A 230,686-nucleotide genomic window follows, 5' to 3' on the forward strand; every position below is an offset into this window, starting at 1 on the left:
TTACACCTTGCGTGAAAACCCGGTCCCAGCGGTTCTTCGGCGGGGTAAGGCTGCGCTCGTAGACGGAGATCAGCGCGGCGATATCGTCCAGCCGGATACGGCGCGGTCCGTTCAAGGCGGCAAAGGCCTCACGGTAGCTTTCCTCGCGATTGATCCAGCGCTCGATGCGGCGGCGGTTACCCGCCATTTCGAGAGGGTCGGAAAGCGGCCCGAGTACCTGTGCTTCCAGTGTCGTCTCGCGCCCGTCCCAGAACAGGTCGTGGGTCCAGCCCGCCGTGAAGAGGGCGGGTGCATTGCGGCGCCCGCGCTTGCGATCATGGCCGAAGGACGTGCGCAGTCCATCGGTGAAGCCCAGTTCGATGTTGTGACAGGATGCACAGGCGATCTGTCCCGACCCCGAAAGGCGAGGCTCCTCGAACAGGCGCTTACCCAGAGAGACCGCCTGCGCATCGGGTGCGGGAGAAACGGCGGGGACCGGACCGAACTCCGCGAACCGCGCTCCCGGCTCCAGCCATGGACGGGGCCAGGTTTCCGGCGGTCCTGCATAGAGCGCTCGCAGGCCGGAAGGATCGTCGTCGGTCCGGGCGGGCGCACTGGCGGCCTGAAGAGAGAACAGCAACACCGCTGTCGACAGGGCGAGCGCGATGCGGGCGGTAGGAAAAAGGCTCAAGGCTTGCTCGCACGAAAGATGGGACCTTTCGACGAACGAACGCCGGTTATTTTTCAGGATTTCTTTCGCAGGCTGTGCGGCGCTTCAGAGTTCGATCATTCCCCGGCGCAAAGCGATCGTCACGGCATGAGTGCGATCTACCGCCTCCAGCTTGCCGAGAATGATCTTCATGTAGCCCTTCACGGTCTCTTCGGAGATTTCGAGGCTGGCGGCGATGCGCTTGTTGGAATTTCCGGCAGCGGCCAGTGTCAGGACGCTTCGTTCCCGGTCGGTCAATTGCTGGTTGCCCTGGTGCTGGGCGATCTGGGAAACGACTTCCGCGCTGAGATATTCTCGGCCCTCGTGGACCGTGCGAATGGCCTCGATCAGTTCGTTATGCAGATTGCTCTTGAGGATGTAGCCCAGGGCCCCTGCCCGCAGGGCGCGCAAGGCCTGGGCGTCGCCCGAATAGGTCGTGAGCACCAGGATTTTCGCCTCCGGGAATTCCCGCCTGATCTGTTCGATCGCCGCAATCCCGTCGAGGATGGGCATCTGCAGGTCGAGCAGGATCAGGTCCGGCAGCAGCGCGCGGTAGAGATCGACGGCCTGACGGCCATCCTCGGCTTCTCCGATGACATGGACTTCGTCGGTCATGGACAGCACCGCACGTACGCCGCGCCGGATGAGGGGATGATCGTCCGCAACGACAATGCGGATCTTGTCCTCTCGCATTCGAGCTCTCGCCTCCTTGATCAGGTCTTCGGATAACGCCGTGCCTGCCGTGAGACAATCCGCATGCAGCCCCCCATTTCGAGGGGGCAACCCCTCGAAATGGGGGGGGGACGCAGAGCCTCTCGACGCGGATACTGCGCTCACATTCACTCAGTCTCGTCGCAACGCCAAGGACCCCCGGATCGGCTATGGACAGACACATCAACTCCGACACCAATCGTTTGCAGTCGTTTCTGCGCGTGAAAGACGCCTCGACTGTCAGTTTCGCAGGGCCAGGAGGTTTTCCGATCGGTATCGCCCGGCTGCGTTCGGAAACCGGCGGTGTGGGCATGACCGACGCTCATGTCACCGAGGACGCCTTCATGATCAACGTCCAGATGATCGATTATGAAGGCGACATTTTCCTGGATGGTCGGAAACTTGGGTTCCGGCGGCAGGCCTCCGGACATACGGCGTTCTTCGATTATCGCAGGTCCTGGCGCGCAAATTTGCGTTCGCCATTCGCCTGCCTGAATTTTCACCTGGACCGCCGTGCATTGGGCATCGCTGCGATGAAGGGTACCCACGGCGAGATCGACGGTCTCGATGTCGCTCCGGGCGAGCCGGTCGAGGACCTGCAGATCTATCGATTGGCCAAGGCCTTGTGGCCGATTTTCGACAAACCCATCGAACCCGGTCGCCTGTTCATGGAGCAGGTAGGCTGGGCTCTCTGCGCCCACATCGCGCAGCATTACGGAATAAAGGAAAGAACTTCGCCGCAATCACGAAGCGGCCTTGCCGCCTGGCAGGAACGCAGGGCCAAGGAACTCATCGAAGCGTCGATAGACGGAGACGTTTCCGTCGAGCTTCTGGCCGAGGAATGCGGCCTGTCCGTCGCCCATTTCGCGCGCTCCTTCAAGCAGTCCGTCGGCATGCCGCCCCATCGGTGGCTGCTCAGCCGCAGGGTCGAAAAGGCCAAGGAGATGCTTCGGGATGAGGCTCTGTCCGTCTCGCACATTGCGGTGGGGTGCGGATTTGCCGACCAAAGCCACATGAGCAGGGTGTTCCGGAAATTCACCGGAATGCCGCCCAGGGCCTGGCGCAAGCTGCACACCGATTTCGCCTGCGACGAAGACATTCCGGAGATCCACGCCTTGCTGCCCCAGGAGCTTTGACGAGGCGGCGACGAACGGGCATGTAGCGGTGAAGAGGGCCTGATAATCGGGATCAGGCTCCAGTCGCGGGCAAGGACTGGCCGCACGGTCTATTGGGATTTATCGTGTGAACCTTGCGGCAGGCTCCCGCTTGCAGGCTGTCATCGCCTGTCTTGCACTGAGCGTTCTTATCGGGGGGCCTGCTGCCGCCCCTGCCCTTGCCGAACATCAGGCGCGGTCTTCCATGGCCGATCCCGAGTCTCACGGCGATATGAGCCTCGGGCGCTTTCATCACGATTTCTGGAATGCCGAAGAAGGCGCGCCCTCGCTCATCAACACGATAACGCAGACACCTGACGGTTTCCTGTGGCTGGGTGCCGACGACGGCCTCTGGCGCTTCGACGGTATTTCCTTCGAGCACCTGACCGGCCCGGACATCAAGGGGACCAGTCCGTTTTCAGTCTCTTCGCTCTTCGTCAGCCGCAAGGGTGAATTGTGGATCGGGTTTGCCCAGAGCGCGGGCGTTTCCCGTTACCAGCACGGGCGTCTCGAAGACATGAAGCTGCCCCGCCCGCCGCTCATGGTGACCAACCTCCTGGAAGGCCCTGACGGTGCTATCTATGCGGAATGGGGCGGAATATCGGGACGTCTCTGGCGGTGGAAGGACCGCAAGTGGCAACAGGTCGAGGATGAACTGGGCCTTCCTCCCGGCTTCACGATCGGTATAATTGCCACTCGCGACGGATCGATCCTGGCCCCGGTGCTCGACACCGACCAGCGTAAAACCCGGATCGCAAGGCTGGCGCCTGGAGAGAGCCGGTTCAAGGTTTTGCCCGGCACCTACGAATTCGCGCGGCTTACCGTTGATCGAGGGGGGAATATCTGGATTTCGGACCGGGACTGGCTGCGGCGCTACGCCCTGTCCGGCTCCGGCCTCAAGCCGGTTGGCGCCACGTACCCGATTCCGCGCAGCAACGGCATGCGCTTTGTCTCGTTCGACGATCACGGCGGCGTATGGAGCGGCTCGTGGGGTTCCCCGGTCACCAGCCGGCTCAATCTGAAGCCCGGAAAGACCGACAAGGCGATCGAGACCTACCGCTGGCCGGATACCGCTGACACCGATGGCGTGAGAGCGAACTTCAGCGATACACAGGGCGCCATATGGATAGCGGACAGCCGCGGCCTGCTCCGGTTTCGATCCGCCGACGTCGTCATGGATCCAGCAGTGGCTGGCGACAATGTCGACGGTATCCAGCTCGTCAGCGCAAGGGACGGCACCGTCTATGCGGCATCGCACAGCAAGCTCTATCGATTGCAACCGGGATCTGCCGCCAGACACGTTCTGGACCTGAAGGACGATCCGATCTTCTGCGCAGGCAAGGCAGGAGAGATCATCTTGGCCCAGGCCCACAAGATATACGCCCTGTCGGCGCAAGGCCGGCTTAGATATCTCATGTCGATATCCGTGGCTCCCAGTGCGTGCGGGCTCGATTCCGCCGGCAGGATATGGCTGAGAGGCTATGACGGCAGCACCTGGCGATACGATGAGGGGAAGATGCGCGAACGCCCCGACCTTAGGGCGAAAGCCAGAGGCGGTGTCCTCGGTCTTTCTGCCAATGCCAAGGGTGAGATCGCCGTCCCGCTCGACAATGAGACGATCGCGGTCTTTTCCGGCAACCGCAAGCTGATCTATCGTCTTCCCGGCACTGAACCGACACAGATAAACAGCATTTCTCCCGGCCTCGGCGGTTTCGTCGCGTTTGCCGGCAACGGTGTTGTTCGCTTCGCCGGCGGCTATGCCACACGGCTTGATCCCTTGTCCGCGCCCTGGACACGCCGCGTGAACACCATGGTGGAGACGCCGGGCGGAGACGTCTGGTTCAGCAGTCTGGAGGGCCTGTCCAAAGTGCGGACCGCCGACCTGCAGGCAGCGTTCGATCACCCCGGCGCACCGTTGCGGCGGCGCCTTTTCGACGGGCGTGACGGCCTGGCCGGAAGCGCGCAGCGTTTCGGGCCGGTCGGGCAGAAGATCGCCCGCGACGGCGAAGGACGGATATGGGCCGTCCGAACCGCCGGACTGGCGCGCATCGACCCACGCTCGGCGAGTATCGACAACACGCCGCCGCACATCGCCTTCCGCCTCCTGACGACCAATCGGGCGAACTTCCGGGACCCGCAGCCGGTCACGCTTGAAGCCGGCACCCGTTCGGTGCGCATTGCCTTTTCCGCGACGGGCATCCTGCGCCCCGACCTCGTGCGCATCCGCTATCGCCTCGAAGATGTGGATGCGGACTGGATCGACGCCGGCCCGCGCAGAGGAGCGGGATACTCGAACCTCGGCCCCGGCAAATACAGGTTCGTCGTCATGGCATCCGCAGACGGCGGCAGGACGACGACACGCTGGCTCTCGTTCGAGATCCTCCCCACTTTCCTCGAAAGCTGGTATTTCAAGGTTTTATGCGGCGCGGCCTTCTTCGCGCTGCTGTGGCTGGGCATCCGCCTGCGCGTCGCTGCCGTCGGCCGGAGTATCGGCGCCCGCCTGGCCGAGCGCCATGACGAGCGCGAACGTATCGCCCGCGAACTTCATGACACGCTTCTCCAGTCGGTTCAGGCCCTGCTGCTCGACTTCCGTCTTGTGGCGACCTCGCTTCGGTCCAGCCATGCCGGTTCCGAGCGTCTGGAGGGCGTGATCGAACATGCCGAAGCGGTCATCGCCGAAGGACGCGACCGCGTATACAACTTGCGTGCGCACCGCGAGGTCGATTCGCTCGAAGTGCGGCTGCGCGCGATCGCCGCGCAAAGCGGACTTGCCGATAAGGCCGAATTGAACATCGTCAGCTACGGTGAAATCCAACCCCTCACGCCCTCTGTCGCCGAGGAAGTTGCGCGGATCGCCACCGAGGCCCTGTTCAATATTTCCCGGCATGCCGGGGCCAGCCGGGTCGATATCCTCATCAACTATCTTGCCACCACACTGACGATCTCGTTCATCGACAACGGCGTGGGGATCGATCACGAGGTGGTCCAGGCCGGGCGCCGCGCCGGTCATTTCGGGCTGGTCGGCATGCAGGAGCGCGCAAGGAAGCTGCAAGGCCGGATGCTGCTCGATCGCGGTCCGGAGGGCGGCGCGGAAGTCACGCTCGTCATTCCCGCCGCCGTCGCGTTCAAGGGGGCGATCGGGCCGCTGCGGGGCCTTTGGCAATCGGTCAGGGATGCACTCTCCTTTCGGGAGCGTCCCTGACGCGAATTGTGTCAATTCCTCGTCAGAACAGTTGCGCAAAGACCATGTAGAGCGCGCCCGCCATCACGATCGAGACCGGCAGGGTCAGCACCCAAGCCATCAGCAGGTTGCGGATCGTGCTCATTTGCAGGCCCGACCTGTTCGCCGCCATCGTCCCGGCGACACCGGACGAAAGGACATGGGTGGTCGAGACCGGCAAACCGAGGTGATCGGCGCCGAGGATCGTCCCCATCGCCACGAGTTCGGCCGCGGCGCCCTGCGCATAGGTGAGGTGCGTCTTGCCGATCTTCTCGCCCACGGTCACGACGATGCGGCGCCATCCAACCATGGTGCCGAGGCCGAGTGCAAAGGCCACGGCGATCTTGACCCAGGTCGGAATGAAGCGGGTGCCCGCATCGAGTGAGGTCTTGTAAGTGGCCAGGCTGTCCTGCGCAGATTGCGAGAGCACCGGCGGTTTCTGCTTGCCCAGCCCCTTGATCGCCTCCGAGGCGAGGTACATGTCGTTGCGGATGTTGCTGACCGCCGCCGCGGGGACTTTCGCAAGCGAGCCGTAACCCATCACCTGCCGATCTACATCATGGACGAGGCGGGCGAGGGCTGGAAGCGTTTCCGGGGTGAAGCTCTTGTCGGCGATATAGGCCGTCACCCTGCGGCGCGCCTCTTCCGGGGCCATGTCGATCCGCTGCGCACTGCTGTCCAGCGCGGCTTCCGCTGCGATGGAGCGGCTGTGGAACTCGGCCATGTAGCGCTCCGGAACCGCGCGGTTCAGCGCATAGGCGGTAGGAACCGTGCCGATCAGGATCAGCATGATCAGGCCCATGCCCTTCTGGCCGTCGTTCGAGCCATGGGCGAAGCTGACGCCGGTGCAGGTGAAGATCAGCAGCGCGCGAATCCACAATGGCGGCGGCGCGCCGTCCTTGGGTTCTTCGTAAAGCGCCTTCTTTCGCACGAGCACCCGCATGGCCAGGAACAGCAGTGCGGCGATGCCGAAACCGATCAGCGGCGAGAACAGCAGGGCCTGTCCGATCTCTGCGGCCTTGCCCCAGTCCACACCTGCCGTACCGCCCTTGCCGTGCATCAGCGCGTTGGCCACGCCGACGCCGATGATCGAGCCGATCAGCGTGTGCGAACTGGACGAGGGAATGCCCAGCCACCAGGTCGCGAGGTTCCAGAGGATCGCCGCCAGCAACAGCGCGAAGACCATCGCAAAGCCGGAATTCGATCCCACCTGCAGGATCAGTTCGACCGGCAGCAGCGAGACGATGCCGAAGGCGACCGCCCCGGTCGAGACGAGCACGCCCAGGAAGTTGAAGAACCCGGACCAGACCACTGCCACGTTGGCGGGCATGGCATTGGTATAGATCACCGTGGCCACGGCATTGGCGGTATCGTGGAAGCCGTTCACGAACTCGAAGCCGAGCGCGATCAGCAGGGCGACGAACAGCAGCAGGAACGGCAGGTAGGTCGTCGGTTCCACCCCGACTGCCGCGGCGTCCGAATAGACGCTGTAACCGACATAGAACAGCGCGGCGGCGATCGCCGCACCGAAGCCGATCCGGCCCGCGGCGCCCAGCCCCTTGTCGAGTTCCGGTCGGGTACTGGTCCCGGCCCCAGAATTGCCATCGAAGGCCGTTAGCGTCGCATTCATGGTTTCGCCTCAGTTTACGAGACGGAAACCCTACGGTCGTTCGATGACACAATTGCTGCGGCGGCATGCGCGAACACGCACCGCCTCAGCGGGATGGGCTTCAGGCGGTAGCAGGTTGCTGACGGCCTGCGATCAGGTTGTCGACCACCGAGGGATCGGCGAGCGTCGAGGTGTCGCCGAGGTTCGAGAAGTCATTCTCGCCGATCTTGCGCAGGATGCGGCGCATGATCTTGCCCGATCGGGTCTTGGGCAGACCGGGCGCGAACTGGATCACGTCGGGCGTGGCGATCGGGCCGATCTCGTGGCGGACCCACTTGATCAGTTCGCGGCGCAGCTCCTCGTCGGGCACCACTTCGGCATTGCAGGTGACGAAGGCATAGATGCCCTGCCCCTTGATCTCATGCGGCATGCCCACGACCGCCGCCTCGGCGACGGCGGGATGCGCCACGAGCGCGGATTCGACTTCCGCCGTGCCCATGCGGTGGCCCGAGACGTTGATGACGTCGTCGATGCGGCCGGTGATCCAGAAATAACCGTCCTCGTCGCGGCGGCAGCCATCGCCGGTGAAGTAGTGACCGGGGAAGGTCGTGAAATAGGTCTGGAAAAAGCGCTCGTGATCGCCCCAGACGGTGCGCATCTGGCCCGGCCAGCTGTCGGCGATGACGAGGCAGCCATCGGTGGCCCCCTCCAGCACGGTGCCGTCGTTGTCGAGCAGCATCGGCTTCACCCCGAACAGCGGCTTGCTGGCCGAACCCGGCTTGAGCGCGGTGGCGCCGGGCAGCGGGGTTATCATCGCGCCTCCGGTTTCGGTCTGCCACCAGGTATCGACGATCGGGCAGCGCCCCTCCCCCACGACTTCGTGATACCATGACCAGGCTTCGGGATTGATCGGCTCACCCACCGAGCCGAGCAGGCGCAGGCTCTGGCGCGAGGTCTTTTTCACCCAGTCGTCGCCCTCGCGCATCAGCGCACGCAGCGCGGTCGGCGCACCGTAGAAGATCTCGACCTCGAACTTGTCGACGACCTGCCAGAAGCGGCTCGGATCGGGGAAATTGGGAACGCCCTCGAACATCACCGTGGTCGCGCCGTTCATCAGCGGGCCGTAGACGACATAGGAATGGCCGGTGACCCAGCCGATATCCGCCGCGCACCAGTAGATCTGGCCGGGGCGATAGTCGAAGACGTATTCGTGCGTCATCGAGGCCCAGACCGAATAGCCGCCGGTAGTGTGCAGCACGCCCTTGGGCTTGCCGGTCGAGCCGGAAGTATAGAGGATGAACAGCGGGTCCTCGGCGTTCATTTCCTCGGGCGGGCAGTCGGCGGACTGCTCCGCGACGGCCGAGGCCCAGTCGATGTCGCGGCCCTCGACCATCGGCACCTTGGCGCCGGTATGGCTGAGCACGATGACGGTATCGACTCCGGGGCAGGCCTTCAGCGCCTCATCGACATTGGCCTTGAGCGCGATCTTCTTGCCGCCGCGCAGGCCCTCGTCCGAGGTAAGGACGATGCGGCTGTCGCAGTCCTGGATGCGGCCGCCGAGCGCGTCGGGCGAGAAGCCGGCGAAGACGATCGAGTGGATCGCGCCGATCCGGGCGCAGGCGAGCATGGCGACGGCCGCTTCGGGCACCATCGGCAGGTAGATCGTCACCCGCTCGCCGCGCTTCACGCCCCTGGCCTTGAGCAGATTGGCGAAGCGGCAGACCGATGCGTGGAGCTCGCGGTAGGTGATGCGGCGTTCCAGGTTCTTCGGATCGTCCGGTTCCCAGAGGATGGCTACGGCATCGCCGCGCTCGGCAAGGTGGCGATCGAGGCAATTGGCCGAGAGATTGAGCGTGCCGTCGGTGAACCAGGAAATGCCGAAGTCGGCCTCGTGGAAGCTGGTCTGCTTGACGACGCTGAACGGCTTGATCCAGTCGATCCGCTGCGCTTCCTCGCGCCAGAACCCGTCCGGGTCCTCGACCGAGCGCGCGTACATCTGCTGGTAACGCGCCTCGTCGATCAGGGCGTTCTTGGCCCACTCGGTGGGCACGGGATAGATGGCCTCGGCCATGATGTCCTTCTCCTCTCGCCGGTATCCTCTCCGGCAGATTTCGTTTCCGGCGGAATTGGGAGCCGCCGTTTCCCCGATACCTTAACCGATGAATCGGCGAGCGCCACCGTCTTCCGGCGGCTTGTCTCGGCAGCGGGACATAAACGCCCGCCTGTGTTAGCCTTCGCGCCTCCGGCGGGCGGCGGCGATGATCTCGATCAAGGCGCGGCGTGCTGGAAAGGCTTATGAATCCGACACCTGGAATAAGTGGAGTCTCAATCCATGTCCCTGAATGACGCCATCACGCTGCCCACCCGCTCGGGCATCGCGCTCGACGTTCGCCCGGCCCGGGAAAGCGACGCCGAGGCTCTCACGCAGTTCTTCGGGCAGGTGACCGACGACGACCGCCGCTTCCGCTTCTTCGCGGCGGCAAACCGCGTGAGTCCGCAGCAGATCGCGCCGATCGTCAAGGCGGATCATTACCAGACCGAATCGTGGCTGGGCTTTTCGGACCGCGGAGAGATCATCGCCTCCGGTGTGCTCGCCTTCGACGATGAGGGCGATACCGCCGAAGTGGCGATTTCCGTCCGTGCCGATCACAAGGGCAAGGGCGTGGGCTGGGCCATGCTCGATTTTCTCGGTAAGCAGGCCGAGACGCGCGGCTGCAAGCGCGTGATCGCGATCGAGAGCCGCGAGAACAGCGCCGCTATCGAAGTGGAGCGGGACAAGGGCTTCGAGCCGGAGCCTTTCGACGGCGATCCGACGCTGGTGCTGCTGTCGAAGTCCTACGACTAGGAAAGCCCGGCGAGCCGCAAGGATTTACCCCGTTCGCAGCGGACACAGCAAAAAGGGCGGGTCCGCAAGGACCCGCCCTTCTCGTTTCGCGTCTGATCGCGGCTCAGATGTGGAGCGCGCGTCCGTAAGCGGCGAGAACCGATTCGTGCATCGCTTCCGAGATCGTCGGGTGCGGGAACACGGTCTGCATCAGCTCCGCCTCGGTGGTCTCCAGCGTCTTGCCGACGACATAGCCCTGGATCATCTCGGTCACTTCCGCGCCGATCATGTGGGCACCCAGCAGTTCGCCGGTCTTGGCGTCGAACACCGTCTTCACGAAGCCTTCCGGCTCGCCCAGAGCGATTGCCTTGCCGTTGCCGATGAACGGGAAAGTACCGGCCTTGACGGTGTAGCCCGCTTCCTTGGCCTTCTCCTCGGTCATGCCGACCGATGCGATCTGCGGGTGGCAGTAAGTGCAGCCCGGAATGTTGTTCCGGTCGAGGCCGTGCGGGTGCACGTCCTTGTTGCCGAGTTCCTTGGCGATCGATTCGGCGGCGGTAACGCCTTCATGGCTGGCCTTGTGGGCGAGCCACGGGCCGGGCGTGCAGTCGCCGATGGCCCAGATGCCGGCGGCATTGGTGCGGCCATAGTCGTCGATCTGGATGAAGCCGCGGTCGGCCTTGATGCCGAGCGTTTCGAGGCCGATCTCCTCGGTGTTGGGCACGATGCCCACGGCCGAGATGACATGGCTGAAATCGTGCTCGACGACCTTGCCGTCCTTGCCCTTGATCTTGGCCTTCACGCCCTTGTCGGTGGCGGTGATCGCCTCGACCCCGGCGCCGGTCATGATCTTCATGCCCTGCTTGGTGAGCGCCTTTTCAAGGAACGCCGAGACGTCCTTGTCCTCGACCGGCACGATCCGGTCGAGCATCTCGACGACCGTGACGTCCACGCCCATGTCGTTATAGAAGCTGGCGAACTCGATGCCGATCGCGCCCGAGCCCATGACCAGCAGCTTGCTGGGCATCTCGGACGGGGTCATCGCGTGGCGATAGGTCCAGATGCGCTTGCCGTCGGCCTTGGCGAAAGGCAGTTCGCGGGCACGCGCGCCGGTGGCGACGATGATGTGCTTCGCGGAGAGTTCGCTGGTCTTGCCGTCCTTGTCGGTCAGCGCCAGCTTGCCTTTGGCCACCAGCTTGCCGGTGCCCATGTGGACGGTGATCTTGTTCTTCTTCATCAGGTGCGTGACACCTGCGTTGAGCTGGGCTGCAACGCCGCGCGAACGCTTGACGATGGCGGCGAGGTCGGCGGTGATGTTGTCCGCGGCCAGGCCGTAGTTCTTGGCATGCTGCATCTGGTGGAACACCTCGGCCGAGCGCAGCAGCGCCTTGGTCGGGATGCAGCCCCAGTTGAGGCAGATGCCGCCGAGCAGCTCGCGCTCGACGATGGCGGTCTTCAGGCCCAGCTGGGCGGCGCGGATGGCCGCGACATAGCCGCCGGGGCCCGAACCGAGGACGATGACGTCGTAGGTATCAGCCACTGTCTTACTTCTCCTGATCGATGACGCGCGATTTACCGAATTCGTTCACCGCGACGAAGGTGAACACGGCCTGCGTCACCTTCACTTCTTCCTCTTCGTGCCGATGCCGGCGCCAGGCCTCGATGGCGATGGTCAGCGAAGTGCGGCCCACGCGCTGGATCTCGCCGTAGACCGAGACTTCGTCACCTACCTTTACGGGCAGGTGGAACTGCATGCCGTCCATCGCCACCGTCACCGCGCGGCCGCGCGAGCGACGGGCGGCGATCAGGCCGGCACCCATGTCCATCTGGCTCATCAGCCAGCCGCCGAAGATGTCTCCGTAGGCATTGGCGTCGGCCGGCATGGCCGTGACCCGGATCACCGGGTCACGTCGTGCTTCGGCCATTTCAGGCGACCATGCTGAGCGGCGTTTCCACGTATTCGCGGAAAGCGGCCATCAGGCGCGCACCGTCTGCACCGTCCACCGCGCGGTGGTCGAAGCTGCCGGTCGCGGTCATGACGGTAGCCACGCCGAGCGTGCCGTCGGGCAGGACCCAGGGACGCTTGTCGCCCGCGCCGATCGCCATGATGGTCGACTGCGGCGGGTTGATGACAGCCGAGAACTGCTTGATGCCCATCATGCCCATGTTCGAGATCGAGGCGGTGCCGCCCTGATACTCGCCGGGAGCGAGCTTGCCTTCACGCGCACGCTTTCCGAGGTCTTTCATGTCCTTGGCGATCTGCGAGAACGACTTTCCACTGGCGTCGGTCACGATCGGGGTGATGAGGCCGCCCGGGATCGAGACGGCGACCGAAACGTCGGCGCGCGCGTACTTGATCAGCTCGTTGCCGGCGAAAGTCACGTTGCACTCCGGCACGTCCACCAGGGCGCGGCCGAGGGCCTTCACGAGCATGTCGTTGACCGAGACCTTGACGCCCTGCTTTTCGAGCATGGAGTTGATCTCGCCGCGCAGGGCCAGCAGCTTGTCGAGGTTGACATCGACCGAGAGGTAGATGTGCGGCGCTTCCTGCTTGGACTGGGTGAGGCGCTTGGCGATCGTCTTGCGCATGCCCGAGAGCTTCTCGACCGAATGAGGAACGCGGTCGTCGAGCAAGGCGCGGGTTTCGGGCGCCATTTCGACGGCCGGAGCCTTGGCTTCGGTCGCGACGGGGGCAGATGCAGCCGGAGCGGCGGCGGGCTTGGCGGCACCGGCTTGCGCGCCTTCGACGTCGGACTTGACGATGCGGCCGTTGGGGCCGGAACCCTTCACGGTGGCAAGGTCGACGCCCTTGGCGGCGGCGATGCGCTTGGCGAGCGGCGAGGCAGCGACGCGGCCTTCCTTCGAAGCGATGGCGGCAGGCGCAGGCGTAGCGGCGGCGGGAGCCGGAGCGGCTTCGGCAGCATCGGGGGCAGCCTTGGGCGCCTCGGTCTTGGCGGGAGCGGCGGCAGGCGCGGCGGAAACGGCGCTGGCATCTTCGCCTTCACCGACGAGGACGGCGATCACGGTGCCGACCTTCACGCCTTCGGTACCCTCGGCCACGAGGATCTTGCCGATGACGCCTTCGTCGACGGCTTCGAACTCCATGGTGGCCTTGTCGGTCTCGATCTCGGCCATGATGTCGCCGGAGCTGACGGTGTCGCCTTCCTTAACCAGCCATTTTGCCAGTTTTCCCTCTTCCATAGTGGGGGACAGGGCGGGCATCTTGATGTCGATTGGCATGGAAGCTTGTGTGTCCCTTGTTTTCCTTGGGGAGGTATGCGGGGTCCGCCTTTCCTTGGACAAGTTGTCGCACACACACAAGCGCCTTCGCGATCCTTTTTTCGCATTCGTGATGGCTTGCACCCCGTCCTGAATAGCCCGATAAGCCGGATCGAGAGGAAACCCATGCGCATCTACCTGGTCATCGTCGACGAAACGGAAGAAGCGCTGGTCGCGCTGCAGTTCGCCGCGCGCCGCGCCGCAAAGACCGACGGTGCGCTCCATCTGCTCGCGGTGGTGCCGCCCCAGCCCTTCAACGCTTTCGGAGGGGTTCAGGCGACCATCGAGGAAGAAGCCCGCGCCCGCGCCGAGACCCTGGTGACGGCGGCGGCCGGAAACCTTTTATCACAAGGCGCTAAGATGCCGGCCATCTCCGTCCGCATGGGAGAGGACATCAAGATCGTGCGCGAGTATCTGAAGGAGCACGGCGAGGTTTCCGCACTCGTGCTCGGCGCGGCGAAGGAAGGTGGACCTGGGCCGCTGGTCACGCACTTTACGGGTGCGGGGCTTGGCCAGATGCCCTGCCCGGTCTTCGTGATTCCGGGGACGCTCGATGCCGATGCGATCGAGCGGCTGAGCTGAATGCGGCATCTGCACTAACGCCGACAAACCTCGATTAAATTTCTGTCGTCCCAACAAAGGCCCCCCGCTGTCTTGGCAACTTCTCTGCTGGTGCAAGAGAAGCGGGGTCCCCGCCTTCGCGGGGACGACGGGGTGTAATGGGTCAGTTCGGGTCTAAGCCTAGGCCCAAGTTCAGGCTCGACCTCGGCCTAAGGCTCTGACCCTAAGGTCAATCGCCGCTGCCCTGTTTCGCGCTTACTTCTTCTTGCGCCCCTGATGCCTGATATTCCCCGGACGTCCGCGCGGTGAAACGAAGTGCTTGCCCTTCTTCTTGAGGGGAACGGGCTTGCCGCGCTGCTCGATGCGACCGCCGCCCTCTTCCAGCTCGAACTTCAGCGCGCCGGTCAGCGGATTGGCCTCGGCCAGGCGCAGGCGCAGGATCTGGCCCATCGCGAAAGTAGTGCCGGTCTGCTCGCCTTCGAGGACCTGCGCCTTCTCGTCATAGGCAAAGCGCTCGTCGCCCAGCGTCGAGACCGGCACGAGGCCGTCGCCGCCAAGGCCGATGATCGTGGCGAAGAAGCCGAACTTCTGCACGCCGGTGATGCGGGTGTCGAAGACTTGCCCGACGCGTCCCGAGAGCCAGGCGGCGACATAGCGGTCGATGGTCTCGCGCTCGGCCTCCATGGCGCGGCGCTCGGCATTACTGATCGCTTCGCTGACGCGGCCGAGATCGTCGCGGTCGCGATCGGAGAGGCCCGACAGCGCGGGGATATCCCCCTCCGGCTTCGGCTGCTCCAGCCCATAGGCATCGACGAGCGCGCGGTGGACGAGAAGGTCGGCGTAGCGCCGGATCGGCGAGGTGAAGTGGGCATAGGAACCCAGCGCGAGGCCGAAGTGGCCCTCGTTGCGCGGGCCGTAATAGGCCTGGGTCTGGCTGCGCAGCACCGCTTCCATGATGAGCGCCTTCTCGCTCTCGTCGGCGATGTCCTTGAGCATGCGGTTGAACAGGCCCGGGGTGATGACCTGCCCCAGCGCCAGCTTGCGACCGAAGGTAGCGAGATAGTCCTTGAGCGCGGTCAGCTTCTCCCGGCTCGGGGTCTCGTGGACGCGGTAGACGACCGGCGCGACTTTGGCTTCGAGGGCCTTGGCGGCGGCGACATTGGCGGCGATCATGAAGTCCTCGACCACGCGGTGCGCGTCGAGCCGCTCGCGGATGGCGATCTCGGTGATGCGGCCCTGCTCGTCGAGCTTCACCCGGCGTTCGGGCAGTTCGAGTTCGAGCGGATCGCGCGCGGCGCGGGCAGCCGCCAGCAGCTTCCAGCAGGCCCAAAGGTCCTGGAGATGCTGCGGCGCGCGGCCCTCGTCGATGCGGGCCTGCGCTTCTTCATAGGCGACCACTTCGTCGATTCGAACGAGCGCGCGGGTGAAGCGCCATTCGGTGACTTTGCCCTGCCCGTCGATCTTCATGTGGCAGGCCATCGCCGCGCGATCTTCGCCCGAGCGCAGCGAGCATACGTCGGCGCTCAGCACTTCCGGCAGCATCGGCACGACGCGGTCCGGGAAATAGACGGAGTTTCCGCGCTTGCGGGCCTCGCGGTCGATATGGCCGCCGGGGCGGACGTAGAACGAGACGTCGGCAATCGCGACGAGCGCGTCGAAACCGCCCTCCTCGTTCGGCTTGGCCCAGATGGCATCGTCATGGTCGCGCGCGTCCGAAGGGTCGATCGCGACGATGGGAAGATGGCGCAGGTCCTCGCGCTTCTCGTGACTGAGCGGCATCTTCGCCGAAGCCTCGGCCTCGGCGATGGTCTCGCCGTCGAAGTGGTTGGGAATGCCGTGCTTGTGGATCGCGATCAGACTGAAGGCCTTGGGCGCCAGCGGCTCGCCGAGCACTTCGGTGACCTTGACCGAAGGGCGCGCGGAGCGGCCGATCGGTTCGGCCAGCACCAGTTCGCCCTTCTCGGCGCCGCCGAGGTCGGAAATCGGCGAGGAATTGCGGATGCGCTTGTCCACCGGCGCCAGCCAGGGCTTGCCGGCACCGTCTATCTCGACGACGCCGAGCATTTGTTCCGACCGCAGCATCAGCTTTTTCATCGGATAGGCGCGCCATCCGGTCTGCGTCTCTTCAGTGCGCGCCAGCACGCGGTCGCCCTTGCGCAGCGCCGAGCGGCCTTTCTCGATCAGGCGGATGCGCGGCGGCGGAGTGGCGTCGTCCGGCGTCCAGGTGTCGGGAATGGCGACCGGCTCGCCTTCGCTCACGTCGATCACGCGCAGCACCGTGACCTTGGGCAGGCCGCCCATGCGGTGGAAGGCGGTGCGCTTGCCGTCGATCAGGCCTTCCTCGGCCATGTCCTTGAGCAGCGCTTTCAGCTGGATCTTCTCATGCCCCTTCAGGGCGAATTCGCGCGCGATCTCGCGCTTGCCGATGGGGTCGGCCGAGTTCTGGATGAGGTCGAGGATCTGCTTGCGCGACGGCAGGCCAGGTGCGGGCCGGTTCTTGGGAGGCATGGTTCCCGCCATGCGCCGGAATGGCCGTCATTGCAATGGTGCCGCAATGCGCGGCGCCATTCCGGGGCAAAGTCAGGGCTGCTTTGCCACCGCTTCACCGGTAATCGATACGGACTGCGCGGTAGTCGGCGCCGGGGCATGCTTCTCCCCGGCGTTTGCCTTGAGGAAAAGCTGCCATGACGACACTGCCAGCACGCAGGCCAGCAAGGGCTGGAGAATGCGGTCGGAAGCGTGCGACGACAAATAGCTGCCGATCACCACGCCCGGTATCGAGCCGACCAGCAGCACGGCCAGAAGCGCGAAGTCCACATCGCCGATGATCCAGTGGCCGAACCCGGCGATCAGCGCCAGCGGCACGGCATGGGCGATGTCGGACCCGACGACACGGGCGACCGGCAGCTTGGGGTAGAGCACCAGCAGCACGGTCATGCCGATGGCCCCTGCCCCCACCGAGGAAATGGAGACCGCGACGCCGATCGCCGCGCCCAGCAGCACGGTTCCGGCCAGCACCCGCGAACGGGGCCGGGCCGGGTCGATGTCGTTAGCCAGCTTGAGCAGTGCCTTGCGGCAGATCACCGCGACGGCAGTGACGCCCAGCAGCACGGCAAGCGAAGTCATGATGAGATGCTCGGTGGAATTGCCGATCTTGCCGAACCACGACAGGAACCCCAGTGTCAGGATCGCCGCCGGAACGCTGCCGCAGGCCATCCGGCGCACGATCCGCCAGTCCACCGTCTCGCGCTTGCCGTGAACCGCCGAACCGGCGATCTTGGTCATCGCGGCGAACAGCAGGTCGGTGCCGACCGCCGTCTGCGGACTGACGCCGAAAAGCAGCACCAGCAGCGGCGTCATCAGCGAACCGCCGCCAACGCCGGTCAGCCCCACGAGCACGCCGACGAGCATGCCCGCAATGACGTGCAGGTAATCGAAATGCTGCGTCAGTGCCATGATTGCCCACCGTTACTCGAAATCGCGCTTAGCCTGTCGTGCCGGGGCCTTTCATGACGGGCGCCGGTCCGACAACAAACATTTACTTGCCCCCGTGCCAGCAAGTCTCGCGCGGGGCTGGCTCCAGCCCGGTAGAATTCAACCATCGGCAGGATCAGGGCAACTGGGCAAGCGGAGTAAACCCACCGCCCGGAAGGGCAGCGGCGATCGGAGAGACGCTGCCGTCCGCCGAGATCGAGCGGACGCCGAGAATCCAGTCGTCTCCGCGGAAACCGTCGAGCTTGACGCGGGTCTCGGTGGTGCGCGCAACCATCGGCTGCGCTTCCCATTCGGGGGCATCGGTGCGGCGGCGCCAGACCGAATAGGCAGCGGCCCCGGCGATGGGCTTCCAGGTCACGTCGGTCCAGGTCTTCACCGCCGCATCGGCGGTGGCGGTGGGCGGCATCGGTGCAGCGGCGAGTGCGGCCAGCGCAGCGATGTTGAGGCGCGTCACCTTGGCGAGATAGGGGAAGTCCATCTCGTCGATGGTGTCGCCGTACCTGATGCCGTTTTCTACGCGCAAGTCCTGATGCTGGTGCTCGTAGTCCTCGATCGCGACCGAGAAGCGTACCGCAGGATTGCCCTGTTCGAGGAACGGCAACTGGTCGCCGCCCCGTCCCATGCGGTCGGCGCGCCAGACCTGCCTCACGGCCAGATCGCCCTGCACGCCGCCTGCCAGTTCGGCGATGAAGCGCGAGATGTTGCGGCCCGGACTGTCGTTCTCGCCGCCGAAGCGGCGGGCGTCGGCGCGGGTCTTGTCGGTGGCGTCGGCGCGCGGGCCTTCCGAGAAGAGGCGCACGCTCTTGTCATCGACGAGGCCGTCGGAACCGTGGGTGCCGCCGACGATGTCGTTGTTGAGCACGGCCTTCACCGTCCAGCCCTGCTGCTTCGCGTAATCGGCCAGGAGTTTTCCGCCGTAGAGGCCCTGCTCCTCGCCGGAAAGCGCGGCATAGACGATGGTCGAGGCGAATTTGCGCTTCGAAAGCACGCGGGCCGCTTCGAGGACGAGCGCAGTGCCCGAACCGTCGTCGTTGGCGCCGGGAGCGTCGCTCTTCACGTCCATCACGTCAGTGACGCGGCTGTCGATATGGGCTTCCACGATCACGACCTCATTCGGTCGCTCGGTGCCGCGCTGGATTGCAACGACGTCGACCATCTTCACCGGGACCGGGATGCGGGTACCGCTGACCATCGCCTCGGGCATGACCACTTCCAGGCAATTGCCGCAGGCCTTCGAGGTCTTGGCGAACTCGGCGGCGGCCCAACGGCGGGCGGCACCGATGCCGCGCTTGGGGTCGGTGTCGGAAGAAAGCGTGTGACGGGTACCGAAGGAGACCAGCTTGGCGACGTCCGCGCGCATGCGGGCTTCGGAGACTTCGCCGGAAGTGGATTTCTGAGGCGAATCAGCCGCATCGGCCGGAAGACTGGAAAGGATCGTGGCGGAAAGCGCGGTCGCGACCAGAATCTTGTTCATGAAGGCGCTTGTCACGCCGGAGTGCCCGCTTGGCAAGATCAGAAACGCAAGACCTCAGAAGCGGACGGGCGCTTCTCCATAGCGGTTCGGCCCCGGATTGGATGGCCAGACCCCGAAGATTATGACGATCAGGATCGCCGCGTAACCGAGCAGACTGGCGGCCACCATCTTGGATTGCATGGCGAATGCGGTCTCCAAATTATCCGCCGAGACACGCTGCATGGTCGAGACGATTTCATCCATCCTGGACCAGACGATCGCCTTGGAGGTCAGTGACAACAGGAAAGTCAGCAGCGAAATCCAGCCCGGCTTGCCGGAATCATGCAGCCGCCGCGCAAAGGAGGCCAATAGAAGCAGCCCCGCCGTGAGCGACACGATGGTCGAAAGCGTCATCGAAGTGCGCATGTACCCGGCCATCTGGGCCATGATGCGGGCATTCATGTCATCGCCCGAGACGCCCTGCTGTGCAGCAACGAAGGCGCCCTTCATGATCCCGCCCATCATCGGCATGGCGATCGCCATGCCCACGGCGTACTGGATCACGACGAGGAAGAGGACGTAGAACCAGAAGGTCTGCCGCGCATCGCGGCCCCCGAAGTTCAGCAGGTTCGTCAGATTGTACTTGATCGATCCCAGCACGCCCTCTTCCTCCTTTCAGATCAGTAGGATCTCGCGACGTAGATACGCTCTACTGCCGGATCGCCGGTGAACACACAGTTACCGGAGACGGGAGCTGCATCGAGCGGCGTGTTGCGGATGGTCAGCTTGAGTGCCTTCAGCTTCTGGACGACGGCTTCGAGTGCCGCTCCGGTCGGGCGCGACCATTCGACTTCGACCCAGCCCGGATAGCGCTTGTCTTCCGAGAAGAAGGCGGCCAGCTCGTCGAAGCTGGCGGCGCGGGAGATATTCGCTTCCAGCTTACCCTTGGCTTCGGCGAAGAGCGCGGTCTGGATATCCTCGATCTCGGTCACGGCGCGCGCAACGAAGTCTTCCTTGGCCATGCCCACGAAGTTGGCCTTGGCTGCCTCGTTCCAGAGCTTGTCGCGGCGCAGCATCGAAACCTGACCGCCCGCAGCATCGCGGCCGCCGATTTCGAGGATCAGCGGCACGCCCTTCTTGACCCAGGCCCAGCGCTTCTGCGTGGCCTTGCCCGGACGCTTGTCGAGCAGAACGCGCAGCGGCTCATTCAGCGTGAACTGCGTGACGAGCGCCTTGCGCAGTTCCTCGCAATAGGCGAGCAGCGCTTCGTCCTCGTCGTTGTCGCGCAGCATCGGCAGGATCACGATCTGGTGCGGCGCGATCATCGGCGGCACGCGCAGACCATCGTCGTCGCCATGGGTCATGATGACGCCGCCGACCATGCGGGTCGAAGTGCCCCAGCTGGTCGTATGCGCGTACTGCTGGGTACCTTCCTTGTCCTGGTACTGGATGCCCGCCGCTTCGGCGAAGCCGGTGCCGAGGTAGTGCGAGGTGCCCGCCTGGAGCGCCTTGCCGTCCTGCATCATGGCTTCGATCGAATAAGTCGCGACGGCGCCGGGGAAGCGTTCGTTCTCGGGCTTTTCACCGGCGATCACCGGCATGGCCAGCTCGGTCTCGGCAAAGTCGCGGTACATTTCGAGCGCGCGCAGCGTCTCGGTCATGGCATCGTCGCGGTTCGCGTGGGCGGTGTGCCCCTCCTGCCAGAGGAACTCGCTGGTGCGCAGGAACATACGGGTGCGCATTTCCCAGCGCACGACATTCGCCCACTGGTTGACCATGAGCGGCAGGTCGCGCCACGACTGCACCCAGCGCGCCATGGCCGCGCCGATCACCGTTTCCGAAGTCGGACGGACGATCAGCGGCTCTTCCAGCTTCGCTTCGGGATCGGGAACGAGACCGCCCTTGCCGTCGCCGACGAGACGATGGTGGGTGACGACCGCCATTTCCTTCGCGAAGCCTTCGACGTGCTCGGCTTCCTTGGCGAAGTAGGAGAGCGGAATGAACAGCGGGAAGTAGCAGTTGGTGACGCCGGCAGCCTTTATGCGGTCATCCATCAGGCGCTGGATGCGCTCCCAGATGCCGTAGCCCCATGGCTTGATGACCATGCATCCGCGAACACCCGATTCCTCGGCCATTTCGGCTTCGGAAATGACTTCCTGGTACCACTGGGCGAAGTCGTCCTCGCGCTTGGTGGAGAGGGCGTGGCGAATGGCGGACACGGGTGCTTCTTCCTGAACTGAGCGATGCAACGGACCATCCGTTGCATTACGGGCAAGTCGCGGCGGGTTTTACGCGCCGCGAAAGCACCTCGCGCAGACCCTTATTTACCCAGCGCGTCAAGCCTCTTCTGGATTTCTGCCATCTGATCGCGCAGCGCGGCGAGGTCTCCGGCGTTCTCTGCAGCAGGAGGTGCCTTAGGTTCGGGCTTCTCGGCACCGGGCATGAAGGCGGAGGCGGCGGCCTTGAACATGGCCATGTTCTGTTCGGCCAGCTTCGCCAGCGGATTGTTGCCCAGGCTGTCCTCGAACGCCTTGTGCAGCTTGGTCTGGTTGGCCCGGAAGTTGTCCATCGAGGCCTCCAGGTAGTGTGGCACCAGCGACTGCATCGAATTGCCGTACATGCTGATGAGTTCTCGCAGGAAGTTGACCGGGAGCATCTGCTCTCCGTTCGATTCTTCCTCCATGATGATCTGCGTGAGGATCGTGTGGGTGATATCGGTGCCGGTCTTGGCATCGAGCACTTTGTAATCGACCCCTTCGCGGGTCATCTTCGCGAGATGGTCGAGCGTGATGTAACTCGACGAACGCGTATTGTAGAGGCGACGGTTCGCGTATTTTTTTATGATTACCGTGTTGTCGTCATGCGACGCCGTTTCAGCCATTGCCAATCCCCAATCTGCCTAATTTCCGGCCTGTACCGCACAAGTTACCACCCCGGGTTGTCGCAACGCAACACAAATTGCTGCGCAGCAAAACTCTGGAGGATTACCCCTCGCGGCCGAACCGACGTCCCAGCAGGGTAAGCAGTTCGTATTGGGAAAGCCCGGAGGTGGCAGCGGCCTCGGGAAGAGCATAGTCCGCCGCGATCCAGTCGCCCTCGCCCACGTCCGGCGCATGGGTCAGGTCGACGACCGTGAGGTCCATGCTGACCCGGCCGAGCACCGGCAGCTCGTGCCCCTTGGCGTGGAACAGGCCCTTGCCCGACCAGCAGCGCAGATAGCCGTCCGCATAGCCCAGCGCGATGGCGCCGACCCGCATCGGCGCGGGCGCGGTGAAGGTGGCATTGTAGCCGATCGTCTCGCCTGCGGGCACCTCGCGGACCTGGAGGATCGCCGCTTCGGGACGGACCACCTGCCGCAAGTGCTTCTCCATGTCCGCGCGCGGAATGCCGCCGTATAGAGCGATGCCGGGGCGGGTCAGGTCGCCGTGATAGTCGCTTCCGAGCGCGATCCCGGCGCTATTGGCAAGGCTGGCGCGGGCATGGCGCACTTGCCTGCGCGCTTCCTGCCAGCGCGCGCATTGCGCGGCATTGAGGTCGGTCTCTTCCTCGGCCGAGGCGAGATGCGAGAGCAGCACGTCGATATCGAGCGCGGCGACCGCCTCGTCGCCCAGCTCCTCCAGGCGGATGCCGAGCCGGTTCATGCCGGTATCGACCATCAGGTGGCAGCGCCCACCCCCCGCTTCGGTCCAGCGCCGGGCCTGCGCGAGCGAGTTGATCACCGGCGTCACGCCGGTCGCGCGCGCGAAGGCGGCATCCTGTGCGGTCAGCGGGCCGTGCAGGACCGACAGTGCGGCGGGGCTGACGCAATCGAGCAGGTCTTGGGCCTCGCCCCAGTGGGCGACGAAGAACTCGTGGCATCCGGCGGCATGGAGTACCGGAACCACCTGCCGCGCGCCCAGACCATAGCCGTTGGCCTTTACCGCCGCCCCGGCGCGGGCGGTTCCCGACAGGCGATCGAGCGCCAGCCAGTTGGAGCGCAGCGCGTCGCGGTCGAAAGCGAGACGGAGGGCGGAAGCAGGAAATTCAGGAGACATCTTCACCATAATCGCGCGGAGGGCCGCCCCGCAGCCCCCAGAGCGAGACGGCAAGGGCAACCGCGACAACGCCCCAGGTGTACCAAAGACCCTGATAGGGATTGCCGCTGTTTGCGATCATGTAGCTGGAAATCAGCGGAAGGAAACCGCCAAAGTACCCGGTGCCGAGATGATATGGGATCGACATCGAACTGTAGCGGATGCGCGGCGGGAACATCTCCGAGAGCAGCGCGGCCACCGGACCGTAAGTCGCGCCGGACAGTGCCATCATCAGCAGCAGCGTCGCGCCGATCGTCAGGGCGTCGCCGATGGCGGGGCGTACTTTGGCGAAATCGTAGCCGGCATCGCCAAGCCATTGCTGCAACTGCGCGGAGCGCGCCTTGCGGTCGTTCCACGGGTAGTTTTCGAGTGGCAGAGCGCGTCCGCCCACTTGAAGCACGAGTTCGGGGGCCTGGGAAAGCCGATAGGAAACTCCGGCTCCGGCAAGGTCGCCCAGAAGCCTGCCGCAGCGGCTCGCCTGCTCGGCGCGGAACGGGTTGTAGTCGCAGTCCGGTCCGACGACGAAGATTGGTGCGCGTTCGGCAGCGCGGGACAAGGCCGGATTGGCGTGGTTTCCAATCGTCCAGAAGGCCGGGAACAGCAGCACAAGTGTCAGCGCATAGCCCCAGACGATCGGCTTCTTGCGCCCGATCCGGTCGGAGAGGCTGCCGAAGATCACGAAGAACACCATGCCGAGCGCCGCCGCGCCGCCGACGATGAGTTCGGCCGCCGTATCCTCCATGCGCATCGCCCCTTTGAGGAAGCTCAGGGCCGAGAACATCGCGGTGTACCAGATCACCGTTAGCCCCGCCGCGATGCCGAAAAGCGCGATGAAAATCCGCCTAAGATTGCCCGGATAAGTGAAACTCTCGATGAAGGGATTTCCGGAGACCTCCCCCTCATCCCGCATGGCTCTGAACACCGGGCTTTCCGAGAGCTTGAGGCGCATCCACAGCGATATGGCGAGCAGCGCGATACTTAGCAGAAAGGGAATGCGCCAGCCCCAGGCCTGCCACAGGGCGTCGCTCATCGCCGCCTTGCAGCCGAGCACGACGATCAGGCTGAGAACGAAACCGCCGACGACGCTCGCCTGGATGAAGCCGGTGTGGAAGCCGCGACGTCCGGGCGGCGAATGTTCCGAGACATAGATTGCCGCGCCGCCGTATTCCCCGCCGAGCGCCAGTCCCTGAAGCACCCGCAGGAGCAGGATCACCGCCGGAGCGGCAAGGCCGATAGTGGCCGCCGAAGGGATAAGGCCGACGCCGGCCGTCGCCACGCCCATCAGGGTTACGGTCACGAGGAAAGTGTACTTGCGCCCGAGCCGATCCCCCAGATAGCCGAACAGCACGGCGCCGAGCGGGCGGAAACCGAAGCCCACCGCGAAGCCAGCCCAGACCAGCAGCGTCTCCAGCGTGGCATTGCCGGAGGGGAAGAAGGTCTTGCCGATGATCCCGGCCAGCGTTCCGTAGATGAAGAAATCGTACCACTCGAACACCGTGCCCATCGAGGACGCGGCGATCACCAGTCTGATGTCGGACACGCTCGGCCCTGCCGGATGCTCCGGAGTTTCCCCTGCCATTCCCAGTTCCCCCTCCGGCCCCGGTTTCGAGGTCCGTCAGCGGGAAATCTAGCTTCGGTCTCAGCCGCTGGAAAGCGCGCGTTTGGCGGCATGCCAAGGGAGTAGGACCGCGCCGTGCCGCGCGGGATAGTCGCGTGCTTTGGCAATCGTTTCGAGACCGGGCCAATCGGGCAGCGCCCCCTCGCCCGAGAGCCAGAGCGCGATCGCCTCACCCGCCTCCTGCAAGGCTTGCGAACTGCGTCCTGCCGCAGCATCGGCGAAAATCGCAGCGGCGGCCTGGCCGATGGCGCAGGCCTGGCTGCAGATGCCGATGCGCTCCACGGTGCCTTCCTCGGCCAGAGACAGTCCCAGAGCGATCGTCGAGCCGCAACTCTGCGAGCGTGCCTCACCCTTGAGGGGCAGCGTCTCGTCCCAGGGATAGGCGGCAAGCCGGATCGTCAGGCCAAGCACATCGGGGGTATAGAGCACGGTGGCGGACATCAGCCCGCTTCCGCCGCTTCGGCTTCGCGCGCTTCGCGGCGGCGCTCGGAAATCATCTTCACCAGCGCCTCGCTGCTGGCGTTGACGAAGGGATAAGTCCGCGCCTCCTTCATCCATTCGGGGCGCCCTCCCGGTCCCCATACGGTGTCGTAACCGAGCACTAGGACCGAGAAGCCGAGGATCACGATGATGACGCCCTTCACCGCGCCGAAGCCGAAGCCCAGAACGCGATCGATCGGCCCGAGCACCGAGGCGCGGCTCTGCTTTCCGGCCCACCTGGCGACCAGCTTCACGACGATGAAGGGGACCAGCAGCAGGAGCGCGAAGGCGAGCACCGGCGTTGCCGTGCCGGAGCCGCTGTAAGGCTCAAGCCAGGCGGACAGCGGAGTATGCAGCGTCCGGATCGCAAACACCGCAAAGATCCACGCGCCCAGCGCCAGGATCTCCTGCACGAAACCTCTCAGAAATCCGGTGGCGGCACCCACGCCGACGAACACCAGAACAGCAATATCGAAACCGGTCATAGGGCCTCGAACTAGGCATCCGTCAGGATACGGTCAACGAGATTGGGCAGCATCGTCAAACCCGTGAACTGGATGCCCTTTGCCGTCTGTTCGGCATTGGCCCCGCCCGCGGGTCCGATCGCGCGCCCGAAACCGAGCTTGGCCGATTCGCGCTGACGGATCGATGAATGCGAAACCGGGCGGATTTCGCCCGCCAGCGAGACTTCGCCGAACCACACCGCGTTCTTGGGCAGCGGCTTGTCGCCGAGCGCCGAGATCAGCGCCGCCGCCACTGCAAGATCGGCGGCAGGGTCGGCGAGGCGATAGCCACCGGCCACATTCAGATAGACTTCGGCGCTGGAGAAATTGAGCCCGCAGCGCGCCTCCAGCACGGCCAGCAGCATGGCCATGCGGCCCGAATCCCAACCGACCACGGCGCGGCGCGGCGTCGCCCCGCTCTGGAGCCGAACGATCAGCGCCTGGATTTCCACGAGCACCGGGCGCGTGCCTTCCATGGCGGCGAAGACCGCGCTGCCCGCCATTTCCTCGTCGCGGCCCGAGAGGAACAGCATGGAAGGATTGCCGACTTCCGCCAGTCCCGCGCCTTCCATCGCGAAAACGCCGATCTCGTCTACCGGACCGAAGCGGTTCTTCAGGCTGCGCAGGATGCGGTACTGGTGGCTGCGCTCGCCCTCGAAGGCCATGACCACGTCCACCATGTGCTCCAGCACGCGCGGCCCGGCGATCGTGCCGTCCTTGGTGACATGGCCGACCAGCACCAGGGTGACGTCGTTCTCCTTGGCATAGCGGATCAGTTCGAAGGCGCAGCCGCGCACCTGGCTGACGGTGCCGGGGGCGCCCTCGATGGTGTCCGAATGCATGGTCTGGATCGAATCGATCACCAGCAGGGTCGGCGCTTCCATCATGCCGAGCGTGGTCAGGATATCACGCACGGACGTTGCCGAGGCGAGCTGGATCGGCGCTTTCGACAGCCCGAGCCGCTCCGCGCGCAGACGCACCTGCCCCGCCGCTTCTTCGCCGCTGACATAGACGACGCTGCCCCCCGCCATGGCGATATGGGCGGAGGCCTGAAGCAGCAGGGTCGACTTGCCGATGCCGGGGTCGCCGCCCATCAGGATCGCCGAACCGGGCACGAGGCCGCCGCCGAGCGCCCGGTCGAACTCCGCAAAACCGCTGGCGCGGCGCTTGGGCAATTCGCCCGGCGCGTCGAGCGGCGTGAACAGGATCGGCCGGCCGCCCGAGGACAGATCGTGCTTGGAGGAGAACACCGTCTGGGGCGTATCTTCCGCCAGCGTGTTCCACTCCCCGCAATCGGGGCATTGACCTTGCCAGCGGGAGGAAACGCCCCCGCAGGACTGGCAGACATATCGACGCTTGGGCTTTGCCATGCCGCTTCGATTATCCGGAACGGAATGAGAACGCAATTGCCTTTCCCAAGCAATCGCGGCAACATGGCGGAATGCGGCAAAAGGAACTGCGGATCGCGCTGGTCTGCTATGGCGGCATCAGTCTTGCCGTCTACATGCACGGGGTCACCAAGGAACTCTGGAAGGCGCTTCAGGCCAGCCAGTCGTTCTGGAGCGGAGGGGAAGCACCAAAGGGCACGGCAGCGGTCTACCGCAAGCTGCTGCAAAGGCTCGAATCGGGTAGCAACCTGCGGCTGCGCATCCTGACCGACATCGTCGCGGGTGCCAGCGCGGGCGGGATCAACAGCGTGTTCCTGTCTCAGGCGATCCACTCCGGCCATTCGCTGGAGCCGCTGACCGAACTCTGGCTGGAAAATGCCGATGTCGACGTGCTGCTCGCCCCCGAGGCACGGGCGCGCAGCCAGGTCACGAAATTCTGGGCGCGGCCGCTGGTTTCCTATCTGCTCCACCGGCCCGGCAATGCCGTCAGCAGCAGCGTCGCACCGGAAACGCGCGAGGAAGTACGCGAGAAACTGTCCCGCCTGATCCGCTCGCGCTGGTTCGAGCCGCCGTTCAGCGGCATCGGCCTCTCGCGCCTGCTCGCCGGGGCCTTTACCGCCATGGCCGAGAGCGAGGCCGGTCCGTCGCTGCTGCCGCACGGCCATCCGATCAACCTTTTTGTCACCGCGACCGACTTCAAGGGGCACCTCGAAACCCTGCGGCTGCATTCGCCGGAACTGGTGCTGGAAAGCGAGCATCGCCTCAGCATCGGCTTCGAAGCGCGTGCAGGCTCCCCTGCCCTTGCGGCGATGCCGGAACTGCTGCTCGCCGCCCGCTCGACGGCGAGCTTCCCGGGCGCCTTTCCGCCGCTCCAGATCGCGGAAATCGACGGATTGATCGCCGAACTCGGTATCGCCTGGCCGGGACGTGAAGCGTTCTTCCGCCGCGTGATGCCCGAGCACAGCCAGCGCGGCGATCTGGAGAACGTGGCGCTCATCGACGGATCGGTGCTCAACAACGCGCCTTTCGCGGATGCCATGGGCGTGCTGCGCGACCGTCCGGCGACCCGCGAAGTGGACCGCCGCTTCGTCTATATCGACCCCACGCCCGACCGGATCGGCGCATCGCTGCGGCAGGAGCGCAAGGCGCCGGGGTTCTTTTCGACGATCTTCGGCTCGCTGTCCTCGATCCCGCGCGAGCAGCCGATCCGCGACAATCTGGAAGCGCTCGAACGCGATTCGCAGGAGATGGCGACCTTGCGCGCCATCGTCCTCGCCATGCGGCCCGAGATCGAGGAGACCGTGGACCGCCTGTTCGGCAATACCTTCTTCCTCGATCGGCCGACGCCCAAGCGCCTCGCCGCGTGGCGCAACAAGGCGCAGCGGGCCGCGCTGGAACAGGCCGGGTTCGCCTATCACGGCTATGTGCAGGTGAAGTTCTCTGGCATCGTCGGCAAGCTGGCGCGGCTGATCCAGGAGGCGGCGCCGGAACTGGGCCTTTCCTCCAGCGAGCCGATCGCGCGGCGGCTGCACGATCACTTCGCCAGCATGGGGCTGGACCGCATTCAGGGCCTGAAGGCCGACGGTTCGCCCGGCATGATCCAGTTTTTCCGCCGTCACGACCTCGCCTTCCGCATCCGCCGCCTGCGGCTGCTGGCCCGGCGCGTCACCCAGGAGTGGCAGCAGGAAGCGGATGTCAGCGAAGCCGAGCGGGACAAGGCGCGCGAGGCGATCTACGCGGCGCTGGCGCTCTATCTCGACCGCGAGCCGGTCGCGGCCATGGGCGAGGATTTCCCGGCTCTGGCGGCTTGCGTGTTCACCGATCCCGGTGCGGCGGTGGATCACGTCGCGGCGGTCCGCAGCCTTTCCGAAATCGACGGGCAAGTGGACGTACTTCTGACCGAGGCGCTCTCGGAAATGCCGCAGGTGCTGCGGCGGCGGGTGCTACTCGCCTATCTCGGGTTCCCGTTCTACGACACCGTCACCCTGCCCCTGCTGCGCGGCGAAGGCCTGACCGAATTCGACCCGATCCGCGTCGACCGCATCTCGCCGGAAGACTGCCACATGATCCGCAAGGGCCCGGCGCTGCGCGGCACCGAGTTCTTCAACTTCGGCGCCTTCTTCAGCCGCGCCTATCGCGAGAACGACTATCTCTGGGGCCGCCTCCACGGCGCCGAGCGGATGATCGACCTGATTTCCTCCACGGCGGAAGGCGAGCACGCCCTGCTCGAAGGCGAACTCTGGGCCTTCAAGCGCGAGGCCTTCCTGGCGGTGCTGGAGGAGGAACAGGAACGCCTGACCGCCGATCCCGCGCTGGTGCAAAGCGTGCGAAACGAAGTGCTGCGCGGCGGCTGATCGAGAATAGAAAAACGCCGCCCCGGATACTCCGGGACGGCGTTTTTCGTTCATATCGAAAGATCCGACGGAGTTATTCCGTCAGATCGCTCCAGGCTTCCTTGATCCGGTCGAAGAAGCCCTTCGACTGCGGACATTCGTCCCCGGTCTCGGTGGCCTGAAGCTCGCGGATCAGTTCCTTCTGGCGCGCGGACAGCTTGGTCGGCGTTTCCACGCTGATCTCGATGACGAGATCGCCGCGGCCCCGGCCCTGAAGCACCGGCATGCCCGCGCCGCGCTTGCGGAGCTGCTTGCCGGACTGGATGCCCGCCGGAATGTCGATCGAGAGGTTCTCGCCGTCCATGCCGGGAATTTCGATCGAGCCGCCCAGCGCCGCCGTGGTGAAGGTGATCGGAACGCGCGTGATCAGCGTCGTGCCGTCCCGTTCGAACACCTTGTGGCGCTTGACGTGCAGGAAGATATAGAGGTCGCCCGGAGGCGCGCCGAACGGTCCGGCCTCGCCCTTGCCGGAAAGGCGGATACGGGTGCCCGAATCCACGCCTGGCGGGATTTCCACCTGCAGGGCCTGGGGCTTGTCGACCCGGCCCTCGCCGCCGCAGGAGCGGCACGGCTTCTCGATCACTTCGCCCCGGCCGTGGCAGGTCGGGCACGTGCGTTCCACCACGAAGAAGCCCTGCTGCGCGCGGACCTTGCCGTGGCCGCCGCACATGTTGCAGCCGCGCTTGCCGGTGCCCGGCTCGGCGCCGGAACCGCTGCAAGGTTCGCAGCTCTGCGAGACCTCGATGGTGATTTCGGTCTGCTTGCCGTGGAAGGCCTCGTCGAGGCTGACTTCCATGTCGTAGCGCAAATCGGCACCGCGACGGGCCTGCTGGCGGCCACCGCCACCGAAGGCGCTGCCGAAGATGGATTCGAAGATATCGCCGATATCGCCGAACTCGGCCCCGCCCGGATGACCGCCGCCACCGCCCCCAAAGCCACCTGCGCCCTGCTGGAAGGCAGCATGGCCGAAGCGATCGTAGGCAGCCCGCTTCTGCGGGTCCTTGAGGCAGTCATAGGCCTCGTTGATCTGCTTGAAGCGCGCCTCCGCTTCGTGATCGCCCGGATTCTTGTCCGGATGATACCGCATCGCGAGGCGGCGATAGGACGACTTCAGTACCTTGTCGTCGGCGGTGCGCTCGCACTCAAGCAGTTCGTAATAGTCGATTTCGGTAGCTGACACGTCTCGTTATTCCCCGCGTGCGACCTGGCCGCCACCGTTACGCATGGTAACGATGGCGGCCACGCTTGTCATGAGGACCGATCAGCCCTTGTTTTCGTCGACTTCCGAGAACTCGGCATCGACGACATCGTCGTCACCGCCGGCCGGAGCGGCTTCCGGCGAAACGCCCGCAGCCTGTTCCTTCTCGTAGATGGCCTGACCCATCTTCATCGCGACTTCGGTCAGCGCCTGCGACTTGGCGGTGATGTCGGCGGGGTCGCCGCCTTCGATCGCCGTCTTGGTCGCGGCGATGGCCGCTTCGACTTCCGCCTTCAGACCGGCATCGATCTTGTCGCCATGCTCGGCGATCTGCTGCTCGGTCGCGTGGACGAGGCTGTCGGCGTTGTTCTTGGCCTCGGCGGCCTCACGACGCTTCTTGTCCTCTTCGGCGAACTTCTCTGCATCCTTGACCATCTGGTCGATGTCGGTGTCGGACAGACCGCCCGAAGCCTGGATGCGGATCTGCTGTTCCTTGCCGGTGCCCTTGTCCTTGGCGGACACGTTGACGAGGCCGTTGGCGTCGATGTCGAACGTGACTTCGATCTGCGGCACGCCGCGGCGCGCGGCCGGGATGCCGACGAGGTCGAACTGGCCGAGCAGCTTGTTGTCCTGCGCCATCTCGCGCTCGCCCTGGAACACGCGGATCGTCACCGCCTGCTGGTTGTCCTCGGCGGTCGAGTAGACCTGGCTCTTCTTGGTCGGGATCGTCGTGTTGCGGTCGATCATCTTGGTCATGATGCCGCCCAGCGTCTCGATGCCCAGCGACAGCGGGGTCACGTCGAGCAGCAGCACGTCCTTGACGTCGCCCTGAAGCACGCCTGCCTGGATCGCCGCGCCCATGGCCACGACTTCGTCCGGGTTCACGCCGGTGTGCGGTTCCTTGCCGAAGAAGTCCTTCACGACTTCACGCACCTTGGGCATGCGGGTCATGCCGCCGACCAGAACCACGTCGTCGATGTCCTTGGCCGAAAGACCGGCATCGGCGATCGCCTTGCGGCAGGGTTCCAGCGTGCGCTGGATCAGGTCCGCAACCATCTTTTCAAGGTCGGCGCGGGTGACGGTCTCGACGAGGTGCAGCGGGGTGGTGGCGCCGCCTTCCATGCGTGCGGTGATGAAGGGCAGGTTGACCTCGGTCGTCGCGGTCGACGACAGCTCGATCTTCGCCTTTTCAGCCGCTTCCTTCAGACGCTGCAGGGCGAGCTTGTCGCTGCGCAGGTCCAGGCCTTCCTTGGCCTTGAACTTGTCGGCCAGCCACTCGACCAGCTTGGTGTCGAAGTCTTCACCGCCGAGGAAGGTGTCGCCGTTGGTCGACTTCACTTCGAACACGCCGTCGCCGATTTCGAGGATCGAAACGTCGAAGGTGCCGCCGCCAAGGTCGTAGACGGCGATGGTCTTGCCGTCCTGCTTGTCGAGGCCATAGGCCAGCGCCGCGGCAGTCGGCTCGTTGATGATGCGCAGCACTTCAAGACCGGCGATCTGGCCTGCGTCCTTGGTCGCCTGGCGCTGTGCGTCGTTGAAGTAGGCGGGCACGGTGATGACGGCCTGCGTCACGGTCTCGCCGAGGTACGATTCGGCGGTTTCCTTCATCTTCTGCAGAGTGAAGGCCGAGATCTGCGACGGGCTGTAGTCTTCGCCGCCAGCCTGCACCCAGGCGTCGCCGTTCTTGCCCTTGACGATGTGGTACGGAACCAGCTCGGTGTCCTTCTTGGTCACCGGGTCGTCGAAGCGGCGGCCGATCAGGCGCTTCACCGCGAAAATCGTGTTGTCGCCGTTGGTCACGGCCTGGCGCTTCGCGGGCTGCCCGATCAGGCGCTCACCATCCTTGGTGAAAGCGACGATCGAGGGCGTCGTGCGGGCGCCTTCGGAATTTTCAATAACCTTGGGCTTGCCGCCGTCCATTACGGCGACGCAGCTGTTGGTGGTGCCAAGGTCGATACCAATTACTTTTGCCATTATCCCCATTCCTCACGTCAGTGGATGACACCATGCGGATCGCCTCCCTCCACAAGGCAAGGCGGCTTGCACAGCTCGATGACGTTCAAAGTCGTCGGAGCGGCATATAGGTGCGGTTTCGCTTGGAACAAGTCTGTCGCAATGGCATTACGCCGTGGAAATTTTCAGCGCCGCGAACTCTTTGGTATCGCCCGCCCCTCCCGAGAGGATCGACCTGCCGTGAAGCCTGCCCGTTTTCCCGCCTCCCTGCGCATGCTCGCCGCAACCGGCGCCGCCGCCCTGCTCGTCTCGCTGAGCGGCTGCAAGCAGGCGGAAAGCCCGGCGCCGCAGGAAAGCGCGGCGGCCGATGCCGGGCCGACCGCGAAGCCGGGCATCAGCGCGAGCGACGGCCATCTGTTCCTGCCGATCGTGGCCGGCCGCCCCGGCGCAGTCTACTTCACGGTCCGCAACGACGGCGCCGCGCCGGTCAAGCTGGTGGGCGTCCACGTCAGCGGCGCGGACAATGCGATGATGCACAAGACCGATGGCGGCAGCATGGCCGCCGTCGATTCGCTGGAGATCGCGCCGGGCGCCGAAGTCGAATTCAAGCAGGGCGGCATGCATGTCATGGTCTTCGATATCGACGATACGGTGAAAGCCAGCGGCACGGCGGAACTGACCCTGACCTTCTCCGACGGCGACAAGCTCTCGATGCCGCTGCGCGTGGAAAGCATGGGCGGCAACGGCATGGGCGACATGCCGGGGATGGATCACTGACGGCCACCTGCCCTCCCGGCGCGGAAAGGCCGCTGACATCGGGGGAAATCGCGCTGGTTCGGGCGGTTTTCGGCAATGCCGTCGATCCGGGTCCGGTTCGTATCCGGCGGCGAAAGTGGTTTCCGTTCCAGCCTGCCCATGTCGTGATGGCGCCTTGCGGGCACCTGCACTTCCACAAGGCCTCCGAACTCTACTGCGACGACTTTTCTTCGGCGCAGATCGGTTTGCAAGGCTTGTTCGTGCACGAAATGACGCATGTCTGGCAGAGCCAGCGCAAGGGGCGCTGGTATCTGCCGCTTATGCGTCATCCGTTCTGTCGCTATGATTACACGATGAGGCCGGGCTGGACGCTCGGTCGCTACGGCATCGAGCAGCAGGCGGAAATCGTCCGCCATGCCTTCCTGCTCGACCGGGGCTGGCAAGTACCCGGCGCGCCGCCGCTCACCAGTTATCGCGGCGTGCTGCCTTTCGGGCCATTATCGTTCGTCTGAGACGGGATCAGCAGTCGCGGTCCCAATAGCGATCGCCGCGACGGTCGTAGCGATAGCAGCCCTTGTGCTTTTCCTTGGTCGATCCGGCCACGGCACCCGCCGCAGCACCGACCGCAGCACCGGCACCGACATCGCCTGCAAGCGCGCCGACGCCCGCGCCGAGTGCGCCACCGGCAAGAGCGCCCTCACCGGCATAGTTGCTCGCGCAGCCGGCCACACCAAGGGCTCCGGCGGCGAGGATGGGAAGAATGAGCATTCGCATGGGTTCTCTCCGCTGAATTATCAGGTTTCTACCTGATCAACGGCCCCAATGCAGGCGGGTTCCAGAAGGAACCGCAGACTATCGCCGCCGCGCGCCCGCTCGTCCCGCAAGGCCTTGACGGGCCTTGAAGTTCGCAGCGTGCGCGCGGCGAGCAGGCAGGATCAGTCCGGCTTCTTGGCCACGGCCACCATGGCCGGACGCAGCAGGCGGTCCTTGATCATGTAACCGGCCTGAAGCTCCTGCACGACCGTACCGGCTTCGGCATCGGCCGAGGGAACCTCGATCATCGCCTGGTGCTGGTTGGGATCGAGCGGCAGGCCCATGGCGGCGATGCGGGTGATACCGTGGTTGGTGAAGACCTTGTCGATCTCGCGGCCGGTGGCCTCGATGCCCGCGACGATGCCCTTGAGCTTCTCGTCCTCGCGCAGGTCCGCCGGGATCGCCGAAAGCGCGCGGGTCAGGTTGTCGGCCACGGAAAGAATGTCGCGGGCGAAACCGGTCGCGGCATAGGCGCGGGTGTCGGCAACGTCCTTTTCGAGGCGGCGGCGCACGTTCTGCGTCTCGGCGCGGGCGTAGAGCACGTCCTGCTTCGCCGTTTCGAGTTCTTCGCGCAGCTTGGCGAGTTCAGGATTGTCGATCATATCCTCGGGCACGCCCTTCAGTTCTTCGGCAATGGCCGCGTCTTCTGTCGACTGCGTTTTCTGTTCGGTCATTATTGTAGGCTTCCAGCTATCCGATGAGCTTGCCCAGGCTCTGGGCAGTGAAGTCCACCATGGGGACGACGCGCGCATAATTCAACCGGGTCGGCCCGATTACCCCCACTACGCCGACCACTCTGCCGTCGCGATCGCGATAGGGCGAGGCGATCACCGAGGAGCCGGAAAGCGCGAAAAGCCGGTTCTCCGAGCCGATGAAGATGCGCGTCGACTGCGCCTCGCGCGCAAGGTCGAGCAGTTCGGCGACCGACTGCTTGTTCTCCAAATCGTCCAGCAGCGAGCGCACCCGTTCGAGGTCCGAAAGCGCGGTTTCGTCGAGGAGGTTGGCCTGACCCCGCACGATCAGCACCGGGCGGGCCATCGCATCCTCGCTCCAGACCGCCAGTCCGCGCTCGACCAGATCGCGGCTTGCGGTGTCGAGGGCCGATTTGCCGGTGGCGATATCCGCGCGCATCGCGCGCGCCGCTTCGCCGAGCGTGCGGCCCGCGAGGTGGGCAGTAATGTAGTTGGAGGCCTCCTCCAGCGCGCCCGGCGGCAGGGAGGCGGGAAATTCGACGATGCGGTTCTCCACCGCGCCGTCCTCGCCCACCAGAACTGCGAGCGCCCGGCCCGGCCCCAGCGGCACGAGTTGGAGATGCATCAGGCGCGGCTCACGGCGCGGCACCATGACGACACCCGCTCCGGAGGTGAGATTGGAGAGCAGCGCGCTGGTCGCCTCCAGCGCTGCCTCGATCGGGCCGGGCGAGGAAATCCGGCTCTCGATCGCGAGGCGCTCCTCCACGGTCGGTTCGGCCACCTGCATGATGCCGTCGACGAAGAGGCGCAGGCCCGCCTCGGTCGGCAGCCTCCCGGCGCTGGTATGCGGCGCGGCCAGCAGGCCGAACGATTCGAGGTCCGCCAGCACCGACCGGATCGAGGCAGAGGACAGCCTGACGCCGCCCGGCCCGGCCAGCGCCTTGGAGCCTATGGGGGTGCCGGTCGCCAGATAGCCTTCCACCACGAGGCGGAATATCTCGCGGGCGCGGTCGGAAAGTTCGTTGATCGGTGGTGTCGGCATTTGCTCTCAATCTAGGGGCTGGCGCGAGCGTCTCAAGCCAAATGCGCGGGCACCATTCGATTGCGCGCATTTTCCGTCCCCGAGGTGTTTCCACTCGCGATGAAAATGCTCTAGGGGCGCGCGGGTAATCGACGATCAGAACTTGAGCAAAGGACATCCCATGCGACCTTCAGGCCGTACCCCCGACGAGATGCGCGCTATCGACATCCAGACCGGCTTCACCAAGCACGCCGAAGGTTCGGTGCTGATTTCTTTCGGTGATACCCGCGTGCTCGTCACCGCCTCGGTCGAGGAAAAAGTTCCGCCGTTCCTGCGCGGCAAGGGCGAAGGCTGGGTCACCGCTGAATATTCGATGCTTCCCCGCGCCACCCACACGCGCGGCAGCCGTGAAGCCGCCAAGGGCAAGCAGTCCGGCCGCACGCAGGAAATCCAGCGCCTGATCGGCCGCTCGCTTCGCGCCGTGGTCGACATGAAGAAGCTTGGCGAGCGCCAGATCGTGCTCGACTGCGACGTGCTCCAGGCCGACGGCGGCACCCGCACCGCCTCGATCTCGGGCGCCTGGGTCGCTCTGCGCCTCGCCGTCGACAAGCTGATGGCCGACGGCAAGATCAAGGAAGACCCGATCACCGGCCGCGTCGCCGCGATCTCCTGCGGCATCTGCGACGGCACCCCGGTGCTCGACCTCGACTATATCGAAGACAGCTCGGCCGACGCCGACGCCAACTTCGTGCTGATCGAAGGTGGCAAGATCGCCGAAGCCCAAGCCACCGCCGAAGGCGCGACCTACGACGAGGAAGGCCTGCTGCGCCTCCTGCGTCTCGCCCGCATCGGCTGCGACCGCATCTTCGCCGAGCAGGCCAAGGCTGTCGGCCGCTAAGCCAAGTCCTACCCCTTATCGTCGCCCCCGCGCAGTTGGGGGCGACGAAAATGGAACCACGAGAATGACCCGCAAGCTTGGAAACACCCGCCTCGTCATCGCCACGCACAATGCGGGCAAGCTGCGGGAAATCGACGCCCTGCTCGCACCGTTCGGCATCGACTGCGTCTCCGCAGGCGACCTCGGCCTGCCCGAACCGGAAGAGACCGGCACGACTTTCGTGGAGAACGCGCTCCTCAAGGCCCATGCCGCCGCCAAGGCCGCGCAGCTTCCCGCGCTCGCCGACGACAGCGGAATGTCGGTGACAGCGCTCGGTGGAAAGCCCGGCGTCTACACCGCCGACTGGGCCGAGCGGCAGTGGTTCGAGGGCGAACCCGGCCGCGACTGGTTCATGGCCATGGGCAAAGTCGAAGGCCTGCTCTGCGAACAGGGTACTGACGTGGATCGCTCATGCTGGTTCTCCTGCGTCCTGGCAATCGCTTGGCCCGACGGCGAGGAAGCGGTCTACGAAGGCCGCTCGAACGGCAGCTTCACCTGGCCCCCGCGCGGCAAGCTGGGCTTCGGCTACGACCCCTGCTTCGTGCCCGACGGTCTCGACCAGACTTTTGCCGAGATCGCGCCCGAGAAGAAGCACGAGATCAGCCACCGCGCCGATGCTTTCGCCAAGCTGGTCGCGGAGCAGTTCGCGGGTTAATCTGTCACGATGGCGCGCGCGCTCTATATCCACTGGCCGTTCTGCCTCGCAAAGTGCCCCTATTGCGACTTCAACAGCCATGTCCGCGAACGGGTCGAAGTGGAGCGCTGGCAGGCGGGCCTGCTCGCCGACATGCGCCACGAGCACGAAGTCGCGGGCGGGGAGAAGCTCGATTCGATCTTCTTCGGCGGCGGCACCCCTTCGCTGATGCCCCCTGCCCTCGTCGCGCGGCTGCTCGACGAAGCGGAGAAGCTCTGGGGCTTTTCGGAGGGGATCGAGATCACGCTGGAGGGCAATCCCTCCTCCGTCGAAGCGGGCAATTACGAGGCGCTGGCCGCCGCGGGCGTCAACCGCGTCTCCCTCGGGCTACAAGCGCTCGATAACGAGACCTTGCGGTTCCTTGGCCGCTTGCACGACGCGCAAGAGGGGCTGAAAGCGCTGGAAGTGGCGCAGAAGCGCTTCTCCCGCGTCAGTTTCGACCTGATCTATGCGCGCCCCGGCCAGACCCTAGACCAGTGGCAAGCGGAACTCGCGCAGGCGCTGTCCTATGGCACCGGGCACCTCTCGCTTTACCAACTGACCATCGAGCCGGGCACCAAGTTCGCGACGATGGTGCGCCAGAACCAGTTCGAGCCGCTGGACGAGGATGCCTGCGCCGACATGTTCGCGCTCACCCGCGAAATGACTGCGACGGCAGGCCTGCCCGCCTACGAGATCAGCAATCACGCCCGCCCCGGCGAGGAAAGCCGCCACAACCTCACGTACTGGCGATATCAGGACTATTGCGGCATCGGCCCCGGCGCCCACGGGCGGCGCGGCGGTGTGGCCACCACGCGCCACCGCAAGCCGGAGAACTGGCTCGAAGCCATCGATCTCCACGCGCAGGGCATCAACGAGCACCGCGATCTCGGCCGCCGCGAGCAGGCCAGCGAGGCGATGCTCATGGGCCTGCGCCTGCGCGAAGGCGTTGATCTCGATGCAATGGCGGCGCGCTTCGGCCTCGACGGCGCGGAACTCTGCGATCCCGCCAAGGCCGCCTTCTACGAGAAGCAGGGCCTCGTCCGGCGCGAGGGCGCGCGATTGCATGTGACCGAACAGGGCATGCCGCTGCTCGACGGGCTGCTCGGCGAAATCGTGCCGGTCGATCTGGTCGAGCCTTGAGCGGCATGACGAAAGCCGACCTGCTCGAAGCCTGGGGCAATCATCTCAGGAACGGGCGGCGGCGCAGTCCCCATACCGTGCGCGCCTATATCGCCACCGCCGCGCGCCTGATCGACGCCGCGCAGCCTGCCGACTGGCCGGCGCTCGCCCGGCTCGAAGCCGCCGACTTGCGGCTGCACCTTGCCGGGCGGCGCGAGGACGGCATCGGCAATACTTCCGCCGCGCGCGAGCTTTCGGCGCTCAAGAGCTTCCTTGCCTTCGCGCGCGAACAGGCGGGCGTGGCCCATGCCAATGCCCCGCGCCTGCGCGGGCCACGCGTGAAGAAGGGCCTTCCCCGCCCGGTGACGCCGGACGAAGCGGTCAATCTCGCCGCGACGGTGGAGGAAGATGCGCGCGAGCCGTGGATCGGCGCGCGCGACCGAGCCGTGCTGCTGTTGCTCTACGGCGCAGGCCTGCGCATTGCGGAGGCGCTGTCGATCACCGGCACGGCACTCCCGCTGGGCGAGACGCTGCTCGTCACCGGCAAGGGCGGCAAGCAGCGCATGGCGCCGCTATTACCGATCGTGCGCGAAGGCGTGACCGACTATCTGGACAAATGCCCTTGGCCGATGGCGGCGGATGCGCCGATCTTCCGGGGCGCCAAGGGCGGTCCGCTGTCGCAGGGCATGGTGCAGAAAGCCGTCGCCCGCGCCCGCATCGTGCTGGGCCTGCCCGCAAGCGCGACGCCCCATGCCTTGCGCCACAGCTTCGCCACCCACTTGCTCGGCGCTGGGGCGGACCTACGCAGTCTTCAGGAACTGCTCGGCCACGCCAGCCTCGGCTCGACACAGATATACACCAAGGTCGATGCGGCGACCCTGCTCGACGTCTATCGCAGCGCCCATCCGCGCGAGCAGGGCTGATAGTTCAGAGCGCGCCTTCGTGGGGTGCCAGGAACCCCCGCCAGATCAATGCGCCGATCGCGGCACCGACTAGCGGCGCCAGCCAGAACGCCCAGAGTTGCCCCAGCGCCGCCGTCTCCGCGAAAAGCGCCACGCCGGTCGAGCGCGCGGGATTGACCGAAGTATTCGTCACCGGGATCGCCACGAGGTGGATCAGCGTCAGGCACAGCCCGATCGCCAGCGGCCCGAACCCGGACGGAGCGACCTTCGAGGTGGAACCAAGGATGACGACGATGAAGCCCGCCGTCAGGATCGTCTCGATCAACAGCGCCGAAGACAGGGCATAGCCGCCGGGCGAGAGTTCGCCGTAGCCGTTGGTCGCGAAACCGCCCGGCGTCCAGCCCGCCTTGCCCGAGGCGATGGCGTAAAGCGCCGCAGCCGCCACGATGGCGCCGAGCACTTGCGCGACCCAGTAGGGAACGAGGTCCTTCCAGTCGAGCCGTCCGCCGACCGCCATGCCGAGCGAAACCGCCGGATTGAAGTGTCCGCCGGAAATGCTGCCCACCGCATAGGCCATGGTCACGACCGTCAGGCCGAAGGCCAGCGCAACGCCCGCAAAGCCGATACCGAGGTCGGGAAAAGCCGCCGCAAGGACCGCCGCACCGCAGCCCCCTAAGACGAGCCAGAATGTACCGAAGAATTCCGCTGCCAATCGCTTGGACATAACCCCTGCTCCAAAATGGTTGCGAGCAAAGAATACGGCATTGCAACTAGGTGTGATACTGTATGAATTGTAAAAAACTGACAAATATTACATGCATGCATTTTCTGCCTTACCCTTCGGAGGACTTCCAGAAAATCACGCGCCAAAGATACCAGACGGCCGTTCCCGCCGCGAGGATGATCGTGGCCCAGCCGACCCAGATCTCGGCTTCGGCAAAGCGACGGCCCATCCAGCTTCCGGCCAGAATGAGCAGCGTGTTCCAAATCGCCGCCCCCGCCGCAGTGTAGATCAGGAACGGCCAGTGCTTCATATGCGCAAGGCCAGCCGGGACCGACACCAGTGTCCGGAACATCGGCATGAAGCGCATGACGAAGACCACCCAGCGGCCATGCCGGCGAAAGAACTTGCCCGCCTGTTCCACCTGCCGCCATTCCAGGGTCAACCAGCGGCCCCAGCGATCGATGAACGGCCGAAGTCGTTCATAACCGAGGCGATCCGCTACCAGGAACAGCACATAGTTCCCAAGCGTCGATCCCACCGTCCCGGCAATCAGCACCGGCGCGAAATCCATGCGTCCATGCGCCATGGCGATCCCGGCCACGCCCATGATGAGTTCGGAGGGGATCGGCGGCACGATGTTCTCGAGCACCATCAGCAAGAGGATACCCCAGTATCCTCCTCCCTCGATCAGCCAGATGACCCACTCGTTCATGGACCTCGTTCCCTCGGGCAGCGTTACATCGCCGCGTGGCGGGCCTCAATCGCGTCCCAGATCTTCGCGCCGGTATCGGTGCCGTTGAAGCGGTCGATGGCGACGATGCCGGTCGGCGAAGTCACGTTGATCTCGGTCAGCCATTTGCCGCCGATCACGTCGATGCCCACGAAAACAAGCCCGCGCGCCTTGAGCTGCGGCGCCAGCGCCGCGCAGATTTCCTCTTCCGCCGAAGTGAGACCGGTCGCCTCGGCCGAGCCGCCGACTGCGAGGTTGGAGCGGAATTCGCCCGCGCCCGGCTTGCGGTTGATGGCGCCCGCGAACTCGCCGTCGACGAGGACGATGCGCTTGTCTCCCTCGGCCACGTCGGGAAGGAAGGGCTGGACCATGAACGGCTCGACCCAGGCGTTCTCGAACATCTCGATGAGGGCGCCGAGGTTGCTGCCGTCGGCAGGCACGCGGAACACCGCCTTGCCGCCATTGCCGTGGAGCGGCTTGATGACGAGATCGCCGCCGAAACCGGCTGCGACATTGCGCTGCTGGAACAGGCGCACGTCCTCGATGCGGCGAGCGATGAAGGTCGGCGGCATGAAGCGCGCATAGTCGAGCACGAAGACCTTCTCGGGCGCGTTGCGGACCGAGACCGGATCGTTGACCACCAGCGTCTGCCCGGCGAGCCGCTCCAGTAGGTGGGTCGCGGTGATGTAGCCGAGGTCGAAGGGCGGGTCCTGCCGCATCAGCACCACGTCGATATCGGCCACGAGGTCGATCAGGCGGTACTCGCCGCGCGTGAAGTGCGCGCCTTCGACGCGCTGTACCGTCACCGGCGCGCCCCAGCAGGTCAGCCGTCCGGCTGCGCCCGAGGAAGCGTCATAGGCGAGCGTACGCACGTCATAGTGGAACAGCTCATGTCCGCGTGCCTGCGCCGAGAGCATGAGCGCGAACGAGGAATCGCCTGCGATCTTGATCGATTCCAGCGGGTCCATCTGAACGGCGATGCGTAAGGTCATGAAAAGTCTGGTCCTCGCGGGATATGTACCGAGCGGTATCTTTCGGAAAGGCGGCTTAATCAAATTCGGCGGCGGGCGCGAATGGTTTTGGGTCAGTCCTGAAACTTTGCGCGCCGGATCGAGCTTCAGGCTCCCGAACTTCAGGCGCCCGGTTGCCAAGCATTGACGATGCGGCGAGGCCAGCAACCCGGTGCCAGCAGGAGCACGTCGATCCTCAAACTGTCACCGGGCTTCTGATAGCGGTGCGCGACGGCCTCGGCAGCAGCGGCCACGCGGCGCAGGCGATAATGGTCGATCGCATGGTCGAGATCGGCGCGGCGAGCCCGCCACTTCACTTCGACGAAGCACAAGGTCCGCCCGCGCCGGGCGACGATATCGACTTCTCCGCGCGCGGTCTTCACCCGCGTGGCACGGATGCTCCAGCCGGTCAGCCGCAAGTACCATGCGGCGAGCACCTCCCCTCGCCGCCCCTTGCGCTCCGCTTCGGCGCGCCGCCTGTTCACTTCAACTCCATCGCCCGGGCATAGAGCATCTTGCGGTCGAGACCGGTCGCCCTGGCGACGCTCGCCGCCGCTTGCGAGGGCTTGGCCAGCGCGAGTTCGGCGCGCAGCAGCGCATCCACATCGACTTCCCCGATCGGCTCCTCACCCGGCGGGGCGATGAGCAGGACGATCTCGCCCTTGGGCGGATGGGCCGCATAATGGGCGATGAGGTCCTCCGGGGTGCCGCTGCGGCATTCCTCGAACTTCTTGGTGAGTTCGCGCGCCACGGCCACTTCGCGGCCCGGCAGGACCGCCGCGATCGCTTCGAGCGAATCCTCCAGACGCGGCGCGGTATCGTAGAAGATCAGCGTCGCGGGCACTTTGGCGAGATCGCCGAGCACCGTCTCGCGCGCCTTGGCCTTGTTCGGCAGGAACCCGGCGAACAGGAAACGGTCGTTGGGCAGGCCCGAAAGCGTCATCGCCATCACCGCCGCATTGGCGCCGGGCAGGCTGGTCACGGGAATGCCCCGCTCCCGCGCGATCTTCACGAGACGATAGCCCGGATCGGAGATCAGCGGCGTCCCCGCATCGCTGACAAGCGCCACCGGCTCGCTTTCCATGAGCGCCAGCAGACGCTCGCGGTCGCCTTCTCCCGCATGGTCGTCATAGCGGATCATCTTCTGCTTAATACCGAGGTGATGCAGCAGTTTTCCGGTAACGCGGGTATCCTCGCAGGCGACCGCACTGACCCCCTTGAGGATCTCCACGGCGCGAAAGGTAATGTCCCCGAGGTTGCCAATCGGGGTTGCCACTATGTAGAGGCCTGAGGTGAGAGTGTGTTCCATCGCGGGAACTCATGGCCCAAGCACTATGGGAGCGGCAAGCAATGTTCTATGATCGCCTGAACCGGCGCAACCTTTTCGCGGCGGCAGCGATGGCGGCCCTGGCGGGCTGCGCCGTGGTTCCCAAGGCCCCTGCCCCGGCTCCCGCCCCGGCTCCGACCCCTTCGGAAAGCGAGATTCCCACCGATACCGAGCGTCACCGCGTCGCGCTGCTGGTGCCGACCACCGGCCCCAATGCGGGCGTCGGCCAGTCGCTGGCCAATGCCGCGAACATGGCGCTGCTCGATACCGGCGCGAAGAACCTGCGCATCACCACTTACGACACCGGCACCAATCCCGGCGAGGCCGCGCGCCGCGCCGTGGCGGACGGTAACAAGCTGATTCTCGGCCCTCTTCTCTCCGACGACATCGCCTCGGTGGCGGCCGTCGCCAAGCCCGCGCATGTACCGCTGATCTCGTTCTCCAACGACGAGAAGGCTGCGGGCAAGGACGTCTTCATCATCGGCAACCTGCCCGGCCAGTCGATTGCCCGCACCGTGGGCTATGCGCGCGGCAAGGGCGTGACCACTTTTGCCGCGCTCGTGCCCAAGGGCGACTACGGCGAGCGCGTGAGCAGTTCGCTGCTCGCCTCGGTGCGCGATGCCGGCGGCTCGGTGGTGGCGATGGAAACGTACGACCGTTCCGCCGCCTCGATTGCCTCTGCCGCAAGCCGGATCAAGGCCAAGAGCGGCTACGGCGCCCTGCTGATTGCCGACAGCGGCAGCCTCTCGGCCAAGGCCGCGGTGTCGTACCGCGCGGCGGGCGGCGGCGCGGGCGTGCGCCTGCTCGGCACCGAACTCTGGGGCGGCGAGCGCGAACTGGCGACCAGCCCGGCTCTCAATGGTGCGTGGTTCTCCACCGTTTCCGACGTGCGCTTCGCCCAGTTCGCCAAGAGCTACCGCACCCGCTTCGGCGCCGCGCCTTTCCGCATTGCCACGCTCGGCTACGATTCGGTGCTGCTGACCCTGCGCGTCGCGCGCGACTGGGCGCCCGGCAAGGCCTTCCCGGCCACGGCCATGCTCGATCCCGGCGGCTTCCTGGGCGTGGACGGCCCGTTCCGTTTTGGCCGCAACGGATTGATCGAGCGCGCGCTCGAAGTCCGCAGCGTGGAAGGCGGTACGGTGAAGGTCGTCAGCGCGGCACCGAGCGGCTTCCCCAAGTAATTTCTTCCTCCCTGCCTCTGGGAGGAAGAAAAAGTGAACATGTCTTTGCGGATAAGCCCAAACCCGTGCTTGATCGCGGGTCTGGGCGCCTTATAGTCCCGCCCATGTCCGATGACCTGTTCGACAAGCTCCCGTCCTCGGGCGGGGAATCCTACGATGGTTCCGCGATCGAAGTGCTGGAGGGGCTGGAGCCTGTCCGGCGCCGCCCCGGCATGTACATCGGCGGCACCGACGAGCGCGCGCTCCATCACCTCGCCGCCGAAGTGCTCGACAACGCGATGGACGAGGCCGTCGCCGGCCATGCCAACCGCATCGAGGTCACGCTTGACGAAGGGAATCGGCTGACCATCACCGATAACGGACGCGGCATCCCGGTCGACGAACATCCCAAGTTCCCCGGCAAGTCGGCGCTCGAAGTCATCCTTTCGACGCTCCACTCGGGCGGCAAGTTCTCGGGCAAGGCCTATGCCACCTCGGGCGGCCTGCACGGCGTCGGCATTTCCGTGGTCAATGCGCTGTCCAGCCTCACGCGGGTCGAAGTGGCCCGTAACAAGGAACTGTTCGCGCAGGAATTTTCGCGTGGGCAAACGCTCGGCCCGCTCCAGAAGGTCGGCGCGGCACCGAACCGGCGCGGTACGGCGGTCAGCTTCACTCCCGACACCGAGATATTCGGCGACCAGCAGTTCAAGCCCGCGCGCCTGTTCAAGCTGGTACGCTCGAAGGCCTATCTCTTCGCGGGCGTCGAAATCCGCTGGAAATGCGCGCCCTCGCTGGCGGACGACAATGTCCCGGCCGAAGCGACTTTCCAGTTCCCCGGCGGCCTTGCCGACCATCTCGCCGAACAGATCGGCAGCCGCGAATGCGTGACCACGCAGTTCTTCTCCGGCACGCAGGACTTCCCGCGCGGCGAAGACGGCTCCGAACAGGGCCGCGTGGAATGGGCGATCGCCTGGCCGCTCTATTCGGACGGTTCGTTTTCCTGGTACTGCAACACCATCCCGACGCCGGACGGCGGCACCCATGAACAGGGCCTGCGCGCGGCGCTGACCAAGGGCATCCGCGCTTTCGCCGATCTCGTGGGCCAGGCCAAGAAGGCCAAGGACATCACCCCGGACGACATGATCACCGGCAGCGAAGTGATGCTCTCGGTCTTCATCCGCGATCCCCAGTTCCAGAGCCAGACCAAGGACCGCCTGACCAGCCCCGAGGCAGCACGCCTCGTGGAAGCGGCGGTGCGCGACCACTTCGACCACTTCCTCACCGACAACCTCGAACGCGGCAAGGCCCTGCTCGGCGCGGTGATGGAGCGCATGGACGAACGCCTGCGCCGCAAGGCGGAACGCGAGGTCAAGCGCAAGACCGCCACCAATGCCCGCAAGCTGCGCCTCCCCGGCAAGCTGACCGACTGCTCGGGCGAAGGCGATGGCGAAACCGAACTCTTCATTGTCGAGGGCGACTCGGCAGGCGGCTCGGCCAAACAGGCCCGCAACCGCAAGACCCAAGCGATCCTGCCGATCCGCGGCAAGATCCTCAACGTCGCCTCGGCCACGGCGGACAAGATTCGCGCGAACCAGGAAATCGCCGACCTCGGCCTCGCGCTCGGTTGCGGCACCCGCAAGGACTGCAACCCGGACAACTTGCGCTACGACCGCGTGGTCATCATGACCGACGCCGATGTCGACGGCGCGCATATCGCTACCTTGCTGATGACCTTCTTCTTCCAGGAGATGCCGGACATCGTACGGCGCGGGCACCTCTACCTCGCCCAGCCGCCGCTCTACCGTCTGACTGCAGGCTCCACGTCGGCCTATGCGCGCGACGATGCCCACCGCGCGGAACTGGAAGCGACGGTGTTCAAGAACAAGAAAGTCGAAGTGGGCCGGTTCAAGGGTCTCGGCGAGATGAACCCGCAGCAGCTTCGCGAAACGACGATGGCCCCGGAAAGCCGCTCGCTGATCCGCATCACCCTGCCGCCGGAATACGAAGGCCGCGCGGCGGTAAAGGACCTCGTCGACCGCCTGATGGGCCGCAACCCGGAACACCGTTTCCAGTTCATCCAGAACCGCGCGGGCGAAATCGATCCGGAACTGATCGACGCCTGATTACAGGTTAGTCCGGTGCCGCGACCGCGCGGCGCCGGACGATCTCGAAGAGCAGCAGCATCGCCAGCGGCATGATCGGCATGTAAAGATAGAGCGCCAGAGGCCGAGCCAGTGCCGGTGCCGCAAAAGCCACGAACAGCGCAGCCCGCTCACCATCACGAAATCCGCCTGCCAGCCCCTGCCCAACCAACCAGAGCATCGGGAAGGCCAGGATCACCATGTCGTAATCGAGCACATAGGGCGTCGCCAGTGGCGCGCCCGCCAGCATCAGCGCCGCCAGTCCCGGTGTCCAAGTCTTCCGCCATGAGGCTTTCAGGACCAGCCCGACCACGGCCAGCGTCACCGCACCCTGCACGGCATAGCTCACCGCCATCGATCCTCCGAGCAGACGCAGCGCCGCAAACGGGCTCATCATCTTGCCGTAGCCGATCTGGCCATAAGCCATGGCCGTCTGCGCCCGTGCACTCGCGCCGAGCCAGCCCATCCAGGAATCCAGGCCGAACGCCCCGGCGGACAGTGCCGCCAGAGCCAGAGCCGTAAAGGCAGCCGAGGCGATCACCCGCCACTCGCCGGTCGCCAGCAGGACCAGCGGCAGCAGCAGCCCGAACTGCGGCTTGATAGTCGCCAGTCCGAAGAGCACGCCTGCCAATACAGGCCGCGTCGGCACCAGCCAGGCGCCAAGACCGAGCAATCCGGCGACGAGGAAAGCCGTCTGCCCATGAGTGACGACGATCGGCACCGCGGGAAAAGCGGCGAACAACAGCCAAAGCGGCTTGCCCAGCCCCGCATCCGCCCACCAGCGACGCACTGCCGTAAAATAGAACGCCCCCGTCGTCGCCACCCATAACCCGAGCGCCGGGAAATAGGCCAACCAGCCGAGCGGCCAGCAAAACAGCAGGAACGAAGGCGGATAATAGAAGGCGGTATAGGCGCCCTCGGTCGAATAATATGTGCGCTGGGCCAGGATATGCGCGGCGCCGTCATAAGGATTGGCGTGGTCGAGCAGCATATGGCCAGTGGTCCAGAAGCTGATGAAGTCGCTGCCCAGCAGATAGCCGTTGATATCGATGCCGCCATGCGACGTTGCCACCAGCCACACGATCATCGCGACGTTGAGCGCGGCGAATATCCTCAGATACCCGCCCACGCGCCGCGCGTTCAACCAGTCCATGCGTTTCAAGAAATCGGCCCCATCGGCCCTGTCTGCAACGGCCCGGCGGCGAAGTCTATCGTTCGGTAGAGGTAGCGGTTTGCGGACGTGCCTTGCGCTGCAAAACATAGAGGCAGATCATGCCATGGTGCACGCTCAACCGGCTCTGGCAGGAGGTGGCGATGAGAACGGTGATACGCCCTTTGGCGCAACTAATCGTCGTCGGAATGCTGATGGGCGTAGGCCCTGCTTCTTCGGCAAGCTATCCGTCAGGGCTTCTGACCCTTCTCGACCCAACACTACGGCTTGCAAGCATTTGCGGCGGGAATAGTGAACGCGGCGTGATGCGCACCAGGCTGATGACTGCTGCGGTTGTCGTGCAGGCGGGGACTATGGCGGCTCCCCCGCTATATGAGCACTTGGGCCAGGTCCATTTTAGCATAACGACCAGGAGTCCTCAGGCGCAGCGCTATTTCGATCAGGGCCTTTCGTTCGCCTATGGCTTCAACCACGCGGCAGCTAGCGCGTCGTTTCGAGAGGCGCAGCGGCTTGATCCGGCCTGTGCCCTTTGTTTTTGGGGCGAAGCGCTGGTGTACGGTCCCAATATCAACGCGCCGATGGATGAAGGCGTGAACTCACGTGCAGTCGAACTGGCACGCCGTGCCGACAGTCTGGCCTTTGACGCCACTGGCCTCGAACAGGCACTGACAGCGGCGATGCTCCAGCGCTACTCTGGGGATTCCAAGGTAGAGCGCGCGGCACTCGACGCTTCGTACGCCGATGCCATGCTCGCCGTGGCAAGAGCGTTTCCCGCCCATGACGATATCGCGTTGCTGGCCGCAGAAGCCGTGATGGATACCCGCCCCTGGGATTACTGGCAGACCGATCGGCGAACTCCGCACCCCCGGATCGGCGAGGCCGTGAGGCTTGTGGAAACCGTCCTCGCGCGCAGCCCGCACCACCCGCAAGCGTCCCATCTCTATATTCACCTGATGGAGAATGGACCCGATCCGAAACGCGCGGAAGCCGCCGCCGACAGGCTTGCCTCGCCGCTCGCACCAAAATCCGGTCATCTCGTCCACATGCCATCGCACATCTATTATCGGATCGGACGGTGGAAGGATTCCATACGGGTCAATGTCGCTGCCGCGCGCGCCGACGAGGAGTGGATCAGGATCAGCGGCGACAAAGGCTTGGTTCGCTACGGATATTATCCGCACAACGTTCACTTCATCGTCACTTCCGCACAAATGGCGGGCGACTTGCAGACGGCAACTCGTGAGTCGAAGCGACTTGAGCTGCTATTGGATCCAGAGATCAGCGCAAAAATTGCCTGGATTCAAGCGATCAGCGCCGCTCCCTACTTCGCCGCCGCGCAGTTCGCGCGGCCGGAGCAAATACTGGCTATGCGGGAACCGGATGCCCGGCTCCCCTATGCAACTGCCATGCGTCACTATGCAAGAGCGATCGCCTATGCTCGGCACCGTGACCGGAACGGCTTCGATGGTGAACTCGCAGCCTTGCGCGCACTCGACGAAAGCGGCGCGATGAAAACCATGGTTGACCAGGGCGTGCCGGCGCCTGACCTGCTGCGGATCGCGGAAAGGGTTGCTCGGGCGCGCTGGGCACAAGCGATCGGACAGTCTGACGAAACCGTTGCACATTACCGGGAGGCAATCGCGATAGAAGAAGGCATCCCGTACATGGAACCACCCTTCTGGTATTATCCCCTCCACCAATCATTGGGGGCTGCGCTCTATCAGATGGGGCGTTTCGAGGAAGCCCGCGCCGCGTTCAATGCCGCTCTTGTACAGTCGCCGGGAAATGGCTGGGCGCTATACGGCCTTGCGGCTTCCGAACGCGCGCTCGGCCGCAAGGCGGAGGCTGCTGCCGCCGATGCGGCTCTCCAGCGTGCTTGGTCGGGCGACCGCAGGTGGTTGAAGATGGATCGGCTATAATCCAGGAAAGCGTTCGGAGGTTCGGCTCCGAGAATGCTATGCTGCACGCTTCAGCAGCCCGTCGCATGCCGTTGAGGCAATTCCAGTCGAGCTGGATGGTCATGAAAGACATCGGCAGCAATCCGGTGAGTGGGCGAATAAACCTCCGCGAGGACGGCGAAGAGCATCGGGTCGTGGGCAAGCAGATCTTCGTCCGAGACAACCACGCCGCCATCGCGCCGGAAGGCCTTGTTGGAATTGAACCAGAACTGTGTCCCTTCGGCCCAATACTCCTGCACGGTCACCGAGGCGTAATCGCCTTTCCACAAGCCCTGCTCCAGAGCATGGCGATAGGCCGCTTCGACGCGCCCGTAGAGGGCGGGATCGACTCTTTCGATCGCGGAAAGGATATTGTGCGAGAACTCGTGAACGAGAATGTTCTCGCCGAAATAGCGCGTGCCGGGCACGCCCAGCAGGTTCTCGGCAGCGCCGGTCGTATAGAGACCGCCCATGCCTCGTGCCCGGCTGTTCCAGTACTCGGCATCGGTCATGGCGGCGATCTTGGCATAGTTCGCGCGTTCGCAAGGCGTCAGGCGCGGATCGTCCGCGGCCGGTTTCTTCCAGTCCCGCTGTTCGGGAAGGTCCATAGTCCCTTCGTCGATAGCCATGACACCGACCCGCGCACCGCTGCGGACGAGTTCGCGGCGAATGTCGGGACGCTCGGCCGTCTCGGCGAGCACGATATCGCGGGCGATCAGCAAGGCGCTGTCCGGGACTTTCGCGGACGAGACCACCGGAATGCCGCCCGCATCGGCATACTTTGCGTAGAAAGGATCGAGACCGAGCGCGGCGGGCGGTGCGCCTATCGTCCAGCTATCGTAACTTCCGATCACGGCATTTGCCATGCGCGCCCCCTCCCCTTGCGTATGCGTGCAGGCGGCGATGAGGAGCGGCAGCGCGAGGGCCAGGCGGGACGGTATCATCGATATGTTCCGGTTTTTTTGGGATCGGCCCGGATCCGGCGAAGCGGAACCGGGCCGACCATTATCAGCGGTGGAAACGCAGGCTCAGGAAGAGCGTGCGACCGATCACGTCGTAGACGCCCGACTGGTAGCTCAGCTCGAAGTTGGCCCCTCCCGCCTCGGCACCCGGTATGCGCGGGGGCTTGCGGTCGAAAGCGTTGTTGAGGCCGCCCGACAGCTCGATATTGTCGGTCAGCGCCACGAAGGCCGAGAAGTCGTTGTAGAACACGTTGGGGGTCCAGACCTTGCTGTACTTGTCCGGCGTGATCGTGGTGGCGGCCTTCATCGGCGAGAAGTGACGCAGGCTCCAGGTCACGCCCATGCCTTCGCGCGAATAGCTGGTGCGCACCACGCCCTTCCACTTGGGCGACCCGAAGATACCGGCATATTCGGTGATCGAATTCGGGTCGGTGGGATCGAGCGTATAACGACGCTTGAGCAGGCGCGTGTAGTTGGCGTCGATCGAGAGCTTGCCCGTATCGTCGGAAAGCCCCAGCCGGGACAGCGGCAGGCTATAGCCCAGCCCGAAGTCGATCCCTCGCGTCAGATACTGCGACAGGTTCAGCTTCTGCGTCATCACGGATTCGAGATTGCCGTTGGCATCGCGCTGGATGAGCGGGCAGAAGATATTGTCGAGACTGGACTGGTCGACGCACTTGTCGATCAGCATCTGGGCACCGAAGGCGTCGATCGCATTGCGCAAGTCGATGTTGTAGTAGTCGACCGTCAACGACAGGCCGGGCACGAAGCGCGGCTGGAGCACGGCGCCGAGCGTCAGGGTCTTGGCGGTCTCCGGTTTCAGGTCGAGATTGCCGCTCGAAATGATGTCGCGGTAGAGCCAGTAGCTGACGGTATCGGCCGGGTTGATCGCCGCGCAGTTGGCCGCCGTGTACTGGGTGCGGGTCGCGCGGTTGGCCAAGTTGTAGGTATTGCAGGGATCGGTGATCCAGAGACCCGAAATGCTGTCTGCCGTATAGAGTTCGCCGATGTTCGGGGCGCGGACGGCCTGGCCGTAAGTGGCGCGGAAGCGGATGTCGGGGATCGGTGCCCATTCGCCGCCCAGCTTCCAGGTCGTGGTCGATCCGGCGGTGCTGTAATCCGACAGGCGCAGGGCGCCATCGACCGAGAGCGTATCGAAGAATGGCGTATTCTTCAGGATCGGCACATGGATTTCGCCGTAGACTTCCTTGACCGAATACTTGCCTACCAGAGTGCCCTGCATGGTGCCGATCGTCGGATCGTAGAGCGGGCTGTCCGGGTTGTACTCAGGGATCGCGCCGATATCGTTGCGCTCCTTGCGGTATTCACCGCCGAGCACGACCTGCACCGCGCCACCCGGCAGGTCGAACAGGCCGCCGGAGACGTAGCCCGAAAGCACCTGCTGGGTCAGCGTCGATTTCGACCAGTGCGAGGTATAAGTGATGTAGTCGATCATCTCCGGGGTCAGCGTGACCAGCGGGTTGATCGCCACGCAGCCGTTGCCGGGATCGTCGAGCGTGCTGCGGCACACAGCCTCGCCATTGGCGCCTGTCGTGCTGTCTAGCCCCATGTACCAGCGGTCGTAGGCGGTCGCATTCACGTCGCGCACGCGCTGGGTGGTCTTGCCGTAGGAATAGTAGGCCGAATAGTTCCAGGGCTGGGCAAACAGCGTGAAATCGCCTTCCGCCCCGGTCACGGCCTGGAACAGCTTGCGGTCGTATTCGGTGCGTGGGGCAGGCAATTCCATGAAGCGCCGTGCGAACTGAACCCCGCCCGCGGGAACCGCGCCGCCGTTGGCCGCGCGCATCTCGTCGGTGATGAAGGGACTGTCGGCAGGCACGACGTCGGTGCCGAAGGCGGTCATCTGGAGAGAACCCGAAGTCGAGGTATTGTGCGCGAATGTGGCATTGGCGAAGAGTTTCAGCGCGTCGCTGACCTCGAAGCTGGCCGCGGCGCGGGTATTGAAGCGTTCGGAGGGGACCGAAAGAAACCAGCCGTCATAACGGCCGTTGTATTCGCCCCCATCGGTCAGCAGCGTGCCGAGCGGATCGGTGGACGTGCCAAGATTGACCGGAACGACATTGACGAGACCGCCGGGACCCAGGATCGGATCGCGCAAGGTTCCGCTGTCGCGGTTGACCGAATAGAGCCTGCCGCCCAGCACCACTTGCGCGGCATCGGCGGTGTTGATGTTGCGGACGTGATCCTGGATGAAATAGGGACTGGAACTGCTGGTGCGAGCGTAGATCGGATAGCCGTCCGCGGTCCAGGGCCGATCCGAACCGCTCACTGTCCCGGGCGTGTTCTCGTAGAAGCCGTAGACCGTTACGTTGCCGCGTCCCTCGGAGAAGTTCGTGCCTGCAAGAAGGTCGAACCCGTAAGTGTCCATGTCGCCGCGGGTCGAGGCGTTATAGCGGGTGTTCGCCTCGATACCCTGGAAGTCCTTCTTGAGGATGAAATTGGCAACGCCCGCGACCGCGTCCGCGCCGTAGAGCGCCGAGGCGCCGCCGGTGATCACTTCCACGCGCTGAACGAGGCTGGAGGGAATATTGCTGAGGTCGACCGCCGAAGTGCCGGGGATAGCCGCGACCTGGCGGCGTCCGTCGACCAGTACCAGCGTGCGCTGCGTGCCCATGCCGCGCAAGTCGAGCGCATTGACGCCGGCATTCCCCGCAAGGTTGCTGGTCTGGTTCGTCTGGGTGACCGCCAGCGCAGGGAGCTGGTTGACGACATCTGCGATGTTCTGCGTGCCGGTCGCCTTTATCTGGTCGGCCTCGACCACGGCAATCGGCGAAGGGCTGTCTGCAGCGGCGCGGCGAATGCGCGATCCCGTGACGACGATGTCGTTGGCAGGTCTTTCGGCTGCGGCATCGCCCTCGGCGGTCTGGACCGTCTGCGCATAGACCCCTGTCGAAAGGCCAAGACAACTTAGCATGAGTAACGTTCGCAGCCCTGCTGCGGCGGTTCTATGTTTGTTCATGTGATTTATCGCTCCCTGACCCGCAACAATTTGCTACGGACAGACGGTATACGATATTTTTAATACAAATTTGTCAAGACACCTCGATCACGGCTGATGTGCGCGCTGCGCTTCGTCCTGACGGTAAGGGAGACCTGTGTTGGTTCGAAATGAATACCCAACATCGTGATTGTCCCCCGTCGGCTATCTTTGCCGAAGGCGATCCATTGAATTACGTCGACTCTGGCGACTGCATCCCATCGGTTGCTTATTCGGCTGCCACGATCGAATATCAAAGAGCACTTTGTCGTGCTTTCGCGCGATCGCAGTGCGACTGGGGTCCAGCCCAGAAGATCAATGAAGAAGATGCAAGGCGGGACCAGAAACAAGGGACACTCCTCCCTGATCCCGCCTCGCGCTCCCGCCCGCTCTCCAAGTTGAAGGCGGACGGAAGCGGTCACCTCTTAAACGGCCTTAGAAGTCCACCTTCGCGCCGACGCGGAAGTAACGGCCCATGAACAGGCGGTCCTGCCACGCGGCGTTGAACTGGTAGACACCGTAGGCGGCATTGGGATCGTAGTTCGGCTTGCCGTCGAGGATGTTGAGGACATCGGCGTAAAGCGTGAACTTGCCATCGGCGATCTTCGTTTCGACGTGACCGTCGAGATCGAAGGTGCTGTGGCCATGGCACTGCACGGGGTTGCCGCTGTCCGGGTAGGTCACGAGCTGACCGGCCTCGGCGCTCGCAGCGCAATCCTTGTAGGTGCCACCGGCATCCGACGAAGTGCTCGAGTAGCCGCTGGTGTAGTAAGCGGTGAGCGTCAGGCTGGTCTTGTCATTGACGGACAGTGTGTTCTGCCACGAAGCACGGAAGCGCGGAGCGCCCGAGCACGAAGTCCAGTTACAACCACCCAGCGAACCGTCGAAGCGGTTGATCTGACCGTCGATGTCCTGCTCCAGACGGATCAGGTACGAAGCCGTGGCGCTGGTGCTGAACGACAGCGCATTGGTCAGCTGGAAGTTGCCCGAAGCCGAGACGTCGATGCCCTTGCCCATCATCGAGTTCGCGTTCTGGAACGGAGCGACGACTTCGCCCAGCAGCGGCAGTGCCGAGAGGTTTTCCGGATCAGGCGCACCCTGGGTGACCGTGAAGCCGGGAATATTCACGACGCCGTTGTTGCTGTAGTACTGCTCGTAGACTTCTGCCGTCGGGTTCACCGAGGTGATCAGGTTCTTGATCTTGGTGCGCCAGTAATCGACCGTCAGCGTGATGTTGTGGGTCGGCTGGATCACCGTTCCGAAGGTGTAGGAGGTCGACTTTTCCGCCTTCAGCTTCGGGTTGCCCGAAGAGGTGATGCCGAGGCTGTAACCGCCTTCATAGTATGCCGGGTTGCTGGCATGCGCGGCGCAGAAGGCGGCGTAAGCTGCGTTCGAGCAGTTGATGGTCGAGGTGATGTAGCCCGTCGAGGGGTCCTGGAACGATTCGTTCAGGTTCGGGGCACGGAAGCCCTTCGAGAACGTACCGCGCAGCTTGACCTGCCTCACCGGCTGGAACTCGGCTTCGAACTTCGGAGAGAAGTTCTTCTGGCCGGTCGAGTAGTGGTCGTAGGAACCATCTGCCTTCACGCGGAACATGTCCACGATCGGAACCGAGATTTCATACGAGGCTGACCACACGTTGCGGTGACCCTTCACGCCGATCCCGTTGATGCTGTAGTAGCGATCCGCGGGGTTGACGTCGTTGGCCGGGTTCGAGCTGGGGTTGTTGATCGATTCGTAGCGATACTGACCCGCAACCGCGATGTTCAGCATGCCGCCCGGAAGCTCGACGACATCCTTGCTGAGCGTGCCGATGATCTGCGCCAGCTTCGACGTCGCACGCTTGTGCTGGTCGGGGAAGACGCCCTGGGTCGCTTCCAGCGAGTTCTGCGAAGGATCGACGAAGTTGTAGGTGCCCTGCGCCACGGCGTCCATCAGGCCCTGGGCGTTGATGTAGCCGGTGTTGGTCACGTCCAGCGTGACTTCCGAAGCGGTTGCACCGACGGTGTAATCCCAGCCGTCGCCGAACGAACCGTTGACACCGCCCGAGACGCGGTAGGTCTTGGCATTGGTGTAGGTGTAGGTCGGCGTGTCCGGCATGCCCAGCAGACGGGCCGACTGGCCCTGCGCGGCAAACGGATTGTTCGGGTTGAGAACGCCGTTCGAGGCATCGCAGCCCGTGCCGGTCAGGATGCCGCCGGAAAGCGAGCCCGTACCGCTCGCGCACACGTATGCCGGCAGGAGGACCTGGCTCACCGTCACGCGCTCGCCGCCGGCGGCCGTGCGACCGATCCAGCCGATCGGTGCGGCGCGGTTTGCCGTCGTCACGTTATAGTAGTTGAACATCAGGTACGCATCGGTCCGGTCGTTCAGACGAACGGTGCCGCGCAGCGTGCCACCGATGCGCTTGGTGCGCGCGGTATAGGCCTGATAGTCGTTGACGAGATCCTGCTGGCACACCACCGACGGCGTGCCGGCGATGCCGCCAGCCTGCTGTTCGGGGGTCAGGGTCACCGCGGTCAGATTGCCGCAACCCGCGCCGGGGTTGAGCATCTGGTAGTTGCCCTGCGAAACCCAGTTGCCCTCGGCGTCCTGCGAGTAGGGCTGCACGAAGGGAACGATGGTCGACTGGATGCCGTTGAAGCTGCCGTCGGCCTGGATGCCGTTGCGCACATTGTTGGTCAGGCAGCCATCGGTGGCGCTGCCGCAGATCGAGGACTGGTCGGCGGTGCTCCACGGTCCCTTGCGAGCCGAGAGGTCCATCGCGGCGTTCTTCTGGTATTCGAAGTTCGCGTAGACGTTGAAGCCCTGGTCGTCGAGGTCGCCATAGCCGTAGGTGCCGTTGATGCGCTGTTCACGGCCATCGCCGCGCTGCGAGATACCCATGGAGGCGTCAAGGTGGAGGCCCTGGATTTCGCGCTTGGTGATCACGTTGACCACGCCGGCGATGGCGTCCGAACCATAAGTTGCCGAAGCGCCGTCGAGCAGGGTGTCGACGCGCGACACGATCGAGCCCGGCATCGAGTTGATGTCGACGATGTTGCGCTGACCGTCATCGGCGAGCGGATAGTACGCCGTGCGCATGCCGTCGAACAGCGTGAGCGTGTAGGCATTGTTGAAGCCGCGCAGCGAGGGCGCAGTCGCACCGGTGGTGAAGCCGTTGCCCGACCAGCTGGCCGGAATGGTGCCGGCATTGTTCGCCGTCAGGGTCTGCAGCGTATCGGCAATGGTCTTGATGCCGCGCTTCTCGAGGTCGTCGGAAGTAATGGAAACCACAGGCGAAGCCGTCGCAGCCGCCGGATTGCGGGTGATCGAACCTGTAACGATGATGGCACCGTCGTCACCGTTGTCCGCAGCAGCCGGCGTGTCGGCTTCCTGAGCGTTGGCGGTGCTGCACAGCAGTGCGAAGGCTGTGAGGCTTGTTGCAACGCACAATGCAGCCTTCATGGGAAGTGCTTTCAAGATGTGTTTCCTTGTCCTTTAGGTGCAGCCGGTATCAGGACCCGGCCGGGCAGAGCCGCGATCGATGTCACGCTCGTCGGCGCTTGGGGGAAGCGCCAAGGCGGGCTCTTGCGGCGATTCCGCGAGAGATTCAAAAATTATTTCAATTGAATTCCAATTAAGCCCGATAAATGTTGCAGAACTGCAACATTTTATGCAAAAATCAGTAATGATTCCATTCACATGGTTTTATCTGGACTTTTTCAGACCTCATTCAGCGGGTCTAAATTATATTTTTCCAAGAAAATGCTCAAATCTATTTAATGTAAACAAATTTACGTATGGTTTTAAGAATTTCGTACATTTAAATTATAACTTTATATTATATTGTTTAATTTTTTTAAGACAAATCAGTTGATTTCATCGATCTGATGGAGCGCAAATAATGCAGTACACTTCTTTTATGCGAAGTACACGACGTTTCATTTCGTTCAGCCTTTAATCTCTGGCGGATTTGATTCCGCTCTCGATATGGCGAGCCTATGCTCGGCACCCATGGCCGATGAGTGATCGGGAGGGTTCACTCCTAAGCCGCTCCGCTTTTCTGATGGGATCGAATGCAAACTCTTACGCGCGGCGGCTCAGGCCTAATCCTTGGCGGATGAGGCCTGAGGGGCTTGCAAGACCTGAATTGGAACGGCGAATAGGGGGCGGAAAACTGCAGCCTCGCAGGTTCTGGATTACATCTTTGAAAGGCAGAGGGTCCGCCAGTTCGACCTTGCCAACCACCATTGCAGTCGTTCAGCGTACAAGGTGCCGCCCCTTAAAGCAGATAGTTTGGACTACAATGCTCTCGTTGATTTCGCCTGATCGGGCCTGAAATCGGTCATTGGCGTATAAAGGCTTCGATCCTTTCAACCAGCGTTTCAGGAATTTCGTCGGGAATGAAATGCCCGCTGTCCACCCTGACCACTTCGGCACCGGGAGCCTTGGTTGCCAAGACGCCTTTCAGCCACGCATAACCCGGACCACCAAGTGCCAGCACCGGCATCCTGAGCGGCGCATAGTCATCGTTGTCCACGATGTCCTGAGGAAAGGCCTGATACCAACCGTCGCCAGCCCGGATGGCATCTCGTGACCCGTAGGCCGCAGCATAAACGTCCCGGTCGAGCGCATCGATCGAATGTTCGTCCTTGGTGAGGTAGTGGAAGAACCAGTCCTGCTCCATCCGGATGCGCCCATCGCCCGCCATCTTTTCATGCAGTTCGGGCACCTGGTGATAAGCGAACCACCAGACATAGGCGTGTGAACCATCTCCGACTTTGTCGCCAAACGTACCTAGCGCCGGCAGCATCGGCCAAGTGGCAAGTCCGGCATCCGGCGGAGCGACGTCGAGAAGCACCAGCTTGCTGGTCAGGTCAGGATGATTGGCTGCAAAGCTGTAGGCTACCATCGAGCCGATGTCGTGACCGACTATGTCGACTTTGCCGAGGTGAAGTTCACGTACCAGCGCTGCAATATCGGCAGCCATGGTTTTCTTGTCGTAGCCACCGGCAGGCTTGTCAGAAGAACCCATACCCCGCAGGTCGACCGCGATCACCCGACGATCTCGCGCAAGCGCCGGCATGACCTTGTGATATGACCACCACGTCTGGGGCCACCCCGGAAGCAATATCAACGGAGGGTTTGCGCTGTCTGCCGCGCCCCCTTCTACATAATGAAGACGCACTCCGCCGGCCTCCACGAAACCCTGACGAAATCCCGGCAAATGCGTGAGCAGTGCTTCATCGGAAGTCGCGGGCATCGCGATAACACTGGGCGAAGCTGCGAGGGCCGGGCCAGTTCCCATTACAGAGCTGGCCGAGAGCACCGTGAGTGCAATTCGCAAAGTGAAATTCCGGATCATGTTGAGCTGCTCCCTGAGACTGAATGGCCGCGGCATCGGTCGGTTTCGAATAGCAAAGCGCACGATGCGGGCGCTGCCAGACGCGCGGGTGCCAACCTCGTCCATGGGGTTGCTTCACTCATTCCTGAGTATGATTGCCTGTGGCTAGCCCCCGCCGCCAAACGACGGAGGGCGGGCGCTCTTGGCCACGAAGCGTCCGGTCAAATCTGAACCTGATCGCCATCGACGAAGAGTTCCACGCCGTTGAAGAAGCATGGCGGTTTTGCGCCTGCAGGCCGGGCCTTGCGCACGCCGAAATCGAAACTCAGCCGCCGCATCATGCAGGAAGCTGAAGGGCGTCGCGTCCTTCCCGAACAAACCGCGCAACATAACCGGGATACTCTCGTCGGCGTCGTCGCTGACCGCTACAGTCTCCGTATGAACGATACGATGCCTACGCTGACGACGCTGGAACATCTGCGTATTTTCGTTGCTGTCGCCGAGCGTGAGCATGTGACCAGGGCTGCAGAAGCTCTTCACGTCACGCAATCGGCCGCCAGCGGCGCCATCGCCATGATCGAGGCACGCCATGACATCAAGCTGTTCAACCGCGTCGGACGCCGGATCGAATTGACCGAAGCCGGCCGCGCGTTTCTGACGGAAGCGCGCGCCGTATTGGCAAGGGCAGCCGATGCCGAACGAACCCTGGCGGAATTTCAGGGCCTCAAACGCGGTTCGCTGCGCCTCGTCGCCAGCCAGACGATTGCCAGCTATTGGCTCCCGCCCATCCTGGCGCGCTTCCACACCAGATACCCGAGGGTCGAGGTATCCATTGCGCTTGCCAATACCGAAAGCGCTGCCGACACGGTTCTTTCAGGAGCGGCCGAGCTGGGCTTCATCGAAGGGGAAGTCGATGATCCCGCACTCGCGCACTGGCAGATCGCTAAGGACGCAATGGTACTGGTCAGCCGGGATAACGAAGCTCACCCGGTGACGCAGGCAACTCTGCGAGAGGCACGCTGGATCATGCGCGAAAGAGGGTCGGGTACGCGGTCCACTTTCGAGCAGGCGATGCGCAGGATGGGGATCGATCCCGACCTGCTCGACATCGCTCTTACCTTACCCTCCAACGAAGCCGTTCTGGCCGCAGTCCGCGAAGGCGTGGGCTGCGCTGCATTATCCAGGCGCGTCGTCGAAGCCGCAGTGGCAGCCGGGATGGTGAAAGTTCTGCCGTTTTCACTACCGGAACGTCCGTTCTACGCCATTCGGCAAATCGAGCGTTACCAAAGCCGGGCCGCAGATGCGTTTCTGGAAACGATCAAGCTGGCCGCCGAACCGGGCGCCTGAGGATCAATCTCTCACCGAGATTGGAACCATACGAATTCACCGTTAGAACCAAATGCGCCGAGGGCTCATCTGCCTCCCCATAAAGGAGACGCGCGATGTTGCCCCTGACACTTCCCCTGCCTCAGCTCTCTATTTCTGCCGCGTTGGCACGCGTAGCGCCGGGACTGGGCCTGTGTTTCACGGTGACTGCGGCTGCTTACGCGCTGCAAGCCATCGAACTGCACTTTTTCGGCCGCGCATGGCTCGAAGCGCTGGTACTGGCAATTCTGACGGGCACCCTGGTGCGATCGGTCTGGACACCCTCCCACCGCTGGCATCCGGGTATCAACTTCAGCGCCAAATTCCTGCTTGAGGTGGCCGTCGTCCTGCTCGGCGCTTCGGTCAGCGCAGCGGCTATTCTGGCGGCGGGGCCATGGATGCTTCTCGGTATTGCCTGCGCCGTGATCCTGGCCATCGCAATCAGCTACGGCATCGGTCGTAGTTTACGGCTCCCCCAGCGGATGGCGCTGCTGATCGCCTGCGGCAACTCCATTTGCGGCAACTCCGCAATCGCTGCCGTAGCACCCGTGATCGGCGCAGACGGAGACGATGTCGCGGCCTCGATCGGATTTACCGCAGTGCTGGGCGTTGCTGTCGTACTCGGCCTGCCGCTGCTAGCCGCGGTGCTCCAACTCACGCCGCTCCAATCGGGTGCCCTCGCCGGTCTCACGGTCTACGCCGTGCCGCAAGTCCTGGCCGCCGCGGCGCCGATGGGACATGTCGCAGTACAAGTCGGTACGCTGGTCAAGCTGGTGCGCGTGCTGATGCTCGGGCCGGTCTGCCTGCTGCTCTCGCTGTTGGCGCCGCGCCTGCGAGAAGAAGCGAACGAGGCCGAACCGGGCGTCACCGCCGGCGACCGCCCTGCCCTCGGCCATCTGCCTGTCCATCACCTCGTGCCGTGGTTCATTCTCGGTTTCCTTGCGCTGACCACGTTGCGCTCGCTGGACCTGGTGCCGCAGGGACTGTTGGCTCCGGCCGGAACTCTTGCGAGCACGCTGACGGTCGTTTCCATGGCGGCGCTCGGCCTTGGTGTCGATGTTCGCTCGGTCGCCGGGGCCGGTATCCGGGCCACCAGCGCGGTTGTCCTGTCTCTCGCCGGGTTGACCTGCATCAGTCTTGCACTGATCCATTTTCTCCATCTCGCCTGAAGGAAGCTTGCGGGCGTGACGAAATCCGGTTGTTCCCTGATGCCGCGCACGTCTAGGAGAATGCAATCAGTCATCCTTGAAGCCGGAAAGATGCAGCGATGATCCGTGTACTGGTGGTCGACGATCACCCCGTCGTGTGCGAGGGTCTGAGCGCCATCATCGAAAGCGAAGAGGATCTGACGATCGTCGGTACAGCCGGTGACGGAATCGAAGCGGTGCAGCAGTTCTCCGCGCTTCGGCCGGACGTCACCCTGATGGACATGCAAATGCCCAAGGCAAGCGGCGCCGAAGCTATCGCGACCATTCTGGCAAACGCTCCTGCGGCAAGGATCATCGTCCTGTCGACATATGCCGGAGATGCCTCGGCGGTGCGCGCGCTCAAGATCGGCGCGGCCGGTTACATGCTCAAGAGCAATGCCCGCAAGGTCATAGCGCAGGCGATCCGCGATGTGCACGCGGGCAAGCGCTACATCGATGCCGAAGTCGCCTCGCAAATAGCCATGCATGTCGGCGAACGGCCTTTGACGGCGCGTGAAACACAGGTGCTGGCACAAGCCGCAAGAGGCAACGGCAACCGCGAGATTGCGCTAATTCTGGGCATTTCCGAGGAAACCGTGAAGGACTACTTCAGGAGCGCCTTCACTAAACTGAACGTCTCCGACCGCACCCACGCAGTCACCGAGGCGCTAAGGCGCGGCATGCTCACGATCTGATCGGCCCGACAACCATCTCGTCAGCCAAGTAACGCGGACCGGATAGGCTTTGCGCGCCGGAACTCGCATCCGGATCGAAGTGCCCGCTCCCGGCTGGGATTCGACCGTCAGACTGGCCCCGATGCTTTCCGCACGCTTCTGCATCCCAACGAGGCCATAGCCGGATGCCGCATCCCTGCGGTTTTCAAAACCCGAACCATTGTCCGCCACCACAACCTCCAGAGCGCGCGTACCGAACGTTACCTCGACCGTGACGGATTGCGCCCGCGCATGGCGCGCCGCATTGAACAGCGCCTCCGCCGCGATCTCGCGAACTTCGCGAGTAACCACGACATCGACCGGGCGAGCCTGCCCGTTCACCGAGACGGACCGCTCGACATCGGCCGCAAACGGCATCTTCATCATCACCTGCTGCAACATGGCATGGAGGTCGGCGGGGCTGTCCTCCAGATGCAGGTTGTGAACCCGCAGTTTGCCCTCGGCAATGAGGGCATCGGCACGGTCGAGACTTTGCTCCAGTTCCTGCCGATTGGGATCGGGAGCCTGCATCCTGGAGGTGATCGCCTGAATGCGCATGACCAGCCCCTGCATGCCTTGCAGCAGGGTATCGTGAATATCGCGGGCAATACGCTCACGCTCGTTCGCGCGTTCGGCGGCCTGGCTGCGCAACCGTCTCGAGACCTGTGCGACGCGCCAGCGCATGCCCAGCCAGAGGCCGAGCAACAGAATGAGCGCCGCGGACACAGCAAACCACCACGTCTGCCAGAAATGCGGCGCAACAGCGATCTCGATGCTCTGCCCCCGATGGTTCCAGACGCCGTGAGAATTGGCCCCCATGACTTCGAGCCGATAATGTCCGGGGGGCAACTGGGTGAACATGGCCGCACGCTGCTCGCTGGCGTCGACCCATTCGGAATCCACGCCCTTCAACCGGTAGCGCAGGCGCGTCGCCATGGGATTGTCGAAATCGACGACGGCAAGCTGTATCCGCAGCCGGCCAGTGCCGGGCCGCAGTTCCACTCTGGATGCTACCGGCATGACCCGATCATCGGCCTCGATGGCCGTGATGAGCACCGGCGGTGGCGGCCCGTCTGCAGGCGCGGCAGTCGGATCGAATACGGCGATCCCATTGCTCGTCGAAACCCAGATGCGCCCGCTGCCGTCGGCGGCCAGACCGGACATGTTCGCATAAGTCGGCGGACCGGGCACGCCGTCTGCCGCCCGGAAAATACGCAGATCGGGCTGGAAATGCGGATCGACGAAGATGCGGTCGAAATCGGCCGTCCGCAGTCGCACGATCCCGCTGCTGGTCTGCAGCCACGTCTCGCCGCGCGGCGTCTGGACGATCCCGGCGACGAAATTGAGCCAGGGGAAGCGAGCGCTCGAAACCACTTTGACCGACCGGCCGTCGAACCGGCCAAGGCCGCGATCGCCGCCCAGCAGTATCGCATTTCCGCTGCGATACTGCGCTTCGATGAAGCCCAGCGTATTGTCGGCCTGGCGCCATACGATCCGGGAATGCTCGCCATCGGTCAGCCACAGATTGCCGTTGCCGATATAGGCAAGCACCCACCCGTCGCGCCAGGCGGAATAGGTGCCGATCGAATAGCCCGTATCCTCACCGAGAGCGGCGGCGACGGAGCGGTCCGATCCCAGGAGAGCAAGGCCGTGGTCGGCAGCGCCCCACAGACGGCCCCGATCGTCTTCAAGGCATCCGTTGAGGCTCAGCTCTTTCGCAAGCCTTGCACCATCCCGGCCGAGCAGGAGCGATGCCGGCGAAGGTCCGCCGATGCGCGTAAAGCGGTCCGTCCCATTGAACACCCAAACACCTCCGGATCGAGCAGCGCAGGGCGCAACCCCGCTTGGGCGCGCTCCCGGCAAGGAGGTAAGGCCTTCTCCCCGACTAGACCGAAAAAGGCGGTCGTGCCTCCAGGCCCAGACCGTGCCGCGCCCGTCGGCGGCGGCATAGGCGGGAGAACGATTTTCGACTGTGTTGTTGGCGCCCGCCAGAACCGAGACGAAGGAACCGCGATTGAAGCGTTCCAAGCCTTGGCTCGTCCCTATCCAGAGCGCCTGCTCGCGATCGATCATCGACGGCAGTGCGCTCAGCGGCAGTACGGATGCGGTCAATGCATAGCCGCTGGGCCACTCCGCAATGCGCTCCGCACGACCGGATGCTCCGATGGCGTAACGCTCCAGCACATTGTCGCCCTGAACGATCCAGAAGTGGCGGGCATCCTCGAACCGGACGGGTGCATCGCCTTTGCGGGTAAAGCCTGTGATCGCAAAGGCCTTGCCGCCAATGCCTCTGGTGGACCCCAGCTCGGTGAGGCGACTTTTTCCGACCAGCCAGACGCGGCCATCGGGACTATCCGCAAGGCTGGATGAATGGACCCCGCTCGCCACAACGCGCAACCCGTGATCCCTTGGCGAGATGGCAAGGAGCCGATCTCCCACCAACAGCCACAGCGTTCCATCGCCGCCGACGGCGCTGCCATAGAACAGGTCGGCCTTGAACTCGGTCCACGACACCCATTTGCGGTCGACCAAGCGGGCAACATAGACCCGCTTGCTATCGCTGCCCACGGCCCAGGTCATTCCGGCGCGGTTGCTCGTCAAGGCGAAGACAGTACCCATGCGCAGGCTGGTCAGAGCCATATGCCGCCCCCCGCGCACGAGCGAGAGTCCCCCGTAGTCGTGCCCCACCCACAGATCGCCATCGGCAGTCGCCAAGAGCGGCCCGATCGTATCGGCCTGGATCGGTTTCGCGCTGGAAGGTGGTAGCCGCGTGAAATTCCGGCCATCGTACTTGTAGAGGCCGTCACTGGCGCCGATCCACAGGATCCCGTCGGGCGTCTGCGCCAGTGACCGAACCCCGGCCGGAGCGCCTTCCCGCGGTCCGGTGAAACCGTGCTGCCACCCCTGCATTTCGAGAGAGGATAGAGGCTGAACGCCCGCCCCCGCCGTGCCGCTTGCCAGGCAGAGCAAGCCGGGCGTAATCAGCAGGGCAGTTCGGGACAACCACCTCCACTGCCGCAACAATCCTGCTCGGCTCGGCCCCGTCACTGCGTTCAACACCCCCCGTTTCTCCTTACCCCAAAGCGGCGACGCAGCATGGCATATTCGCCCTAGCACCGAGCAGGCGGTGATGCACTCATGCCCCAGTATGAGCTGAGCGGAATGGAGACCGGGTCTCCGGGCTAGCCTATTCACCCCCGCGTATAATTGTTCGGGACCAGCCAGCCGGCTTAGAAAAGACGAGATCGGAAGGCTTTTCAATGAACCGCACATCACCCTCACCCCCATGCGTGGCGATCGTCGACGACGAGGAATGCGTCCGCACGGCCCTAGCCGGACTGTTGCGATCGATAGACGTGCCTTCGGCCCTGTTCGAAAGCGGGATCGGCCTGCTCCAACAGGACCTTAGCCACTTCATCCTTGTCCTGAGCGATATTCAGATGCCGGAGCTTTCGGGAATCGATCTGCTGGACCGCATCCATGCTCTGGCGCCCGATCTCCCGGTCGCCTTGATGACTGCCTATCCTGACGCCGAATGGCGCCAGCGCGCCGAGGAAAAGGGCGCGCACCGTTTCCTGGCGAAACCCCTCGATGCCGATGCCGTCATCGCCATGATCGAAGGTCTGCTGGGCTCAGCCGGGCAAGCCTGACCATGGTCACGCCCTTAATGGACAGGACGCGAGTGTCTCTCGCCGCGCTGACAGCGGCAGCCGTCTTCGTCATCGATACCTTCACCCGCCTGCAGAGCGCCGTCGCCGTGCTCTATGCACTGGTGCTGCTGATAGCCGACGACGGAACATCACGATCTCGTCCTTCGCACTGGGCCTGTCCCTGTGCCCTCCTTGCCGTGATCAGCTTTCTCATCAACCATGGTGGCAGGGCCGATACTGACGAAATGCTGCGCCTCGTGGCCAGCCTTGCCGCCATCACCATCGCCGCCCTGCTGCTTGCCCGGAACCGGCGGCTGCGCGAACAGGTGCGTGCCAGCGACGTCCGTTACGAGACGATCTTCAACTCGATCGCCCTTGCCATCTGGGAGCATGATTTCACCGAGGTCATGGCCGAACTGGATGCGCTCAACGCAAGCGGCGTCGACGATCTGGAAGCCTATCTGCGAGCCGATCCCGACCAAGTCGCGCGCTTGCGCAGTCTGGTGAGAATTACCCATGCCAATGACGCGGCGAGGCGACTGTTGGGTATGTCGGGAAAGGCGAGATTCTTCGAGCGCCTTTCCGACTTTCTGCCCGAAGAAGATCAGAGTTTCGTGGAAGGCCTGCTCGCTCTCGACCGGCGCAGCGCGAGTTTCGAGACCGAATGCCGGGTCCGCACCGCCCAGGGCGATCTCATACCCATCTTCATCGCCATGCGCCTGCCGGCCGACGGCCGCGGCTACGATCGCATCTGTGGCAGCGCGCTCGACCTCACCGAGCGCAAACGCATGGAAAAAAGCCTTGAATCGGCACGTCAGGAGCGTGACGAAGCCCTGCACAGAGCGATCATCGGCGGCCTCTCCACCTCGATATCGCACGAAGTCAGCCAGCCACTGTCTTCGATCAATGCCTATCTCGCCGCCGCGCGCCGCTGGCTGGACAGGCACCCCCCCGATTTCGCCGAAGCGCGCCGGGTCATCGCGCAGGCGGAGCACGCGGGCGAGGATGCCGCCCAGGTGATCGCACAAGTCCATGATGTCGTGGAACAGGGGCGCCTCGAACGGTCGCTGGTCCTTTTCGATCCTCTCGTCCGGCGCGCGGTCGAGGCGATCCAGTCGCGGCACCCAGCAGCCTCGCTCACCGTAACGGCCGAGGCTGGAAGCGGGCGTATCCTGGGCGAGGTCCATTTGCTGGAGCGCCTGGTCTCCAACCTGATCTGCAACGTGTCGAACGCCTCGCCCCCCCCTGACGAAGAAACCGCCATCGGCATCGCGACATCCCTTGATGGTTCCTATGTACGGCTGAAGATCGCCTGCAATTCAGCCGCCAGGCCGGCGAAGACAACGGCGACGGATCGGCGCCCTGCCCACCTCTCGGCAGGCGGTCTGGCGCTCTGCCGCGCCATCGCTCAGTTCCACGGCGGTTCCATCCGGGTCACAGGCGGCTGTGCCGGAACGGGTATCGACATCGAACTCGAACTCCCCCGCGCCTGATGCGCCGATGATCCCGATCATCCCTGCGTATAAAAGCTTTCCCCGAAGCCATGGCATAAACTCGTCCGATCCCAAGCCCAATGCCCACGCCCAATGCCACGGCGGCACGGAGATTTCATGTCCACCAGAAAACCGGTCCCTCCCGCCCCCCTCCTTGCCATCGGCGGGATCGCCGCCCTCCTCGTGCTTGCCTTCCTGTGGGCGGCCGGATGGATCGGTCCCCGACGCATCAACGGCGGCGATGTCACCCGCGCGCTGGAGTACAACACCGGGAAGCCGCAGCCGGGCTTCCGCCGCGCCCATGCCAAGGGCCTCTGCCTGTCGGGCAGTTTCACCGCCAACGGCGCCGGCAGCGAAGTCTCGACGGCCCAGACGTTCGAGCCCGGGACGTATCCCGTGATCGGGCGCTTCTCGGTCGCAGGCGGCAATCCGCTGGCCACCGACGGACGCAATGTGTTCCATTCGATGGCCTTGCTCCTGAAGACCCCCGACGGGCAGGAGTGGCGAATGGCGATGGATCACACGCCCATCTTCCCGGTATCGAACGCAGCAGGCTTCATTGCCCTGCAACGCGCCTCGCGCCCCGATCCGGCGACGGGCAAACCCGATCCGGCAAAAATGAAGGCCCTGATCGCGGAGTATCCCTCGGTAAAGGCGTTCCAAGACTATCTCGCCAAGGCCGTGCTGCCGAGCAGCTTCGCCAATGCGACCTATTACGCGATCAATGCCTTCACCATGACCGACGACACGGGCCAGACCCGCTTCGTGCGCTGGCAGTTTACCCCGGAGGCTCCGCTCAGCGGGCTGGACAAGGCCCATCTGGACACCCTCCCCCGCGATGCCCTGTTCCGCGAGATGATCGAGAGAACGGCCAAGGGGCCGTCGCGCTGGCACCTGATCCTGACGATCGCCAACCCCGGCGACCAGACCGACAGCGCCACCGTGGCCTGGTCCGGCCCGCACCGGACCATCGACGCCGGTGTCCTCACCGTGGACAAGGTCATGCCCGAGGAGGTCGGCGCCTGCCGCGATCTCAACTTCGATCCCACGATCCTGCCCACCGGCATCGGCCTGTCCGACGACCCGCTGCTGGCGGCACGGTCGAAGGTCTACTCCTCCTCGTTCCAGCGCCGCGCCGGGGAAGGTCCGCATCCGAGCGCTGTCGGGGGCGATCTTGCCAAAAACCCTGCCTCCAGGGAGTCTGCACGATGAACCGCCCGCCCCACGATTTCCATCCGCTGCTGCGGGTGGTTCACTGGCTGATGGCGGCCATGGTCCTCGCCATGCTGTTCATCGGTGTCGGCATGGTCTCCACCACTGGCCCCGCCTATACGAAGCTGCTGGAACTGCATCGCCCAGTCGGCATCGCGACCCTGATTCTGGTGGTGCTCCGCCTTCCCTTGCGCCTCGTCACCGGATCGCCGCCCCTCCCCGGAGACCTACCGCCGATGCAGGCACTGGCGGCCAAGGGTTCGCATGTGCTGCTCTATGCCAGCATGGCGGCCATGCCATTGATCGGATGGGCCATGCTCGCCGCAGGGGGCTATCCGGTGGAGCTGTTCTCCGGCCTGATCCTTCCGCCCATCGCGCCCCACGACTTGTGGCTCTACGCGGTGCTGCGGCAGGCGCATACGGTGATCGCGGTGCTGTTCTTCGCCCTGATCCTCGCCCACCTCTGCGCCGCCTTGTTCCACGGTCTGGTCCGCAGGGACGGCGTGCTGCGCAGCATGACGGTGGGAACGCCGCCAAGCCCCGTGGAACCGGCGCCCGAACTGCCACGGGGCGATGGCGAAGTCCCGCACTTCGACCTATACCCACACGCCGACGATCCCGAAGTTCCGGCAACGCAGCCCAAGGCGAACGAATGAATTCGGCACCCGATTTCCCAGAATCCGACCCCGGCACCCAGGCTCACCGCTATCACCGCATCTTCGAAGCCACGGTCGTCGCGTTCTGGGAAATCGATCTGGCCGACATGCAGGCGATGCTGGCCGAAAGGTGCCGGGAGACCGGACTGGAACCGGCCGACTACGTTCGGGCCAATCCCGGCTTCATCCGCGAGTCGATCGACACCTGCCGCGTGCTCGACCTCAATACGCGCGCGCAAGTGCTGTTCGGGGTCGACCGCGAAACCGCGCTGGCAACGCCTTTCGGGCACTGGTGTCCGCCCCAGGCGGAAACGATGCTGCTCGACAATCTCGTGGCCTATCTCAGCGGCGAAGCAGGGTATGAGGGCGAGGCGGTGATGATGCGGGCGGACGGCTCGCTGTTCCCCGTCCATGTCAGCACCGCGTTTCCGCAGGAGCCGGTATCACCACCGGCAGGCACCTTCGCCATCATGGACATCAGCGACCGCATCGAGCGCGAGGAAGCGCTGGCAAGGCTCAATACCGAGCTTGTCCGGGCAGCCCGCGTCGCCACTCTGGGCGAACTGGCCGCGTCCATCGCCCATGAAGTCAACCAGCCCCTGACCGCGCTGGTCGCGAACGGGAATGCAGCGCTGCGCTGGCTCAGGCGGCCGGTGCCCGACATCGAGGAAGCGATCGATGCCATTTCGCGCATCGTCGAGGACGGGACCCGCGCCAGCGAAGTGCTCGCCCGCACCCGCCGCATGGCGACCAAGGGCGACGGAGAGCGCGCGTCGCACGACTTCGCGACAATCGTCGAGGAAGCGCTGGCGATAGTGCGCTGGCAACTGGCCAGCCTCGGCGCGGACGTCGACGTGGCCATCGCCGCCGATGTCGGCAAAGTGCAGGTCGACAGAGTGCAGATCCAGCAGGTGCTCATCAACCTGCTCGCCAATGCGGCGCAGGCCATGGCCTCCATCCCCATACCGCGCCGGATTGCGCTCTCCGCGCGCCCGGACGGCCCGTTCGTAACGGTTCACGTCGATGACCACGGCCCCGGAATTCCCGAGGCCGTGGGCGATCAGATCTTCAACGCCTTCTACACGACCCGGCCCGACGGCATGGGAATGGGCCTCTCGATAACCCGCACGATCGTCGAGGCGCATGGCGGCACGATCCGGGTCGACACCTCGGCACAAGGCGGCGCCAGCTTCCGGTTCACGCTGCCCCGCGCGGACTGAATCCGGTTCCGGCGGTTATACGCGGGCATGATCGACAGGTCGCCGCGCATTCGCTCTTAGGGTTTCATCCGCGCCGACCATCCGGCGCGCTCCGAAACTCCGGGACACGGAAACGCCATGCCCAATTTCACTGCCATCCCGGCAGAATCCTCCCGTCGCTGGACCGCCGTTTGCGCCATCGCCCTTGGCACTTTCGTCATGGTGACGAGCGAGTTCCTGCCGGTCGGCCTGCTCGGATCGATCGCGCGAGATCTTGGCGCTTCTGAGGGCCGGACCGGGCTTCTGCTATCCGTACCCGGCCTCGTCGCCGCCATCAGCGCGCCTGCTTTCGCCATCTTTGCGGGCCGCCTCGACAGGCGAATGGTACTGTCGGGCCTGACGCTCAGCATTGCGCTCTCGGATCTGGTCGTGGCCAATGCGGTTCACTTGTGGATGGCTCTCACCGGACGCGTGCTGCTGGGTCTGGCCCTCGGCGCCGTATGGACTTTCGCCGCCGCCATCGGTCGCAGGCTGGTGGCTGAGGACGATGGCAACCGCGCGGCCGCCATCATCATGGGCGGGATATCCATCGGCACCGTACTCGGCGTACCGCTCGGCACTCTGGCGGGCGGGCTCGCGGGCTGGCGTGCCGCCTTCGACTGCGTGGCTTTTCTTGCCCTGATCGCATTTGCGGTGCAGGCGACAATCATCCCGCCGCTCGAAGCCAGCGAGCGCCTGAATGTGAAGGCCATGACGGCGGTGCTGCAAGTCCCGGCTATCCGTATTGGCTTTGTTGCAACGGCACTTGTCGTTGCCGGACACTTCAGTGCCTATGCCTATCTGGAACCGTTTCTGGCAGCGCGAGGGGTCTCCGGCGCCGTCATGGCGTGGCTATTGGCTGGCTATGGTCTGGCCGGATTGATCGGCGTCTGGCTGGGATCATGGGCGAGCAGCCTCAGCCCGCGCTGGGCGCTTGCAGGCGCCATGCTGGTCATCGGCTTGGCGATCGGCACCACGCTTTTGGCGGGATCACGACCTGCCATGGCGGCGACCACCATTCTTGCCTGGGGAGCGGCCTTCGGCGCGCTGCCGCTCTGCCTGCAAGTCTGGACGCTTCGCGCGGCACCGCAGAATTTCGAGGCAAGCTCCGCGCTTACCAATACGGTTTTCCAGTCTTCCGTAGCGATCGGCGCTCTTGTCGGAGGGGTGATCGTCGATCATGGCGGGGTCGGGAAAGCCTGGATGATCGGCAGTGCGCTCGCCCTCACCGGTGCCCTTGTGGCATCACGCAAACCGTAGCGTCGCCGATCCTTCGTCGAGGTTTTGCTTATCCGCCGCCACGATCGGGATATCGATCGTGAACGTGCATCCGGGTCCTGCGTTGTTGCAAGCGACGATCGTGCCGCCATGGGCCTCGACGATCCCTTTGGAAACGGACAGACCCATCCCCATGCCATCGGCCTTGGTGGTGAAGAACGCCTCGAACAGCCGGGCTGCACCCACGGCATCCAGACCCGGCCCGGTATCGGCCACGCGAACTTTGGCGCGCGGGCCATCCAGCTGGAATCCGACTTCGACCGCCCTTCCCGGACTGCCGCCCTCGGACATGGCCTGCGCCGCATTGACGATGAGGTTAATGATAACCTGCTGCAACTGCACCCGGTCGCCCAGAATCCGGATCGGGGCATCGCAGCCGGCCAGCGTGCAGGATGCGCCCAGGATAGCGATCTGACGCCGCGTGATCTCGATCGCTTCCGCCAGCGTCGGCTTCAGCTCGAAGACGGTGCGCTCGCCGCTGCCTTTCATCGCCATGGCACGGGTGCGCGCGATGATCCGGGATGCGCGCTCCGCTTCGAAGACCATGTGCCCGATGGCCGCGCGTGCCTCGTCGAGATCGGCTACCGGCCTGTTCAGCCAACGCAGCGCGGCATTGCCGTTCGCCATGATCGCGCTCAGCGGCTGGTTGATCTCGTGGGTGATGGAGGCGGCCAGTTCCCCCAGGATCGAGACGCGCCCCGCATGGGCAAGGTCCAGCTGCGCGCGGGCAAGCGCCTTTTCGCGGGCGATCCGCTCGCTGATGTCGACGAGGCCCACGACGACGAAGACCTGCTCCTCCGGACGCTTGGGATAGGCGGCACTCAGGATAACATCGAGGTTGGCGCCGTCCTTGCGGCGGATCACCGTTTCCGCCTCGTGGCTGACCTTGCGGGCGATGTAATCGAGGAAGACACGGTTCCACACCGCCATCGTCTCGTCCGGACACCAGAGGCCCAGCGGCTTGCCCACCGCCTCGCCCGGAGCCACGCCGAGCATCTGGCAGGCCTTTTCATTGAGGCCGACGATCGGCGTGCAATCGAGCACACGCCTGACAACGGTGATGTCGGACGCGATGTAGGCGGCAATATCCCCCACCTCGCTCTCCAGTTCCGCCATGACCCGGCGAACGCCGCGAAGATCGATCTCCACGAAGCCGACGATCGTGCCGTCGAACACGCTGTGAAACCGGTTCTGCTCGCGCGAGAGATCGAAGACGAGGGTATGGAAGCCTTTGAAGCGCCCATCGGCAATTTTGGGGACGTAGCGGATCGCCGCCTCGCGCGAACCGCCGCTACAATGTGGAACCTCGGCCTCGAACGAAACCGTCTCGCCTGCGGCCACGCGCTCCAGCCAGGGCCGCCGCTCGGCATAGAGAGCGTCACCGAGAAAGTCCCGCATATGGCTGCCGACAAGCTGCCCCGGCGTTCGTCCGTACCAATGGATATGGTGATCGTTGGCGAAACGGCACACATGCCCGGCATCGAAGAACGAGATCAGTGCAGGAACCGCGTCGGCCGTCGAGACACCGTAGTCGCCGCTCTCGGACTCTGATCCTGTGTCCAACATTCCGGTGGGCCTCGCATCGCTACTTTGAAGCCGCGCCGACCGGCTCCTCTCGGCCCGGCACCGGATAGCGGCAGGCGGCGCGATGATATTGCCGGGCTGCGAGAGCAACAATCGCACGCCCGTGGGGGAGGATCGCCCCCCCGAACGGGGGGATGCGGACACGAAAGCCGTCGCCTATCACGGCGCTCATACCCGTGTATGAGGTTCGCAAAGCCCCTGGATAGGCCACATTGCCCCGCATCATGCGGCAAGCCGCACAGAAGGGGATTGAATTCGTGGAACAGCCTGCCGACGGCCATGCCGAACCGCCGACATCTTCGGCGCGCATGAAGGAATTGCTGAAGCGCAACCTCCGCGAGGTCTTCGGCGAGAACGATCCCGGCCGCAGGCGAGCGGCCCTGAACGAACTCTGGGCCGAAGACGGTGCGCTCCACGTTCCCCCCGGCATCATCCGGGGCCGCGAGGCGATCGACACTTTCGCCGGCCAGCTTCGCGCCACGCATCCCGATTTCGTCTATAAGCCGATCGGCGAGCCGCAGACCCTGCACGATGCAGGCCGACTTGCCTGGGGCTCGGGTCCCGCAGGCGAGCCTCCCCACTACACCGGGTGCGACGTCGCGATCGTCGAAAACAATCGTATCTCCACCTTGATCGTCTTCCTCGACGATAGCGGCGAATGACGATGCAAACTCCGAAATCGCACGCAGGCTGGACGCCGAAGGCCCAAGGGTGACATGACCCCATCATGACCGATACCGAAGAAGCCCAGATGATCCACGTCGTTGACGACGATCCTTCGATCCGCATCGCGCTCGACGGCCTGTTCCGCTCGGTCGGCTACACGGTTCGCACCTTTGCCAGCGCTGCGGATTTCATGGCCTCCGGATGCGCGCAGGCAGCCGGATGCGTGATCCTCGACGTGCGGCTGCCCGGCGTCAGCGGGCTGGATTTCCAGGTCCAGCTTGCGGATGCGGGCGTGCAGATGCCGGTCATCCTCATGACGGGCCACGGCGACATCCCGATGAGCGTGCGCGGTATGAAGGCAGGCGCGGTGGACTTCCTGCCCAAGCCATTTCGCGAACAGGACATGCTGGACGCCGTCACCACGGCACTGGCCCGCGATGCCCGGCAGCGCGCCGAGCGGCAGGGATCTCAGGAACTGAGGGAACGCTATGCCCAGCTATCGCCGCGCGAGCGCGAGGTCATGGGCTTCGTCGCCCAGGGCCGGATGAACAAGCAGATCGCCTGGGACCTCGAACTCAGCGAAATCACCGTCAAGATCCATCGCGGAAATGCCATGCGCAAGATGGGTGCCAGGAATCTGGCGGACTTCGTGAAGATAGCGGAAGCCGTTAAGGATATTGTCTAACGAAGGTGCTCGCCCGTTTCGCGGCCATGCATGCGGTCGGTCATACCCGCGTATGATCTCCTAGCCCGCTTGTATCAGGCACCGATACGCGCGCCTGAACGCACTCCCGATCTTCCTTTCCTATCATTGTCTTGCCCCCAGGAAAGGACCATCGAAATGCAGACCAACGAAGACGTAATCCGCTCGCTCTACGCCAGCGCAGAAGGCAGCGGCAAGGATACCGCACTGTTCGTTTCCCTGTTTACCGAGGACGGTTACTTTTGGGATGTCGCCGCCGGGCAGAAATACTACGGCAAGGAGATCGGCGACACCGTGGACATCTATGCCGAGGCCTTCCCGGACATGCACCGCAAGCTGGAGAAGTTCGTCGTGCACGGTGATATCGTCGTCGTCGAACTCAGCCTGAACGGCACGCACCGCGGCGATCTGCGTCTTCCGGCCGGAACGATTAAGGCCACCGGCAACGAAATCCACGCCCCCTGCTGCGACGTGTTCCACTTGCGAGATAGCAAGGTCGCCTCGTTCCACTGCTACACGGCAGCCACGATCCTCCTGGCTCAGCTCGGGGTCTTCGGAAACCTCGAAGCGGCGCTGGAACATTGAACCGCCGCCTCGCGGCCCCGAGGCTGTGGTGAAACGCGGCCTTTCGCTCGCGATCCTGCTTCCGGCGGCAGCTTCGGCCGCCGCCGCTTTCGCGCAAGGGCAAGGCCCCGTCCGTCGCGCGTCGCAACCGGCTCTCGATGCGGGCGGCATCGATCATGTCGGCATTAACGTGCCGGATGCGGGAAAGGCCGCCGCGTTCTTCCATGACCTGATCGGCACACGAGTGGTGTCCGACCGGCGCCCTGCCCCGGTCGACCGAGAGTGGAAGCGCCGCTTTCGCTGGCACGCAAGCGCCCGGCTCCGCCGCCTCATGATGATCGAGGCCGCGGACGGCTCCAGGATCGAGCTGTTCGAATATGCCTCGCCCCACTCCTCACACCGGCAACCGCACGAGGACGATGCGAGCGCAACCCATATCGCGCTCAAGGCCCACGATCCTGCCCGCGCGCTGGCGACGGTCAGGGCCATGGGCCTGCCGGTCCTGAACGAACCCGTGACACTGCCGGACGGGACGCGCTGGTTCTATTTCCTCAGTCCCTGGGGTTCGCAGATCGAACTCGTCTTTCCCGCAAGTCAGTGAGGAGCGCCCGAGGGCGCTCCTCGCCCCGTCACGAGACTTTGCCGCGCGGATCGTCGATGTGCATCCGCGCGATGTCGTAGCGCACGCCCTCGCGGTGGAGGATGCGCACGGTCTTCACCACCGTCGACAGGGCCGAAAGGAAGCTCTCGGCTTCTTCGTGGTGCTCATAGGCCGCTTGATCGGCCCAGCCTTCGAGCAGGTGAAAGGTGTTCGGATCGGTCAGGTCCTGCGCGAAAGCATAGTAGATGCAGCCCGGCATCTTCTGCGCCGCCGTCATTTCAGGAATGACCGCGTCGATGAAGGCCTGCCTATCCTCCGGATGAACCCGGTAATAGGCGCTGACAGTGACTTCGGTTGAAAGCGTCTTGTCGTGGTCGGCCATGGCGGCCTCCTCTTGAGCTGTTGCAGTATCGAGCCGCCGCCGCCCGGGCAGAGCGTGAACGGCCAGCGATCCCAACTAGGTATCCGCTTCGCCAGTCCCAATCATGCCCGCAAGCGTCCCGATCATACCTGCGTATGAGTTCATGACACCTGGAGTTCGACCGACGACCTGCGCGTCTGATCGTCGCAGTCATGGCGATGTCCTAGCTGGAGGAACGATCACTTCCGCCGAAAAGGACGAACTGCATGACATCCGGTCACTCCCGCCGCCAGGCCTTTGCCGAACTGGGCAAAGGCGCAGCACTCGCTGCCGTCGCGGCGACGGCAGCCCCGGCCATTGCCGAAGCGCAAGGACTGCATCTCGCTCCAGCCTCACCCGCGATCACGCCCTTCCGTGTGGAAGTCCCGCAAGTGGCGATCGACGACCTCAAGCTGCGTCTGCGCCTGACCCGCCTACCCGAACGCGAGACTGTCAGCGACTGGTCGCAGGGCGTACCACTTGCCAAGGCCCAGGCGCTGGTCGCCTATTGGCGTGACCATTACGATTGGCGCCGGTTCGAACGCCGGATCAATTCCTACCCCCAGTTCCGCACCGAAATCGACGGACTGGGCATCCACTTCATCCACGTCCGCTCGCGCCATCCCGGCGCGCTGCCGATCATCCTTACGCATGGTTGGCCGGGTTCCATCGTGGAATTCCTTGATGTCATCGGCCCGCTGACCGATCCCACCGCGCATGGCGGCAAGGCAGAGGATGCCTTCGACGTCGTGATCCCCTCGCAGCCCGGTTTCGGGTTCTCGGACAAGCCGTCGGCGACGGGCTGGGACGTTGTTCGCACGGCCAAGGCCTGGGGCACGCTGATGCAGAGGCTTGGCTACGACCGCTGGGTCGCACAGGGCGGGGATTGGGGCGCAGGCGTTACTCACGCGCTCGGCCATGTCCGGCCTGCCGGTCTGATCGCTGCACATGTGAACTGGCCGCTGGTCATCCCGGCCCAGCCTCCCGCCCCGCTCACGCCCGACGAACAGGCTTGCATGACGGCCATCGCCGCGTTCCTGAACGATCAGTTCGGCTACTTCAAGGAACAGGGCACGCGGCCCCAGACCGTTGGCTATGCGCTTGCGGATTCGCCCATCGGTCAGGCCAGCTGGATCTACGAGAAGTTCCAGGCCTGGACGGACAATCGCGGCAATCCCGAGGATGCCCTGAGCCTCGACCAGATGCTCGACGACATATCGCTCTACTGGTTCACGAACAGCGCCGCATCCTCGGCCCGGATCTACTGGGAGAACACCAGGAACGGCGGCGGCTTCGATGCGGGCACGATCGAACTGCCGATGGCCGCCACGATCTTCCCACGGGAGATCTACCGCGCGCCCAAGGCCTGGGCCGAGGCCCGCTGGCCGAACATGTTCTATTGGAACGAGGTCGATCGCGGCGGACACTTTGCCGCCTTCGAACAGCCCCAGCTTTTCTCCGAAGAGATGCGCCGCGCCTTCCGCACGATGCGCCAAGCCTGACGCCTTAACACTCCCCATCAATAGACAGGAAACCTGAGCATGTCCCAACGTCTCGGCGGCAAGATCGCCCTCATCACCGGTGCGACCAGCGGCATCGGCCTTGCCACGGCCAAGGTCTTCGCGGCCGAAGGCGCGAAAGTCTTCATCACCGGGCGCCGACAGGATGTCCTCGACAAGGCAGTCGCGGAGATTGGCGGCGATGTCACCGGCATCCGCGCCGATTCCGCCAGCCTGGCCGATCTCGATGCCCTCTTCGCGCAAATAAAGACCGAAGCCGGGCGGATCGATGTCCTCTACACCGCCGCGGGCGGCGGCAGCATGCTCCCGCTCGGTCAGATCACCGAGGAGCAGGTCGACGACACATTCGACCGCAACGTCAAAGGCGTGATTTTTACCGTGCAGAAGGCCCTGCCGCTGATGGGCCAGGGCGGATCGATCATCCTTACCGGCTCGACGGCCGGAACAGAAGGCACCGCCGCCTTCAGCGTCTACTCCGCCTCGAAAGCCGCCGTGCGCAACCTTGCGCGCAGCTGGGCACTCGATCTCAAGGACAGCGGCATCCGGGTGAACGTGGTCAGCCCCGGCGCCACCCGCACGCCCGGACTTGTCGAACTGGCAGGCGAGGATGAAGCAGCGCAGCAGGGCCTGCTCGATTACCTCGCCTCGCGCATTCCGCTGGGCCGCGTCGGCGAGGCGGAAGAGATCGGCAAGGCCGTGCTGTTCCTCGCCAGCGACGATGCCAGCTTCGTAAACGGCGCAGAGCTGTTTGCTGACGGCGGACAGGCGCAGGTCTGATCCTGAACCAAACCGCCAGACGCCCGGTCGCTTCCCCCCTCCGCACGGCGACCGGGCGTCAAACCCTTTTCAGGAAATAAGCTTCATGCGTTCCGTCCTCTATCATCGACATGGCGTCCCCTCTGAAGTGTTGGAAACCGAAGAGGTGCCTGCCCCACCCCCTCCGCCGCCAGGCCACGTTGTCGTACGTGTTCGCATGCGCCCGGTTCACTACGGCGACCTGCTCGGCATAGCAGGCCGCTATCGCAGCGCTGGCGACATGTCCGTACCGCCTGAGGGCAATCGCGTCGGCTTCGAAGGTCTGGGCGAGATCGCATTCGTTGGCGAAGGTGTCGATCTACAGCCCGGAACCCGTGTCGCGTTCTTCCCGGGCCGCGGCGCCTGGAGCGAATACGCCACAGTGGCAGCCGAATTCGTTACACCGCTTCCTGACGACCTTCCCGATGAAATCGGCGCCCAATTGCATGTTAATCCTCTCACCGCCGCTCTACTGCGACGCGCCGTCGATAGAGCCGGATTAGTTCCCGGCCGGGACGTCGTTGTTCTCACCGCTGCCGGTTCGGCCGTCGCAAAATTGGCAATCACGGCTCTCGCCGCGGCCAAAGTTGCGGTCATCGGGCTTGTCCGCAGCGACGATGGCGCAAAACAACTTCATGGTCAGATGCCTTGCCTGCCCGTGCTTTCTGCGGCCAATCCGCATTGGAAAGAAAAGCTTGCGGACACCGTCGGCTCCAACCCGATCAAAGTGGTGCTCGATCCCGTGGGCGGCGCGTTAGCCAGTGAGCTGGCTGGCGTTCTGACCAATGGCGGATCGCTGATTTCCTACGGCGATCTTTCAGGTGAGCCGATCTCGGTTCCGGCTCTGGCATTCTCAACGCGTGACATCCGCATCTTCGGTGTGACAGTCGGCACATGGGCACAGTTGCCCGCTGTGCAGCGAGCGGAAGATGTGAAGTTCGCGATCGACCTTGCCCGGCACCATCCGGAGTTGTTCCCTGTGTCTGCCCGCTACGATCTCGCTCATGCTCGCAAGGCAGCCTCGCACGTCGAAAGGCCTGCCAAAACCGGCGTCGTGCTGATGACTTCATGAAGCCTGGAAATGACCTAGCGCCGCATGGGGCGGATAGGGCACCAAGTCTGGGCTGGATAACGGCAATGCTGGTCGTCGTGGGAGCCATCCTGCCGCTTCAATCAATCGTGGAATCGCCGGCAAGCGCAGCACGATCCTCCCGCCGAGCCGCCTCTTACTTACTCGCGGGCCTCCTGGAGCGCAGCGGCAACCGACAATGTCCCTTCCGAGATTTCGTCATCGGCAGGCCCTGACGGCGCTTGCTTATAACCCACGCCGACGCGCTTCCCACGCCGATATCCTAAATGCACTTGCGCATCTACGCCCCGCCAGTGCACACCCTCAGACAGTTTCGGCCGCGCAGCGCGGGTCGTAAGCGGGGTCTCTTTGAGCGTTTTTGCGGATCAGGGTCGATATACATGGACGATAAAACCCCCAACCCACAGCGTTTCGAAGGCACAAGCAGCTATGTCGCAACCGATGACCTGAAAGTCGCCGTCAATGCCGCCGTCCTGCTGCGCCGTCCGCTGCTGGTCAAGGGCGAACCCGGTACCGGCAAGACCGTGCTGGCCGAACAGATCGCCGCTTCGCTGGATGCTCCGCTCATTACGTGGAACGTCAAGTCCACCACCAAGGCGCATCAGGGCCTCTACGAGTACGACGCTGTCGGCCGCTTACGCGACGGCCAGCTCGGCGATGCCCGCGTTCATGACATCAACAACTACATCCGCAAGGGCAAGCTCTGGGAGGCCTTCACCTCTCCCCGCCTGCCGGTGCTGCTGATCGACGAGATCGACAAGGCCGACATCGAATTCCCCAACGACCTTCTGGCCGAACTCGACCGCATGGCCTTCGACGTCTACGAAACCGGCGAGCATGTCGCCGCTGCGGAACGCCCGATCGTCGTCATCACCTCGAACAACGAGAAGGACCTGCCCGACGCCTTCCTGCGCCGCTGCTTCTTCCATTACATCAAGTTCCCCGACCGCGAGACGATGCAGGCCATCGTCGATGTCCACTTCCCCGGCATCCAGAAGACCCTCGTCACCAGGGCGATGGAGATCTTCTATGAGCTGCGCGAAGTGCCCGGCCTCAAGAAAAAGCCATCCACCAGCGAACTGCTCGACTGGCTCAAGCTGCTGCTGAGCGAGGACACGCCGCTCGACGTGCTCCAGAACCAGGACCCGACCAAGGCGGTTCCTCCGCTCCACGGCGCCTTGCTCAAGAACGAGCAGGACGTCATGCTGTTCGAAAGGCTGGCCTTCATGGCGCGGCGCCAAAGTTGAATTCCGGGGACCTGACGACCATGACCGCACCTTATCCCGGCGGCTGCACCTGCGGCGCCGTTTCGCTGACCATATCCGGCGAGCCGATTGCCACGCGCCAGTGCTGGTGTCGCCAGTGCCAGCAACTCGCGGCGGGCGGACCAACCAACAATGCGATCTTCAAGGCCGAGGACGTGTCGATTGAAGGCACGCTCGGCGCCTCCACCTGGACGGCAGCGAGCGGCAACACGCTCACCTTCCATTTCTGTCCGCAGTGCGGCACCCAGATCTATGCACAAAGCTCGGCGCGGCCGCATTTGATGACCGTGCGCCTCGGCGCCCTCGATAGCGAGCATGGGCTGAAGCCCGAAGCCGTGATCTGGACCGAAGACGCGCCGAAATGGGCGATTTTCGATGCCGGCCTCGAAAGCTGGCCGCGTCAGCCCCCGCCCCCGCCATCGCCCGCATAGCCCCGTCTCATAAGGCCGGATCATTTCGATCGGGAAGCCCTCATGCTGCTGAACTTCGTCGAGGAACTGCGCGCCGCCGGGATTCCGGCCTCGCTGAAGGAGCATCTGGTGCTGTTGGAGGCGCTGGAACGCGATGTGATCGAGCGGACGCCGGAGGCCTTCTACTACCTCAGCCGCGCGACTTTCGTGAAGGACGAAGGCCTGCTCGACCGTTTCGACCAGGTGTTCCAGAAAGTCTTTAAGGGCGTGCTGAGCGACTATGGGCAGCAGCCAGTCGACATTCCCGAGGACTGGCTCCGCAAGGTCGCCGAGCGCTACTTCACTGCGGAGGAGATGGAGCAGGTCAAGGCGCTCGGTTCCTGGGACGAGATCATGGAGACGCTGAAGAATCGTCTGGAAGAGCAGGAAAAACGCCACTCGGGCGGCAACAAGTGGATCGGCACCGGCGGCACTTCTCCGTTCGGCCATTCGGGCTACAATCCCGAAGGCATCCGCATTGGCGGTGAAGGCCGACACGGGCGCGCAATCAAGGTCTGGGAAAAGCGCGAGTTCGCCAATCTCGACAACACCCGCGAACTCGGCACCCGCAACATCAAGGTCGCGCTGCGCCGCTTGCGCCGTTTCGCCCGCGAAGGCGCGGCGGAAGAACTCGACCTCGACGAGACGATCCGCGGCACCGCGAAACAGGGCTGGCTGGACATCCGCATGCGGCCGGAGCGGCGCAATGCCGTGAAGGTCCTGCTCTTCCTCGATGTCGGCGGCTCGATGGACCCGTATATCGAGCTGATGGAAGAGCTGTTCAGCGCCGCCAGTTCCGAGTTCAAGAACATGGAGTTCTTTTACTTCCACAACTGCCTCTACGAAGGCGTGTGGAAGGACAACCGCCGCCGCTGGTCGCAGCGCACGCCGACCTGGGACCTGCTCCACAAGTTCGGGCACGACTACAAGGTGATCTTCGTCGGCGACGCGGCGATGAGCCCTTACGAGATCAGCCACCCCGGCGGCTCGGTAGAGCACATGAACGACGAGGCAGGCGCGGTCTGGCTCTCCCGCGTGACGCAGACCTACCCGGCCACGGTCTGGCTCAACCCCACGCCGGAACGGCAATGGGGCTATTCCTCCTCGACCCGCATGATCCGCGACCTGATGGGCGGCGCGATGTTCCCGCTGACGCTCGACGGTCTCGATGCCGCGATGCGCCAGCTCAGCCGCAAGAAGAGCTGACGGCTTGCCTCAGCGTCCGACTTGCGGGACTATGCCTTTGTAAAAATGAGGAGTGCGACAATGAAAAAGGTTGTGCTGATCGCGGCGTTGGGCGCGCTGACCACGGCTGCGGCCCCTGCTCAAGACGCTGGAAAGGCTCCATCCCAGGCGCAGTGTGGCCACACGATCCAGCGGGCCAACGTCGCCGCGGGTCACGCCGCGCCGCATTCCGAAAAGGCGGAAAAGCCGGAGATCATCCGGGCGGTCGACAAATCGGTCGCCGGTTGCCCGGTGCTGGTGAGCACCAGCGGCCGAATGATGGCTCCGCCCGCTTATGCCGATGGACCGGCGACAGTCTCGCCGGCCCGTTGATCCCGCTCAGCGGTAGAGCAGCAGGTCCGCGACTTCGGCCTGCCACGCGGCTTCGTCACGCCCGGCAATCAGATCGAGATCACCGGGAAGAGCCGCCGGATCGTCTACCCATTCGCGCAAGGCCGGGCCGCCGTTGATGACATCGATGGCGAGGCGCTCGAACTCGTACTCGTAGGGGAAGTCGCGCCAGATCGGATAGTCCGGATAGAGCTGGCGGATCGCCTTGAACGCCAGCGCCTGAAGACGCCACGGGCGGAAGGCGTGGTGATCGTAGAACCTGCCCTCGGCATGGATCATCAGCCCGCTGCACAGCGTAGCGGCATGCTTGTGGAAGGTCGGCTCGAACCAGCATTCGCGCACGGCGCAGCCCGCCAGCCATTCCGGCGCGATCCGTTCCATCGCCGCGAGCACCGCCTTGGCATCGATATCGGGGGCGCCGAACAGCACTTCCAGCGGACGCGTGGTGCCGCGCCCTTCCGAAAGCGTCGCGCCCTCGATCATCACCGTCCCGGCATAGGCGCGGGCCATGTTGAGATTGGCGGCATTGGGGCTGGGGTTGATCCAGATGCGGTCCTGCGGCCAACCGAAACCGGGGCCTTCCGGCTCCCAGCCTTCCATCTCGACCACGCGGTAATCGACGTCGAGTTCGAACCGGCGCACGAACCAGTGGCCCATCTCGCCCAAGGTCAGGCCATGGCGCATCGGCATCGGCCCTGCCCCGACGAAGCTCTCCTGTCCGGGCAGCAGGATCGTGCCCTCGACCGGGCGGCCCGCCGGGTTCGGGCGATCGAGCACCCAGACCGACTTGCCCTGCTCCGCCGCCGCTTCGAGCAGATAGAGCAGCGTCGTCACGAAAGTATAGATGCGGCAGCCGAGGTCCTGGAGGTCGAACAGGAACACGTCCGCGCTCGCCATCATCTCCGTGCTCGGGCGGCGCACTTCGCCGTAGAGGCTGTAGACCGGGATGCCGTAAGTCGGATCGAGTTCGTTCTCGGTCTCGACCATGTTGTCCTGCTTGTCGCCCTTCAGTCCGTGCTGCGGGCCGAAGGCGCTCGTCACATTGACGCCCGCCGCGATCAGTGCGTCGAGCGAATGGACGAGGTCCTCGGTGACCGAGGCAGGGTGAGCGACGAGGGCGACGCGCTTGCCTTCCAGCGGCGCGCGCAGTTCAGGGTCCGCCAGCAGGCGATCGATGCCGAATTTCATGCGCCGGTGGGTGCCGCAAGCGGGAGCGCGAAGCAAGCCGGATCGTGGAAGTCCGGCGCATCGCCGTTGTGCGCAAGCGACCAGTAGCTCTTCACCCCGCCCTCTTCCTCGATCACGGCGGTGAAGCCGTAGTGCAGTTCCGCTTTCGGAAGCCCTGCCGCCGGGATCGCGGCATCGAACACGGCGATATCCGAACCCTTGCGCAAGCCGCATTCCGGCTCGCGCGGCATCGGCCGTTCGGTCATGCCTTCACGGCGGCCGGTGAAGTCGTAGACGTTCCAGCGCTCGGAGGGCGAGAGGTTGAATTCGATATAGCCCGCGCCGTCCGGCTCCTTCAGGAACAGTTCGAAGCAGGTGGTCTGCCACAGGTCGTTCGCGCGGCCCTTGCCCGCGAAAGCCGGGACCACGAGCTTGCCCGCGCCAAGAATGCGCCAGCGCACGCGCAGCCAGTCGCGGTCGTGCCCGATCACGCGGGTCTCGATGGAACGGACGAGGACGGGAGGATGTGCCGGGTGGCAGGTCAGGTCGGCCATGGCGCCTGCCTAGAGCGCGGAAGCCGCCTATGGCAATCCGGTTTCGCCTCCGGATACGACCGGAGTGCCCGGCACGGCGACCAACCGCTTCATCTTGCGCGCCTTGCGTGCTAGGCGCGCGGCTTCCGATCCATCATAGCCAAAAGCACTGGGCCATCATGACCTACAATTCCTCCCTGCTCCGCCTGCTCGAAGAGCGCGGCTACATCCACCAGATGACGGACGCCGAGGGCCTCGACGCTCTCGCCGCCAAGCAGGTCGTGCCCGGCTATATCGGCTTCGATGCGACGGCCCCGTCGCTCCACATCGGCAGCCTCGTGCAGATCATGATGCTGCGCCGTCTCCAGCAGACCGGCCACAAGCCGATCGTGCTGATGGGCGGCGGCACCACCCGGATCGGCGATCCGACCGGCCGCGACGAGAGCCGCAAGATGCTCACGGACGAGACGATCGAGACCAATATCAAAGGCATCTTCTCGATCTTCTCGCGCCTGCTGAAGTTCGGCGATGGCCCGACCGACGCGGTCATGGTCAACAACCAGGACTGGCTGGGCCAGCTCGGCTACATCCAGCTGCTGCAGGAAGTCGGCACCCACTTCACGGTGAACCGCATGATGTCGTTCGATTCGGTGCGCCTGCGCCTCGAACGCGAGCAGCCGATGACCTTCCTCGAATTCAACTACATGATCCTTCAGGGCTACGACTTCCGCCACCTCAACAAGGATCGGGAAGTCCGGCTCCAGATGGGCGGCTCCGACCAGTGGGGCAATATCGTCAATGGCATCGAACTGACCCGCCGCATGGACGGCAAGGAAGTCTTCGGCCTGACGACGCCGCTGCTCACCACCGCGGACGGCGCCAAGATGGGCAAGTCGGCCGCGGGCGCGGTCTGGCTCAACGAGGACATGCTGCCCTCCTACGACTTCTGGCAATACTGGCGTAACTGCGACGACCGCGACGTCGGCAAGTTCCTGCGCCTGTTCACCGATCTGCCGCTGGACGAGATCGCCCGCCTCGAAGCACTGGAAGGCGCCGCGATCAACGACGCCAAGGTCGTGCTCGCCAACGAAGTGACGAAGCTCTGCCGCGGCGAGGATGCCGCCGTCGCCGCCGAAGCGACCGCCAAGGCGACGTTTGCGGGCGGCGGTCTCGGCGAGGACCTGCCGACACTCGAAGTCTCCGGCGAAGGCGTGCGCCTCGGCGCGGCACTGACCGAACTCGGCTTCACCGCCTCCAACGGCGAGGCCAAGCGCAAGATCGGCGAAGGCGCGGTCAAACTGGACGATGCAGCAATGAACGACCCGGCCTTCCTGATCGAAGTCGCCTCCGGTGAAACCCGCAAGCTCAGCCTCGGCAAGAAGAAGCACGCGATCCTCAAGGGTCTTTGACACCTTCCCACAAGTGCGATGCAATAAACGCCCCGGTTCCCGAAACCGGGGCGTTTCAACGCAAGATAGGCACATTTTGCCGCCCGCTTATGCTCAATAGTGCACGGGTTTACCGTTTCTTTGCCATTTCAGTGCACCGTCCCCGCTCACGGTCACAACAGAGGCAATTGAGATGACTGCAGGAGCGCAGCTCACTGTAACCGACAAGCGTCGTGCGACGCGCCATCCCGTCGATTACCCGGTGATTGCGGAACACCGTCAGCTCGGCGACCTGCATCTGCACATCGTCAACCTCTCGGCCCAGGGCTTCATGTCGCAGGGCGAACTGCCGCTGGAGCGCGGCGAGCGCCTCGTCATGCGCCTGCCGGTGATCGGCCGGATCGAAGCCCACATGATCTGGGCACACGAAGGCCGCGCGGGTTTCCAGTTCGAGCGGATCATCCGCGTCGACGATTTCCTCAAGCTGGTCGATACCGTTCAGCCCAACCCGCGCCTGCGCCCCCGTCGCTGAGAAGGCCGCTGAGGGGGCCCGCGGGAAACGCCGGGCCGATTTTCCGCAAAATCAACGACAAACTCCATTTGTCGCACATATGCCTCGCTTCAGCGAACTGAAACACTTCAGCATTGATATGTTATATCCTCGCAATTAGCCGTTTAGGCATGACGCTCCCAACCGCCCGAATCGCCCTGCTGGTCACTGCCAGCGCCTTCTCCACGACGCTCGCGCTGCTGCCGGCCATGGCCAGTGCCCAGACTACGACTGCGTCAGCGACTGCAACCGCGCCTGCGGATACGGACGGGCACCCGCAGGAAAGCGGCGCCGACATCATCGTCACCGGCCGCCTCATTTCCGGCAATGCCGATCCGATTTCGGCCCCCGTCGTGCTTTCGGGCGAGGCGCTGACCCGCGATCTCAAGCCGCAGATCGGCGAGATGCTGGCGAGCCTGCCCGGCGTTTCCAGCACCGGCTTCGCCCCCGGCGTCTCGCGCCCGGTCTTGCGCGGCTTCGACGGCCCGCGCGTCCAGGTCCTGCTTGACGGCATCGGCTCGCTCGACGCCTCCTCGGTCTCGGCCGACCACGCAGTCTCGCTCGATACGCTCAATGTCGAGCGCGTCGAAGTGCTCCACGGCCCGCGCGTCCTGCTCTATGCCAGCGATCCGGCAGGCGGTGCGGTCAACGCCGTCGACAAGCGCATTCCCCGCAAGGTTCCCGACAAGGCCTTCACTGTCGACGCACTCGGCTCGTTCGGAACGGCAGCCAACATGGTCAACGGCGGCGTCGCCACCGACGTGCGCCTCGCCAGCCGCCTCGTCGCCCATTTCGATGCTTCCTACTATCACAGCGACGACCTCCATGTCGGCGGCTACGTCCTCTCGCCAGAGCTGCGCGCGCAGACTCTGACGCAGGCCAGCGCTCTGGCCGATGCGGGCGACCTCACCGGCGCAGCCACGCTGACCCAGCAGGCGAACAGGCGCGGCAAAATCGCCAACAGCGGCACCGAAGGCTGGACTTACGGCGGCGGCCTGGCCTTCATCGACCAGGGCGGCGACATCGGCGTCTCGGTCCAGCGCCTCGCCACCGACTACGGCATTCCGCCGCGCCCCTCCGCCGATCCGGACTCGACCAGCATCTCGCTGCGCCAGACCCGCGTGGACTTGCGCGCCGGTCTCAACCTCGATGGCTTCCTCAAGCGCGTCGAAGTGCGCGGTGCCTATGGCGACTACGAGCATGCCGAGATCGAGGACGGCGATATCGGCACCCAGTTCCACAACCAGGCGCTCGAAGTCCGCCTCCAGGCCGACCAGGCCCGGCGCGGCATCTGGAGCGGCTCCAGCGGCGTCCAGTACTCCTCCTCGCAGCTTCGCATCACCGGCGACGAAAAGCTGCTGCCGAACAACAACACCGATCGTTTCGCGGTCTTCACGCTCCAGCATCTCGAACTGGGCCAGTTCGACCTCGAAGGTGCGCTGCGTTATGAGAACACGCAGATCCGCACGATCCCGGCCGATGAATATCGCAACTTCAACCAGTATGCCGCCGTCGCGGGCGCGGCCTGGCATCCGATCGATACCGTCACCCTCTCGGTGAACTACTCGCACGGCGAGCGCGCGCCCTCGGCGGAAGAGCTCTTCGTGGACGGCATGCACGATGCCACCCAGTCCTACGAACGCGGCAATCCGAACTTCAAGGTCGAGCGCAGCGACAGCATCGAAGCCGGGGCACGCTATAACGGCGGCGACGTGGTCGGCTCGGTGACGGTGTTCGGCACGAACTTCGCGAACTTCATCACCGCCGTCCCCACCGGCGAAGTTATCGAGGACTTCCCGGTTTACCAGTACCTCCAGGCCCCTGCCCGCTTCCGCGGCATCGAGGCCGAAGGCGGCGTCACTTTTGCGCATTGGGGCGACAAGTCGCTGAAAGCCGACGGCGGCGTCGACTATACCCACGCCAGGCTGGTGAACATGGGGCCGGTCCCCCGCATCCCGCCGCTGCGCGCGCGCGGCGGGCTGGAGTTCGATGCCTCCTCCTTCACCCTGCGCGGCGAAGTCGAGTGGAATGCCAAGCAGACCCGCGTGACCGAGAACGAAAACCCGACCGATGCCTTCACCCTCGTAAACGCCAGCGCCACCTGGCGCCCGTTCGGCGCGGAGGGGCCGCTCTCGCTGATCCTGGCGGCGGACAACCTGCTCGACGTGACGGGAAGGCTTGCCGCTTCGGAAACACGCGACTTCGTGCCGATCGCCGGACGCGACGTGCGCCTGACCGCGCGCTTCACCTACTGACGAAAAAAATAAGCTGCGAAAAAATCTCATAAGCAGCATGTCTTGGCAATGCTTTGACATGCTGCCATGCAGCCACCCGTGAGTACGATAGAGACACCAAGCCCTTCCGCAGCGGCAGAGCCAAGCTCGCCGCTGCGCATTGCCGATTACCGCAAGTTCTGGCTCGCCCGTTTCGCGGTGGTCTTCGCGTCGACCGGCATGGTCGTCATCATCGGCTACCAGCTCTACGACGTCGCCCGCAGCGTCTACGGCATGTCGATCACCCAGGCCTCGTTCCAGCTCGGTCTGCTGGGTCTTGCCCAGTTCCTGCCTATCTTCCTGCTGACCCCGGTAGCGGGCGTCATCGCCGACCGCTTCGACCGGCGCAAGGTGGCGGGCCTCGCCATGGCCGCCGACGTGCTGGTCGCGGCCGGACTGGCCCTCGTGACCGAACTCGACTTGCGCAGCCTGCCGGTGCTCTACGTCTTCGCGGCACTCCACGGGATCGCCCGCGTTTTCGTCAGCCCGTCGATGACCGCGATTGCCCCCAACATCGTGCCGGTCTCGCTGATCCCGCGCGCCATCGCCTTCAACTCGATCGCGATCGAGGCCGGGACGATCATCGGCCCGGCGGCCTTCGGCTTCCTCTTCGCCCGGCACCACGCGACGCCTTACTGGGTCGCCGCCGTGCTCATGGCCATCGCCGCGCTCAGCATCACCAGCATCCGCAACCTGCCGCCGGTGCCCAAGGACGCGCGCCGCGACCACCCGGTCCGCCAGATCGTCGACGGATTCCACTTCATCTGGCGCGAGCGATTCCTGCTCGGCTGCATCACGCTCGACCTCTTCGCCGTGCTGCTGGGCGGCGCCACCGCGCTGATGCCGGTCTTCGCGCGCGACATTCTCCATGTCGGCCCCGAGGGCCTCGGACAGATGCGCGCCGCCACCGCCTGCGGTGCCGCCACCGTCGCGGTCTGGCTCTCGTTCAAGCCGCTGGCGAAGAACGTCGGCGTGAAGATGCTGCTTTCCGTCGCCGCCTATGGTGCGATGACGGTCGGCTTCGGCCTGTCGCGCAGCTTCGTGATTTCGCTCGGCTTCCTCGCCCTGCTCGGCGCGGCGGACATGATTTCGGTGTTCATCCGCAGCTCGCTGGTCCAGCTGCGCACGCCCGATGACAAGCGCGGGCGCGTTTCCGCCATTTCCGGCCTCGCCATTTCGGCGTCAAACGAGCTTGGCGAGATGCAGTCGGGCGTGGCAGCAGCCCTGCTCGGCGCGACCGGTGCAGTTGTTTTCGGCGGCAGCGCTGCCATAGTCATTACCGCAATCTGGGCCTGGAGCTTTCCCGAGATCCGCCGCGCCCGTACCTTCGCACCACGATGGGAGCATGAGACATGAAGGCCGACAGCATCCTCGCCACGATCGGCAATACCCCGCATATCCGCCTCTCGCGCCTGTTCCCGGACCATGAGGTATGGGTCAAGGCAGAGCGGACCAATCCCGGCGGCTCGATCAAGGACCGCATCGCGCTCGCGATGATCGAGGCAGCCGAAGCGGACGGCACGCTCAAGCCCGGCGGCACGATCATCGAGCCGACCTCGGGCAATACCGGCATCGGCCTTGCCATGGTTGCGGCGGTGAAGGGTTACAAACTGGTTCTCGTCATGCCCGAATCGATGTCGATCGAGCGTCGCCGCCTGATGCTGGCCTATGGCGCCACTTTTGACCTCACTCCGCGCGAAAAGGGCATGAAGGGCTCGATCGAGCGCGCCAAGGAATTGCTGGAAACCATTCCCGGCTCGTGGATGCCGCAGCAGTTCGAAAACCCGGCCAATGTCGCCGTCCACGTGAAGACCACGGCGCAGGAAATCCTCGCCGACTTCGCCGATACCCCGATCGACGTGCTCATCACCGGCGTCGGCACCGGCGGCCACCTCACCGGCTGCGCCGAGACGCTCAAGCAGTCTTGGCCCGCACTCAAGGCCTATGCGGTGGAGCCGACGCTTTCGCCGGTGATCTCGGGCGGCCAGCCCGGCCCGCACCCGATCCAGGGCATCGGCGCCGGCTTCGTTCCCGCCAATCTCCACACCCAGTCGATCGACGGCGCGCTTCAGGTCGATCCGGCCGATGCCAAGGAATGGGCGCGCCGCTGCGCGACCGAAGAAGGCATGCTCGTGGGCATCAGCTCGGGCGCGACGCTTGCCGCCATCGCCCAGAAGCTCAAGGAACTGCCCGCAGGCAGCCGCGTGCTCGGCTTCAACTACGACACCGGCGAGCGCTATCTCTCGGTGCCGGACTTCCTGCCGGAATGACCATGCTGGAAACGATTGCCTATAGCCACGCCGGTCAGGATCTGACCGGCCACCTCGCCCGTACCGAAGGATCGCCGCGCGCTGCGGTGATCCTGTTCCCGACGATCGCCAACTTCAACGCGGCGATTGAGCGCCGCGCGAAGATGCTGGCCGATCTCGGCTATCTGGTCCTGGTCGCGGATTTCTATGGCGAGCCGGTCGCCAGCTTCGAAGCCTCGTTCCCGATGGCCGAAAAGCTGCGGGCCGACAACGGTCACTACCGCGCCCGCATCGCTGCCGCCATTGCCGCGCTGAAGGCGATTCCCGAAGCAACCGGTTTACCGGTGCTCGGGATTGGCTATTGCATGGGCGGTCAGGCCGTTCTGGAAGCGGCGCGTGACGGTCAAGACCTTGCCGCCGCCGTCAGCTTCCACGGCACGCTGTCGACCGTCGCTCCGGCCGAGCCAGGCGCGATCAAGCCGCGCATCCTCATCTGCCACGGCGATGCCGATCCGCTGGTCCCGCGCGAGCAAGTGATCGGTTTCTGGGAGGAAATGGACCGGGCCGGCGCGAACTGGCATTTCCATGCCTATTCGGGGGTGCGCCATGGCTTCACCGATCCGGGCAGCGATGAGCGCGGCATGGCCGCAATCGGCTACGACGCCAGCGCCGATCGCCAGAGCTGGGCCGCCCTGCTCGCGTTTTTTGATGAAATCCTGAACTGAGACTTCCAAGCCGTGGCCGTCCGCAAGGGACGGCCACGGTGGTCAAGCGGTCGGCTCAGCAGCCGTCCGACTTGCCATCGTCTGGGTTCCAGTTGCCCCAGCTGATGCTACCCCAGCTGATGGTTCCCCAGCTGGCGCCACCCGGTCCGGTGTTGCCCCAGCTAATGGTCCCCCAGCTCGCGTTGCCCCAGCTGACGTTCCCCAGACCCGAAATCGCCGAAAGAATCGACGACGGGATCCCGCTGGGGAAATTGCTGGCGGACGGAGTCGTTGCCATGGCCGCCGTCGGAGCTGCAACGAGCCCCAACGCCATGGCAGCTATCAACGCTTTGTGCTTCATTGATGCTTCCCTTCCATTCATGCGCCCCAGGCACCCTACAGAGCACCCATCTCCTCACCCCGGCCTGCCTCGAAATCTCGGCAACCCGAAGGCAGACAGAGCCGCCAATCGGTACATGGGGCACGAAGCACCGACCAAAGCCTCTGCCGTTCAACGATTTTCTCGTAGGACGGGCACGGCCAAGGAAGGCCCTTGCACCCTGTCGAGCCGGATAGTTCCTTCGTCGAACAACTCTTGCGAGCCGATTGCGACGATCCGTCCGCTCCATCCGCTCAATGGTGCTCTGAGGAAGATGCTGATTCCTTGGTTAATTTTGAATCAGCACAATAAGTCCATGTTCTGCGGGCAAACAACCGGGTTCCGTTACTTCGGTTATTCGACTGCCTGCTAACGCTTAGTCCAAGGTGCGAATCAGGGAATCGCCGGATAACTTCCTGTAAAAACAGCTTCTCGCGCCGGTATGACAGGCAGGACCTTCCGGACGCACGCGCAGTTCGATCGCGTCCTGATCGCAGTCGACGAGCACTTCCTCGACCCGCAGGAAATGCCCCGAAGTCTCACCCTTCAGCCAGAGCTTGCCGCGCGAGCGTGAGTGGAAATGGGCAAGCCCCGTCTCGCGCGTCTTTTCGAGCGCCTCAGCGTTCATGTAGGCCACCATCAGGATGTCCCGCGTCTGCGAATCGACGGCGATCGCGATCAGAAGACCCTGGGCGTCGAATCGCGGAAGGAAGGACGTTCCCAGTTCGCGTTCAGCTTTGCTTACTTCGGACATGCCGGAAATTTCTCCGAATTGAATTCATTGGACGCCGTTGTTGCACGATAACCACAGCCGTTGACCAAAATCCTCGTAGCCGCGCAGTCCCTCTTTTCAACCCCGCGGTTTCGTAGGAATGTCGCCTTGCAGCTGGGGGTTGCTGCTGATCCATAGGTAGCTGATACAAGCGCCACGGTTCAGGGAACAAGGCCGGAATACTTTCGGGTGGTCTGGTTTCAGGTAATGAGGGATCGGGCCAGGCGGCCGACAGGGGACCGCCGAACTGCTATGCAGGGCTCAACAGTTTCGTCACGAGGACGCCCGGAACCCCAGGTTCCGGGCGTTTTTGTATACGCCTTCAAGCACTGGACACATCGCCAAGCGCTTCATCCAGCACGCGCGCAAAACACGCGATGACGACCTTTCGCGCGCCGGCCCGCTTGAGGCGGGAAACGCAGGCATCGCTGGTCGCTCCGCTTGTCAGTACGTCGTCCACCAGTAGGACCTGCGCCGCTTTCAGTGTGCGCCTTCGCGAGGCACGGACGGCGATCGCCCCGGAAAGCTCGCGCTTGCGCGCTGCCTTGCCCAATCCGCCCAGCGATGGCGTAGCCTTGCGACGCTCCAGCACATCGACTGCCAGGACTGCACCTGTGGAGCGTGCGATTTCCCGCGCCAGTTCCGCCGCCTGGTTGTAGCCGCGCCGCCAGATTCGCCAGCGATGCAGCGGAACGGGAACGATCAGCCATGTCTCGTCCACGAAGGACAGCTTGGCGACGATCAGCCTGGCCATGAACCGCGCATGCGAAATGCGATTGCCGTGCTTCAGCGCCAGGACCAGCTTGCGCGAGGCCGGATTGTAGAGCGTGGCGGCGGCAATGCCGTCATGACGCGGCGGATCGCCCAGACAAGGTGCACAGAGCGCCCCCTCCGGCACGCCCTCGCTAAACGGGCGCGAGCAGGTCGCGCAGCAGGGGTCGCCGGGGATCGCCAGTTCGACCCAGCAGGTCGCGCAAAGGCCGCCATGGCTGCTCAGCCCTGCCCCGCACAGCGGACAGCGCGGCGGAAAGATCAGGTCGACAAGCGGATCGAGAGCACGCGCTAGAGACATCGCCGCCAAAGCTAACCGGCAATCCGCCACCGGCAAGCTACAAGACGTTAACCCGCTTGCAGGAAGAGCGATTGCGCGAGGGCGCGCAAAGCGGCAGGGGGCAGTCATGGCCAGCAAAGCTCCTCCCCGCATCTTCTCGCCCGCCCGCCGCCTCGCCGCCCGCCGCCGCGCCCTCGCCTCCCAGCGGCTTGCCGATGCGCCGCACTATCTGCACGACGACATGGTCGAGGACGTGCTCGACCGTCTCGCCTTCCTGCGCTTCGAGCCGAAACGCGCGCTGGTCGTGGGCGACTGGACCGGCGCCCTTGCAGGCGCGCTCGCCGCTCAGGGCGTAGAGGTCACGCAAGTGGAACCGGCCGAAGGTTTCGACGAGGAAGCCCCCTACCCCTTCGAGGGCTTCGACCTCATCGCCAGCCTCGGCACCCTCGACACCGTCAATGACCTGCCGGGGGCGCTCGTCCATATCCGCAAGGCTCTGGCGCCGGGCGGGATGATGATCGCCAGCTTCCTTTCCGCCGGAAGCCTGCCGGTCCTGCGCGATGTCATGCTCGCCGCAGACGGAGATCGCCCGGCGGCGCGGGTCCATCCGATGGTCGACGTGCGCGCGGGCGGACAACTGCTCCAGCGCACGCTCTTCGCCGATCCGGTGATCGACCAGCGCGCCCTGCAAGTCGGCTTCCGCAGTCTCGAACGACTGGTCGGCGACATTCGCGCCCAGGCCATCGGCGGCGTACTGGCCGATGCCCCGCCGGTGCTGGGCAAGGCCGCCCTGTCGCGGGCGCGAGAGGCCTTCGCCGCCGCTGGGGATAATGGGCGAACCGTCGAAAAATTCGAAATCCTGACCCTATCCGGTTGGAAGAAATAAGAAAAAGGCCGGAAACGATCTTCCGGCCTTTTTGCTTTCATCCCAAAGCGGCCTGCGCCGCCGCCAGCCTCGCTATCGGCACGCGGAAAGGCGATGCCGAGACGTAGTCCAGCCCTACTTTCTCGCAGAACGCGATGGAAGCCGGGTCCCCACCATGCTCGCCGCAGATGCCGAGCTTGAGCGCAGGATCGGTCGCCCGCCCGCGCTCCGCCCCCATCTCCACGAGCTGGCCGACCCCCTCGACATCGAGACTGACGAAGGGATCGCGCGGATAGATTCCCTTCTCCACATAAGGGCTGAGGAACCGCGCGGCATCGTCGCGGGAAACGCCGAGCGTGGTCTGCGTCAGGTCGTTGGTGCCGAACGAGAAGAACCGGGCCTCCTCGGCGATCTCTCCCGCCATCAGCGCGGCGCGCGGCAGTTCGATCATCGTGCCGACCATGTAATCCAACGTCCGGCCCTTCTCGGCAAAGACCTTGGCGGCGGTTTCGTCCACCACTTTCCTGAGGATCTGTAACTCGCGCCGGGTGGCGACGAGTGGGATCATCACTTCCGGCACGATGGCCTCGCCCGAAGCCGCCGCGACCTCGCAGGCCGCCTCGAAGATCGCGCGGGCCTGCATCTCGTATATCTCGGGGAAAGTGATGCCGAGCCGACACCCGCGATGGCCGAGCATCGGGTTGAACTCGTGAAGTTCCTCCGCCCGGCGCCGCAGCGTATCGACACCGATGCCGATGCTCTCCGAAAGCTCCGCGAACTCGGCGTCGCCGTGCGGCAGGAATTCGTGCAGCGGCGGATCGAGCAGGCGGATCGTGACCGGCAGCCCCGCCATGACCTCGAAAATCGCGATGAAGTCGGCCCGCTGCTCGGGCAGCAGCTTGTCCAGCGCCGCGCGGCGAGCAATCTCATCTTCGGCCAGGATCATCTGCCTGACTGCCGAGATGCGGCCCGCATCGAAGAACATGTGCTCGGTGCGGCACAGGCCGATACCCTCGGCGCCGAACTGGCGGGCCATGCGGCAATCCGCCGGGGTCTCGGCATTGGTGCGCACTTTCATGCGGCGGTGCCGGTCCGCCCAGACCATGAGCGTGCCGAAGTCGCCCGCCAGTTCCGGTTCGATGGTCGGCACTTCACCAGCCATGATCTCGCCGGTCGAGCCGTCGAGCGTGATCACGTCGCCTTCGCGAAACTCGCGGCGGCCCATGCGCAAGCTGCGGGTCTTCATGTCGATGGACAGCCCAGAGGCACCCGATACGCAAGGCCGTCCCATGCCGCGCGCCACGACTGCCGCATGGCTGGTCATGCCGCCCCGCGCAGTAAGGATACCGCGCGCCGCATGCATACCGTGAATGTCCTCGGGACTGGTCTCGACCCGCACGAGGATCACCGCATCGCCGCGCTCCGCCCGCTTCTCCGCCGTATCGGCGTCGAGCACGATCGCCCCCGATGCCGCCCCCGGCGAGGCGGGCAACCCCTTGCCGAGAATGTCGCGCGGCGCCTTGGGGTCGAGCGTCGGATGCAGCAACTGGTCGAGCGCCATCGGATCGACGCGGCGGATCGCGGTAGCCTCGTCGATCAGACCTTCCTCGACCATGTCCACCGCCATCTTCAGCGCGGCCTTGGCTGTACGCTTGCCCGAGCGGGTCTGGAGCATCCAGAGCTTGCCGCGCTCGACGGTGAACTCGATGTCCTGCATGTCGCGGTAGTGCTTTTCGAGCAGTTCGAACACTTCGGCGAGTTCGCCGTAAGCCTCGGGCATCGCCTCTTCCATCGACAGCGGCTTCGCTCCCGCGCGTTCGCGGGCGGCTCTGGTCAGGTACTGCGGGGTGCGGATACCGGCGACGACATCCTCGCCCTGGGCATTGACCAGCCACTCGCCGAAATAGGCCTTCTCACCCGTCGCCGGATCACGGGTGAAGGCCACCCCGGTGGCCGAAGTGTCACCCATATTGCCGAAGACCATGGCCTGGACATTGACCGCCGTGCCCCAGTCACCGGGAATGTCGTTCAACCGGCGATAGACCTTGGCGCGGTCGGAATCCCAGGAATCGAATACCGCGCGGATCGCGCCCCAGAGCTGTTCCTGCACGTCCTGCGGGAACGGACGGCAGAGTTCCTGCTCGACGATGCCCTTGTACTCGCGGACGATGGCCTGCCAGTCGGACGCCGCGAGTTCGACGTCGTTCATGTAGCCGTTGTCTTCCTTGACGATTTCGAGCGCCTCCTCGAAGCGCCCGTGATCGAGGCCGAGGACGACGTCGGAATACATCTGGATGAAGCGGCGATAGCTGTCCCAGGCGAAACGCGCGTCGCCCGACACCGTGCTCAGCCCCTCGACGGTCGCGTCGTTGAGGCCGAGATTGAGCACGGTGTCCATCATGCCCGGCATCGAGACCCGCGCGCCGGAACGCACCGAGACCAGCAGTGGATCGGCCGGATCGCCGAAGCGCTTGCCGACGGTCTGCTCGATATGGGTCAGCGCCTGCGCCACGTCGGATCGCAGGTCTTCAGAAAAGTCCCCGCCCTCGGCGAGGTACTTCACGCATTCCTCGGTGGTGATCGTGAAGCCCGGTGGCACCGGCAGGCCGATGCCCGCCATTTCCGCTAGGTTGGCGCCCTTGCCGCCGACGACGACTTTATCGCGGGCGCGCGCATCCTCATCGTGCCCGGCATTGCCGCCGAACGTGTAGACCTGCCTGTTCATCGATCCCCGGCTTCCCTTCCTGTCTTTTCGACATTCCGCGAAGCCGGGGTCAGATAACTAGCCCTCGATCCGCGAGAAGTCCGCGACCTTGTGGACTGCCGCGCGGAAGCGATCAAGCAGGGCCAGGCGGGCCTGACGCTTGAGCGGGTCGGCATCGTTGACGGTGACATGCTCGAAGAACGCATCGATCGGCGCGCGGAGCGAGGCCAGCGCGGTCATCGCGGCGGCGAAGTCCTCCACCGATACGGCGCGCGCCACTTCGGTTTCTGCCGAGGTGACCGCCTCGATCAGCGCCAGTTCGGCTGGCTCGGCCTGATAGGCGGGCGCCTGCTCGCTGGCGTGACGGTGCGCCATCTTGGCAGCGATCACTTCGGCGAGGTCGGGGTCCTCGACACCCGCCAGCGGATCTTCCTCGCCGGTGCGCGAAATCTCGCCCTCGACGCCGTGCCAGTCTTCCTTCTTGAGGATATTGGCCGCGCGCTTGTAGCCCGCCAGCAGGTTCACGCCGTCGTCGGTCGCGACGAACGCCTGAAGCGCATGGACGCGCGCGAGCAGGCGAACGAGATCGTCCTCGCCGCCGAGCGCGAAGACCGCATCGATCAGGTCGTGACGGACACCGGCTTCCTTCTGCTGGACCTTGAGACGGTCTGCGAAGAAGTCGAGGAGGCCTGAGAAACAACCGTCGATTTTCGTTGCGACACTACAAGACGCGTAGCGAACCCGTTGCTCCAGCTCCGAAAACCCGTCTGTTTGAATAATATGGTTTTCATCTAAGACATTGAGCGGAGATGGAGAATGCAACAACTCCTCAAGCCAAGTTGGCCAACCAACTACAGGCTTGCCTGTTTTCGCACGAGTGATTGCAAAGCAAAGCCACGCCCACATCGTCGAGACTAACTCGATGCGTAGTTGATTGGCCGATATCAAGTTGAACACAGACAATGCGGCGCGTCGCAAAGCAAATGGGTCTTTTGATCCCGTGGGACGTTCATCGACCAAGAAGAACCCAATCAACGTATCCAATTTGTCCGCCAACGCCACTGCCACCGTAACCGGCGCGCTCGGTACTTCGTCGCCCTGCCCGACCGGCTTGTAGTGATCGCGGATCGCATCCGCTACGGCATCCGGAAGACCTTCAGCGCGAGCGTAATAACCGCCCATAAGTCCCTGAAGTTCAGGGAACTCTCCAACCATCTCGGTGACGAGATCGGCCTTGCACAAGCGTGCTGCCAGTTCCGCCTGATCCGCAAGCGCCTTCGTCGCCCCCGCGGAGGCGGGGGCCCCGCTTGTGGCGTCATGCGCAAGGGAAGCGGGATCCCCGCCTTCGCGGGGATGACGAGGATTGGCAGCAGAAGTGCCCGAACCCACGATCCCTTCTTCCACCAGCCAGCGCGCCAGCTTCGCCACGCGCTCGACCTTGTCGGCGACCGTCCCCAGCTTCTCGTGGAACGTGATGCGCGCGAGCTTTTCGGCGTGGGCCGAGAGCGGCGTCTTGCGGTCCTGCTGCCAGAAGAAGCGGGCGTCCGACAGACGCGCGGCCAGCACCTTGCGGTTGCCGTCCACGATCGCCGCCCCGCCATCGGTCGCAACGATATTTGCCGTACAAATGAAGGCGTTGGCAAGCGAACCTGCGACGTCTTCACAGACGAAATACTTCTGGTTCACGCGCGCGGTAAGCTGGATCGTCTCGGGCGGAACTTCCAGGAAGTCCTCCTCGAAGCGGCCGAGCAGCGGCACCGGCCATTCGGTGAGGCCCGCATTCTCGATCACGAGGCCTTCGTCCTCGACCAGCACGAGACCGGCGGCGGCCGCCGCTTCACGCGCCTTGCTGCGCACGATGTCCTGGCGTTCCTCGTGGTTCACGAGGACGTGGGCCAGGTGCAGCTTGTCGGCATAGTCATGCGCGCCGCCGATGGTGATCTCGCCGGGTGCGTGGAAGCGGTGACCGAGCGTCACATAGGACGAGCGGATGCCGCCCACTTCGCATTCGACCAGATCCTCGCCGAGGATCGCGACGATGCCGGAGAGCGGGCGCACCCAGCGCAGCGACTCGGTCGAGATCGAGGCTGCGCCCCAGCGCTGCGACTTGGGCCAGGGGAAGTTGCGGATGATCGCGGGGATCACTTCGGCGAGCACTTCGGCCACGGCGCGGCCGGGCTTTTCGACGACGGCAAAGTAGGTGTCCTTGCCCTTGAGGTCGCGGACTTCGAGCTGGTCCTTGGTCAGGCCCGTCTTGCGCAGGAAGCCTTCCAGCGCCTGCTCCGGCGCGCTGGTGGCAGGCCCCTTGGTTTCCTCATGCACCGCCTCGGTGGCGAGCGGCAACCCGCGCGCGATCAGCGCCAGACGGCGCGGGGTCGACCACACGGTGACTTCGCCCACGGCGACACCGGCAGCGGCCATGTCCTTGCGGAACAGCTTTTCAAGGTCGGCACGGGCACCGGCCTGCATGCGGGCCGGAATTTCCTGCGAGCGCAGTTCGAGAAGGAAGTCGGTCATGTCAGAGCGCCGTTCGACGAATGGTGGAGGGCGAGCCAGTAGGCAGGCTCAGGACGAGCGGAAGTTGAGCGGCGATCCGCTCAGGCTGAGCTTGTCGAAGCCTCATACGGTCCACCCTGGGAACTTGGCTTCCCATTCGGCCTTGTTCTTCTCGATCCAAGCCTCGCACGATCCCTTGGCGAGATCGCGGACGCGGCCGATGTAGCTGGCGCGCTCCTGCACGGAGATCACGCCGCGTGCCTGAAGCAGGTTGAAGAGATGGCTGGCCTCGATCGCCTGGTCATAGGCGGCGAGCGGAATTTCCGCCTCGATGCAGCGCATGCATTCGGCCTCGGCAGCCTTGAAACCGGCGAAGAGCGCCTCGGTATCGGCGATCTCGAAGTTGTACTTCGACATCTGCTGCTCGTTGGCGAGGAACACGTCGCCGTAGCTCACGCCTTCGTTGTTGAAGCGCAAGTCGTAGACCCGGTCGACGCCCTGGATATACATCGCAAGGCGTTCGAGACCGTAAGTCAGTTCCCCGGCAACCGGCTTGCAGTCGAACCCGCCGACCTGCTGGAAGTACGTGAACTGCGTCACTTCCATGCCGTCGCACCAGACTTCCCAGCCCAGGCCCCAGGCGCCGAGCGTCGGGCTTTCCCAGTCGTCCTCCACGAAACGGATATCGTGCGCCAGCGGGTCCACGCCGATCGCGGCGAGGCTGGCGAGGTAGAGTTCCTGAAGGTTGTCCGGGTTCGGCTTCAGGATCACCTGATACTGGTAATAGTGCTGAAGGCGGTTCGGGTTCTCGCCATAGCGGCCGTCGGTGGGGCGGCGCGAAGGCTGAACATAGGCGGCCTTCCACGGCTCCGGGCCGAGCGCGCGCAGCGTCGTGGCCGGATGGAAGGTCCCTGCCCCCATGCGCATGTCATAGGGCTGAAGAATGAGGCAGCCCTGCGCGCTCCAGAAATTGTGGAGCGTCAGGATCATGTCCTGGAAACTGAGCGGCTGCTGCGCTGCGGTCGACATCGAAATCCCGTCAAAACTCTTGGCTTCGCGGCCTTTGGCGGATCGAACCCGGCAAATCAACCGCGCAGGCACCTGTTAAATCCGAGGCGACGCTACCGCAAACCCGCGCCTGCGGCTATCTCCGGCCGGAATGCCGCTGTTAAGGCTGCGTTTGTCTCTTTCCTTCCAAGGAAACCCGATGATCTTTTCCAGTAAGCGGCTGCGTCTCGCCGCCCTCGCCCCGCTGTTCCTGTTCGCACCGCCGGTACTGGCACAAGATGCGCAGACCGCAGTGGCCGAACCACGCGCCGAGGCCGTGGCTCCAGCCCGCCCCGCGCTCTGGAAGATCGCCGACAAGGATACAACGATCTACCTCTTCGGCACGGTCCACATCCTGCCGGAAAATGCCGACTGGTTCCACGGGCCGGTGCAGCAGGCTTTCAACTCCGCAAACCTGCTGGTGACGGAAACCATGCTCGATTCGCCGGAAGCGCTTCAGAAAGTGTTCCTGGACAAGGGCATGCGCCATGGCGGCAAGACCTTGCGCGAGAGCCTGAGCGCATCGGAACGCGAAAATCTCGAAAAAGCGCTTTCAAATCTGCATATTCCGGCAGAAACCTTCGATCAATTCCAACCCTGGTACGCCGGTCTGGTGCTGTCGCTGATACCGCTCAAGGCCGCCGGATACGAGCAGGCCAACGGGATCGAAACCCAGATCGAGACCAAGGCCGCCGCCAGCAGGATCGCGCGCCATCCGCTCGAAACGGCGGACTACCAGATCGGCCTCTTCGCAGACCTGCCCGAGAAGAGCCAGCGCAGCTATCTCAACGAGGTAGTCGAACAACTTCCGACATTACGTGAGGATATTGCCAAGCTGGTGGCCGCCTGGAAGGCGGGGCAAGCCGAGGAACTGGCCAAGCTGCTCAACGAGGACGAATCGGACGAAGTGATGCGCAAGGTGCTCATCACCGATCGCAACAAGGCCTGGGCCAAGTGGCTCAAGGCGCGGCTCGCCGAACCAGGCGTCGTTTTCGTGGCCGTGGGCGCGGGCCATCTCGCCGGGCGCGGCAGCGTGCAGGACGAACTGGCCAAGGCCGGGGTCCGCTCCGTCCGGGTGCAATAGGTCGATGCCCAAGCTGTTCCCGCAACTGGCGCTGCTGGGCGCTGCACTCGCGCTCTTCGCCTGTAGCCCCAGCCCGGAAGCCGCGAGACCCGCACTCTGGCATGTCGAGAGCCCGGACGGCGAAACGGCATGGCTATTCGGCACGATCCACAGCGCCAAGGCGCCGCTGCTCTGGCAGACCGGAAAGGTCCGGCAGGCCCTAGATGATTCCCATGAAATCATGGTCGAAGTCGGTAATCTTGCCAATGAAAGTGAAGTTTCCGCCACTTTCGCCTGCCTCGCCCGCAATGAGGGACAGCCGCCGCTCTCGCAGCGGATCGCCGCGAAGGAGCGCCCTGCACTTGAAGCCTTGCTCAAGAAAGGCGGCTACGGCGATGGCGATTTTGCGGGGATGGACACTTGGGCCGCCGCGCTCACCGTCGCGCAGGCCGGAGCCAACAAGGACGAGGCCCGCAACGGCGTGGACCGGGGGGTGATCGCCGCTGCCGGAAAGCGCCCCGTCATCGAACTGGAAGGCGCCGCGAAGCAGCTTGGTCTGTTCGACAGCCTGCCCGAACGCGAGCAGCGCGACCTGCTCTCGGCGGTCGTGGCGGAGGCGGATCGTTCCGATACCGACCTCGCTGCCAGCTGGCGCAAGGGCGACATGACGACGATCGAGCAGGAAACCCGCAAGGGCCTGCTGGCTGATCCGGAGCTGCGCGCAGTGCTGTTCGTGGGCCGCAACCGCGACTGGACGGCGCAGATCGCCCAGGCCATCGACGGCGGCAAGCGACCTTTCGTCGCGGTCGGTGCCGCACATATGGCGGGACCGGAGGGCATTCCGGCGATGCTCGCGCAAAAGGGCTATACGGTCACGCGGATACAGTAGCCGCCGGATGCTTGCCTTTTCGCCCATTTCGCATTAAGGGCGCGCGCTTACCGTCATGGTCATCCCTGGAGGCGTGACGGGACGGTGCGGATCGATACGCGGTCCGTATCCGACATCTATCCAGATTTCGAAAGGCAAGTCCACATGAGCGATACGCTTAACCTGCCGGCCGAGACGCGTGATCGGGCTGGCAAGGGAGCCTCCCGTGCTCTGCGTCGCGATGGCCGCGTCCCCGCCGTTGTCTATGGTGGCAACGAAGAACCCCTCGCGATCCACGTCGAGGAAAAGGAGCTGGCTCGCCAGCTTGGAACCGGTCACTTCTTCAACTCGATCATCGAAGTCGAAGTCGGCGGCAAGAAGTTCCGGACGCAGCCGAAGGACGTTGCCTTCCACCCCGTCACCGATCGTCCGCTCCACGCTGACTTCCTGCGCATCGTCAAGGGCGCGACCGTGCACGTCAACGTGCCGGTGGTCTTCGCCAACGAAGACGCCTCGCCGGGCCTGAAGCGCGGCGGCGTGCTGAACGTCGTCCGTCACGAGCTGGAACTCGTCTGCGACGCCGAGAAGATCCCGCACGAAATCGTCATCGACGTGACCGGCTTCGACGTGGGCGAATCGATCCACATCCACCACGTGAAGCTCCCGGCCGGTGTCGAGAGCGCGATCAGCGACCGTGACTTCACGATCGCCACGATCGCCGCCCCCTCGGCTCTGAAGAGCTCGGAAGGCGACACCGCGAAGGAAGGCGAAGGCGAGTAATTTCGCCCGAAACCATCTTCGGATAAACGAACGGCCCTTCCCGCCCCGGCCAGACCGGCGAGCAGGAAGGGCCGTTTCGCGTTCAAGTTACAGGATCTATCGACATGCAACTGTGGGTCGGCCTCGGCAATCCCGGTACTCAATATGCGCTGAACCGCCACAATGTCGGCTTCATGGCGATCGATGCGATCGCGGAAGTCCATGGCTTCGGCCCCACGCAGAAGAAGTTCCAGGGCTGGCTTCAGGAAGGCCGCATCGGCACGCAGAAGATCCTCCTACTCAAGCCCGCGACGTTCATGAACGAGAGCGGCCGCGCCGTCGGCGAAGCGATGCGCTTCTACAAGCTGGCGCTCTCCGACCTCACGGTCTTCCACGATGAACTCGATCTCGCGCCGTTCAAGGTCAAAGTGAAGCAGGGCGGCGGTCACGCCGGTCACAACGGCCTGCGTTCGATCGACCAGCACCTCGGCGCCGAGTTCCGCCGCATAAGGCTCGGCATCGGCCATCCCGGCCACAAGGACCGCGTCCACGGCTATGTACTCGGCAACTATGCCAAGGCCGACATGGACCCGCTGGCCGACATGCTGGGCGCCGTCGCCGGAGAAGCCGACCGACTCGCAGCCGGAGACGACGTGCGCTTCATGAACGACGTGGCGCTTCGCCAGCAGGATTGACGGCGCAAGTTAGTTATCTTTTGCGCATAATTAGCGTCGGGTTAGCTTACACATTGCACCGTCCGGCACGGGCGTTAACCAGTCCAATCCGCAGAAAACCGTATTTGGCACGGCATTTGCTTTTCTTGTTGGGAAACCTATTCGGGCAACAAGGGGAATACGAATGATCCGCAGCACCATGCTCGCCCTGGCGCTTACTGCCGGCAGCACAATCGCCTTCGTCTCGCCGGCCGAGGCCACTTACGGCTACGACCACAAGCACTCCTGCGGCTGCGGCCACTCGCAGGGCAAGAAGCTCTGCGGCTCCAGCAGCTCGTCGAGCAGCAGCAGCTCTTCTTCGTCGTCTTCGTCTTCCTCCGGCGGCTCCACGACGACTTCGGGCGGCACCACCTCCACCTCGGGCGGTACGACTTCGACCTCCGGCGGCACGACGACCTCGGGTGGTACTTCGGGGGGCGGCTCTTCGGGCGGTTCCAGCTCGGGTGGCACCGCCGTTCCCGAACCCGGCATGCTCGGCATGATGGGCATCGGCCTCCTCGGCCTCGCCTATGCCCGTCGCCGCAAGCGCCGCGACTGATCCGACAGCTCGAAACAGTCTCAAGTCGTCGCCGGTCTCAAACGGCGGCGGCTTTGGCTTTTGCAAGGTCGCGGGCGATTTCCGCATTACCCGGATCGGCGCTCGCAGCCGCTTCGAGCAATCTGCGGGCGCCCGTCAGATCGCTTCGCAGTTCCAGGCGCACGCGGGCGGCGGCATGGAGATAGTCCGGATCGTCCGGCTTCAGCGCCAGCGCGCGATCGGCATAGGCAAGCGCCGCCTTCGCCTGCCCCGATCGCGCCGAGGCCCAGGCGAGGTTCCCGAGCACTTCCCCATCCTCCCCGCGCCGAAGCAGTTCGCGATAGGCGGCAAGCGCTCCCACCCAATCCTGCCGCGCGAGCGCTGACTGCCCTTTGTCGACCAAAGCCATCGTCGCTTTCAGACGTGCAGGGTCGAGGCGGGCCTTGAGGACATCCGCCTGCGGATCGCCCGAGGCTCGCGCCGCCCGCTCTGCCAGCGAGAGAAGCTCGGGCCGCGCCAGAGTACTTGCAGCAAGCGGCTTCAGCGTAGCCCAGGCGCCGCGCGGATCGTGCGTCGCAAGCTGGGATTCCCCCAGCATCGTGCGCGCATAGGCATTCCCCGGATCGAGCAGGACCGCGCGGCTGAACAGGACCCGCGCCTGCTCGGCATAGCCGAGACGCAGGAGCGCCTCCGCATAAGTCAGGCCCACTCCGGAGGCGGGATCGAGATCACCGTCGCGTCCCTGCAGGCCTAGCCGGATCGTCTCCCATTCGCCTTTCTCGGCCAGCAACTGGATGCGCAGGTCTTCCAGCGCCGGATCGCCGGGGGACACCTTCCGCGCCTTCTCCAGCACCGCCATGGCTTCATCGACCTTGCCCTGCTCATCATAGGCATTGGCCAGCGCGAGCATCGGCGGAACCTTGTCCGGATAGGCCGCGATCGTCCGGCGATAGGCAGCAATCGCCCGATCGGTCTGGCCGCGCGCGCTTGCGAGGTCTCCTGAAAGTGCGAGCGTGTTGTAAGAGTTTACAGCAAACTGCTGCATTTTCGACAAAATATGATCGACGCGGGACAGGTCTCCCCCTGTGAGCGCGAACCGCGCATAGGCCACGGCCAGCGGCAGATCGTCCCCGGCCTTCATCCCCTGCTCGAAGGCCTCCGTCGCTGCCTTGTCATCGCCGAGAGCGAGATAGGCCTCCGCCCGAAGGCGCCAGGCTTCGGTGTCGAAATCGTTTACAATGAGCGCGATCGCGTCGGATGCCCGCCCTCGCAGCAGGGCCAGCCCCGCTTTCAGGCGCTTCAATCGCGCGCCCTTCTCTCCCGCCGTTTCGAGACGCGCGATCGCGCGATCGGCAGCATCGGCATCGCCCAGCGCGATCTGCGTGCGCGCCAGCAGTGCCAGAGCCTCGGGATTACCCGGTTCCTGCTCCAAGGCCGCAAACAGGCTCGTCCGCGCCGCCTGATAGTCCTGCGCGGCGAAATCGGCGCGCGCCTTGTCGAACGGAGCCGGTCCACCATCGCCGCATCCGCCCAGTAAAGCGAAGGCAAGAGCGGCAAGCGACAGGCAAACGGCGGCTTTCATGACGCGGGTCTAAGGCCAAGCCCTGAAATTTCCGTGAAGCCCCGCTCAACAAAGACTCGCCGTGCAACTGGTAATACGGGCGGAGTGACGCTAAGGCGCGGCCAAACATTTCTTCCGGAGTTACACATGGGTTTCCGTTGCGGAATCGTGGGCCTGCCCAATGTCGGCAAGTCGACCTTGTTCAATGCGCTCACCGAAACGCAGGCAGCGCAGGCGGCCAACTATCCTTTCTGCACGATCGAGCCCAACGTCGGCCAGGTCGGCGTGCCCGATCCGCGCCTCGACAAGCTGGCCGAGATCGCCGGTTCGGCCAAGATCATCCCGACGCAGCTCTCCTTCGTCGACATCGCCGGTCTCGTGCGCGGCGCCTCGAAGGGTGAAGGCCTGGGCAACCAGTTCCTCGGCAACATCCGCGAGGTGGACGCTATCGTCCACGTCCTGCGCTGCTTCGAGAACGACGATATCCAGCACGTCGACGAGCGCGTCGATCCCATCGCCGATGCCGAGACGGTCGAGACAGAACTGCTGCTTTCCGACCTCGAAAGCCTGGAAAAGCGCGTTCCCGCCGCCCAGAAGAAGGCCGCGCAGGGCGACAAGGAATCGAAGATCATCGCCTCGGTCCTCGGCCAGACGCTGGAACTGCTGCGCGACGGCAAGCCCGCCCGCCTGACCCAGCCCAAGGACGACGACGAAGCCCGCGTCTTCGCGCAGGCCCAGCTGCTCACCGCCAAGCCGGTGCTCTACGTCTGCAACGTCGAGGAAGAATCCGCCGCCGAAGGCAATGATTTCTCGGCCCGCGTGTTTGAGAAGGCCAAGGCCGAAGGCGCCACCGCCGTCATCGTCTCCGCCGCGATCGAGGCCGATCTGGTCGGCATGGACAACGAGGAACGCATGGTCTTCCTCGAAGAGATGGGCCTCCACGAAACCGGCCTAGCCCGCATCATCCGCGCCGGTTACGACCTGCTCGGCCTGCTGACCTTCTTCACCGTCGGCCCGAAGGAAGCCCGCGCCTGGACCGTGCACAAGGGCGCCAAGGCCCCCGACGCGGCAGGCGAAATCCACTCGGACATGCAGCGCGGCTTCATCCGCGCCGAGACCATCGCCTATGACGACTATGTCGCGCTGAACGGCGAATCCGGCGCCAAGGAAGCCGGCAAGCTGCGTCAGGAAGGCAAGGAATACGTGGTGCACGACGGCGACGTCATGCACTTCAAGTTCAACGTCTGATCTTGCTCAGGCGGCGTAGGTTTTCGAGCTTGCGCCGCCATATAAAGCCGTTTCCTCGAAAGATTCGAGGATCGGGCAAGGCCCCTCGTCCGACCCCGCGCATTCCTGCGCAAGCCGCCGGAGCGACTGCCGCGCCGCTTCCAGTCCGGCGATTTCGAGGTCCAGCGCCGCGAGGCGCACTTGCGCCATTTCCCGCGCCCTCGGCCGGTCTCCGGTGTGATCGAGGCTGATGAGTTCGGCGATCTCGTCGAGAATGAAGCCCGCCGCCTTGGCCGAACGGATGAAGCGCAACCGCCGCACGTCCTCCTCGCCGTAATGCCGCTGGCCTTTGGCGCCGCCGGTCGCCGCCGGGCGCGGATCGAACAGCAATCCCTTGCGCTGGTAGAACCGCACCGTCTCCACGCCGACGCCACTCGAACGCGCCAGCTCCGAAATCGTCAGGGCCATGCTTGACTCCGTACCATGGTACGGAAGCTATAAGCCGAGTCATGACACAGACGCCAGCCCGTACCGCCGTTCTCCATCGCATGGTCATGGAGAAGCATTCGTGCCCCTGGGGAATCAAGTCCAAGTACCTTCTGGAAAAGCTGGGATACGAGGTCGAGGATCACTGGCTGACCACACGCGATCAGGTCGATGCCTTCAAGGCCGAACAGGGCGTGGCGACGACGCCCCAGACCTTCATCGACGGCAAGCGGATCGGCGGCTACACGGACTTGAGGACGCATTTCGGCCTCAAGGTTCATGATCCGAAGGCGAAGACCTATCGCCCGGTTCTCGCCGTCTTCGCGACCGGGCTTGGCCTTGCGCTCGCGGCCAGCTGGGCGGCGTTCGGCACGCCATTCACCTTGCGCAGCGCCGAGTGGTTCGTCTCGATGACGATGATGCTGCTGGCGATGCTCAAGCTCCAGGATGTCGAGCAGTTCTCGACGATGTTCCTCGGCTACGACCTGCTCGCCAAGCGCTTCGTGCCTTATGCCTATGCCTATCCGGTGCTGGAATGGACGGCGGGCGCGCTGATGACCGCCCATGCCCTGCCCTGGCTCTCGATCCCCATCGGTCTCGCGATCGGCGGCATCGGCGGGGTCTCGGTGTTCTACGCGGTCTATATCCAGAAGCGCGAACTCAAGTGCGCCTGCGTCGGCGGTTCCGGCGCGGTGCCGCTGGGCTTCGTCTCGCTCACCGAGAACCTGTTCATGGTCGCCATGGCGCTGTGGATGCTGGCAAGGATGATATAACAAGACATCGACCTGTCGCGATCGCAGGTCTATGGGGGCGACGACATGAAGAGACTCGCCCACCTGGCAGGCGCGCTGGCCCTGCTCGCCTCTCCCGCACTCGCCAAATCCGCTTCGAAGCCTTCTGACGATCGCCGCGATCCGGTGGTGATCCTCGTCTCGATCGATGCCTTCCGCGCCGACTATCTCGATCGCGGGATCACGCCCAACCTTTCCGCCATCGCGGCCAGCGGGATCAGCGCGGCGATGCGCCCCTCGTTCCCCAGCAAGACCTTCCCAAACCATTGGGCGCTCGCCACCGGAAAAGTGCCTGACCGCAACGGCATCGTCGCCAACAGCTTCGAGGACCCCGCCCATCCCGGCGAGAAGTTCACGATGGCAAGCGACGAGCCTTACTGGTGGGACGAAGCCGAACCGATCTGGGTCACGGCGGAAAAGGCGGGAATCCACACGGCGACGATGTTCTGGCCCGGCTCCAACGTCGCCTGGGGCGGGACGCTGGTGAAGGAGCCGTGGAAGACCATCGACGGCGGAATCCGCCCCCGCGACTGGCAGCAGTACAACGGCGCGGTATCGCCGATGCAGCGGGTGGAGGCTGTGCTGGACTGGCTGCGCCGTCCCGCCGCCAACCGCCCGAAGCTAGTCACGCTCTACTTCGATCAGGTGGACACCGCCGGTCATCACTACGGCCCGGACGATGCCCACACCGATGCCGCGATCGCCGATGTTGACGGCGACATCGGCAAGCTCGTCGCAGGCCTACACGAACTCGGGCAGCCCGCCGATCTCATCGTCGTGGCCGATCACGGCATGGCGGCGATTTCCAGCGAGCGGGTCATCGCGCTCGACAAGATCGCCGATCCTTCGCTCTATACGCTGGGCGACACCGGCCCCTTCGCCGGACTAACGCCAACTGCGGGCAATGACGGGGCACTCGCCGCCAAGCTGCTCAAACCGCAGAACCACATGCAGTGCTGGCGCAAGCAGGACATTCCCGCCCGTTTCCACTACGGCAGTAATCCGCGCATCGCCCCGTTCTTCTGCTTAGCCGAGACTGGCTGGCAGATCGCCGCAACCAAGCCTGAGAAAGCCTCGACCGGCGGCACTCATGGCTATGACAATGCGGTTCCGGAAATGGCGGCGCTCTTCGTGGCGAGCGGCCCGGACCTCGCGCCGCGGGGCAGGCTCGCGTCGTTCGACAACGTCGATGTCGCCCCGCTACTGCGCGATCTCCTGCACCTCCCGCAGGTGGTCGATGGCGACGGCAACGATGCGCCGTTCCGCGATGCATTGAAACAGCCCGGCCACTGAAACAGTCCGACCGACAAACAGCGCCCGAAGAGAGCGCCCGACCAAAACCAACCCCGTCATCCCCGCGAAGGCGGGGATCCCGCTGCCTTCTGCGACCTATCGTATCTCCGCAAGAAAAGCGGGGGCCCCGCCTTCGCGGGGGCGACGAGTTGGTTTGCGTTTTCCTAATTTGGCTCTTCAGGTCAGGCTCAGGACCGGCAGCTAACCTCCCCCTCCGACATGAAAGCCACCCGCTCCTGCGCATCGTGGAGCACGAGTTTCGCAGGCCAGTGCGTCGTGTCCGAGCCGCCCGCCTTGTCCGGCAGGCTCACCATGTCGACCCAGCTCGCCAGACCGACATATGTGCCGCGCGCATTGCCCGGCAGCTGCGCGCTTTCCTTCTTGGCGGCATAGCGCTTGAGATCGCCGCCGATGCGCATGAAGCCCTCATCCGCATTGGCGATGAAGATCGGGTCCTTCTCGCCCGGCTTGCGGAATGCGCAACCCGGCTTGTCCAGGCCGTAGCGGGCCACATCGATCTCGGTGATGGCGCGGGGAATGATCGGCTTGAACGGCTCCCGACTCATCCGCTCGACCATGGCGACGTCCTGCGCGTCCTCCGCCGCCTCCTTGCCTGAATCCTCCCGGCCGCAAGCTGACAGCAGGACCAAAGGAGCCAGAGCAAGGATTGGTTTTCGCATCATTTTCGCCCGAACAGTTTCTCGATATCGTGGTGTGCGAGTTTAACCCACGTCGGGCGCCCATGGTTGCATTGGCCGGAACGCGGAGTGCGCTCCATTTCGCGCAGCAGCGCATTCATCTCCGCCACCGAAAGCGAGCGCCCTGCCCGGACCGAGCCGTGGCAGGCCATCGTCGCCAGCACGAGTTCCAGCTTCTCGCCCAGCAGCAGAGCATCGCCGTTACGTGCCAGGTCGTCGGCAATATCGCGAACAAGGGCATGGACGTCCGACTTGCCGAGCACCGAAGGCACCGCACGAACCAGCATGGCCCCCGGCCCGAAACGCTCCAGCACCAGCCCGAATTGCGCGAGATCGGCGGTCTTGTCCTCCAGCGCGTCGCAGGCGGCTTCCTCCAGTTCGACGACTTCGGGCAGCAGCAGCGCCTGCGAGCGAGCCATGGCGTCTTCCGCCCCGGCGGCTTTAAGACGCTCCAGCACGAGCCGCTCGTGCGCCGCGTGCTGGTCGACGATCACCAGACCGTCCTCGGCCTCGGCGACGATATAGGTCCCCGCGACCTGCCCACGCGCGACGCCGAGCGGATATTGCAGCGCTTCCTCCGGCTCGTCGGGCACCGCCTCGGCCCGGCCCGAAGGCTGGGCCATGACTTCTTCCTCATAGGAGCGCCAGGCGGCCCCCGCTTCGGAGACCCGGCTCGGCGCAGGCCGATAATCGCTGCGCGAAGGCTGCGCGGAATATTCACGCGCGAACAGCGAGCCGAGCGCGGGCGCCGGGGCAGGCGCGACCGGCTCGACCTGCCACATGTTCATCGCGGCGGCGGCGGCAGGCTGCGCGCTCCTCTGCCCCGAGGATTCGAGTGCATGGCGCAAGGCCCCGACCAGAAAGCCTCGAATGAAAGTGGGATCGCGGAAGCGCACTTCGGTCTTGGCGGGATGAACGTTGACGTCCACTTCCTCCGGCGGAATTTCAAGGAACAGCGCCAGCACCGCATGGCGATCGCGCGCAAGCATGTCCGAATAGGCGCCGCGCACCGCACCGACGAGCAGCCGGTCCTTCACCGGACGCCCGTTGACGAAGAGATACTGGTGATCGGCGACGCCGCGATTGTAGGTCGGCAGTCCGGCCACGCCGGTGAGGCGCGCGGTTCCCCGCTCCGCATCGATCAGCACGCCGTCTTCCGCCAGTTCGCGCGCCACGAGTCGCGCCACCCGCGATGCCAGCTCCTCGCGCGGCTGCACGGCGATGACCCGGCGCCCGTCGTGCTCCATCGTGAAGCCGATATCGGGCCGCGCCATCGCGAGACGGCGCACGACATCCTGACAGGCCGCATATTCCGAACGCGCCAAGCGCAGGAACTTGCGCCGCGCGGGCACTTTGGCGAACAAGTCCTCAACCCGGATGCGCGTGCCCGGCGGCAGCGCAGCCGGACTGTCCACCGCAACCACGCCGTGATCGACGACGCGTTTCCAGCCCTCTTCCGAATCGTGGGGACGGCTCTCGATGGTCAACCGCGCGACCGACCCGATCGACGGCAGCGCCTCGCCGCGAAAGCCGAGCGTCGCCACCAGTTCGATATGTTCGTCCGGCAGCTTGGATGTCGCGTGACGCTCCAGCGCCAGGGCGATCTGGTCGGGCACCATGCCGCAGCCGTCGTCGGTCACTTCGATCAGGTCGAGACCACCTGAGGCGAGGCGAACGGTGATCTGGGTCGATCCGGCATCGATCGCGTTTTCCACCAGTTCCTTCAGCGCGGAGGCGGGGCGCTCCACCACTTCGCCCGCCGCGATGCGGTTGACGAGATGTTCGGGAAGACGGCGGATAATCGGCATTACGAGTCTTTCGCTAGTCGCGGTAAGGGGCGTCCATGGCACCACGATCTCGAAGTGTTCCAAACACTAGCGGTGAACCGCATGGAATTCGAGACGGGCGTCCAACGATTCCCCCATGAAAAAGACACAAATTTTTGGCGTTTCGCGAATCGATGGGCTAAGGGGTCCCCTTCCATGCCAACCTGCCCGTCGCTCCATGGGGATTCCCTTTGGCAAGCGCTGGGAAAGACAACGGATTACTGATGGCCTCGCTCGTCTCGCGATTCTTCAAACTCGGCTCACAGAACATGGCGATCGACCTTGGGACCGCCAATACGCTCGTCTACGTTCAGGACCGCGGAATCGTGCTGAACGAGCCGTCGGTCGTGGCGATCGAGACGCTGAACGGCGTCAAGAAGGTCAAGGCCGTGGGCGACGACGCCAAGATGATGATGGGCAAGACGCCCGACAACATCGAAGCCATCCGCCCGCTGCGTGACGGCGTGATCGCCGACATCGAGATCGCGGAAGAGATGATCAAGCACTTCATCCGCAAGGTGCACGGCAAGAAGAACCTGTTCCGCTATCCGGAAATCGTGATCTGCGTGCCCTCGGGCTCGACTTCGGTCGAACGCCGCGCGATCCGTGACGCCGCTTCGAACGCGGGTGCCAGCCAGGTCTACCTGATCCTCGAACCGATGGCCGCGGCGATCGGCGCCGACATGCCCGTCACCGAGCCGGTCGGCTCGATGGTGGTCGACATAGGCGGCGGCACCACCGAAGTCGCAGTGCTGTCGCTGCGCGGCCTCGCCTACACCACCTCGGTCCGCGTCGGCGGTGACAAGATGGACGAATCGATCGTCTCCTATGTCCGCCGTCACCACAACCTGCTGATCGGGGATGCCACCGCCGAGCGCATCAAGAAGGACTACGGCATCGCCGTCATGCCGGCCGACGGCATTGGTGAGACCATCCACATCAAGGGCCGCGACCTCGTCAACGGCGTGCCGAAGGAGATCACGATCTCGCAGGCCAACGTCGCCGAAGCACTGGCCGAGCCGATCGGCGCCATCGTCGAAGGCGTGCGCATCGCGCTTGAGAACACCGCACCGGAACTCGCCGCCGACATCGTCGACCAGGGCATCGTGCTCACCGGCGGCGGCGCGCTGATTCAGGGCCTCGACGACTATCTGCGCGAGGAAACCGGCCTCCCGGTCAGCGTCGCCGAAGACCCGCTGTCCTGCGTCGCGCTCGGCACCGGCCGCGCGATGGAAGATCCGGTCTATCGCGGCGTGCTGATGTCCGCCTGATTTCGCGCGGAGTGGCCGGTGCTCTGGAAGCCCGGCCGCTCCCCCTTCCCGGCACCCTTGTTGCCGGTCGTTTGACGTTAGAGCGGCAGTCCGACCGGAAGGCCGCCACTACGAAGGAGTGCATGGCGCATGGCACCGCCAGCAAACAGGCGCTCCAGCTATTCGCGCCGGGCGCAGTACACCACGTTCCTCAGTTATGCCGCAGGCGTGCTTGGCGCCGCGGTCGGACTGGCGCTCGTGGTGATCTCGCTTGTAAATCCCGGATTCTTCTCCGCCCTTCGCGGACTGGCCGACGATGCGAGCGAACCGGCTGCGCAGATGTCTGCCAGCGGCCGCGATCTCGGACGCGATACCTGGGCCGAACTCACCGGATTCTTCCATTCGGGAGCAGAACACGCGCGGCTCAAGCGTGAGCTTGCCGAGGCGAAAGTGCGTCTTGCCGAAGCAAAAGCGACTTCGGCGGAAAACAAGCGCCTCAAGGACCTGATGGCGCTGTCGGAGCCGAACGGCGGCGCGGTCGCCTATGCCCGGCTGACCTCCTCGACCAGCGCCAGCACCCGCCGCTATGCGACCTTGGGCGCCGGGACCGACCGCAATGTCACCCCCGGTATGCCGGTCCGTTCGCAGATGGGCCTCGTCGGGCGCGTGCTCGAAGTCGGCTCGTCCAGCGCGCGGGTCCTGTTGGTTACCGACAGCGAAAGCGTCGTGCCGGTCCGCCGCGCGACCGACGGCGTTCCCGCCTTCGCGCAGGGCAACGGCGACGGCACCTTGCGCATCCGCCTGATCAACCTCGGCATCAATCCGCTGCGCAAGGGCGACGTGCTGGTGACTTCGGGGTCCGGCGGCCTCTACCGCCCCGGCACGCCGATGGCCGTCGTGACCGACCTCATCCGCGACGGCGCCATTGCCCGCGTGCTCAGCAACCCTTCCGATACCGACTATGTGATGGTCGAAAAGAGCTGGGCGCCGCCACCGCCGCCGCCGCCTGTGAACGACGGCACGGTCAAGAAACGCTGATGTTCCAGCGCAGCGCCTCCCGCTCCACCACCCGGCAGCGCATCAACCACGCGCCCTCGCGGTTCCTCGCCATCGGCTTTCCCTGGCTGACGATCATGCTGGGCTCGCTGGTGCCGGGTTGGTTCATGATCGCCTCGGCGCCAGTCATGCCGCCGCTGGGCTTCCTGATCTATCTCGGCTGGCGGCAATTGCGCCCCGGCCTCCTGCCGATCTGGGCGGGTCTGCCGCTTGGCCTGTTCGACGATCTGTTCTCCGGCCAGCCCTTCGGCTGCGCGGTCCTGCTCTGGTCGCTCACCGCGATCGCGCTGGAAATCGTCGAAGTTCGCCTGCCCTGGCGCAACTTCGTGACGGAATGGCTCATGGCAATGGGCCTGATCGTCGCCTATATTGTTCTCTGCCTCGCTCTTGCGAACCTCGCAGGCGCGGCATCCCCGTTCCGTGTCATCGTGCCGCAGGTCGTTATCTCCGTGCTTTCCTACCCGCTCGTCGGTCGAGTCGTTGCCATGTTCGATCGGATTCGCCTCGCGCCGATCGTGCTGCTGCGATGAAGATCAATTTCAAGCGGTTCTTTCCGCAGCGCCACGTCAGCGCGGGCACCCTTCGCAACAGTTTCGACCGGCGCAGCCTCGTCGTCGGCTCGATCCAGGGCGGCATCGGCGTCCTGCTCGCCGCGCGGCTCGGCTATCTCTCGATCGCCCAGAACGCGAAGTACGAGCTTCAGGCCGAGAGCAACCGCGTCAACCTCTCGCTGATCCCGCCGCGCCGCGGCTGGATCATGGACCGCAACGGCACCCCGCTCGCCTCGAATCGCGCGGACTTCCGCGTCGATCTCATTCCCGAGCGCGTTCAGGACATTCCCCATACGATCCAGACGCTGGGCAAGCTGCTCAGCCTCTCGCCGATCGCGATGCAGGACCTGGAAGACAAGCTGGAGCGCGCCCGCCGCTTCGCACCGGTGGAAGTCGCCAGCGGTCTCGACTGGGACACGTTCGCCGCCGTCAGCGTGCGCCTGCCCGACCTGCCCGGCGTCGTCACCCAGCGCGGTTTCTCGCGGTTCTATCCGCTCGGGCCTTCGGTCGGGCACCTGATCGGCTATGTCGGCCCGGCCTCGGCGGAAGAGTACGAGAAGGACCGCGATCCGGTGCTCATCACGCCGGGCTACAAGGTCGGCAAGGACGCGCTCGAAAAGTTCTACGAGAAGGACCTGCGCGGCAAGCCCGGCGCCCGGCGCGTCGAAGTGACCGCCTCGGGCCGGATCGTCCGCGATCTCGACACGCGCGAGGACGTGCCCGGCAAGACCCTGAAACTGACCATCGACGCCGGCATCCAGGAATATGCCGCGCGCCGCATCGGCCCCGAATCGGCGGCGGTCGTGGTGATGGACTGCCAGACCGGCGACATCCTCGCGATGTGCTCGATGCCCAGTTTCGACCCCAACAGCTTTTCCGACGGCATTGGCCGTCTCGAATGGAAGATGCTTTCGGACGACGACCATGTGCCGCTGCGCAACAAGGTCCTGCGCGGGCTTTACCCGCCGGGATCGACAGTCAAGCCGATGGTGGCGCTGTCCTTCATGGAAGCCGGGCTGGACCCGAACGAATCGGTGTTCTGCGGCGGCGGGTTGCGCGTCGGCAACCGCGTGTTTCACTGCTGGAACCGGCGCGGCCACGGCTCGGTCAACATGGCCAAGGGCATCTACCAGAGCTGCGACGTCTACTTCTACCACTTCGCCCAGCGCATCGGCATGGACCCGATCGCGGCGATGGCGAGTCGCCTCGGCCTCGGCCACGACTTCCCGCTGCCGGTTTCCGGCCAGTCCTATGGCACCGTGCCCAATCCGGCCTGGAAGCTGAAGAAGTACGGCAAGGAATGGCAGACCTTCGACACCGTCAACGCGACGATCGGCCAAGGCTATTTCCTGGTGAACCCGTTGCAGCAGGCGGTTCAGGCCTCGCGCATCGCCAGCGGCCGCGTGATCATGCCGCGCCTCGTTCATGGCCATGAGCACGAAGTCGCGCCCTCGCTGGGCATTCCCGCCGAGCATCTTGCCTATGTTCGCCAAGCCATGTCGGATGTCGCCAACGGTCCCGGTTCCGCACGGCACGCCGCCTTGCCGTTCCCGGACATCAAGCTCGCAGGCAAGACCGGTACCGCGCAAGTCGTTGGCCTCAATGTCGGCAGCGGCAAGGGCGGCCTCTGGAAGCATCGCGACCACGGCCACTTCATCTGCTTCGCCCCCTTCGACAATCCGCGCTATGCCTGCTCGGTCGTGGTCGAGCACGGTGGCGGTTCGGGGGCGGCCTATCCGATCGCCCGCGATGTGCTGACTTACGTCTTCGACAAGCAGAAGGGCATGGATATCCTGGCCGAGCTTGAACAGAAGTGGGGCGGCACGCCCAAGGAACGGCTCGACGCCCGCTATCGCACCTATTCGGCGCAGTACGGCGTCGGTGCCCCGGCGGTTTCCGCGGAAGAGGAAAACCGCAAGATTCAGGGCGCGGAAGCCGCTCCGGACCCGGCGCAGCCTATCGTCCGCGAGGCGGCATCGCCCGCCCCCGAACCCGATGCCGCCGAGCGCCAGCCCTCGGCATCGCAAGTGCCAAGCCCCACGCCGACACCAACCGCGACAGCTCCCAATACCGGAGGCAATCCGCAATGATGGGCCGTTCGATCGTTCCCGAGGCCATCGCTCGCCAGCCCTGGCACATGCTGATCCCGCTGACCGGTCTCGTCTCGCTCGGTGCTGCGGTGCTCTATTCGGCGGCGGGCGGCAGCCTCCAGCCTTACGCGCTCAGCCATGTCATGCGCTTCTTCATCTTCCTGGTTATGGCAATCGTCATTTCCCGGATCAGCCGCGACTTCTTCCGCATGGCCGCTTATCCGGTCTACGGCGCGATCGTCGTGCTGCTGGTGCTGGTGGAAGCGATCGGCGCGGTCGGCGGCGGCAGCCAGCGCTGGCTCAACCTCGGCTTCATGACGCTTCAGCCGTCGGAACTGATGAAACCGGCGATTGTGCTGGTGCTCGCACGGTTCTACGAAACCCTGCCCCATGCCATGACCGCCAGTTGGCGCGGACTTGTGCCTGCGGGCGTGCTGATCGGCATTCCCGCGCTCTTCGTCATGATCCAGCCCGACCTCGGTACCGCCTTGGCGATCTGCTTCGGCGGGGTGGTGACGATGTTCCTGGCGGGCCTGCCGCTGTCCTGGTTCATCGGCGCGGGCCTGACCGCCGCGATCGCCGCGCCGATCGCCTTCTTCACCCTGCTCCACGACTATCAGCGCAACCGCGTGCTGGTGTTCCTCGACCCTGAAAGCGATCCGCTCGGCACCGGCTATCACATCACCCAATCCAAGATCGCGATCGGCTCGGGCGGTTTCCTCGGCAAGGGCTTCGGCAACGGGTCACAGAGCCATCTGCAATATCTGCCCGAATCGCATACCGACTTCGTCTTCGCGACCATGGCGGAGGAATGGGGCATGCTCGGCGGCCTCTTCGTGCTTTGCGTCTTCGCCATCGTGCTGTCCTGGGGCCTCAGGGTCGCCCGCAAGGCCCCGGACCGCTTCTCCAGCCTGCTGGCCATGGGCATGGCGGCAACGATCTTCTTCTACGTCGCGATCAACCTGATGATGGTCATGGGCCTGGCGCCGGTCGTCGGCATCCCCCTGCCCTTCATGAGCCACGGCGGCACCTCGATGCTGACGAACATGATCTGCCTGGGCACGCTCATGGCCGTAAACCGTTGGAATCGCCGCCCCGGATCGCTCGCGTAAAATTTTTGAATTTTTCTCTTCCCATCCTGAAATCAGCCGTTATAGGGACCACTCCGCCGCCGGGGAGGTCCACCAAGACTTTCACAAAACGGCAGCCCAGGTCAGGGCAGTGTGGACGCATAGCTCAGTTGGTAGAGCAGCTGACTCTTAATCAGCGGGTCCTTGGTTCGAGCCCAAGTGCGTCCACCATTCCTGTCCTTACGCGGAAACGCGTGGACGCATAGCTCAGTTGGTAGAGCAGCTGACTCTTAATCAGCGGGTCCTTGGTTCGAGCCCAAGTGCGTCCACCATTTCCGTACCTTACGCGGCCCGTATCTTATGCGGCAGGGCGTGTGGACGCATAGCTCAGTTGGTAGAGCAGCTGACTCTTAATCAGCGGGTCCTTGGTTCGAGCCCAAGTGCGTCCACCACCGCCTCCCCTCACATTCCATCGCTGACGACATCGAGCATCCCGTTGCTCTGTCCTTCGTGCCTGATCAGCTCTCGGCTGCCGAGAGGTTCCGCCGCATGACGGGAATGCCGTAGCGCTCGGCCAGATCCTCGATCACCGCTTTCGGCAGGGCTTTGAGAAAGGCCATGCCGACCCGGCCGTCGCGTATCCAGCGCACTTCCGCTTCCACCGCCTTGAGGTTCGCCATACGCAGCGCGACACGCTGGCCGGAGGCGAAATCCTCGCCGCTGCCGACCACGCAGCATCCGCCTTCCGAAATGTCCGCAAGTTCGACGCCGAAAACGTGCCAGCTCGACTTGCGACAGCGCGCTTCCAGCAGGACGGCATGGCGCGATGTAAGCCTGCCGCAATCGTCCCGTACCTGCATTCCAGCCCCTAAATCGTTATTGCCGTTCACCAGCGAGACGCGATCCCTAGCAGCGATAGGTAAACTGCAGGTTGCGGCTAGTCCTTCGCGGCGTCTTCGCCGGGCGGCGTACTTGTGCCCGCGATCTGGGCGTCGATATCGCGTGCACGCTTGCTGATCTTCTCGTTCGCCGCCTCGTAGCGCTCCTCGAAACTCGGCTCCTTGTGGCACCCGGAGAGCGCCACAAGGCCCGCGAGCAGGATGAGGACCCTGCTCATCAGTAGTCCTTCTTGATGCGGATATTGAGGCTGTTGACGCCCGAACCGCCTGCCTGGCTCAGCACCGAGAGCCACTTGGTCACGCTCACTTCGAGCTGCGTGGCGGTGAAGCCGCGCGCGTCGGTGATCAGTTCCACGTAGATATCGTCGGTCAGGTACTGGCCTGCCGCTAGCGCCGTACCGCGGCCGCTCGCCTCGTCGGGGCTGAGGATGCGCAGACGATCGATCCCCGCTGCCGAACGCAGCTTGCCCAGCGGATTGACGCCGCCGCCCGTGGCCCTCAGCGAATTGAGCGAAGTGGCCAATTGCACCGCCTGGATCGCCGAGAGGTTCTCGATCGAACTGCCAAACAGGATGCGCGACAGCACTTCGTCCTGTGGCAGGCTGGGATCGGAGCTGAACTCGATCTGCGGATTGTAGGCGCGTCCGCTGACGGTCACCGTAACGTCGACATCATCGATCGTCTCGGTCGCGGTGATAGCCACGGTCGGGTCGATGGTCTGGCCACCGTTGAACGAAATGAGGCCATCGGTCAGTTCGAACTGCTTGCCCGCGAACCCGAGCGTGCCGCGCACCAGCTTCACTTCGCCGGCCATGCTCGGCGCCGAACTGGTGCCGCTCAGGCGGAAATCGGCGCTCCATTCGGATTCAAGGCCCATGCCCGAAACATAGAGCTTTTCCGGAGCCTTGAGATGGAGATCGAGCCGGACCGAAGAGAAGGCGCTGGTGATCTGCGGTGCCGGTTCGTCACCCGTCACGCGGACCGGCCCGGAGCGCGGCTTGAAGCGCACCCCTGTCAGATGCGGCACGTCCACGGCGCCCTGGCGGACGATCTCGTAGCGGGTTTCCGGCAGGCGCAAGTCGCCCGAGAGCAGCGGGGTTTCGCCCGCGCGCTTGGTCAGGTTGAGCGTGCCGGTGGCACTGGCCGAAAGCGAATCGCTGCGCGCCAGCCGCGCCCGGTCGAGCTTGACGTTGAGGTCCATCGGATAGCCCGCGTCCGCTGCAAGGCTGAGCCGTCCGTTCGCGCTGACCGTGCCGCTGCCCGCATTGGCATTGAGCGAGGTCAGTTCGAAGGAGTTGCCGCTGAACTTGCCCTCCAGCGTCAAGTTGGTCAGCCGCGTGCCGTAAGCCTGGTACTCGTAAGTCAGGTCCTTGCCCTTCACGAGGCCGGTGATGCACGGGTCGGAAACGCGGCAGGAGAAGTCCGCCGCCAGACCGACCGATCCGGTCAGCGTCTGGCCGGGCTGGCCCGCGAAGGAGAACAGCGTATCGGCGGGGCCGTTGTAGCGGATGCCGCCGCCGAGCGGCGCCTGAAGCAGGCGCGTAGTCCACGCGCCCTCGCCCGGAGGCAGCGGGCTGAGCGTGGCGGCCAGACGGCCGATCACGCTGCCCTGCTTGCGGAACACCGCATGGGCCTCGCCGCCGTCGGGATGGAGCTTGCCGACGAAGTTGATGTCGACCGGCTGGCTCACCGTGCTGGAACTGGTGCGGGTGAAGTTGACCAGGCTCATGCGGGCATCGGCGCGCGGGAAGGCGGTGGCGCTTTCCTGCTCGAAGTCGAGGCTGCCGCTGGCCTTGCCGCCAAGGCCGTAGCCGGGCACGAAGGCATTCACGAGCGCGACGTCGATGTTCTCCAGTCGGCTCTGGAACTTCATGCCGGTGCCATACTGGCCGGAGACTTTCGCCGTGCCCGAGCCGAAGGAGATGGTGGTCGGAAGCAGTTCGTAGCCGCCGTCCTTGGGCACGATCCGCGCCGGAGACTCGGTCTTGAGACCGAGACCACGTACACGTCCTTGCAAGGCGACGCGCCAGAGTTCGGGGGTGAGATCGGCATTGAGACCCACGCGGAACGGCACGCCGCTCACGCCTTCGATCAGGCCCTTGGCCTTGCCGCGTCCGTCACGGTAGTCGACGATCACGCGCGCGGCGGCGAGGTCGAGGGCACCGAACGAAGTTCCGGCCAGCTGGGCATCGGCGACGACGCTGGGCTTGTCATAGAGCACCGCCCGCCCGTCGATGATGGCCGAGCCGATCGTCAGCTTTGCGGCACCAGGGAAGACTGCATCCTTGGCGCGCAAGTTGAAGTCGACGGCCTGATACTTGCCCTCGGCATCGAGCTTCAAGGCGCCGCCGATGCCGTTGCCCTTGGCGGTGAGCTCACCGGCGAAAGGCCCGGCCTTGGTCTGGACCATGCGGCCCGCGAAATCGACGCCGGAGAGGTTCGCGCTATTGATGTCCACCGACATCTGCTGGCCCAGCCCCAGCGACACGTCGGCCTTGAGCGGGCCGTAGTCGGTGTCGCCGGTCATGTCGAAGCGATAGCCGCCGCGAACGCCGGTGATCCGCGCGTCGAGATTGGCAAGGCCGATGCCGAGGCCCGGCCGCTCGGCGGTGACATGGGCATCGGGATTGGCGATCGTGCCGTTCACCCGCACCCCGATCGCGCCATAACGGTTCGAACTGCCGCGCGCGGCAAGGGAAATCCGGCCGTTCGGAGACCAACTCCCCTGCCCGCCCGTCACCTTGAGGTCCGGGGCGTTCAGTTGCAGCGAAGAGAAGCGCACGACACCGTCCGGTCCGTAATGAACGCGCGAGGATGCCGCGAAATTGCCGCCGAGGTAAGTCTGCAGGCTCTCGTTCAGCAGCTTCGTCGAACGCGCGCGCACGGTGCCGTCGAGCGCGAATCCACTGCCCTCGCTCTTGAGGTCCATGTTCGTGCGGATGCTGAAGATGCCGACGCTGTCGAGCCGGTAGTTGTCGATCTTGCCGTCGATCGCGCCGGTGTAGAAGCCCTTGGCCAGATCGGCGACGAGGATCAGTCCGGCTTCGATGCGGTCGGAGCGCAGGCGCATATTGTCGGAAAGGACGCGGGTGCCGTCGATGGCGAGATCGCCGTCGAGGCGGACATTGGCCAGCGAACCGCCCGCCACGGTATCAAGCCCGGTGATGCGCTGCACGCGCGCGGAAACGGGGATCAGGATCTTGTCCGCATCGACCCGCGCGGCACCGCTGGCGGTCAGGCGTTCCAGCCCCATGTCGTTCATCACCACGCGCGCGGCATTGATGCGATAGGCAACCTTGGGCGTGGTGAAGGCGCCGTCCAGCGCGAGCGAGGCAGTCAGCCCGGCGCCGCTGAGCTTGGGCGCGATGGCGGCGGGCTTGAGCAGGGCAAAATCGAGCTTGAGATCGTCGAAACTGTTGTTCGACAGGTCGACCATGCCGTTCGGCGTCAGGGTGAAGGCATCGCTCCAGACCCGGCCCGTTACTTTGGCGCGGCGCTGATCGAGCGCGGCGGTCACGTCGAGGTTGGTGATCGGCCCCAGCAGGTTCGCTGTCGGTCCGGCAAAGAGGCGCGCCACTTGCGTCGGCCCCTTGATCGTGAAAGTGCCGTCACGCGCAGTAAGGTCCAGCTTGGCGAGATCGCCACCGCCAAGACCGGCATCGAGCTTGCCGTTCCAGACCTTCCAGTCGCCCTTGCCGCCGAGCTTGACCGTCAGCGGCTGCTTGAGACCGCCCAGTGCGGCGATCACGCCGCCGGTCGGGGCATTGAGATCGAGGTCGATGGCGAGCCGGTTCTTCGCGGGCACCGCGTCGAGCAGCAGGTTGAAGCGGTCTCCGCCTTCCTTGCCTTCGATGGCGATCGTGCCGCCCTTGGCAGAAACCAGCGCGCGGCCATCGGAGATATGCGCCTTGCCGTCGATCGTGACGATGCGGCGATTGCCGGAAACCGGCGGCTCGGAGATGAAGCGGTCGATCCGCAACTCGCCGACGTCGACATCGATATCGGGCAGCAGCGGCGCATCGCTGGGCGGGGTCGGCTTGAACTTGGGCACCCGGCGCAGGATCATCCGCTGCGCCGTGGCGCTGCGCACATCGACATGGTTGCTGAGGTAGGCGAAGGGCCGCCAATCGACATGGATTTCCGGCGAGAACAGGAATTCGCCCTTGGGATCGCTGACCGAGAGATTGCGCAAGGTCATGCGCCGGTAGAGCGATCCCTCGATGCGCCCGACCTTGATCCTCATGCCGTTCTCGAAGCGCAGGCCCGCGATCTGCTCGGCCACGAAGCGATGCCCCGGTCCGGTGTCGATGCCGAAGATGACGGCGGCAGCCAGCACGACGACGCCCAGCACCAGGCCGACGACCGTCTTGAGAATACGGATCTGCACGCGGCGCCAGACCGTGGGCTTCGGCTTTTCGCTGTCGCCGGAGGTTCCGGCGGAAGTTTCAGGCTCGTCGGCCGGGATCATGGTGTCATCGTCCGACATCAGAAGGCCTGTCCGATCGAAACGTAGAGATTGAAGCGGGATTCACCCGGCTGGCGATCGACCGGGGTCGCGATGTCGAGGCGGACCGGGCCGAAATTGGTGTAGAAGCGGCCACCGATACCCACGCCGTACCGCAAGTTGTTGAATTGCGGCATCGTCTCGCGATAGGCCTGCCCGGCATCGACGAAAGCGACGACGCCGTAGTTGCCGAAGCGATAGCGCGCCTCGACCGAGCCTTCGTTGAGGCTGCGCCCGCCCACGGCTGTGCCGTCCGCCGCCTGCTCGCCCAGCGCCTGATAGGCATAGCCGCGCACCGAGCCACCGCCGCCCGCATAGAGCCGCCGCGAGGGTGCGATGTCGAACAGACCCGCGCCCTGGATCGTCCCGAGCCGCACGCGCCCGGCCAGCACGAGGCTGTCGGTTACGGGGTAATAGGCCGAAGCATCGACGCGCGCACGCACGTAAGGATCGAAGCCGGTGCGGACCGTCGCTTCCGGCTGGATCAGCGTCGTCAGGCGGTAGCCCTTGGTGGGATCGAGCAGGCTGTCGGTCTGGTCGAAGCCGACCTGGCCATTCACGCCCACCACGTAATAGAGCTTGCGGTCGCGATTGCCGGTATTGCGGTTGTAGTCGGTTTCCGCCGTACCCAGCATCTCGACGCCGAAGGCATAAGTATACTTCTTTTGCCAGATCGGCGTGGAATCGCGGGCGATACGCGCGGCAATGCGGCCGGTATAGGCGCTGTAGGCGTCGTAATCGTTGTGGAACGCCTCGGCCACGAGTTCGAAAGTGCGGTCGCGCTTGCCCGCGTTGGAGCGCCGGAAGGTCACGCCTGCGCCCTGCTGGCGCGTACCGGCGATGGCCTTTGCGATCAGCGCACCTTCCGGCGGGAACATGTTGCGATTGGTCCATGTCGCAGCCGCGGTAATGCCTTCGCCTGCGGCAAAGCCCAGCGATCCGGCGATCGTGCGTGGCGGGCCGGCGTCCTGCTGGACGTGAAGCTCGACATATTCGGTGTCGTCCGGGGCCGCCTCGCCGGTCTTGCGCGGCTCGACGGAGACAGTGGAAAACAGGCTCGTGGCGACCAGCGCCTTGCGCAGGTCGTCCACCTTGCGACTGTCGTAAAGCTCACCGCGCTTGAAGCGGGCCAGAACGCCGACATGCTCGGCATCGAAAGCGAGGTCGCCGGACGTCGTAAAACCGCCGAAGCGGCCTCTCGGCCCCACGTCGATCGGTAGCGTATAGACGCCTTCGCCGCTATCCTGATCGAGCAGGATGTCGCGGTCGCCCACTTTGGCGAAAGCATAGCCGTTCTCCGGCAGCGCCACCGCCACTTGCGCCTCGGCGCCCTGCACCCGCTCGGCAACGATCGGTTCGCCGACCTTGAGCGCCAGGTTCTTCGCGATCAGGTCGGAAGGAACGGTGGGATCGGCCTTCACCACGATTTCCGAGAACTTGTAACGCTGACCAGGGCTCACCCGGATGACGGCAACCAGCGGTGCGCCCGATGCGCCGCGCTCGACGCGGGTGGTCACGACCGGCGAATACCAACCCTCAGAAGACAGCACCGTCTGCATCAACGTGGCGTCTTCGTTCAGGCGGGCATTGACCATCGCCAGGTTCGCCGCCTTGCCGTCACCCTTCTTCAGCGCCGAATGGGTGCGGAACTCGCTGCGCAAATCGGTGCCGGTCTCGTCGTCGGCGGATTCCAGCCCGTCGATGCGGGTCTCGTAGGCGACCTCTACGTCCTTGTTCTCTTCCTTCTTCTCGGCGAACTGGACCGGGGTCACTTCGAACTGATCGATCGGTGGCAGCGGCGCGGTCAGTTCGGCGTCGCGCACCGGGGCATCGCCGATCGGGATAGCGGCTGCGACATTGGAAACATCACCCGCCGGCACGGGCACAGCGACAGCCCCCGCCTTCGCATCCTTGGTTTTCTCAGCGCCGGCCTGCTTGGCCGCTTCCTGCTCGCTCGCCATGCGGCGTTCGAATTCGTCGATCGATTCGAGCGGCTTGTCGAGTTCGGGATCGTCCTGCGGGTCAAGCCGGGGAATGGACCTGTTGAACTCGTCATCCGGGATGATCGGCTTCACTTCAGGCAGCACGACATCCGGCGGCGGAGGGGGCACGACAAGCTTGCCCGCCTGAACCTGATCGTCCTGTACCGCATCGCTCCCGTCAGAGGTTTTCGGCGAACTCTGGACAGCCTCTGAACTCGGGACAGGGACCTGGGTGCTCGTCCCTTGCGCGCAGGCAGGGCTCGCCGACAGGGCAAGGAGCAGGGAAATCGTGGCCAGTCCCGCACCGTCGCGCAGCGAGAGGGAACAAGCCGGCTTCTGATTGATTAGCCAAGGCATGAGCAGCGCGATGTAACACCCCCTGTCGAGAATGGGCAACAGGCCCCCTCGTGGAATACCCTATCGCATTGCAACAGCGAAAGTTCCCTGCCGCAAGTGGGTAAGCGATGAAATCCGACGAAGCCTCCCCGGCGTCAACAGCCAAGGAAAAGATGTCTACACCGTCTATGCCAAATCAGCCCGGAACCGACGCGAATGCGCCCTGGCAAATTCCGGGCAAGGCCTGGTGGAAGATCCTCAAGCGCGTCTACGTGATGAGCGGATTCCACGAACTCGGCCTGCTGGCAGGCGGTCTGGCGTTCTATTGCTTCCTCGCCCTCACCCCGCTGATCGGCGCGACGGTGATGATCTACGGACTGTTCGGCAATGTGGAGAGCGTCCATTCGCAGATGCAGAGCATCGTCGAAGTGGTCCCCCCGGAAGTCGCCAAGATGCTGGAGCAGCAGCTCGTGCAGATCGTCACGACCAGTCGCGGCGTCACCGGATTCGCCCTGTTGATAGCCCTTTTCTTTGCGATATTCGGCGGCATGCGCGCGGCGAACGGCATGATGAGCGCGCTCAACATCATCAACGAGGAGCGCGAGACGCGCGGCACCATCGCGCTCACCTTCCGTGCGGTGGGGCTGACGGTCTCCGCCGTATGCATCGCCCTGACCGGCGTGCTTTCCGGCGGCGTCTTCGCCTGGCTCCAGACCCAGACCAGCGTGTTCCTCGGCGATTCCACCGAGGTCCTGTTCAAGTGGCTGACCTGGCTCGCCGCCGTCGCCCTCGGCAGCGCCGGTTTTGCGCTCATCATGCGCTACGGCCCCGACCGGCGCCCGGCGAAATGGCGCTGGCTGGCCCCCGGCTCGCTGCTGGCGACGCTGCTGTGGATCGCGGTCTCGTTCGGCTTTTCGCTCTATGTCGCCTACATCAGCGACTACAACGCCACGTACGGTTCGCTCTCGGCCATCGTGGTGTTTCTCATGTGGCTTTATCTCTCCGCTTACGGCGTGCTGCTGGGCGCGCTCGTCAATGCCGAGATCGAGCGGCAGACTTTCTGCGACACGACAACCGGCCCGACGCTGCCCGCCGGAGAGCGCGGCGCGGTGCTCGCGGACCTGATGGACAACCGCGTGCCCTCGGCCTCCGAACTCGAACGCAACAAGCGCCGCCGGGCCGAGCAGGCACGCAGACAGGCCGAAGTCTAGCCGATCGCCACGGGTTGCCGCTGCGTATCGAGACGGATCACGAGATCGGCGCGCGGCGGCATTTCCGAGAGAATCCAGCGGGTCAGGCGCTCGTAATGGGCGATGAAACGGGCAATCCCGGCCTCATCCATGACCCGCGCACCGCCACCGCCGGCAGCAAGTCCGCGCTCCTGCTCCAACCGCCAGTCGTGGACGATTTCGAAGCCCGGCGCAGCGAGCAGAACCAGACGGTCGATCCGCGCGAACAGCCGCTGATAGGCATCGCCGAGCGCATCGTTGACATAGGCCCGCCATCGCCCGCCCGCATCTTCTTCCGCTTCCAGCGCATTCACCGGATGCACGAGTTCGTTTGCGGGCTGCGGGAAAGCCCCGAGACACCAGCCTTCGAGGATCAGCACTTCCAGACCGGGGCCGACGATCGGCCAGTCCCGCTCCGCCAGACGGTCATCGGCACCCTTGTCGAAACGCGGCAGAGCGACCGGCATTCCGCTTTCCAGCATATCGAGCGTATCCAGCCCGAGCGAAATGTCATGCGTGCCCGGCACGCCACGTGTCGCCAGCAGCGGGTGTACGGTCCGCGCAAGTTGCTGCCGTTCTGCATGGGTCAGGTAGAGATCGTCGAGCGACAGGGCCGCAGCCTTCAACCCGTCCGCAGCGCAGACATCGAGCACCGCCCGTGCCAGCGTGGTCTTGCCCGAACTCTGCGATCCGCACAGCCCGATGACGACCGGACGATGCCGGGCGCTCGCCAGCCCCGCACGGACTTGCTCCATCACGGCCTCCACAACCTCCCGTGCCGGACCGGCCTTTCCGGAAATCCGCTCGCTTGCCATCACACTTTCCAACACCCTCGAAACGGAGCCTAGCAAGCCCTCTTTTACCTATGCGTCAACCTGCTAAGGCAAGCGGCAAAGCGAATGGAGAAGGATCGAGGCGCATGGAAGACGCGGTACTCTACGAAATTGACGACGAAGGCATCGTCACCCTCACGCTGAACCGCCCGGCCATGCGCAATCCGATCTCCGACCCCGAAGTGATCGAAGCTCTGCTCGGCGCGCTCGAACGGCTCGACAACGATCCGGCGGCGCGCGTGGCGATCCTGACCGGCGCGGGCAAGGGCTTCTCCTCGGGCGGCAACATCAACGAGATGAAGCCCGGCGGCAACGTCAACGGCGGCGTGCCTACCCGCACGCGGCTCAACTACAAGCGCGGCATCCAGCGCCTGCCGCTCGCCTTCGCGGCGCTCGAAGTGCCGGTGATCGCCGCTGTCAACGGCGCGGCGGCCGGTGCGGGCTGCGACCTCACCTGCATGTGCGATCTGCGCATCGCCGGGGAAAGCGCCCGCTTCGCCGAGAGCTTCGTGAAGATCGGCCTGATCGCGGGCGACGGCGGTTCCTGGCTGCTGCCGCGCGTCGTCGGCTGGTCGAAGGCGGCGGAAATGGCGCTTACCGGCGACATGATCGATGCGGCCGAAGCCCTTGCCTGCGGCCTCGTTTCGAAAGTCGTGCCGGACCACCTGCTGATAGACGAAGCCCGCGCCCTCGCCCGCCGCATCGCCGCCAATCCGCCCCACGCCGTGCGCATGACCAAGCGCCTGCTCTGGGAGGGACGGCGCAGCGACCTCGCCACCGTTCTGGAAATGGCCGCCGCCATGCAGTCCGCCGCCCACGCGACCGACGACCACGCCGAAGCGGTCGAGGCCTTCCTCGAAAAGCGCAAGCCGGCCTTCAAGGGGACTTGAATTTCGATGTGATCGGTTCATATGGCGATCACATCGAAATGTGAAAACAGGACTCCAGCCATGGCTGCCAATGTGATCGAACAGGTTCGCAAACTCGTGACCGAAGGCGGCATGAGCAAGGCGGGCCTCGCCCGCGCCGCCGGACTTCACGCCAATACCCTGCGCGACTGCGCCGAACCCGAGTGGAACCCCACGGCGGAAACGCTGACCAAGCTCGAACGCTTCCTCAATTCCAACGACGACCGCCAGGTCCTCGTGCCGATCGAGGAAATCATCGACGAAGCGCGCAACGGCCGCATGTTCATCCTCGTCGACGACGAGGACCGCGAGAACGAGGGCGACCTGGTGATCCCGGCGCAGATGGCGACCCCGCAGGCGATCAACTTCATGGCCACCCATGGCCGCGGTCTGATCTGCCTGACGCTCACCAGCCAGCGCGTCGAGGAACTCGGCCTCGACCTGATGAGCCGCCACAACGGCACCCGTCACGAGACCGCCTTCACGATCTCGATCGAGGCGCGCGAAGGCGTGACCACCGGCATTTCGGCAGGCGACCGTGCGCGCACCATCTCGGTGGCGATCGACGGCACCAAGACCAAGGCCGACATCGTCACCCCCGGCCACGTCTTCCCGCTGCGCGCCCGCGACGGCGGCGTGCTGGTACGCACCGGCCACACCGAAGCGGCGGTCGATATCTCGCGCCTCGCCGGTCTCAACCCTTCCGGCGTGATCTGCGAGATCATGAAGGATGACGGCACCATGGCCCGCATGGACGACCTGATCGCCTTCGCCCGCATCCACGACCTCAAGATCGGCACGATCCGCGACCTCATCGCCTATCGCCGCAAGCACGACCGCATGGTCGAGAAGAAGAACGAGATCACCTTCCAGAGCCGCTACGGCGGCCAGTGGCTGGCGCGCAGCTACTTCAACAAGGCGACCGGCGAAGAGACGCTGACCCTCATCAAGGGCCGCATCGATCCCGAGAAGCCCACGCTGGTCCGCATGCACACCCTGTCCGTCTTCGCCGACGTGCTGGGCGAGGAAGCGACCGATCGCGGCGACCTGCTGCACCGCTCGATGGAAATGATCGCGGAAGAAGGCACCGGCGTGATCGTCGTCATCAACCGCCAGATGAACGGTTCCATCTCGCGGGTCATGGACATCAAGCACCAGGTTCGTGCAGGGGAGACGCCCGATATGGAGGAACTGCGCGACTACGGCGTCGGTGCCCAGATACTGGCGGAACTTGGCATCCACGACATGATCCTGCTTTCGAACACCCATTACTCGCTCGTCGCGCTGGAAGGCTACGGCCTCAACATCGTCGGCGAGCGCCCCATCCCCGCCCCCGAAGGAGCGAATTAAAATGGCCCGTTTTCTCATCGTCGAAGCCCGCTTCTACGACCATCTCAACGACAAGCTGATCGCCGGCGCCAAGGCCGCGCTGAAGGCCGCCGGTCATCAGGCCGAAGTCATCACCGTGCCCGGCGCGCTGGAAATCCCGGCCGCGATCTCGCTGGCCGATGCGACCGGCGACTATGACGGCTATGTCGCCATCGGCGTCGTCATCCGCGGCGAGACCTACCACTTCGAGATCGTTGCGGGCGAATCCGCGCGCGGCATCATGGCGCTGACGATGGACGGCATTCCGATCGGCAACGGTATCCTGACCGTCGAGAACGAGGAACAGGCCCTCGTCCGCGCCGAACCGGCCCAGAAGGACAAGGGCGGCGAAGCGGCCAAGGCGGCCATCGCGCTCTACGACCTCAAGGAAAAGTTCGCCTGATAGTGCTCGCAAGGGGAGCCGGTTCGCCCGCTGCCCTTGCGTTTTCTCGCGCGAAATCAAAACCCTCGCAAAGCGCCGCGATTGTCGTCAAGGTGTCACCCGAAGTGAATAGCCGCCGATTTTCCGTTGCTTCGAGGGCTCCAGCATGAACGAATCCCCATTCTCCCGCCGCTCGCTCATCCGCACCGGTGCCGGAGTTGCTGCAGGCACGCTGGCCGCCTCGATCATGCCCTCTGCATTGGCAGCCCCTACCGCCCGTCAGCGCCCGGCCAAGCCGCTGGTGATCGGCCATCGCGGCGCCAGCGCCCTGCGCCCCGAGCACACGCTGGCCTCCTATGCCAAGGCGATTGCCGACGGCGCGGACTTCATCGAACCCGATCTGGTCGCCACGAAAGACGGCGTGCTGATCGCCCGGCATGAAAACAACATCGCCGAGACCACCGACGTCGCCGATCATCCCGAATTCGCCGCGCGCAAGACCACGAAGACCATCGACGGTGAACAGATGACCGGCTGGTTCACCGAAGACTTCACCCTTGCCGAGATCAAGACGCTGCGCGCGAAGGAACGCCTCGGCCCGCTGCGCCCAGAAAGCCGCGGCTACGACGGCCGCTTCCAGATCGTTACCTTCGAGGAGATCGCGGATTTCGTCGCCGCCGAAGCCGCCGCGCGCAAACGCATGATCGGCGTGATCCCCGAGATCAAGCACTCCACTTATTTCGCCTCGATCGGCCTACCGTTGGAACAGCGCTTCCTCGACCGCATCCACGCCAGCGCCTATCTCCAGACCGCCCCGCTGATCGTCCAGAGCTTTGAAGTCTCGAACCTCAAGTGGCTGCGCCCGCGCACCGGCGATCTCGGCAATGTCCAGCTCATGCAATTGACCATGCCCGGCAAGATGCGCCCGGCGGACTTCGCCGCCAAAGGCTCCGGCCCGACTTTCGACGATCTCCACACGCCCGCAGGCCTGGCCGAAATGGCGACTTACGCGGACTGGATCTCGCCCTACAACCTCGCCCTGATCGCGCGCGACAAGGACAACCGCCTCACGGCGAAGCCGAGCGATCTGGTCGCCAATGCCCACAAAGCCGGGCTGCTGGTCTCGAGCTGGACCTTCCGTCTGGAAAACTACTTCCTTCCGGCGGACCTGCGCAGCAGCGGCGGTGACGGCGCCCGCAATCCCGAGGGCAGCATCGCCGAAATCCGGCGCTATCTCGCGCTCGGGCTGGACGCCTTCTTCACGGACGATCCGGCAATCGGGCGCAAGGCGGTCGACGAACGCGGCTGAACGATACGAAAAAGCCCGCGAAATTCGCGGGCTTTTTTGCCGGTTCGTCCGGCAAAAGTCTGCATTCCTGGTGAAATGGTGACCCCGGCGCGATTCGAACGCGCGGCCTATTGCTTAGGAGGCAATCGCTCTATCCAGCTGAGCTACGGGGTCATTTCGAAGCGCTCAATATCGACGGACAATTGATGCGTCCAGCACGTTATCGTGTCGGCGGCGCGTTACCCGTGAAATTGGCTCCGATGTGGTCTCCAATGTCTGGCAGCTTGATGAAACCGGAAAACCCCGCGATCCACGGCTTGGCTCGAAAAAGGTGCTGGGGCATGAAGACGGCATGTTCGACGAGGCTCAACTCCGTTCCTTTGCCGTTGTGGCGCAGCTCAGGCACTACGGTCAGGCCGCCAGCCAGCTGTTCATCACCCAGCCCGCGCTGACCAGGCGCATTCAGTTGCTCGAAGCCGATATCGGCGTGCCGCTGTTTCGCAGGGCCGGAAGAGGTGTCGAACTGACCGCGGCGGGCATGGCGCTGCTGCCCGAAGTCGAGCGGACGCTGGCCCAGATGGAAAGCGCCCGGGCTGCCGCCAGGCGCGCGGCGGGCGCCCTTGCAGGCAAGCTGTCGATCGGCTTCGACGGCGCCGCCAGCTATGCACTCATCCCGCACCTGATACGGCTCACGCGGGCGGCATGGCCGCAGGTCGAACTCGATTTCGTCGAACTCAGTTCGCTCGATCAGATGCGCGAAGTCCATTTCCACCGGCTCGACATCGGACTCGTCCGCCCTTTGCCGCATGACTTCGATCTGGAACTGGAATGCGTGTTCCATGAAAAGCTGGCGCTGGCGGTTCCACTGGGACACCGGCTGGCGGGGCGCCGGAGGATCGAATTGACGGATATTTCCGGTGAGCCCTTCGTCGCCTATTCGCAGCGCGGCAGTTATCTTCGCGATCTGATCGGCAGCGAATTGAATGCGTCAGGTGTCGAACCGAGGATCGTGCAACGCATGTCGCGTACGCACTCGATCCTGTCGCTGGTCAGTACCGGCCTCGGTCTGGCGATCGTGCCGGCAAGCAGCGCGGCGGCGGCTTTCGACAACATCGTTTTCAAGCCGCTCCCGATCGCGGCGCAGGCCGAATGGCACGCCGCACGTCACCTGAGGCAGAACAGTGACCTCGCGGCAGCATTCACGACCTTGTTGCAACAAACCTAACGATGCAAATTACTGATCGATATCATACATATTCGCGTTTAGACGCTGATCGATAACCCCGCTAGCCACGCCTCCATCGATAACGATGGAGAGCCATATGTTTGAAAAGCGCATCCTTACCGCCAACCCCATGCAGGGCGGCCTGGCACCGGGCGCGGCCACGATCGACCGCATCAAGAAAGTCACCGTCTCACTGGCGTTCCTGCCGCTCAAGACCGCGATCAGCGATGCGAAAGTGCTGACCGGCCGCCAGAAGCCGCTGACCGAAGTAGCGTTCCTGTTCGCCGAGATCGAGAGCGAAGGCGGATACCACGGACTGGGCGTCAGCTATTCCAAGCGCGCCGGTGGTCCGGGCCTTTATGCCCACGCCTGCGAGATCGCCGACAACCTGCTAAACGAAGATCCCAGCGACATTGCCCGCCTCTGGACCAAGCTGGTTTGGGCCGGTGCCTCGGTGGGCCGCTCGGGCCTGGCCACGCAGGCCATGGCTGCCTTCGACATCGCCCTGTGGGACATGAAGGCCAAGCGCGCCGGGCTGCCGCTGGCCAAGCTGATCGGCGCGCACAAGGACGCCGTGCGCTGCTACAACACCTCGGGCGGCTTCCTGTCCTCGCCGATCGAGGAAGTGCTCGACAATTGTGCCGCTTCCATGGCCTCGGGCATCGGCGGCATCAAGATCAAGGTCGGTCAGCCCGATCCGATGGAAGATCTGCGCCGACTGGAAGCAGTGCGCGGTCTGCTCGGCGATTTCCCGCTGATGGTCGATGCGAACCAGCAGTGGGACCGTCCGACCGCCTTCCGCATCGGTCGGATCATCGAGCAGTTCAACCTCGTCTGGATCGAGGAGCCGCTCGATGCCTACGACGCCGAAGGCCATGCGATGCTGGCTGCCGCGCTCGACACCCCGGTCGCCTCGGGCGAAATGCTGGCCAGCGCGGGCGAGCACCTCGAACTGATCCGTCTGAACTCGGTGGACTTCATCCAGCCCGACGCACCGCGTGTGGGCGGGATCACCCAGTTCCTCAAGATCATGACGATGGCCGAGCAGAAGCACATGAAGCTCGCCCCGCACTTCTTCATGGAACTCCACGTCCACCTTGCGGCGGCCTATCCGCATGACAGCTGGGTCGAGCACTTCGACTGGCTGGAGCCGTTGTTCAACGAGAAGATGGAAGTCAAGGACGGCCGCATGGCAGTGCCCAGCCGCGCCGGGATCGGCATCAGCCTGACCGATCAGGCCCGCGACTGGACCGTCTCGACCCAGACCTTCGGTGGCTGAGGACCCTCTTCGACGCGGCGCCCGGCGCGGTCACCCCAACGGACCGGCGCCGCCCGCGATCGAAGGGAACGGCGGATGCCCCCGCATCCGCCAAAACAAAACCGGGGAGCAGGTCAGGCCTGCTCCCCGGTTTTTTCTTCGGCGACTGTATTCCGTCAGAACGTCACGGACGTCTTGAACCCCAGCAGAACCGCGTTGCGGCGGTCGTGGTAGCCGCCGGGATTGAAAATGAACTGAGCGTCGGGCTGGAACGAGAAGCCCCGCATGACCTGGATATTGTAGTAAGTCTCGACCGAATATTCGCTTCGCTGGACGCCGATATTGCCGCCGTTGGCATTGACGTATTCCTGTGCCCGCGTTGTGCGCTCGTTGATGCGGGCCTTGCCAAGAGCCACGCCAAGTTCGTCTTTCGGGCGTCCCGGAATTGGGCCGGAATAGGTCAAACCACCGCCCCATACGCTGCGGTTCCTGGTGCTCTGTCGCGAAAGCACCGCGGCATTGAAAAAGGCGGTCAGCGCGTGGGCGCCGTCGGGGCGCGGGGCTATGAGCTGCTGGCGGGAATCGAAATAGACGCCCCACTCATTGTGCCGGATCAGCGGCGAGCCGCCGGCGATGAGACGGATCTGCCGATCGGTGTTGAGGACCGGGTCGGCCTGATCCGAATTCGAGTAATAGGCACCCAAGGTATAAGTACCCGGCAGGCGGCCCAGTAGCCGGGGCTTCCATTCCAGTTCCGTCGGCAGGATCACGCCGGTCGCGCCTTTCCATCCGATGTAGAGCGGCCTGTCCACCTCCAGGTTCTTGGGGTTGTACTGGTATACGGCTGTTTTCAGCACCAGTTTGTCGGTCAGCGCATATTGCAGACGTACGCCCCATTGGCTCACCGGGCTGGTCGGCCATACCGTGGAAAACGCTCGGGTCACTTCGCCAAGGCAGAAATAGCCTGAAATGAAATCGCAGTTTTCCTTGTTGAAATCCTCGTTCATGAACATCCGGCCGAGCTTCACGTTCAGCTTGCCGAGCGAGACCTTGTACCACAACTGACTGACCCGCCAGATGCTGCCGCGTCCCTGGATCGAGAGCGGGTTCACCAATGGTTGCAGGCCGCTGGTATTACTGAAACTTTCCGCAAGCCCGTGGCGGCGGACCAGTCCGACCTGGAATGTGCCGGGCACATTTCCGCCAGTCACTTTCGGCAGATCGAATTCCAGCCCGGCCCTGAACTGGCCCGCCGTGTCGAAGCGGGAGCGAGTGCCGCCGCGCACGTTGCCCAGGCTCGATTCCGTATAGGCCATGACCGGAGTGATGCCGGCGCGCACCAGATCGGTACGCAGACCGAACCAGTCGCCCAGGAAATGATCGCCCTGCCCCGCCGTCTTGGCTGCAGGCGCGGGGGGCGGCGCAGAAGGCGGTACGGAGACAGCGGCCTTCGTTTCAGCCGAACGGGGATCGGGCTGCGATCCGGCTGCTGCTGGAGGTGCCGCTTCGGCTGCTGAAGCGGACTGCACGTCTTCACGCGGCAGCGGATTTGTCAGGAGCATGCCCTGAAAAAGAGGAGCCGCGGGTATCGCCGCCGCGATCGCGGCAGGCGTCGGAGCCGTGTCGTACAGGAGCATCGGGAATACCTCTCCGTCTTCGATCGGGCTGCTGGGCACCGCCGAATTCTTGATCTTGTCGTTTGGTAGTTCGGGATGGACGCGGGCCCTGCCGTTCAGGGCCCGCGTGCCTTATCCGTTCCGCTATCTCAGGCCCGAGGTTTCAGGCCTGAAGCGTCAGCCCTGGTGGGCCGGCTGCCGGGATGCCAGCGGCTTGGCATGATCCGCCGGAGCGCTGGCAAGCGAGAAACGCTTGATCGGGCCGACGATGAACAAGTAGCTGAACACGCAGACCAGCGCATGGGCGGCAACGAACAGCAGCGCCAGGTTGAACGAACCCGTGGCGTTCACGAGATATCCGATGACGATCGGAGTCACGATCCCCGCGAAGTTACCAACCATGTTGAAGATCGCTCCCGACAGGCCGGTAACCGAGCGCGGCGCGGCGTCCGAGATGATCGCCCAACCGAGCGCACCCAGACCCTTGCCGAAGAACGCCATGGCCATGAAAGCGATGACCAAGGTCATGCTCGTGGTCATGTTGCTCAGCACAATGACCACCGAGAAGCTCATGCCCAGCACGACCGGCAGCTTGCGACTGAAGGTCAGGCTGTGGCCGCGCTTGATGAGCATGTCGGAGAACAGACCGCCGATGATGCCCCCGGCGACCCCGGCGATGGCCGGAACCGCTGCGCCGAAACCGGCCTGGGTGTAGGAAAGCCCGCGGTGGACAAGATAGACCGGGAACCAGGTGGTGAAGAAGAACGTCAGCGCATTCACGCAATATTGGCCGAGATAGATGCCCAGCAACATGCGGTTGCTCAACAGTTCACCCACGACCTTCCAGCTGAACGTGCTGGCCTTGGGCTCCTTCGCCGCGTCCAGTTCGATCTGGCCTCCGCCGCTGCGGATGAGTTCCAGCTCCGCATCGCTTGCTCGGGGGTGCCGCAGCGGGGCCTCGACGACGAGCGCGAACACGCCCGCGCTGCACAGGCCCAGCGCGCCCATGACGAAGAAGACGTGGTGCCAGTCGTAAGTCTCGACGATCCAGCCCATCAGCGGCGAGAAGAAGATCAGAGCAGCATATTGTGCGGCGTTGAATATCGCACTCGCGGTGCCGCGCTCACGATCGGGGAACCATGCGGCAACGAGCCGGGCATTGGCCGGGAAGGACGGTGCTTCGGCCGCGCCCAGTGCCAGGCGCAGGATGAACAGTCCGATCACCGCGGCGCCGGGGGCAAGATAGGAACAGAAGCCCGACGCGAAGGTGCAGGAGGACCAGGCGATGATCGACCAGATGTAGACCTTGCGCGAACCGAAGCGGTCGAGGAAGGCACCGCCGGGAATTTGGGCGATCACGTAGCTCCACGCGAACCCCGAAAAGATGAAGCCAAGCTCGACCGAGGAGATCCCCAGAGCCTGCTTGATGGCCGAACCTGCGATCGACATCGATGCGCGATCGGCATAGTTGATCGAGGTGACCAGGAACAGCATGGCCAGGATCCAGTATCGGATATGGCTTGTGCCGGGCCGCGAAGGCCGAACATCGGATTTCATACGCCTCTCCAGGAATGGACCGGCCGCTCACGTCGTTCTGAAGCTTCGTTGAGCGGGGCCGGTCTGATTCCGTAAAATTCAGTTTCTGCCAATAGCTCCGTCGGTCATTCGCCAGAGCTTGAGCGGATTATCGTTGCGAAGGGCTTGCGGCAGCAGGTCTTGCGGCATGTCCTGGTAGCAGACCGGGCGCAGGAAACGGCGTATCGCCAGCGTGCCGACCGATGTCGCGCGTCCGTCCGAAGTCGCCGGGAACGGGCCGCCGTGCACCATCGCGTGGGACACTTCGACGCCGGTACCGAAACCGTTCACCAACAGGCGTCCCGCCGTCTCCTCCATCATCGGCAGCAGGGCGGCCACGGCATCGCAGTCGCTATCCGCCATATGGATCGAGATCGTCAGTTGCCCTTCCAGTTCGCCCAGAACCTCTTCGAGTTCGGCCACGTCCTTCACCCGCACCAGTAGCGAGGAAGCGCCGAAAATCTCCGCCTGAAGCCGCGGGTCTTCGCGGAACGAGGCAAGGTCGGTCTCGAACAGACCCGCACGGGCCTCGTAGCGCCCGGCACAGGCACCGCCGCGCACCACGGTCGTCACCCTGTCATGCCCTGAAAGCGCGGCAACGGCGCTCTCGTAAGCCGCATGTATGCCTGGGGTCAGCATCGTCTGCGGCGAAGCCCCCTCCAGCGCGGCGCGGGCACCGGCAACAAAGTCCTCGATACCGGGGCCGTCGACGGCCAGGATCAGGCCGGGGTTGGTGCAGAACTGACCGGCACCGAGTTGAAGCGCCGTTGCGAAGCTGCGACCGATGGCTTCGCCTCGCTCGGCCAGCGCACCGGGCAGCAGCAGCACCGGATTGATGCTGGACATCTCCGCATAGACAGGGATCGGCTCGCGCCGCGAGGCCGCGACCTGCATCAGCGCAAGGCCGCCCCCGCGCGAGCCGGTGAAGCCGACCGCCTTGACGCGCGGATCGGCGACCAGCGCAGTGCCCACGGCATTGCCGTCACCAAAGAGCAGCGAGAACACCCCTTCTGGCATGGCGCAGCGGAGAGCCGCAGTGCGGATCGCCTCTGCCACCATCGCGGAAGTGCCCGGATGCGCGGAGTGGGCCTTGGCCACGACCGGACATCCCGCCGCCAGCGCCGAGGCAGTGTCACCGCCCGCAACCGAGAACGCCAGCGGGAAATTCGAAGCGCCGAACACGGCCACCGGACCCACCGCGATGTTGCGCAGGCGCAAGTCGGCACGGGGGAGCGGCTGGCGTTCGGGCAAGGCCGGATCGATGCGAGCATCGAGATAGTCGCCGGACAGCACCACTTGCACGAACAGCCGAAGCTGCCCGCAGGTTCGTGCGCGCTCACCCTCTATCCGGCCCCGGGGAAGCCCGCTTTCGGCCATCACCCGTTCGATCAGCGGGTCGCCGAGAGCCATGATCTCATCGGCGATCGCTTCCAGGAAAGCAGCCCGCGCCTCCGGCGAAGTCTCGCGGTAAGGGACGAAAGCCGCCCTTGCCAGTGCGCAGGCCCGCGCGACTTCGGCGGGCGAGGCCCCGGCGAAAGCCGGTTCCATCACCTCGCCGGTCGCCGGATTGACTGCGCGGACCGCGCCTTCACCGCCCCGGACCGAAGTCGTTCCGATCAGCATTTCGCCGGTCGGAAGGCCGCCTTCAAGCAGCACGGCGCGCCTCGGCATAGCTCGCATTGACCTTGGCGATCAGGGCGTCGAGTTCTGCCTGTTCGGCTTCGTTCAGGTCATGCAGCGGCGAGCGCACGTGCCCGGCCGGACGTCCCACCGAGCGAAGCCCGGCCTTCACGATCGAGACCGCATAGCCGCGGCCCTTGTCGCGGATCTTGAGGTAAGGGAAGACGAACTCGTTCAGGCCTTTGACCACGGCGGCCTGGTCCTTGGCGCGAACGGCCTTGTAGAAATCGACCGCCCATTCCGGCATGAAATTGTAGATCGCCGAGGAATAGGTGGTCACGCCCATTTCGAGGTAGGGCAGCGCAAAGGTTTCCGCCGTGGGAAGGCCGCCGATGTAGGTCAGGCGATCGCCGAGCTTGGCATAGACCTTCATCATCAGTTCGAGATCGCCGACTCCGTCCTTGAAACCGACCAGGTTGGGGCAGCGATCGGCAACGCGGGCGAGCGTATCCTCGTTCAGCACCGAATTTGCACGGTTATACTGGATCACACCGATCGAAACCGAATTGCAGACCGCCTCGATATGCGCGGCAAGGCCCTGCTGCGAGGTTTCGGACAGATAGGGCGGCAGCAGCAGGATGCCGTCGGCACCGGCACGCTCGGCGGCCTGGGCCAGTTCGATCGCGGTGGCAGTGCCATATCCGGCGCCAGCGATCACCGGCACCTTGCCAGCGGTTTCCTCGACGGAAGCGCGAACAACCCGATCGACTTCGCCAGGCGTCAGCGAGAAGAATTCGCCCGTGCCGCCGGCGGCGAACAGCGCGACCACGTCATGCTCCAGCATCCAGGCGCAATGCTCGCGAAACGGCGCTTCGTCGAACTGGTTGTCGGCATCGAAGTGCGTCACCGGGAACGTCAGGAGGCCCTGGCCAATTGCCTGGGCCATTTCACGGGGCGTCATGCGGGTCATCACAATTCCTTTTGGCTATCGGATCGGCGCGCAAACGGAGCGCGAACGATAATCGTCTCAAGATCGGGAAACGCCTGTCTCATCCTCTTCAAAGCGGTCACCGGTGCGCGCCGGCGATCTCGTTCAAAGGGTGGCCGCAGCCTCCCGGTCCGGTTGTGCTAGCGCCCGGCAACGATATTGGCTAAGTCAAATATTGTTCTCAATGATGCGGATTTTGAATTGATGTTCGAATTGAGCCAGCTCCGCTGCTTCGTCGCGGTAGCCGAGCAGCTGCATTTCGGCCGGGCTGCAGAGCAGCTGAACATGACGCAGCCTCCCTTGAGCAGGCAGATCCAACTGCTTGAACGCGAGCTTGCGGCGCCTTTACTGGTCCGCAACAGCCGCTCGGTACGATTGACCTCGGCGGGACGGGTGTTCCTGCCCGAAGCCAAGCGAATCCTTCGCCTCAGCGACAATGCCCGCCGCTGGACCCAGCGGGTCTGGCGCGGCGAGGCCGGAACCTTGCGCATCGGCTTCACGGCGGCCTCGGGCTACGGGATGCTGCCGGACCTGATGCTCAAACTGCATGAGGCGATGCCGGGCGTCGATGTCGTGCTGCGCGAAATGGTGACCAGCGCGCAAGTCGATGCCCTGGCCAGCGGCGTGCTGGATGTCGGCTTCATTCGGCCGGTCGTGGCGCTGGGCCAGTTCTCTTCACGCGAGTATTTGCGGGAGCAGCTGGTCGCCGCACTGCCTGCCGCCGATCCGCTTTGCGCGCTGGACAGCATCCGGATCGAGGACCTGCATGCCAAGCCCTTCGTGATGTTCTCGCCCGATGCATCGAGCTATTTCCACGACCTGCTCGGCGCCCTGTTCATGCAGAGCAAAGTCTCACCGGACATCGTCCATCAGGTCGGCCAGATGCACTCTATGCTGGCGCTGGTGGATGCCGGGTTCGGCGCGGCGCTGGTGCCGGAGGCTGCCGCTCGCCTGCAATTTCCCAATGTGCGCTTCCGCCCGCTCCAGGCGGCGTCAGACTGGATGGCGAAACTCAACATGATCTGGCACCCGGAAAACGAGAACCCCGCGCTCGAGCGCTTCCTGTCCCACGCCTAGAGCAGTCGACCCGCTGCAATCCGTTCAGTTGGCCTTTTCGGGCGGCGTGACCGGAAACGGCAGCGGCGTAAGCGCAATGCCTTCCTCGATAAGTTCCTTGGCCTGCTCGACACTCGCGCGGCCATGGATCGTTTCCGCCTCGCGCTCGCCGTAATGCATCGCGCGGGCATCCTCGGCGAAGTTGTCGCCGACGAAACGGCTCGTCTTGAGCGCCTCGGCCTGCATCACCGCCAGCTTCTGGAGAACCTCGATCGCCTGAGGCGGCAAGGGTGCAGCAGGTTCGGCGGGCGCTGGCTCCGGCAAAGACGACGCCGCCTTAGCCGGGACTTCGGACCGCTGGTTGCCCTTACGCGCGAGGCGCGGCGCCTGCACCGCCTTGCCGACATCGGCCGATCCGCAGTGCGGACAGGCGACCAGCCCCCGCTCCTGCTGGCGCGCGTAATCGTCCGAGGACTTGAACCAGCCCTCGAAGCGGTGCTGCGCGGAACGGCATTCGAGATCAAAGACGATAGGCATCGCCGCCTATTTGGCGATCTCGCGGCGGTTGGCAAGACTGGGAAGCTGCGCGCGGACTTCTGCAATCCGCGCCGGATCGAGATCGACGAAGCCCAGCCCCGCCCGCTCGCCGCCCATGTCGAGCAAGATATCGCCCCAGGGGTCGATCGCCAGCGAATGGCCGTAAGTCTCGCGTCCGTCCTCGTGATGGCCGACTTGCGCGGCGCTGAGCACGAAAGCGCTCGCCTCGACCGCGCGGGCGCGCTGCATCAGGTGCCAGTGCGCCTTGCCGGTCGGCACCGTGAAGGCAGCAGGCGTGGCGATCACGTCGCATTTCACCCGGCCGAGCGCCTCGAACAGCGCCGGGAAGCGCACGTCGTAGCAGATCGCCAGCCCCAGCCTGCCGAGCGGCGTCTCCACCGTCACGACGTCGTTGCCGGGCGCATAGGCGTTCGATTCGCGCCAGGATTCGCCGGTGGCTAGATCGACGTCGAACATGTGCATCTTATCGTAGCGAGCGCGGATTTCGCCATCGGGGCCGATAACGAAGGCGCGGTTGGCATAGCGTTCGTCCCCGCCCTCATCGCGGCGCACCGCCAGCGAGCCGATATGCACCCACAGACCCTCGTGCGCCGCCGCATCGCATGCCGCCGCAAGCACGCGGTCCTCCGCCTCCCGCACGATATGACTGGCCGCCCGCTCCCGGTTACGGTCGAGCAGGCCCGACATTTCGGGCGTGAACAGCATGGCCGCACCGCCTGCCTTCGCCTCGCGGATCGCGGCGGCGATCGCGGCGGCATTGGCCTCGGGATCGATGCCAGAGGTCATCTGGAACAGCGCAGCGCGGCCCATCGCGGTCAGAGACCCAGCACCGGATCGAGCTTGCCGGCCCGGTCGAGCGCGCTGATGTCGTCGAACCCGCCATAGGCCTTGTCGTCGACCAGAACCTGCGGAACCGTCATCGCACCGGGAACGCGCTCGACCATCTCGGCGCGCTTCTCGCCGCCCATGGTCACGTCGTATTCCTCGTAAGTCACGCCTTTGCCGTCCAGCAATGCCTTCGCCATGACGCAATAGGGGCAGCCCCACTTGGTGTAGATCTCGACTTTCGGCTGGCTCATCGAACTTCTTCCTTCAATCTTTTTGCGACCCTTGAAAGGGCGATCCGCTACCATATCTAGGAGTGCAAGTCATGGCCCGCCAAGGGGATGGCTTGAGAGCGAGGCGCCGCAAGTCGGGCCTCATCACACGAAGATTGCTCGAACGAGGATTTTTGTCATGAACCGTATCGATTTTTCGCCCTATCGCCGCACCATGGTCGGCTTCGACCGCCTGTTCGACATGATCGAGAACCAGGGCCGCGTGAATCCGGGCGACAAGTATCCCCCCTTCAACATCGAGCGTCGCGGCGCCGATGCCTATCGCATCACGCTGGCGGTCGCAGGCTTCAAGCCCGCCGATATCGACATTACTGCGCAGGCCAACCTGCTGGTGGTCAAGGGCCACAAGCCCGAGGAACCGGCCGAAGGCGAAATGCTGCACGTCGGCATTGCCCAGCGCGGGTTCGAGCGCCGCTTCGAACTGGCCGATTACGTCCGCGTCGACGGTGCCGATCTGGCTGACGGCCTGCTGGTGATCGACCTCGTGCGCGAAGTGCCCGAGGCGATGAAGCCGAAGAAGATCTCGATCGGCGGAAACACCCTTTCCGTCGTCGAAGGCAGTGCGGGCAACGATTCCGCCGCCGCCTGAACGCTTCGATGAACTGACATGATCTGGGGGCGGTCCGGCATGTCCGGGCCGCCCTTTTTGCTGCGCGGTGACAAGGAAACCGTGACAGCTGCGCATTCCGCACCCTAAGCTGGCCGCATCACTTCCAGCGGGCCGCTTTTCTCCATGCTTTCGATCCTGTCGGTCGTCCTGCCGATCTTTGCGCTGACCTTCGCGGGCTGGCTGACCCGGCGTCTCGGCGTGTTCGGGCCGCAATCGACCACCGAACTCAACCGCTTCGTCGTCTATTTGGCGCTTCCCGCCCTGCTGTTCGACATCGTCGCAGGCGCCCGGCCCGCCGACCTGTGGCAACCGGGCTTCGTCGCCGTCTTCGCGCTGACGACGTTCTGTTTCTTCGCGCTTACGGTAACAGTCAGCCGCATGAAGGGCGCCGCTATCGGCAATGCGACGATCCACGGCCTCAATGCCGCCTATTCCAACGTCGCCTTCCTCGGTTTTCCGTTGCTGCTGGCAACGCTGGGACCGGCGTCGCGGACGCTGACGCTGATCGCCACGATCAACACCGTTTGCGCCCTCTTTGCGACTTCCATCGTCCTGCTCGAATTCGGCAACCAGTCCGGGGGACGCCCCTCGCTCGTGTTCCTCCGCGTGCTTCAGGCGCTGTTCCGCAATCCGCTGGTGCTGGCGCCGTCGCTGGGCGCATTGGTCATGGCGAGCGGGGTCGGCATCGCCGCGCCGCTGGACACGTTCCTCAAACTGCTCGGCTCCGCCGCCAGCCCCTGCGCCCTCGTCTGCCTCGGCATGTTCCTGGCCGAACCGCGCACGCTCGAACCCGGCGACACTGGGCGGACCACCCTGCTCGTCGGGCTGAAACTCTTCGCCTATCCGGCGCTCATGCTCGTCATGGCCCGCTGGGTGATCCCGCTCGAAAAGCCGCTGCGCGATGCCGCCGTGCTGCTCGCCGCCCTGCCGACCGGGACCGGGCCGTTCATGCTGGCGGAACTCCACCGCCGCGAAGGCGCGCTCACCGCCCGCGTCATCCTCGTCTCGACGGTTTTGTCCGTTGCGACGGTAACGCTGCTGCTCGCCGCACTGCGCTGAATCGAAAAGGGCGGACCATCCGGCCCGCCCTTCCCTAAAGCGAATTTCCCGCGATCAGACCAGTCGGGCCTGACGCAGCGCCGCGGCGATGAACCCGGCGAAGAGCGGGTGCGGCTCGAAGGGGCGCGACTTGTATTCGGGGTGGAACTGCACGCCGACGAAGAACGGATGATCCGGACGCTCGACGATCTCGGGCAGCAGGCCGTCGGGCGACATGCCGGAGAAGATCAGGCCGCCCGATTCCAGCGTCTCGCGGTACGAGGCGTTCACTTCGTAGCGGTGACGGTGACGCTCCGAGATCTCGGTCGAGCCGTAGATCGAGGCGACATGGCTGTTCGGCGAAAGCTCAGCCTTGTAGGCGCCGAGGCGCATGGTGCCGCCCAGATCGCCGCCTTCGGCGCGCTTTTCCAGGCCGTCCTTGCCCATCCACTCGGTGATGATGCCGACGACGGGTTCCTCGGTCGGGCCGAATTCGGTGGAGTTGGCCTTCTCGACACCGGCCGAACGAGCACCCTCGATGCAGGCCATCTGCATGCCGAGGCAGATGCCGAAGAACGGCACTTCACGCTCGCGGGCGAAGCGGACCGAGGCGATCTTGCCTTCGGTGCCGCGCTCGCCGAAGCCGCCGGGGACCAGAATGCCGTGCATCGGTTCGAGCGCGGCGGCGATTTCCGAATCTTCCTTCTCGAAGATCTCGGCATCGATCCAGTTGACGTTGACCTTCACGCGGTTGGCCATGCCGCCGTGAACGAGCGCTTCGTTCAGCGACTTGTAGGCGTCCTGCAGGCCGACGTACTTGCCGACGACGCCGATGGTCACTTCGCCCTCGGGGTGTTCGAAACGGTCGGTGATGTCGTTCCAGCGCGCCAGGTCGGGCGCCTGCGATTCCATGCCGAAGTGGTGAAGCACTTCGGCGTCGAGGCCTTCCTGGTGGTACTGGAGCGGCACGGCGTAAATGTTCGGCGCGTCGAGCGCGGGGATCACCGCCTGCGGGCGCACGTTGCAGAACAGCGCAATCTTGCGGCGCTCGCTCTCGGGGAGTTCGCGGTCTGCGCGGCAGAGCAGGATGTCGGGCTGGATGCCGAGGCCGGTCAGTTCGCGTACCGAGTGCTGGGTCGGCTTGGTCTTCAGCTCACCGGCAGCCGCGATGTAGGGCACCAGGGTGACGTGGACGAAGCAGGTCTGCTCGCGGCCGAGTTCGTTGCGCAGCTGGCGCAGGGCCTCGACGAAGGGCAGACCCTCGATATCGCCGACAGTGCCGCCGATCTCGCAGAGCACGAAGTCGAGATCCTCGGTCTCCGTCATCGCGAAGTCCTTGATCGCGTCGGTGACGTGCGGGATCACCTGGACCGTCGCGCCGAGGTAGTCGCCGCGGCGTTCCTTGGCGATGATGTCCTGATAGATGCGGCCCGAGGTGATGTTGTCCGCCTGACGGGCCGAAACGCCGGTGTAGCGCTCGTAGTGGCCGAGATCGAGGTCGGTCTCAGCGCCGTCGTCGGTCACATAGACCTCGCCGTGCTGATAGGGGCTCATCGTGCCCGGATCGACGTTTAGATAGGGATCGAACTTGCGGATTCGGACGCGATAACCGCGTGCCTGAAGCAGAGCCGCGAGGCTCGCCGCCATGAGACCTTTGCCAAGCGAGGAAACCACGCCGCCGGTAATGAAAATATGCCGCGCCATGGGAGTCGGCCCTTAAATTGCATGGGGGCACGAGCGCAAGAGCGCTGTGCCGCAATCCACAGTTCAACACAAATGAAATGCCGCCTGCCAGAGCCAGACGGCATTCCTGTTACGATGATGCGCCGGGGTGAACCCTGCCGAAAGCCAGATTACTGGCCGGCAGCACCCGAAAGCGGATCGTTGGCCGGAGCGGTTCCGGCCGGAGCCGGGCTCGCGCCACCCGCCGGAGCCGCGGCCGGTGCGGCCGCGCCGGCGAGCGGATCGGCCGGCTGTACGGGAGCGGCCGGAGCCGTCTCGCGCTGAAGGGAAGTGTCGATGTCGCGGCCGCTGGTCGTATTGACCGCCAGAGCTGCGAGCACGATCGAGAGAATCACGAAGACCGCGGCGAGGACGCCCGTTGCGCGGGTCATGAAGTTAGCCGCACCGCGCGCCGACATCAGGCCCGAAGGGCTGCCGCCGCCGACACCGAGACCGCCGCCTTCCGACTTCTGCATCAGAATGACGACGACGAGCAGAAGCGCGACAATCGCCTGGACAACGGTCAGGAAGGTGAACAGCATCTTGCGTTTTTCTCAGTCTTTCGGGGCCGAAACCCACATCTCAAGCCGCGCAGATAGGCGCTCGTCGCCTTCTGCGCAAGTCATCAGCCGAACCCTTGGCATGAAAGGCCGGGATCCGGCGGAAATCCGCGTCTCAGTCGTTGCCCAGCGAAGCTGCGGCACCGACGATCGCCAGGAAGCTCTCGGCGCTCAGGCTGGCGCCGCCGACCAGCGCTCCGCCCACTTCCGGCACGGAGAGCAGTTCGCCGGCGTTCTCCGCCTTGACCGAGCCGCCGTAGAGAATGCGCACGTCCGCACCGCCCTCGCCGTAGATGGCAACGAGCTTCGCGCGGATCGCCGCGTGCATCGCCGCCACGTCCTCGATCGAGGGAACGCGGCCGGTGCCGATCGCCCAGACCGGCTCGTAAGCGACCGAAATCTTCTCGGGCAGACCGTCGATCGACGGGCACGAACCTTCAAGCTGCGCGGCGACCACGGCTTCGGCGTCGCCCGCATCGCGCTGCGCCTCGGTTTCGCCGACGCAGAGAATCACCGCGAGACCCGCCGAGAGGGCGGCCTCGGCCTTGGCCTTCACGTCGCCGTCGCTCTCGCCGTGCAGCGTGCGGCGCTCGGAGTGACCGACGATGGTGAAGTCCGCGCCCGCATCCTTGAGCATGGGGGCGGAAATGTCACCGGTGAAGGCGCCGCTATCTTCCGCGCGGCAGTCCTGGCCGCCGACGCCGATCAGTCCGACGGCATCGCGGATGCGGTAGATCAACGTCGCCGGCGGCGCGACCGCCACCTGCACCTTCGGAAAGCGCGCGGCAGACCGATCGATCGCGCGCGCCTCGTTGAGCATCGCACGCGTGCCGTTCATTTTCCAGTTACCGACGATGTAAGGCAGACCAGCCATGTTATTAAGAAACCTTGATTTCAGAGCACTCAGACTACTCGAGACTCCCCTCGGAAGCAGGAATCACGAGCCGGGCTTTCGGGGCGCTGCTAGGGCACGGAGGCCCTTCTTGTCAAAATCCGTGCATTTACGGTTCAGGCGCGATTGCGGATGGAGCGCGGGAATTCTTGATTCGCGAACCACTTATCGAACGTCGCCCCAAACGTCGGCCCAGATGTCGCCTCAAAAGTTGGCATTGCAGGATGTCACAAGCCACCCTAAAGCCTGCCCGTTTCACGCGTTGGCCTTCCCATGGCGGCTCTGCCCTCGCTCCGACCCGAACCTGAAATTTCCACGCTGATCGGCACGGTACATGCTCTCATTCTTCCGCAACGTCCTGAAGTCCAAGATCGGCGCCGGCATTGGCCTGGCGGTGCTGGTGCTCATCACGCTGGCTTTCGTCGGCGGTGACCTTACCGGCATGAACGATTCCGGAGGCATCAGCCCCGGCCAGTCGGTCGCCACCGTCGGCCAGGATGACGTGGCCGAGAACGATCTGGCTCTGGCCGCCAAGTCCGCGCTGACGCGCGTCCAGCAGCAGGACCCGACGATGACGATGAAGTCGCTCATCGCGCAGGGCGGGCTGGAGCAGGTGCTGGACGAACTGATCGACCGCACCGCTACCGCGTTCTTCGGCAAGAAGATCGGTGTCGTCGCCGGTGACCGTCTGATCGACAGCGAGATCGCCCGCATCCCGGCGTTCCAGGGCGTGGACGGCAAGTTCGACCAGAGCACCTATCGCCAGCTGCTCGCCCAGCAGGGCCTTTCGGAAAAGTCGCTGCGCGACGATATCGCCCAGGGCCTGATCGCCCAGCAGCTGATGCTTCCCGCGCAGTTCGGCACCACGATGTCGAACTTCGCTGCCAAGCGCTATGCCGCCCTGCTCGACGAGAACCGCGCCGGCTCGGTCGTCGCCCTGCCCTCGCAGCTGTTCTTCCCCGCAGGTCAGCCGAACGATGCCGATCTCCAGGCCTTCTACAAGAGCCACACCGGCGCCTTCGTCCGCCCCGAGCGCCGCGTGATCCGTTACGCCGCCTTCGGCGAAGCGGCCGTCAAGCAGGTCGCCGCGCCCACCGACGCCGAGATCGCCAAGCAGTACCAGACCGACAAGGCGCTCTACGCCGCACAGGACAACCGCAAGATCACCCAGCTGATCGTTCCGACCGAAGCCGGGGCCAAGGCCGTCGCCGCCGAAGTCGCGGGCGGCAAGTCGCTGGAAGCTGCCGCCCAGGCCAAGGGCCTCTCGGCCGCCAAGCTCGAATTCTTCAGCAAGGACCAGCTTTCGAGCCAGTTCTCGCCCGCCGTCGCCGATGCCGTCTTCGCGACCCCCATCGGCAAGCTCGCGGCACCGCAGAAGAGCGCGCTGGGCTGGCACCTGATCCGCGTCGAGCAGGAGCAGAAGACGCCTGAGCGCACCCTCGCTTCCGTCAAGGACGAGATCGTCGCCAAGCTCACTGAAGAGAAAAAGCGCGCTGCCTTCACCGACCTTCTCGCCAAGATCGAAGATGAGTTCAGCAACGGCGCCAGCCTCGTCGAAGTCGCCAAGTCGCTTGGCACGACGGTCGAGACGACCGCGCCGATCGTTGCCGACGGCCAGGTCTACGGCAAGCCCGGCGAAACCGCCCCGGCCCTGCTGCAGCCGGTGCTGAAGACCGCTTTCGGCATGGACCAGGAGAAGCCGCAGAGCGCGCAAGTCGGCGGTCAGCCCGCCAAGGAAGGCGTGCCCGCCACCCCGCCGAGCTACATCGTCTACGACGTCACCCAGATCACCGCCTCGGCACCCGCGCCGTTCAAGGAGATCGTGAACGACGTGAAGGCCGCCTGGGCGCTCGACAAGGGCGGTGCCGCCGCCAAGGCCGCCGCGATTCAGATCCAGGCCCAGCTCCGTCAGGGCAAGACCGTGGAACAGGCCGTCGCCGCCACCGGCAAGAAGCTGCCCGTCGAGCAGGTTTCGATGTCGCGCGCCACACTGACCGCCGCGCTGCGTTCGGGCCGTCAGGTTCCGCCGCCGGTCTCGCTGATGTTCCACATGGCCAAGGGCACCGTGAAGGTGCAGTCGGCCGGACAGGATCGCGGCTGGTTCGTCGTGCTCCTGAAGGACGTGGTGCCGGGCAAGGTCGAAGCACCGCAGCTCGTCGAGGGCACCCAGCGTGAACTCGGCGGCCAGCTCGGCCAGGCCTATACCGACGCGCTCGGCAAGGCGATCCGCAAGGAAGTAGGCGTGACCAAGCACGACAAGGCGATCGCCGCTGTCCGCGACCAGCTCGCCGGCGCCGCCAGCCCTGAATGAAAACGTGCCGCTGCCGCTGAATAAGACAACTTGAGATGAAGACCGGGGTTATGGAACGCGAATCGGATCGCCTTGCGGCATTGGCACAGCTCTCCCAGGGCAAGCCCGGCGTGCTCTGGCGCAAGCTCGTGGCCGATACCGAAACCCCGGTCGCCGTCGCGCTCAAGCTCTTCGAGGAAGGGCGCGGCGATTTCCTGCTCGAATCGGTCGAAGGCGGCGAGACGCGCGGGCGCTACAGCCTGATCGGCCTCGATCCGGACCTCGTGTTCCGCGCCGAGGGTCATTCCTGCGAAATCAACCGCAACTGGCGAGACGACCGCGAGGCCTTCTCGCCGCTTCCGGGCGATACTCTCACGGAACTGCGCACGCTGGTCGAGAGCTGCCGCTTCGACGTGCCTGCCGAGCTTCCCCCTGCCCTGGCCTGCCTCGTCGGCTACTTCGGCTACGAGACCATCGGCCTTGTCGAGAAGCTGCCGCGCGCGCCGCAAAGCGCGCTGGAAGTGCCGGACATGCTGTTCGTGCGGCCCTCGCTGATCCTCGTGTTCGATCGCCTCAGCGACGAACTGTTCTGCGTCGCCCCGCTCTGGCCGGAAGCCGGTGCGCCGGAAGCGCTGGTCGAACGCGCTTCGGAGCGCATCGACGAAGCTCTGCGCAAGCTCTCCGGCCCGGCGCCCGCAGCGCCGACCGCCGCCGACCTGCCCGAACCCGTCCAGACCCCGGTCATGGCTGCCGCCGATTACGAGGCGATGGTCCTGAAGGCGAAGGACTACATCGAGGCCGGCGACATTTTCCAGGTCGTGCTGGCCCAGCGCTTCACCTGCGATTTCCCGCTGCCGCCGCTGGCGCTCTATCGCTCGCTGCGCCGCGTGAACCCCTCGCCGTTCCTCTACTTCCTCGACATGCCCGGCTTCGCGCTGATCGGCTCCAGCCCGGAAATCCTCGTGCGCGTGCGCGAAGGCGAAGTGACGATCCGTCCGATCGCAGGCACCCGCCCGCGCGGCAAGACCGCTTCCGAGGACAAGGCCAACGAAGTCAGCCTGCTCGCCGATCCCAAGGAACGCGCCGAGCACCTGATGCTGCTCGATCTCGGCCGTAACGACGTCGGCCGCGTGGCCGCCGCCGGAACCGTCGAAGTGACCGACAGCTACACGATCGAGCGCTACAGCCACGTCATGCACATCGTTTCGAACGTGGTCGGCAAGCTCGACACCGCCCGGCACGACGCCATCGACGCGGTCTTCGCGGGCTTCCCGGCTGGCACCGTCTCCGGCGCCCCGAAAGTCCGCGCCTGCGAGATCATCGCCGAACTCGAGCCCGAGACGCGCGGCGCCTATGCGGGCGGCGTCGGCTATTTCGCGCCCGACGGCTCGGTGGACTCGTGCATCGTGCTGCGCACCGGCGTGCTCAAGGACGGCGTGCTCCATGTCCAGGCCGGGGCAGGCATCGTCGCCGACAGCGTCCCCGCCTACGAACAGCGCGAATGCGAGGCCAAGTCCGGCGCACTCTTCGCCGCCGCCCGCGAGGCCGTGCGCGTCGCCGGGGAGCCGGGCTTCGGCCAGTGACGCGGGGCCCCGCCGCGGCCCTGCTGCTTCTCGCCGCCTGCTCTTCGGGTGACGCCAAGCAGGAGGCCGCCGCGCCGCCCCCGCCCGCCTGCGTGGGCGCGACGTTCGAAGGCGTGTCCTTCACCCATTGCACCGCCGATCCCGCGCGCCACACGATTCACATGGTGCTCGGGCCGAAAGGCGGCGCGCCCTATCGCAGCCTCTCCGAACTCGCCGCGAGCCGCCCCTCGGGCAACCACGCCGTCGCCTTCGCGATGAACGGCGGCATGTTCGACGACAAGGGACAGCCGATCGGCTATTATGTCGAGGAAGGGCAGCGCGGCCACAAGCTCAACACCAACGAAGGCTGGGGCAACTTCCACCTCCAGCCCAACGGCGTGTTCTACGGCGATGCGAAAGGCCGATGGGCCGTGCGGACAACGCAGGACTTCGCGAAGACCGTCTCAAACCGTCCGGACTTCGGCACCCAGTCCGGCCCGATGCTGGTGATCGGCGGCAAGCTCCACCCGAAGATCGATGCGGACGGCGAGTCGAAAAAACTGCGCAATGCCGTCGGCGTCGACCACAAGGGCCGCGCCCACTTCGTGATTTCGGACGAGCCGGTCTCGTTCGGCAAGCTCGCCCGCCTGCTGCGGGACAAGCTCGATTGCCCCGATGCGCTGTTCCTCGACGGCAGCGTATCCTCGCTCTGGGACCCGGAGCACGGGCGCGTGGACGGCGGACCGCCGCTCGGCCCCTTGATCGTCGTCGAGAAAGCGACGAAAGGCAGACCATGATCCTCGTCATCGACAATTACGACAGCTTCACCTGGAACCTGGTCCACTACGTGATGGAACTGGGCGCCGAAGTCGAAGTGGTGCGCAACGACGCCCTCACCGCCGTCCAGGCCATCGAAAGCGGCGCGCAGGGCTTCCTGCTCTCGCCCGGCCCCTGCACGCCTAACGAGGCAGGCATCAGCCTCGACCTTGTGGGCGCGGCGGCGGACAGTGGCAAGCCGCTGCTCGGCGTCTGCCTCGGCCACCAGTCGATCGGCCAGTACTTCGGCGGCAAAGTCGTGCGCGGCGGGCTGATGCACGGCAAGACCTCGCCGGTCACGCATGACGATACCGGCGTGTTCCAGGGCATCCCTTCGCCCTTCACCGCCACCCGCTATCACTCGCTGATCGTCGAGGACATTCCCGAGACGCTGAAGGTCAATGCCCGCTCGGACGACGGCCATGTCATGGGCTTCCGCCATGCCACGCTGCCGATCCACGGCGTGCAGTTTCACCCGGAAAGCATCGCTACCGAGCACGGTCATGCAATGCTGGCCAACTACCTGAGGCTCTGCGGCATCGACGCGCAGCTTCCGGCACGGATCGCGGCGTGACCGTGACCAGCCTTCCCGACCCGCTGCATCCCATCGGCGAAGCCGAGGCCGAAGAGGCCTTCGGTGCAATCCTCGACGGCAAAGTCGATGACGACGCCATCGTCCGCTTCCTGATCGCCCTCACCGAGCGCGGCGAGACCGCCAGCGAGATCGCCGGAGCGGCCCGCGCCATGCGCAGCCGCATGATCCCGATCCACGCCCCCGCGAACGCCATCGACGTCTGCGGTACCGGCGGCGACGGGCATCACACGCTCAACGTCTCGACCGCCGTGTCGCTGGTCGTCGCCGCCTGCGGCGTGCCCGTCGCCAAGCACGGCAACCGCGCCGCCAGCTCGAAGGCCGGAGCCGCCGACACCCTCGAAGCGCTTGGCCTGAACCTCGATCGCGCCGCCGAGACCGCCGAGGAAACGCTGAACGACCTCGGCATCTGCTTCCTCTTCGCCGCCCGCCATCACCCGGCGATGGGGCGGATCATGCCGATCCGCAAGGCGATCGGCCGCCGCACGATCTTCAACCTCATGGGGCCGCTGGCCAATCCCGCCAATGTCCGCCGCCAGCTCGTCGGCATCGCCCGCCCCGCCTATGTGCCGATCTATGCCGAAGCGCTGATGCACCTCGGCAGCGAGCACTCCTTCGTCATTTCCGGCGACGAAGGCCTGGACGAACTGAGCCTCGCGGGCGGCAACGAAGTGGCCGAGATCAAGCATGGCGAACTGGCCATGCGCCGTGTCTCGCCCAAGGATGTCGGCCTGCCGGTTTCGCAAGTCGGCGCCATTCGCGGCGGCGATGCGGCCTACAATGCCGAGGCGCTGCGCCGCCTGCTCCTCGGCGAGGAAGGCGCCTATCGCGACGCCGTGCTGCTCAATGCCGCCGGCGCGCTGATCGTCGCGGGCGAAGTCGAAACCTGGCGCGAAGGCGTCGAGGAAGCCGCCGAGGCCATCGACAAGGGCCTCGCCAATGCCCTGCTGAATTGCTGGATTTCCGCGCTCAAGGCCTGAGCCGCGTTTTCGAGGTACCGATGTCCGACAAGCTTACCGAGATCTGCCAGACCAAGCGCGCGGAAGTCGAAACCCGCAAGGGCTTCGCGACGATCAGCGACCTCGACGCCCGCGCCGCCGCGCAGACCGCCCCGCGCGGCTTTGAAGCCGCCCTGCGCACCAAGGCGGAAACCGGCTTTGCGCTGATCGCCGAAATCAAGAAGGCCTCGCCCTCCAAGGGCCTGATCCGTCCCGATTTCCGTCCTGCCGAGCACGCAGTCGCCTATGAGCGCGGCGGCGCCGCCTGCCTGTCGATCCTGACCGATGCGCCCTACTTCCAGGGCCACGAGGACTTCCTCGTCGAAGCGCGCGCCGCGGTGTCGCTGCCGGTCATCCGCAAGGACTTCATGGTCGATCCCTGGCAGGTCGCCGAAGCCCGCGCGATCGGCGCCGACGCGATCCTCATCATCGTCGCCGCGCTCGATGACGGCCTCATGGCCGAACTCGAAGCCGCTGCCCACGAACGCGGCATGGATTGCCTCGTCGAAGTTCACAACGAAGCCGAGATGGAACGCGCAAGCCGCCTAAAGTCGAGGCTTATCGGCGTGAACAATCGCGATCTGAAGCGCTTCGTCACCGATATCGGCATTACCGAACAGCTCGCCCCGTTGGCCCCCGAAGGCACGCTGCTGGTCAGCGAGAGCGGGATCAACGGCCATGCCGACCTCCAGCGCCTCTCTGCCTGCGGCGCGCGCACGTTCCTTGTCGGCGAGAGCCTGATGCGCGAAGCCGATGTCGAGGCCGCCACCCGCGCCCTCCTGCTGGGATGAGCAAGTCCCTCACCCACATCGACGATCAGGGCAATGCCCGCATGGTGGACGTAGGCGCGAAAGCGGAAACCCGCCGCGTCGCGGTAGCCTCGGGCCGTATCGCAATGACGGCAGCAGCGCTGGAAGCCATCCGCACCGGGAATGCGCCGAAGGGTGACGTGCTCGGAACCGCGAGGATCGCGGGCATCATGGCGGCGAAGAAGACAGCCGACCTCATCCCCATGTGCCACCCGCTGGTGCTCGACGCCGTGAACCTCGATTTCGCCTTCGAAGAAGAAGCCCTGACGGCCACTGCAACCGTATCGCTCACCGGCAAGACCGGCGTGGAAATGGAAGCGATTACAGCCATTTCCGTCGCACTCGTGACAATCTACGACATGGCCAAGGCACTCGACAAGGGCATGGTCATCGGGGATATCCGGCTCATCGAGAAGTTCGGCGGCAAGTCGGGTCACTGGAAAGCCGGATGATCCCGCCGCTGCCGCTGGAAGAAGCGCAGGCGCGCTTGCTGGCCCTGGTGGAGCCATTGTCTGTCGAGCATGTCGACGTGGAAGGCACGCTTGGCCGATACCTCGCCGCCCCGATGTTTGCCCGGCGCAGCCAGCCCATGGCGGATATCTCGGCGATGGACGGCTATGCCGTCACCCTTGGCGACCTCGCCGGGCCATGGCAGGTCATCGGTGAAAGCGCGGCCGGGCACCCGTTTGACGGAACTCTCGCACCAGGAAAAGCGGTTCGCATTTCGACGGGGGCACTGCTTCCCGCTGACGCCGGCGCCGTCATTCTCCAGGAAGACCTGACCCGGCAGGGCGACGACCTCGTCCTCACCGGCACGCCGCCACACCCGGGCGACAAGCATATCCGCCCGCGCGGCATGGATTTCACCGATGGCGGCCTGCTCCTGGCGCAAGGTACGCTGATCGGACCGGCCCAGATCGGCCTGGCGGTGGCGGCAGGCCACAAGCACCTTCCCGTCCACCGCATTCCGCGAATCGCGGTGATCGACAGCGGCGACGAACTGGCCGCCGAACCGGATTGCTGCGCCGATCATCAGATCCCGGCCAGCAACGGCGCGATGCTTTCCGCGCTCGTGCGCAGCCTGCCCGTCGATGCGAAGCGGAATGGACCTATCCCGGACGATCTCGACGCCCTTGTCGCGGCTTTCGACGCTGCCGCCGACGCCGATGTGATCGTGACCAGCGGCGGAGCCTCGGTCGGCGATCACGATCTTCTGCGTCCCGCCCTGGAAGCCTGGGGAGCCGAAATCGATTTCTGGCGCGTCGCGATCAAGCCGGGCAAGCCGCTGCTGATTGCAACGCGCCATCATGGCGAGCGCAGGCAACTCGTGATCGGGCTACCGGGAAATCCCGTGTCGAGCATGGTAACGGCCTATCTTTTCGTTCTGCCGGTCCTGCGCGCACTCCTCGGTGCCGCAGAGCCTCTGCCGCGAAGCATTGCAGCGAAACTTTCCGCCCCCTTGAAGACCGGCGGAGCGCGGCGGGAATTCCTGCGCGGGGTATGGGACGGGGAAACCGTGCAGGCCCTCTCGCTACAGGACAGCGGCGCGCTTTCCTCGCTGGCCGCCAGCAACGTCCTGATCGACCGCCCCGCTCATGCCGAAGCGGCCGATGCGGGCGACATGGTTCGGATGTTCTTGCTCCAGAATGGCGGTATTGCTTGACTATACCCTGTTCGTTGCATAATTGTTCCCTCATTGTTCGCAGAAAAGTTCTCTAGGCAGCAGATCGGTTCAGATCTGTTCCTTCAAGGATCACCTGGCGACGCAGCACTATCCGGCCGGGCCAAGGGCCGCAGAACATATGAGGCAAAGCAGATGTTGACGCGCAAGCAGCATGAATTGCTCCGGTTCATCCAGGTCCGGCTCGAAGAAAGCGGCATCTCACCCAGCTTCGAGGAAATGAAGGAAGCGCTCGACCTCAAGTCGAAGTCGGGCGTTCATCGCCTGATCTCGGCCCTGGAAGAGCGCGGCTTCATTCGCCGCCTGCCCAACCGCGCCCGCGCACTCGAAGTCCTGCGCCAGCCTGAGGATACGACGACCAAACCTGCCCGCAGCGTTCCGGCGGCGGAAGAGGCTCCGGCTCGCGCTCCGAAGGTTCCGACACCGGCCAACGACGTGATCGAAATTCCGCTCCATGGCCGCATTGCAGCGGGCGTGCCGATCGAGGCGCTGGAGGGCCATTCCTTGCTTCCGGTCCCGGCCGCCCTGCTCGGCTCCGGTGAGCATTACGCGCTGGAAGTTTCCGGCGACTCCATGATCGATGCAGGCATTCTCGACGGCGATTTCGCCCTCGTGAAGCGCACCAATACCGCACGCGATGGCGAAATCATCGTCGCGCTGATCCGGGGCGAGGAAGCGACGCTCAAGTATCTCCGCCGCGAGGGCGGGATGCTTCGGCTCGATCCCGCCAATGCCGCTTACGAACCGCAAATCTACGGTCAGGACGAAGTGGAAGTTCAGGGCAAGCTTGCAGGACTTCTGCGCCGCTATCACTGAACCGGAGGGGAATTCCCCTTCGGTTCATCGAAGCCAACCTGCCCGAAGATATCTACTTGCGGCCGCGCCACCAGCCATGATCGCCTTGAGTGTCGGCAACGGTCGTGATCCTGCGACGATCCAGATCGATGGCCACGCCGCCACTGCGATCCAGTAGGGCGCGATCGGCCTTCAGCCACTTCGGTCGGCAACTGTCCGGAAGCCGGCGGTCGGCAATGACGACGTCGGATTGCCTGCAAGCCCTTGCGAGTTGATCTTCGGGCACCATCAAGCGCCCTTTGGCAATAAGGACCTGATACCGCGCACGCCAGGTTCGCATTGCTACGGCGCAGAAGTCGCTGTTGCATCTGGCTCGCGGAGCTGCCGAAACGACTTCGGGAAGTTCACGCCTTCCTGCCGCCTCCATCATGTTGTCCAGCGCATAATCGCTCGAACTGTTACGCAGCATCACGAGACGCCGACTGTCCGGATCGATCCATCCGACATGGCGACCATCGCCTGAAACCACCAGATCCGGCGCCTGAATCGTCATCAGGCCCAGAAATCCGATAAGGATAGGCACCAGCCCCAACAAGCGAACCCGTCCTGCCCAAAGTCCGAGCCACAGTCCTCCCGCCACGAACAGCAGGAAATGCCACCCGCTCATCGTCGGCAGGACCCGTACGGAACCGGGGCTATCCGCAATGAAACGGGCGATCGCCAGCAATCCCTCGATCGCATGATCCGCGAGCCACCATGCCGGCCCGCCTGCTCCCATCACATCCAGAAGCAGCGCCAGCGCGACCAAGGGCATGATAACCAGGGTTGTCAGCGGGATAGCCAGAACATTGGCGAACGATCCGTAAATGCCCGCACGATGGAAATGGTAAAGACCGATCGGCAGGAGCGCCATTTCGATCGCGATGCCCATGACCAGCAGCAACATGACGTGACGCAGGGCCTTCGAAGGTAGAGCTTCTTCGCGCGGAGCGAGCCACCGCTTCATCGGTTCGGCATTGCCGAGCGCAACGAGGACCATGACCGCTGCGAAACTCATCTGGAAGCTGGGCCCGACGATCGACTCGGGCCAGACCAGCAGCACGATGAAAGCCGCCACGGCCAGCAAGCGCATCGACAACGCCTCCCGCCCCATCGCCAGTGCCGCCAGCACGAACAAGGCGCCAAGGCACGAGCGCACCGTCGGCACTTGCGAACCGCTGAGCAAGGTATAGCCGATCCCCGCCAAGGCCCCGAAACCGGCAGCAAGAATCGGCAGCCGAACGCGCAAGGCAAGAGCCGGTGAAAGCGCCAGCAGCCGAAGCGCGAGAAGATAGACCCCGCCGATCACGGCACTCACATGAAGCCCGCTGATCGAAAGCAGATGCGCAAGCCCCGCATCTCGCATCGCCTGCGCATCGTTTCCGGATATCGCGCCCATGTCTCCCGTGGTCAGTGCCGCCGCGATTCCCCCCGTCGATCCGGCCAATCGCCCGGTTATATGACGGGACAACCCGTTGCGCGCGTTGCCCAGCCAGTCGCCGCCACGGGCCGCGGAAACGAGTTCGATTGGCGCCGTCACCTGCCCCGTTGCCGCGATTCCGGCGAACCACGCCGACCGTGCGAAATCGTAACCCCCCGGAAACATTGGTGAGGCCGGTGGTGCAAGCCGCCCGCGAAAGCGGATCACCGCCCCGGTTTCCGGCACCCTTTCGCGAAACCGCACCGGCACGTTCACCCGCACCTTGATCGCCCGTCCGGTCCCCGGTTCGCGCATCGCCAAGGTCAGCCGATCACGCTCCAGCGCAGGCTGCTCTTCCTGTCCGATTACGGTCCCCGTGAAGGTGCCCGACAGCAGGCGCGAAATCGGCGGAGCACCGATCATTTCGGAGCGCAGCCACACACCAAGGCATCCAGCCATTGTCAGCAACGAAAGCGACAAGATCGCCTGCCGGATATACGGGTAGCGCAGCAGGCCGGAACGCCAGTAAAGTGCGAATATCGCAATCGCGACGCATACTACGCAAAGCCCCGCCCAACTCTCTCGGGAAGGCAGCGAAAACCACGCAGTTGCGCCGCTTCCGAAGGCTACGGCAAGCCACGGTCCTCTAGCGAAACCGCAGTTCGAAAGAAAACACTCGACACCGGCCAAACTGCTCGACAAGTGGCTCTGGCTGATCCATGGGCGATGCTGCATTGCAGCGGCTCCGGCGACATCCGGATGCTCTAGATCAACCGTCGTGGCGGCTTGGCTGGCCATGGCGCGCATAGGACAGGAAGGTTATAATAATGGCAAGCGGCAGCGCATCGAGCGGATCGACGGCAGGCAAGACCGTCGTCACGCGCTTTGCCCCCTCGCCTACGGGTTATCTCCATATCGGCGGCGCCCGTACTGCTCTCTTCAACTGGCTGTTCGCCCGTCATCACGGCGGCAAGTACCTGCTTCGCATCGAGGACACCGATCGCGCCCGCTCGACCGAACCGGCGATCGAGGCGATCTTCGACGGCCTGACCTGGCTCGGCCTCGACGGCGACGAACCCGCCGTGTTCCAGTTCGCCCGTTCGGACCGTCACGCCGAAGTGGCCGCCGCGCTGTTGGCTAACGGCCATGCCTATCGCTGCTACCTCACGCCCGAGGAACTGGCCGAGCGCCGCCAGAAGGCCCAGGACGAGCGCCGCCCGTTCCGCATCGACAGCGAATGGCGCGATGCCGATCCCTCGACGTGGCCGACGGACCGCACTTACGTCGTGCGCGTCAAGGCGCCGCGCGACGGCGAGACCACCATCAACGATCTCGTTCAGGGCGAAGTGACCGTAAAGAACGAGGAAATCGACGACTTCGTCATCCTGCGCTCGGACGGCACGCCGACCTACATGCTGGCCGTGGTGGTCGACGACAACGATATGGGCGTGACCCACGTCCTGCGCGGCGACGACCATCTCAACAACGCCTTCCGCCAGCTCGTGGTCATCCACGGCATGGGCTGGGAAGTGCCGACTTACGGCCACGTGCCGCTGATCCACGGTTCGGACGGCGCCAAGCTGTCGAAGCGCCACGGCGCGCTGGGCGTAGATGCCTATCGCGACGAGATGGGGGTACTGCCGGAAGCGCTGTTCAACTATCTGCTGCGCCTCGGCTGGGGCCACGGCGACGAGGAATTCATCAGCCGCGAAAAGGCGATCGAGTGGTTCGACATGGCCGACGTCGGCAAGTCGCCCTCGCGCTTCGACCTCGCGAAGCTGCAAAATCTCAACGGCCACTACTTGCGCGAGGCGGACGATGCCCGCCTCGCGGAACTGGTCGCACCGCGCCTGATACAGGCCGGATATGATAACCCCGACTTCGCCCTGCTCACGCAGGCGATGCCGGTGCTGAAGGTCCGCGCAAAGGACCTCAACGAACTTGCAGAAGGCGCGGCCTTCCTGTTTGCCAAGCGTCCGCTCGCGTTCAGCGAGAAGGCGCAGGCGCTGCTGACGGACGAGGCGCGGGGGCGCCTCGCCGCCATCCATGAGCGTCTTTCCGGCGAGCCCGACTGGGCGCTGGAGGCACTGGAAGCCAACCTGAAGGCAATGGCCGAGGACTTGGGATTGGGCCTCGGCAAGCTCGCGCAACCCTTGCGGGCGGCCCTGACTGGTCAGACGACCTCTCCGGGTATTTTCGACGTATTGGTTCTGCTCGGCCGGGACGAAAGCCTCGCACGCATTGGCGCGCAGGCGGACGCCGCTGCCGGGACACACATATAAGGAGTAAGAACTGGTGGGTGATCAGGTCAAACTGAATGCTGGTGGCACGGAATTCGACTATCCCGTGCTCAAGGGCAGTGTCGGCCCGGATGTCATCGATATCCGCAAGCTCTATGCCCAGACGGGCAAGTTCACGTACGATCCCGGCTTCACGTCGACGGCGAGCTGCGAATCCGCGCTGACCTACATCGACGGCGACGAAGGCGTACTGCTCCACCGCGGCTACCCGATCGGCCAGCTGGCCGAGAACTCGTCGTTCATGGAAACCAGCTACCTGCTGCTCAACGGCGAACTGCCGAACGCGGAAGAGCTGGCGACGTTCGAGAACACCATCACGCGCCACACGATGCTCCACGAGCAGCTGGCGAACTTCTACCGCGGCTTCCGCCGTGACGCCCATCCGATGGCGATCATGTGCGGCGTGGTCGGCGCGCTCTCGGCGTTCTACCACGACTCGACCGACATTTCGGACCCCGAGCACCGCAAGATCAGCTCGCATCGCCTCATCGCCAAGATGCCGACGATCGCCGCTGCCGCTTACAAGTACTCGGTCGGCCAGCCTTTCCTCTACCCGGACAACAAGCTGAGCTACACCGGCAACTTCCTGCGCATGACCTTCGGCGTGCCGGCGGAAGAATATGAAGTGATCCCCGCCGTCGAAAAGGCGATGGACCGCATCTTCATCCTCCATGCCGACCACGAACAGAACGCCTCGACCTCGACCGTGCGTCTTGCCGGTTCCTCGGGCGCCAATCCGTTCGCATGCATCGCGGCCGGTATCGCCTGCCTCTGGGGCCCTGCCCACGGCGGCGCGAACGAAGCCGCGCTCAACATGCTCAAGGAAATCGGTACGCCGGACAAGATCCAGCACTACATCGATCGCGCGAAGGACAAGAACGATCCGTTCCGCCTGATGGGCTTCGGTCACCGCGTCTACAAGAACTACGATCCGCGCGCCACGGTCATGCAGAAGACCGTCCGCGAAGTGTTCGACGCGCTCAAGGTCACCGACCCGCTCTTCGAGACCGCCCTGCGCCTCGAGGAAATCGCCCTCAGCGATCCGTACTTCGCAGAGAAGAAGCTGTTCCCGAACGTCGACTTCTACTCGGGCATCATCCTCTCGGCCATCGGCTTCCCGACCACGATGTTCACCGCGCTCTTCGCCCTTGCCCGCACCGTGGGCTGGGTCGCGCAGTGGAACGAAATGATCTCGGATCCCGGCCAGAAGATCGGCCGCCCGCGTCAGCTCTACACCGGCCCGACGCAGCGCGACTACGTCCCGGTCGGCCAGCGCTGATCGCACGGTTCGCCGAAACCCGTTCGGTAAAGAAGGCCCTCGCGAAAGCGGGGGCCTTTCTTTTTGGCCCATCGCGCGCGAAATTGCCGCTTACCTCTCCCCCGCCGGAAGGTGTATGACAGGGACAGGACAGGAAGGCTGCGCCGTCGCCACAATCTCGCCGCAAGCGCTTCCTATCCTTGCCTTGTTTCGCAAGGGGGAAACCTGGATGCTGTTCCTCAGACTTCTTGCCGTTTTCGTGGGCGTGCTGGGAATTGCCGTGGGGCTGCTATGGGTCGCTCAGGGCACCGGCATCCTGTCCTGGCCGAGCGGCAGCCTGATGCTCGACGATCGCGGATGGGCGATCCGCGGCGCGGTGATGGCAGCGGTCGGCGCGATCCTGCTCTGGCTCGCCCGGCGCTGGAACGAGACCAACAACAATCATCTTTGAGGCAGGAAATCAGGCCTCGGGATCGGCCGGAACTTCCAGAATGAAACGGGCACCCTGCCCCGGTGCGCTGTCGACGAGCAGCTCCCCGCCCATCGCGCGGGCAAGACTGCGCGAGATATAAAGCCCCAGCCCCGAACCGCCGTCGCCGCTACGGCCGAGCCGCTCGAACTTGTCGAATATCTTGCCCTGCTGGTCTTCGGAAAGGCCCGGTCCCTGATCCGCCACGATCACCCGCGCACGGTCTTCGAGCGCTTCGAGCCTGATCCATATCTGCGAATGCTCCGGCGAATAGCGGATGGCATTGCCGATGAGATTGAGCAGGACCTGAAGCACACGGCGATACTCGGCCACGGCGGGAAGCGTCTCCGCGACATGCGGCGCCTCGATGACGATGCCTTTTTCCTGTGCGCGCACGTTCAGGATGCCCGCCGCCTGCCGCGCCAGTTCCGACAGGTCCACATTGTCCGGCGCGGTGCTGAAACCCTCGGTCTCGACGACCTCGAGGTCGGCCAGGTCCTCCAGCAGCCCCAGCAGCAACTTGCCCGCGCCCGCGATCTCGCCCGCATACTCGGCATAGGCATCGGGCAGCGGCCCAGCGAGCCGGGTGCGGATGGTCTCGGCATTGGCGATGATCCGCGCAATCGGCTGACGCAGCACCGGCGCGAGATCGTGACCGACGAGACTGCGCCGCAGCAAAGGCTCCATCGGCTCGTGCGCCGCCGAAACGGGAGCCGCAGGCGTATCCGAGACCAGCAGCAGTTCGAAACCCGCCGGATCGAAACCGGGGCGCATATGCGGTATCAGCGAGACCCGCCAGGACCGCCGCGATCCCGGTACTGTCACCGGCGCACCGTCGAGCAGGCGCCAATGCAAGGGCTGCTGATGCGCAACATTCTCCGGCGGCAGGAATTCGGTCCAGAGACGGCCGAAGCCGCCCTGCATGGCTGCAGCTGCCTCTAAAAGCTCCGCGCTGTCGGTCAGCACTGCCAGCACCCGCTGATCGGCATCGAGCTGCGCGCTCAGTTCGGCAAGGTGGCGATCGATCATCGTCCGGCGGCGTTCCACCGAAGCCGCGTCCTCGACCGGCGCGGGCGCGGTCTGCCAGTTGCGGACGACGATCTGGCAACCGTCATTCAAACCCTGCGGTTCGACTTCGACCCAGGCGGTGATGACATCGCCCCCATCGTGCGCGGTGACCGCGCGTGCCAGACGGAAGCCGTAGCGGCGTGCCTTGCGCACGAGTTCGAGCAGTTCGGGTATCGCGATCGTGCCGGGAAGATCGCCTCCGCAGCGCTCCTGAAGCCCGGCGAGCGGCTCGTCCGCCTCCAGCAGGCGGTCCTGCGCATCACTGACGGCACGGGCCAGAATGGTGCCTTCCATCAGCATCAGCCGCCCTGCCGTCCGCTGGCCAGAATCGAGGCGGCAAGATCGACCCCCAGCCTCTCGAACCCTTCGGGCAGCATCGCCTCCGGGTGAATGGCGAGGAATTGCTTCTCGATATCGGCAGCTTTGAGGCCCGCCGCGCGCAAGGCCAGCGCCAGACGCGCCAGTTGCGCTTCGTGCGTGGCCAGCACGGCGGCCTCACGCCGCAACCCGGAACCGGCCGCCAGCGCCGTGAAGAACAGCGCCGCCCCGGCATGGGCCACCGACAGTGCGACGTGGAAAGCCCCGCCGAGCGCCGTCAGCAATCGTGCCGACAGTCCGAGCCGGGTAGCGCCTTCATCGTAACTGCGGCGAATGTCCGCTTCGAGCAGCGCAAGACGTTCGGCCAGGTCCGCCCGCCCGGTCAGAAACGCCTTAACCGCCAGCAGGACCCGGTGCAGCAGATCGCCGGGCAGTTCGGTCAGCGGCAGACTCATCCGGCGCTGGGCCTGACACCAACGCGCCTGCGCCGCCAGCCAACTAACCGCCAGTCCGTGCATCTGCCCCTCGGCCGAGGCCAGCATGGCCTGGATCAACGGCGATACCACCGGATCGAGCGCGAGCCGTGCCTGCAACCGCTCGGTCATCTGCCATTCCAGCGCCATCGCGTGGACATGCGAAAGCAGCAGGGCATCGGCCATGAAAGTACGGGTGAGGTCTTCGAGGTCCTCGGCAAACTGCACCGAAGCCGCGTCGCCGTCATGAAGGCACTCGACGATCCCGCGCGCCAGATCGCCCAGCATGCCGCGCACCCGCGCCAGGATCTCGTCACTGAAGAGCGCACTGTCCTCGGCCGCGAGCAGGTACTGCAGGATCGGCAGCACCGAATCGGCCATGGCATCGCCGCGCGCCAAATCCGCACGAAGCAGCGCTTCCGCAGTCTGGTCGTCGGCCGGATGAACAGCGTTGTCGATCATCCGTCCCGTTTACCCTGTATCTGGTTAAGCCCCGGTTAGTCCTTCCGACGTAGCGGAAGAACCATGCCGACCACAACGAGCGTGATCGCCAGAACCTCCACCAGCGGCTCAATTTGCCCGAATCCTGCAGCGAAAGCCAGCAGAAGTCCCAATGTGGCACGGTCGGAGACGAGCGAGGCCGCCGTTCCCGTCACGAAGCGCGGGATCATCGCCAGCAGCAGCATCAGCATGACCGGCGCGAACAGCCAGGAGATCACCGATTCGCCGCCGAGCCGGGGAATTCCGGCGAGCAGCGAAAGCCCGAACACGGCATCGACGAGCCACCCCAGCGCGTCCGCGCGCGGGATCGCCGGGGGTAGCTGTCCCAGCGCCTGACGCTCCGCAAGACGCAGCAACCGGCTTGCCTCGACCAGCACGGCAGCCACGAATAGCGAAAGAAAGGCGACGGTCAGGAAACCGAACCAAGCGAAACCGCCCGCAATCGCCAGTGCCGCAAGAACGCCGAGGCTCAGGATATTGCTGGCGTTACCGGCGTGGAGCAGCGAGGAACCGAAAGTCAGTACACCGTAGCGCGCGATCGTCCGGCCCGGCGAAACGCGTTCGCCGTCACCGAACCGCTCGCGCAGCCATTCGAGTTCGACGCCGTGCGCCTCGCTCTCGTCGCGAATCAGCCGCCAGTCGGTGCCGCTGCGCAAGTCCGCCGGGACTTCGCGCATCGCGACGCCCGATTGCAGGGCGATCCGGGTCAGCGCCGAAGGCACGTCGCAGTCTCCGGGAAGTTCCTGGAGGTTCTCCACCAGATTGCCGGGAATCCGCATGATCCCGGCACTGGCGCGATTGATGTCGATCCGCTCGAAGCCCGCCGCCAGACCGCCTTCGACTGGCTGGACCAGCACCGCTGGCGCCTTGCCGTCGAACAGCGCCGCAACCCCGGAAGGCTCGACGAAGAGCCCCTCTCCGATCACCACGAGTTCATCGTTCGCCGTCACCAAGCCCGAAAGCGGGCGGGCGCCGGTGGCGATGTAGAATTGCAGCCCGGCGTCCTCGGCCATGTGCTGGAGCGCGATCATCTCCGGCGAAGGGCCGCGCGCGAGGCAGATGACCCGCTGGCAATCGAGCGCCAACGCAAGGCCCAGTTGATGCTGCGCCAGCGTCGCCCCGCCGATGCGCAGGAAACCGCGCGGCAGGGTCTGGCCCGCCACGGCAGGCTCCATCATGGCGAGCAAGGCAATGCGCAGTTTAACGACCTCCAGCAAGGCTCTACCGTTTAGGGAAAGGCCCGCCCGGTGCCAAGCTCGGCGGGTAATCAGCTGGCGGAAAACTCTGCAAGATATGCATGAAGGCGGCGGATCACGGTCGGCTCGCCCGGCGCGCTGTCGAGCGCGCGTTCGGCCAGCGCCAGCAACTGCGCCGAATGGAAGCTGGCGGCCAGCCCCTTGAGCCGCATCGCCGCAACATGCCAGTTGCCGTCGCAGCGCGCCCGCGCCAGCAGATCGACCTGCCGCGTCACGCTTTCCAGATAGGAAGCGCGCAATTCCGCGAAAAGCACGGAATCTCCGCCCGCTGCCGCGGCAAGGGTCGCTTCGAGGGCACCTGCTTCATACGCCATTTCCCCAGTTTAATCCGGAAAGGGTTAAACCGGGGTTTATCGACGCCTCCCGCGTGTTATCCTTATCCGCATGTCTGGGGAAAACAGGATCATCGCGTTCGGCGCGAACGGCAGCGAACCCGTTTCGAGCGGAAATTCGGAAGAACCCATGGAAAAACCGGCTGCTCCGGCCCCGGAAATCGAGGACGACACGTCCGAAGACGCCTGGCGCAATGCCTGGGTCGCGACCGAGGAAGCCTCAGCGCCGAACTATGCACCCACGTCGCTTTCGCTCGACTGGCTTGCGCCCACGCTCGCCGGAACGGTCGCGCTCGGCTGGAGCGCGTTCTTCCTCTACGCGCGCTGGCCGGATTTCGGCCAGGGCCTCGGCCTCGTTGCGGTTCCCGCGCTGATCGTTCAATGGGCGGTACCGCTGCTTCTGGTCGGCATGGTCTGGCTGCTGGCGCTGCGCCACAGCAGCCGCGAGAGCCGCCGCTTCGGCAATGTCGCCCGCGCCCTGTCCCGCGAATCCGCCCAGCTTGAAACGCGCCTGACGACGGTGAACCGCGAACTCAGCCTCGCCCGCGAGTTCATCGCAGCCCAGTCGCGCGATCTCGAATCCCTCGGCCGCATCGCCGCCGAGCGTCTGTCCTCCAACGCCGAGCGGCTGCAGGACCTGATCCGCGACAACGGCACCCGGGTCGAGACGATCGGCGGCGTCAGCCAGGCCGCGCTCGACAATATGGAGAAACTGCGCGGACAGCTTCCCGTCATCGCCAGTTCCGCCAAGGACGTGACCAACAATATCGGCAATGCGGGGCGCGCCGCTCACGTCCAGCTTGAGGACATGGTCAACGGCTTCAAGCGCCTTAATGAATTCGCCACCGGCAGCGAGCAGCAGGTCTCCCGTCTCGGCACTTCGGTGGAAAACGCCCTGACCGCGATCAATGCCCGCAGCGAGCAGATCGGCGTCCTTGCCGACCAGCGCTTTGCCCTGCTTTCGGAACAAGGCGAGGCTTTCCGCAGCCAACTGGACGGCCATGAAACCGCCGCCCTCGCTGCGATCCATGCCCGCACCGCCGCCCTGGATGCGGAAATCGCCGAAACACGCGGCCAGCTCGACCGCCACGAGGAAGAGAGCCTCACCTCGCTGCGCGCCCGCCTCGTCGCCCTGCGCGAGGAAAGCGATGTCGTCTCCCGCGCCCTGCGCGACGGCGAAGGGCGCGCCGCCGAAGCCTGGCGTCAGGCTCTCGACGACTTGCACGAGGAACAGGCGGAAGTCGCGCGCGGTATTGCCCGCGCCCAGGATTCCGCCGTCTCGGCCCTCCGCGGTTCACTGGTGGCCATCGCCGAGGATGCCGACGCTCTCGACCGCGAGATTTCCGCGCGGCGCGACAGGTTGGCGGGCGAAACCAGCGAACGCCTCGCGCGTCAGGCCGAGCAGGAGCGCCACGCCATTGCCCGCATCGAACAGATGCTCGGCGACCTCGACAATGCCATTTCCGAACGACTTGAACGCCATCGCCTTCAGGCTGCCGCTCTCGGGGACCATGCTGCGGCCATCACCGGCCAACTCGGCGAATACGAAGCTCGCTTCGGTGCCATCGCCGGCAGCAGCGAACTGCTCGAAACCCGCCTGCGCGGCAGCCTCGCCTCGCTGGGCGAGCGCCTCACCGCCGCGCGTGCCACGCTTTCTGCCACCGATGCCGATGCCGAGAAGCTGACCGAGACGAGCGTTCGCCTGCTCGAACTCATCCAGGGCAGCGCCCGTTATGCCCACCACGATCTGCCCGAAGCGCTCACGGTTTCCGAAGATCGTCTGGTCCGGCTGCAATCGGGCATTGCCACGGTTCTCGAAGCGCTGGGCCAATCGGCCCGCAGCGGCGCCGAACTCGCTGGCGGGGTCGAGCAGTCAGGTAATAATCTCAAGGACTTCGCCGACGAACTTTCCGCCATGCATTCGGATCTTTCAGAACACGGCGCGGCCCATGCGCAGCTTCTCAAAGTCCTGCATACCTCGCTGACCGAGATCGAGGCTGCGACCCATACCGCCGCCGCGCGCGCGCAAGGCGAACTCACCGAGGCGATTACCGCACTCGGCACGACCATCGACAACTCTGTCGCCGCCATCGAGACCCAGAGCGCCGCGCGCATCGCCAAAGTCGCCGAAGACCTTGGCACCGAGAGCGCCCAGGCCATCGACCGATCGATGCGTACCCGCGTCGCCGAAGTCACCGGTCAGCTCGATCAGGCCGTCGCCCACGCCTCGGGCGCGACCCGCGAGGCGACGATCCAGCTGCGCGAGCAACTGGCGAAAGTCGAGGAACTGGTCGGCAATCTGGAGGGCCGCGTGAATGAAGCCCGTGAAAAGGCTGAGGAACAGGTCGATAACGACTTCGCCCGCCGCGTCGCGCTCATCACCGAAGCGCTTAATTCCAACGCCATCGACATCGCCTCCGCCCTGTCGAGCGAAGTCTCGGACACCGCCTGGGCTTCCTATCTGCGCGGCGACCGCGGCATCTTCACCCGCCGTGCGGTCTCGCTGCTCGATGCCGGGGAAATCAAGTCGATCCAGCAGCTGTTCGAGCGCGACGAAGCCTTCCGCGAACACGTCAGCCGCTACATCCACGACTTCGAGTCGATCCTGCGGCAAGTGCTTTCCACCCGTGACGGCAATGCCCTGGGCGTGACCCTTCTATCGTCCGACATGGGCAAGCTCTATGTGGCGCTGGCGCAAGGGATCGAGCGGCTGCGAAGCTGATCGCAGCGCCTAGCCCGCAATAGAAAAGCCCGCTCTTACGAGCGGGCTTTTTTAGTATCCAAGGTCCTGAACCGGGGGCTTTCCGAAGAAATTGAGATCGGCCACCGTGATCCACTGCTCGGCGTAGTTCACGTAATAGAGACCGAACAGCACCACCGCGAGAACGGTGGCGCGCTTGGCGATCAGGCGCGGCCGGAAGTTGACCGGCGCGCTGTCCGCATGGCCCTTCTCCACGCGGAAGCCCGTAACCTCATTGGGCGTGCGCAAGCCGAACGGCATGACCAGAAAGGCGCTGAGGACCCAGAACAGGCCGTAGATCGCCACCATCGAGGTCCACTGCATCGCCATCCGATCAATCCTCCAGCAGCATCACCTGCACTTGCGGCTTCTTGCCCGACCAGCGCGTGGCGGCACGGCGCGCGGCCAGACGGGCAGCCTCGACCCGCACTTCACGGTCCGACTTCTTCGCACGGCCCAGCGCATCGGCGACATCGCGCTGCGCTTCCTCGACGAACTTCGGGTAGTCCTCATCGAGCGGCAGGCCGATCGCCGCCACCTGGACATGGCCCTTGCGGTCCGCCGCCACCGAAACCACGCCGTTAAGCGCAATACGGCGACGCATGACCATGGAATCACCGTCCGCCGGCGCGATGATGTCGCCGTCGAGGATCAGGCGGCCCGAATGGACCTCCCCGAACTTGCCCGGCTTGCCCGGCGCCAGGCGGACGAGATCGCCGTTCTTCTGGAACACCGCATGGGGAATGCCGCTCTCCAGCCCGAGCCGTGCCTGTTCGCGCATGTGGCGGATCTCGCCGTGGACCGGCAGCAGGATTTCCGGCCGCAGCCAGCCATAGAGCGCAACGAGTTCGGGACGCCCCGGATGGCCGGAAACGTGGATCATGCTCTGGCGGTCGGTGACGATGACGATCCCGGCGTCCGAAAGACGGTTCTGGATACGCCCGATCGGGATTTCATTACCGGGAATCTGGCGGCTGGAGAACAGCACGACATCGCCCTTCTCCAGCTTGATCGGATGATTGCCTTCGGAAATCCGCGAGAGCGCCGCGCGCGGCTCGCCCTGCCCGCCGGTAGCGACGATCAGCACTTCGCCGCGCGGCAGGTCCATCGCCGTCTCGACATCGACCAATTCGGGCAACTTCTTGAGATAGCCGCTCGCCTGCCCGGTCTCGATGATGCGGTCGAGCGAGCGCCCGGCTACGCAGAGCTTGCGATTGGTCTTGCGCGCCACTTCGCCCAGCGTCTGGAGACGGGCGACGTTGGAGGCGAAAGTCGTGACCAGCACGCGGCGGCCGCGATGCTTCTTCACTTCCTCCAGCAGCCCGCGATAGACTTCGCCTTCGCTGCCCGAGGCCTCGGGATTGAAGACGTTGGTGGAATCACAGACCAACGCCAGAACCCCCTCGTCACCGATCGCGGTCAGTTCCGCCTTGGTCGCGGGGGTGCCGACTTGCGGCTCGTCGTCCAGCTTCCAGTCGCCCGTGTGGAAGATCTTGCCGAACGGCGTGTCGATCAGCAGCGCATTACCCTCAGCGATCGAGTGCGCCAGCGGCACGTAGCGGATGCCGAAAGGCCCGAGTTCGAAGCGGTCGAGGTGATCGATGACGATCAGTTCGACCTCGTTCAAAATGCCCGCCTCTTCCAGCTTCGCCGCGACAAGGCGCGCGGTGAAGGGCGTGGCGTAGATGGGAACGTCCAGTTCCTGCGCGAAATAGGGAACCGCGCCGATATGGTCCTCGTGCGCGTGAGTCAGCACGATGCCGAGCAGGTTTTCGCGCTCGCCCTCGATGAAGTCGAGATCGGCGAAGACCAGATCGACGCCGGGGTACTCGTTCATGCCGAAGGTCATGCCCAGGTCGACCATCAGCCATTTGCCCTGGCAGCCATAGAGATTGACGTTCATGCCAATCTCGCCCGACCCGCCGAGCGCACAAAACAGCAGTTCTTTACCTGGAATCACGTCTTCGATGCCCTTTCGGCAAGAATGGCGAGGCCTTCGAGCGTCAGGTCGGGATCGACCGCGTCGAAAATATCGGAAGCCTCGTCGAACAGTACGGCGAGTCCGCCGGTCGCGATGACCTTGGCGGGACGCCCGATTTCGGCGCGCATGCGGGCGATCAGGCCCTCCATCATCGCCACATAGCCCCAGAACACGCCGATCAGCATCTGGTCCTCGGTATTGCGACCGATCACGCTCTTGCTGGCGGGAACGGCGATGGCAATGCGCGGCAGCTTGGCGGTGTTGCCCACCAGCGCGTCCAGCGAGAGGTTGATGCCCGGCGCGATGATGCCGCCTTTGTAGGCGCCGTTGTAGTCTACCACGTCGAAGGTCGTCGCGGTGCCGAAATCGACGACGATCAGGTCGCCGCCGTGGCGCTCATGCGCGGCGATGGCGTTGACGGCGCGGTCGGCGCCCAGCGACTTGGGCTGGTCGACGTCGATGTCGATCGCATAGTCCGCCTTGCCGACCCCCGCCACGAGCGGCTCGACGTCGAAGTAATGGCGGCAGAGAATTTCGAGATTGTGCAGCGCGCGCGGCACCACGGTCGAGATGATGATGCTCTTGATCTCGTCCGCCGCGACGCCGCGGATCGAGAGCAGCTGCATCAGCCAGACCGCATATTCGTCGCCCGTGCGGCGCGGATCGGTGGCAATGCGCCAGCGGCCGCGCAAGGTGCGGCCCTCGAACAGTGCGAAGACGACATTGGTGTTGCCGGCATCGATGGCAAGCAGCATGGAATTTCCTTCAGGCGAGCGAAACGTCACCGGCATGAACGACCCGTAGGGACCCGTCAGCCAGACGCAAGCGCAATGCTCCGTCCGGGTCAAGCCCGGCGAAGGCGCCCGGCAGCAGGCCTTCCTCGTCGAGCGTCACCAGCAGCGGGGTTCCCTGCGGATGGGCGTGGCGGGTCCAGTCGGCCAGCGTCGCTGCCAGCCCTTCCCGGCGCCACTGCGCGAGACGCTCGGCCAGACAGGCGGCCAGCGCTTCCAGAACGGCCTGCGCGTCGTTGTCGTTAGCGGGACTGGCGGCGCGGATCGAGACCGTCGCGCGGTCGGAAAGCTCGGGCGCGCTGACGACGTTCACGCCGATGCCGATGATGATATGATTACCTGCGCGTTCCAGCAGGATGCCGCAGATCTTGGCGCCGCCGACGAGCACGTCGTTGGGCCACTTGAGCTGGCAGTCCGCGCCCGGCGGCAATTGCGACAGCATCAGGTCGTAGACGGCCAGTGCCGCCACGAAAGCCAGGGTATGGACCGAGGGATCGTCCGCTCTCAGCGCGACGACGGTACTGGCGTAGAGATTGCCCTCCGGAGAGGACCATTGGCGACCACGGCGACCGCGTCCGGCGCTCTGCTTGACCGCACGCAACCAGAAACCTTCCGCGAGGCCCTCCCCGGCGCCGAGGCGCCGGGAAAGGTCCGCGTTAGTCGATGCGGTCTCTTCGACGACCTCTATCAAAGGCCGGAGTAGAGTGCGGCCGCAGCCGTTTCAGTGAGGTGGCCGAGCCACTTGGTCAGCAGGAAGCCGAGCGGCGAGATGACCACGCACGATCCGACGAGGATCAGCTTGTGCCAGACATCGCTCTCACCCTTCACCACGTCGGCGGGTTCGTCGAAGTACACGACCTTAACGACCTTCAGGTAGTAGAAGGCGCCGATAACCGAGGCTGCGAAGCCGATGGCCGCCAGAGCGATCATGCCGCCGTCGACGGCCGCCTTGAAGACCAGGAACTTACCCCAGAAGCCGAACATCGGCGGGATACCGGCAAGGCTGAACATGACCATCGCCAGCGCCAGCGCCAGACCCGGACGCGTGCGCGAAAGACCGGCCATCTTGGAGAGTTCCTCGACCGGGTTGCCGTCCGCGTCCTTCATCATCAGGATCACGGCGAAACCGCCTGCCGACATCGCGACGTAGATCGCGAGGTAGAACAGCATGGCCGATACGCCCTGCGGCGTCGCCACGGCGAGACCGACGAGCATGAAGCCCACGTTGTTGATCGACGAGTAGGCCATCAGGCGCTTGATGTTGGTCTGGCCGATGGCGCCGAGGGCACCGACGACGATCGAGGCGAGCGCCGCGAAGACCACGATCTGCTGCCAGGCCGCAGCCTGATCACCGAAGGCCTCGATCGCGACGCGAATGGTCAGGGCCATCGCGGCAACCTTGGGGGCCGTCGCAAAGAGCGTGGTCACCGGGGTCGGTGCGCCCTCGTAGACGTCGGGGGTCCACATGTGGAACGGCACGGCGCTGATCTTGAAGGCAAGACCGGCGAAGACGAAGACGATGCCGAACAGCGCGCCATTCGAGAGACCCTGCGCCATCGAGGCGCTGATACCGGCGAACGAAGTGGTGCCCGCAAAGCCATAGGTCAGGCTCATGCCGAAGAGCAGGATGCCCGAAGCCAGCGCGCCCAGCACGAAGTACTTGAGGCCCGCTTCCGCCGAACGACCGTCGGTCCGCAGGAACGCCGCCAGGACGTAAGCCGCCAGCGAGTTCATTTCGAGACCGATGTACAGCGTCAGCAGGTCGGTGGCCGAGACCATCATGCCCATGCCGAGCGATGCCAGCAGCACCAGGACCGGATATTCCGCCCGCATCGCCTTGAAGCGGTCGAAGTAGGCAGGCGCCACCACCAGCGACACGGCGGCCGAGATGTAGATCAGGATCTTGGCGTAGGACGCGAAGGCGTCGGCACGGAATTGGCCGAAGAAGGCCGAGGTTTCGGCGCCCATCGCGCCGCCGCAAAGCGCGGGGGCGACGAGGACGCCGGCGGCGACGAGCGCCGCCACGGCGAGAACGGAAATCAGCTTCGCGGCCTTGTCACCGCCCCAGGCGGCCATCAGGAGCAAGACGAGGCTTGCGATGCTCAGCGTTTCTTCCGGCGCGATCAGGCGCAGCGACTGTGACCAGTCCATTAGTGTGCCCCCTCATGCGCTGCTTCTTCGTGCGCAGGCTTTTCCTTGCCCATGGCCAACTTGGCGTCTCCTTCCGGCTTTGCGCGAGCGAGCCGGGCGTCGAGCGCGGCAATGTCTGCGCGCATCGGAGCAATGAAGCTCTCAGGGTAAACGCCCATCCACAGCACCGCGAGGCCGAGCGGGATCACCATCAGGTATTCACGCAGGTCGAGGTCGGCCATGGCGGCGGCATCGGCATTCTTCTGGTCGCCAAAGACGACACGGCGATAGAGGTAGAGCATGTAGGCAGCGCCCAGGATGATGCCGGTGGTGCAGATCAGCGCCGTCCAGCTCGATGCCTGGTAGATACCGCCGAGGCTCAGGAATTCGCCGACGAAACCGCTGGTGCCCGGAAGGCCGATCGAGGCCATCGTGAAGAGCAGGAAGAACAGCGCGTAACGCGGCATGTTGATGGCGAGACCGCCGTAACGGCTGATCTCACGGGTGTGCAGGCGATCGTAGATGATGCCGACGCAGAGGAACAGCGCGCCGGACACGAGACCGTGGCTGAGCATGACCAGCATCGAGCCTTCGAGGCCCTGCGGATTGAAGGCAAACAGACCGATCGTGACGACGGCCATGTGCGCGACCGACGAGTAGGCGATCAGCTTCTTCATGTCGTCCTGCACCAGCGCGATGAGCGAGGTGATGACGACCGCAGCCATCGACAGGCCCCAGACCAGCGGCGCGAAGTAGGCCGAGGCTTCGGGGAACATCGGCAGCGAGAAGCGAATGAAGCCGTAGCCACCCATCTTCAGCAGCACGCCTGCCAGGATCACCGAGCCAGCGGTCGGCGCCTGAACGTGCGCCGCCGGAAGCCAGGTGTGGACCGGCCACATGGGCATCTTCACCGCGAAGCTGGCGAAGAAGGCGAGGAACAGCCAGGTCTGGGCCTGCGGGGCGAAGTCGTAGTTCATCAGCGTCGGGATGAAGGTCGTGCCGGCGGTGTGGACCATCCACAGCATCGCCACGAGCATCAGCACCGAGCCGAGCAGCGTGTAGAGGAAGAACTTGTACGAGGCGTAGATGCGATCCGCGCCGCCCCAGATGCCGATGATCAGGTACATCGGAATGAGGCCGGCTTCGAAGAACATGTAGAACAGGAAGAGATCCTGCGCCGCGAAGACGCCGATCATCAGCGTTTCGACGAGCAGGAACGCCGCCATGTATTCGCCGACGCGCTTCTCGATCGAGTTCCAGCTCGCGCCGATGCAGATCGGCATGAGGAAGACGGAAAGCTCGATCAGGAGCAGCGCGATACCGTCGATGCCGAGGGCGTAGGAGAAGCCCGAGAACAGCTCGTGCCGTTCCTGGAACTGCCACTGCGCGCCGCCGACGTCGAAGTTCAGCCAGAGGACGACGCCAAGGACAAGGTTCGCAAGGGTGGCGAGAAGCGCCACCATGCGTGCCGATTTGGCATCAAGGTAAAGACATGCCAGTGCCGCCGCGAGCGGCACCAGCAACATCAGACTGAGGATCGGAAAACCACTCATCATCTTATCCCGCGATCACCCAGCTGATGGCGCCGACAAGGCCCAGCAGCATGACAAGAGCGTAGCTGTACAGATAGCCCGACTGGACCTTCTGCGCGTAAGTCGAACCCCTGGCGACGACCCAGGCGGCACCGTCGGGACCGAACTTGTCGATCACGCCGATATCCAGGACCTTCCAGAACACCTTGCCGAACCAGAAGGCCGGACGGACGAAGATGTTGTGGTAGAGTTCGTCGAACATCCATTTGCGGAACACGAAAGTGTAGACCGGCCCGAGCTGTTCGGCGAATGCCTTGGGGAACGAGAGGTTCTTGATGTAGCCGTACCATGCGATCAGCAGGCCCAGCGACATCACGGTGAACGGTGCCCACTTCACCCAGGTCGGCACGCCGTGCATCGCGTGGATCAGGTGTTCGTGGAACACCAGGGCGCCCTTCCAGAACTCGCCAGTCCCTTCCGAGACGAAGGCGTGGTTGAAGACGAAGCCTGCAGCGACGGCACCGATCGAAAGGATCAGCAGCGGCAGCAGCATGACCAGCGGGCTTTCGTGCGGATGGTATCCGCCCGTGCCGTCGCCGTGCTGCGTGTAGTCCGGGCCGCGCGAACCGAGTTCCGGGGCGGCATGGTCGTCGTCGCTGTGGTCTTCGTGAGCATGATCATCGTGCGCATGATCGTCGTGACCGTGGCCGTGCGCGTCATGGACGGCGTGCTGGATATGCTCCGACTGGATCCAGCGCGGCTTGCCGAAGAAGGTCAGGAAGACCAGGCGCCAGGAGTAGAAGCTGGTCATCAGCGCGGCGGCGATGCCCATCCAGAAGGCGAAACCGCCCACTGCCGTGCCCGAACCGAAGGCTGCTTCGAGGATCGCGTCCTTCGAGTAGAAGCCTGCGAAGCCGACGAAGCCCGCGATACCGACGCCGGTGATGGCCAGCGTACCCGCCGTCATCGTCCAGAAGGTGATCGGGATGTGCTTACGCAGCGCGCCATAGAAGCGCATGTCCTGCTCGTGGTGCATCGCATGGATGACCGAACCGGCACCGAGGAACAGCAGCGCCTTGAAGAAAGCGTGCGTGAACAGGTGGAACATGGCCGCGCCATAAGCGCCGACGCCGGTGGCGAAGAACATGTAGCCGAGCTGCGAGCAGGTCGAATAGGCGATGACGCGCTTGATGTCCCACTGCGTGCAGCCGACGGTGGCGGCGAAGAAGCAGGTGCAGGCGCCGATGAAGGCGATGAAGTGCATCGCCGTCTCGCTGGTTTCGAACAGCGGCGACAGGCGGCAGACCATGAAGACGCCGGCGGTGACCATCGTGGCCGCGTGGATCAGCGCCGACACCGGGGTCGGGCCTTCCATCGCGTCCGGAAGCCAGGTGTGGAGGCCGAGCTGCGCCGACTTGCCCATCGCACCGATGAACAGGAGGATGCAGATCACGGTCATCGTGTCGAAGCGGTGGCCGAGGAAGCCGATCGTCGAACCGGCCATGCTGGGCGCGGCGTGCAGGATCTCGGGGATCGAGACGGTGCCGAACACCAGGAAGCAGCCGAAGATGCCGAGCATGAAGCCAAGGTCACCGACGCGGTTGACCACGAAGGCCTTGATCGCGGCGGCACCGGCCGAAGGCTTGCGGAACCAGAAGCCGATCAGGAGATACGAGGCCAGGCCCACGCCTTCCCAACCGAAGAACATCTGCACCAGGTTGTCCGCGGTCACCAGCATGAGCATGGCGAAAGTGAACAGCGAGAGGTACGCGAAGAAGCGCGGCTGATCCGGCTCCTCGCTCATGTAGCCCCACGAATAGAGGTGCACGAGCGCGGAGACCGAGGTGATGACCACGAGCATGACCGCGGTGAGCGAGTCCACCCGCAGCGACCAGTCCCAGGTCATGGCGCCCGACTGGACCCACTTGAGGACCGGCACGACGCTGGCTTCGGCGTTCCCGGTGAGGAACTGGATGAAGATCGGCCAGCTCAAGCCGCAGGCAATGAACAGCGCGCCGGTCGTCAGGACCTTTGCGGGAACATTGCCCAGCTGCTTGTTGCCGAGCCCGGCGATGATCGCTGCCAGTAACGGCAGGAAGACGATGAACAGGATCGGGTGCAAGGCCTTATCCCTTCATCCGGTTGACGTCGTCGACAGCGATGCTGCCGCGTCCGCGGAAATAGATCACGAGGATTGCAAGCCCCACTGCGGCCTCGCCGGCAGCAACCGTCAGCACGAACATCGCGAAGATCTGGCCCGTGAGGTCGTGCAGGAACGCGCTGAAGGCGACGAGGTTGATGTTGACCGCAAGCAGGATCAGTTCGATCGCCATGAGCAGAACGATGACGTTCTTGCGGTTCAGGAAAATGCCGAGGACGCCGAGCACGAAGAGGATCGAGCTCACGACCACGTAATGTTCGACGCCGATCACAGCGAAACCCCCTTGCCCACTTCGGGCTTGACGTTGACGGTCGCCTCGTCGGGACGACGCGCGATCTGCTTGCTGACGTTCTGGCCGCGCGTGTCGCCACGCTGACGGTGGGTCAGGACGATGGCACCGACCATCGCGACGAGCAGGATCAGGCCGGCCGCTTCGAACAGGAACAGGTAGCGGCTGTACATCAGTCCGCCAATCGCCTCGATGTTCGAGGCTCCGACCGGCGTCGCCGCCGTGCCGTCAGGCGTGCCGAGGTTCAGGGCGCCGGCCTTGTAGGCACCGATGCCGAGCACCATCTCGGCGAGCAGCACCAGGGCCACCAGCATGCCGAGCGGAAAGTTCTTGATGAAGCCTGCCCGCAGTTCGGCGAAATCGATGTCGAGCATCATGACGACGAAGAGGAACAGCACCGCGACCGCGCCCACGTAGACGATGATCAGCAGCATGGCGATGAACTCGGCCCCGGTGAGCATCATGAGCCCGGCGGCGTTGAAGAACGCCAGGATCAGGAACAGCACCGAATGGACCGGGTTGCGCGAGAGGATGGTGGCGGCCGCCGAAGCGATCGTCAGCACCGCGAAAAGGTAGAAGGCGAAAGTCTGGATCATGTCCGCGGCCCCCTATCGGTACGGTGCGTCGGCTTCAAGGTTCGCGGCGATAGCCCGCTCCCACTTGTCCCCGTTCGCCAGTAGCTTGGCTTTGTCATAGAGCAGTTCTTCGCGCGTTTCGGTCGCGTATTCGAAGTTCGGCCCCTCGACGATGGCATCGACCGGGCAGGCTTCCTGGCAGAAGCCGCAGTAGATGCACTTCGTCATGTCGATGTCGTAGCGCGTGGTGCGGCGCGAACCGTCGTCACGCGGCGCGGCCTCGATCGTGATCGCCTGCGCCGGGCAGATCGCCTCGCAGAGCTTGCAGGCGATGCAGCGCTCCTCGCCGTTGGGATAACGGCGAAGGGCATGCTCACCACGGAAGCGCGGCGAAAGCGGGTTCTTCTCGAAGGGGTAGTTGATCGTCGCCTTGGGCTTGAAGAAATACTTCAAGGTCAGCCAGTGCGCCTTCACGAACTCCCAGAGCGTGAAGCTCTTTATGAGTTGTCCGACGGTCATTGGAAGTGTCCGGTAGCCATGAGGTAGCCGCTGACGAGAACAACGAACAGCAGCGATACGGGCAGGAAGACCTTCCAGCCCAGGCGCATCAACTGGTCATAGCGGTACCGGGGAACGGTGGCCTTAATCCAGCTGAACACGAAGAAGAAGAAGAATATCTTGAGCAGGAACCATACGAAGCCCGGCACGAGATAGAGAACGGGGATGTCGAGCGGCGGCAGCCAGCCACCCCAGAACAGCGTCGCGTTGAGCGCGCACATCAGGAGCACGTTGGCATATTCGCCCAGCCAGTAGGCGGCGAAGGCCATCGACGAATATTCGGTCTGATAACCGGCGACGAGTTCCGATTCCGCTTCGGCAAGGTCGAAGGGCGCGCGCTGCGTTTCCGCAAGGCTCGAAATCAGGAACATCACCCACATCGGGAACAGCAGCGGGTTCGCGACGAAACCGTTGATCACGCCGAAGACGTGGCCCTTCTGCGCCCAGACGATGTCGTTCATGTTGAACGTGCCCGCCCAGAGAACGACGCAGATCAGGATGAAGCCGATCGAGACTTCATAGGAGATCATCTGCGCCGAGGCGCGCATCGCCGAGAAGAACGGGTACTTCGAGTTCGAAGCCCAGCCCGCCATGATCGTGCCGTAGACACCCAGCGAGCTGATCGCGAGGATGTAGAGCAGGCCGATGTTGATGTTGGCCAGGATCGCGCCCGAGTTGAACGGGATCACCGCCCAGGACAGCAGCGCCAGGGTGAAAGTCACGATCGGCGCGATTAGGAACAGGCCCTTGTTCGCCGCCGAAGGAACGATGGTTTCCTGAAGGAAGACCTTCAGACCGTCCGCGAAGGACTGGAGCAGGCCGAACGGGCCGACCACGTTGGGGCCGCGGCGAAGCGCCATGGCGGCCCAGATCTTGCGGTCGACATAGATGATCATGGCGACTGCCAGCATCAGCGGCAGCGCGATGAGCAGGATGCCGCAGACGGTGGACACGAACCATGCCCACTCGTAGCTCATCCCGAGAGTCTGGAAGAAAGCGGTCATTCCGCGGCCTCCGCGATCTCTTCTCCGTGGAGAAGTTCAGCCGAGCAACGCTGCATGACCGCGCTCGCACGGGCGATCGGGTTGGTCATGTAGAAGTCCTTGATCGGATAGGCGATCCGGCCGGCAGCGGAACCGCCGCCGTTCGGCAGGACGCTGCCGTAATCGGCAAGGCCTTCGCTGCCGAGCGCAGGCACTTCCGCGATCATCGCGTCGCGCAGCTGGTCGAAGCTGTCGAAGCCAACCGTAACACCAAAGGCATCGGCGAGCGCCCGCAGGATCGTCCAGTCTTCGCGGGCGTCGCCCGGTGCGAAGACGGCCTTGTCGGCCCACTGCACGCGGCCTTCGGTGTTGACGTAAGTGCCTGCCTTTTCGGTATAGGCCGAAGCGGGCAGGATCACGTCCGCCGCGTGGGCGCCCTTGTCGCCGTGATGACCGATGTAGACGATCATCGAACCGGCGAACTGGGTGAAGTCCACTTCGTCGGCGCCGAGCGCGAGCAGAACCTTGGGCTTGGCGGCGACGAGGTCGGCAATGCCGCCCTTCTGCGCGTAGCCAAGCATCAGGCCGCCCATGCGGGCCGCTGCCATGTGGAGGACGTTGAAGCCATTCCACCGGGTGCCGTCTTCAAGATCGCGAACGAGGTTGAACTGGGCCGCGAGCGCGAGGCCCGCTTCCAGACCGCCACGGCCGAGCGCCGCACCGCCGAGGATAACCGCCGGACGCTTCGCGTTCGACAGCGCATCGGCGACGTTCTGCGGAAGATTGCCGAGGACCGAGAGGTCTTCGCCCAGGAACTCGCCGCCGAACGTGGTTTCCCACTCGGGACCGACGAGGAACACCTTGGCGCCGCGCTTCACCGCCTTGCGCAGGCGGACGTTGAGCAGCGGAGCTTCCCAGCGCACATTGCTGCCCGCGATCAGGATCGCGTCGGCGGTCTCGATGCCGGAGAACGTGGTGTTGAAGTTGACGGCGGCGAGGCTGTCGGTCGCGTAGTCCATCCCGGTCTGGCGACCTTCGACGAGCTTCGAACCGAGCGCGCCGACGAGCTTCTTGGCGGCGAACATCGTTTCGCAATCGATCATGTCGCCGGCGATGGCGGCGATCGAATTGCCCGGGTTCAGCGTGGCGATGGCGGCGAAAGCCTCGTTCCAGCTGACCGCGACGAGCTTGCCGTCACGGCGCAGGAACGGCTTGTCGAGACGGCGCTTGGTAAGCCCGTCGACCATGTAGCGCGCCTTGTCGCTGATCCATTCCTCGTTCACGTCGTCGTTGTTACGAGGAAGCACGCGCAGCACTTCGCGGCCGCGCGCATCGATGCGGATGTTGGCGCCGGTGGCGTCCGACACGTCGATGCCCAGCGTCTTCTTGAGTTCCCAGGGACGGGCCTCGAAGGCGTAGGGACGCGAGGTAAGCGCACCGACCGGGCACAAGTCGATCACATTGGCCGACATCTCGTGCTTGGCAGCATGTTCGAGATAGGTCGTGATCTGCATGCTCTCGCCGCGATAGAGCGCGCCGATCTCGTCCACACCGGCGATCTCTTCCGAGAAGCGCACGCAGCGGGTGCAGTGAATGCAGCGCGTCATCGTGGTCTTGATGAGCGGGCCCATGTACTTTTCGGTGACCGCGCGCTTGTTTTCGTCATAGCGCGAAGCGCCGCGACCGTAAGCGACGGACTGGTCCTGAAGGTCGCACTCGCCGCCCTGATCGCAGATCGGGCAGTCGAGCGGGTGGTTGATGAGGAGGAACTCCATCACCCCTTCCCGCGCCTTCTTGACCATTTCGGAATCCGTGCGGATTTCCTGGCCTTCGGAGGCAGGAAGCGCGCACGAAGCCTGGGGCTTCGGCGGTCCGGGCTTCACTTCGACCAGGCACATGCGGCAGTTGCCGGCGATGCTCAGACGTTCGTGGTAGCAGAAGCGCGGGATTTCCTTGCCAGCAAGCTCGCAGGCCTGCAGCACGGTTGCGCCGGTGGGGACGTCGATCTCGACGCCGTCGACTTTGACCTTGGGCATTACTCGGCAGCCTCGCGGACGTTTTCGGCGATCCGGCGCTCAAGCTCCGGACGGAAATGACGGATCAGGCCCTGGATCGGCCACGCCGCAGCGTCGCCCAGAGCGCAGATGGTGTGGCCTTCGACCTGCTTGGTCACCTGCTGCAGCATGTCGATTTCCTCGACTTCCGCGTCGCCGGTGCGCAGGCGCTCCATCACGCGCCACATCCAGCCCGTGCCTTCGCGGCAGGGGGTGCACTGGCCGCAGGACTCGTGCTTGTAGAAGTACGAGAGACGGCTGATGGCGCGGACGATGTCGGTGGACTTGTCCATGACGATGACGGCAGCGGTACCGAGGCCCGAACCGACGGCGCGCAGGCCATCGAAGTCCATCGGCGCGTCCCAGATCTCGGCAGCCGGAACCAGCGGAACCGACGAACCGCCGGGGATCACCGCCAGCAGGTTGTCCTTGCCGCCGCGAATGCCGCCGCAGTGACGCTCGATCAGCTCGCTGAACGGGATCGACATCTCTTCCTCGACCACGCAGGGACGGTTCACGTGCCCGCTGATCTGGAAGAGCTTGGTGCCCTTGTTGTTCTCACGGCCGAAGCTGGAGAACCACGCGGCGCCGCGACGCAGGATCGTCGGCGCAACGGCGATCGATTCCACGTTGTTGACCGTGGTCGGGCAGCCGTAGAGGCCTGCGCCTGCCGGGAACGGCGGCTTCAGGCGGGGCTGGCCCTTCTTGCCTTCGAGGCTTTCGATCATCGCGGTTTCTTCGCCGCAGATGTAGGCGCCGGCGCCGCGGTGGACGAAGACGTCGAAGTCGTAGCCCGATCCGGCGGCATTCTTGCCCAGCAGACCGGCTGCATAGGCTTCCTCACGCGCGGCGAAGAGCACTTCGGCCTCGCGGATGTATTCGCCGCGGATGTAGATGTAGGCCGCGCGCGCACCCATGGCGAAGCCCGCGACCAGCGCGCCTTCGAACAGCAGGTGCGGATCGTGGCGCATGATCTCGCGATCCTTGCACGAACCCGGTTCGGATTCGTCCGCGTTGATCACGAGGAAGCTGGGCTTGGGATTGCCGTTCTGGTCGAGCGGCGGCTGCTTGGGCATGAAGGACCACTTCATGCCAGTCGGGAAGCCCGCACCGCCGCGACCGCGCAGACCCGAAGCCTTCATCTCGTCGATGATGGCATCACGGCCGCGTGCGATCAGGTCCTTGGTGTTGTCCCAGGCACCGCGCGCCTGCGCTTCCTTCAGGTTCCACGGCTGATAGCCGTAGAGGTTGGTGAAGATGCGGTCCTTATCGAGGAGAGCCATTACCACTCACTCCGATAGTCATGGTTTTCGGTGATCATCGCCACCAGGTTGGTCGGCTCGCCCACCGGTTCGACGGTGTGACGGGCGGGGTCCTGGGTGCCGGCCTTCGGCGTTTCACCACGCGCCAGCGCGTCGAGCACCGCATTCAGGCGCTCCGACGTGAGGTCTTCGTAGTTGTCGTCGTTGATCTGGACCATCGGCGCCGAGGCGCAGTTGCCCATGCACTCGACTTCGGTGAACGACCACAAGCCGTCTTCCGAAATGTGGCCCTTCTTCATGCCGCGCGACTTGCAGGTTTCCAGCAGATCGTCCGACCCGCGCAGCATGCACGGCGTGGTACCGCAGACCTGCACGTGGAACCGGCCGATCGGCGCGATGTTGTACATCGTGTAGAAGGTCGCGACCTCGACGACGCGGATCACCGGCATGTCGAGATAGGCGGCGATGTATTCCATCACCGGGATCGGCAGCCAGCCCTGCGTGTTCAGCTCGGCACCAACCTGACGCTGGGCGAGGTCGAGCAGCGGCATCACCGCCGAGCGCTGGCGCCCGGCCGGATAGCGGGACACGACATCCTTCGCCTTTTCGGCGTTCTCGGCGGTCCAGGCGAAATTGCCCCAACGGGCCCGAAGTTCGGGCGTGTCGGGTTCGATATAGCGGTCAGCCATGCTTACCCCTGCGCTTCAGCCACTGGTCCTGGCCGAAAAGAAACAACTCAAAGCCGCCGATCGCAGTCACCAGCATCGGCAGCACGGCCGTGGGCTGGAGATCGAGATAGACGGCGGCAAAATACCACACCGCGAGGATCACGCCGGTAACGGCGGCCCAGATGCGGGTGAGTTCGAGCGTGTTGAATGTCATCGGATGAACTCAACCCGCGAGCACTTGTCGCCCTCGAAGCTGTAGACGGCCAGAACGTCGAAAGGATCGACGAGATCGGAACCGTCCGTCGCCGGGCCGCGCGTCACGTGCTCGCGCAAGACGACATAGTTGTCGGTCTCTTCGCGCGAGACGATTTCCGCCTTGTTCTCGGGCCACTTGGCGAAAGCCGCCTTGAGGCCCGAGCGCGTGCCCTCCTTGCCCTCGCGAACCACAGCGCCGCGATAGTTCGCTTCGCTGGCTTCGTCGGTCATGAAGGTCACGTAGAGATCGGCGTCCTGCGCATTGTAGGCGGCGATCATGGCCTCGGCGATTGCCAAGAGAGTGGAGGGCTTGCTCAACGGTCGCACTCCCCGAACACCACGTCGATGGCGCCCAGAATGGCCGTCGCGTCGGGAAGCATGTGCCCCTTCGACATGAAGTCCATCGCCTGGAGGTGCGAGAAGGCGGTCGGGCGGATCTTGCAGCGGTACGGCTTGTTCGAGCCGTCCGACACCAGATAGACGCCGAATTCGCCCTTCGGGCTTTCCGTGGCGACGTAGACTTCACCGGCCGGCACGTGGAAGCCTTCGGTGTAGAGCTTGAAGTGATGGATCAGCGATTCCATCGACTGCTTCATCTCGCCGCGCTTGGGCGGAACCACCTTGCGGTCGGACGAAGCAACCGGGCCTTCCGGCATCTCTGCCAGGCACTGCTTCATGATCCGGGCCGACTGACGCACTTCCTCGACGCGGACCATGAAGCGGTCGTAGCAGTCAGAGTTGGTGCCGACGGGGATCTCGAAGTCCATGCGGTCGTAGACGTCGTAAGGCTGCGCCTTGCGGATATCCCAGGGGATGCCCGCGCCGCGGATCATCGGACCGGAGAAGCCCCATGCCAGCGCGTCTTCCTTGCTCACCAGCGCGATGTCGACATTGCGCTGCTTGAAGATGCGGTTGTCGACCACGAGGCTCATCGCGTCCTCGAACAGCTCCGGCAGGCGCGTGTCGAGCCAGTCGGCGATGTCGGTCAGCAGCTTGAGCGGCACGTCCTGGTGGACGCCACCGGGGCGGAACCAGGCCGAGTGCATGCGCGCGCCCGAAGCGCGTTCGAAGAAGTTGAGGCAGTCCTCGCGGATTTCGAACAGCCACAGGTTCGGGGTCATCGCGCCCACGTCCATGACGTGCGAGCCGATGTTGAGCATGTGGTTGCAGATGCGGGTCAGCTCGGCGAACAGCACGCGCAGGTACTGCGCGCGGATCGGCACTTCGAGGTTGAGCAGCTTCTCGATCGCCAGGACATAGGAATGTTCCATGGCCAGCGGCGAGCAATAGTCCAGGCGGTCGAAGTAGGGCAGCGCCTGAAGGTAGGTCTTGTGCTCGATCAGCTTCTCGGTGCCGCGATGCAGCAGGCCGACGTGCGGGTCGATGCGCTCGATGATCTCGCCATCGAGTTCCATGACCATGCGCAACACGCCGTGCGCCGCCGGGTGCTGCGGACCGAAGTTGATCGTGTAGTTGGTGATGACTTCATCGCCGGTGGTCGGCGACTGTTCGAGCTGGATGCTCATTTCGCCTCTCCTTCGGCCTTTTCATCGCCCGGCAGCACGTATTCCGCGCCTTCCCAAGGGCTCATGAAGTCGAACTGGCGCAAGTCCTGCGCGAGCTTGACCGGCTCGTAGACCACGCGCCTGTCCTCTTCGGAATAGCGCAGCTCGACATAGCCGGTGAGCGGGAAGTCCTTGCGGAACGGGTGGCCCTCGAAACCGTAGTCGGTGAGGATGCGGCGAAGGTCGGGGTTGCCCGCGAAGATCACGCCGTACATGTCGAACACTTCGCGTTCGAGCCAGCCCGCGTTGGGCCAGAGCGTGGTCACGGTCGGCACCGGAGTGTTCTCGGCAGCCGAGACCTTCACCATGATGCGATGGTTCTTCGTCACCGAAAGCAGCATGTAGACGACTTCGAAACGCTCGGGACGCGACGGATAGTCGACGCCGGCCATTTCCATCAGCTGCTGGTATTCGTGACGGTCACGCAGCAGGCGAAGGGCGTTTTCGATCTGGTCGCGCGCGACGGTGAGCACGACTTCGCCGTGCTCTTCCTTGGTCGCGATGACCATATCGCCAAGCGCGGCCGAGAGGGTCTCGACCACGCCTTCGTTCGACGCGAACCTGGGGGCGGAATGCAGAACAGTCATCGTGCCCTTACCTTTCGAGCGCGCCGACGCGGCGAATCTTACGCTGCAACTGCATGATGCCGTAGAGCAGCGCTTCCGCGGTCGGCGGGCAGCCCGGCACGTAGATGTCGACCGGAACGACCCGGTCGCAGCCGCGCACGACGCTGTAGCTGTAGTGATAGTAGCCGCCGCCGTTGGCGCACGAGCCCATCGAGATGACGTACTTCGGGTCCGACATCTGGTCGTAGACCTTGCGGAGCGCCGGAGCCATCTTGTTGCAGAGCGTGCCGGCCACGATCATCACGTCCGACTGACGCGGGGACGCGCGCGGCGCAGCGCCGAAGCGCTCCATGTCGTAACGCGGCATGTTCACGTGGATCATCTCGACCGCGCAGCAGGCGAGGCCGAAAGTCATCCACCACAGCGAGCCGGTACGGGCCCACTGGAACAGCTCTTCGGTCGAGGTGACGAGGAAGCCCTTGTCGGACACTTCCTGGTTGAGGTCCTTGAAGAAGGCCTGATCGGGCGGCACGATCGCGCCGCCCTGAGCGAGTGCCGGAGCGAGAGGCTGTCCGGCGGAATTGACGAGCGTGCTCATTCCCAGTCCAGAGCTCCCTTCTTCCATGCATAGGCGAGGCCGATGGCCAGTTCTCCGAGGAACACCATCATCGTCAGCCAGCCGGCCCAGCCGGTCAGCTTGAGCGAGACGGCCCAGGGGAACAGGAACGCGGCTTCAAGGTCGAAGACGATGAAAAGAATCGCCACGAGATAGAAGCGCACGTCGAACTGGCTGCGCGGATCTTCGAACGCGGGGAAGCCGCATTCGTATTCGCTGTTCTTGTCGGCGCTGGGGTTGTGGGTGCCGGTCAGGCGCGAAACGCCCAGCGGCAGCAGCACGATCACCGACGAAAGCGCGAGAGCTACCGCGAGAAAGATCAGGATCGGCAGGTATTGTGACAGATCAGTCAATGGTTCTGGCCTCATACCGGATACGGCAGCCGGACTCATGCCATAAGACAACGCCCGGTCGTTGCGGGCGCTCTTAGGCCAGCCCCCTGCCCTCCGCAAGGGTGTCGAACCGGAATAAATGGCGGAACTCTGCGGTGTTGCGAGTGATTCGCAACAACTTTAGAGGGCGAAATGGTTCGTTACGATGTCACATTGAGCGGAAACCCGCAGAAGCCGGGAGGAAGCCCTGAGATCGGGCAATTTCAACGGCAAACCTTTCCGCTGTCGGACGGATGCAAGATTTCGCATCGGGCTTGCGAAAATCGACGCAGAACACGTCCTTCAAACGCCATCACGAAAGGGCATGTTCACTTCCGGCAAGGAAGGAGTCGCCAATTGCATTTGGTGCGGTGCAGCACTACTTCACTTGCGAAGGATACCTGATTTTCAACGCGTGAAAGGCAACATAATAATGGCCCAGATCTCGGCTTCGGACCCGATTGTCATTCTCTCTTATGCCCGTACCCCCATGGGCGGCCTCCAGGGCGTTCTTGCCGAAGTCTCGGCGACCGAGCTTGGCGCAACCGCCGTCAAGGCCGCCGTGGAACGCGCCGGAGTCGCCGGTGAGGATATCGAACGCATCTACATGGGCTGCGTGCTGCCGGCGGGGCTGGGCCAGGCCCCTGCCCGCCAGGCCGCACTGAAGGCGGGCCTGCCCAAGTCGGTCGAGGCCACCACCGTCAACAAGGTCTGTGGCTCGGGCATGCAGACCGTCATCATGGGCGCCGAGGCGCTGGCTTCCGGCTCGCTCGACGTGCTGATCGCGGGCGGCATGGAATCGATGACCAATGCACCCTACCTGTCGAAGAAGCACCGCTCCGGCGCGCGCGCCGGTCACGACACGCTTTATGACCACATGTTCCTCGATGGTCTGGAAGACGCCTACGAGGGCGGCTCGATGGGTTCCTTCGCCCAGGTGACGGCGGACGAGTACCAGCTCACCCGCGAAAACCAGGACGACTATTCGATCGAATCGCTGCGCCGCGCACAGGAAGCGATCAGCAACGGCGCCTTCAAGGACGAGGTCGTTCCGGTCACCGTCAAGACACGCAAGGGCGAAGTCGTGATCGACACCGACGAGCAGCCGCCCAAGGGCAATGCCGACAAGATCCGCACCTTGCGCGCCGCCTTCGCCAAGGACGGCACGATCACCGCGGCAACCTCCAGCTCGATCTCGGACGGTGCCGCCGCCGTCGTCATGAGCCGCGCCAGCATCGCGGCGGACAAGGGCCTCACCCCCGTCGCAACCGTGGTCGGCGTCGCAGCCCATGCCCATGAACCGGCAAAGTTCACCACCGCGCCGGTCGGCGCGATCACCAAGCTGCTGGACAAAGTGGGCTGGAAGCTCTCCGACGTCGATCTGTTCGAAGTCAACGAGGCCTTCGCCTGCGTCGCCATGTTCGCCATGCACGACCTCGGCATCCCGCGCGACAAGGTCAACGTCAACGGCGGCGCTACCGCGCTCGGCCATCCGATCGGCGCCTCGGGCACCCGCATCATCGTCACCCTCATCAACGCCCTCAAGTCGAAGGGCCTCAAGAAGGGCGTCGCCTCGCTCTGCATCGGCGGCGGCGAAGCGACGGCCGTAGCAATCGAACTGGCCTGATCCGACTTACCCTGCCCCCAAGAAGAAACCCCCGTCCTTGCGGCGGGGGTTTTTCTTTGTCTTTCGTACTTTGGAAGCGAAAGCTCAGGGCGCTCCGGCACCCCAGAGCATTTCCTGCTCCACGAAGCCCTTGTGCCCCTGCACGTCGAATGGGCACCAGCCCTCCTTGCAAGCGCCAAGCAGGCCGACCACGCCCGGCTCGATCCGCCAGAGCATCGCCGAAGAGGAATTGGCCTCGGCCCGCATCTCCACCGGCGCCTTGCCGCCTGAACCTTTAACAAGGGCCGAGCGCTGGCGGGAGAGCAGCAGGTCCCGCATCCAGCCCTTGGTGCCGTCCGGGTCTTCGACGAGACGCCACGGCCCCTCGCGGCGCAAGACCTTCACCGGCAGGTGCGGCCGCCGGTAAACCCAGTCGATCCGGTACGATTCCCCCGGCCCCACCCGCAGATTCGCAAGGTCGGTATCGACCGAGGCCCAGTAGGGGACCTTGTCGTCCTCCGCCGCATGCGCGGCCATGCCCAGCGAGGAGATCGCCACGGCACAAGCCGCGATCACAGACTGTCGAACTTTGCGAGAAAACATCGCCGTTTCATACTCTGTTACACGAGGCTTCTTCAAGCATTCTTGACCCCCAGCCTGTGGAAGGCCTAGCCCGGTTTTCGAGATGACTCTGGTAACCGAAACACCGCTTGCCCCCAAGCTGACCGGCCGTCCTCGCGTCGTGGTCACACGCCGCCTCCTGCCTGCTGTGGAGGCGCGGATGGCGGAACTGTTCGATGCCGAGTTCAACCCCGAAGACGCACCGATGACGCGCGCCGAGCTCGCGGAAGCGATGCAGCGCTGCGACGTTCTCGTGCCCGCTGTAACCGACCGGATCGACACCGACCTGATCGCCGGCGCCGGAGAGACACTCGGCCTGATCGCCAATTTCGGCGCCGGCACCGAACATATCGACGTGGCAGCCGCTCACCGACGCGGCATTCTCGTCACCAATACCCCGGCAGTGTTCACCGAAGACACGGCCGACCTGACCTTCGCGCTTATTCTCTTCGTTTCCAGACGCTTCGGTGAAAACTCTCGCATTCTTCACGAAGGCCGGTGGCAAGGCTGGGGACCTTCCGAGATGCTCGGCACGAGCCTTCACGGCAAGCGCCTGGGTATCGTCGGCATGGGCCGGATCGGCCAGGCCGTCGCCCGCCGCGCTCACGCTTTCGGCATGCAGGTCGCCTATCACAATCGCCACCGGCTGCCCGACGCCATCGAGGCCGAATGCGCCGCCAATTACGAAGCCGACTTAGACGCCCTGTTCGCGGCTAGCGACGTGGTCACGCTGCATTGCCCGGCGCTTCCCGGCGGCGCCCCGCTGGTCGACGCGCGCCGCCTGTCGCTGATGAAACCGGCGGCGAGCCTCATCAACACCGGGCGGGGATCGCTGGTGGACGAGGAGGCCCTGATCGCAGCCCTCACGGAAAACCGCATAGCGGGTGCCGGGCTGGACGTCTTCGCGCGCGAACCCGAGGTCGATCCCCGGCTGCTCGCCTTGCCGAACCTCGTCGCCCTGCCCCATCTCGGCAGCGCGACGTTCGAAGGGCGCCAGGCCGCAGGCGAAAGGATCATCGCCAATATCCGCTTCTGGGCCGACGGGCATCGCCCGCCCGATCAGGTGCTGCCGGATTGACCTGGAACCGAGGAAACCCGCGCAGGTGCAATCGCTTGTGCCGGACCGCATCCCTGTTCTAGACCATCGATCGGAAGGCGACCGCCTGCGGCCGTCCGATGGGGAACACCGATGAAACGACGCGGGCTCACGCCCTTTTTCGGCGCGCTTGCGGCCTTGCCCGCTCCTGCCCTGGCCGTGCCGCAGCAGGGCCGAATCGATCTGGCGAACAGCGGCGACACCGCCTGGATCATGGCCTGTGCAGCGCTAGCCCTGAGCCTCGCGCTACCCGGCATCGCGCTCTATCATTCGGGCCGCGCCAACGATCGTTGCGGTCTCTCGGTCCTGATCCAGTCGGCCACGGTAGTGGCCATCGTGACCCTGCTCTGGCCGATCGTCGGCTATACGCTGGCCTTCGGCGATATCACGACTGGCTGGCTCGGCAGCGGCAATGCCTGGATGCTCGGACAGCTCGGCAATGTTCGCAGCGGCACGAATACGCCGGAAAGCGCCTTCGCCCTGTTCCAGATCGCCGTCGCCGCGCTCGCGCCGACGCTCATGGTCGGTGTCTGGGCCGAACGCGCGCGCTTCGGTTGGGTCGCCGTGTTCTGCGCGCTCTGGACGCTCGTAGTGCAGGCTCCGATCTCCCACTGGGTCTGGGGCGGTGGCTGGCTCGCCCACAGGTTCGGCGTCCTCGACTGGTCGGGCGGACTGGTGATCTTCGCCAGTTCGGGCGTTTCCGCGCTGGTGGTCGTCGCGATCCTCGGTCGGCGGATCGGCTTTCCGGACAGCCTGTCGCAGCCGCGTAGCCCGGCCCTGTCGCTGACCGGCGCCGGGCTTGCCTGGATCGGCATGCTCGGCCTGTGCGGAGGCTGGGCGCTGGCCGCGAACGACGATGCCGCCGCCGCCATGATCGCCGCCCACCTCGCCACCGCTGCCGCTGCCCTGACATGGATCGCCGCCGAGCGACTGGCGGCGGGCCGCGTCAGCGCGGAAGGCCTCGCCAAAGGAATCATTGCCGGCCTGGCCGTTATCGCACCGGCGGCGGGCTACGTCTCGCCGGGCGCCACGCTGATATTCGGTGCCGCAGGCGCGCTGATGGCCTACCACGCCCGCGGTCTCGTGCGCCGCCTCGGGCTGGACGACGCTTTCGACGTTTTCGCCATTCCCGGCCTCTGCGGCATGCTGGGCGCCATCCTGCTTGGCCTGTTCCTGTCGCCCGACCTCGGAGGCGTCGGATATTATGGAAACAACACCATGATATCGCAGATTATTTCCCAAGGCATCGGCCTCGGCGCAGTCGTACTGTGGTCAGCGTTGGCGACGGCGATCGTCGCCCTGATGGCATCGCTCGTCTTTCCGATGCGCGTATCCGAAGATGCCGAGCGGGACGGCCTCGACCTCTCCAGCCACGGCCCACGCCGCGACGGCGCAGCGCAATGACAGCTGGCTATACCCAAAACCTGCGCCTGACGATCCGTCGCAGCTTCGATTTCTCCGGCAGGTCCTCCCGCTCCGATGCCTGGACCTACCTTCTTGTCGCGGCCCCGGTGGTTTCCATCCTCTCCAGCGCAACGGCCCGACTGATCGAGCCACCCGCTTCCGGATGGCTATCCCTGGCCATCGCCCTGATCTGCGCGCTTCCCGCACCGGCCCTCGTGATCCGCCGGTTTCACGATTTCGGGCGCAGGGGCTGGTGGAGTATCGCGCTCGTTCCGGGCGCTCTGCGATGGCTCTTGCTGGACAGCCTGCAACGCGCTTTCGGGTGGGGCGTCCGGGCGGCGACCGAAAACGTGATCCACTGGCTCGACTGGGCCATTTTCCCGGCTTTCGCCCTAGCCTATCTCGCGCTTCTGGCATGGCCGGGGACGAAGCACCCCCAAGGCGCCGCCACCTGAAAGCCAACTGCCCCTCGACAGAGGATTACCGGCGATCTATGCCCGTTTAATCGATCACTTAAACGGACCGGACATGACCCTTCCCGCACCTTTCGAGAACCTGCGCCTTCCCGTGATTGCGGCCCCCATGTTCATCGTCTCGACCCCCGAACTGGTCGCGGCGCAAGTCCGTTCCGGCATCGTCGGCAGCTTTCCGGCGCTGAATGCCCGGCCTGCCAGCCAGCTTGACGAATGGCTCTCACAAATCAGCGAAGAAACAGATGGTTGTGAGGCGCCTTTCGCGGTCAATCTGATCGTCCACAAGAGCAACAATCGCCTTGAGGAAGACCTGAAAGTGCTGGAACGGCACAAGGTTCCGCTGGTCATCACCTCGCTGGGCGCGATCCCCGAGGTGAATGCCGCCGTCCACGGCTGGGGCGGCATCGTGCTCCACGACGTGATCAACGATCGCTTCGCCCGCAAAGCCGTTGAGAAAGGCGCGGATGGCCTGATCGCGGTCGCGGCAGGTGCCGGCGGACATGCCGGGCCGCAATCGCCTTTCGCCCTCATGCAGGAGATCCGGAGCTGGTTCGACGGTCCGCTCGCGCTGTCCGGCGCCATCGCCTGCGGACGCTCGATCCTCGCCGCGCAGGCCATGGGCGCCGATTTCGCCTATGTCGGGACCCCCTTCATCGCCACGCGTGAGGCCAATGCCGCCCAGGGCTACAAGCAGGCCATCGTCGAGGGTAATGCAGCCGATATCGTCTACTCCAGCCTCTTCACCGGCGTCCACGGCAACTATCTGCGCGCCTCAATCAAGGCGGCGGGACTCGACCCGGACAATCTTCCCGAAGGCGACAAGAGCCAGATGGACTTCGGCTCCGGCGGCAATACGGCAGCCAAGGCGTGGAAAGACATCTGGGGTTCGGGACAGGGCATCGGCGCCATTTCGTCGGTCGCCTCGGTGGAAGCGCGCGTGGCCGAATTCGAGGCCCAGTATGTTTCCGCCCGCGACGAATTATTCCGCCGCACCGGCATGACCGGAATGCCTTCGATCTGAGGAAACGCGGTACCGCACCACAAGGTCTCGGCAAGTTCATCCAGTTCCGAAAAGTCGCGCTCGGCTTGCAGAGGATCGTGGCGATTGAGCCTTGGCCGTCGCCGCGATCCGCCGAGCAGCAATCGGCGCAGCGCACGTTGCAGCAGATCGACACGCATTCCTGCTTCGATGGCAGCGCCTCCGGGATCGAAGCGGCGGCATCGCCCCCAGCCCGCCTCGATCTGTCCTACCCGTTCGCCCACCATTTCGCTGTAGCGCCGATGGGGGCCGCGATGGAGCGGCAGTCCCAGGCGGATGCTGGCCGTCTCGTTGCAGGGAAGCAGGAGGCCGTTCCTGCGAAAATCCTCGAAACGGATGCGCCTTCCTCCCACTGCGTCGAACAGTCCCCGGAAGCAATCTCTTCGCCCGATCTGCAAGGGAAGCAGGTGATGCCGCTGCAAGCCCCCATCATGGTCTGGGAAGCCCCGGCGATTGACCGCACGGAAGGAAAGAGACTGTCTCAGCGGAATGGGAGATGCCCGAGAGTGGGATAACGATCAGGTCTGGCGCCAGACCCAGATTTGCCGCCCGGTCTGAGAAGGTTCCACCAGCAAGCGTCCGCGCGGCGAATCGATTTCCCGAGGTCCTTCCAGCTTCCCTTGGCGGACCAGAAAATCGACAACCCGGATGGCGAGCTTGAGGCTGTCAGATGCACTCTCCCCCGCGGCCCCCTCCAGCTGCATTTCCTGTCCGGAAAAGCGCGCCAGGCCTCTGGTGCCGATGCTGCCATCCTCCGCCCTCAGAAGCGCCGTCAGACCAAGCGCGGGGAATGCGCCCCCTGCCAGCCAGTTCACGACAAGCTGCGCGAAATAGCGCGGCTCCATGACCGTCTGCGCTGATTGCCAGCCCACGGCCGCTACCGGCAGTTTCAATGCAAGACTGGCCGCCAGTCCCGCAAGAATGCGGATCACCGGCAGCAATCCCGCCCCTCCGACGATATGACCGCCAGGCACCAGTTCCACGGTTTCCATACCGTCACTGCAAAATGGGCTGTCGAACCCGTGCTGCTGCACGATCTCCATCGAACGAGCGGGCACCGACGGAGCCAGTCCCACCAGATCGAAAGTCAGCCCATTCGCAAGCAGTTCCAGCCAACCTTCGCGATCGGGCGGACGATGCACGATCCGTGCCGTGACTTCGGCGCCGCCACCCGCTCCCGGCTCCATGCCGAGCACCGAATCCATCATATCGGCGGAGGGTCTTTGGCCGGGCGGAAAGAACAGCGAGACGCCATTTCGTTGCACGCTGCCCTGCCCCCCGCCATGGCGAAGGGAATGGGGCTCCAAAGTGTCGGGCTCGGTCGTTTTCACGCCCTTAGTTAGGCTACAGTTCGCGGTGCGCGTCCAGTCTGTTTGCTAACTACCACAACCGAAACGGTGGCTTTTCAGAAGATGCCCATGCCCAGCCCTTCACCAAAGGCCGCTCCCAAGCCGCGACATGCTGCCAGATCCCGGTCCGAAACGGTCTTTTCCGCCCGAATCTGGTCGGGCGTCTGCGCGCCGAGATTGACGATCAGCGGCGGCGCCACGCGCTTCAGGCGCCATCCGGTAACGATCCGATCGATCTGCGCCTGGGCGCCCGCGCCGTCCGACCCCGCCGCGATGGCCGTTGCGTAGGGCCTCCCCTCCACACGCCCCAGCATCGGGTAGTAACAGCGGTCGAACATTTCCTTCATCAGTCCTGACATGCTGCCGAGGTTCTCGGGACAAACGAAGACATACCCCTTCGCCCCCAGCAGGATCGCGGGCATGGCCTCCGCCGCGCCCAGCAGCACCCCCTGCTCTCCCGCCCCTTGCGCGATCGCCGCCGCCATCGCGCGTGCGGCGCCGGTGCGGCTGTGCCAGACTATCGCGAGCATCACTCTCTCCTTTCGCTCGGAGCCGCCCTTTCCGCGCAGTGCCAGTTAGTCTAATCGCATCGCCATGGCTTCGCGACCTGTAACTTCCGTATTCGGCATCGAACGTTCCCTCACCGGCAAGGCCTGGCGCTGGCGGGGCGGCAACATGGACCTTTCCGACAGTTCCTCAGGCTTCCCCGGCGGGCTGGAGGACGACATCGTCACCCAGATCCTGCTCTCCCGCGGCGTACCGCGCGAGGACCTGGAGCGCCACCGTACTCCTTCACTGCGCGCGTTCCTGCCCGATCCTTCCGAATTCCGCGACATGGATGTCGCCGCCGAGCGACTGGCACAGGCCGTCATGACGGGCGAGCCGATGACCCTCTACGGCGACTACGACGTCGACGGCGCGACCAGCGCGGCGCTGCTGATCCTGCTGCTGCGCCAGCTCGGCCACGAGGCCAACTACTACATTCCCGATCGTCTGCTCGAAGGCTACGGCCCGAGCGGTGAAGCGCTCGTCCGTATCGCCGGGGAAGGCTCTCGCCTGATCGTCACCGTCGATTGCGGCGCAATGGCCTACGAGGCGCTGGAAATGGCCCACGGCGCTGGCGTGGACGTGATCGTCGTCGATCACCACAAATGCGCGGCCGTGCTTCCCCGCGCCGCCGCACTGGTCAACCCCAACCGCCTCGACGAGAACGAAGTGGCAGCAGGACACGGGCACCTCGCCGCGGTCGGCGTTGCCTTCCTGCTGGCCGTCGCCACTTTGCGCACCTTGCGCAAGCGCGGGTTCTTCAAGGATCGCCGGGAGCCCGACCTCTTCGCCCTGCTCGATCTCGTCGCGCTGGGTACGGTGGCCGACGTCGCCGCGCTCCACGGCCTCAACCGAGCGCTGGTGGCACAGGGCCTCAAGATCATGGCCAGGCGCGACAACATCGGCATGGCGGCGCTGATCGATGCGAGCCGCCTCAACCGCGCGCCGACCTGCTCCGACCTCGGCTTCGCACTCGGCCCGCGCATCAACGCCGGCGGGCGGGTGGGCGAATCGACGCTCGGCGTGCGCCTGCTCACCACCACCGATCCGGACGAGGCCCGCGACATCGCCGCCCAGCTCTCGCGCCTCAACGACGAGCGACGCGGCATCGAACAGGTCGTCCAGGAAGCTGCGGAAGCGCAGATCGAACGCCAGCACAACCGCGCGGTCATGGTCCTTTCCGGTGCAGGCTGGCATCCGGGGGTGATCGGCATCGTCGCCGGGCGGATCAAGGAAAAGACCGGCAAGCCCACCCTCGTCATCGCCATGGATGCCGACGAGGCGGGCAACGGCAAGGGATCGGGTCGCTCGATCCCCGGCGTCGACCTCGGCGCCGCGATCATTGCGGCACGCGAGGCGGGGCTGCTGGTGGCGGGCGGCGGCCACGCCATGGCAGCGGGCCTGACGGTCGCGCCGGACAAACTGGAAGCGCTCGCAGAATGGCTCGATTCGCTGCTGGCGGCGGATGTCTCACGGGCCAGCGCCAACCAGTCGATGCTGCTCGATCTGGCGCTGGCGCCGGGCGGCCTCACGCCGGAATTGGTGGAGAAGTTGGAAAGCGCCGGTCCCTACGGCATGGGCTGGCCGGGGCCACGCGTGGCGGTCGGGCCGGTGCACGTCATCAAGGCCGATACCGTGGGCGCCGATCACGTGCGCCTGATCGTCGGCGGGCGCGACGGCGGGCGGTTCAAGGCCATGGCCTTCCGCTCTGCCGAAAGCGAAATGGGACAGGCCCTGCTGCACAACTCGCAGGGTCGCCGCCTCTGGCTGGCCGGCCGTGCGAAAATCGACGACTGGGGAAGCCGCGTAGCTGCCGAACTTCACATCGACGACGCCGCCTTTGCCGACTGAAAACGGCGGATTTTCGCGCCCTTGACGACAAGTGTCACAGAGAGTTCAAATTATTATCGATGAGGGGGTTGACCCCCCACCGCCCCCCCGCTAGAGGGCCGGTCCTGCCTCCGGCGCAACCCGGAAATGGCCCCTTCGTCTAGCGGTTAGGACGCGGCCCTTTCACGGCTGAAACACGGGTTCGATTCCCGTAGGGGTCACCATTCCGATGGTGCGTGGATGCAGATAAAATGGCTTAACGGCCCCTTCGTCTAGCGGTTAGGACGCGGCCCTTTCACGGCTGAAACACGGGTTCGATTCCCGTAGGGGTCACCATTTTTCAACCACTTTCAAGTGGTTTGCGCTGGCCAAACGGCCCCTTCGTCTAGCGGTTAGGACGCGGCCCTCTCACGGCTGAAACACGGGTTCGATTCCCGTAGGGGTCACCAGCATTTTCAAGCACTTAGTTTGCTTATCTCTCCAGAAAATTTCCCCGATCTAATATGGATCTAATATCCGACTGCGGATAATCGCGGACATGTCGCGTGCTCCAGAGGAGCAATTTTCCACAGCGAAGCCGCGACCATTCAGCCGCGGCTTGCGGGAGATTGGGTGACGATTCGTCGCCTACACCAAACCCCGGTCATTAAAGTTGTGGCGCCATTGAAGTCGCCGCGATCACGCGCTTGCTACTGAGTTCAATTTTAACAGCGCAAACACAGCTCGAGGCCTGCCTGAGCCGCACCCGCGAAAGCGGCCGCTGGAGCGAAGCAAGCACTCGCCCCAAACTCTACCCTAGATTAATGCACCCGTTTATAAGGAGCCCTAGTTGAGAAGAGACTCGCAAGCTCATATAATCAGCTGCCATTTCCGGTCGCGATCCAGAGGTGCGGGTAGCGCCCCATTCCGGTCGCTCGGCCGCCGGTTTTAGATCGTCAGGTGCAAACGGTCCACTATTTCGGCGATTATCGGGAAGGCAAGGAATTCATGCCCTTGTCGGGGACGGCAAATCTCGCTCCAGCTGCCGCTCGATAATTGCCGAGATGCAACAGCGGCCGGTTTTAAGCCGGCGACTTGCGCTGAAACAAGCAGGTTTCAGGATGGGCACGCATCAATTTGCTTCAGATTTCTGTCCGCCGCGCTTTCCTAAGCCGCTCACCTTTTTTGCAGCGAGCTTAGCACTCTCCTCTTTAAGCGGACGCGAAACCGAGCAAACTTCCTGGGTTGACCTGCTCCCCGTAAACTAGTCCGAATTTGGTGAGAAATTCTCGGTTAGGTTTGGCGAACGCCGAACAAGGGAAACCGTGGATGAAAACGTCGAGTTTCAGCGAGCGACAGATCGCGTTCATTCTCAAGCAGGCTGAGGACGGAACGCCCCTTGAGGAGGTGTGCCGATGTCGTCAAAACCCTTGAAAGGGTTGCTGCTACGCATGGGCGACCGCAGCGTATTCGTCTGGACAATGAGCCGGAATTTATCTCGAAGGATTTGGATCTTTGGCCTTGGACGCACGGTGTCGTCCTCGACTTCAGTCGCCTCGGCAAGCCGATCGACAATGCGTTTGCCGAGTCCTTCAACGGCCGCGTCCGAGCCGAATGCCGCAACGCCTTTTGCTTCTTGAGCCTGGACGACGCTCGGGTAAAATGTGAGGCTTGGCGGGTAGATTACAACGAGGTTCGTCCGCACAGCTCCCTCGGCAACCAAACCCCGATGGAGCACGCTTTTGCATCAGGGCTGGCATGCCAGCCCTGATGCAAAAAGCAGCCGGCTTTTCTCACAAAGGCCGGACCAGTTTGCCGGGCTCGTTCGCACCGGCCACTGGGCCTCTGTTTAGGCCGGGGTGCGCGGCAATCTGACTCCATTCTGCTCGGGGAAATCAACATCCCTGCGCAATAATCGAAATATTTTCCTCGTCCGTACTGAGCATTTGATGCGGATGAACGTCATACCTCTGTAACCAATAGGGGGTAACATGGCGAATAGGATTGTATTTGGTCTCGTCGAAAACCATCCGAGCATGATAGCTCTTGCTGCTGCGATGCTGTCGACTTCCCTAGCGGTTACACCCGCGCTCGCACAGCAGGAGGCAAGCGTAGACCCGGGAGCGGCGGCGAATACACCAGAGCCCACCACCGTACCAATGCAAGCCAACGAGTTGGCCGGGCAAGATCAACAGGCGACGGGCGCTCCGGACATCCTCGTAACCGGCACTCGCATCGTGCGCCAGAACCTCAAGTCCGCCAGCCCGATCACGACGATCACCTCGTCGGAAATAAAGGCACAGGGGGCCGTCAACCTCGAAGAGGTGACCAATCGCCTTGGGCAGGTGCAGCCGGACGCGCAGCAGAATTACCAGCAGAGCAACGGCCAGCAGCGCGGCGTCAAGCTGCGCGGGCTCGACTTCAACCGCACATTGTCGTTGATCAATGGGCAGCGGATCGCCGGCACCGAATCCGTCGACATCAACCTGATCCCGACATCGCTGGTCGAGCGAATTGACCTACTGACCGGCGGCGCTTCTTCCGTATACGGTTCCGATGCGATCGCGGGCGTCGTCAACTACATGATCAAGCGCGACTTCACCGGCCTGCAGATTTCAGGCAACTACAGCTTCTACAACCACAACAACCGCGACAACGTGTCTACCCCGGTCGCGCAGCGCTACAACATCGCCACGCCGCGAGGGATGACCAACGACGGCGGCCGCGCGGATCTCAGCGTAACCTATGGCCACAACTTCCTCGACGACCGGCTGAACATTTCCGTCTACGGAACGTACCGAACGGCTGACGGCATCCGTTTCCGCGACCGCGATGCCTCCGGCTGCCAACTCCGCCGCGATACCGGCAATCCGCTTCGCGTGAACGACCTTATCTGCGGCGTCACGGCTGCCTCCCCCAACGGAACGCTGACGGCCAACGGCGTCAACTATTCGAATGTCACCGGAAGCCCGGGCACCTTCGCCCTCGCCTCGACCATTCCCGGTTACGCGAACCAGGCGGACCGGCTCGCCGCGCGCGGCTACGAGCGCTATAACGCCGGTGCCTTCGTCAACTTCAAGGCGTCCCCGGCGGCCGAGATATCTCTCGGCGCGATGTACCTTCACGACAGGTCCGCAAACCTCCTCTACGGTCCCTATGTCCAGGGCAGCTACCAGGTGAACTGCGACAACCCGCTGATGTCGTCCTCACAGGCGCAGGCGATCTGCGGGGCGAACGCCGGTACGGCCACTTATGCACCGCTCGGCGTACAATATGGCTTCCCGGGCCTGGCGGGCGACCGTGACAAGGAAACCTTCCTCAACACCCAGACGCGAATCAACGCGACCATTCGCGGCGAGATCGCCGAGGGCTGGCAGTACGACGTCGGCGGTGTCTACGACGAGAGCCGGCAGCTTTGGAAACCCGGCGGCAATCCGGTAACCGCGCATGTGAACCGCTCGCTGGATGTTGTGAACGTCAACGGCGTACCGACCTGCCGGTCGGTGATCGATGGCACCGATCCATCGTGCGTCCCTCTCAACGTCTTCGTCGCCAACAATCCCGGCAGCGCCGAACTGAGCGACTATCTGTTCAACGAGGGATTGGGCGTCAGCGATCTGCACGCGAAATTCTACGACGTGACCGCCAACCTGACGACAGATCTGACCCGCTATGGCATTCGCTCGCCTTTCGCGGAACAGGGACTGGCACTGGCGTTCGGCGTTGAATATCGCAAGCAGGAAGAGCGCAGCCTCCAGAACGCGCGCTTCATCGAAGTCTATGGCGGCGTCGCCGATCGCCGGGCGAAGCAGGACGTGTTCGAAGGCAACGTGGAAGCCCAGCTTCCGCTCGTCCAGGACGTTTCGCTGATCAAGCTGCTTCAAGTCAATGGCGGCTATCGCCTGTCCAAGTACAGCACCAACGCGCAGACGTTCAGCACCTGGAAGATCGAGGCGGTCTATTCGCCAAGCGAAGACATCACCTTCCGCTTCGGTCGCAATCGCGCGGCGCGCGCGCCGGGTCTGCGCGAAGCGAACCAGACCGTCAGCTATCAGAATGCGACGATCGTCGATCCTTGCGCCAGCGTCGACGGTGTCGCCCCGCGTGCAAGCATCGAGGCATGCCGCCTGACCGGCCTTCCCGACAATCTCTACGGCAACGGGCTGGCCGCAGGTGTGCCCGGCAGCCTGCGCTGCATCGACGACGTGTGCCGTCAGCGCAACAACGGCGTCCCGATCGATCCCGAAGATGCGCGCACCACCACCTTTGGCGTCGTTCTGACGCCGCGCTTCCTGCCGGGCTTCAGCTTCTCGGTCGACCGCTACAAAATCCGGGTCGACAGCGTGATCAGCTACCTGGGAGCCAGTTTCGCGGTCGAGGGCTGCGTCATCTCCAGCGATCCCTATTACTGCAGCCGATTGGTGCGCGACCCGGTGACCTATCAGCTCACCAGTACCGGATCGTCGGGTGGCTATATCCAGGGCGGCAACCTCAACGCCTATCGCCTCTTCGCCAGCGGTTATGATTTCCAGGCCCAATATTCGCTGCGCCTGGGCGACAAGGTCGGCAAGCTCGACCTGCTGATGAACGGAACGCTCACCACCGACCAGGGCGGTCAGACCGCTGTCAACCAGCCGCGAACCAACTGCGTGGGCTATTTCGGCGGCGCCTGCTCGCAGCCCACGCCGCGCTGGGTGCACAACGTTCGCGCGACTTACACGACACCGAACGAAGCCTTCTTCGCGTCGGTCGCCTGGCGCTATATCGACAGCGTGAAGGCAGGGCAGAACGGCGGCCCGCTCGCGACATCGGCGACGGCGGTCACCGATTTCACCCGTATCCCCGCCTATCACTATTTCGATCTGTCGCTGGGCTTCAACATCGCCGAGCAAATGACCCTGGCCATGACGGTGAACAACATCTTCGACCGTCAGCAGCCGATCATGACCAACACTTACGACTATGCCCTGTCGCGCGGCAACACGATCCCGCAGCGCTACGACTCGCTCGGACGACAGATCTCGATCTCCGCGACCACGCGGTTCTGACGGTTCGCGCCGCCCGGGTACCTGTCCGGGCGGCGCACCGGTCGCTACCAGTTCGAAAGGGTTCAGCATGGCGAAACTCAAAATCGCCGCGTGGATAGCAGCGGCAGGGGTCGCCGCGGCGGTACTCCCGGCCAATGCCTACGCCGCGCCCCCATTGGCTTCGGTTCTCCCCCTTCCCGCGCAAGTCCGGCCGGCCGAAGGGACGTTCCTAGTCGGCACCGGCGCGCGGATCAGCGTGCCCAAGGGCGATTCCGGCGCTCTCAACGCCGCCCGGCAAGCGGCGGAAATCGTTGCGCGAACGCGCGGTATCACTCTCGATGTGGTGGAAGGCGGCAGCGGCGCGATCCGCTTGTCGCGAGAGGGCAGCGCTTCTGCGAACAGCGAAAGCTACCGGCTGGCGGTGACGCAAACCGGGATAGTCATCTCGGCAGCGACGGATTCCGGACTGTTCTACGGCGCGATGACGCTGGCGCAGCTGCTGTCTCCCGATGCCCGATACGGCGAAAGCGTGTCGGTTCCGGCGATGGTGATCGACGACGTGCCGCGCTTCGCATGGCGCGGGGTGATGCTGGATGTCGCACGGCACATGCAGCCGATCGCCTCGATCGAACGCATCATCGACATGATGGCGCAGCACAAGCTCAACCGGCTGCAACTGCACCTGACCGACGACCAGGGCTGGCGGATCGAGATCAAGCGCTACCCACAACTGACGGGCATCGGCGCCTGGCGCGATTCGACAACACCGAACCCCGGCGCGCCTGCGGGCCGATATGGCGGTTTCTATACGCAAGAAGAGCTTCGCGCGCTGGTCGCCTATGCTGCGGCACGATCGGTCATGATCGTGCCGGAGATCGATCTGCCGGGTCATGCACAGGCCGCGATCGCCAGCTATCCCGAGATCGGCGTGCTGGGCGATCGCCCGCAAGTGTCCGGCGACTGGGGCATCAACCCTTATCTGTTCGGCGTTGACGAGAAGGGCCTCACCTTCGTCAGGAACGTGCTCGACGAGGTGATGGCGGTCTTCCCCTCGCCCATCATCCATGTCGGCGGCGACGAGGCCCTGAAGGATCAATGGCAGGCGTCGCCGGCCGTGCAGGAAAAGATGCGTGCGCTCGGTATTCCCGATGAAGAGCACCTGCAGAGCTGGTTCATCACGCAACTGGGCCAATATCTCGCACGGCACGGACGCAGCCTGATCGGTTGGGACGAAATCCTGGAAGGCGGCCTGCCGCCCTCCGCTGCGGTCATGTCGTGGCGGGGCGAACAGGGTGCGATCCAGGCCGCCAATCTGGGGCACGACGTCGTGCTCTCCCCCGGTCCCGTCCTCTATTTCGACAACCTGCAAAGCGCCCGCGGAGACGAGCCGCCCGGCCGCCTGAAAATCCAGACGCTTGCCGACGTCTATACCTATGACCCCCTGCCCGCCGAGATCGACGCAGCCAGGGTCCATCACGTACTGGGCGCGCAGGCCAATCTCTGGGCGGAATACATGGTCACGCCAGAACAGCGCGAACACGCACTGTTTCCGCGCATGGCAGCGCTGGCGGAGATCGCCTGGTCGCCCCGGACAGCGCGCAGCTGGCCGGACTTCCTCGCCCGGCTGGACCCGCAGCTGGAACGCTATCGGCGCCAGGGGATCGCAGCTGCCGACAGCGCCTTCGCGGTGGATTTCGCGGTCGCGGACAGTCCGGCCGCTGCGCTCCACGCAAAGACCGTCACTGTCGCGCTGTCGAGCCAGGCAAGCTACGGGACGATCCGTTACACGGTCGACGGCACGACGCCGAGCGCCGCCTCGCCCGGCTATGCCAGGCCGCTCGCAGTGGCGCCGGGCACGATCGTCCGCGCGGTGACCATCGCACCGGATGGACGCCCGCTCGCCGCCGCACGCACGTTCGACACCCGCCCCGAAGCCCTGCTCACGCGATCGAGCGCGCGCCTGACGCTCTGCCCCGGCCCCGGTATCCTGCTGCGCCTGCCGCTGACGGCGGACGCCGTGTCAGGCCCGGCGTACAGCATGAACATCTTCGACATGTGCTGGATCTATCCCGACGCGCAGTTGGACGAGGTGCGGGGCATAACCGTCGCGATCGGGCGGCTTCCCCGCAACTTTTCCCTGCGCCAGCCGCAGCGCGAGTCCGTGGTCTGGCGCTACAATCCCAACCAGCACGGCACATTGCTGGTGCGGGAAGGAAGGGCCGACGGGCCGGTGGTCGCATCGATGCCCCTGCCCGATCCCGCTACTGCGCCGAACCGCATCACCCTTACGGCGCCGCTCGCCGGACATGCTGCGAACGCGGACCTCTATCTGACGATCGCGCCGCCAGTGGGCGGCCCTCTCTACGGCATCGAAACGGTGCAGCTGACCATGAAGGATTCCCGGTGAACGACATCCTACGCCCGACGCGCCGCGAGGCGATCGCCTTTGCCGCCGCCGCCTTCGCGCTGCCCGTCCGCAGCCTCGCAGCGCCCGGTGGCGCGACGCTCCTGCCCTACGGTGCCATCCCCTCGAAGCGACAGCTCGCCTGGCACCGGATGGAGCAGAATGCCTTCGTCCATTTCACGATCAACACCTTCACCGATCGCGAATGGGGCTATGGCGACGAGGACCCGGCGATCTTCAACCCCAAGGATTTCGACGCGGACCAGATCGTCGGCGCGGCGAAGGCGGCCAATCTGCGCGGCCTCATCCTCACCGCCAAGCACCATGACGGCTTCTGCCTGTGGCCGAGCAAGTTCACCGAGCACAGCGTCAAGAACAGCCCCTACAAGGACGGCAAGGGCGATATCGTAGGCGAGATCGCCGCCGCGTGCCGCCGGCAGGGCCTGCAGTTCGGCATCTATCTGTCCCCCTGGGACCGCAATCATCCGGAATATGGCCGACCGGCCTACATCACGTTCTTCCGCAACCAGCTGCGCGAGTTGCTGACGCAATACGGGCCGATCTACGAAGTCTTCTTCGATGGTGCCAATGGCGGCGACGGCTATTACGGCGGCGCGCGGGAGATGCGCAAGATCGACGCGGTGCCCTATTACGACTGGCCGTCGATCATCGATTTCGTCCACCAGCTCCAGCCGATGGCCTGTACTTTCGATCCGGTCGGCGCCGATCTGCGCTGGGTCGGCAATGAGGAAGGCGAGGCCGGCGATCCGTGCTGGGCAACGATGGACGACAACGGGTTCACCCCCGAAAAGGGCCATAGCGGCGTACGCGGCGGCTCGGTCTGGTGGCCGGCGGAGGCCGACGTCTCCAGTCGCTACGGCTGGTTCTGGCACGCCTATGAAAATGGCGAGAGCCGCAGCCCCGCCAACCTGATGAAGATCTATTTCGACACGGTCGGGCGCAGTGCCGGTCTGCTGCTGAACCTTGCGCCGGATACGCGCGGCCTCATCACCGACGAGGACCTCGGCAACCTCACGGCGTTCGGCAATGCGATGCGCGCGATGTACGCCACCGACCTTGCCAGGGGGGCGACCGCATCGGCAAGCAGCGTGCGCAGCGGCCATCCGGCGGCGAACGTGCTGGATCGCAATCCCGAGAGCTTCTGGGCAAGCGACGACCATGCCCCCCAGCCCTCGCTGGTTCTCGATCTCGGCGCCCCTCGCACGTTCGACGTGGTGCGGCTGGCGGAATATCTGCCGCTCGGGTTGCGGGTCGATCGTTTCGCGGTCGACGTGCAGGATACCGGCGGCTGGCGTGAAATTCTCGACAAGCAGGGTATCGGCTCACAGCGCGTGCTCCGGCTCGACGCGCCGGTGACCGCGCGGCGGATACGTCTCCGGATCACGGCGGCGGCAGAGACGGCCGCCATCACCGAGTTCGGCGTCTATCTGGCGCCGCTGCTGCTGGAGCCGCCCCACATCGTCCGCAACCGCGAGGGCGTGGTCACGCTCACCAGCGACGCCCCCGGGCAGGCGATCGCCTATACAATCGACGGCAGCACACCGACGATCGCGTCGCCGCGCTACACTGCGCCCTTCCGATTGCCGGACGGCGGAACCGTGCAGGCGATCGGCATCCATCTTGCCAGCAATGCCGTCAGCACCGTCGGTCGGCGCAGCTTCGACATTCGCAAGAGCGACTGGAAGATCGTGCGCGCCTCCGCACCCGGGGCCGAGCGCCTGATCGACGAATTGAACCGCACGGACTGGATCGCACCGCTGATCGGCCCCGATGGCAAGGTCTGTTCGGTGACGATCGATCTTGGAAAAAGCCGGGATATCCGCGGGTTCGTCCTCAAGCCCGGCTGGCATGCGCCGCAGGGTGCAGGCGATCCGGCCGCGTGGGCAATCCGGATCGGCGACGATCCGGCTCTATCCGGCCCCACGCAGGAGTCCGGCGAGTTCTCCAATATCGCCGCCAACCAGGCACCGCAGCGGCTGGCGTTCCGCCAGCCGCACCGTGGACGCTATGTCGAGATCGCATTCCCCCGCACCGCCAAGGGCGAAAAGCAGCTGGCGATCGCGGAGATCGGCATCCTCACCCGCTAGGCGGACAATGCCGTCAGAAGAACGTCTCCACGACGTCCACCACCTGGAACGCATCGTCCGCCACCAGCACGCGGCGCCATTTGTCAAAGGTCAGGCACGGATGCGAGATATCGAAGGCCAGCACATCGCCTACCGCCAGATCGTCCCCCGGCGAAATGGCGAGGTAGGCGTGCTGGTCCATCAGTCCGGTCACTCCCCAATGCGCGGGAACGCCTTCTGGCCGATCGTCGCGGCCGGGCCGGAAAAGAGTGATCGGGCGCGGCAGCCCGGCATCGAACGCCACGTCGCGCTTGCCCATTGCGATCACCGCCCGTGCCGGGTCCGGGATCGACTGCACCACCGCCCAGATCCGCAGTGCCGGTTGCAGCGGCTCGCCAAGGCCGGGCGCGACCGGATTGCGGCGCAGGATACCCTCCTGCGCCGCACGGTAAAGACCGTCGTCATGGCTGATATAGCAGCCCGGGCGCAGCAGCACCTGCACCGCGCCTTCACGCGCCACCACGGCGCTCTCCTCGGCGACGACGTCGTACCAGGCCGAGCCAGCGCCCGTCAGGATCGCCGGCACGCGCTCGACCCGTCCCTCCGCCAAGAGGCGCCCGACGACGTCCACCGCACGGCGCACGAACCGGCGCACTTGTGCCTCGTCGGGCAGCACGCCTTCATAGAATTCCACGCCTGCGATCCGCAGCACGCCGCGCCAGGCATCCAGTTCCTCGATCACGGCGGCAAGCTGCGCCGCGTCGCGAACGCCCGTGCGCAGGCCCGGTTGATCGGGTTCGGGCGCAAGTTCGATCAGCACGTCCAGAGTTGCCCCGCGCGCCCGGCACGCCTCGCCAAGCACGGCAACCCCGGCCGGGCTGTCGACAAGGCACATAATGTCCAACGCGGGGTCAGCCGCCAGATTGGCGAGCATGACCAGATTGGCACTGCCGACCACCTGGTTGGCGATCAGTATCCGTTGCACGCCATGCGCCGCGGCGACCTGCGCCTGCTGGCTCGTCGCCACCGTGATGCCCCAGGCACCGGCAGCGAGCTGACGGCGAAACAGCGCCGGAGCCATCGTGGTCTTGCCGTGCGGGGCGAGCGCCAGCCCGTAGGCATCGATGAACGCACGCATCCAGGCGAGATTGTGCGCCATCCTGGACTCGCTCAGCACGGCGGCGGGAAACGGCACATCACCGGCGAGCAGGTTCCAGGAGGTCCCCGGCGCACCCACGCCCTTGTTCAGCTCGATTTCCTGCTGGTCCACAACAATTCTCCAAATTTCTCAGACGGCTTACGTGATTTTCGAGGGCAGTGACAATGGCGTTAAGGCCGATGGGACCGACAAGATGACCGAAACCATTCTCGCGGGCGCGACGCTCTACGACGGTACTGGCGAACCGGCGTTCGCGGCGGACGTTACGATCCGGAAGGGCGTGATCGCCGATGTGTCATCGGCGGCTGTCAGGCCTCCGGCAGGCGCGATCGATGCGCGCGGGCTGGTGCTGGCACCGGGGTTCATCGACGCGCACACCCATGACGACCTGATCGCGATCACGGCCCCGGCCATGCTGCCCAAGATCACGCAAGGGGTGACCACAGTCGTGGTCGGCAATTGCGGAATCAGCGCGGGTGCAGGACTGATGGCGGGCGATACCCTGCCCGATCCGATGGTCTTGCTCGGCGCCCCACGCGACTTCGCCTATGAAACTTTCGCAGACTATGCCGCAGCGGTCGAATCCGCGCGGCCCGCGGCCAACGTCGTCGCTCTGGTCGGCCATACGGCGCTGCGGGCGCGGCATCTCGACCGGCTGGACCGCGATGCCCGCATCCCCGAGCGCACGGCGATGCGGGCGGATCTGGCCGAGGCTCTGGCCGCAGGTGCCTTCGGTTTCTCGACCGGGCTGGCCTATGCCAATGCCGCAAGCGCCTCGACGGAAGAAGTGATGACCGTCGCCGAAGCCTTACGCGACACCGGCGGCCTCTACTGCACCCATCTGCGCAGCGAGGGTGCCGCCATCCTGACCGCCATCGACGAAGCCGCGGCCATCGCCAGCCACGCTGCCGCACCATTGGTGATCTCGCACCTGAAATGCGCGGGCGCCGACCAGCATGGCCGCAGCGGCGAAATCCTGGACAAGCTCGAACGGGCCGCCAGCCGACAGCCGGTGGGCTGCGATTGCTATCCCTATACGGCCAGTTCCTCGACACTCGACTTGCGCCAGGTTGTTCCCGAAACGCCGATCCTGATCACGTGGTCAGATACCGAGCCGGCGCAGGCAGGGCGAATGCTTGCCGAAATCGCCGCCGACTGGGGCGTTACGCTGCGGGACGCGGCGGAGCGCCTGCAACCGGCAGGTGCGGTCTATCACTGCATGGCGGAATCCGATGTCGATCGCATCCTGGCCCACCGGCTCACGATGGTCGGCTCCGACGGACTGCCCTGCGACCCGCGCCCGCATCCGCGCCTGTGGGGCAGCTTCCCGCGTGTGATCGCGCACTATGTCCGCACGCGCGGCCTGCTGTCCCTGGCCGAGGCGATCCGCAAGATGACGGGTCTTCCCGCAGACTGCTTCGGCCTTCGCGATCGCGGCTATGTCCGCGCCGGGCTTGCGGCCGACCTGGTGCTGTTCGACCCGCAACGGATCGCGGACCGCGCAAGCTACGACGATCCGCAGCAGCCTGCAGCCGGCATGGTCGGCGTCTGGGTCAACGGCGTGGCCACGCTGGATCGGAGCGGCCCCACGGGCGCGCGCGGCGGCCGGATGCTGCGGCGCATGAATTCTCTCCAACCCTGAACTCGAAGAAGGAACGATCTATGGAAAACGGCATCAAGCGCTATGGCGTCGAAGGTGGCAGCGGAACCGGCGGGCAGCACCTGCCCTTCGCCCGCGCCGTGCAGGCCGATGGCTGGCTCTACGTATCGGGGCAAGTCCCGATGGTGGACGGCGAAGTGATCGATGGCGGCATCGTGCCCCAGACCCACCAGGCGATCCGCAACGTTCTCAAAATTCTCGAAGAAGCCGGATATGGCCCCGAGCATGTCGTGCGCTGCGGCGTGTGGCTGGACGATGCCCGCGACTTCATGTCGTTCAATCGCATCTTCAAGGAATATTTCGGCGCGCATCCGCCCGCCCGCGCCTGCGTGGTTTCGCAAATGGTCGTCGACTGCAAGGTCGAAGTCGACTGCGTCGCCTGGAAGCAGCCGTAAGTGGCGACCGGCGCGCTCCTGCTGGTCGAGGCGGCTGGTGCCATCGCAATCCTGATCCTGCTGATCGTGCAAGTGCGGCTGAGTCCGTTGATCGCGCTGATCCTGGCCTCGCTGGGCCTTGCACTGGTTGCAGGGCTCCCCGCCGCTTCGATCGTGAAGACGTTCGAAGCGGGAGTGGGCAGCGCACTCGGCCATATCGCGCTCGTGGTCGGACTCGGCACGATCCTCGGCAAGATGATGATAGCATCCGGCGGTGCCGACCGCATCGCCAATACCGTGATCGAACGGTTCGGCGAGTCCCGTGCCGATTGGTCGGCGATGGTGGTCGCGCTGATCGTCGGGCTGCCGGTTTTCTTCGAGGTCGGTTTCGTGCTGCTGGTGCCGCTCATCCTGGTCGTAACAGCACGGCTTCGCGTTCACCCGCTGAAGCTCGGCCTTCCGATGGCGGCGGGACTCTCGGTGGTTCATGCAATGGTGCCACCACACCCCGCCGCTATGCTCGCAACGCAGGCCTTCCATGCCGACCTCGGCCTGACCGTACTGCTCGCGTTCGTCGTCGGTGTGCCTACGGCTATCATCGCGGGGCCGCTCTATGCCCGGTTCATCGTGCCGCGACTTGGCCCCGCGACGCCGCCCCCGGTCGCCGGCGAAGCGGAGCCGAACCGGAAGTTACCGGGCTTCGGCATCACCGTGTTCACCTTGCTGTTGCCAGTGCTGCTCATGCTGATCGGCAGTATTGCAGGTTCCATCAGCGCACCGGGGTCGACGCTGGAACAGTCTCTGCGGTTTCTGGGCACGCCGGTCATGGCGCTGCTCTGCGCCGTTCTGCTGAGTTACTGGACACTGGGCCTGGCGCGTGGTCTGAACATGGCGACGATCCAGCGCTACACCAATGAATGCCTCGCGCCCACCGCGATGATAACACTGGTGGTCGGCGTGGGCGCAGGCTTCGGACGCGTGCTCACCGAAACCGGCGCCTCTGACGCGCTTGTTGCGGTCGCCGGGCATTGGCACGTGCCGACCCTGATACTGGCCTGGTCGATCGCGGCCTTGTTGCGTATCGCGACCGGATCGGCGACGGTGGCGATCGCGACCGCAGCCGGTATCGTAGCCCCCCTTGCAGCCGCCAACCCCGCCGTTCAGCCAGAACTGCTCGTGCTTGCCACAGGCGCAGGATCGGTGGTCCTCAGCCATGTCAACGATGGCGGTTTCTGGCTCGTGAAGGAGTATTTCGGCCTGAGTGTTGCCGACACGATCCGAAGCTGGACGGTGTGCGAAACGTTGATTTCCGTGGTGGCCTTGCTGATGACGCTGGCCCTTTCGGCGGTACTGTGATGGTCGATGTCGGCGGACCCCAGACCGCTGACTCAGAAATTCGCCGTGACGCCGATCGATAATTGCCGGCCGAGAACGTCATAGCGCTGCGGCACCGAATTGCCGCGCGAAAGGGCGAAGACATAGCTGTTGGCGAGAACGGGCGGCATCCGGTCGAACAGGTTGTTGCCGGACATCGTCAGGACCATGCCTTTTCCGAATGCAAGGCTGAGCGCGAGGTCGAAGTAACTGTAGTTCGGTATGCGGCCAAATTCGCTTACACGATCTGCCGCCGTATAGCCGAAAGCCGGGTCGGCGCTGTTCAGTGTCGTCCGCGTGCCGCCAATGAAGCGCCATGCGACGGAGGCGCTGAACACGCCTCCGTCGCTCGTGTAGGTGCCGCGGGCCACATGGGTCCAGGCGGGGACCGGCTGGCCGCAGCGCGGTCCGAAGTAACCGACGCAGTTCCTTTTGGCGGTGACGACGGAGTCCTGACCACCCGAATCGATCGTCCGCGATCCGTTGAAAAGGAAATCGAGCCGGCCTGCCCTTCCCCCGAGCGGGACCGTGTATTCGCCCGATACGTCCACGCCTTCCGCGTTCAGGCGATACTGGTTGGTGGTCCCTGCCTGGATGTAGCCGGTCGCATTGCTGCTGTCCGAGCCGAACAGCGTGCCATCCGGGTTTCGCACGATCCGCGAGCAATAATAGGAGGCGGCGGTGGCCACGCAGCCGTTCACCGCGAAATCGGCATAATTGAAGCCGATCACCTGATTGACGTGGATACGGTAGTAATCCGCGGTCAGAGACAGCCCCGGTATGAACGAAGGCGTCAGGACCACTCCGGCCGTCAGCGTCCTCGCATCCTCGGGCGACAGTTCGAAACCGCCGGTCCGTTGCCGGCACATCTGATCCGGGCACAAGAGGCTCGGGCTGCCATAGAGGGCATCCGGCAGGCCGCTGGCACGACAGGCCTGGATGCTGCCGCGGGGCGAGCCGCGCGAGCCGTCGGGGTTCAGTGTCGGGGCGCAGAAATCGTTCACGTTGTACGTGCTGAAGGCGATCGCCTGGTTGGCCTCGTATATGCTTGGCGCCCGCTGCGCCCGGTTGATACCGGCGCGCAGGGTGATGTCGGACACGGGCGACCAGATGCCCTCGATCTTCCAGGTGGCAAACGTCCGACGGTTGATGTCGTACTTCGACCATCGATAGCCGCCATTGAGCTGCAGCAGGTCGAAGAAGCGCCGCTTGGTCACGAGCGGGAGCTGCGCTTCGACGTTCCCTTCCCGCACGTTCTGGCTGCCGGAAAAGCTGCTGCCGCCATAGACGTCGATATAGCGCTCGTTGAGCGAGTTGTTCTGCCGCGTCTTCCGGAATTCCCCGCCAACCACGAGCGCAAGCCCCTGATCCGCAAGTGGCGAGGCGATGCCGAACCGCGTCAGGTCGGCGGTAAAGTTGGCCGTGAGGTCGATGAACGCCGTACGGCTGTCGCTGATGCCGCGAGGCTCGTCGAACAGATAGCCGCGCAGCGCTGCCGAACCGCTGCCGGCCGCGAAGATGTCGAGTGGAACGCAGCCGGGATCGCTCCCGTCGACCACCGCGCGGCAGGTCGGAATCCCGTTTACCAGAACCGCGTCCAGCGCGCGATTGACCTTGGCGAAAACGGGTTTGCCGTCGGTGATCCAGAGCGCCCGGTTACGGGCATAGACACCGCTCACGTCATAGCGAAGGCCTGCGGCGATCTCCCCGCGTACGCCGCCGGCAATGCGCAGGTTGCGGTTGTCGAAAGTATCGCTCGAACGATTGCCGCCCAGCCCCGGAAAGCCGATCTGCACATTAAGCGGGACCTTCGCCGCGCTACCGGCCGCCGCACCGCACAGGATCGAAGCCTGTTGCGCGGACATCAGCGGATTGTCGCAGTTCACCTGATAGGGGAGCGTCCCATAGGCATTGAAGCTCTGGACATAGGGGCCGTAAAAGCTGTTCCGTGAAAGATCGCGCTCGTAGAGAATGCTGGCGTAGAATTCGGCCGACGGCACCGCCTTGAAGTGGACGAAACCACCAAGGTTCCACCGGTTAAATCCGCGCAGCGCCTCCCGATCCTTGCTGTTGCTGTAGCCCGCTATGCTGGCGGCATCGACGAAATCGCCGCGGGTCCCCGTCGGGTTCGAGAAACTCTGGTTGGCGAAGGGGCCGCTCAGCGGCGTGATCGTGGCATTGGGCGACGCCGCCGTGACCAGACAGCCATAGCCGCTCCCCGCGCGCTGAATCTGGCAGCCGGAAATGTCGCGGTCGCGGAAAAAGATAGAGTCGCTGCGGCGATAGCCGAGGAAGGCAGTGACGTTCAGACGCTCGTCCAGGAAATTACGGCCGACCGTAGCGTTGAGGTCGATGCGTGCCCCGCCCACCGTCGATCCGCGGGGCGTGGCGATGCCATAGGCCTGGGCAAGCGGCGTCGACGCGTTGTCGCGGTTGTCATGCTGGTAGAAGCTGGTGTTGCCCGAAAGCTGGATGCCGTCGAAATTCTTCTTCAGCACGAAGTTCACTACGCCGGCCACCGCGTCCGAACCGTAAACGGAAGAGGCACCGCCGGTCAGTACATCGATCCGTTCGACCAGCCCCACCGGGATCAGGTTGATGTCCACCGCCTCGGTGTCGCTGATCCGCTGCCCGTCGATCAGCACCAACGTGCGGTTGAAATCGAGACCGCGCAGCCTCAGTCGCTGCCGTCCGTTGCTGTTCTGATAGAGCTGCTGCGAGTCCGGCATGATCTGGGGGAAGCGGTTGAGCACTTCCTCCAGGTTGACGGCCCCCTGCTGGACGATCTCCCTGGAGGCCGCGCTGGTGACCGGACTGGCGGCTTTCAGGTCCGAACGGATGAGACGGGTCCCCGTAACGAAGATTTCGGTCGCCTGCACCGTCTGCGGAGGATGGGGCGCGGCGGGCCGCGGCGGAGCGGGGACCGCAGGCGGGACCCGGAGGATGACATAGACGCCCTGGCTGGTTCGCGTGACCCCGAAACCGCTGCCTTTCAATAATCGCGCAAGCGCGGCATCAACGGACATGATGTCCGAAATGGCAGGCGCACGGCGCCGCTCCAGCATCCCTTCGTCGAATACCAGCTGCACATGCGCCTGCCGCCCCAGCTGGCGCAGGGCGGCCCCCAACGGCTGTGGCCGGATATCGAACCGCACCGGGCCCTGCCGCGTCTCGGCCTGAGCGGAACAGGCCAGCGTCGCCAGCACGACCGCGCTCGCCCCCATGGGGATACGCGGCATCATCCGGCGCGACACTCCTTCCGCTGCGGTCCTCCTCTGGAATTACGGCGCAAGGCAGGCGAAATCACACAGATGCAGCGCGAGATACTTATGACGCCCGCCCCCTCGCTGATGCCGAGGCAGGGGTGCGGGGCAAGATCCGTACGACAGCGCCCTCGACGCTGATCCGCACCGGCAAAATCGTCGAGACCGCCTGGGCGAAGGCGCTCAGATCCCCGGCGTTGAACACGCCGCTGACGCGAAGTTGGCCGAGATCGGGCGATATTTCGATCCGGCGGCCCTTGGCATAGCGGTTCATCCGTTCGGCCGCCACGCGCAGGTCTTCCTTTTCGAAACTCAACTGCCCGGTTTCCCAGTCTTCATCGACTGAGATCGGGCGAACGATGCTGGCCCCCGAGAGAGTTGGCAGCCGCAATTCCATGCCCGGCTTCAGTGCGCGGTCCGGTGCCAGTTCACGGTCGCTACCGCCCGCGACATCGCCTGGCATGCCTGCGCCAGGATCACGCATGACCGCGACGTGTCCTTCGAACAGTGCAACGCGCGTTTCCCCGCTCAGTTTCTCTACCGAGAACTCGGTGCCGGTCGCGACGATCAGGTCGCTTCTGCTGCGGACCGCGAAGGGGCGCAGCGGGTCCTTGGCCACCTTGAAGCGCGCACGGCCATGTTCCAGCGTAAGGCTGCGACGCTCGTCGCTGTACGCCACGGTCACGGCAGTGTCCGCGTCGAGCGACAGGCGCGATCCGTCCGCAAGCGCGATGACACGCCGTTCGCCGATCGCCGTATCGTAGTGCTGACGGCCATCCTGCCGCCACATCAGCATCGATCCCAGCGCTACGGCGAGCAGCAGCGCTGCCGCAGCCAGCCCGCGCCAGAGATTGCGGCGCCTTGGCACTCCCGCGATCCAGCGGCGACGGCCCGCGCGCTGCATGCCGCCCAGCGCATCGTGACGCAGCGCCACGATCTCGGGCGCTTCGGCACTGTCGCCAATGGCGCCCCACAAGGCGAGCGCCTCGTCCAGCGCCGCCTGATGGTCGGGGCGATCGACAAGCCATGCTTCCAGTTCGGCCTGCTCCGATGCGGAGAGGTCTTCATGGATGCGAATGCACCAGGCGATCGCGGCATCTTGCAGGGAGGATGCGCTCATGGGCGACCTCCCATCTCGGCCAGGAGCAGCCGCATCGCCGTGGCGATCTGTTTCTCGACGGCACTGACGGAGATGCCGAACGCGTCGGCGATAGCTTTACGCTGCATGCCTTCCAAACGATAGAGAACGAAGATCCGGCGCGTGCGTTCCGGAAGGCGCTTGAGCGCCTGAGCCACGCAGTCGATGCCTTGCCGCCCGGCGAGCAGCCGCTCTGCGTCGATCGGATCGACGGATTGCTGCTCCTCCTGGCTCTTTGCCTGAAGATAGCGACTGCGCGTCGTTTCCCGCCGATAATAGTCGCGCAGCAAGTTGGAGGCAGCCTGGAAGATATAGCCTTCGGGATTGCCATCTGCGTTCACCGGCGCGGTAGCCATCCGGACGAACAAGTCCTGCACCAGATCCTCCGCCTGCGACGGATCGCGCAACCTTCGCACGAAAAAGGCGGTGAGAGCAGGACGCATGCCTTGCAATACCGCCAGCAGCTCCGCGCGGGAGCTTTCAGGATCGGACATGGGAGCAATCATGCCTTTAATACGCATCGCCGAGGAGAGTGCACAGCGTGCAACGTACGATTTCGGGATCAAAGCGCAACTAATCCATGCAAGCACTCCGACTGTGCCGGGGAAAGCAAGTTCCCGCTCAAGTCGATCCCTTCGATAGACATGCTTGTTCTGCGCTATCTCCAGGCCCGTGCATGATCGCGAACGAGTTCTATGAAAGCCCGCAGTTTCGCCGGGACGTGGCGGCGGCCGGAATAGTAAAGGCACAGTGGAGGTTCCTCCGGCATCCAGTCTCGCAGTAACGGCGTCAGGCGTTTTGCACGCACATGAGGCGCTGCCGTCTCCTCGGCCAGATAACCCAGCCCCATCCCCGCCAGCGCCGCATCGAGCATCAACCCGCTGTCGTCGAGGATCAGGCGACCGGGCACGTCCAGTTCCAGCCGCTCACCGTCCCGCGCGAACTCCCAGTGATAGATGCGTCCGCTGCCCATTCGGTAGCGAATGCATTCGTGCGCAAGCAGGTCACGCGGCAGGATGGGAACCGGACGGTCGCGCAGATAGTCCGGTGAACCGACGACGACGAGGCGCACTTCCGGGATGATGGGTACCGCGATCATGTCGGGCGGCACACTGTCCCGCAACCTTACCCCGGCGTCGAAACCCTTGCCGATCACATCGACCAGCGCCGCTTCGCTGACGATTTCCACCTGCATGAGCGGATACCGATCAAGGTAATCGCGGATCAGCGGCGCCATGACGAACCGCGCCGCGCCCGCCGCCATGTTGAGGCGCAGCAGACCGGACGGCTCGCCCAGATGCTCCCCCGCGTTCTCGATCGCGCCGTCGATCGCCGCGAGTGCGGGGAGAATTTCCTCAAGAAACTGCGCGCCTGCCGCCGTCAAGGCGACGCTACGTGTGGTGCGGTTGAACAGGCGCACATTCATGCGCTCCTCCAGGGCCGCCACGGCATGGCTCAGGCCGGAGGACGAACTGCCCAGTTCGCGCGCGGCGGCGCGAAAGCCCCCTCGGCGCGCGACCGTGGCGAAGGCTTCCAGTTCGGCAAGGCTCGCCTTGGACATTGCGCGATATTCCTCATCAGCTTGTCTCTCATTGTCCTTCTAATCGGAACAGCACCTCCACGCCATATCGCCGATGACGAATGGAGACCGAACAATGCGAAATATCGACACCATCTACATCGACGGCGCTTTCGTGACACCGCACGGCAGCGCGCGCTTCGATCTCTTCAACCCCGCCACCGAGGAGAAGATCGGCTCCGTCCGTCTGGGCGATGCCGAAGACGTGCGTCTGGCCGTCGCGGCGGCCAAACGGGCGTTCCCGGCCATGGCCCGTACTTCGAAGGCGGAGCGGATCGCCATGCTGCACCGCCTGCGCGATGCGGTGAAGGCCCGGAGCCAGGACCTCATCGCGGCGATGACCGAGGAATACGGCGCGCCCGCCTATTTCACCGGGTTTTCGGTGCAGAACACGGCCTCGGTCTTCGAGGTCATGGCCGCATCGGTGGAGGACTATGCGTTCGAACGGACTGCCGGTTCCAGCGCCGTGTCGATGCTGCCGCTCGGCGTTATCGGAGCGATAACGCCGTGGAACAGCAATTTCGGCTTCATCGCCACCAAGCTGGCCCATGCCATCGGCTCGGGATCGACGATCGTCATCAAGCCTGCCGAACAGAGCGCGATCCAGACCCAGGTCCTGCTCGAATGTCTGCATGAAGCGGGACTGCCTAAGGGCGTGCTCAATGTCGTGAACGGCACCGGCCCGGAAGTCGGCACGGCGTTGACGGCGCATCCGGACGTGGCACTGATCACTTTCACCGGCTCGACACCGGCGGCGAAGATCATCCAGCGTTCGGCGCTGGAGACGATGAAGCGGCTGGTGCTGGAACTGGGCGGCAAGAGCCCGACGATCATCCTCGACGATGCCGATCTCGATGCCGCGATCCCCGTCGCGCTGATGAGCGGCTTTGCCAACAGCGGCCAGGCCTGCGTCGCCGGATCGCGCATTCTGGTACCGCGTTCGCGCCGGGACGAGATCGTGGCCCGCCTGAAGCGCGAGGCGGAACGGCTCAAGGTCGGCATTCCCACCGATCCGGAAGTGCGCATCGGCCCGCTCGCCAATGCCGCGCACTGGGAGCGCGTGCAGGACTGGGTCCGGCTCGGTCTGGAGGAAGGCGCGAGCCTGCTGACCGGCGGCGAAGGGCGGCCCGAAGGACTGGACCGGGGCTGGTTCGCAAAGCCGACGATCTTCACCGATGTCACCAACTCCATGCGCATCGCGCGGGAGGAAATCTTCGGCCCGGTCCTGAGCGTCATCACTTACGACGACGAGGCCGAAGCCATCGCGATCGCCAACGATTCCGACTTCGGGCTGCAGGCCTATGTCCTCTCCTCGGACGAAAGCCGCGCCTTGCGCGTGGCGCGGCAACTGATCGCCGGGCGTGTCGTCATCAACGGCGCACCGCACGATCCCCGCGCCCCGTTCGGCGGCTTCCGTCAGTCCGGCCTGGGCCGCGAAATCGGCGCCTATGGCCTCGACGCCTTCCTCGAACCGCGCGCGATCCTCAAGCCCGCTGCCTGAACCTGCGCCTGAACCTGCGCCTGAACCTTACCCTCCATCGAAAGTTACGATCATGCAGAAGACCTGGATCATCACCGGAAGCGCCCGCGGCCTTGGCCGCGCCATTCTCACCGCCGTGCTGGAAAACGGCGACAACGTGCTCGCCACTGCCCGCGACACCGCACAGCTCGCGGACCTCAAGGCGCGCTACGGCGACCGCCTTGAACCCTTTGCGCTCGATGTGACCGACGAGGCCCGCACTGCCGAGGCGGCAGCGGTCGCGATTGCCGCCTTCGGGCAGATCGACGTGCTGGTGAACAACGCGGGCTACGGCCATTTCGAAGCGTTCGAGCAGAAGTCCCCCGCCGATTTCCGCGCCGAAGTGGAGACCAACCTGTTCGGGGTCGTCAACATGACGCGCGCGGTATTGCCCTTCATGCGGGAGAAGCGTGCAGGCCACATTCTCAACATTTCCTCGGTGGGCGGACGGGTCGGTACGCCGGGCGTTTCCGCCTATCAGGCCGCGAAATGGGCGGTCGGCGGTTTCACCGAAGTCCTGCGCGGCGAAGTCGCCCATCTCGGCATCCGTATCGCCTCGCTGGAGCCGGGCGGCATGCGGACGGACTGGGCGGAAACGGCGGGGAATGCCGCCGCTGGCAGCGTCCTGCCCGACTACGTCGATTCCGTCGGCGCGACGCGGGAGCGGATCAGGGCCTATGCCGGCAACGAAGTGGGGGACCCGGCCCGCATCGCGCAAGTGATCCTCGACATCGCCCAGCGAGATGACGTGCCCGCCCATCTGGTGCTGGGCACCGATGCGCTGGCTTCGTTCGACGCCGCCGAAGCCGAGCGCCGCGATGCCCATGCCCGGTGGCTCGACGTCAGCCGTGCCACCGTGTTCGGCGGTCCCGAAGGCGAGGCGCTCAGCGCACTGCTGCCCCCGGGCTGACGTCATGGGCGAGCAGGCCCGCCCGGTCGGTAGCGGCGCGCATTTCCCAGGCATGCGCGCCCTGCTCGCGGGCGATTGATCCGGCCTGCTCCAGCGCGGCGAGCGCTTCTTCCGCTGCGCCTCCGGCACCGGCGATGGCCGCCTTGACCCTGAGCAGTTCGGGCAAGGCGATCCGTTCGCCGGTCTCGGTGCAGCGGGCGATCGTGGCGTCCACCAGTCGGCGCGCTTCGGCCAGCCTGCCGCCTGCGGCCAGTCCGCGTGCAAGCGCGATCGAGAACGGCGTCGTCAGCAGTTCGTAGCGGGCGCCGCGCAATTGCGAGAGGCTGTCTTCCAGAGCCTCGACGGCCTCGGCATAGCGGCCATGTTCGATGGCCAGTTCACCCCCGAAACCTTGCGCCGCCGCGATGTAAGGGCCGAAGGCATCGGTCTGCGCGCACTCGCGGAACGTGCGGAGCGCCGATTCGGCCCGCGCGATGTCGCCCATCCATAAGTGGACCGACAGCGACCAGATCAGCGCGATGCAATGGGTAACCGGATGGTCGAGCGCTGCCGCCTCGGCCACGGTCTGTTCGGCCAGGTGCTGTGCGGCCTCCGGCTCTCCCGTCAGCCACAGCACACGGGCCAGCGCTATTCCCGAGCGGTTTCTATGATCGAACCCGTAAGCGATGGTAAGATTGCGCTCCGACGGCGCGCTGTTCTCAAGCGCCCGCTCCAGATCGCGGCGCGCGCGGATCTGGTCGCCGGCGAGATGATGGGAAATGCCCGAGAGCGAATAGGCAACGGCCAGCGCTTCCGGGTCGCCGATCTCTTCCGCCACGGCGATCGCCTGCCCGGCGTGGGCCGTGGCGATAGCATATTCGCCGATCCGCTCATGGAAGATATGGAGGCGGCCCAGCATGCAGAGGCGGCTCCAGCGATCGTCCACCAGAGTGGCGACTTCCAGCCCGCGGGCCAGGGCCATGCCGGCCTCGGGGCTGTTGCCCCGCGTAAACATCAGGGCGATGCCGAGCGCGCCCTGCAATTCGAGTTCCATCGCCGTTCCGCGCTGCTCCGGTTCGAGCGCGGCAATGGCGCGGGCGGCCCAGGTGCGGCACTCGACGAGGTGCGACAGATTGAGGAACACCCGCATGCTCGCCGTTGCCAGACGCACGGCGAGGCGGATGTCGCCCTCCGGCCCGAAGCTCCAGTCGAGCGCGCTGCGAATATTACCCAGTTGCGGACGCAGCGAGCGGGTATCCTGAAACGCGGCGCTGTCCTGCGCGGCGATGGCTTCCAGTTCGGAAAGGAAGAACATCGCGTGGCGGCGCGTCGCGGCCCGGTGTTCCTCGCTCCCCCGCGCCGCCAGCTTTTCCCGCGCATAGGCACGGGTCATTTCCAGCAGGCGATAGGTGCCGGAGCCTCGCGCGCGGTTGGCGGCGATCAGCGACTTGGCAGCCAGATCGTCCAGCGCCATCGCCGCCTCGTCAGACCCCAGGGCCGCATCGGTCACGACATCGAGCGCCGCATCGACGGAGAACGGCCCCACGAAGACGCCCAGCCGGTCCAGCACCGTCCGCTCCGCAGGCGACAGCAGATCATAGCTCCAGTCCAGCGTCGCGCGCAGGGTCTGCTGGCGCGGCTGCGCGGTACGGCGGCCGGACCAGGCAAGGCTGAAACGCTCGCCGATCTGGCGCGCGGTCGCCGCGATTCCGTGGGTGGCGACGCGCACGGCGGCCAGTTCCATCGGCAGCGCCATGCCGTCCAGCCTCTGGCACATGTCCGCGATCAGCAGCGCATCTGCATCGCCGATTTCCAGGGTGCTGTCGGCGGCGCGGGCGCGTTCGCAAAACAGCTCCACCGCCGGATAGGCCAGCAGTTCCTCGCGCGTCAGCCCTTTGGTCTCCTGCGGATAGTCCAGCGCATCGAGCCGGTGGACATGTTCGCCCAGCGCCCGCAGCGGCTCGCGCGAGGTGGTAACGATGCGGACTTGTGGCGCGGCTTCGATGATCCGCTCGACGATTTCCGCCGCCTGCTCGATCACATGCTCGCAATTGTCGAGCAGGAGCAGGAACGGCCCGCCGCGCAAGTGGCCGAGGATGACGGCAGCCGGATCGCCGCTCTGCACCGAAATGCCCATGGCGCCCGCGATCATCGGCGGCACCAGCGCAGGGTTCTCCAGCATGCCGAAATCGACGAAGGCCGCTTGTCCGCCGAAATGCGCGGTCAGGCGATGGCCGATCTCGATCAGCAGAGAGGTCTTGCCGACGCCGGCCGGACCGGCGATCGTGAACAGCGGGGTATCGACCACCCGGGCCAGCAGCAGATCGACATCCCGCTCGCGGCCGATCAGATGCGGCAAGGGCGGGGGAATGTTCGTGGTAAAGCCTGCCGAAGCCGTCTGGGCGGCCATCACAGGAGCCTCCTGCCGCTCCGTTTCAAGCCGCTCGACCGGCGCGACGAAGGCATAGCCCACGCCGACTTGCGTGGCGATGAAGCGGCTGCCGTCACCGTCCGCGCCTTCGCCCAGCAACTTGCGCAGGCCCGCCATGTGGAAACGCAGGCTGCCGTCCTCGACGACGACATCGGGCCAGACCCGCTTCAGCAGCTCGCGCTTGGAAAGAACCCGGCCGGGCTGTTCGGCAAGGGCCACGAGAAGATCGAACGAACGCCCGCCGATCTCCACCGGCTGCCCGTCCCGCGTGAGCAGGCGTTTGGCCGGATGAAGGCGGAAACGCCCGAAGGCCATGCCCGCGCCCGGTTCCTGCCGATCGAACGGTGTCCCGTCCGAAGCCTGACTTTCGCGATCCACCACTATGCCGTCCTGCACCATATCCAAGAGCATGCCGCCGGGCGACATGTCCGGGCTACCTATACGAAGGTTTCCCGTGGCGGGAGGGCAATCTGGGGACGGCGCTGCGGAGAGATCAGCCGAAAGTGAACGAATAGGCCCGCACACCGGAGCGGGAGAACTCCACTCGCACGGTGCGGTCGGACACGGAACCGTGCTGGCGAACGAGTTGATAGAGCCTATCCTGCCGCAGTTCCCCCCAGCCTGCCGCGTCGGTGTCGGTGCCATGGTCGGCGCCGGGGGCCTTGCCGTCGATCGTCACCCGGAAGCGAACCGGCTGTCCATCGGCAGGAGCACCCAGCACGGCATGAGCGTCGCGCGCGTGGAAGCGGAAGCGGATCGCGCCGCGGGGCGCGTCGAGCCGGGCGAACTCGCGGGTGACGGTCCAGTTCCCGGCAAGGTCCCAGCGGTTCGGCAGAAGCGATGCGGCCGGAGCATAAGTGGCCGGATCGTCGCGCAGCAAGCCTCCCGGAGAGGCGAAGCCCCGCGCCTTGCCATAACCGATATAGGCCTCGGGCGATTGCAGGCTCGCCCAGTCTGCCTGCGCTTCCACACCTGCCGCCTCGATCGGGGTTTCAGGGACGCTCGACACATCGTGCCCGGCTTCGGCGAGGAGCTTGCGGATCAGTTGCTCCGCCTCGGCGTAGTTGCCCTCGCCCACTGTGTAGCCGCGCACGTGGCCATTGGCATCGATGAAGTAGAAGCCCGGCCAGCCCTCGTTCCCAAAGGCTCGCCAGACGGCATAAGCGTTGTCCTGAAGGTTCGGATAACCGACGCCGAGCGCCTGTGTGACGGCGCGCACTTTGACGGGGTCGTGCTCGAAATCGAACTCGGGCGCATGGACGCCGATGACGGCCAGGCCCTTGTCGCCATAGCGCTCGTTCCAGGCGCGCAAGTACGGCAGCGCGCGCAGCGAGTTGATGCACGAATAAGTCCAGAAATTGACCAGCACCACTTTGCCGCGCAGCGAAGGCGCGGCTCCGTCCAGCCACGGACGCGCATCCTGCAAGACTTGCAGCGGGCGCGGCATCGCATCGATGGGGGCAGAAGCAATGGCATCGCCGTCTGCCGGAGCACGGGCCAGCGCCTCGCGCCAGCAAGCAGCCGTGGTGGTGCCCGCCGCCATCAGGGCAGCGGCGATGAAGCCTATCGAGCGGTTCGTGGTCATGGCGGCTATCTTTCGAGACTGTTGATCTGGATGAAGATCTAGGCCGCCCTTCGCCGCAGTTCACGCCAGATGCTGATGGGCGACGTTAGTCCCTGTCAGGATGCAGTGACCGAAGCCTCCCTCAGGCACACGCTAACACGGCATTATGGAAGCTAACGGGCTTCCGGCATGCGCCTCTTCTATCTCCCAGCCATCGGATCGGATGATCGCTGGAAGGATCAGAAAATGTTTGCAGGATATGCCACATCGCGGCGCGATTTCGTCGCCCGGATCGGAGAAGGCGCGGCGCTCGCCGGAATAATGACCGCAATGCCCGGCCTCGCCCGCGCCGCGGCTCTCCAAGGCGACGTCCGCCCGTTCCGCGTCGCTGTTCCCGCCGCCGAGATCGCCGCCATGAAGCGCCGGATCGCCGAGACCCGTTGGGCCGACCCGCAGCCGGTCAGCGACGACAGCCAGGGCGTGCGCCGACAGACCTTGCAGCCGCTGATGCAGTACTGGGCCGGCGCCTACGACTGGCGCAAGGTGGAAGCCCGGCTCAATGCCCTGCCGATGTTCATGACCGAGATCGACGGGCTGGACATCCACTTCATCCACGTCCGCTCGCGCCACGAAAACGCGATGCCGCTGATCCTGACCCATGGCTGGCCGGGTTCGGTGCTGGAGTTCCTGGACGTGATCGCCCCGCTCACCGATCCCACCGCGCATGGCGGGCGGGCGGAGGACGCCTTCCACCTCGTCATCCCCTCGATCCCGGGCTTTGGTTTCTCCGCGAGACCGGCGGTGCCCGGCTGGGGTTCGGACCGGATCGGGCGGGCATGGTCCACGCTGATGCTGCGCCTTGGCTATGACCGCTATGTCAGCCAGGGCGGTGACTGCGGCTCGGTGATCTCGCAGCGCATGGCCTTGCAGAAAGTGCCGGGGCTGCTCGGCATCCACCTCAACATGCCCGCCGTGGTGCCTGCCAATGTGGCCCATACCCTCGCCGCCGGAGACCCCGCCCCGGCGAGCCTTTCGCCCAAGGAACGCGCCGCCTTCGACCAGCTGGAAGCATTCTACCGCGACAATGCCGCCTATGCCGCGATGATGAACACGCGGCCCCAGACCATCGGCTATTCGCTGGTGGATTCGCCCGTCGGCATGGCCGCGTGGATATACGAGAAGATCGCGCAGTGGACCTATAGCGACGGCCAGCCCGAGCGCGTGCTGGGCCGCGACGCGATCCTCGACGACATCTCGCTCTACTGGCTGACCATGACCGGCGCCTCCGCCGCACGGATCTACTGGGAAGACCACAGCAACAACTTCAACGCGCGCGGCGTGATCGACCTCCCGGTCGCAATCAGCGTCTTCCCCGGCGAGATATTCCGCGCACCCAAGAGCTGGGCCGAGCGCTGCTACACCAACCTCTACTACTTCAACGAAGTGAGCGATGGCGGCCACTTCGCCGCCTGGGAGCAGCCCGCGCTCTTCACGCAGGAACTGCGCGCCGCCTTCCGCCCCCTGCGCTGATCCCCCCACACAACAGGAGAAAATCCATGTCCGACAGCAAGACCCTCTACACCGCCCATGTCCACGTGACCGGAGGCCGCGAAGGCGCCGCCCGCAGTTCCGACGGCCACCTTGACGTGAAGCTCTCCACCCCCGGCACATCCGGCGCAGGCACCAACCCGGAGCAACTGTTCGCCGCCGGCTGGTCCGCCTGCTTCGAAGGCGCCATGGCGATCGCCGCGAAGTCGAGAGGCGTAGACCTTCCCGAAACGCTGGCCATCGACGCGCAAGTGGAACTGCGCCACGGCGACGACGGCTATGCGCTGGCCGCAAGGCTCGATGTCAGCGTGCCCGGTCTCGACCCGGACCTTGCCCGCCAGATCATCGAGGCCGCCCATCGCACCTGCCCCTATTCGAAGGCGGTGAAGGGCAATATCGACACTGTCGTCGCCCTCGCCTGAACTGGAGAACAGCCCATGAAAAAGATGCTTTTCGCTGGCGGGCTCACGCTCGCCGCTGGCCTGCTGGCACCCATGGCTCAGGCGCAACCCGCCCCGCCGAGTGCAAAGCCCACCGTGGTTCTCGTCCACGGCGCTTTCGCGGATTCGTCGAGCTGGAACGGCGTGATCGCCGCGCTCCAGCATGACGGCTACACCGTCATCGCCGCGCCCGACAACTTGCGCGGAGTCCGCGCCGATGCCGATGTCGTGGCGGACGTTGTGAAAAGTGTGTCCGGCCCGGTCGTGCTGGTGGGCCATTCCTATGGCGGATCGGTGATCAGCGAGGCAGCCGAAGGCGCGCCCAACGTCAAGGCGCTGGTCTATGTCGCCGCCTTCGCGCCCGAGGCGGGCGAGACCGCACTGGGGCTGACCGGCAAGTTCCCCGGCAGCACGCTGGGGCCAACGCTCGCCCCGCCAGTGCCGCTGGCCGGTGGCGGGAACGACCTCTACATCCAGCAGGGCCGCTTCCCCGCCCAGTTCGCCGCCGACGTGCCCCAGGCGCAGGCCCGCCTGATGGCCGCCGGGCAGCGCCCGATTGCCGATGCCGCGCTTTCCGAAGCCTCGACCGCTCCGGCGTGGAAGCATGTGCCTTCGTGGTTCGTCTATGGCGATGCCGACCGCAACATTCCCCCGGCGGCGATGCAGTTCATGGCCCAGCGTGCCGCTGCGCGCGAGACGCTGGTGGTGAAGGGCGCCTCGCATGTCGTCATGGTCTCGCACCCGGCGGAGGTGGCGCAACTGATCGAGCGCGCGGCCAAGGCGCCATAAGTCAAAGCCGCGCGTCTCATTATCCCCGCCCCCTCCCGGTGTGGCGCACAACTGCCCCCGGCGGCCGCAAGGCTGGCCGGGGGTTTTACGCGCAGCCGCCTCCTCCCGCTCAGGCTGAGCGGGGTCGGGTTAAAACGCGGAGCGGCAGGAGACGCCCCGATGCAGACATTCAAGAAAGACAATCATCGATCTAAAATCAGACGTTTATTTTGAGGTATGTTACTTATGCGATCGACCTCACCTCGAACATCCCATTCCTTATCGCTGAGGTCGCTGATAAGACGGTGAGGCGGTAATCAACGTCAAGCAGGTTGGGAATTAATGCGCTCGGTAATTGCAGTCCTTCTTTGTTTTATGCCTGCAGAAACAATGGCTCAAGCTCAGCCACGAAGCAGCGTGCTGGATGCTCTCGCGGGTTTTCAAACTACGGAACATTGGATGGTCGGCGGGTACAAGGATCGCTGCGGCATGACCTATCGTGGTCCATCAATGGTGTTAAACGGCCAACCAGATTTTACTACCATCGTTGGAGGCAAATCGTTCTTATCCTTCAGTCACCGCATGACGAAGACGGATCAAACCCCGGTTGGCATGTATGAGGTTCGCATTGAGCAAACCATCTTGACTGTTCCGGGCGAGCCCTATTCCGATGGAAAAGGGTTCAGGTTGATTCTTCCAGCAGAATTTTACCAAACGCTCGCAGTCGGTGGCGAGATGACGGTAAGCCGCGAAGGGGCGAAAATTGTTCAATTCATGTTTGAGCCTGATGCAAAAGTGCCTGAGGTAATGCGCAGTTGTTTTCCAAAACTGCATCCATAGAGCTTACAACCAAGCCGTGGAGTCATGCGCCCACGGCCACATCCTGAAACCAACGGCAGCTTTACTAACTACCTCTCACCGATAGTAGTCAGGCTGAAAACCACCCCGAACAGACATTAGCCGGCCAACTCCCACTTCGTCATTTCCGCGAAGGCGGGAATCCAGTGGCGGTCTATCCATGTAAGCCGTGGCTTCTTGAAAAAGCCTTGAGTTGCCTAATCTCGTGCGAATTTAATGTCTAAGCGCCGCGCTGACTGGATTCCCGCCTTCGCGGGAATGACGAAGTGGGGCTGCAACCCACCCAAATCAGACCTCCCCACCCGCTCAGGCTGAGCCTGTCGAAGCCCCCTGAGGTGTGGCGCAAGGCTGCCCATCCTTCGACAAGCTCGCAGATGAGCGGGGTGTATGGGGCGACGTTGGCTTCCCAACCTCACAGCAAGCGCCGCTCCGGCTTCCGCCGTTAAGCGCCGAACGCCGTCCCCATCTACCGCGAATAGGCAGTGAAGACCTGATCGTCCGCAGGCTCCAGCTTGGCGTGGCACGCGGCGCAGGAGCGGGTCAGTGCCTCGTCCGGGTTGGGTTTGCCATTGTCGAACTGGCCGTAGCCCCAGCCTCCGCTGGCGGCGTAGCGGCGCGCGTTCTTGACGCTCACCTGCACATTGGTGGGGGCGCCCGCCACGAAGGACTGCGGCGCCGGGAACACCGCGTCGTTGCGGGGCGAGGATTCGTAGCGCCACGCCAGCCGGACGATCACGGCGCCGTCGGGAAACGGGCGAGTGCCCTCGCGATAGGCCCGCACCGCGATATCGTTGCCGAGGATGGCGCGGATATCGTTGTTCTTGCCCGCCTCGTGCGCGACGCTGATGAGTTTCCAGTCGCGGTATCCCGCGGGAAGCCGCACGCCGTAGACGGGTGCGGCTTCAGGCTCCCGTCCGCGCGCCGCGACGACGGTCGAGAGGCCCAGCACCGCCCCCAACACTGCCGTCGCCAGCGCAAGGCAGCAGGTCGAGATGCGGATCATGCGCTCATCTTTCCGGCGTCGAGCACGGCCTTGGCGAAGGCGGCTGGCGCTTCCTGCGGCAGGTTGTGGCCAATGCCGCCGGTGATCAGGCGGTGCTCATAGGCACTGGCAAACTTCGCACGGTAGGCAGAAGGATCGGGATGCGGCGCGCCGTTGGCATCGCCTTCCATGGTGATCGCGGGGATCGTTACCGGCGGCGCGGCGGCAAGCTGCGCTTCGGCGGCATCGAACTGGTGCTCACCCTCCGCCAGCCCCAGCCGCCAGCGGTAGTTGTGGATCACGATGGCGACATGGTCCGGATTGACGAAGGAGGCCGCCGAAAGGTCGTAAGTCGCATCATCAAAGGCCCAACGGGGCGAAGCCTGCTGCCAGATCAGGCGGTTGAACGCCTTGGTGTTGGCGCCGTAGCCCTCCTGACCGCGCTCGGTGGCGAAGTAGAACTGATACCACCACTGGAGTTCGGCCTTGGGCGGCAGCGGCTTAGCATTGGCGGCCTGACTGCCGATCAGGTAGCCGCTGACCGAGACCAGCGCCTTGCACCGCTGCGGCCAGAGCACCGCCATGATATCCGCCGTGCGCGCGCCCCAGTCGAACCCGGCGACGATCGCCTGCCGGATGCCGAGCGCGTCCATCAGCGCGATGCCGTCTGCCGCCAGCGCCGCCTGCTGGCCGTTGCGCGTGGTTTCGGCGGAGCGGAAGGTCGTGGTCCCATAGCCGCGCAAGTGCGGCACGATCACACGGTAGCCCTGCGCCGCCAGCAGCGGGGCGACTTCGGCGAAGGCGTGAATATCGTAAGGCCAGCCGTGGAACAGCAGCACCGCCGGGCCTGACGACGGCCCCACTTCCACATAACCGATATCGAGCGGCCCTGCGGCGATCTGCCGCACCGGCCCGAAGGGACGCGCCGTGGGGGCGCTGGCGGTCGCAAAAGCCCTGGCCGGAACGAGCCCCGCCATCATCGCGGAGGCCAGCGTGGCGGCTCCGGCCATGAACTC

At 64.7% G+C, this 230,686-nt stretch carries 193 protein-coding genes, 7 tRNA genes and 3 pseudogenes (2 of these 203 cut by a window edge); 102 read left to right on the forward strand and 101 right to left on the reverse strand.

Annotated elements, in window-relative coordinates:
- Both ACZ1II_RS15950 and ACZ1II_RS15955 read right to left on the reverse strand, forming a co-directional pair.
- Positions 1-670, reverse strand: the 5' portion of a protein-coding gene (locus tag ACZ1II_RS15950) for a cytochrome-c peroxidase (protein ID WP_465144620.1). The gene continues 434 nt to the left of window position 1, outside the view; 670 of the gene's 1,104 nt are visible here — the first part of the coding sequence; its start codon is at positions 668-670; its stop codon lies beyond the left edge, outside the window.
- 84 nt (positions 671-754) lie between these two features.
- Positions 755-1,381: a response regulator gene (locus ACZ1II_RS15955; RefSeq protein ID WP_465144621.1), complete on the reverse strand. Its 627-nt coding sequence runs from the start codon at positions 1,379-1,381 to the stop codon at positions 755-757.
- A 188-nt stretch (positions 1,382-1,569) separates the two neighbouring features.
- Here ACZ1II_RS15955 and ACZ1II_RS15960 point away from each other — a divergent pair, with 188 nt between their 5' ends.
- Both ACZ1II_RS15960 and ACZ1II_RS15965 read left to right on the forward strand, forming a co-directional pair.
- Positions 1,570-2,535 (forward strand): helix-turn-helix domain-containing protein, encoded by a 966-nt coding sequence (locus tag ACZ1II_RS15960; RefSeq protein ID WP_465144622.1) that lies wholly within the window; start codon positions 1,570-1,572, stop codon positions 2,533-2,535.
- 223 nt (positions 2,536-2,758) lie between these two features.
- Complete coding sequence (locus ACZ1II_RS15965) at positions 2,759-5,755, forward strand: sensor histidine kinase (RefSeq protein WP_465144623.1); 2,997 nt, start codon at positions 2,759-2,761, stop codon at positions 5,753-5,755.
- A gap of 22 nt (positions 5,756-5,777) precedes the next feature.
- On the opposite strand, the gene ACZ1II_RS15970 is transcribed toward ACZ1II_RS15965, so the two are convergent.
- Positions 5,778-7,403 carry an inorganic phosphate transporter gene (locus ACZ1II_RS15970; protein WP_465144624.1) on the reverse strand — a complete coding sequence of 542 codons (1,626 nt, stop codon included), beginning with the start codon at positions 7,401-7,403 and terminating at the stop codon, positions 5,778-5,780.
- A 100-nt stretch (positions 7,404-7,503) separates the two neighbouring features.
- Positions 7,504-9,453: an acetate--CoA ligase gene (gene acs, locus ACZ1II_RS15975; protein ID WP_465144625.1), complete on the reverse strand. Its 1,950-nt coding sequence runs from the start codon at positions 9,451-9,453 to the stop codon at positions 7,504-7,506.
- Between the two features lie 261 nt (positions 9,454-9,714).
- On the opposite strand from acs, the gene ACZ1II_RS15980 reads away from it, so the two are divergent.
- Complete coding sequence (locus tag ACZ1II_RS15980; RefSeq protein ID WP_465144626.1) at positions 9,715-10,227, forward strand: N-acetyltransferase family protein; 513 nt, start codon at positions 9,715-9,717, stop codon at positions 10,225-10,227.
- Positions 10,228-10,330: 103 nt separating this feature from the next.
- On the opposite strand, the gene lpdA is transcribed toward ACZ1II_RS15980, so the two are convergent.
- The 3 genes from lpdA to ACZ1II_RS15995 are packed head-to-tail and all read right to left on the reverse strand — an operon-like array spanning position 10,331 to position 13,446.
- Positions 10,331-11,746 carry a dihydrolipoyl dehydrogenase gene (lpdA, locus tag ACZ1II_RS15985; protein WP_465144627.1) on the reverse strand — a complete coding sequence of 472 codons (1,416 nt, stop codon included), beginning with the start codon at positions 11,744-11,746 and terminating at the stop codon, positions 10,331-10,333.
- A gap of 4 nt (positions 11,747-11,750) precedes the next feature.
- Positions 11,751-12,131, reverse strand: a complete 381-nt coding sequence (locus ACZ1II_RS15990; RefSeq protein ID WP_465144628.1) for an acyl-CoA thioesterase — start codon at positions 12,129-12,131, stop codon at positions 11,751-11,753.
- Between the two features lies 1 nt (position 12,132).
- Positions 12,133-13,446 (reverse strand): pyruvate dehydrogenase complex dihydrolipoamide acetyltransferase, encoded by a 1,314-nt coding sequence (locus tag ACZ1II_RS15995; protein WP_465144629.1) that lies wholly within the window; start codon positions 13,444-13,446, stop codon positions 12,133-12,135.
- Positions 13,447-13,611: 165 nt separating this feature from the next.
- Here ACZ1II_RS15995 and ACZ1II_RS16000 point away from each other — a divergent pair, with 165 nt between their 5' ends.
- Positions 13,612-14,067, forward strand: a complete 456-nt coding sequence (locus tag ACZ1II_RS16000) for a universal stress protein (RefSeq protein ID WP_465144630.1) — start codon at positions 13,612-13,614, stop codon at positions 14,065-14,067.
- A gap of 234 nt (positions 14,068-14,301) precedes the next feature.
- Here ACZ1II_RS16000 and rnr read toward each other — a convergent pair whose 3' ends face one another.
- The 11 genes from rnr to radA all read right to left on the reverse strand — a co-directional run bounded on the left by rnr (position 14,302) and on the right by radA (position 27,038).
- On the reverse strand, positions 14,302-16,554 hold the full coding sequence (rnr, locus tag ACZ1II_RS16005; protein WP_465144631.1) for a ribonuclease R: 2,253 nt from the start codon (positions 16,552-16,554) through the stop codon (positions 14,302-14,304).
- Positions 16,555-16,626: 72 nt separating this feature from the next.
- Complete coding sequence (locus ACZ1II_RS16010; RefSeq protein WP_465144632.1) at positions 16,627-17,502, reverse strand: sulfite exporter TauE/SafE family protein; 876 nt, start codon at positions 17,500-17,502, stop codon at positions 16,627-16,629.
- Between the two features lie 154 nt (positions 17,503-17,656).
- On the reverse strand, positions 17,657-19,015 hold the full coding sequence (locus ACZ1II_RS16015; protein ID WP_465144633.1) for a M28 family peptidase: 1,359 nt from the start codon (positions 19,013-19,015) through the stop codon (positions 17,657-17,659).
- 54 nt (positions 19,016-19,069) lie between these two features.
- The gene (locus ACZ1II_RS16020; RefSeq protein WP_465144634.1) at positions 19,070-19,654 is read right to left on the reverse strand and encodes a DUF805 domain-containing protein; all 585 of its coding nucleotides are present in this window, start codon (positions 19,652-19,654) and stop codon (positions 19,070-19,072) included.
- Between the two features lie 20 nt (positions 19,655-19,674).
- The gene (proS, locus tag ACZ1II_RS16025) at positions 19,675-21,213 is read right to left on the reverse strand and encodes a proline--tRNA ligase (RefSeq protein WP_465144635.1); all 1,539 of its coding nucleotides are present in this window, start codon (positions 21,211-21,213) and stop codon (positions 19,675-19,677) included.
- 101 nt (positions 21,214-21,314) lie between these two features.
- Positions 21,315-21,875 carry a polyhydroxyalkanoate synthesis repressor PhaR gene (gene phaR / locus ACZ1II_RS16030; RefSeq protein WP_465144636.1) on the reverse strand — a complete coding sequence of 187 codons (561 nt, stop codon included), beginning with the start codon at positions 21,873-21,875 and terminating at the stop codon, positions 21,315-21,317.
- Positions 21,876-21,978: 103 nt separating this feature from the next.
- Positions 21,979-23,028, reverse strand: a complete 1,050-nt coding sequence (alr, locus tag ACZ1II_RS16035) for an alanine racemase (protein ID WP_465144637.1) — start codon at positions 23,026-23,028, stop codon at positions 21,979-21,981.
- The gene (locus tag ACZ1II_RS16040; RefSeq protein WP_465144638.1) at positions 23,018-24,646 is read right to left on the reverse strand and encodes an MFS transporter; all 1,629 of its coding nucleotides are present in this window, start codon (positions 24,644-24,646) and stop codon (positions 23,018-23,020) included. Before ACZ1II_RS16040 ends, alr begins: the two co-directional genes overlap by 11 nt.
- A 60-nt stretch (positions 24,647-24,706) precedes the next feature.
- A complete protein-coding gene (locus tag ACZ1II_RS16045) occupies positions 24,707-25,126 on the reverse strand; it encodes an iron-sulfur cluster assembly scaffold protein (protein ID WP_465144639.1) in 420 nt (139 codons plus the stop codon).
- A complete protein-coding gene (locus tag ACZ1II_RS16050; protein ID WP_465144640.1) occupies positions 25,126-25,650 on the reverse strand; it encodes a CvpA family protein in 525 nt (174 codons plus the stop codon). The genes ACZ1II_RS16045 and ACZ1II_RS16050 overlap by 1 nt, the downstream gene beginning before the upstream one ends.
- A gap of 11 nt (positions 25,651-25,661) precedes the next feature.
- Positions 25,662-27,038, reverse strand: a complete 1,377-nt coding sequence (radA, locus tag ACZ1II_RS16055; protein ID WP_465144641.1) for a DNA repair protein RadA — start codon at positions 27,036-27,038, stop codon at positions 25,662-25,664.
- 71 nt (positions 27,039-27,109) lie between these two features.
- Between radA and ACZ1II_RS16060 the strand changes: the two genes are divergently transcribed.
- Positions 27,110-29,410: a patatin-like protein gene (locus tag ACZ1II_RS16060; RefSeq protein WP_465144642.1), complete on the forward strand. Its 2,301-nt coding sequence runs from the start codon at positions 27,110-27,112 to the stop codon at positions 29,408-29,410.
- A gap of 73 nt (positions 29,411-29,483) precedes the next feature.
- On the opposite strand, the gene dnaJ is transcribed toward ACZ1II_RS16060, so the two are convergent.
- Together dnaJ and dnaK are read right to left on the reverse strand one after the other, a co-directional pair.
- On the reverse strand, positions 29,484-30,629 hold the full coding sequence (dnaJ, locus tag ACZ1II_RS16065) for a molecular chaperone DnaJ (RefSeq protein WP_465144643.1): 1,146 nt from the start codon (positions 30,627-30,629) through the stop codon (positions 29,484-29,486).
- An 81-nt stretch (positions 30,630-30,710) separates the two neighbouring features.
- Entirely contained in the window at positions 30,711-32,621 is a 1,911-nt protein-coding gene (gene dnaK, locus ACZ1II_RS16070) for a molecular chaperone DnaK (RefSeq protein WP_465144644.1), read from the reverse strand.
- 219 nt (positions 32,622-32,840) lie between these two features.
- Between dnaK and ACZ1II_RS16075 the strand changes: the two genes are divergently transcribed.
- A complete protein-coding gene (locus ACZ1II_RS16075; protein ID WP_465144645.1) occupies positions 32,841-33,377 on the forward strand; it encodes a copper chaperone PCu(A)C in 537 nt (178 codons plus the stop codon).
- Positions 33,374-33,868, forward strand: a complete 495-nt coding sequence (locus tag ACZ1II_RS16080; RefSeq protein WP_465147315.1) for a vgr related protein — start codon at positions 33,374-33,376, stop codon at positions 33,866-33,868. The genes ACZ1II_RS16075 and ACZ1II_RS16080 overlap by 4 nt, the downstream gene beginning before the upstream one ends.
- A gap of 7 nt (positions 33,869-33,875) precedes the next feature.
- Here ACZ1II_RS16080 and ACZ1II_RS16085 read toward each other — a convergent pair whose 3' ends face one another.
- The 3 genes from ACZ1II_RS16085 to hrcA form a co-directional block, all read right to left on the reverse strand.
- Positions 33,876-34,130 carry a YgdI/YgdR family lipoprotein gene (locus ACZ1II_RS16085; protein WP_186829871.1) on the reverse strand — a complete coding sequence of 85 codons (255 nt, stop codon included), beginning with the start codon at positions 34,128-34,130 and terminating at the stop codon, positions 33,876-33,878.
- Between the two features lie 161 nt (positions 34,131-34,291).
- Positions 34,292-34,843 carry a nucleotide exchange factor GrpE gene (grpE, locus tag ACZ1II_RS16090; RefSeq protein ID WP_465144646.1) on the reverse strand — a complete coding sequence of 184 codons (552 nt, stop codon included), beginning with the start codon at positions 34,841-34,843 and terminating at the stop codon, positions 34,292-34,294.
- Positions 34,844-34,859: 16 nt separating this feature from the next.
- Complete coding sequence (gene hrcA, locus ACZ1II_RS16095) at positions 34,860-35,903, reverse strand: heat-inducible transcriptional repressor HrcA (protein ID WP_465144647.1); 1,044 nt, start codon at positions 35,901-35,903, stop codon at positions 34,860-34,862.
- Between the two features lie 160 nt (positions 35,904-36,063).
- On the opposite strand from hrcA, the gene rph reads away from it, so the two are divergent.
- From rph to ACZ1II_RS16115, 4 genes are all read left to right on the forward strand, one after another.
- Positions 36,064-36,780 carry a ribonuclease PH gene (rph, locus tag ACZ1II_RS16100; protein ID WP_334183920.1) on the forward strand — a complete coding sequence of 239 codons (717 nt, stop codon included), beginning with the start codon at positions 36,064-36,066 and terminating at the stop codon, positions 36,778-36,780.
- 64 nt (positions 36,781-36,844) lie between these two features.
- Positions 36,845-37,474 (forward strand): RdgB/HAM1 family non-canonical purine NTP pyrophosphatase, encoded by a 630-nt coding sequence (rdgB, locus tag ACZ1II_RS16105; protein ID WP_465144648.1) that lies wholly within the window; start codon positions 36,845-36,847, stop codon positions 37,472-37,474.
- Positions 37,475-37,483: 9 nt separating this feature from the next.
- Entirely contained in the window at positions 37,484-38,635 is a 1,152-nt protein-coding gene (hemW, locus tag ACZ1II_RS16110) for a radical SAM family heme chaperone HemW (RefSeq protein ID WP_465144649.1), read from the forward strand.
- Between the two features lie 5 nt (positions 38,636-38,640).
- Entirely contained in the window at positions 38,641-39,537 is an 897-nt protein-coding gene (locus ACZ1II_RS16115; RefSeq protein ID WP_465144650.1) for a tyrosine recombinase XerC, read from the forward strand.
- 4 nt (positions 39,538-39,541) lie between these two features.
- Here the strand turns inward: ACZ1II_RS16115 and aqpZ are convergent, their stop codons facing one another.
- The 5 genes from aqpZ to rsmI all read right to left on the reverse strand — a co-directional run bounded on the left by aqpZ (position 39,542) and on the right by rsmI (position 43,289).
- On the reverse strand, positions 39,542-40,240 hold the full coding sequence (gene aqpZ / locus ACZ1II_RS16120; protein ID WP_465144651.1) for an aquaporin Z: 699 nt from the start codon (positions 40,238-40,240) through the stop codon (positions 39,542-39,544).
- 109 nt (positions 40,241-40,349) lie between these two features.
- Positions 40,350-40,952, reverse strand: a complete 603-nt coding sequence (locus ACZ1II_RS16125; RefSeq protein ID WP_465144652.1) for a DedA family protein — start codon at positions 40,950-40,952, stop codon at positions 40,350-40,352.
- A 23-nt stretch (positions 40,953-40,975) separates the two neighbouring features.
- Positions 40,976-41,962 (reverse strand): glutathione synthase, encoded by a 987-nt coding sequence (gene gshB, locus ACZ1II_RS16130; RefSeq protein ID WP_465144653.1) that lies wholly within the window; start codon positions 41,960-41,962, stop codon positions 40,976-40,978.
- Positions 41,963-42,102: 140 nt separating this feature from the next.
- Complete coding sequence (locus ACZ1II_RS16135; RefSeq protein ID WP_465144654.1) at positions 42,103-42,465, reverse strand: YraN family protein; 363 nt, start codon at positions 42,463-42,465, stop codon at positions 42,103-42,105.
- Positions 42,462-43,289 carry a 16S rRNA (cytidine(1402)-2'-O)-methyltransferase gene (gene rsmI, locus ACZ1II_RS16140; RefSeq protein ID WP_465144655.1) on the reverse strand — a complete coding sequence of 276 codons (828 nt, stop codon included), beginning with the start codon at positions 43,287-43,289 and terminating at the stop codon, positions 42,462-42,464. The genes ACZ1II_RS16135 and rsmI overlap by 4 nt, the downstream gene beginning before the upstream one ends.
- A 41-nt stretch (positions 43,290-43,330) precedes the next feature.
- On the opposite strand from rsmI, the gene ACZ1II_RS16145 reads away from it, so the two are divergent.
- Both ACZ1II_RS16145 and parE read left to right on the forward strand, forming a co-directional pair.
- Entirely contained in the window at positions 43,331-44,488 is a 1,158-nt protein-coding gene (locus tag ACZ1II_RS16145) for a penicillin-binding protein activator (RefSeq protein ID WP_465144656.1), read from the forward strand.
- A 104-nt stretch (positions 44,489-44,592) separates the two neighbouring features.
- Entirely contained in the window at positions 44,593-46,590 is a 1,998-nt protein-coding gene (parE, locus tag ACZ1II_RS16150) for a DNA topoisomerase IV subunit B (protein ID WP_465144657.1), read from the forward strand.
- Positions 46,591-46,597: 7 nt separating this feature from the next.
- Here parE and ACZ1II_RS16155 read toward each other — a convergent pair whose 3' ends face one another.
- On the reverse strand, positions 46,598-47,761 hold the full coding sequence (locus ACZ1II_RS16155; protein ID WP_465144658.1) for a glycosyltransferase family 87 protein: 1,164 nt from the start codon (positions 47,759-47,761) through the stop codon (positions 46,598-46,600).
- A gap of 161 nt (positions 47,762-47,922) precedes the next feature.
- Here ACZ1II_RS16155 and ACZ1II_RS16160 point away from each other — a divergent pair, with 161 nt between their 5' ends.
- Complete coding sequence (locus tag ACZ1II_RS16160; protein ID WP_465144659.1) at positions 47,923-49,698, forward strand: tetratricopeptide repeat protein; 1,776 nt, start codon at positions 47,923-47,925, stop codon at positions 49,696-49,698.
- Between the two features lie 50 nt (positions 49,699-49,748).
- Here ACZ1II_RS16160 and ACZ1II_RS16165 read toward each other — a convergent pair whose 3' ends face one another.
- The 4 genes from ACZ1II_RS16165 to ACZ1II_RS16180 form a co-directional block, all read right to left on the reverse strand.
- Positions 49,749-50,660, reverse strand: a complete 912-nt coding sequence (locus tag ACZ1II_RS16165; RefSeq protein ID WP_465144660.1) for a glycoside hydrolase — start codon at positions 50,658-50,660, stop codon at positions 49,749-49,751.
- A gap of 64 nt (positions 50,661-50,724) precedes the next feature.
- Entirely contained in the window at positions 50,725-53,613 is a 2,889-nt protein-coding gene (locus ACZ1II_RS16170; RefSeq protein ID WP_465144661.1) for a TonB-dependent receptor plug domain-containing protein, read from the reverse strand.
- A 498-nt stretch (positions 53,614-54,111) separates the two neighbouring features.
- Positions 54,112-57,123, reverse strand: a complete 3,012-nt coding sequence (locus ACZ1II_RS16175; protein ID WP_465144662.1) for a TonB-dependent receptor plug domain-containing protein — start codon at positions 57,121-57,123, stop codon at positions 54,112-54,114.
- Positions 57,124-58,003: 880 nt separating this feature from the next.
- Entirely contained in the window at positions 58,004-59,128 is a 1,125-nt protein-coding gene (locus tag ACZ1II_RS16180) for an alpha/beta fold hydrolase (protein WP_465144663.1), read from the reverse strand.
- Between the two features lie 324 nt (positions 59,129-59,452).
- Here ACZ1II_RS16180 and ACZ1II_RS16185 point away from each other — a divergent pair, with 324 nt between their 5' ends.
- The 3 genes from ACZ1II_RS16185 (at position 59,453) to ACZ1II_RS16195 (ending at position 62,249) form a co-directional block, all read left to right on the forward strand.
- Positions 59,453-60,349: a LysR substrate-binding domain-containing protein gene (locus ACZ1II_RS16185; RefSeq protein WP_465147316.1), complete on the forward strand. Its 897-nt coding sequence runs from the start codon at positions 59,453-59,455 to the stop codon at positions 60,347-60,349.
- A gap of 143 nt (positions 60,350-60,492) precedes the next feature.
- Positions 60,493-61,536 (forward strand): YeiH family protein, encoded by a 1,044-nt coding sequence (locus tag ACZ1II_RS16190; protein WP_465144664.1) that lies wholly within the window; start codon positions 60,493-60,495, stop codon positions 61,534-61,536.
- Between the two features lie 98 nt (positions 61,537-61,634).
- A complete protein-coding gene (locus ACZ1II_RS16195) occupies positions 61,635-62,249 on the forward strand; it encodes a response regulator (RefSeq protein WP_465144665.1) in 615 nt (204 codons plus the stop codon).
- Here ACZ1II_RS16195 and ACZ1II_RS16200 read toward each other — a convergent pair.
- A complete protein-coding gene (locus tag ACZ1II_RS16200; RefSeq protein ID WP_465144666.1) occupies positions 62,223-65,270 on the reverse strand; it encodes a sensor histidine kinase in 3,048 nt (1,015 codons plus the stop codon). The two genes, ACZ1II_RS16195 and ACZ1II_RS16200, sit on opposite strands and share 27 nt — an antisense overlap.
- A gap of 287 nt (positions 65,271-65,557) precedes the next feature.
- On the opposite strand from ACZ1II_RS16200, the gene ACZ1II_RS16205 reads away from it, so the two are divergent.
- The 6 genes from ACZ1II_RS16205 (at position 65,558) to ACZ1II_RS16230 (ending at position 71,776) form a co-directional block, all read left to right on the forward strand.
- The gene (locus tag ACZ1II_RS16205) at positions 65,558-65,917 is read left to right on the forward strand and encodes a response regulator (RefSeq protein WP_465144667.1); all 360 of its coding nucleotides are present in this window, start codon (positions 65,558-65,560) and stop codon (positions 65,915-65,917) included.
- Positions 65,918-65,949: 32 nt separating this feature from the next.
- Positions 65,950-67,410, forward strand: coding sequence for a sensor histidine kinase (locus ACZ1II_RS16210; RefSeq protein WP_465144668.1), 1,461 nt, complete (start codon positions 65,950-65,952; stop codon positions 67,408-67,410).
- A gap of 117 nt (positions 67,411-67,527) precedes the next feature.
- Complete coding sequence (locus ACZ1II_RS16215; RefSeq protein ID WP_465144669.1) at positions 67,528-68,622, forward strand: catalase family peroxidase; 1,095 nt, start codon at positions 67,528-67,530, stop codon at positions 68,620-68,622.
- Complete coding sequence (locus ACZ1II_RS16220) at positions 68,619-69,278, forward strand: cytochrome b (protein ID WP_465144670.1); 660 nt, start codon at positions 68,619-68,621, stop codon at positions 69,276-69,278. Before ACZ1II_RS16215 ends, ACZ1II_RS16220 begins: the two co-directional genes overlap by 4 nt.
- On the forward strand, positions 69,275-70,498 hold the full coding sequence (locus ACZ1II_RS16225) for a PAS domain-containing sensor histidine kinase (RefSeq protein WP_465144671.1): 1,224 nt from the start codon (positions 69,275-69,277) through the stop codon (positions 70,496-70,498). Before ACZ1II_RS16220 ends, ACZ1II_RS16225 begins: the two co-directional genes overlap by 4 nt.
- Before the next feature lie 117 nt (positions 70,499-70,615).
- Positions 70,616-71,776: an MFS transporter gene (locus tag ACZ1II_RS16230; protein WP_465144672.1), complete on the forward strand. Its 1,161-nt coding sequence runs from the start codon at positions 70,616-70,618 to the stop codon at positions 71,774-71,776.
- Here the strand turns inward: ACZ1II_RS16230 and ACZ1II_RS16235 are convergent.
- The gene (locus tag ACZ1II_RS16235; RefSeq protein ID WP_465144673.1) at positions 71,762-73,360 is read right to left on the reverse strand and encodes a PAS domain-containing sensor histidine kinase; all 1,599 of its coding nucleotides are present in this window, start codon (positions 73,358-73,360) and stop codon (positions 71,762-71,764) included. The two genes, ACZ1II_RS16230 and ACZ1II_RS16235, sit on opposite strands and share 15 nt — an antisense overlap.
- A 275-nt stretch (positions 73,361-73,635) precedes the next feature.
- On the opposite strand from ACZ1II_RS16235, the gene ACZ1II_RS16240 reads away from it, so the two are divergent.
- The 4 genes from ACZ1II_RS16240 to ACZ1II_RS16255 all read left to right on the forward strand — a co-directional run bounded on the left by ACZ1II_RS16240 (position 73,636) and on the right by ACZ1II_RS16255 (position 75,912).
- Complete coding sequence (locus tag ACZ1II_RS16240; protein ID WP_465144674.1) at positions 73,636-74,040, forward strand: nuclear transport factor 2 family protein; 405 nt, start codon at positions 73,636-73,638, stop codon at positions 74,038-74,040.
- 65 nt (positions 74,041-74,105) lie between these two features.
- Entirely contained in the window at positions 74,106-74,729 is a 624-nt protein-coding gene (locus tag ACZ1II_RS16245; RefSeq protein ID WP_465144675.1) for a response regulator transcription factor, read from the forward strand.
- Positions 74,730-74,885: 156 nt separating this feature from the next.
- Positions 74,886-75,332: a nuclear transport factor 2 family protein gene (locus tag ACZ1II_RS16250; protein ID WP_465144676.1), complete on the forward strand. Its 447-nt coding sequence runs from the start codon at positions 74,886-74,888 to the stop codon at positions 75,330-75,332.
- A gap of 28 nt (positions 75,333-75,360) precedes the next feature.
- On the forward strand, positions 75,361-75,912 hold the full coding sequence (locus ACZ1II_RS16255; protein WP_465144677.1) for a VOC family protein: 552 nt from the start codon (positions 75,361-75,363) through the stop codon (positions 75,910-75,912).
- 28 nt (positions 75,913-75,940) lie between these two features.
- Here the strand turns inward: ACZ1II_RS16255 and ACZ1II_RS16260 are convergent, their stop codons facing one another.
- Positions 75,941-76,294 carry a putative quinol monooxygenase gene (locus ACZ1II_RS16260; RefSeq protein ID WP_465144678.1) on the reverse strand — a complete coding sequence of 118 codons (354 nt, stop codon included), beginning with the start codon at positions 76,292-76,294 and terminating at the stop codon, positions 75,941-75,943.
- A 245-nt stretch (positions 76,295-76,539) separates the two neighbouring features.
- Between ACZ1II_RS16260 and ACZ1II_RS16265 the strand changes: the two genes are divergently transcribed.
- From ACZ1II_RS16265 to ACZ1II_RS16295, 7 genes are all read left to right on the forward strand, one after another.
- Positions 76,540-77,814 carry an epoxide hydrolase family protein gene (locus ACZ1II_RS16265; RefSeq protein WP_465144679.1) on the forward strand — a complete coding sequence of 425 codons (1,275 nt, stop codon included), beginning with the start codon at positions 76,540-76,542 and terminating at the stop codon, positions 77,812-77,814.
- A 39-nt stretch (positions 77,815-77,853) separates the two neighbouring features.
- Entirely contained in the window at positions 77,854-78,609 is a 756-nt protein-coding gene (locus tag ACZ1II_RS16270) for an SDR family NAD(P)-dependent oxidoreductase (protein WP_465144680.1), read from the forward strand.
- An 85-nt stretch (positions 78,610-78,694) separates the two neighbouring features.
- Entirely contained in the window at positions 78,695-79,699 is a 1,005-nt protein-coding gene (locus ACZ1II_RS16275) for an alcohol dehydrogenase catalytic domain-containing protein (protein ID WP_465144681.1), read from the forward strand.
- Positions 79,700-80,097: 398 nt separating this feature from the next.
- Positions 80,098-80,964: an AAA family ATPase gene (locus tag ACZ1II_RS16280; RefSeq protein ID WP_465144682.1), complete on the forward strand. Its 867-nt coding sequence runs from the start codon at positions 80,098-80,100 to the stop codon at positions 80,962-80,964.
- Positions 80,965-80,984: 20 nt separating this feature from the next.
- On the forward strand, positions 80,985-81,413 hold the full coding sequence (locus tag ACZ1II_RS16285; RefSeq protein WP_465144683.1) for a GFA family protein: 429 nt from the start codon (positions 80,985-80,987) through the stop codon (positions 81,411-81,413).
- A 42-nt stretch (positions 81,414-81,455) separates the two neighbouring features.
- Positions 81,456-82,637, forward strand: a complete 1,182-nt coding sequence (locus ACZ1II_RS16290) for a vWA domain-containing protein (protein ID WP_465144684.1) — start codon at positions 81,456-81,458, stop codon at positions 82,635-82,637.
- Between the two features lie 60 nt (positions 82,638-82,697).
- Entirely contained in the window at positions 82,698-82,988 is a 291-nt protein-coding gene (locus ACZ1II_RS16295; RefSeq protein WP_465144685.1) for a hypothetical protein, read from the forward strand.
- A gap of 6 nt (positions 82,989-82,994) precedes the next feature.
- Here ACZ1II_RS16295 and ACZ1II_RS16300 read toward each other — a convergent pair whose 3' ends face one another.
- Together ACZ1II_RS16300 and ACZ1II_RS16305 are read right to left on the reverse strand one after the other, a co-directional pair.
- Positions 82,995-84,194 (reverse strand): exo-beta-N-acetylmuramidase NamZ family protein, encoded by a 1,200-nt coding sequence (locus ACZ1II_RS16300; protein WP_465144686.1) that lies wholly within the window; start codon positions 84,192-84,194, stop codon positions 82,995-82,997.
- Complete coding sequence (locus ACZ1II_RS16305; RefSeq protein ID WP_465144687.1) at positions 84,191-84,727, reverse strand: DOMON-like domain-containing protein; 537 nt, start codon at positions 84,725-84,727, stop codon at positions 84,191-84,193. Before ACZ1II_RS16305 ends, ACZ1II_RS16300 begins: the two co-directional genes overlap by 4 nt.
- 158 nt (positions 84,728-84,885) lie before the next feature.
- Between ACZ1II_RS16305 and tyrS the strand changes: the two genes are divergently transcribed.
- From tyrS to ACZ1II_RS16335, 6 genes are all read left to right on the forward strand, one after another.
- A complete protein-coding gene (tyrS, locus tag ACZ1II_RS16310) occupies positions 84,886-86,115 on the forward strand; it encodes a tyrosine--tRNA ligase (protein WP_465144688.1) in 1,230 nt (409 codons plus the stop codon).
- Positions 86,116-86,287: 172 nt separating this feature from the next.
- Positions 86,288-86,626: a PilZ domain-containing protein gene (locus tag ACZ1II_RS16315; protein WP_465144689.1), complete on the forward strand. Its 339-nt coding sequence runs from the start codon at positions 86,288-86,290 to the stop codon at positions 86,624-86,626.
- 149 nt (positions 86,627-86,775) lie between these two features.
- Positions 86,776-88,899, forward strand: a complete 2,124-nt coding sequence (locus ACZ1II_RS16320) for a TonB-dependent receptor (RefSeq protein WP_465144690.1) — start codon at positions 86,776-86,778, stop codon at positions 88,897-88,899.
- A 66-nt stretch (positions 88,900-88,965) separates the two neighbouring features.
- Entirely contained in the window at positions 88,966-90,273 is a 1,308-nt protein-coding gene (locus ACZ1II_RS16325) for an MFS transporter (RefSeq protein ID WP_465144691.1), read from the forward strand.
- The gene (cysK, locus tag ACZ1II_RS16330; RefSeq protein WP_465144692.1) at positions 90,270-91,187 is read left to right on the forward strand and encodes a cysteine synthase A; all 918 of its coding nucleotides are present in this window, start codon (positions 90,270-90,272) and stop codon (positions 91,185-91,187) included. The genes ACZ1II_RS16325 and cysK overlap by 4 nt, the downstream gene beginning before the upstream one ends.
- Positions 91,184-91,891, forward strand: a complete 708-nt coding sequence (locus ACZ1II_RS16335; RefSeq protein WP_465144693.1) for a dienelactone hydrolase family protein — start codon at positions 91,184-91,186, stop codon at positions 91,889-91,891. Before cysK ends, ACZ1II_RS16335 begins: the two co-directional genes overlap by 4 nt.
- Before the next feature lie 734 nt (positions 91,892-92,625).
- On the opposite strand, the gene hisI is transcribed toward ACZ1II_RS16335, so the two are convergent.
- Both hisI and ACZ1II_RS16345 read right to left on the reverse strand, forming a co-directional pair.
- Positions 92,626-93,003, reverse strand: coding sequence for a phosphoribosyl-AMP cyclohydrolase (gene hisI / locus ACZ1II_RS16340; protein WP_465144694.1), 378 nt, complete (start codon positions 93,001-93,003; stop codon positions 92,626-92,628).
- Between the two features lie 340 nt (positions 93,004-93,343).
- Positions 93,344-94,093, reverse strand: a complete 750-nt coding sequence (locus ACZ1II_RS16345) for a ComF family protein (RefSeq protein WP_465144695.1) — start codon at positions 94,091-94,093, stop codon at positions 93,344-93,346.
- A 106-nt stretch (positions 94,094-94,199) separates the two neighbouring features.
- Between ACZ1II_RS16345 and ACZ1II_RS16350 the strand changes: the two genes are divergently transcribed.
- A complete protein-coding gene (locus ACZ1II_RS16350; RefSeq protein ID WP_465144696.1) occupies positions 94,200-94,958 on the forward strand; it encodes a methyltransferase domain-containing protein in 759 nt (252 codons plus the stop codon).
- Positions 94,959-94,995: 37 nt separating this feature from the next.
- On the opposite strand, the gene ppdK is transcribed toward ACZ1II_RS16350, so the two are convergent.
- The 3 genes from ppdK to ACZ1II_RS16365 all read right to left on the reverse strand — a co-directional run bounded on the left by ppdK (position 94,996) and on the right by ACZ1II_RS16365 (position 101,166).
- Complete coding sequence (gene ppdK / locus ACZ1II_RS16355) at positions 94,996-97,662, reverse strand: pyruvate, phosphate dikinase (protein WP_465144697.1); 2,667 nt, start codon at positions 97,660-97,662, stop codon at positions 94,996-94,998.
- A gap of 57 nt (positions 97,663-97,719) precedes the next feature.
- A complete protein-coding gene (glyS, locus tag ACZ1II_RS16360) occupies positions 97,720-100,158 on the reverse strand; it encodes a glycine--tRNA ligase subunit beta (RefSeq protein WP_465144698.1) in 2,439 nt (812 codons plus the stop codon).
- Positions 100,159-100,260: 102 nt separating this feature from the next.
- Positions 100,261-101,166: a glycine--tRNA ligase subunit alpha gene (locus ACZ1II_RS16365; RefSeq protein ID WP_086490579.1), complete on the reverse strand. Its 906-nt coding sequence runs from the start codon at positions 101,164-101,166 to the stop codon at positions 100,261-100,263.
- Positions 101,167-101,344: 178 nt separating this feature from the next.
- Between ACZ1II_RS16365 and ACZ1II_RS16370 the strand changes: the two genes are divergently transcribed.
- The 5 genes from ACZ1II_RS16370 to ACZ1II_RS16390 all read left to right on the forward strand — a co-directional run bounded on the left by ACZ1II_RS16370 (position 101,345) and on the right by ACZ1II_RS16390 (position 105,146).
- A complete protein-coding gene (locus tag ACZ1II_RS16370) occupies positions 101,345-102,268 on the forward strand; it encodes a TraB/GumN family protein (protein ID WP_465144699.1) in 924 nt (307 codons plus the stop codon).
- A 4-nt stretch (positions 102,269-102,272) separates the two neighbouring features.
- Complete coding sequence (locus tag ACZ1II_RS16375) at positions 102,273-103,136, forward strand: TraB/GumN family protein (RefSeq protein ID WP_465144700.1); 864 nt, start codon at positions 102,273-102,275, stop codon at positions 103,134-103,136.
- A gap of 144 nt (positions 103,137-103,280) precedes the next feature.
- Positions 103,281-103,895 (forward strand): 50S ribosomal protein L25/general stress protein Ctc, encoded by a 615-nt coding sequence (locus tag ACZ1II_RS16380; protein WP_465144701.1) that lies wholly within the window; start codon positions 103,281-103,283, stop codon positions 103,893-103,895.
- 104 nt (positions 103,896-103,999) lie between these two features.
- Positions 104,000-104,569 (forward strand): aminoacyl-tRNA hydrolase, encoded by a 570-nt coding sequence (gene pth, locus ACZ1II_RS16385; protein ID WP_147215012.1) that lies wholly within the window; start codon positions 104,000-104,002, stop codon positions 104,567-104,569.
- A gap of 163 nt (positions 104,570-104,732) precedes the next feature.
- Positions 104,733-105,146 (forward strand): PEP-CTERM sorting domain-containing protein, encoded by a 414-nt coding sequence (locus ACZ1II_RS16390; RefSeq protein WP_465144702.1) that lies wholly within the window; start codon positions 104,733-104,735, stop codon positions 105,144-105,146.
- 37 nt (positions 105,147-105,183) lie between these two features.
- Here ACZ1II_RS16390 and ACZ1II_RS16395 read toward each other — a convergent pair whose 3' ends face one another.
- Complete coding sequence (locus tag ACZ1II_RS16395; RefSeq protein WP_465144703.1) at positions 105,184-106,707, reverse strand: tetratricopeptide repeat protein; 1,524 nt, start codon at positions 106,705-106,707, stop codon at positions 105,184-105,186.
- Positions 106,708-106,833: 126 nt separating this feature from the next.
- Between ACZ1II_RS16395 and ychF the strand changes: the two genes are divergently transcribed.
- Positions 106,834-107,934: a redox-regulated ATPase YchF gene (gene ychF / locus ACZ1II_RS16400; RefSeq protein WP_465144704.1), complete on the forward strand. Its 1,101-nt coding sequence runs from the start codon at positions 106,834-106,836 to the stop codon at positions 107,932-107,934.
- A 6-nt stretch (positions 107,935-107,940) separates the two neighbouring features.
- On the opposite strand, the gene ACZ1II_RS16405 is transcribed toward ychF, so the two are convergent.
- Positions 107,941-108,381 carry a MerR family transcriptional regulator gene (locus ACZ1II_RS16405; RefSeq protein ID WP_465144705.1) on the reverse strand — a complete coding sequence of 147 codons (441 nt, stop codon included), beginning with the start codon at positions 108,379-108,381 and terminating at the stop codon, positions 107,941-107,943.
- 41 nt (positions 108,382-108,422) lie between these two features.
- Here ACZ1II_RS16405 and ACZ1II_RS16410 point away from each other — a divergent pair, with 41 nt between their 5' ends.
- Both ACZ1II_RS16410 and ACZ1II_RS16415 read left to right on the forward strand, forming a co-directional pair.
- Positions 108,423-109,172 carry a MauE/DoxX family redox-associated membrane protein gene (locus tag ACZ1II_RS16410; RefSeq protein WP_465144706.1) on the forward strand — a complete coding sequence of 250 codons (750 nt, stop codon included), beginning with the start codon at positions 108,423-108,425 and terminating at the stop codon, positions 109,170-109,172.
- A gap of 45 nt (positions 109,173-109,217) precedes the next feature.
- Positions 109,218-110,483: an alkaline phosphatase family protein gene (locus ACZ1II_RS16415; RefSeq protein WP_465144707.1), complete on the forward strand. Its 1,266-nt coding sequence runs from the start codon at positions 109,218-109,220 to the stop codon at positions 110,481-110,483.
- A gap of 188 nt (positions 110,484-110,671) precedes the next feature.
- Here ACZ1II_RS16415 and ACZ1II_RS16420 read toward each other — a convergent pair whose 3' ends face one another.
- On the reverse strand, positions 110,672-111,163 hold the full coding sequence (locus ACZ1II_RS16420; protein WP_465144708.1) for a hypothetical protein: 492 nt from the start codon (positions 111,161-111,163) through the stop codon (positions 110,672-110,674).
- Positions 111,163-112,989: a DNA mismatch repair endonuclease MutL gene (mutL, locus tag ACZ1II_RS16425; protein WP_465144709.1), complete on the reverse strand. Its 1,827-nt coding sequence runs from the start codon at positions 112,987-112,989 to the stop codon at positions 111,163-111,165. The genes ACZ1II_RS16420 and mutL overlap by 1 nt, the downstream gene beginning before the upstream one ends.
- A 242-nt stretch (positions 112,990-113,231) precedes the next feature.
- Here mutL and ACZ1II_RS16430 point away from each other — a divergent pair, with 242 nt between their 5' ends.
- The 8 genes from ACZ1II_RS16430 (at position 113,232) to ACZ1II_RS16465 (ending at position 119,476) form a co-directional block, all read left to right on the forward strand.
- Positions 113,232-114,278: a rod shape-determining protein gene (locus ACZ1II_RS16430; protein WP_031341471.1), complete on the forward strand. Its 1,047-nt coding sequence runs from the start codon at positions 113,232-113,234 to the stop codon at positions 114,276-114,278.
- A 129-nt stretch (positions 114,279-114,407) separates the two neighbouring features.
- Positions 114,408-115,295, forward strand: a complete 888-nt coding sequence (locus ACZ1II_RS16435) for a rod shape-determining protein MreC (RefSeq protein WP_465144710.1) — start codon at positions 114,408-114,410, stop codon at positions 115,293-115,295.
- A complete protein-coding gene (locus ACZ1II_RS16440; protein ID WP_465144711.1) occupies positions 115,295-115,843 on the forward strand; it encodes a rod shape-determining protein MreD in 549 nt (182 codons plus the stop codon). The genes ACZ1II_RS16435 and ACZ1II_RS16440 overlap by 1 nt, the downstream gene beginning before the upstream one ends.
- Positions 115,840-117,954 carry a penicillin-binding protein 2 gene (gene mrdA / locus ACZ1II_RS16445; protein ID WP_465144712.1) on the forward strand — a complete coding sequence of 705 codons (2,115 nt, stop codon included), beginning with the start codon at positions 115,840-115,842 and terminating at the stop codon, positions 117,952-117,954. Before ACZ1II_RS16440 ends, mrdA begins: the two co-directional genes overlap by 4 nt.
- Positions 117,954-119,066 (forward strand): rod shape-determining protein RodA, encoded by a 1,113-nt coding sequence (gene rodA, locus ACZ1II_RS16450; RefSeq protein WP_465147317.1) that lies wholly within the window; start codon positions 117,954-117,956, stop codon positions 119,064-119,066. Before mrdA ends, rodA begins: the two co-directional genes overlap by 1 nt.
- 113 nt (positions 119,067-119,179) lie before the next feature.
- A tRNA-Lys gene (locus ACZ1II_RS16455) sits at positions 119,180-119,255 on the forward strand.
- Positions 119,256-119,280: 25 nt separating this feature from the next.
- Positions 119,281-119,356: transfer RNA gene (locus ACZ1II_RS16460), tRNA-Lys, on the forward strand.
- A gap of 44 nt (positions 119,357-119,400) precedes the next feature.
- A tRNA-Lys gene (locus ACZ1II_RS16465) sits at positions 119,401-119,476 on the forward strand.
- 66 nt (positions 119,477-119,542) lie between these two features.
- On the opposite strand, the gene ACZ1II_RS16470 is transcribed toward ACZ1II_RS16465, so the two are convergent.
- The 4 genes from ACZ1II_RS16470 to ACZ1II_RS16485 form a co-directional block, all read right to left on the reverse strand.
- Entirely contained in the window at positions 119,543-119,884 is a 342-nt protein-coding gene (locus ACZ1II_RS16470; RefSeq protein WP_465144713.1) for a PilZ domain-containing protein, read from the reverse strand.
- A 77-nt stretch (positions 119,885-119,961) separates the two neighbouring features.
- Complete coding sequence (locus ACZ1II_RS16475) at positions 119,962-120,141, reverse strand: hypothetical protein (protein ID WP_465144714.1); 180 nt, start codon at positions 120,139-120,141, stop codon at positions 119,962-119,964.
- The gene (locus ACZ1II_RS16480; protein WP_465144715.1) at positions 120,141-124,409 is read right to left on the reverse strand and encodes a translocation/assembly module TamB domain-containing protein; all 4,269 of its coding nucleotides are present in this window, start codon (positions 124,407-124,409) and stop codon (positions 120,141-120,143) included. The genes ACZ1II_RS16475 and ACZ1II_RS16480 overlap by 1 nt, the downstream gene beginning before the upstream one ends.
- Positions 124,409-126,766: an autotransporter assembly complex protein TamA gene (locus ACZ1II_RS16485; protein ID WP_465144716.1), complete on the reverse strand. Its 2,358-nt coding sequence runs from the start codon at positions 126,764-126,766 to the stop codon at positions 124,409-124,411. Before ACZ1II_RS16485 ends, ACZ1II_RS16480 begins: the two co-directional genes overlap by 1 nt.
- A 167-nt stretch (positions 126,767-126,933) precedes the next feature.
- On the opposite strand from ACZ1II_RS16485, the gene ACZ1II_RS16490 reads away from it, so the two are divergent.
- The gene (locus ACZ1II_RS16490) at positions 126,934-127,956 is read left to right on the forward strand and encodes a YihY/virulence factor BrkB family protein (protein ID WP_465144717.1); all 1,023 of its coding nucleotides are present in this window, start codon (positions 126,934-126,936) and stop codon (positions 127,954-127,956) included.
- On the opposite strand, the gene ACZ1II_RS16495 is transcribed toward ACZ1II_RS16490, so the two are convergent.
- Positions 127,953-128,729, reverse strand: coding sequence for a kinase (locus ACZ1II_RS16495; RefSeq protein ID WP_465147318.1), 777 nt, complete (start codon positions 128,727-128,729; stop codon positions 127,953-127,955). The two genes, ACZ1II_RS16490 and ACZ1II_RS16495, sit on opposite strands and share 4 nt — an antisense overlap.
- A 164-nt stretch (positions 128,730-128,893) precedes the next feature.
- On the opposite strand from ACZ1II_RS16495, the gene ACZ1II_RS16500 reads away from it, so the two are divergent.
- The 4 genes from ACZ1II_RS16500 (at position 128,894) to ACZ1II_RS16515 (ending at position 132,774) form a co-directional block, all read left to right on the forward strand.
- Positions 128,894-129,697: a crotonase/enoyl-CoA hydratase family protein gene (locus ACZ1II_RS16500; protein WP_465144718.1), complete on the forward strand. Its 804-nt coding sequence runs from the start codon at positions 128,894-128,896 to the stop codon at positions 129,695-129,697.
- 60 nt (positions 129,698-129,757) lie between these two features.
- Entirely contained in the window at positions 129,758-131,065 is a 1,308-nt protein-coding gene (gene ribB, locus ACZ1II_RS16505) for a 3,4-dihydroxy-2-butanone-4-phosphate synthase (RefSeq protein ID WP_465144719.1), read from the forward strand.
- 1 nt (position 131,066) lies between these two features.
- Positions 131,067-131,486: a 6,7-dimethyl-8-ribityllumazine synthase gene (ribH, locus tag ACZ1II_RS16510; protein WP_465144720.1), complete on the forward strand. Its 420-nt coding sequence runs from the start codon at positions 131,067-131,069 to the stop codon at positions 131,484-131,486.
- A 145-nt stretch (positions 131,487-131,631) separates the two neighbouring features.
- A complete protein-coding gene (locus ACZ1II_RS16515; protein ID WP_465144721.1) occupies positions 131,632-132,774 on the forward strand; it encodes a glycerophosphodiester phosphodiesterase in 1,143 nt (380 codons plus the stop codon).
- Positions 132,775-132,850: 76 nt separating this feature from the next.
- On the opposite strand, the gene ACZ1II_RS16520 is transcribed toward ACZ1II_RS16515, so the two are convergent.
- A tRNA-Arg gene (locus tag ACZ1II_RS16520) sits at positions 132,851-132,927 on the reverse strand.
- Positions 132,928-133,015: 88 nt separating this feature from the next.
- Here ACZ1II_RS16520 and ACZ1II_RS16525 point away from each other — a divergent pair.
- Both ACZ1II_RS16525 and ACZ1II_RS16530 read left to right on the forward strand, forming a co-directional pair.
- Positions 133,016-133,978 (forward strand): LysR family transcriptional regulator, encoded by a 963-nt coding sequence (locus ACZ1II_RS16525; protein ID WP_465144722.1) that lies wholly within the window; start codon positions 133,016-133,018, stop codon positions 133,976-133,978.
- 97 nt (positions 133,979-134,075) lie between these two features.
- The gene (locus ACZ1II_RS16530; protein WP_465144723.1) at positions 134,076-135,257 is read left to right on the forward strand and encodes an L-talarate/galactarate dehydratase; all 1,182 of its coding nucleotides are present in this window, start codon (positions 134,076-134,078) and stop codon (positions 135,255-135,257) included.
- A gap of 155 nt (positions 135,258-135,412) precedes the next feature.
- Here the strand turns inward: ACZ1II_RS16530 and ACZ1II_RS16535 are convergent, their stop codons facing one another.
- The 4 genes from ACZ1II_RS16535 to kdgD all read right to left on the reverse strand — a co-directional run bounded on the left by ACZ1II_RS16535 (position 135,413) and on the right by kdgD (position 141,017).
- Positions 135,413-136,873: a carbohydrate porin gene (locus ACZ1II_RS16535; RefSeq protein WP_465144724.1), complete on the reverse strand. Its 1,461-nt coding sequence runs from the start codon at positions 136,871-136,873 to the stop codon at positions 135,413-135,415.
- Between the two features lie 156 nt (positions 136,874-137,029).
- Positions 137,030-138,409 carry an MFS transporter gene (locus ACZ1II_RS16540; protein ID WP_465144725.1) on the reverse strand — a complete coding sequence of 460 codons (1,380 nt, stop codon included), beginning with the start codon at positions 138,407-138,409 and terminating at the stop codon, positions 137,030-137,032.
- Between the two features lie 78 nt (positions 138,410-138,487).
- Positions 138,488-140,098, reverse strand: coding sequence for an aldehyde dehydrogenase (NADP(+)) (locus tag ACZ1II_RS16545; protein WP_465144726.1), 1,611 nt, complete (start codon positions 140,096-140,098; stop codon positions 138,488-138,490).
- The gene (kdgD, locus tag ACZ1II_RS16550; RefSeq protein WP_465144727.1) at positions 140,073-141,017 is read right to left on the reverse strand and encodes a 5-dehydro-4-deoxyglucarate dehydratase; all 945 of its coding nucleotides are present in this window, start codon (positions 141,015-141,017) and stop codon (positions 140,073-140,075) included. Before kdgD ends, ACZ1II_RS16545 begins: the two co-directional genes overlap by 26 nt.
- Positions 141,018-141,239: 222 nt before the next feature.
- On the opposite strand from kdgD, the gene ACZ1II_RS16555 reads away from it, so the two are divergent.
- Positions 141,240-142,112 (forward strand): LysR family transcriptional regulator, encoded by an 873-nt coding sequence (locus ACZ1II_RS16555; RefSeq protein WP_465144728.1) that lies wholly within the window; start codon positions 141,240-141,242, stop codon positions 142,110-142,112.
- Between the two features lie 24 nt (positions 142,113-142,136).
- On the opposite strand, the gene ACZ1II_RS16560 is transcribed toward ACZ1II_RS16555, so the two are convergent.
- Genes ACZ1II_RS16560 through grxC form a run of 3 tightly spaced genes read right to left on the reverse strand, consistent with a single transcriptional unit; the run spans position 142,137 to position 143,728 of the window.
- Positions 142,137-142,628, reverse strand: a complete 492-nt coding sequence (locus ACZ1II_RS16560; protein ID WP_465144729.1) for a DUF1178 family protein — start codon at positions 142,626-142,628, stop codon at positions 142,137-142,139.
- Between the two features lie 6 nt (positions 142,629-142,634).
- Positions 142,635-143,459 (reverse strand): carbon-nitrogen hydrolase family protein, encoded by an 825-nt coding sequence (locus ACZ1II_RS16565; RefSeq protein ID WP_465144730.1) that lies wholly within the window; start codon positions 143,457-143,459, stop codon positions 142,635-142,637.
- A gap of 5 nt (positions 143,460-143,464) precedes the next feature.
- A complete protein-coding gene (gene grxC, locus ACZ1II_RS16570; RefSeq protein WP_465144731.1) occupies positions 143,465-143,728 on the reverse strand; it encodes a glutaredoxin 3 in 264 nt (87 codons plus the stop codon).
- A 157-nt stretch (positions 143,729-143,885) separates the two neighbouring features.
- Between grxC and ACZ1II_RS16575 the strand changes: the two genes are divergently transcribed.
- Positions 143,886-144,356 (forward strand): Hsp20 family protein, encoded by a 471-nt coding sequence (locus tag ACZ1II_RS16575; RefSeq protein ID WP_465144732.1) that lies wholly within the window; start codon positions 143,886-143,888, stop codon positions 144,354-144,356.
- A gap of 144 nt (positions 144,357-144,500) precedes the next feature.
- The gene (locus tag ACZ1II_RS16580; RefSeq protein WP_465144733.1) at positions 144,501-145,436 is read left to right on the forward strand and encodes an AEC family transporter; all 936 of its coding nucleotides are present in this window, start codon (positions 144,501-144,503) and stop codon (positions 145,434-145,436) included.
- Positions 145,437-145,490: 54 nt separating this feature from the next.
- Here the strand turns inward: ACZ1II_RS16580 and ACZ1II_RS16585 are convergent, their stop codons facing one another.
- From ACZ1II_RS16585 to tpiA, 3 genes are all read right to left on the reverse strand, one after another.
- Positions 145,491-147,119 carry a CTP synthase gene (locus ACZ1II_RS16585; protein WP_465144734.1) on the reverse strand — a complete coding sequence of 543 codons (1,629 nt, stop codon included), beginning with the start codon at positions 147,117-147,119 and terminating at the stop codon, positions 145,491-145,493.
- A gap of 149 nt (positions 147,120-147,268) precedes the next feature.
- Complete coding sequence (gene secG, locus ACZ1II_RS16590; RefSeq protein ID WP_465147319.1) at positions 147,269-147,676, reverse strand: preprotein translocase subunit SecG; 408 nt, start codon at positions 147,674-147,676, stop codon at positions 147,269-147,271.
- A 136-nt stretch (positions 147,677-147,812) separates the two neighbouring features.
- On the reverse strand, positions 147,813-148,571 hold the full coding sequence (tpiA, locus tag ACZ1II_RS16595; RefSeq protein WP_465144735.1) for a triose-phosphate isomerase: 759 nt from the start codon (positions 148,569-148,571) through the stop codon (positions 147,813-147,815).
- A 352-nt stretch (positions 148,572-148,923) separates the two neighbouring features.
- On the opposite strand from tpiA, the gene ACZ1II_RS16600 reads away from it, so the two are divergent.
- The 9 genes from ACZ1II_RS16600 to lexA all read left to right on the forward strand — a co-directional run bounded on the left by ACZ1II_RS16600 (position 148,924) and on the right by lexA (position 158,153).
- On the forward strand, positions 148,924-150,900 hold the full coding sequence (locus ACZ1II_RS16600; RefSeq protein WP_465144736.1) for a peptidylprolyl isomerase: 1,977 nt from the start codon (positions 148,924-148,926) through the stop codon (positions 150,898-150,900).
- A gap of 50 nt (positions 150,901-150,950) precedes the next feature.
- Positions 150,951-152,462: an anthranilate synthase component I gene (gene trpE, locus ACZ1II_RS16605; protein ID WP_465147320.1), complete on the forward strand. Its 1,512-nt coding sequence runs from the start codon at positions 150,951-150,953 to the stop codon at positions 152,460-152,462.
- Complete coding sequence (locus tag ACZ1II_RS16610; RefSeq protein ID WP_465144737.1) at positions 152,459-153,238, forward strand: phosphodiester glycosidase family protein; 780 nt, start codon at positions 152,459-152,461, stop codon at positions 153,236-153,238. The genes trpE and ACZ1II_RS16610 overlap by 4 nt, the downstream gene beginning before the upstream one ends.
- Complete coding sequence (locus ACZ1II_RS16615) at positions 153,235-153,831, forward strand: anthranilate synthase component II (RefSeq protein WP_465144738.1); 597 nt, start codon at positions 153,235-153,237, stop codon at positions 153,829-153,831. The genes ACZ1II_RS16610 and ACZ1II_RS16615 overlap by 4 nt, the downstream gene beginning before the upstream one ends.
- Before the next feature lie 2 nt (positions 153,832-153,833).
- Complete coding sequence (gene trpD, locus ACZ1II_RS16620) at positions 153,834-154,829, forward strand: anthranilate phosphoribosyltransferase (RefSeq protein WP_465147321.1); 996 nt, start codon at positions 153,834-153,836, stop codon at positions 154,827-154,829.
- Between the two features lie 20 nt (positions 154,830-154,849).
- The gene (gene trpC / locus ACZ1II_RS16625; RefSeq protein WP_465144739.1) at positions 154,850-155,638 is read left to right on the forward strand and encodes an indole-3-glycerol phosphate synthase TrpC; all 789 of its coding nucleotides are present in this window, start codon (positions 154,850-154,852) and stop codon (positions 155,636-155,638) included.
- Complete coding sequence (gene moaC, locus ACZ1II_RS16630; RefSeq protein ID WP_465144740.1) at positions 155,635-156,108, forward strand: cyclic pyranopterin monophosphate synthase MoaC; 474 nt, start codon at positions 155,635-155,637, stop codon at positions 156,106-156,108. Before trpC ends, moaC begins: the two co-directional genes overlap by 4 nt.
- Positions 156,105-157,319 carry a molybdopterin molybdotransferase MoeA gene (locus tag ACZ1II_RS16635; protein ID WP_465144741.1) on the forward strand — a complete coding sequence of 405 codons (1,215 nt, stop codon included), beginning with the start codon at positions 156,105-156,107 and terminating at the stop codon, positions 157,317-157,319. The genes moaC and ACZ1II_RS16635 overlap by 4 nt, the downstream gene beginning before the upstream one ends.
- A gap of 153 nt (positions 157,320-157,472) precedes the next feature.
- Complete coding sequence (gene lexA, locus ACZ1II_RS16640) at positions 157,473-158,153, forward strand: transcriptional repressor LexA (protein WP_465144742.1); 681 nt, start codon at positions 157,473-157,475, stop codon at positions 158,151-158,153.
- A gap of 52 nt (positions 158,154-158,205) precedes the next feature.
- On the opposite strand, the gene ACZ1II_RS16645 is transcribed toward lexA, so the two are convergent.
- Positions 158,206-160,398 carry a ComEC/Rec2 family competence protein gene (locus ACZ1II_RS16645; RefSeq protein ID WP_465144743.1) on the reverse strand — a complete coding sequence of 731 codons (2,193 nt, stop codon included), beginning with the start codon at positions 160,396-160,398 and terminating at the stop codon, positions 158,206-158,208.
- A gap of 20 nt (positions 160,399-160,418) precedes the next feature.
- Between ACZ1II_RS16645 and gltX the strand changes: the two genes are divergently transcribed.
- The 3 genes from gltX (at position 160,419) to ACZ1II_RS16660 (ending at position 163,600) form a co-directional block, all read left to right on the forward strand.
- The gene (gltX, locus tag ACZ1II_RS16650; RefSeq protein WP_465144744.1) at positions 160,419-161,873 is read left to right on the forward strand and encodes a glutamate--tRNA ligase; all 1,455 of its coding nucleotides are present in this window, start codon (positions 160,419-160,421) and stop codon (positions 161,871-161,873) included.
- A 13-nt stretch (positions 161,874-161,886) separates the two neighbouring features.
- A complete protein-coding gene (locus tag ACZ1II_RS16655) occupies positions 161,887-163,170 on the forward strand; it encodes a citrate synthase (protein WP_465144745.1) in 1,284 nt (427 codons plus the stop codon).
- A gap of 208 nt (positions 163,171-163,378) precedes the next feature.
- The gene (locus tag ACZ1II_RS16660) at positions 163,379-163,600 is read left to right on the forward strand and encodes a hypothetical protein (RefSeq protein WP_465144746.1); all 222 of its coding nucleotides are present in this window, start codon (positions 163,379-163,381) and stop codon (positions 163,598-163,600) included.
- 9 nt (positions 163,601-163,609) lie between these two features.
- Here ACZ1II_RS16660 and ACZ1II_RS16665 read toward each other — a convergent pair whose 3' ends face one another.
- Genes ACZ1II_RS16665 through ACZ1II_RS16680 form a run of 4 tightly spaced genes read right to left on the reverse strand, consistent with a single transcriptional unit; the run spans position 163,610 to position 167,548 of the window.
- Positions 163,610-164,986: a sensor histidine kinase gene (locus ACZ1II_RS16665; protein WP_465144747.1), complete on the reverse strand. Its 1,377-nt coding sequence runs from the start codon at positions 164,984-164,986 to the stop codon at positions 163,610-163,612.
- Positions 164,986-165,939 carry a hypothetical protein gene (locus ACZ1II_RS16670; protein ID WP_465144748.1) on the reverse strand — a complete coding sequence of 318 codons (954 nt, stop codon included), beginning with the start codon at positions 165,937-165,939 and terminating at the stop codon, positions 164,986-164,988. Before ACZ1II_RS16670 ends, ACZ1II_RS16665 begins: the two co-directional genes overlap by 1 nt.
- A 35-nt stretch (positions 165,940-165,974) precedes the next feature.
- Entirely contained in the window at positions 165,975-167,195 is a 1,221-nt protein-coding gene (locus ACZ1II_RS16675) for a hypothetical protein (protein ID WP_465144749.1), read from the reverse strand.
- 50 nt (positions 167,196-167,245) lie between these two features.
- Entirely contained in the window at positions 167,246-167,548 is a 303-nt protein-coding gene (locus tag ACZ1II_RS16680) for an Hpt domain-containing protein (RefSeq protein ID WP_465144750.1), read from the reverse strand.
- Between the two features lie 148 nt (positions 167,549-167,696).
- Between ACZ1II_RS16680 and ACZ1II_RS16685 the strand changes: the two genes are divergently transcribed.
- Positions 167,697-170,288, forward strand: a complete 2,592-nt coding sequence (locus ACZ1II_RS16685; protein WP_465144751.1) for a coiled-coil domain-containing protein — start codon at positions 167,697-167,699, stop codon at positions 170,286-170,288.
- Positions 170,289-170,339: 51 nt separating this feature from the next.
- Here the strand turns inward: ACZ1II_RS16685 and ACZ1II_RS16690 are convergent, their stop codons facing one another.
- From ACZ1II_RS16690 to ACZ1II_RS16785, 20 genes and pseudogenes are all read right to left on the reverse strand, one after another.
- Entirely contained in the window at positions 170,340-170,630 is a 291-nt protein-coding gene (locus ACZ1II_RS16690) for a DUF1467 family protein (protein ID WP_147215857.1), read from the reverse strand.
- Between the two features lie 10 nt (positions 170,631-170,640).
- Positions 170,641-172,266: a ribonuclease J gene (locus ACZ1II_RS16695; RefSeq protein WP_465144752.1), complete on the reverse strand. Its 1,626-nt coding sequence runs from the start codon at positions 172,264-172,266 to the stop codon at positions 170,641-170,643.
- Positions 172,263-173,042 carry a type III pantothenate kinase gene (locus ACZ1II_RS16700; protein ID WP_334184989.1) on the reverse strand — a complete coding sequence of 260 codons (780 nt, stop codon included), beginning with the start codon at positions 173,040-173,042 and terminating at the stop codon, positions 172,263-172,265. Before ACZ1II_RS16700 ends, ACZ1II_RS16695 begins: the two co-directional genes overlap by 4 nt.
- Positions 173,043-173,052: 10 nt before the next feature.
- The gene (locus ACZ1II_RS16705; protein ID WP_465144753.1) at positions 173,053-173,769 is read right to left on the reverse strand and encodes a biotin--[acetyl-CoA-carboxylase] ligase; all 717 of its coding nucleotides are present in this window, start codon (positions 173,767-173,769) and stop codon (positions 173,053-173,055) included.
- On the reverse strand, positions 173,766-175,229 hold the full coding sequence (nuoN, locus tag ACZ1II_RS16710; protein ID WP_465144754.1) for an NADH-quinone oxidoreductase subunit NuoN: 1,464 nt from the start codon (positions 175,227-175,229) through the stop codon (positions 173,766-173,768). The genes ACZ1II_RS16705 and nuoN overlap by 4 nt, the downstream gene beginning before the upstream one ends.
- A complete protein-coding gene (locus tag ACZ1II_RS16715) occupies positions 175,229-176,761 on the reverse strand; it encodes an NADH-quinone oxidoreductase subunit M (RefSeq protein WP_465144755.1) in 1,533 nt (510 codons plus the stop codon). Before ACZ1II_RS16715 ends, nuoN begins: the two co-directional genes overlap by 1 nt.
- Positions 176,762-176,765: 4 nt before the next feature.
- On the reverse strand, positions 176,766-178,862 hold the full coding sequence (gene nuoL, locus ACZ1II_RS16720) for an NADH-quinone oxidoreductase subunit L (protein WP_465144756.1): 2,097 nt from the start codon (positions 178,860-178,862) through the stop codon (positions 176,766-176,768).
- Positions 178,863-178,866: 4 nt separating this feature from the next.
- The gene (gene nuoK, locus ACZ1II_RS16725) at positions 178,867-179,172 is read right to left on the reverse strand and encodes an NADH-quinone oxidoreductase subunit NuoK (RefSeq protein WP_054437643.1); all 306 of its coding nucleotides are present in this window, start codon (positions 179,170-179,172) and stop codon (positions 178,867-178,869) included.
- Positions 179,169-179,786 (reverse strand): NADH-quinone oxidoreductase subunit J, encoded by a 618-nt coding sequence (locus ACZ1II_RS16730; RefSeq protein WP_465144757.1) that lies wholly within the window; start codon positions 179,784-179,786, stop codon positions 179,169-179,171. The genes nuoK and ACZ1II_RS16730 overlap by 4 nt, the downstream gene beginning before the upstream one ends.
- A 12-nt stretch (positions 179,787-179,798) precedes the next feature.
- Positions 179,799-180,284 (reverse strand): NADH-quinone oxidoreductase subunit NuoI, encoded by a 486-nt coding sequence (gene nuoI, locus ACZ1II_RS16735; RefSeq protein ID WP_054437645.1) that lies wholly within the window; start codon positions 180,282-180,284, stop codon positions 179,799-179,801.
- Entirely contained in the window at positions 180,281-181,327 is a 1,047-nt protein-coding gene (nuoH, locus tag ACZ1II_RS16740; protein ID WP_465144758.1) for an NADH-quinone oxidoreductase subunit NuoH, read from the reverse strand. Before nuoH ends, nuoI begins: the two co-directional genes overlap by 4 nt.
- Positions 181,324-183,342, reverse strand: coding sequence for an NADH-quinone oxidoreductase subunit NuoG (nuoG, locus tag ACZ1II_RS16745; RefSeq protein WP_465144759.1), 2,019 nt, complete (start codon positions 183,340-183,342; stop codon positions 181,324-181,326). The genes nuoH and nuoG overlap by 4 nt, the downstream gene beginning before the upstream one ends.
- Positions 183,342-184,643, reverse strand: coding sequence for an NADH-quinone oxidoreductase subunit NuoF (gene nuoF / locus ACZ1II_RS16750; protein ID WP_465144760.1), 1,302 nt, complete (start codon positions 184,641-184,643; stop codon positions 183,342-183,344). Before nuoF ends, nuoG begins: the two co-directional genes overlap by 1 nt.
- Positions 184,643-185,311 carry a complex I 24 kDa subunit family protein gene (locus ACZ1II_RS16755; protein WP_465144761.1) on the reverse strand — a complete coding sequence of 223 codons (669 nt, stop codon included), beginning with the start codon at positions 185,309-185,311 and terminating at the stop codon, positions 184,643-184,645. The genes nuoF and ACZ1II_RS16755 overlap by 1 nt, the downstream gene beginning before the upstream one ends.
- A complete protein-coding gene (locus ACZ1II_RS16760; protein WP_465144762.1) occupies positions 185,304-185,504 on the reverse strand; it encodes a hypothetical protein in 201 nt (66 codons plus the stop codon). Before ACZ1II_RS16760 ends, ACZ1II_RS16755 begins: the two co-directional genes overlap by 8 nt.
- On the reverse strand, positions 185,501-185,824 hold the full coding sequence (locus ACZ1II_RS16765; RefSeq protein WP_465147322.1) for a nuclear transport factor 2 family protein: 324 nt from the start codon (positions 185,822-185,824) through the stop codon (positions 185,501-185,503). The genes ACZ1II_RS16760 and ACZ1II_RS16765 overlap by 4 nt, the downstream gene beginning before the upstream one ends.
- A 35-nt stretch (positions 185,825-185,859) precedes the next feature.
- Positions 185,860-187,071, reverse strand: coding sequence for an NADH-quinone oxidoreductase subunit D (locus ACZ1II_RS16770; protein WP_147215131.1), 1,212 nt, complete (start codon positions 187,069-187,071; stop codon positions 185,860-185,862).
- 14 nt (positions 187,072-187,085) lie between these two features.
- Positions 187,086-187,697 (reverse strand): annotated as a pseudogene (locus tag ACZ1II_RS16775) (NADH-quinone oxidoreductase subunit C); the annotation flags it as partial.
- 7 nt (positions 187,698-187,704) lie between these two features.
- Complete coding sequence (locus ACZ1II_RS16780; RefSeq protein WP_465144763.1) at positions 187,705-188,274, reverse strand: NuoB/complex I 20 kDa subunit family protein; 570 nt, start codon at positions 188,272-188,274, stop codon at positions 187,705-187,707.
- On the reverse strand, positions 188,271-188,645 hold the full coding sequence (locus ACZ1II_RS16785; protein ID WP_021234985.1) for an NADH-quinone oxidoreductase subunit A: 375 nt from the start codon (positions 188,643-188,645) through the stop codon (positions 188,271-188,273). The genes ACZ1II_RS16780 and ACZ1II_RS16785 overlap by 4 nt, the downstream gene beginning before the upstream one ends.
- Before the next feature lie 451 nt (positions 188,646-189,096).
- Here ACZ1II_RS16785 and ACZ1II_RS16790 point away from each other — a divergent pair, with 451 nt between their 5' ends.
- Positions 189,097-190,290, forward strand: coding sequence for a thiolase family protein (locus ACZ1II_RS16790; RefSeq protein WP_465144764.1), 1,194 nt, complete (start codon positions 189,097-189,099; stop codon positions 190,288-190,290).
- Positions 190,291-190,374: 84 nt separating this feature from the next.
- On the opposite strand, the gene ACZ1II_RS16795 is transcribed toward ACZ1II_RS16790, so the two are convergent.
- Positions 190,375-190,872, reverse strand: a complete 498-nt coding sequence (locus tag ACZ1II_RS16795) for an SH3 domain-containing protein (RefSeq protein ID WP_465144765.1) — start codon at positions 190,870-190,872, stop codon at positions 190,375-190,377.
- Between the two features lie 82 nt (positions 190,873-190,954).
- Between ACZ1II_RS16795 and ACZ1II_RS16800 the strand changes: the two genes are divergently transcribed.
- The 4 genes from ACZ1II_RS16800 (at position 190,955) to ACZ1II_RS16815 (ending at position 194,884) form a co-directional block, all read left to right on the forward strand.
- Complete coding sequence (locus ACZ1II_RS16800) at positions 190,955-191,968, forward strand: 2-hydroxyacid dehydrogenase (RefSeq protein ID WP_465144766.1); 1,014 nt, start codon at positions 190,955-190,957, stop codon at positions 191,966-191,968.
- A gap of 111 nt (positions 191,969-192,079) precedes the next feature.
- Positions 192,080-193,390: an ammonium transporter gene (locus ACZ1II_RS16805; protein WP_465144767.1), complete on the forward strand. Its 1,311-nt coding sequence runs from the start codon at positions 192,080-192,082 to the stop codon at positions 193,388-193,390.
- On the forward strand, positions 193,387-193,845 hold the full coding sequence (locus ACZ1II_RS16810; protein ID WP_465144768.1) for a DUF805 domain-containing protein: 459 nt from the start codon (positions 193,387-193,389) through the stop codon (positions 193,843-193,845). Before ACZ1II_RS16805 ends, ACZ1II_RS16810 begins: the two co-directional genes overlap by 4 nt.
- 73 nt (positions 193,846-193,918) lie before the next feature.
- On the forward strand, positions 193,919-194,884 hold the full coding sequence (locus ACZ1II_RS16815; protein WP_465144769.1) for an NAD(P)H-dependent flavin oxidoreductase: 966 nt from the start codon (positions 193,919-193,921) through the stop codon (positions 194,882-194,884).
- A gap of 260 nt (positions 194,885-195,144) precedes the next feature.
- Here ACZ1II_RS16815 and ACZ1II_RS16820 read toward each other — a convergent pair.
- The 3 genes and pseudogenes from ACZ1II_RS16820 to ACZ1II_RS16830 all read right to left on the reverse strand — a co-directional run.
- Positions 195,145-195,324: pseudogene (locus ACZ1II_RS16820) on the reverse strand (AHH domain-containing protein); the annotation flags it as partial.
- Between the two features lie 96 nt (positions 195,325-195,420).
- Positions 195,421-196,107, reverse strand: a complete 687-nt coding sequence (locus tag ACZ1II_RS16825; RefSeq protein WP_465144770.1) for a hypothetical protein — start codon at positions 196,105-196,107, stop codon at positions 195,421-195,423.
- Between the two features lie 200 nt (positions 196,108-196,307).
- Positions 196,308-196,781, reverse strand: coding sequence for an NAD(P)H-dependent oxidoreductase (locus ACZ1II_RS16830; RefSeq protein WP_465144771.1), 474 nt, complete (start codon positions 196,779-196,781; stop codon positions 196,308-196,310).
- A gap of 64 nt (positions 196,782-196,845) precedes the next feature.
- On the opposite strand from ACZ1II_RS16830, the gene recJ reads away from it, so the two are divergent.
- The 8 genes and pseudogenes from recJ (at position 196,846) to ACZ1II_RS16870 (ending at position 208,145) form a co-directional block, all read left to right on the forward strand.
- Entirely contained in the window at positions 196,846-198,648 is a 1,803-nt protein-coding gene (recJ, locus tag ACZ1II_RS16835) for a single-stranded-DNA-specific exonuclease RecJ (protein WP_465144772.1), read from the forward strand.
- Positions 198,649-198,776: 128 nt separating this feature from the next.
- Positions 198,777-198,851: transfer RNA gene (locus tag ACZ1II_RS16840), tRNA-Glu, on the forward strand.
- A 37-nt stretch (positions 198,852-198,888) separates the two neighbouring features.
- Positions 198,889-198,963, forward strand: a tRNA-Glu gene (locus ACZ1II_RS16845).
- Between the two features lie 38 nt (positions 198,964-199,001).
- Positions 199,002-199,076, forward strand: a tRNA-Glu gene (locus ACZ1II_RS16850).
- 935 nt (positions 199,077-200,011) lie between these two features.
- Positions 200,012-200,377 (forward strand): annotated as a pseudogene (locus ACZ1II_RS16855) (integrase core domain-containing protein); the annotation flags it as partial.
- Positions 200,378-200,780: 403 nt separating this feature from the next.
- Positions 200,781-203,654, forward strand: coding sequence for a TonB-dependent receptor domain-containing protein (locus ACZ1II_RS16860; protein WP_465144773.1), 2,874 nt, complete (start codon positions 200,781-200,783; stop codon positions 203,652-203,654).
- Between the two features lie 67 nt (positions 203,655-203,721).
- Positions 203,722-206,040 (forward strand): beta-N-acetylhexosaminidase, encoded by a 2,319-nt coding sequence (locus tag ACZ1II_RS16865; protein WP_465144774.1) that lies wholly within the window; start codon positions 203,722-203,724, stop codon positions 206,038-206,040.
- Entirely contained in the window at positions 206,037-208,145 is a 2,109-nt protein-coding gene (locus ACZ1II_RS16870; RefSeq protein ID WP_465144775.1) for an alpha-L-fucosidase, read from the forward strand. Before ACZ1II_RS16865 ends, ACZ1II_RS16870 begins: the two co-directional genes overlap by 4 nt.
- A gap of 13 nt (positions 208,146-208,158) precedes the next feature.
- On the opposite strand, the gene ACZ1II_RS16875 is transcribed toward ACZ1II_RS16870, so the two are convergent.
- Positions 208,159-209,394 (reverse strand): amino acid deaminase, encoded by a 1,236-nt coding sequence (locus ACZ1II_RS16875; RefSeq protein WP_465144776.1) that lies wholly within the window; start codon positions 209,392-209,394, stop codon positions 208,159-208,161.
- Between the two features lie 82 nt (positions 209,395-209,476).
- Here ACZ1II_RS16875 and ACZ1II_RS16880 point away from each other — a divergent pair, with 82 nt between their 5' ends.
- Genes ACZ1II_RS16880 through ACZ1II_RS16890 form a run of 3 tightly spaced genes read left to right on the forward strand, consistent with a single transcriptional unit; the run spans position 209,477 to position 212,673 of the window.
- On the forward strand, positions 209,477-210,925 hold the full coding sequence (locus tag ACZ1II_RS16880) for an N-acyl-D-amino-acid deacylase family protein (protein ID WP_465144777.1): 1,449 nt from the start codon (positions 209,477-209,479) through the stop codon (positions 210,923-210,925).
- A gap of 20 nt (positions 210,926-210,945) precedes the next feature.
- Complete coding sequence (locus tag ACZ1II_RS16885) at positions 210,946-211,338, forward strand: RidA family protein (protein ID WP_465144778.1); 393 nt, start codon at positions 210,946-210,948, stop codon at positions 211,336-211,338.
- Complete coding sequence (locus ACZ1II_RS16890; protein WP_465144779.1) at positions 211,339-212,673, forward strand: GntT/GntP/DsdX family permease; 1,335 nt, start codon at positions 211,339-211,341, stop codon at positions 212,671-212,673. It begins immediately after the preceding gene.
- Positions 212,674-212,705: 32 nt separating this feature from the next.
- Here ACZ1II_RS16890 and ACZ1II_RS16895 read toward each other — a convergent pair whose 3' ends face one another.
- The 4 genes from ACZ1II_RS16895 to ACZ1II_RS16910 all read right to left on the reverse strand — a co-directional run bounded on the left by ACZ1II_RS16895 (position 212,706) and on the right by ACZ1II_RS16910 (position 218,653).
- Positions 212,706-215,933 carry a TonB-dependent receptor gene (locus tag ACZ1II_RS16895; RefSeq protein WP_465144780.1) on the reverse strand — a complete coding sequence of 1,076 codons (3,228 nt, stop codon included), beginning with the start codon at positions 215,931-215,933 and terminating at the stop codon, positions 212,706-212,708.
- 85 nt (positions 215,934-216,018) lie between these two features.
- Positions 216,019-217,074 (reverse strand): FecR family protein, encoded by a 1,056-nt coding sequence (locus ACZ1II_RS16900; RefSeq protein WP_465144781.1) that lies wholly within the window; start codon positions 217,072-217,074, stop codon positions 216,019-216,021.
- Complete coding sequence (locus tag ACZ1II_RS16905) at positions 217,071-217,586, reverse strand: RNA polymerase sigma factor (RefSeq protein ID WP_465144782.1); 516 nt, start codon at positions 217,584-217,586, stop codon at positions 217,071-217,073. Before ACZ1II_RS16905 ends, ACZ1II_RS16900 begins: the two co-directional genes overlap by 4 nt.
- A 164-nt stretch (positions 217,587-217,750) precedes the next feature.
- Entirely contained in the window at positions 217,751-218,653 is a 903-nt protein-coding gene (locus tag ACZ1II_RS16910; RefSeq protein ID WP_465144783.1) for a LysR family transcriptional regulator, read from the reverse strand.
- Between the two features lie 94 nt (positions 218,654-218,747).
- On the opposite strand from ACZ1II_RS16910, the gene ACZ1II_RS16915 reads away from it, so the two are divergent.
- The gene (locus ACZ1II_RS16915; protein ID WP_465144784.1) at positions 218,748-220,172 is read left to right on the forward strand and encodes an aldehyde dehydrogenase family protein; all 1,425 of its coding nucleotides are present in this window, start codon (positions 218,748-218,750) and stop codon (positions 220,170-220,172) included.
- Positions 220,173-220,224: 52 nt separating this feature from the next.
- Entirely contained in the window at positions 220,225-221,100 is an 876-nt protein-coding gene (locus ACZ1II_RS16920) for an SDR family NAD(P)-dependent oxidoreductase (protein ID WP_465144785.1), read from the forward strand.
- Here the strand turns inward: ACZ1II_RS16920 and ACZ1II_RS16925 are convergent.
- Both ACZ1II_RS16925 and ACZ1II_RS16930 read right to left on the reverse strand, forming a co-directional pair.
- The gene (locus ACZ1II_RS16925; RefSeq protein ID WP_465144786.1) at positions 221,075-223,921 is read right to left on the reverse strand and encodes an ATP-binding protein; all 2,847 of its coding nucleotides are present in this window, start codon (positions 223,919-223,921) and stop codon (positions 221,075-221,077) included. The genes ACZ1II_RS16920 and ACZ1II_RS16925 overlap by 26 nt on opposite strands.
- 82 nt (positions 223,922-224,003) lie before the next feature.
- The gene (locus ACZ1II_RS16930) at positions 224,004-225,095 is read right to left on the reverse strand and encodes a redoxin domain-containing protein (protein WP_465144787.1); all 1,092 of its coding nucleotides are present in this window, start codon (positions 225,093-225,095) and stop codon (positions 224,004-224,006) included.
- A 225-nt stretch (positions 225,096-225,320) separates the two neighbouring features.
- Between ACZ1II_RS16930 and ACZ1II_RS16935 the strand changes: the two genes are divergently transcribed.
- The 4 genes from ACZ1II_RS16935 (at position 225,321) to ACZ1II_RS16950 (ending at position 228,670) form a co-directional block, all read left to right on the forward strand.
- A complete protein-coding gene (locus ACZ1II_RS16935) occupies positions 225,321-226,604 on the forward strand; it encodes an epoxide hydrolase family protein (RefSeq protein ID WP_465144788.1) in 1,284 nt (427 codons plus the stop codon).
- Between the two features lie 26 nt (positions 226,605-226,630).
- Complete coding sequence (locus ACZ1II_RS16940) at positions 226,631-227,044, forward strand: organic hydroperoxide resistance protein (RefSeq protein ID WP_465144789.1); 414 nt, start codon at positions 226,631-226,633, stop codon at positions 227,042-227,044.
- Positions 227,045-227,059: 15 nt separating this feature from the next.
- The gene (locus ACZ1II_RS16945) at positions 227,060-227,851 is read left to right on the forward strand and encodes an alpha/beta fold hydrolase (protein ID WP_465144790.1); all 792 of its coding nucleotides are present in this window, start codon (positions 227,060-227,062) and stop codon (positions 227,849-227,851) included.
- 369 nt (positions 227,852-228,220) lie between these two features.
- Positions 228,221-228,670, forward strand: coding sequence for a hypothetical protein (locus ACZ1II_RS16950; protein WP_465144791.1), 450 nt, complete (start codon positions 228,221-228,223; stop codon positions 228,668-228,670).
- 484 nt (positions 228,671-229,154) lie between these two features.
- Here the strand turns inward: ACZ1II_RS16950 and ACZ1II_RS16955 are convergent, their stop codons facing one another.
- Positions 229,155-229,691 carry a cytochrome P460 family protein gene (locus ACZ1II_RS16955; protein ID WP_465144792.1) on the reverse strand — a complete coding sequence of 179 codons (537 nt, stop codon included), beginning with the start codon at positions 229,689-229,691 and terminating at the stop codon, positions 229,155-229,157.
- On the reverse strand, positions 229,688-230,686 hold the 3' portion of the coding sequence (locus ACZ1II_RS16960) for an alpha/beta fold hydrolase (RefSeq protein WP_465144793.1). Its footprint extends 42 nt past the window's final position; only the last 999 of its 1,041 coding nucleotides appear in the window; its start codon lies off the right edge, out of view; it ends in the stop codon at positions 229,688-229,690. The genes ACZ1II_RS16955 and ACZ1II_RS16960 overlap by 4 nt, the downstream gene beginning before the upstream one ends.

The organism is Novosphingobium sp. BL-S-20, from assembly GCF_055521635.1.

Excerpts from the sequence above, each read along its gene's own strand:
- ACZ1II_RS16905 (WP_465144782.1), bottom strand. The coding sequence starts at position 217,586 with ATGTCCGATCCTGAAAGCTCCCGCGCGGAGCTGCTGGCGGTATTGCAA.
- ACZ1II_RS16015 (WP_465144633.1), bottom strand. The coding sequence starts at position 19,015 with ATGAACAAGATTCTGGTCGCGACCGCGCTTTCCGCCACGATCCTTTCC.
- ACZ1II_RS16565 (WP_465144730.1), bottom strand. The coding sequence starts at position 143,459 with ATGGGCCGCGCTGCGCTGTTCCAGATGACCTCTGGCATCGATCCCGAG.
- ACZ1II_RS16615 (WP_465144738.1), top strand. The coding sequence starts at position 153,235 with ATGATCCTCGTCATCGACAATTACGACAGCTTCACCTGGAACCTGGTC.
- ACZ1II_RS16660 (WP_465144746.1), top strand. The coding sequence starts at position 163,379 with ATGCTGTTCCTCAGACTTCTTGCCGTTTTCGTGGGCGTGCTGGGAATT.
- hisI (WP_465144694.1), bottom strand. The coding sequence starts at position 93,003 with ATGTCCGAAGTAAGCAAAGCTGAACGCGAACTGGGAACGTCCTTCCTT.
- aqpZ (WP_465144651.1), bottom strand. The coding sequence starts at position 40,240 with ATGTCCAAGCGATTGGCAGCGGAATTCTTCGGTACATTCTGGCTCGTC.
- glyS (WP_465144698.1), bottom strand. The coding sequence starts at position 100,158 with ATGACCGACTTCCTTCTCGAACTGCGCTCGCAGGAAATTCCGGCCCGC.
- ACZ1II_RS16555 (WP_465144728.1), top strand. The coding sequence starts at position 141,240 with ATGTTCGAATTGAGCCAGCTCCGCTGCTTCGTCGCGGTAGCCGAGCAG.
- ACZ1II_RS16085 (WP_186829871.1), bottom strand. The coding sequence starts at position 34,130 with ATGCGAATGCTCATTCTTCCCATCCTCGCCGCCGGAGCCCTTGGTGTG.
- ACZ1II_RS16585 (WP_465144734.1), bottom strand. The coding sequence starts at position 147,119 with ATGGCGCGGCATATTTTCATTACCGGCGGCGTGGTTTCCTCGCTTGGC.
- tpiA (WP_465144735.1), bottom strand. The coding sequence starts at position 148,571 with ATGGCTGGTCTGCCTTACATCGTCGGTAACTGGAAAATGAACGGCACG.
- gltX (WP_465144744.1), top strand. The coding sequence starts at position 160,419 with ATGGCAAGCGGCAGCGCATCGAGCGGATCGACGGCAGGCAAGACCGTC.
- ACZ1II_RS16415 (WP_465144707.1), top strand. The coding sequence starts at position 109,218 with ATGAAGAGACTCGCCCACCTGGCAGGCGCGCTGGCCCTGCTCGCCTCT.
- rodA (WP_465147317.1), top strand. The coding sequence starts at position 117,954 with ATGGGCCGTTCGATCGTTCCCGAGGCCATCGCTCGCCAGCCCTGGCAC.
- ACZ1II_RS16500 (WP_465144718.1), top strand. The coding sequence starts at position 128,894 with ATGGAAGACGCGGTACTCTACGAAATTGACGACGAAGGCATCGTCACC.
- mutL (WP_465144709.1), bottom strand. The coding sequence starts at position 112,989 with ATGCCGATTATCCGCCGTCTTCCCGAACATCTCGTCAACCGCATCGCG.
- recJ (WP_465144772.1), top strand. The coding sequence starts at position 196,846 with ATGGCTTCGCGACCTGTAACTTCCGTATTCGGCATCGAACGTTCCCTC.
- ACZ1II_RS16495 (WP_465147318.1), bottom strand. The coding sequence starts at position 128,729 with ATGGAGCAAGTCCGTGCGGGGCTGGCGAGCGCCCGGCATCGTCCGGTC.
- ACZ1II_RS16715 (WP_465144755.1), bottom strand. The coding sequence starts at position 176,761 with ATGAGTGGTTTTCCGATCCTCAGTCTGATGTTGCTGGTGCCGCTCGCG.
- ACZ1II_RS16765 (WP_465147322.1), bottom strand. The coding sequence starts at position 185,824 with ATGATCGCCGCCTACAATGCGCAGGACGCCGATCTCTACGTGACCTTC.
- ACZ1II_RS16690 (WP_147215857.1), bottom strand. The coding sequence starts at position 170,630 with ATGCAGTGGACCTCGATGGTGGCGATCTACGGCCTGTTCTGGGTCCTC.
- ACZ1II_RS16250 (WP_465144676.1), top strand. The coding sequence starts at position 74,886 with ATGCAGACCAACGAAGACGTAATCCGCTCGCTCTACGCCAGCGCAGAA.
- ACZ1II_RS16325 (WP_465144691.1), top strand. The coding sequence starts at position 88,966 with ATGCAGCCACCCGTGAGTACGATAGAGACACCAAGCCCTTCCGCAGCG.
- cysK (WP_465144692.1), top strand. The coding sequence starts at position 90,270 with ATGAAGGCCGACAGCATCCTCGCCACGATCGGCAATACCCCGCATATC.
- ACZ1II_RS16295 (WP_465144685.1), top strand. The coding sequence starts at position 82,698 with ATGAAAAAGGTTGTGCTGATCGCGGCGTTGGGCGCGCTGACCACGGCT.
- ACZ1II_RS16395 (WP_465144703.1), bottom strand. The coding sequence starts at position 106,707 with ATGAAAGCCGCCGTTTGCCTGTCGCTTGCCGCTCTTGCCTTCGCTTTA.
- ACZ1II_RS16435 (WP_465144710.1), top strand. The coding sequence starts at position 114,408 with ATGGCACCGCCAGCAAACAGGCGCTCCAGCTATTCGCGCCGGGCGCAG.
- ACZ1II_RS16920 (WP_465144785.1), top strand. The coding sequence starts at position 220,225 with ATGCAGAAGACCTGGATCATCACCGGAAGCGCCCGCGGCCTTGGCCGC.
- ACZ1II_RS16430 (WP_031341471.1), top strand. The coding sequence starts at position 113,232 with ATGGCCTCGCTCGTCTCGCGATTCTTCAAACTCGGCTCACAGAACATG.
- ACZ1II_RS16380 (WP_465144701.1), top strand. The coding sequence starts at position 103,281 with ATGAGCGATACGCTTAACCTGCCGGCCGAGACGCGTGATCGGGCTGGC.
- ACZ1II_RS16515 (WP_465144721.1), top strand. The coding sequence starts at position 131,632 with ATGAACGAATCCCCATTCTCCCGCCGCTCGCTCATCCGCACCGGTGCC.
- ACZ1II_RS16410 (WP_465144706.1), top strand. The coding sequence starts at position 108,423 with ATGACACAGACGCCAGCCCGTACCGCCGTTCTCCATCGCATGGTCATG.
- ACZ1II_RS15955 (WP_465144621.1), bottom strand. The coding sequence starts at position 1,381 with ATGCGAGAGGACAAGATCCGCATTGTCGTTGCGGACGATCATCCCCTC.
- ACZ1II_RS16680 (WP_465144750.1), bottom strand. The coding sequence starts at position 167,548 with ATGGCGTATGAAGCAGGTGCCCTCGAAGCGACCCTTGCCGCGGCAGCG.
- alr (WP_465144637.1), bottom strand. The coding sequence starts at position 23,028 with ATGTCTCCTGAATTTCCTGCTTCCGCCCTCCGTCTCGCTTTCGACCGC.
- ACZ1II_RS16900 (WP_465144781.1), bottom strand. The coding sequence starts at position 217,074 with ATGAGCGCATCCTCCCTGCAAGATGCCGCGATCGCCTGGTGCATTCGC.
- ACZ1II_RS16645 (WP_465144743.1), bottom strand. The coding sequence starts at position 160,398 with ATGCGCGCCATGGCCAGCCAAGCCGCCACGACGGTTGATCTAGAGCAT.
- rsmI (WP_465144655.1), bottom strand. The coding sequence starts at position 43,289 with ATGGAACACACTCTCACCTCAGGCCTCTACATAGTGGCAACCCCGATT.
- ACZ1II_RS16220 (WP_465144670.1), top strand. The coding sequence starts at position 68,619 with ATGAACCGCCCGCCCCACGATTTCCATCCGCTGCTGCGGGTGGTTCAC.
- gshB (WP_465144653.1), bottom strand. The coding sequence starts at position 41,962 with ATGACCTTACGCATCGCCGTTCAGATGGACCCGCTGGAATCGATCAAG.
- ACZ1II_RS15960 (WP_465144622.1), top strand. The coding sequence starts at position 1,570 with ATGGACAGACACATCAACTCCGACACCAATCGTTTGCAGTCGTTTCTG.
- ACZ1II_RS16770 (WP_147215131.1), bottom strand. The coding sequence starts at position 187,071 with ATGAGCATCCAGCTCGAACAGTCGCCGACCACCGGCGATGAAGTCATC.
- ACZ1II_RS15990 (WP_465144628.1), bottom strand. The coding sequence starts at position 12,131 with ATGGCCGAAGCACGACGTGACCCGGTGATCCGGGTCACGGCCATGCCG.
- ACZ1II_RS16790 (WP_465144764.1), top strand. The coding sequence starts at position 189,097 with ATGGCCCAGATCTCGGCTTCGGACCCGATTGTCATTCTCTCTTATGCC.
- rnr (WP_465144631.1), bottom strand. The coding sequence starts at position 16,554 with ATGCCTCCCAAGAACCGGCCCGCACCTGGCCTGCCGTCGCGCAAGCAG.
- ACZ1II_RS16405 (WP_465144705.1), bottom strand. The coding sequence starts at position 108,381 with ATGGCCCTGACGATTTCGGAGCTGGCGCGTTCGAGTGGCGTCGGCGTG.
- ACZ1II_RS16320 (WP_465144690.1), top strand. The coding sequence starts at position 86,776 with ATGACGCTCCCAACCGCCCGAATCGCCCTGCTGGTCACTGCCAGCGCC.
- ACZ1II_RS16290 (WP_465144684.1), top strand. The coding sequence starts at position 81,456 with ATGCTGCTGAACTTCGTCGAGGAACTGCGCGCCGCCGGGATTCCGGCC.
- ACZ1II_RS16060 (WP_465144642.1), top strand. The coding sequence starts at position 27,110 with ATGCGGCAAAAGGAACTGCGGATCGCGCTGGTCTGCTATGGCGGCATC.
- ACZ1II_RS16670 (WP_465144748.1), bottom strand. The coding sequence starts at position 165,939 with ATGATCGACAACGCTGTTCATCCGGCCGACGACCAGACTGCGGAAGCG.
- ACZ1II_RS16185 (WP_465147316.1), top strand. The coding sequence starts at position 59,453 with ATGCCTACGCTGACGACGCTGGAACATCTGCGTATTTTCGTTGCTGTC.
- nuoH (WP_465144758.1), bottom strand. The coding sequence starts at position 181,327 with ATGACCGCTTTCTTCCAGACTCTCGGGATGAGCTACGAGTGGGCATGG.
- phaR (WP_465144636.1), bottom strand. The coding sequence starts at position 21,875 with ATGGCTGAAACGGCGTCGCATGACGACAACACGGTAATCATAAAAAAA.
- ACZ1II_RS16375 (WP_465144700.1), top strand. The coding sequence starts at position 102,273 with ATGCCCAAGCTGTTCCCGCAACTGGCGCTGCTGGGCGCTGCACTCGCG.
- ACZ1II_RS16755 (WP_465144761.1), bottom strand. The coding sequence starts at position 185,311 with ATGGCTGACCGCTATATCGAACCCGACACGCCCGAACTTCGGGCCCGT.
- ACZ1II_RS16545 (WP_465144726.1), bottom strand. The coding sequence starts at position 140,098 with ATGCCGAGGCGCGCCGTGCTGCTTGAAGGCGGCCTTCCGACCGGCGAA.
- grxC (WP_465144731.1), bottom strand. The coding sequence starts at position 143,728 with ATGAGCCAGCCGAAAGTCGAGATCTACACCAAGTGGGGCTGCCCCTAT.
- nuoI (WP_054437645.1), bottom strand. The coding sequence starts at position 180,284 with ATGACCGTCGGACAACTCATAAAGAGCTTCACGCTCTGGGAGTTCGTG.
- ACZ1II_RS16160 (WP_465144659.1), top strand. The coding sequence starts at position 47,923 with ATGAGAACGGTGATACGCCCTTTGGCGCAACTAATCGTCGTCGGAATG.
- hemW (WP_465144649.1), top strand. The coding sequence starts at position 37,484 with ATGGCGCGCGCGCTCTATATCCACTGGCCGTTCTGCCTCGCAAAGTGC.
- ACZ1II_RS16560 (WP_465144729.1), bottom strand. The coding sequence starts at position 142,628 with ATGCCTATCGTCTTTGATCTCGAATGCCGTTCCGCGCAGCACCGCTTC.
- ACZ1II_RS16800 (WP_465144766.1), top strand. The coding sequence starts at position 190,955 with ATGACTCTGGTAACCGAAACACCGCTTGCCCCCAAGCTGACCGGCCGT.
- ACZ1II_RS15980 (WP_465144626.1), top strand. The coding sequence starts at position 9,715 with ATGTCCCTGAATGACGCCATCACGCTGCCCACCCGCTCGGGCATCGCG.
- dnaK (WP_465144644.1), bottom strand. The coding sequence starts at position 32,621 with ATGGCAAAAGTAATTGGTATCGACCTTGGCACCACCAACAGCTGCGTC.
- ACZ1II_RS16940 (WP_465144789.1), top strand. The coding sequence starts at position 226,631 with ATGTCCGACAGCAAGACCCTCTACACCGCCCATGTCCACGTGACCGGA.
- ACZ1II_RS16910 (WP_465144783.1), bottom strand. The coding sequence starts at position 218,653 with ATGTCCAAGGCGAGCCTTGCCGAACTGGAAGCCTTCGCCACGGTCGCG.
- parE (WP_465144657.1), top strand. The coding sequence starts at position 44,593 with ATGTCCGATGACCTGTTCGACAAGCTCCCGTCCTCGGGCGGGGAATCC.
- ACZ1II_RS16235 (WP_465144673.1), bottom strand. The coding sequence starts at position 73,360 with ATGTTGGACACAGGATCAGAGTCCGAGAGCGGCGACTACGGTGTCTCG.
- ACZ1II_RS16665 (WP_465144747.1), bottom strand. The coding sequence starts at position 164,986 with ATGCTGATGGAAGGCACCATTCTGGCCCGTGCCGTCAGTGATGCGCAG.
- ribH (WP_465144720.1), top strand. The coding sequence starts at position 131,067 with ATGGCCCGTTTTCTCATCGTCGAAGCCCGCTTCTACGACCATCTCAAC.
- grpE (WP_465144646.1), bottom strand. The coding sequence starts at position 34,843 with ATGACCGAACAGAAAACGCAGTCGACAGAAGACGCGGCCATTGCCGAA.
- ACZ1II_RS16480 (WP_465144715.1), bottom strand. The coding sequence starts at position 124,409 with ATGTCGGACGATGACACCATGATCCCGGCCGACGAGCCTGAAACTTCC.
- ACZ1II_RS16490 (WP_465144717.1), top strand. The coding sequence starts at position 126,934 with ATGCCAAATCAGCCCGGAACCGACGCGAATGCGCCCTGGCAAATTCCG.
- ACZ1II_RS16335 (WP_465144693.1), top strand. The coding sequence starts at position 91,184 with ATGACCATGCTGGAAACGATTGCCTATAGCCACGCCGGTCAGGATCTG.
- ACZ1II_RS16935 (WP_465144788.1), top strand. The coding sequence starts at position 225,321 with ATGTTTGCAGGATATGCCACATCGCGGCGCGATTTCGTCGCCCGGATC.
- ACZ1II_RS16180 (WP_465144663.1), bottom strand. The coding sequence starts at position 59,128 with ATGGACGAGGTTGGCACCCGCGCGTCTGGCAGCGCCCGCATCGTGCGC.
- ACZ1II_RS16305 (WP_465144687.1), bottom strand. The coding sequence starts at position 84,727 with ATGGCCGACCTGACCTGCCACCCGGCACATCCTCCCGTCCTCGTCCGT.
- ACZ1II_RS16195 (WP_465144665.1), top strand. The coding sequence starts at position 61,635 with ATGATCCGTGTACTGGTGGTCGACGATCACCCCGTCGTGTGCGAGGGT.
- ACZ1II_RS16810 (WP_465144768.1), top strand. The coding sequence starts at position 193,387 with ATGACAGCTGGCTATACCCAAAACCTGCGCCTGACGATCCGTCGCAGC.
- moaC (WP_465144740.1), top strand. The coding sequence starts at position 155,635 with ATGAGCAAGTCCCTCACCCACATCGACGATCAGGGCAATGCCCGCATG.
- ACZ1II_RS16270 (WP_465144680.1), top strand. The coding sequence starts at position 77,854 with ATGTCCCAACGTCTCGGCGGCAAGATCGCCCTCATCACCGGTGCGACC.
- ACZ1II_RS16115 (WP_465144650.1), top strand. The coding sequence starts at position 38,641 with ATGACGAAAGCCGACCTGCTCGAAGCCTGGGGCAATCATCTCAGGAAC.
- rph (WP_334183920.1), top strand. The coding sequence starts at position 36,064 with ATGCGACCTTCAGGCCGTACCCCCGACGAGATGCGCGCTATCGACATC.
- ACZ1II_RS16165 (WP_465144660.1), bottom strand. The coding sequence starts at position 50,660 with ATGATACCGTCCCGCCTGGCCCTCGCGCTGCCGCTCCTCATCGCCGCC.
- ACZ1II_RS16825 (WP_465144770.1), bottom strand. The coding sequence starts at position 196,107 with ATGGATTCGGTGCTCGGCATGGAGCCGGGAGCGGGTGGCGGCGCCGAA.
- trpE (WP_465147320.1), top strand. The coding sequence starts at position 150,951 with ATGGAACGCGAATCGGATCGCCTTGCGGCATTGGCACAGCTCTCCCAG.
- ACZ1II_RS16260 (WP_465144678.1), bottom strand. The coding sequence starts at position 76,294 with ATGGCCGACCACGACAAGACGCTTTCAACCGAAGTCACTGTCAGCGCC.
- ACZ1II_RS16420 (WP_465144708.1), bottom strand. The coding sequence starts at position 111,163 with ATGCGAAAACCAATCCTTGCTCTGGCTCCTTTGGTCCTGCTGTCAGCT.
- ACZ1II_RS16580 (WP_465144733.1), top strand. The coding sequence starts at position 144,501 with ATGCTTTCGATCCTGTCGGTCGTCCTGCCGATCTTTGCGCTGACCTTC.
- ACZ1II_RS16895 (WP_465144780.1), bottom strand. The coding sequence starts at position 215,933 with ATGATGCCGCGTATCCCCATGGGGGCGAGCGCGGTCGTGCTGGCGACG.
- ribB (WP_465144719.1), top strand. The coding sequence starts at position 129,758 with ATGGCTGCCAATGTGATCGAACAGGTTCGCAAACTCGTGACCGAAGGC.
- ACZ1II_RS16815 (WP_465144769.1), top strand. The coding sequence starts at position 193,919 with ATGACCCTTCCCGCACCTTTCGAGAACCTGCGCCTTCCCGTGATTGCG.
- pth (WP_147215012.1), top strand. The coding sequence starts at position 104,000 with ATGCAACTGTGGGTCGGCCTCGGCAATCCCGGTACTCAATATGCGCTG.
- ACZ1II_RS16275 (WP_465144681.1), top strand. The coding sequence starts at position 78,695 with ATGCGTTCCGTCCTCTATCATCGACATGGCGTCCCCTCTGAAGTGTTG.
- hrcA (WP_465144647.1), bottom strand. The coding sequence starts at position 35,903 with ATGCCGACACCACCGATCAACGAACTTTCCGACCGCGCCCGCGAGATA.
- ACZ1II_RS16635 (WP_465144741.1), top strand. The coding sequence starts at position 156,105 with ATGATCCCGCCGCTGCCGCTGGAAGAAGCGCAGGCGCGCTTGCTGGCC.
- nuoG (WP_465144759.1), bottom strand. The coding sequence starts at position 183,342 with ATGCCCAAGGTCAAAGTCGACGGCGTCGAGATCGACGTCCCCACCGGC.
- ACZ1II_RS16930 (WP_465144787.1), bottom strand. The coding sequence starts at position 225,095 with ATGACCACGAACCGCTCGATAGGCTTCATCGCCGCTGCCCTGATGGCG.
- ACZ1II_RS16215 (WP_465144669.1), top strand. The coding sequence starts at position 67,528 with ATGTCCACCAGAAAACCGGTCCCTCCCGCCCCCCTCCTTGCCATCGGC.
- nuoN (WP_465144754.1), bottom strand. The coding sequence starts at position 175,229 with ATGGACTGGTCACAGTCGCTGCGCCTGATCGCGCCGGAAGAAACGCTG.
- ACZ1II_RS16700 (WP_334184989.1), bottom strand. The coding sequence starts at position 173,042 with ATGCTGCTTGCCATCGATGCCGGCAACACCAATGTCGTCTTCGCACTG.
- ACZ1II_RS16470 (WP_465144713.1), bottom strand. The coding sequence starts at position 119,884 with ATGCAGGTACGGGACGATTGCGGCAGGCTTACATCGCGCCATGCCGTC.
- ACZ1II_RS16175 (WP_465144662.1), bottom strand. The coding sequence starts at position 57,123 with ATGAAGGCTGCATTGTGCGTTGCAACAAGCCTCACAGCCTTCGCACTG.
- ACZ1II_RS16950 (WP_465144791.1), top strand. The coding sequence starts at position 228,221 with ATGGCTCAAGCTCAGCCACGAAGCAGCGTGCTGGATGCTCTCGCGGGT.
- ACZ1II_RS16535 (WP_465144724.1), bottom strand. The coding sequence starts at position 136,873 with ATGCTCCTGTACGACACGGCTCCGACGCCTGCCGCGATCGCGGCGGCG.
- acs (WP_465144625.1), bottom strand. The coding sequence starts at position 9,453 with ATGGCCGAGGCCATCTATCCCGTGCCCACCGAGTGGGCCAAGAACGCC.
- ACZ1II_RS16540 (WP_465144725.1), bottom strand. The coding sequence starts at position 138,409 with ATGAAATCCGATGTTCGGCCTTCGCGGCCCGGCACAAGCCATATCCGA.
- ACZ1II_RS16145 (WP_465144656.1), top strand. The coding sequence starts at position 43,331 with ATGTTCTATGATCGCCTGAACCGGCGCAACCTTTTCGCGGCGGCAGCG.
- trpC (WP_465144739.1), top strand. The coding sequence starts at position 154,850 with ATGTCCGACAAGCTTACCGAGATCTGCCAGACCAAGCGCGCGGAAGTC.
- ACZ1II_RS16245 (WP_465144675.1), top strand. The coding sequence starts at position 74,106 with ATGACCGATACCGAAGAAGCCCAGATGATCCACGTCGTTGACGACGAT.
- ACZ1II_RS16125 (WP_465144652.1), bottom strand. The coding sequence starts at position 40,952 with ATGAACGAGTGGGTCATCTGGCTGATCGAGGGAGGAGGATACTGGGGT.
- radA (WP_465144641.1), bottom strand. The coding sequence starts at position 27,038 with ATGGCAAAGCCCAAGCGTCGATATGTCTGCCAGTCCTGCGGGGGCGTT.
- ACZ1II_RS16730 (WP_465144757.1), bottom strand. The coding sequence starts at position 179,786 with ATGATCCAGACTTTCGCCTTCTACCTTTTCGCGGTGCTGACGATCGCT.
- nuoF (WP_465144760.1), bottom strand. The coding sequence starts at position 184,643 with ATGGCTCTCCTCGATAAGGACCGCATCTTCACCAACCTCTACGGCTAT.
- ACZ1II_RS16000 (WP_465144630.1), top strand. The coding sequence starts at position 13,612 with ATGCGCATCTACCTGGTCATCGTCGACGAAACGGAAGAAGCGCTGGTC.
- ACZ1II_RS16440 (WP_465144711.1), top strand. The coding sequence starts at position 115,295 with ATGTTCCAGCGCAGCGCCTCCCGCTCCACCACCCGGCAGCGCATCAAC.
- ACZ1II_RS16045 (WP_465144639.1), bottom strand. The coding sequence starts at position 25,126 with ATGTCCGCCACCGTGCTCTATACCCCCGATGTGCTTGGCCTGACGATC.
- ACZ1II_RS16040 (WP_465144638.1), bottom strand. The coding sequence starts at position 24,646 with ATGGCAGGGGAAACTCCGGAGCATCCGGCAGGGCCGAGCGTGTCCGAC.
- ACZ1II_RS16265 (WP_465144679.1), top strand. The coding sequence starts at position 76,540 with ATGACATCCGGTCACTCCCGCCGCCAGGCCTTTGCCGAACTGGGCAAA.
- ACZ1II_RS16365 (WP_086490579.1), bottom strand. The coding sequence starts at position 101,166 with ATGTCGACCGCAGCGCAGCAGCCGCTCAGTTTCCAGGACATGATCCTG.
- ACZ1II_RS16945 (WP_465144790.1), top strand. The coding sequence starts at position 227,060 with ATGAAAAAGATGCTTTTCGCTGGCGGGCTCACGCTCGCCGCTGGCCTG.
- ACZ1II_RS16170 (WP_465144661.1), bottom strand. The coding sequence starts at position 53,613 with ATGCTAAGTTGTCTTGGCCTTTCGACAGGGGTCTATGCGCAGACGGTC.
- ACZ1II_RS15965 (WP_465144623.1), top strand. The coding sequence starts at position 2,759 with ATGGCCGATCCCGAGTCTCACGGCGATATGAGCCTCGGGCGCTTTCAT.
- ppdK (WP_465144697.1), bottom strand. The coding sequence starts at position 97,662 with ATGAACAGGCAGGTCTACACGTTCGGCGGCAATGCCGGGCACGATGAG.
- ACZ1II_RS16600 (WP_465144736.1), top strand. The coding sequence starts at position 148,924 with ATGCTCTCATTCTTCCGCAACGTCCTGAAGTCCAAGATCGGCGCCGGC.
- kdgD (WP_465144727.1), bottom strand. The coding sequence starts at position 141,017 with ATGACCCGCATGACGCCCCGTGAAATGGCCCAGGCAATTGGCCAGGGC.
- mrdA (WP_465144712.1), top strand. The coding sequence starts at position 115,840 with ATGAAGATCAATTTCAAGCGGTTCTTTCCGCAGCGCCACGTCAGCGCG.
- ACZ1II_RS16345 (WP_465144695.1), bottom strand. The coding sequence starts at position 94,093 with ATGTCTCTAGCGCGTGCTCTCGATCCGCTTGTCGACCTGATCTTTCCG.
- ACZ1II_RS16685 (WP_465144751.1), top strand. The coding sequence starts at position 167,697 with ATGGAAAAACCGGCTGCTCCGGCCCCGGAAATCGAGGACGACACGTCC.
- ACZ1II_RS16795 (WP_465144765.1), bottom strand. The coding sequence starts at position 190,872 with ATGTTTTCTCGCAAAGTTCGACAGTCTGTGATCGCGGCTTGTGCCGTG.
- ACZ1II_RS16485 (WP_465144716.1), bottom strand. The coding sequence starts at position 126,766 with ATGCCTTGGCTAATCAATCAGAAGCCGGCTTGTTCCCTCTCGCTGCGC.
- ACZ1II_RS16915 (WP_465144784.1), top strand. The coding sequence starts at position 218,748 with ATGCGAAATATCGACACCATCTACATCGACGGCGCTTTCGTGACACCG.
- ACZ1II_RS16780 (WP_465144763.1), bottom strand. The coding sequence starts at position 188,274 with ATGAGCACGCTCGTCAATTCCGCCGGACAGCCTCTCGCTCCGGCACTC.
- ACZ1II_RS16350 (WP_465144696.1), top strand. The coding sequence starts at position 94,200 with ATGGCCAGCAAAGCTCCTCCCCGCATCTTCTCGCCCGCCCGCCGCCTC.
- ACZ1II_RS16285 (WP_465144683.1), top strand. The coding sequence starts at position 80,985 with ATGACCGCACCTTATCCCGGCGGCTGCACCTGCGGCGCCGTTTCGCTG.
- ACZ1II_RS16575 (WP_465144732.1), top strand. The coding sequence starts at position 143,886 with ATGAACCGTATCGATTTTTCGCCCTATCGCCGCACCATGGTCGGCTTC.
- ACZ1II_RS16475 (WP_465144714.1), bottom strand. The coding sequence starts at position 120,141 with ATGAGCAGGGTCCTCATCCTGCTCGCGGGCCTTGTGGCGCTCTCCGGG.
- ACZ1II_RS16280 (WP_465144682.1), top strand. The coding sequence starts at position 80,098 with ATGGACGATAAAACCCCCAACCCACAGCGTTTCGAAGGCACAAGCAGC.
- ACZ1II_RS16760 (WP_465144762.1), bottom strand. The coding sequence starts at position 185,504 with ATGACATTCAACACGCTCGAACTCACCCGCATCTGGGCCGCCGTTACC.
- rdgB (WP_465144648.1), top strand. The coding sequence starts at position 36,845 with ATGACCCGCAAGCTTGGAAACACCCGCCTCGTCATCGCCACGCACAAT.
- ACZ1II_RS16050 (WP_465144640.1), bottom strand. The coding sequence starts at position 25,650 with ATGACCGGTTTCGATATTGCTGTTCTGGTGTTCGTCGGCGTGGGTGCC.
- ACZ1II_RS16530 (WP_465144723.1), top strand. The coding sequence starts at position 134,076 with ATGTTTGAAAAGCGCATCCTTACCGCCAACCCCATGCAGGGCGGCCTG.
- ACZ1II_RS15995 (WP_465144629.1), bottom strand. The coding sequence starts at position 13,446 with ATGCCAATCGACATCAAGATGCCCGCCCTGTCCCCCACTATGGAAGAG.
- tyrS (WP_465144688.1), top strand. The coding sequence starts at position 84,886 with ATGACCTACAATTCCTCCCTGCTCCGCCTGCTCGAAGAGCGCGGCTAC.
- ACZ1II_RS16300 (WP_465144686.1), bottom strand. The coding sequence starts at position 84,194 with ATGAAATTCGGCATCGATCGCCTGCTGGCGGACCCTGAACTGCGCGCG.
- ACZ1II_RS16315 (WP_465144689.1), top strand. The coding sequence starts at position 86,288 with ATGACTGCAGGAGCGCAGCTCACTGTAACCGACAAGCGTCGTGCGACG.
- ACZ1II_RS16225 (WP_465144671.1), top strand. The coding sequence starts at position 69,275 with ATGAATTCGGCACCCGATTTCCCAGAATCCGACCCCGGCACCCAGGCT.
- ACZ1II_RS16390 (WP_465144702.1), top strand. The coding sequence starts at position 104,733 with ATGATCCGCAGCACCATGCTCGCCCTGGCGCTTACTGCCGGCAGCACA.
- ACZ1II_RS16885 (WP_465144778.1), top strand. The coding sequence starts at position 210,946 with ATGGAAAACGGCATCAAGCGCTATGGCGTCGAAGGTGGCAGCGGAACC.
- ychF (WP_465144704.1), top strand. The coding sequence starts at position 106,834 with ATGGGTTTCCGTTGCGGAATCGTGGGCCTGCCCAATGTCGGCAAGTCG.
- ACZ1II_RS15970 (WP_465144624.1), bottom strand. The coding sequence starts at position 7,403 with ATGAATGCGACGCTAACGGCCTTCGATGGCAATTCTGGGGCCGGGACC.
- ACZ1II_RS16805 (WP_465144767.1), top strand. The coding sequence starts at position 192,080 with ATGAAACGACGCGGGCTCACGCCCTTTTTCGGCGCGCTTGCGGCCTTG.
- ACZ1II_RS16155 (WP_465144658.1), bottom strand. The coding sequence starts at position 47,761 with ATGGACTGGTTGAACGCGCGGCGCGTGGGCGGGTATCTGAGGATATTC.
- lexA (WP_465144742.1), top strand. The coding sequence starts at position 157,473 with ATGTTGACGCGCAAGCAGCATGAATTGCTCCGGTTCATCCAGGTCCGG.
- ACZ1II_RS16880 (WP_465144777.1), top strand. The coding sequence starts at position 209,477 with ATGACCGAAACCATTCTCGCGGGCGCGACGCTCTACGACGGTACTGGC.
- ACZ1II_RS16830 (WP_465144771.1), bottom strand. The coding sequence starts at position 196,781 with ATGCTCGCGATAGTCTGGCACAGCCGCACCGGCGCCGCACGCGCGATG.
- ACZ1II_RS16955 (WP_465144792.1), bottom strand. The coding sequence starts at position 229,691 with ATGATCCGCATCTCGACCTGCTGCCTTGCGCTGGCGACGGCAGTGTTG.
- ACZ1II_RS16010 (WP_465144632.1), bottom strand. The coding sequence starts at position 17,502 with ATGGCACTGACGCAGCATTTCGATTACCTGCACGTCATTGCGGGCATG.
- ACZ1II_RS16230 (WP_465144672.1), top strand. The coding sequence starts at position 70,616 with ATGCCCAATTTCACTGCCATCCCGGCAGAATCCTCCCGTCGCTGGACC.
- ACZ1II_RS16865 (WP_465144774.1), top strand. The coding sequence starts at position 203,722 with ATGGCGAAACTCAAAATCGCCGCGTGGATAGCAGCGGCAGGGGTCGCC.
- ACZ1II_RS16370 (WP_465144699.1), top strand. The coding sequence starts at position 101,345 with ATGATCTTTTCCAGTAAGCGGCTGCGTCTCGCCGCCCTCGCCCCGCTG.
- ACZ1II_RS16925 (WP_465144786.1), bottom strand. The coding sequence starts at position 223,921 with ATGCTCTTGGATATGGTGCAGGACGGCATAGTGGTGGATCGCGAAAGT.